This is a genomic window from Xanthobacter sp. ZOL 2024 (genome assembly GCF_052932325.1).
The window spans coordinates 4,589,378-4,816,963 of the sequence record NZ_CM128808.1; the positions used below are offsets into that span (position 1 = coordinate 4,589,378).

Consider the following 227,586-nt stretch of genomic DNA (forward strand, 5'->3'; position numbering starts at 1 on the left):
CCGCCGCCGGCACCGACCACCAGGCATCGGCGCCCATGATCCTCGCCATCAGCTCGGCCGGTACATAGCCATGAATCAAGGCCCCGGCGGCGATGCCGACGATCATCCAGATCCATACCCGGCCGACGATGTCGCGCACCGCCTCCAGGCCCAGCTTCAGACGATCGACAAAGGACAGCCGCCCCTGCGGAACGGCGAGGCCGGCCCCGGCCTGGATCTCCTTCACCCAATCCTGAAGCCAGCCTTCCAGCTTCAGCCGACCGATGACCCAGCCAGCGACGATGGCGAGGGCGAGCCCGAACGCCAGATAAGTCAGCGCCACCGGCCAGCCCACCAGAGCGAACAGCAGCCCCAGGGCCACCTCGTTCACCATGGGCGCGGCGATGAGGAAGGAGAAAGTGACGCCCAGCGGCACCCCGGCGGACACGAAGCCGATGAACAGCGGCACCGCCGAGCAGGAGCAGAAGGGTGTGAGCACACCGAGCCCCGCCGCCAGCACATTGCCCAGCCCCTCGCGCTTGCCGGCCAGCAGCGCCCTCGTCTTCTCCGGCGAGAAATAGCTGCGCACCACCCCCATGGCGAACACCACCAGGGTCAGCAGCAGAATGACCTTCGGCGTATCATAGAAGAAGAAGGTGAGGGCCGAGCCCAGCCGGCTCTGCGGGTCCACCGGCAGCAGCGAGACCAGCCACGCCGAAAACGGCACCAGCTGGCTATAGGCCAGCACCCAGGCGACCAGCGCCAGCCCCACTCCGGCGCCCCACATCCAGGCCGGCGCGCCCGTGTCGCGCCCGCGCGGCGCGTTCAGGGTGTCGATGCTCATGCGCAGGTCCTTCCCGTGGCGGGGGTGGTCGTCGAAGGGGCGGACGAGAGCGGGGCCGCCGCGGCCACGACCGCGTCCAGGATCCGCGCCACGCCTTCCGGTAGGTTCGGATGGAGGCGATAGCGCACCCATTGGGCATCGCGCCGGTCGATCACCAGCCCCGCCGCCTTGAGCACGCTCATGTGGCGGGACACGCGCGATTGGGTCGCCTCCAGCCGCTCCATCAGCTCGCAGGCGCAATGCTCGCCGCCATCGCAGATGATCTGCATGGCGCCGAGCCGCGTGGGCTCCGCCAAAGCGGCGAGGATCTGGGGCACATCCATCTTGCTCACATCCGCATATGCGTTTTTACGCATATATGACGCTCTCGCGGCGTCTCTTCAAGCCTGCTCCGGCCCCGGATGGCGAAAATGCCGGCGATCCGCACAGAGCAAAGAAAAAGGGCGCGACCTTGCGGTCGCGCCCTCTTCAACGTGCCGGCAGGGCCTAGACCCTTCCGAAGGCGTGTGCCCTCAGAAGTCCATGCCGCCCATGCCGCCCATGCCGCCGCCCGGCATCGCCGGCATGCCGGCGTCCTTCTTCGGCAGCTCGGCGACCAGCGCCTCGGTGGTCACCAGCAGGCCAGCCACGGAGCCGGCGTCCTGCAGCGCGGTGCGCACCACCTTGGCCGGGTCCACGACGCCAGCGGCGACGAGGTCCACATATTCCTCGGTCTGGGCGTTGAAGCCGAAGTTCGGATCGGTCGCCTCGAGCACCTTGCCCACCACGATGGAGCCTTCCACGCCGGAGTTCTCGGCGATCTGGCGGATCGGGGCCTCAAGGGCGCGCAGCACGATCTTGATGCCGGCCTTGATGTCGGCGTTGTCGGAGGTGAGAGCCTCCACGGCGCCCTTGGCGCGCAGCAGGGCCACGCCGCCGCCGGGGACGATGCCTTCTTCCACCGCAGCGCGGGTGGCGTTCAGCGCGTCGTCCACGCGGTCCTTCTTCTCCTTGACTTCCACCTCGGTGGAGCCGCCCACGCGGATCACGGCCACGCCGCCGGCCAGCTTGGCGAGACGCTCCTGGAGCTTCTCACGGTCGTAGTCGGAGGTGGTGGTCTCGATCTGCGCCTTGATCTGGGCGACGCGGGCCTCGATGTCGGCCTTCTCGCCAACGCCGTCCACGATGGTGGTCTTTTCCTTCTCGAGGATGACCTTCTTGGCGCGGCCGAGCTGGGCAAGGGTCACGTTCTCGAGCTTGATGCCGAGATCTTCCGAGATCACCTGGCCGCCGGTGAGGATGGCGATATCCTCGAGCATGGCCTTGCGACGATCACCGAAGCCGGGCGCCTTGACCGCAGCCACCTTCAGGCCGCCGCGCAGCTTGTTGACCACCAGGGTGGCCAGGGCCTCGCCTTCCACGTCCTCGGCGACGATCACCAGCGGACGGCCGGACTGCACCACGGCCTCGAGGACCGGCAGGATCGGCTGCAGGGCGGTGAGCTTCTTCTCGAAGATGAGGATGTAGGGCTCTTCCAGGTCGGCGATCATCTTCTCCGCATTGGTGATGAAGTACGGAGAGAGATAGCCGCGGTCGAACTGCATGCCCTCGACCACGTCGAGCTCGGTCTCGGCGGTCTTGGCTTCCTCGACGGTGATGACACCCTCGTTGCCGACCTTCTGCATGGCGCCGGCGATCATCTCGCCGATGGAGGAGTCACCGTTGGCGGAAATGGTGCCGACCTGGGCCACCTCGGCGGAGGAGGAGACCTTCTTGGCGCGGGACTGGATGTCCTTGAGGGCCGCGACCACGGCGAGGTCGATGCCGCGCTTCAGGTCCATCGGGTTCATGCCAGCGGCAACCGCCTTGGCGCCTTCCTTGACGATGGCCTGGGCCAGCACGGTGGCGGTGGTGGTGCCGTCGCCGGCCAGATCATTGGTCTTGGAGGCGACTTCGCGCACCAGCTGGGCGCCGAGGTTCTCGAACTTGTCCTCGAGCTCGATCTCCTTGGCCACCGACACACCGTCCTTGGTGATGCGGGGGGCGCCGAAGGACTTCTCGATGACCACGTTGCGGCCCTTGGGGCCCAGGGTCACCTTGACGGCGTTGGCGAGGATATCCACGCCGCGCAGCAGCTTCTCGCGCGCGTCGGCAGAAAACTTGACTTCTTTGGCAGCCATCACGGCCTCCTTATGAAACGTGCGGAAAAAGGCTCAGGCACTCTCTCGCGATCAGCCGATCACGCCGAGAATGTCGCTCTCCTTCATGATGAGGAGGTCCTGGCCGTCGATCTTCACCTCGGTGCCCGACCACTTGCCGAACAGCACCCGGTCGCCCGCCTTCAGGTCGACGGGAACGAGCTTGCCGGCCTCGTCACGGGCGCCCGGGCCCACGGCGATGACCTCGCCCTCCTGGGGCTTTTCCTTGGCGGTATCGGGGATGATGATGCCGCCGGCAGTCTTCTGCTCGGCTTCGATGCGCTTGACGACGACGCGGTCGTGCAGGGGACGGAAGGCCATGGGTCTATTCCTCTCGGACCAGAATGAGCGGCGCGACACGCCGCTCCCAACGCTGCTGGCACTCTCAAGACAAGAGTGCCAAGCCCGCCGCGGAGATAAGCAACCCCTCCGGCCACGTCAAGGCGCCGACGACAAACTTCATCGCCACCTTCACCTGTGCTTTCAGCGCCATGGGCAAGGAACGGTGGCGGGATACGAAGCGGTAACCCTGCCGCCATATGGTGGTGCACACCGGACGGCACCAGGGGGCGGGCCTGAGGGGCGCCTGAAGCGGCACCTGAAGCGACACCTGCGCCAGCCGGTCTTCCGCGTGCGGCGGCATCGACGGGAGAGCAATCAGCCATTATGGTCGGTGCCCGTCCGTCGGTGTACGGCGGATCCTGGGAGCAGACCGGAGTCGAGACGGCGAAGGCCACGGAGTTATTCATGAAACTTACGCTTGCACGGCCGACCGTGCGCCCTGCGCACCATCGTCGTGCCGCAATGGCCGGAATCATGGCGGCGGCACTTGCCCTGACCCTCGCCGCCTGCAGCACCACTCCCACCGAACCGCCCCCGCCCGCAGCGCCACAATATACGAGCCCGATCGCGCCCGACCGCCTGGTGGGCCGCTGGGGCCTTGCCGCCTATCACCGGCCCGACGACGCCGGCCGCACCGAGGCCCAGGCCAAGGAGCAGTGCTCGAACCCCTATGTGATCACTGCCGGCCCCAACGGCGGCGTGATGATGTATCTGGCCGACGACAACAAGCTCACCGAAGTGGTGTCCAAGCAGGTGCCCGGCGGTCCCGTCTATATCGGCCCGCCCGGCGAGCCCGCCGGCAGCCAGGCCGACCGCCAGATCATGCGCTTCGACGGCAACGTGCTGGTGCTGCGCTGGGTCGACCCCGAAGTGGCCAAGCGCTACGGCACCATGGTTTACGTGCGCTGCCGCTGAGGCCTCGGTCTACGTGCGCGACCACTGAGTCCCGCGCGCACTGCTGAGATTGAGATCGGCGCCTGAATGCGCCCCTTCGGGGGTCCATTCAGGCGCCGCTTTCGTTTTCAGCTCATACACCGCGCATCAGCTTTGAATTATGATAATAATATTTTATAATAATAATATTTCGATCTATATTTTATTGAATAGCTTCAATGTGAGCTCAAAGCAATCCAACTGAATTGATGTCGATCAATCGATCGCGTATCTCACCAATACGCCTCGGATTCGACATATTCAGCGACATTGAGATGATTGCTATTCTTTTCTCTTCCGCCACGATCTCCCGGACCGCCCCCGCCCCGGCAGCCACCCTTCGTCGTCTCAGCCGGTTGATGGCGGCCACGGCGCTCGGCGGTGGTGCGCTGCTCGCCGCCACCGCGACCCATGCGCAGGACGCCTCTCCCCTGGAACTGCCGACCCTCAATGTGGAAGGCGCCGGCGACACCGCCTGGGGCCCGGTGGATGGCTATGTGGCCACCCGCAGCGGCGCCGGCACCAAGACCGATACGCCGCTGATCACGACGCCCCGCTCCGTCTCCGTGGTCACCCGCGAGCAGATGGACGACCGCGCGGTGCAGAATGTGATCGACGCCGTCTCCTACACGTCCGGCGTCGTCACCGGCGCCTATGGTTATGATCCACGCTTCGACGACATCTATATCCGCGGCTTCTCCGTCACCTCCCGCGGCGATTTCCGCGACGGGCTCGCCCAGGCGGCCGGCAATTTCGCCTATTGGCGCACCGAGACCGAGGGCCTGGAGCGCATCGACGTGATCAAGGGACCGGCGGGCGTGCTCTATGGCCAGACCGTGCCGGGCGGCCTCATCAACCGCATCTCCAAGATGCCGGTGGATACCCCCTTCGCCAATGTGGAGCTGCAGGGCGGCTATCCCCAGTGGTGGCAGGCCTCGTTCGACCTCGGCGGGCGCGCCAAGGAGGATGGCAGCGTGCTCTACCGCCTGGTGGGCGTGGGCCGCGACGCCCAGGGCAACACCGCCTTCAATTCCAACGACGCGCTCTATCTGGCGCCGTCCATGACCTTCCAGAACGACAGCACCCGCCTCACGGTGCTGGCCGACATTCTCGACATCAAGCTGCCCGCCAGCACCTATTTCTACCAGCCCAACGGCCACCTCACGAAGATCCCGGTGGGGACCAATTACAACGCCATCGAGCAGACCCAGGAGCAGGTGGGCTACCGGCTGGAGCACGATTTCAACGACAGCTGGACCGCGCGCCAGAACGTGCGCTACGGCCATATCGACAATCACAGCTACTGGATGTTCCCCACCGGCGCGGTCTCGTGGCCGCTGGTGGGCCTTTATGCCGCCAACTACAAGGAAACCCTGGATACCTTCCAGGCCGACAACCAGATCGAGGCCAAGTTCGCCACCGGCGCCATCCAGCACAAGGTGCTGGGCGGCCTCGACTATCTGTGGGGCAACAGCAATTATGGCGATGGCTACGGCTATTTCGCCTCGCCCCTCAACCTGCTCAACCCCACCGCCGACAATCAGGTCCTCGCCCCGGCCATCACCAGCCGCATCGGCGTGACCATCAATCAGCTGGGCCTTTATGCGCAGGACCAGATGACCCTGGGCGGCTGGCACCTCACCCTCGGCGGACGGCAGGATTTCGTCACCCAGGACATGTCGAGCCTCACTTATGGCACCGACATCGCCTCCCGCGATGACCAGGCCTTCACCTGGCAGGCGGGCCTGCTCTACGAGTTCGACATCGGCCTGTCGCCTTATGTGAGCTACGCCACCTCGTTCCTGCCCTCCAGCAATGTGGATGCCTCCGGCCAGCTGCTGCAGCCCTCCGAGGGCCAGCAGTATGAGGCGGGCGTGAAGTACCAGCCCAAGGGCGGGCGCAGCTTCTTCACCGTCTCCCTCTACCAGATCAAGCAGACCAACTACGCCGTTCCCGACCCCATCTCCTATGTCTACAGCCCGGTGGGCGACATCCGGGTGCGCGGGTTCGAGGCGGAGGCGCTGGTGGAGATGGCCCAGGGGCTCGATCTCACCGCCGCTTATACCTACACCGCCGGCAAGATCCTCAGCAGCGCCGACGCCGCGACCATCGGCAACACGCCCCTGAACATGCCCGCCCACGTGGCGTCCCTGTGGGTGAAATACATGGTGCCGGACGGCGCCCTGAAGGGCTTCGGCGGCGGCCTCGGCATCCGTTACCTGGGCGAGTTCTATTCGGACAATTACAATACCTACAAAAACCCCGCCCAGTACCCGGTGGATGCGGCGCTCTATTACGAAAAGGACGCCTGGAAGTTCGCCCTCAACGCCAAGAACCTGTTCAACCAGGAAAAGGCGCTGGACAATGAGGGCTATTGGTATTGGCAGCAGGGGCGCACCATTCTCGCCTCGGCCAAATACCGCTGGTGAGCGCCATGGGCGCTCCCGCGACCTTGGTTCCGGCGCGACGCGGCGGCGGGCTGCGCCCGGCGCTGGTGTGGGCCCACCGCATCCTTGGCCTCTCCACCGCTCTGTTCCTCATCTGCGCCGGCCTCACCGGCGCAGTGCTCGCATTCTATGCGGAAATCGATGCCGCGCTGAACCCGGCCGCCTATCGCGCCACCGCCGAGGGTCCGCCCCTGTCGCCGGAGGCCCTGGCGCAGCGCATCGATGCCGGCGCCCCCGACCGCGCTGTCTGGTACATGATGCTCGACCATGAGCCGGGCCACGCGGTACTGGCGGTGGCCGCCGGCAAGGTGGATCCCAAGACCGGCGAGCAGGCCGAGCTCACCACCGACTGGTTCAACGTGGACCCGGTGAGCGGCGCGATCCTGGCCGAGCGGAAATGGGGCGCATGCTGCTTCTCGCGCCTGAACTTCGTGCCGTTCCTCTACGAGTTCCACCACAACCTCAGTCTGCCCGGGGTCTATGGCATCCTCTTCATGGGGGTGGTCGCCATCTTGTGGTTCATCGACGGCTTCATCGGCCTTGCCCTCACCTTCCCGCGCGGGCGGCCGTTCCTCGCCAAATGGCGACCGGCCTTCGCCATCAAGGGGGGCAGCCGGTTCCGCCTGAATCTCGACCTGCACCGGGCCGCCGGCCTGTGGCTGTTCGTGCTGCTGATCGTGGTGGCCTTCACCTCCATCACCATGAACCTGCGCCCGCAGGTGGTGGAGCCCCTCGTCTCCCTGTTCTCGAAGGTGACCCCGACGCCCCTCTCCGGCGCGCCGCTGGAGCGGTTGCGCGATCGCACGCTGTCCTATGACGTGGTGGTGGAGGCCGGCATCACCGAGGCGCGCGCGCGGGGCTGGAACGAACCGCCCAGCGAGGTGTTCTATTCGCCCCATTTCGGCATCTTCGGCGTCGCCTTCGGCGATCACGACGATCCCATGGACACCCGCTGGCTCTATTTCGACGGCGAGACGGCCGCCCCCAAGGGCGACTTCATCCCTGGAGTGGGTACCGCCGGCGACATCTTCCTGCAGGTTCAATATCCCATCCACTCGGGCCGCATCTTCGGCCTCACCGGCCGCATCATCATCGCGGTCACCGGCCTAGTGGTGGCCCTGCTCGCCGGCACCGGCATCGCCGTGTGGTGGATGAAACGGGCGGGACGGAAGTCACGGGCGAAGAAGGTATCACAAAAAATAGAGGCAACAGAAACAACCGCTAGGTTCATTTAAGCCGTTAGAAAATCAGATTACATCGCCGTTAAGCGTCTTATATTTTGAAATCAAATTCAAAACATCTTCGGACTGGACGCCAGCACCAAACCAGTAGCGCTCAGAGCGGTCAGATTCACGCCACGAGGCTTGGAAATACCCATGCTGACGAACAAAATCTAAGGGGGAACAACCAACACTGCGGCGCAACATTTCCCGAACGGCTAGGTCGAGCGTCGCGAAATCAAGTTCGCAATGTTCCCCATAAGACTCTTCGTCACGGAGCTTGCCACGGCAAGAAAAAAGGCGAACGACCATTTCAGCCACCTCTATATATAAAATGGCTCACGGAATTTATGATCGCCTAAGGCGAAAATCAACCCAAGCAGGCACACCCCGACTGCGCAACGCACGATTGACTCAATAAAGCTGCGCAGAACCGGGAACCAGAGATTGGCTCCCTCACTCGTCCATCTTCAGCGCGGCGATGAAGGCTTCCTGGGGGATCTCCACCTTGCCGAACTGGCGCATCTTCTTCTTGCCCTCCTTCTGCTTGTCCAGCAGCTTGCGCTTTCGCGTGATGTCGCCGCCGTAGCATTTGGCGGTCACGTCCTTGCGCAGGGCCTTGATGGTCTCGCGGGCGATGATCTTGGCGCCGATGGCGGCCTGGATGGGGATGTTGAACAGATGCTGGGGAATGAGATCCTTCAGCTTCTCGCACATCACCCGGCCGCGCGCCTCCGCCCTCGTGCGATGCACCAGCATGGAGAGGGCGTCCACCGGCTCGCCATTCACCAGGATCGACATCTTCACGAGATCGCCGACACGGTATTCGGTGATCTGGTAGTCGAACGAGGCATAGCCCTTGGAGATGGATTTCAGCCGGTCGTAGAAGTCGAACACCACCTCGTTCAGCGGCAGGTCATAGGTGACCATGGCGCGCGCGCCCACATAGGTGAGCTCGATCTGGTTGCCGCGCCGGTCCTGGCACAGTTTCAACACCGCGCCGAGATACTCGTCCGGCGTCATGATGGTGGCACGGATCCACGGCTCGCGGATCTCGGAGATCTTCACCACATCCGGCATGTCGGCCGGATTGTGCAGGTCGATCACCGTATCGTCGGTCATCTGGATTTCGTAGATGACCGAGGGGGCGGTGGCGATGAGATCGAGGTTGAACTCGCGCTCCAGCCGCTCCTGGATGATCTCCAGGTGCAACAGGCCCAGAAACCCGCAGCGGAAGCCGAAGCCCAGCGCCGCCGAGGTCTCCATCTCGAAGGAGAAGCTGGCGTCGTTGAGGCGCAGCTTGCCCATGGCGGCGCGCAGGTCCTCGAAGTCGGCGGCGTCCACCGGGAACAGGCCGCAGAACACCACCGGCTGGGCCGGCTTGAAGCCCGGCAAAGCCTCGGCGCAGGGGCGCTTGTCCTCTGTGATGGTGTCGCCGACGCGGGTATCCGCCACTTCCTTGATGGAGCCGGTGAGGAAGCCGATCTCGCCGGGGCCGAGCTCGGCCATGGCCACCATCTTGGGGGTGAACACGCCCACCCGGTCCACATCATAGACCGCGCCCGAGCCCATCATCTTGATGCGCTGGCCCTTCTTCAACACGCCGTCGATGATGCGCACCAGCACCACCACGCCGAGATAGGTGTCGTACCAGCTATCCACCAGCAGCGCCTTCAGCGGCGCCGCGCGGTCGCCCATGGGCGGGGGCAGCTTGGTGACGATGGCTTCCAGCACCTGGTCCACATTGAGACCGGTCTTGGCGGAGATGCCGATGGCGCCGGAGGCGTCGAGGCCGATCACGTCCTCGATCTGCGCCTTCACCTTTTCCGGCTCGGCGGCGGGCAGGTCCACCTTGTTGAGCACCGGCACGATGTCGTGATTGTTGTCGATGGCCTGGTAGACGTTGGCCAGGGTCTGCGCTTCCACCCCCTGGGAGGCATCCACCACCAGGAGCGAACCTTCCACCGCCGCCAGCGAGCGGTTCACCTCATAGGCGAAGTCCACGTGCCCGGGGGTGTCGATGAGGTTCAGCGTATAGGTCTCGCCATCGTGCGCCTTGTAGGACAGCCGGACCGTCTGCGCCTTGATGGTGATGCCGCGCTCGCGCTCGATGTCCATGGAATCGAGCACCTGGTCCGTCATCTCGCGCTCGGAGAGCCCGCCGGTGATCTGGATCAGGCGGTCGGCGAGGGTCGACTTCCCATGGTCGATATGGGCGACGATGGAAAAGTTGCGGATGTTCTTCTGGGCGCTGGCGGTCATCCGCGCCGCATAGCACCGGCCAGGGGCGGCCACAAGGCGCCGTTCATCGCCGCGCGCTCGCGCGCCCCGCCCTCCACGCCTATCGGTGGGGCCGCGCCGCCCGCCTACGCAGTTTCCCGCGCTTGCTCGCTATTTCCATTGAGACATAGCTTGTTCCAGCTCAATGCGGTCCTGCGCCCGATGGGACGTGATGTTTGATCACGTTTGCCGGATTGACTGATTTTTTTGGAGGTTTGCGGTGTCCATTGCCCAGAGCGCGGCCACGCCCGCCGAATCCTCAGGCCCCGTGGCCTTTTTCAAAGCCCAGCACCAGGGCTTTGTCGCCACCCTCGCCGGCCACAAGGCGCAGGCCAACCTCATCGACCGCATCTGGATGCAGGCCTTCACCTCTTTCGAGCGCAATGTGGAGGATCAGACCCGCGGCTTGCCGATGCTCGCCTGCCGCAAGGGCTGCGGCACCTGCTGCCAGATCCTGGTGGCAGCCACCGCGCCGGAAGTGCTGATGGTGGCCCGCTACGTGCGCGCCATGGCCACCGGCTTCAAATCCGTGGGCATCGACCTTCTGGACCGGCTCACCACCGCCGCCGATTTCGTCGAGCCCTCGGGCAAGGTGCGGCCCATGGCGCTGGTGCGCGAATGCCCGTTCCTGGCGGAGGGCATCTGCGTCATCTATCCGGTGCGGCCCATGGCCTGCCGCGGCCACGCCTCGTTCAACGAAGACGCCTGCGTCTCCGCCCTCCAGGGTGGGGCGGACGAGGTGCCGGTCTCCGAGCCCCACCGCACCGTGCGGGCGCTGGTGCAGAACGCGCTGCAATCGGCCATGCGCGACACCGGCTATGCCTGGGGCCTTTATGATCTGGTGGCAGCCCTGAAGATCGCCCTCGCCCATCCGGAAGCCGAAGCCGAGTTCGCCGCCGGCGGCGACCCCTTCGCCCCCGTGGCCCTGGACGCCGTGAGCCGCGACGAAATGGAACACACCTTCGACCGGCTGAAGAACTAAGCCCTACCCTTCCGCCTTCTGCGGCCGGGCCATCAGGGCCTCGATGGCGGCGTCGATGGACAAGCGCTGCTGCAGCACGGCGTCGACAGCGGCGCTCACCGGCATGTCGACGCCTTTCAGAGCCGCCATTTCCACCAGCACGCTGGCGGTGAAGGCGCCTTCCGCCAGCTTGGCCGGCGTCGCCGTGCCCGCGCCCAGCGCCGCGCCGAAGGCGAAGTTGCGGGATTGCGGGCCGGAGGTGGTGAGGATGAGATCGCCGAGGCCCGAGAGGCCGGCCATGGTCTCTCCCCGCGCCCCATAGGCCCGGGCAAAGCGCGTCAGCTCGGCAAAGCCGCGGGCCACCAGCGCTGCCCCGGCACTCGCGCCCAGATGCCGCCCGGCGACGATGCCGGCGGCAATGGCCAGCACATTCTTGGTAGCGCCGCCAATCTCCACCCCGCGCACGTCGGTGGAGTGGTAGAGCCGGAAGGTGGAGGAGCCCAGGGCCGCGCACAACGCCTGCGCGAGCGTGGCATCGGCGCTGGCCAGGGTCACCGCCGTGGGCAGGCCCGCCGCCACGTCGCTGGCGAAGCTGGGGCCAGAGAGCACCGCCGGCATCGCCGCCGGCGCCTCGGCGGCAATGGCCTCGGTAACAAAGGCGCGGCTGCCGCGCTCAATGCCCTTGGCGCAGGACACCACCGGCGTGCCCGGGGCCATCACCGGCGCCAGCGCCCGGGCCACCACCCGGCATGCCTGCGCCGGCACCACCAGCAGCACCGCATCGCAGCCCGCCGCCTGCGCCAGATCGGCGCTGGGCGTCACCCGCGCATCGAGGGCGATGCCGGGCAGCGCCGCGCGGTTCTCGCGCGCCGCCACCATCTGCGCCACCTGCGCGCCATCGCGGGCATAGAGCACCACGTCGCGCCCGGCGCGGGCCGCCGCATTGGCGAGCGCGGTGCCCCAGGCCCCGGCACCCACCACACCGATGGTGGAAAAGCGGGTCACCGTCAGGCCCGGGCGTGGGCCGAGGCGGCGGCAGCGGGATCGAGCGGCCAGCGGGCGCGGGGGCTCACCGTCAGCGGATCATGCATGCCGCGGGAGAGCCGCTCGGCCCCCGCCCAGGCGATCATGGCGCCGTTGTCGGTGCACAGATCGGGGGCCGGCATGGCAAAGCGGGTGTTGAGCTCGGCCGCGACGCGGGCAAGGCTTTCGCGAATGGCGCCATTGGCGGCCACGCCCCCCGCCACCACCAGCGCCGTGGGGCCGCGCCCCAGCCGATCGCGGAAGGCGCGGGCGCCGGCCTTCACCCGGTCGACGATCACGTCCACCACCGCCGCCTGGAAGCCGGCGCACAGGTCCGCCACATCGTCATCGGTCAGGGGGGCGAGCTTCTCCGCCTCCAGCCGCACCGCGGTTTTCAGGCCGGAGAGGGAAAAATCCGGCTCGCGCCGGCCCATCATGGGGCGGGGAAAGGCGAAGCGGCCGGCATAGCCGCGCGCCGCCTGGGCCTCCACCTGCGGCCCGCCGGGATAGGGCAGGCTCAGCATCTTCGCCACCTTGTCAAAGGCCTCACCCACCGCGTCATCCAAAGTGGTGCCGAGCCGGGTGTAGCGGCCCACGTCCTCCACCGCCAGCAGCTGGGTGTGGCCGCCGGAGACCAGCAGCAGCAGATAGGGGAAGGCGACGCCGTCGGTGAGCCGCGCCGTGAGCGCGTGCGCTTCCAGATGGTTCACCGCCACCAGGGGCTTGCGGGCCGCCAGCGCCAGCGCCTTGGCGGTGGTGAGGCCGACGATGACGCCGCCGATGAGCCCGGGCCCGGCGGCGGCGGCGATGCCCGAGAGCTCGGGGAACGACAGGTTCGCCTGCCGCATGGCCTCGGCGATGACGTGATCGAGGATTTCCACATGGGCGCGGGCGGCGATTTCCGGCACCACGCCGCCATAAGGCGAGTGAATGGAGATCTGCGAGCGCACCACGTTGGAGCGGATGTCGCTGGCGCCGGACGGCGAGCGGGCCACCACGGCGGCGGAGGTCTCGTCGCAAGTGGTCTCGATGCCGAGAACGAGAAGATCCGCCACGCTGTTTTCACTCCTTCACCGCCGGCGGACGCTGCGCCGGAACGCCGCTCTACCCCATTTTGATTCCCAGGGGCATTGTACGCGCCCATGAGCGCAGACACGAACACTCTCACCTCGCCCGCCCCGTCGTCCCCCGCGAAAAGCGGCCCGGCCCGGCTGCGCATCGGCACCCGCGGTAGCCCGCTGGCGCTCTGGCAGGCCCATGCGGTGCAGGCCGCCCTCGCCGCCACCCTGAAGATGCCGGCGGAGGCCATCGCCATCGAGATCATCCGCACCACCGGCGACAGCATCCAGGACCGCGCGCTCTCCGAGGCCGGCGGCAAGGGCCTCTTCACCAAGGAGATCGAGGACGCGCTGCTCGACGGGCGCATCGACCTTGCCGTGCACTCCACCAAGGATGTGGCCACCGAGCTGCCGGCGGGCCTGCACCTCGCCGGCTACCTGCCCCGCGCCGACGTGCGCGACGCGCTGATCTTGAAGCGCGGCAGCTGCCTCGCCGATCTTGGCCCCGGCGCCAAGGTCGGCACCGCGTCCCTGCGGCGGGCGGCCCAGCTCAAGCGGCTGCGGCCGGACCTCAAGGTGGAGCTGCTGCGCGGCAACGTCCACACCCGCCTCTCCCGGGTGCGCGAAGGGGATTTCGACGGCACCCTGCTGGCGCTGGCCGGCCTCACCCGCCTCGGCCTGGCCCATGAGGCGAGCGCGGTGCTGGACACCTGCGATTTCCTGCCGGCGGTGGGCCAGGGGGCGGTGGCCATCGAGTGCCGCGAGGCGGATGCGGAGAGCAATGCGGCGGTCGCCGCCATTGCCTGCCGCGCCACCGGCATCGCCGTCACGGCCGAGCGGGCCTTCCTCGCGGCCCTCGACGGCTCATGCCGCACCCCCATCGCCGGGCTCGCCACCGTGGACGGCGAGCGGGTGCGGCTCGCCGGCCTGGTGCTCGCGCTCGACGGCTCCGATGCCGCCGAGACCGAGGAGGCGGCGCCGGTGGCCGAGGCCGCCGCCCTCGGCACCCGCTGCGGCCTGCGGCTGCGCGACAGCGCCCCGGCCCGCGCCCTCGGCCTCTAGGCCGAAGGGGGCCATTCGGAGACACGCGCCGGAGAAACGAGCCGGAGACACGAACCATGCACTTTCTCATCACCCGCCCGGAACCCGCCGCCTCCCAGACCGCCGCCCGCCTGCGGGCGCTCGGCCATGACGCGACCGTGGACCCCATGCTGCGCATCGCCCCCACCCGGGAGCCGCTGCCGGCCGGGCCGTTCGAGGCGGTGGCCTTCACCTCCATCAACGGAGTGAAGGCGTTCGCCGCCCATCCGGAGGGGCCGGGCCTGTTCCATCTGCCGGCCTTTGCGGTGGGATCGCGCACCGCGAGGGAGGCGCGCACCGCCGGCTTCACCCAGGTGACCGATTGCGAAGGCAATGCCAGCGCCCTCGCCATCCGCCTGGCGGAGGCCCTGCCCAAGGGCGCGCGGGTGCTGAACCCGGCGGGCGAGGACCGCGCCACCGACCTCGCCGAACTCTTGAAGGCGCCGGGTCTCCAGCTGGTGCTCACCATCATCTATGCGGCCCAGCCGGCCGATGCCCTCTCCGAGGACGCGCGGGCGGCGCTGGAAGCGGGGCAGATCAACGCGGCCCTGCATTTTTCCCAGCGCACGGTGAAGACCCTTCTGGACTGCGTGGCCAGGGCCGGGCTCACCCGGCAATTGGCCGGGGTGCGGGAGTTCTGCCTGTCCGAGCAGGTGGGCGGGCCGCTGGTGCGCGCGGGCTTCGCCATCGAGGCCGCCGGCGCCCCCAATGAGGACGCCCTGTTCGCGCTGTTCTGACCCCGCCCGGACCGCCAGAGGTTGCGATGGGACGCCCGGCGGTCTATCCGAGTCCACAGGCGGATGCGACCGGCGAGGAGGCCCATGGCGAGCGATGATCCGAATGCGGCGGGCGCACAGTCCCGCCGCCCCCGCACCCCGCCAACCCTCGATCTGAAGGCGCAGGAGCTGAAGAGCGAGCCTGTGGCGGGCACCGTGGCCGATTCGGCCACATCCACATCGGCGCCCGAAAGCGCCGGCCGCGCCGCGCCTGTCGATTCGCCCGCCCCCGCAACCACGGGTGGCGCCGCGACGAAATCCGAGGGCAAGCCGGCGGCCGAAACCAAGGCCACGGATACCAAAGCCACGAGCACCAAGGCTCCAGAGGCGAAGCCCGCGGACACCCGCGCCAGCGTGCCGCCGACCGGCACGGCGGCACCCAAGGATGCGCCGAAGGACACGGCCAAGGCGGCCGTCAAGGACGACAGCAAGGCGGAGGCGAAAACCGGCGCGGCGGCCGCGGCCCCGCCCGCCGCGCCCAAAGGGCGCTCGGGGGCGGGCACGGTGCTGGCGGCGCTGGTGCTCGGCCTGTTGGGCGGGGCCGGTGCGGGCGGTGGCCTTGCCTATTCCCTCATTCACCACCAGCCCCCCGCGCCGACGGTGGACCTCGGCCCGCTGACCGCCCGCATGGCGGCGCTGGAAGGCCGCCCGGGCGCCGATCCGCAGCGGCTGGCAGCGCTGGCCGGACGGCTCGACCAGATCGACGCGCGCCTCGCCACCGCGGACAGTGCCCTGGCGGCCTTGAAAGACGCGTCGGCGCCGCCCGCCGCGTCGGGACCGGACCTGACGCCGCAGATGGATGCGCTCAAGAGCGCCGTCGGCAAGGCGGAGACCGCCCTTGGCGCCCTCGATGCCCGCGTCACCGCCCTCAAGGGCGCCGAAGAGGCGCTGCAGGCGGGACAGGAGAGCCTGAAGACCGCCGTGGCCGCCGCCACCGTGGCGGCCCAGCAGGCTCAGGGCCTCGGACCGCGCATCGATCTCATGGGTGCGCGCATCGACGAAGCCCGCAAGGAAGCGCTGAACGCCGCCGATGCGGCCGCTGCCACCAACCGCGCGGCGGCGAGCCTGGTGGTGCTGGGCAGCCTGAAGGCGGCGCTGGAGACGGGCCGGCCGTTCGCTCCGGAACTGGCGGCGGCGCAGGCCTTGCTCGGCCCGCGGGCGGCGGCGCTGGAGCCGTTCGCCGGTCAGGCCGAAGGCGGCTTCCCCACCCTGGCGAAGCTGGCCGACACCCTGGCCGCCACCGGCAACGCCAGCCTCGACGCCCTCACCCCGGCACCCGAGGCCGCGCCCGCCGATGCCTCGCTGATGACCCGCTTCCTGTCGAGCGCGCAGACGCTGGTGAAGATCCGCCCCGCCGATGGGCCCGATGTGGACGCCGCGCGCACCACCCTCGGCCGTGCCGTGGTGGCGGTGCGCACCGGGGATCTGGCCGGCGCCCTGTCGCTGCTGCGGCAGATGCCGCCGGCGGTGTCGGCCAAGCTCGCCCCCATCGTCGCGCAGATGGACCTGCGGCTGCGCGCGCTGGACGCGGCCGCCGCGCTTTATCAGCAGTCCCTCGCCAGCATTTCGGGGAAAGCGCCGTGATCCGTCTCGTCTTCTTCCTCGCCCTGCTCGCGGCCCTGGCCTTCGGCGCGTCCTGGATTGCCGACCGACCGGGGGAGATTTCCCTGGTGTGGCAGGGCTGGCGCGTCGACACCACCATTCCGGTGGCGCTCGCCGTCATCGCCGTGGTCACCGGGGTGATGCTGGCCCTGTGGCGGCTGATCGCCTTCCTCATCAACTCGCCGCGGCTGGTGGCCGCCCTTTCCGGCCGGCGCCGGCGCGAACAGGGCTGGCGGGCGCTCACCCAGGGCCTCATCGCCATCGGCAGCGGCGATGCCACCGCCGCCCGCAAGGCGCGCAGCGATGCGGCCCGGCTCCTGCCCCACGAGCCGCTCACGCACCTTCTGGCGGCCCAGACCGCCCAGTTCGACAACAATCCCGAGGTGGCCGTGGCCGCCTTCGAAACCATGGCGAAATATCCGCCGACCCGCCTGCTGGGTCTGCGCGGCCTGCACATGGAAGCCCGCAAGGCCGGCGATCGCGCCGCCGCCGCCGTCATCGCAGCCGAGGCGGCGGCCGAGGCCCCAACCCTGGGTTGGGCGGCCGACGCGGTCATCGAGGCCCATTGCGCCGCCGGGGATTTCCGCGCCGCCCGCACCGTGCTGGAACGGCAGATGGCGCAGAAGGGCATCGACAAGGCGCAATATCGCCGCCGCCGGGCGGTGCTGCTGACCGCCGAGGCCCTGGCCCTGGAGCAGGCCGACCCGCTGGTGGCGCGCGAACTGGCGCAGGAAGCGGTGCGTCTCGCCCCCACGCTGGTGCCCGCCGCCGCCTGTGCCGGCCGCCTGATGGGTGCCGCCGGTGAATTGAAAAAGGCCGCCAAGGTGGTGGAAGCCGCCTATGCCGCCAACCCCCATCCGGAACTGGCTGAGGTGGAGGCCCACCTGCGCCCCGGAGACGCGGCCCTGGATCGGCTGAAGCGGGTCCGGCTGCTGGTGGCCAAGGCGCCCCACCATCCCGAGAGCGCCGTCGCCCTGGCCCGCGCCTGCCTCGATGCCCATGAATATGGCGAGGCCCGCAAGACCCTGCAGCCGCTGCTGGAGGCGCCTACCCAGCGGGTGTGCCTGCTGATGGCGGAGCTGGAGGCCGGCGAGAATGGCGATATCGGCAAGGCCCGTGAGTGGACCGCGCGGGCCGTCAATGCCGCCCGCGACCCGGCGTGGATCGCCGATGGGGTGATCGCCGACCAGTGGCAACCCATCTCCCCGGTCACCGGCAAGCTGGATGCCTTCACCTGGACGGTGCCACCGGGCGTCGCCTCGACCCCGGTGCTGGAGCATGGCGCCGAACGGGTGATGGCAGCCATCGCCGCCGTGCGCGCCAGCGAGCAGGCCCGGGTGCAGGCGGCCGAGGCCGAGGCGCAGGCGGAAGCCCAGGCGCGCGCCCTGGAAGCCGCCCTTGCGGCAGAACCGGAAATGCCGGCGTCCGTAGAGCCCACCGCTCAGCCGACCACCCCTGTCACTCCCGCCGTGGCGCCCTCTGTGGCCCCTTCTGCGGCTCCCGCCGTGGCCCCCGGCGCCGGGCCGGCGCCGCACACCATTGATATGGTGGGCGCGCCCCCGGCGCAGGTGGCGCTCAAGGCTCGGCCGGCGGAGCGCGCGAAGGAGAGCGACCCGGTCATCGCCATGCCGCCCCTGCCGGATGATCCCGGCCCGGAGACGGCGGATGCCGAGCCTGCCCCGGCGCCCCGCCGCCTGTTTGGTCTGTGACCGGACCGACCCCGGCGGCCGTCCTCCGGGGTCGGTCGGACCCGTGTTGGATCGGGCCGCGCAGCCGCGCCTCAACCGGCGTTAGAAAGCGGTGAGCGCCAGGGTGTTGTGCTCGACGCTGGGCGGCGCCGCCATGAACGGGCCGGCCAGCTGCCGCCATTCCTGGAAGTCCGGCGAATTGCGAAAATGCACCGTGTGGTCCTCCAGGGTCTCCCAGGTCACCACCAGAAAATAGCGGTTGGGCTGTTCCACCGAGCGGCGCAGCGCCAGGCCCTTGCAGCCCCGCGCGCGCTGGAAGCAGGGGGTAGCGGCCCGCACGGCCGCTTCAAAGTCGGCGCTCGCGCCGTCCTTCACCTCGATGGTGGCGATCTCAAGAATCATCCTGCGCTCCTCGTGTTGTGACCCTGCCCAAGCGGCGCCCCCTCTTACACCACCAGCCTGTTCCGCCAACCACGCCGTGACCCCCCGCTCATCCGCTTGCCGACGGGATTGCCAAAGCTACTGCCAAGCCCCCTTGCCAACTCCGGCGCGACGCGGCACACCCGCAAGGTTCATTTCACAAACCTTTCGAGCGCGCCCATGGCCCATTGGCTCTACAAATCCGAACCCTTCAAATGGTCCTGGGACATGCAGGTGAAGGCCGGCGCCAAGGGCACCCATTGGGATGGGGTGCGCAACCATCTCGCCAAGCAGCAGATGCTGGCCATGAAGCTGGGCGACACCGGCTTCTTCTACCATTCCAACGAGGGCAAGGAGATCGTCGGCATCGTCGAGGTCATCAAGGAGGCCTATCCTGACCCCTCCGACCCCACCGGCAAGTTCGTGATGGTGGACCTCAAGGCGGTGGAGCCGCTGAAGACCCCCATCAGCCTAGCCACCATCAAGGCCGATCCGCGCTTTCAGGAGATGGCCCTCATCAAATATTCCCGGCTTTCCGTGCAGCCGGTGACCGATGAGGAATGGGCCCTGCTGTGCGCCATAGGAGGCGTTTCGGGAGGTGTTTCTGGGGGTGTTTCTGGGGGTGGTTTGGCGGGCAAGGCGTGAGCGGGCGCATCAAGGACCCCGTCGCCTTCATCCGCGCCGAGACCCGGCTGCGGCCCGTTCCCCTGGTTCCGGAAATCTCGCTGCATGTGGCGGACGAGGCGGTGCCCATCTGGCATCGCACCGAGGAAGAGCTGGGCGAGCTCGGCCTGCCGCCGCCCTTCTGGGCGTTCGCCTGGGCCGGCGGCCAGGCGCTGGCGCGTCATGTGCTGGACCATCCGGAATTGGTGGCCGGCGGGCGCGTGCTGGATTTCGCCTCCGGCTCCGGGCTGGTGGGCATCGCCGCCATGAAGGCCGGCGCGCTTGAGGTGGATTGCGCGGATATCGACCCGTTCGCCCTCTCGGCCATCGCCTTGAACGGCGACGCCAACGGCGTGGCGCTCACCCCGGTGGGCGAGGACCTGATCGGCCGCGACGCGGGCTGGGACACGGTGCTGGCCGGCGACATCAGCTATGAGCGCGAGCTGGCGGAGCGGGTCCATGGCTGGCTCAGCGCCCTGGCGCGGCGCGGGGCGCGGGTGCTGATCGGCGATCCCGGCCGCACCTATCTGCCCAAGGAGACGCTGGAGCGCATCGCCGAATATCGGGTGCCGGTGACCCGCGAGCTGGAAGACATGGAGATCAAGCACACCAGCGTGTGGCGGCCCCGCGCCCGGGCATGACCCCGCTCAGGCGCGGCGGGCCACCAGCGCCGCCACCGCCGCCACCAGCCAGCCGGCGATCATGGTGGTGCCGCCGAACGGCGCGCTGCCGCCCAGCAGCTTCGCGTCCATCAGGCCGCGCATGGCCAGGTCCCCGCTGAACAGCACCACGCCGAGCACCAGCAGCGAGCCGGCGAGGCGCACCAGGGTGGCGCCCCGCGCCAGGCCGAGCGCCAGCGCCACCAGTGCGGTGACCGCGGCGGCGTGGAACAACAGGAAGTAGGCCGCCGTTTCCACAAACGTGCCGCCGCCCACATGGGCCGACACCGCCGCCGCCGCCACGCCGGCCGCGCCCATGAGCCCGGCCAGCAGCAAAAGAATCCGCGTCCAGATGTCCATTCCACAAAACCTCCACCCTCGGCGCGTTATAGGGGAAGAGTTTTTACGGGAATACCTGCCCCGACGACGCAGCCCCGCCGGATACCACACGCAAAAGATGCTTCTGCACCGCCATGCACTTCCCGCAATGCGGTTCATCGGCGTGCACCGCAACACCTGGGGCCGGGGGCCTGACCAATGGGATATGCACCCAAAGTCGGGCTGTTCCATGCCTTGTGGAGGGGCGGTCAGGTCAGCATAATCCGCCCCAATAAGGGCGAACGGCGTTCGCTGAGAACGATAAGTCGCGTGCCATCCGCTGATGATCGCGAGAACGCGCCGGCGGTGGAAATGTTCAAGGTGCGGGTCGTGAACCCGCGGGAGGGAGCCAAAGGCCATGTCCGAGAAGATCTATGATGTGCCGTCCGCCTGGGCCCAGAAGGCCTTCGTGGATGATGCCCGCTACAAGGCCATGTACGCCGCCTCGGTCGAGGATCCGCACACCTTCTGGGGCGAGCACGGCAAGCGCATCGACTGGTTCGAGCCCTTCACCAAGGTGAAGAACACCTCGTTCGACCCCGGCCACGTCTCCATCAAGTGGTTCGAGGACGGCATCACCAACGTCGCCTACAATTGCGTCGACCGCCACCTGGAGAGCCGCGGCGACCAGCCGGCCATCATCTGGGAAGGCGACGGGCCCGACGAATCCAAGATCATCACCTACCGCGAGCTGGCGAGCGCGGTGAACACCTTTGCCAACGTGCTGCGCAACCGCAATGTGCAGAAGGGCGACCGCGTCACCATCTACCTGCCGATGATCCCCGAGGCGGCCTATGCCATGCTGGCCTGCGCCCGGCTCGGCGCCATCCACTCGGTGGTGTTCGGCGGCTTCTCTCCGGACAGCCTCGCCGGCCGCGTCTCCGATTGCGGCTCCAAGGTCATCATCACCGCCGACGAAGGCCTGCGCGGTGGCCGCAAGGTGCCGCTGAAGGCCAATGTGGACGCCGCCATCGGCCATATGGGCGGCGAGGGTGTCGACCATGTGATCGTGGTGAAGCGCACCGGCGGCAAGGTGGACATGACCCCCGGCCGCGACGTCTACTACGACGAAGCCGCCGCCATGGTCACCGACGAATGCCCGGCCGAGCCGATGAATGCGGAAGATCCGCTGTTCATCCTCTACACCTCCGGCTCCACCGGCAAGCCGAAGGGCGCGCTCCACACCACCGGTGGCTATCTGGTCTATGCCTCCATGACCCACCAGTATGTCTTCGACTATCACGAAGGCGATGTTTACTGGTGCACGGCGGACGTGGGCTGGGTGACCGGCCACTCCTACATCATCTATGGCCCGCTCGCGAACGGCGCCACCACGCTGATGTTCGAGGGCGTGCCCAATTATCCCACCACGTCCCGCTTCTGGGAGGTGATCGACAAATACAAGGTCACCATCTTCTACACCGCCCCCACCGCCATCCGCTCGCTGATGCAGGGCGGCGAGGAGCCGGTGAAGAAGACGTCCCGCGCCTCCCTGCGCCTGCTCGGCTCGGTGGGCGAGCCCATCAATCCCGAAGCCTGGGAATGGTATTACCGGGTGGTGGGTGACGAGCGCTGCCCGATCGTCGACACCTGGTGGCAGACCGAGACCGGCGGCATCCTCATCACCCCCCTGCCCGGCGCCACCAAGCTGAAGCCCGGCTCGGCCACCCGCCCGTTCTTCGGCGTCATGCCCGAGGTGGTGGATGCGGAAGGCAAGGTGCTTGCCGGCGCCTGCGAGGGCAACCTCGTGATCGCCGATTCGTGGCCGGGCCAGATGCGCACCGTCTATGGCGACCACGAGCGCTTCGAGCAGACCTATTTCTCCACCTACCCCGGCAAGTATTTCACCGGTGACGGCTGCCGCCGCGACGCCGATGGCTACTACTGGATCACCGGCCGCGTGGACGACGTGATCAACGTCTCCGGCCACCGCATGGGCACCGCCGAGGTGGAAAGCGCCCTCGTCGCCCATCCCAAGGTGTCGGAAGCTGCCGTGGTGGGCTTCCCCCACGACATCAAGGGCCAGGGCATCTACGCCTATGTCACCCTGATGGACGGCATCGAGCCCACGGAAGAGCTGCGCAAGGAGCTGGTGGGCTGGGTGCGCCGGGAGATCGGCCCCATCGCCTCGCCGGACCTCATCCAGTTCGCGCCGGGCCTGCCCAAGACCCGCTCGGGCAAGATCATGCGCCGCATCCTGCGCAAGATCGCCGAGGACCAGTTCGAGAGCCTGGGCGACACCTCCACCCTCGCCGATCCGACGGTGGTGGAAGACCTCATCAGCAACCGCCAGAACAAGCGGGACGCCGCCGCCTGATCGGCGCCGCGCTCACCTTGCCTGCCGCGCCGGCGCCCCTCGGGGCGCCGGTTGCCGTTGGGGCCCGGACAAGAAAAAAGCGCTCCGGTGGAGGTCATCCACACGGAACGCTTGGAAGTCGGTTTGAAGCGGTACTCTCAAACAACGCGACGGCGCCCGGCGGCGTCGAAATTCAATGGGTGTGGTCCACCACCGTATACTCCCCGGCGCGCACCCGGTCGGCGAGCCCCAGCACGAAATCGGCGCTGGCCGTCTCGCCATAGGTGGCCACCAGGCTGCGCAGGGCCGTGAACAGGGCCGCCTGCACCAGGCATTCCTCCTCCAGCCCGTCGCGCACGGCTTCGACCCAGGCGTCGCTGAGATAGGTCAGCGCCACATGGCGATCGTCGGCGGCCATGTCCGCGATATCGGGAAGGGCAATGGCTGGGCTGGGCAATGTCGACACGTAGAAACCTCCAGCCGCGCAACAAGCGGCGACGGGAGATGACTACCACGAGATGGCCGCGAGGGGAGCCCAGTTCTAACCAAAAGGTTAACGTCCCCGGCGCCCGTTCATCAATTTCCGCCGTAGCGCACCACAATGTCGTGGGCGAGCCGCGCCCCCTCCTCCAGCTGGCGCTCCACCGCCACTTTCGCGGCCGGCGTGCACACCTGGTAGACCTGGGAAAAGCTGGTGTAGCCGCGATTGAAGGCGGCGATCATCTTGCCCTTGCGGGCATCGGAGGGCTGCTCGGTCTCGATGAGCGCGCCCATCTCGTCGCGCCAGCGCTGCTCCTCTCCCACCGCGCCGCACAGGGGGCGCAGGTAATGCAGGGCGCCGAGAATCTCGGCGAGGCGCAGCAGATCATCGTCATAGGGCGGCGCCGCGCCCTCGACAGCGGCGGACGGCGCGGCGAGAAGGCGCCCGCCCAAAGGGCCACAGAGGGGGCCACAGAGGGCCGCCGCCACCACAAGCAAAGCGAAGAACAGGCTGCGGATGGGCATGGTTCGTCCCGGGTTGCCTTGTGGTGCGATCTTCACGCGGCGCGGTCAAGGCCCTGGCAGCGACCGAGGAGCGACGCCTCAGGGCTGCGCCATGATCGCGGCGGCAGCGCTCACCAGCTCCGCCAGCCCCTCCGTGGTGGCGAGGCCCGCCACCTCCTGGGGCCGGAACCAGCCGATCTCCGCCGCCTCCGGGCCGGTGCGGGGCTCGCCCGCCTGCCAGCGGGCGGCATAGGCGATGACCACGAAATGGGCCTCCAGCCGCCCGGCGGCATCCTGCAGAATCACGTCCCGCACCCCGGCGACCGCCACCATGTGGGCATCGACGCCCACTTCCTCCATCAGTTCGCGCGCAGCGGCGGTGGCGAGGGTCTCGCCGGCTTCCACCCGCCCGCCGGGCAGGCTCCACAGGCCGGCGCCCGGGCCGTTCACCCGGCGCGCCAGCAGCACCAGCGGGCCGCGGAACACCGCCGCGCTGGCCGCCAGCGTGGGGCGCAGCACGACAGCTGGCTCCAGAGTGGCGGCGGTCATCGCGGCAGCGGGGGTTGCACCGGTGGCGGTCATCGCGCTCCTGATCCCTTTGCGCCTGTGGAGAGCCATCGGGGCGACGGGCCCACCCTTGTGGCGAACGGCCGGCACCTTACCTTCGCGGCAGCATCGGAGCACGCGATTCGTGACCTCTCACCCCACCTCACCGGACCCGGACGCCCCCCACGCGGCCGCCAAGCCTTCCCGCGCCCGCAAGAGCGCGCCGCCGCGCGCGTGGCAGCGCATGCTGTCCGGCCGCCGGCTCGACCTGCTCGATCCCTCCCCGCTCGACGTGGAGGTCGAGGACATCGCCCATGGCCTCGCCCGGGTGGCGCGCTGGAATGGCCAGACCCATGGCGCCAACATCTTCTCGGTGGCGCAGCATTCCCTGCTCACCGAGCGCCTGGCGCGGCGCACCCATCCCGATCTCGATGCCCGCTGGCGGCTGTGCGTGCTGCTGCACGATGCCCCCGAATATGTGATCGGCGACATGATCTCCCCGTTCAAGGCGGTGCTGGGGGGCGATTACAAGAGCGTGGAGGCGCGCCTGCTCACCGCCATTTCGGTGCGCTTTTCCCTGCCCACCACCTGGCCCGACACCCTGGTGAAGATCGTGAAGGCGGCCGATCGCGCCTCCGCCTATCTGGAGGCGACCCGGCTCGCCGGCTTCTCGGCGGCGGAAGCGCGCGGCTTCTTCGGCCGCCCCGTGCGCCTCGACGACGCAGAGGAAAGTGATTATCTCACCCCTTGGGAGGCGGAGACCGCCAAGGCGCGGTTTCTGCGACGCTTCGAGGAGCTGCAGCCATGATTCACGTGTGCTCCCTCGCCAAACTGCATGAAACGGTGGCGGCCACCGGCGCGCGCCATGTCATCTCGCTGATCAACGGCGGAACCGTCTTTACCCGGCCCAGCAATGTGGACCCCACGGACCACCTGTTCCTGGGCATCAACGACATTGTCGATGAGATGGCGGGCATGGTGGTGCCCGGTGCCGAGCATATGCACGCGCTGTTCGAGTTCGTGCATGCCTGGCCGCGGGAAACGCCGCTGGTGATCCACTGCTATGCCGGCATCTCGCGCTCGACGGCGGCGGCCTACGCCTCGCTGTGCGCGCTGCTGCCCGATCGCGACGAGGTGGAGCTGGCGCAGCGGCTGCGCCACGCCTCGCCCACCGCCACCCCCAACCCGCGCATCGTCGCTTTGGCGGATGCGGCGCTGGGGCGCGACGGACGCATGGTGGCGGCCATCGCTGGCATCGGCCGCGGCCAAGATGCCTTCGAGGGCACGCCGTTCGCCTTGCCCGTGAACTGATCAGGGCCGCGCCGCGACACCCACCAGCCCCGGGACGGGAGCCCCCTCCTCGGTGCGGATGGAGGCGTCGTCGAGAAGGCGCAGCTCAAGCCCGGCGGCCGCAGCCACCGCCCGCACCATGGCGGCAGGGTGGGCAAAGCGCAGGGTGTCGCGCAGCAGCACCCCCTCGCCACCATGGGTCTCGCTGGTGAAGGCGAACAGCCCGCCGGGGGCGAGCACCCGCGCCACCTCCCGGAACAGGGGCGCGATCTCGTCCACATAGCACAGGGCATCGGCGGCGATGATGAGATCGAAACTGGCGGAGGGAGCCGCCGCCAGCACCGCACCCATCTCCCCCGCCTCCAGGTGGGCATAAAGCCCAAGCCGCGCGGCCCGCTCCAGCATGGCGGGGGCGAGATCCACCCCGTGGAGCGCCTCCACCAGCGGCGCGAACAGCGGCGCCGTCAGCCCCGTGCCGCAGCCAAGGTCCAGCGCCCGAAGGAAATGGCGCTCCGGCCCCGCCACCTGCGCCACGGCGGCGTGCAACAATTCCGGGCCGCGATAATTGAGATTATCGCGCAGGGCGCTCTCGAAGCGGTCCGCATATTGATCGAACAGGGTCTGCACATAGGCCGCCGACATGGCCCCTTCCGCCGGCGCATGGCCGAGGCGCGCCAGCCGCAGGCCGGCGCCGAAGGCGTCGTCCGGGTCGCAATCGCGCGCCCGGGTGAAGGCATCGGCGGCGCCGGCCGCATCGCCGCCCGCCTCGCGGGCCTCGCCGAGCAGGAACCACGCGGCGGCGAAGTCCGGGGCCTCGGCGAGGGTGTCGGTCAAAAGATCCGCGGCGGCGGACCAGTCATGGTGATCAAGACAGGCGCGGGCCCAGTCGAGCCGGCGATCGAGCACAGGGTCACCCGAGGAATGGGTGTGGACGGAGGCGGACACGGAGGCCTCGCAGATGAAGGGTCGGCTCCCATATAACGAGTTGCGGAAAGAGACCAGACGTGCGCCCTGAAGATCTGCTTCACCCGACCCCCAAGGGGCTTTATTGCCCGCCGGGCGATTTCTATGTGGACCCGGTGCGGGTGGTGCCCCGGGCGCTCATCAGCCACGCCCATTCGGACCATGCCCGGCCTGGCCATGGCGCCGTGCTCGCCACCCGCGAGACGCTGGATCTGATGGCGCTGCGCCTGGGCGAGCGCTTCACCGCCACCCGCCAGCCCCTCGCCTATGGCGAAGTGGTGGAGATCAACGGCGTCACCGTCAGCCTGCATCCGGCCGGCCATGTGCTGGGCTCGGCCCAGATCCGGCTGGAGAAGGACGGGTTGGTGATCGTCGTCTCCGGCGACTACAAGACCGACGCCGATCCCACCTGTGCCGCGTTCGAGCCGGTGCGCTGCCATGTGTTCGTGAGCGAGGCCACCTTCGGCCTGCCGGTGTTCCGCTTCGGTGATCCGGCTCAGGAGGTGGCAAAGCTGCTGCACTCGGTGGCGGTGTTTCCCGAGCGCACCCATCTGGTGGGCGCCTATTCCCTCGGCAAGGCGCAGCGGGTGATGGCCATGATCCGCGCCGCCGGCCACACCGCGCCGCTCTATGTTCACGGCGCCCTCGGGCCCATCACCGACTATTACGCCGCCCAGGGGCAGGATTTCGGCCCGCTGAAGCCGGTGGCGGGGGCGCACAAGTCCGCCTTCGTGGGGGCCATCGTGGTGGCGCCGCCCATGGCCATGACCGATTTGTGGGCGCGGCGCTTCGCCGATCCCCTCACCTGCTTCGCCTCCGGCTGGATGCGGGTGCGCGCCCGCGCCCGCCAGCGCAGCGTGGAACTGCCGCTGGTGATCTCCGACCATGCGGATTGGGACGGCCTGTGCGCCGCCATCCGCGCCACCCATTGCCAAGAGCTGTGGGTGACGCACGGCGCCGAGGATGCGCTGGTGCATTGGGCGCAGACCCGGCAGATCCGCGCCCGCCCCCTGCGCCTGGTGGGCTATGGCGAGGAGGACGAGACCGAGACCGCAGAGACGCCGCCGGCGGGACAGTGAGGATTTTCAGCCGAAAATCCACACATCCCCACAAATTGGCACATTCCTTGTTTCTCAGGCCCCGTTCACGCAGGATGATCCGGACGGGGAGCAGCACATCATGGCCTATGTCCACCGCATCGGCGCCCGCAGCTATGTGTTTGCGGATCTGAAGGAGCTGATGGCCAAGGCCACGCCGCCGCGCTCCGGCGACATGCTGGCCGGCATCGCCGCCTCATCCGCCGAGGAAAACGTGGCCGCCAAGATGGCCCTGGCGGAGGTGCCGCTGAAGGCCTTCCTCTCCGAAGCGCTGGTGCCCTATGAAACGGATGAGGTCACCCGCCTCATCCTCGACACCCATGATCCGGTCGCCTTTGCTCCCGTCTCTGCCCTGACGGTAGGCGACTTCCGGGATTTTCTGCTCTCCGATCAGGCAACGCCCGAGCAGCTCGCGGCCCTCGCGCCCGGGCTGACCCCGGAAATGGCCGCCGCCGTCTCCAAGCTCATGCGCAATCAGGACCTGATCCTGGTGGCCAGGAAATGCCGGGTGGTCACGTGCTTCCGCAACACCATCGGCCTGCCCGGCACCATGGCCGTGCGGCTGCAGCCCAACCACCCCACCGACGATGCCGCCGGCGTCTCCGCCACCATTCTCGACGGCCTGCTCTATGGCTGCGGCGATGCGGTGATCGGCATCAACCCTGCCTCCGACAGCCTGCCGGTGATCGACCGCCTGCTGCGGCTGATGGATGAGGTGATCACCCGCTTCGAGATCCCCACCCAGAGCTGCGTGCTCACCCACGTGACGAGCTCCATCGCGCTGATGAACCGCGGCGCGCCGGTGGATCTGGTGTTCCAGTCCATCGCCGGCACCGAGGGGGCGAACCGCGCGTTCGGCGTCGATCTCAAGGTGCTGCGGGAAGGCACCGATGCCGCCGCCGCGCTCCGGCGCGGCACGGTGGGGCAGAACGCCATGTATTTCGAGACCGGCCAGGGCTCGGCCCTCTCCGCCGGCGCCCATCACGGCGTCGACCAGCAGACCCTGGAAGCGCGTGCCTATGGGGTCGCCCGGCCGTTCAAGCCGCTCTTGGTGAACACGGTGGTGGGCTTCATCGGCCCCGAATATCTCTATGACGGCAAGCAGATCATCCGTGCCGGGCTGGAGGATCATTTCTGCGGCAAGCTGCTGGGCGTGCCGCTCGGTGTGGACGTCTGCTACACCAACCATGCCGAGGCCGACCAGGACGACATGGACACCCTGCTGACCCTGCTCGGCGCCGCCGGCGTCACTTACATCATGGGCATTCCCGGCGCCGACGACGTGATGCTGAACTATCAGTCCACTTCGTTCCACGACGCTCTTTATATCCGCGAGGTGCTGGGCCTGAAGCGGGCGCCGGAATTCGAGGCCTGGCTGGAACGCATGGGCATCGCCGATGCCGCCGGCCGGCTGCTGCCGGCGAGCGGCACCCATCCGCTGGTGGGCTTCGTGAAGGAGCAGGCGGCATGATCGCGCGCGATCCCTGGCTCGCCTTTTCCCGCCACACCCCGGCCCGCATCGCTTTGGGCCGCACCGGCGCCAGCCTGCCGACGCAGGAGGTGCTGCGCTTCGCCCTCGCCCACGCCCAGGCCCGCGACGCCGTCCACCTGCCGTTCGAGGCGACCAAGGTGGAAGCGGAGATCCGGGCGCTGGGCTTCGAGACCCTGGAGGTGGCGAGCGCCGCCCCGGCGCGGGATGTCTACCTGCGCCGCCCCGATCTCGGCCGGCGGCTGAATGCGGAAAGCCGCGCGCGCCTCGCCGCCCGCAAGGCGGCGCCGGTGGATCTGGCACTGGTGGTCGCCGACGGCCTGTCCGCCACCGCCATCCATGCCCAGACCGCGCCTTTCCTGGCCGCCTTCAAGCCCTGGATCGCGAAGGAGGGCTGGAGCGTCGCGCCGGTGGTGGTGGCAGCCCAGGCCCGGGTGGCGCTGGGCGACGAGGTGGGGGAGCTTCTGGGCGCCCGCGCCCTGGTGGTGCTGGTGGGCGAGCGGCCGGGCCTGTCCTCCCCGGACAGCCTCGGCCTCTACCTGACCTTCGCCCCCAAGGTCGGCCGCTCAGACGCGGAACGCAACTGCATCTCCAACGTACGGTCGGAAGGACTGAGCCACGAGCTGGCTGCCTTCAAGCTCGCCTGGCATCTCAAGGAGGCGCTGCGGCGCGCCGTCAGCGGCGTGGAGCTGAAGGACGAGAGCGACCTGCTCCTGCTGCACGGTGCCCCTCCGCCGGCCCTGACCGGCGGCTGAGCCGAGCTGAGCCCGGCGCTCCGCCGCGGGCGGAGGCCTCAGTCGGCTTCGACCGAAACCACGCGGAAGGTGTGCATCTCCTCGTCTTCCTTCACCGAGATGTATTCACCCACCTCGAACTTCTCATCGCCGAAGCGGTAGCCGGCCTCGTCGTCGTCATTTCCCGAAATGTCATAGCGGAAGGCCCAGCTTCCGCCGGGGCGTCGCACGAGGTGGCCCACCTCGTCCGCCTCGTCGGGACGGAACTTCACCACCCGGCAGATCTCGCGATGCTTCGCCCAAAGCTCCGCGTCGATGTGGCCATCCTCTTTCAGGGGCGCGACGAAACGGTAGCCGAAGAATTTCGACCCCTCCGGAAAATCCTTCTCACGGGCCAATTCCATGCGGACCTTATGAAAGCCCTGCGGCAGTTGCGCCATTGTTCTTCTCCCGGCCTTTGGTCTGGGCGTTGCAGTTCCTGTGTCGCCCTTATTTAGAGGATCCCCGGCGATTCGCGACAGAGCCCCTTGCGCCCCAGATGCTTCCCCCTGGGCAATGAAGACGCACCCATTACCTCCCGAAAGCCCTTGCTCTGCACGCGAATGCGGTCACAATAGCCGCAAGATGCAGGCGCCGCGCCCTTGGCGAACAGCACCTGCCGCACGCGGTCCCCTTGCGAGGCGCGGCCGCCTTGTCCATTCGCCCCCGGTTACTGGGCTTCGCTTTGCGCAATTTGACGTGGCGCAACGCAACATATTCGATTTCCGGCGATGCTTAATTTTGCGGCACCGCCTGGAAAGAGGCGGAAGACGCTGGGGGCAGGCGCAATCGGCAAGGGAGTGATGTCATGAATGATTCGGCCATTTTCCAGGGTTTGACCCGGGCCTGGAGCAGCGGAACCCCGCCGACCATGGCGCCCATGACGCAATGGAAGAACATGTTCTTCGATTGCCCGATGGCGGTGGCGTCTCACCTGCAGCGCTTCATGGGCAAGCAGGCCCAGGAGCAGATGCAGCTGATGGGCGAACTGGCGAAAGAACCCAATCCCGCCAACGCCATGACCAAGGAACTGGCGTTCATGCAGCAGTCTGCGCTGGCCTGGAATACCGAGGTGCTGGAGCTGGCGGAGCTGATCCAGACCAAGGTGCTGGCGGCCACGCAGCCTGAAACGAACGCAGAAAAGCCGCCCGTCGCCGAAGCGGCGTGACGTGATCTCCTCCGGCCCGACCGGGCCGGAGGACGCCTTTCATTCCGGCCACCCCGACTTGCGACGGGGCAGCGAAAGCCAGCGGCAGCGGCCTGATCAAGCCACCGCCATGAGGGTGGCGTTGCCGCCGGCGGCAGCGGTGTTGATGGAGATCGACACCTCGCGCATGAGCAGCGGCAGCGGCACCCCGCCCGCCTCCAGCACATGCACGGGCACCAGCGGCCCGGTGCCGTCCACGAGCCGGGTCGCCACACCGGTCACGTCCCCCTCCTCCACCAGCGCCACGTCGGTCCCCGCCCCCGGCGCGGATCCCCCGCTCGTGTCCTGATCCAGCGCAAACACAATCCGCCTGGCCAAAGCGGCCGGCAGGTCGGCCAGCGCGCCGCGCAGGCTCGGGGCTTCCACGCGCACCCGGTTGCCGGTGGCCAAGGCGGCGGCGATGCCCGTCAGCAGCGCCCCGCGGGTCTGCGCCCGCACCAGCACCGTGCCGCGGGGTGCCAGCCCGTAGCGGTTGCTCTCACCCACCGGGCCCGGCAGCTCGGTGAGCACGCCAAGCGGTACCGCCAGGGCCCAATCCCGCGCCTGCGCCGCCTCGCGGGCAGATCCCTTCGCCGCCAGCCAGTCGGCGAACGCGAGGGCCGCGGCGTCGGCCGTCCCCCCGCTCTGGGACCAGCGCGGCAGACCATGGGTGAGGCGCTGCAGATAGAGCGGCCCGCCGGCCTTGGGGCCAGTGCCGGAGAGGCCGCGCCCGCCGAATGGCTGCACCCCCACCACCGCGCCGATGATGTTGCGGTTCACATAGATATTGCCCGCCTCCACCTGCGCCGTGACCGCGGCGATGGTCTCGTCGAGCCGGGTGTGGAGACCGAAGGTGAGGCCGTAGCCGGTGGCGTTGATCTCGCGCACCACTTCGCCCACCGCCTCGCGGCGATAGCGCACCACGTGCAGCACCGGGCCGAACACCTCGCGCTCCAGCTCGCCCAGCCGGTCGATCTCGATCAGGGTCGGCGCCACGAAGGTGCCGTGGCGGGTGGGCATGCCGAGGGGCACGCGGAAGACCTTGTGACCGCGGCTCGCCATGGCCTCCACATGGGCCTCGATGCCGGCGCGGGCGTCGGCGCTGATCACCGGCCCCACATCCGTAGCCAAGTGATCGGTGGGGGCCACCACCAGTTCCGCCATGGCGCCCTTCAGCAGCTCCAGAATATGGTCCGCCACCTCTTCCTGCAGGCACAGCACCCGCAGGGCGGAGCAGCGCTGGCCGGCGCTGTCGAAGGCGGAGGCCACCACGTCGGCCACCACCTGCTCGGCCAAAGCCGAGCTGTCCACCACCATCGCGTTCTGGCCACCGGTCTCGGCGATAAGGGGAATGGGCCGGCCGGCCGGCGAAAGGCGCGGGGCGAGCTGACGCTGGATCAGCCGCGCCACCTCCGTGGAGCCGGTGAACATGACGCCCGCCACCTGCGGTGCCGCCACCAGGGCCGCGCCCACCGCACCGTCACCGGGCAGCAGCTGCAGCACATCGGCCGGCACCCCGGCCTCGTGCAACAGGCGCACCGCCTCGGCGGCGATCAGCGGGGTCTCCTCCGCGGGCTTCGCCAGCACCGTATTGCCGGCGGCCAGCGCCGCCGCCACCTGGCCGGTGAAGATCGAGAGTGGGAAGTTCCAGGGGCTGATGCAGACCACCGGGCCGAGCCCGGTCTGGCTGGCCTCCAGCTTCTCCGCCTCGCCGGCATAGAAGCGCAGGAAATCGATGGCTTCGCGCACCTCGCCCACCGCATTGGCCGCCGACTTGCCGGCCTCGCGCATCATAAGCCCCATCAATTGGCCCATGCGGGCCTCAAGGGCCTCGGCCGCCTTCAGCAACGGCGCACAGCGCTCCCGCGCGGGGTGCGCGGCCCAACCGGGGGCTGCGGCGGCCGCCTGCGCCATCGCGGCACCGGCGGCTGCGGGCGTCACCTCGAACACCTCACCCACCACATCGCGCCGGTCGGCCGGGTTCAGCACGGCACGGCGGGTGCCGGCATCCGCCGGGCCGGCGCTCCAGGGCCAGCCGGCGCTGGCGCTGAGGCTGGCGGTGAGGGCCTCGAGCACGTCGTCGTTCGACAGATCGATGCCTGCGGAATTGAGCCGGTCGGGGAACAGCGCCGACGGCGCCTTGATGAGATCATGGGGAGCGCCGGGATGGGGCATGGCCCGCACCACATCCACCGGATCGGCGATGAGGTCATCCACCGACACGGCGGGATCGGCGATGCGGTTGACGAAGGAGGAGTTGGCGCCGTTCTCCAGAAGCCGCCGCACCAGATAGGCGAGCAGGGTCTCGTGGCTGCCCACCGGCGCATAGATGCGGCACGGCCGGCCCATGTGGGTGGGGCCCACCACCTCGTCATACAGCGGCTCGCCCATGCCATGCAGGCACTGAAACTCGAACGAACCCTCGGTGAAATCGGCACCGGCCAGGTGATAGATGGAGGCCAGCGTCTGGGCGTTGTGGGTGGCGAACTGCGGGAAGATCACATCCCGCGCCGCCAGGAGCTTGCGGGCGCAGGCGATGTAGGACACGTCCGTGTGGGGCTTGCGGGTATAGACCGGGAAGTCGGACAGCCCATCGATCTGCGCGCGCTTGATCTCGGCATCCCAATAGGCGCCTTTCACCAGCCGCACCATCAGCCGGCGGCCGTTGCGCCGGGCAAGATCAATGAGCACGTCGAGAACGAACGGGCAGCGCCGGCCATAGGCCTGCACCACGAAGCCGAGCCCGTTCCAGCCGGCGAGATCCGGATCCGCGCACAGCACCTCCATCATGTCGAGGGAGAGCTCCAGCCGGTCGGCCTCCTCGGCATCGATATTGACGCCGATATCGTAGCCCTTGGCGAGCAGCATCAGGGCCTTCACCCGCGGCAGCAACTCGGCCATCACTCGGCCCGCCTGGGCGCGGGCATAGCGCGGATGCAACGCCGAGAGCTTGATGGAGATGCCCGGCCCGCTATAGACCCCCCGCCCGGCGGAGGCCTTGCCGATGGCGTGGATGGCACCTTCATAATCGGCGAAATAGCGATCCGCATCGGCGGCCGTCACCGCCGCCTCGCCCAGCATGTCGTAGGAATAGCGGAAGCCCTTGGCCTCCCGTTCGCGGGCGCGCTTCAGGGCTTCGTCCATGGTCTCGCCCATGACGAACTGCTCGCCCATCATGCCCACCGCCACATTCACCGCGCGGCGGATGACCGGCTCGCCGAGCCGGCCCACCAGCCGCGTCAGGGCGGCGGTGAGGCCCTGCTCATCCACCGTGCCCACCAGCTTGCCGGTGAGAACGAGGCCCCAGGTGGCGGCGTTCACGAACAGGGAATGGCCGCCGCGCAGATGGGCGAGCCAATCCCCATGGCCGATCTTGTCGCGGATGAGCGCATCGCGCGTCGCCGTATCGGGAATGCGCAGCAGCGCCTCGGCCAGGCACATCAGGGCGATGCCCTCCTTGGAGGAGAGGGCGAATTCCTGCACCAGCTCTTCCACCAGCGAACCCCGCGGCTTACCGCGCAGCGCCTCGATCAGCCGGCGGGCGGTGCCGGCGATGGGGGCGCGCATGTCCGCCGGCAGGGTGGCTTCCTCCAGCAGCGGTGCCAGGCATTCAGCTTCGGGACGGCGATAGGCCGCCGTCACCGCCCGGCGCAGCGCCGAGCGCGGACCCGCCGGCGGCGCGAAATCGGCGAACATCGGGGCCTCGGAGGCAGCGGGGGCAACAGCGGAAATCATCGGGCGAGTGAGTGGGCGAGTCATGGGGCGCGATCCTTGCGACTGCGCCGCCCGCAGGCTGGGCGAAGGCGGGGGCGTCAGTCCCCTAAAGGGTAGCAAGACCCGCTTTTGCATTCCGACTTTTCATATGGGAGAATGGCATCAGAATTTTATGAAATGATCGCCATATGCAGTCATATCACCCATGACAGAGCCAGAACTTAGTCAACTTGATGCTTTCGATCAGCGCATTCTGGAAGCGCTCAGCGCCGATGGGCGCATGTCCATCACCGATCTGTCGGCGCGGGTGGGCCTGTCGCGCACGCCATGCCAGGCGCGCCTCAAACGGCTGGTGGACGAAGGCTATATCCGCGGGTTCCGGGCGCAGCTCGATCCGGTGAAGCTGGGGCTCGACCACATCGCCTTCACCGAGGTGAAGCTCTCCGACACCACGGAAGCCTCCCTCTCCGCCTTCAACGCGGCGGTGCGGCGCCTCCGCGAGGTGGAGGAATGCCACATGATCGCGGGGCCGTTCGATTATCTGTTGAAAGTGCGCACGCGCGACATTCGCCGCTACCGGCAGGTGCTGGGCGAGAAGATCTCCGCTTTGCCCTGCGTGGCCAGCACGTCCACTTATGTGGTCATGGAATCGGTGAAGGACGACGCACCGTGAGCCATCAGGCGTCGGGCGCCTGGGCCAGCAGCGCCGCCGCGGCGTCGAATTCGAGGCGCCGGGCCGCACGGCGGGCGGCGGCGAGCTCATCCTCACCCCACTGGTCGCGGTTCCAATCCTCATCCACATGGGCGGCGGCCCACACCGCGTCGGCATCGAGCCGCCCCTCGGCCAGCGCCAGCGCCAGCAGGGCCGAACCGGTCAGGGTGGTGATGACATGCAGCGCCGCCAGCGCCAGCGGCCCCTGCGGCAGCCGCGCCGTCACCCGCGCCAAAGCGTCCTCAGGCTGGGCCACATGGCGGACGCCTTCGCTGAGGAAGAAGCGGGCGCCGTAGGTCTCGTTGAGCCAATCGAGGATGGGGTCCCACAGGGCCGCCTGGCGCGCCAGCAGCGCATCCGGCCCTTCGGCGCGGTAGAACAGAAGATCCGTGCCGGCATAATTCGCCACCTCCTCCCGCACCGCCGCAGCCTCGGGGGCAACCCGGTCGAGGGCGACGTTCACCAGGCGGGTCAGCGGCATGGCGAAGGGGTCGATCTCCTCGCCCTGCGCGGCCCATTCCGCCGCCAGCGCTTCGGCGAGGGCCTGGGTCGGCACCGCCAGCACCGCCCGCGCCGGCGTGCGCACCGGGCGGCCGTCCAGCAGCACGGCGAAGCCACCGTCCACTGGCCCCACGCCCGCCTGCTTATAGAAGCGCTTCGGGCGGGTCGGGCGCTGCGCCGCCTGGGCGCGCGCCATGGGGTTGTCTGCGCCGCTGTCCAGATCGCCGAGAATGTCGCGCATCACGCCCTCCGTTCCTGCGGCAGGGTGGCGGCGGCCAGCAGCTGCGAAAGCGCCGCCGGCACCGCGCCGAAGTGGTCCACCACCTGCTGCGCGCCGGCGTGCCACAGCGCCTCGGTCTCGTGATAGCCCCACTCGACGCCCAGGGCCGAGGCCCCGGCCGCCCGGGCCATGGCCATGTCGAACGAGGTATCGCCCACCACCACCGTGCGGGCGGGGCCGATGCCGGTTTCCATCATCGCCTGCTGCACCATGGCGGGATGGGGCTTGGAGGGCGCATCATCTGCGGTCTGGATGGTGGCGAACCAGCCCACCATGTCCTGCGCCTTGAGCACCCGGTCCACCCCGCGCCGCGCCTTGCCGGTGACCATGCCGAGCAGCACGTCGTCACGGGCGCGCAGGCCCTCCAGCACCTCCCGGGCGCCAGGGAACATGGGCTCCGGCGGCCGGATGTCGCGCAGCCGCATGAAGGCGCTGCGATAGGCCTCCGCCATCTCCATGACGGGATAATGCGCATCGCCCCGCGCCAGCACGGTGAAGGCCTCGGGCAGCGACAGGCCGACGATGGAGAGAAGCTCGGCCCGCTCCGGCACCGCCAGGCCCAGCGCCGCATGGGCGTCGTGCATGGCCTGCACGATCATGTGCTGGCTGTCGACCAGCGTCCCGTCGCAGTCGAACAGGATCAGGGTCAAGGCGCCATCGGACGTGGGAGCGGGGGAAGGCTGGGACGGCGTGCTCATTTCAAGGTCATCTTCTGGGTGGCGATGTCATAGACCCAGGTGGTGCCGGTGGGATCCTCGAACAAGATGTCCTTGAAGCCCCGCTGCTCGCACTGTTTCGGGAACGGGCCGGCGATGATCAGCTCGGCCGCCGTCTTGGCGGAGAAATTGAACGTGATGGTCAGTGTGGTGTCCTCTGGCCCGGAGGTGGTCACCTTCAGGTCGAGCCCGTTCTGAGCGAAGCTCTCCTGCTTGCTCTTGGCGAAGGCGCGGCGCGATTCCGCGTCCGCCGGCGTGTCCGTGGAGCGGGTCAGGGGTGCGGCCAGAGACGGCGGCACGGCCGCCACCGAAGGCATCGCCGGCGCTGCCGCAGGTTCAGGCCGCGCCAACGCCGGCCGTTCAGGCGCGGGCGGCGGCGCGAAAGCGGAAGTCTCGCTGCTGGGCGGTGGAGCCACGGGGGGCGCGGCGGGTGCCACCGGCGCCGGGGCCTCCGCCACCGCGGGCGACGCCGGCGTGGATGGTGCCGCAGGCGACGCAGAGATGGTGGGCGTCGGCGCGGGCGACGCAGAGTTGGCCGGCGCAGGCCCGGCGGAACGCACCGGGGCCGGCGAAGACAACACCCACCACACCAGCGCGCCGGACACCAGCGCCACCGCCGTCCCCGCCAAGCCGATCACCACCGGTATCAGCGCCCGATTGCGCAGGGAGCGTCCACAGAAGGGGCACTGCGTCTCTTCCGGATAGACCTGCGCACCGCACCCCGGACAGAATTCGTGCTTGGTGTTCATGCGTCTCCGCCTTTGCCTCGCCCCCTCATATGGCCCTTCACGGGGCCCGAGGACAGGGGAAGGGCGGCGCCCGTCGCGCGCCACCCCTTGCTCCCTCTACCGGAAGCCGGCCCCATAGCAGGTTAATGTGGCAGACCTACTTCGGATTGCCAAAATCCAGCATCGGCGGGGGCGGCGCATCGAAGCTCGGGGTGAGGCTATCGAATTGCTGCTGCACCTGATTCTGATCCAGCTGCACCGCGCCCGACTTGTAGTGGGTCACCATCTGCGGGAACAGGATGATGAGCGCCACCATCACCAGCTGGATGCACACGAACGGCACCGCGCCCCAATAGATCTGGCCTGTGGTGATCGGTTGCATGGTCTTGCCTGTCACCCGGTCCACATAGGGCAGCTTGGGCGCCACCGAGCGCAGGAAGAACAAGGCGAAGCCGAAGGGCGGGTGCATGAACGAGGTCTGCATGTTCACCGCCAGCATCACGCCGAACCAGATGAGGTCGATGCCGAGCTTGTCGGCGGCCGGCCCCAGGAGCGGGATGATGATGAAGGCGAGCTCGAAATAATCGAGGAAGAACGCCAGCACGAACACCAGAATGTTCACGGCGATGAGGAAGCCCGCCTCGCCGCCGGGCAGCGACACCAGCAGCTCTTCCACCCATTTGTGCCCGTCCACGCCATAGAAGGTGAGCGAGAACACGCGTGCGCCCAGCAGGATGAACAGCACGAAGGCGGACAGCTTGGCGGTGGAATAGGTGGCTTGCCGCAGCAGATCAACCTTGAGCCGTCCGCGGCCGATGGCCAGCGCAAGCGCCCCCACCGAGCCCATGGCGCCGCCTTCCGTCGGCGTGGCGACACCGATGAAGATGGTGCCCAGCACCAGGAAGATCAGCGCCAGCGGCGGCACCATCACGAACACCACCTGCTCCGCCAGCTTGGAGAGCAGGCCCAGGCGGAACACCCGGTTGATGACGGCGATGACGAACGCCAGGGCCACTGTGGCCGACATGGCGAGCACCACGTAATCCGACCCGAACTTCACCTCGGACCGGTTCATCAGCCAGATGGCGGCGGTGATGGCGATGGCGAGCGCGATATAGAGCGAGGGGGTGAGCAGCCGCGCGGTGCCGGACATGATGAAATAGAGCACCGCGAACGACACCACGCCCCACGCGGCGGTGTTGGCGAAGCCCGGTAGGAGATCGGCAGTGAGATGCGGCAGCGAGCCGGTGGCGAGCAGCACCGCGAATCCGGCGGCGGTCAGCGCCCCCAGCACCCGGGCGAAGCCGTGCTTCTCGTCCGGCGGCCGCAGGGTCTGCGCCTCCAGCGGCAGGCCGGGCGCCGCCTTCGGGAAGAAGGTGGAAACAAGGAAAATATAAAGCGCGTAGAAGCTGGAGAGCAGCAGGCCCGGGATGAAGGCGCCCTCATACATGTCGCCCACGGACCGGTTCAGCTGGTCCGCCATCACGATCAGCACCAGCGAGGGCGGAATGATCTGCGCCAGGGTGCCCGAGGCGGCGATGACACCGGAAGCCACCCGCCGGTCATAGCCGTAGCGCAGCATGATGGGCAAGGAGATGAGGCCCATGGAGATCACCGAGGCGGCCACCACGCCGGTGGTGGCCGCAAGCAGCGCGCCCACGAAGATCACCGCATAGGCCAGGCCACCACGAATGGAGCCGAACACCTGGCCGATGGTGTCCAGCAGATCCTCGGCCATGCCGGAGCGCTCAAGAATGAGGCCCATGAAGGTGAAGAAGGGGACCGCCAGCAGCACCTCATTGTTCATGGTGCCATAGACGCGCTCGGGCAGCGCCTGCAGGAAGTCCGGCCGGAACAGGCCGAGGTAGATGCCGATGACGCCGAAGATCAGGCCATTGGCGGCAAGGGAGAAGGCCACCGGGTAGCCGAGCAGCAGGAACACCACCAGCGCCGCGAACATGATGGGCGCCATATTGTGGATGAACCAGCCGCGAAAACCGGGCTCGGCCGCCATCGCCACATCGGGCAGGAAGGCCACCAAAGCGAGCGCGCCCAGCACCACCGCGGCCAGATGGGCGAGACGCGGGCGACGCAGCATCGAGATCACAAGATCGAGCATCCCCGCCCCCTCAGCGCTGCGCCTGGGAGGAGCCGGCGGCGTCCCCCTCGTGATCGTCCAGAAGCCGCTCAGCCTCGGCCGCGAGCGCCGCATGGGTGCCGCCCGGCCCCTCGTGGGGATCGTCCATGCGCCCCATCATCACGGCGACGCGCTTGATGAGTTCCGAGATGCCCTGCAACGTCAGAAAGAAGAAGCCCAGCGGCACCAGCATCTTGGCCGGCCACTGCGGGAGCCCGCCCGCATTCAGCGACTGCTCGTCGATGGCATAGGAACTGAGGAAGAAGGGAATGGACGTCCAAAGCAGCAGGATGGAGAAGGGCAGCAAAAAGAACAGATGCCCGAACACATCGATACCATCTCGCATCCGCTTGCTGAGATGGGCGTTCACAATGTCGATGCGGATGTGCTCATTGTCGAGCAGGGTCCAGGACGCGCACAGCAGGAATACCGCCGAGAACAGCACCCATTGCAGTTCCAGCCATGAATTGGAGCTGACATCGAACAACTTGCGCACGATGGCATTGATCGCGGAAACCAGGATGGCGACCACGATCAGCCAGGCGGCGGCCTTGCCGATCCGCGCATTGACGGCGTCAATGCCACGGGCGAGCGCGAGCAGGGGTGTCATGGGTATGCGTCCCTCGGGCGAACACGTTTTTGCCGGACCGCACATCTGACCCTGGTGACGGCCCTTTGAGCCGGCACCATAGGCAAACCACAACAGGCCGCAAGAGCAAGGGCCCCCGAATCCGCATGGCTCGGCGTGTTCCATGGACTGCGGCGCAAGCGGATTCGACTAAAGTCTGAAGCCCCAGCCATCGCGCATGACCGCGAAGATGCAGCAACCCATTGCTCGTAGACCATGGGTTGTAACAGCCCTCCAGCGCCAGCGGACGATTCTGCCGCGCTTTCGCTTGCGGGCACCTCAGCCTCTCAGCGGCCGGACGGGGCCAATGGCCAAGATGGCGGACCGGCCAGAGCGGCGCCGCGTTGAAAGACCCCCCGGGCGCGCTCCCACATGACCATGGCGCCGGTGCCGGCCCGTGGGCTTGAGCCCACGCACCAGGCAGCGACATCGGTGCCTGTGCGCGGCAGCAGCGCCACCAGCGCGCCCAGCCCGTCCCACCCGGCCGCCTCCTCGGTCACGTCTTCCGGCGGGGTGCCGCAAAGTGGGGTGTCGAGGCTCGGCCACACCTGGGCGGTCACCAAGTTCCAGCGGCCGGACAAACGGGAATAAAAGCGAAGGCGCCCGCCGAACGGCACGCCGCCCCTGCTGCCCCACTCGCTGAGGCCCACCAGCGGCGCGCCTTCGGGATCGATCCAGGCCACCACCTCGGTCACCAGGGTGCGCGCCCCGTCCCCTTCACCGCGATCGACGAGGCGCAGGAACGCATGGGGCTGGTCGAGCAGCACATCCACCCGCGTTCGCGGACCGTCAACGCTGTCGCCCGAGACCCGCGCCCCACCACGCCCGGCGGTGATCTCATAGTGCGGAAAGCCGTTCGGCTGCGCCACCTGCAGCTCGCCATACAGCGCCAGAACATCGAGCCCCTGCGCCAGGGCCGCCGCCGGTGCCAACCCCAGCAGCAGCGTCAGCAGGCACAGGGCTCGGCGCCACACGCCCCTAGCCTTCCGGCGCTTCGAGAATGGGATCGTACTGGCTGGCATCGAAGCCCAGCACCGCGAACGACTGAGCCATGTGCGGCGGCAGCGGCGCCGAAACATCGATCACCCCCTGCCCGCGCGGATGGGGGATGACGATGCGCCGAGCCAGAAGATGCAGCTTGTTCTGCAGCCCGCCCGGCAGTTCCCAATTCTCGATATTGAAATATTTGGGGTCGCCGACGATGGGATGGCCGATGTGGGCGAGGTGCGCGCGCAGCTGGTGGGTGCGTCCGGTGACCGGCTTCAGGGACAGCCAGCTCATCTTCTGCGCCGCCTGGTCCACCACCGCATAATAGGTCACCGCGTGGCTCGCCTCGTCCTCGCCATGGCGGGCCACGCGCATCTTCTCCTCTTCCTCGTCGCGGGCGAGATAGGTGGAGATGCGGCCCTGGCGGGGCTTGGGCACGCCGGGCACCAGCGCCCAATAGACCTTGCGCGCCTCGCGCGAGCGGAAGCTCTTGGCAAGAACCGAGGCGGCGAGCCGCGTCTTCGCCACCAGCAGGCAGCCACAGGTATCCTTGTCGATGCGGTGGACGAGGCGCGGCTTCTGGCCATCCTTGTCGCGCATGGCCTCCAGCAGGCCATCCACGTGACGATAGGTGCCCGAGCCGCCCTGCACCGCGAGGCCGAACGGCTTGTTCAGCACCATCACATCCTTGTCCTCATAAAGGATCAGGGATTTCAGAAAGCTGAGGTCATCGCCCGGTTTACCGCCCGTCTTGCCCGGGCCTTTGCCCACGCCCGCCTTGCCGGCGGCCGCATGAGCCGCGCCGTCATGTGAGGTTCCCCCGTGAGAGGCGCCACCAGCGGCGGACGCCGGTGCTTCCTCCTCTCCACCACCCAGCGGCGGCACGCGCACGCTCTGGCCGGCTTCGAGGCGGGTCGAGGTCTTGATGCGGCCGCCATCCACCCGCACCTGCCCGGTGCGCACCAGCTTCTGCAGATGACCGAAGGACAGGTCCGGGTAGTGCAGCTTGAACCACCGGTCGAGGCGCATGTCCGCCTCGTCCGCTGCCACTGTCTTCAGCTCCACTGCCATCTGGGCCCGTCCTCGCGCCGCGTTCATATCCATCGCTTGCCCATAGACCAGGATGGGCCCGACGTCACGCCTCGCGCCAGCGCCATCCTGTCAGCTGAGCACCCGCATCAGCGAGATGCCGGCGAACACGGCGATGCAGGCCAGCGCCACCGAGCCGGCGGCATAGAGCAGCGCGAGGCCCATTTCGCCGCGTTCCATGAGAAACAGGAAATCCAGCGAGAAAGTGGAAAAGGTGGTGTAGCCGCCCAGCAGCCCGGTGGTGAGGAACAGCCGCGCCCCCTGGCTCCACGCGGCGCCATCCTTGAACGCCAGATAGCCGGTGAGCAGCCCCATGGCGAAACTGCCGGTGACGTTGATGGCGAAGGTGGCGAACGGAAAGCCGGTGCCCAGCAGGCGCGGCAGGGTGATGTTCACCAGATGCCGGAGAACGCCGCCACAGCCGGCCCCCAGAAACACCAGCACGACAGGATGAAAGAGGACGGATGGCATGACGGCTCCAAAGCTCGGCAGTCCCGCCAGTGTTGGCGCGACCGAGCACACGGTGCAAGCCTTCCGCGCCCCTCAAATCCCACGGCCTGCCCGAACGGCACCACCCATGCAAATGCCCCGCCGGGCGCGGGCCGGGCGGGGCATTGCGACGACAGCGAGCGCAGGCTCAGACCTTGGCGAGGGCCTGATCGAGATCGCCGATGATGTCGGCCACGTCCTCGATGCCGATGGACAGGCGCACCACCTGCGGCCCGGCGCCGGCGATCACCTTCGCCTCGTCGGTGAGCTGGCGGTGGGTGGTGGAGGCGGGATGGATGATCAGCGAGCGGGTGTCGCCGATATTGGCGAGGTGGGAGAACAATTCCACGTTGGACACGAGGCTCACGCCGGCCTCATAGCCGCCCTTAAGGCCGAAGGTGAACACCGCACCGGCGCCCTTGGGCAGGTATTTCTGCGCCAGCGCGTGGTAGCGGTCGTTCTCCAGGCCCGGATAGCTCACCCATTCCACCTTGGGGTGGGCGGCGAGATAGCGGGCCACGGCCAGAGCGTTCTCGCTGTGGCGCTGCATGCGCAGCGGCAGGGTCTCGATGCCGGTCAGCAGCATGAAGGCGTTGAAGGGCGAGAGCGCCGGGCCGAGATCGCGCAGGCCGAGGGCCCGCACGGCGATGGCGAACGCGAAATTGCCGAAGGTCTCGTGCAGCACCATGCCCTGATATTCGGGCCGCGGCGCCGACAGGAAGGGGTAGCGATCCGTCGCCGACCAGTTGAAGGTGCCCGCATCGACGATGATGCCGCCCAGTGAATTGCCGTGCCCACCCAGGAACTTGGTGGCGGAATGCACGACGATGTCGGCGCCGTCCTTGATGGGCTGCCAGAGATAGGGCGTGGCCAGCGTGTTGTCGACGATCAGCGGAACGCCCGCCTTCTTGGCGATGGCGGAGATGGCCGCGATGTCCACCACCACGCCGCCCGGATTGGCGATGCTCTCCACGAAGATCGCCTTGGTCTTATCGGTAAGCGCAGCTTCGAAGGTGGAGATGTCGTCAGGGTCCGCCCACTTCACGTTCCAGCCGAAGCTCTTGAAGGCATGGGAGAACTGGTTGATGGAGCCGCCATAGAGCTTACGGGAGGCGATGAACTCGTCGCCGGGGGTCAGCAAAGTGTGGAACACCAGGTGCTGCGCCGCATGGCCCGAGGCCACCGCCAGCGCGGCGGTGCCGCCTTCCAGGGCCGCCACACGCTCTTCCAGCACCGCATTGGTGGGATTGCCAAGGCGCGAATAGATATTGCCGAAGGCCTGTAGGCCGAACAGCGAGGCCGCATGGTCCACATCGTCGAACACGAACGAGGTGGTCTGGTAGATGGGGGTCGCCCGGGCACCGGTGGTGGGGTCGGGCTGCGCGCCGGCATGAACCGCCAGGGTGGCGAAACCCGGCTCGTGCACGGCCGGCGCAGTGGTGTCTTCAGTCATCGGGCCTCTCCCATCACATCGGCCTGCGGGCCGCTTCCGCCTTATAGGCGCTTGTGGATTTTCTGAAAATACATCTAAACGATGATTTTTATTAACTCAAACCGCGCCGGGCGGTTTGCGCGAGGCGATGGAGAGCCGTTGCACCCCCTGTCCCAGCAGCTTCGGGCGGCGCGAGGACAGGGTGCGCGAATTGACCCCGGTCCAACCGATCTCGCCGGAGAGGCGGCCATATTCGATCTTGGGGCAGCGATCCATCACCACCTTGAGGCCGGCGGCCTCGGCCTGCGCGGCCACTTCGTCGTTACGCACGCCGAGCTGCATCCACAGCACCTTGGGCAGCGGTAAAATCGTCTCCACCTCGGCCCACACCGCCGGCAGATGCTCGGGGGCGCGGAACACGTCGACCATGTCGATGGGCTCGGGCACATCGGCGAGGCTCCCCAGGAAGGTGAGCCCCACCACCTCTTTGCCGGCCTGGCCGGGATTGATGGGGAACACCCGATAGCCCCGCTCCGCCAGATACTTCATCACCAGATAGGAGGGCCGCGTGGGGTTGGCGCTGGCGCCGACGATGGCGATGGTGCGCACCTCTTCCAGAATGCCGCGGATATAGCTGTCGTCGTAGCGATCGTGGTTCATGATGCGCTCCTCCCGAGCCGGTGGGCGTCAGATGCGGGCTTCAGATCCGCGCCTTGGAGAACAGGCGCGTGAAGTTCGCCGTGGTGGCCTCAGCCATCTGCTCCGGGCTCACGCCCCGGGCCGCCGCCAGCACCTTGGCGGTCTCGCGCACGTAAGAGGGCTCGTTGCGCTGGCCGCGATGGGGCACCGGGGCGAGATAGGGGGAATCCGTCTCCACCAGCAGCCGGTCTTCCGGCACGGTGACGGCAATGGCCCGCAGCGCCTCGCTCTTCTTGAAGGTGAGCACGCCGGAGAAGGAGATATAGCCCCCCAGCGCCAGCGCCCGCCGCGCCAGCTCGGGGCCGGCGGTGAAGCAGTGCAGCAGGAAGGGAAAGGCCCCCTTGGCGCTTTCCTCCTCCAGGATGGCGGCGGTGTCCTCATCGGCGTCGCGGGCGTGGATCACCAGCGGCAGCCCGGTCTCCCGCGCGGCGGCGATATGGGTGCGAAAGCCATGGGCCTGCGCCTCGCGGGGCGCGGTGTCGTAGAAATAGTCGAGCCCCACCTCGCCGATGGCGACGACCTTCGGATGGGCGGCCAGCGCCACCAGATCGGCGGTGGTCACCTCCGGCTCCTCGGCGGCGTAATGGGGATGGGTGCCCACCGAGCAGCTCACCTCATCGAACCGCTCGGCGATGGCACGGATGGCATCGAAGCGGGCCACCCGGGTGGAGATGGTGACCAGATGGCCCACCCCCGCCGCCTTGGCCCGCGCCACCACATCGGGCAGCTCCGGCGCGAATTCGGGGAAATCGAGGTGGCAATGGCTATCGACGAGCATCGTGGAACACAGCAACCGAAAGGGACGCCGCGGCCTGCGCGGCAATGGGCCGAAGGTATAAGCGCATCCCCGTGCGCCGTCGAGCCGAGGCGACAGCGCCCCACCCCCATGGCAGGATGCCGCCGACGAATCGAGCCCTGAGGAGCGGCCATGCCCCCCTTCCGCCCGGCGCTGCTGCGCCTTGCCGAACATGCCCACGCCTGGGCCGCCGCCATGGTGGTGGGCGGCATCGCGCTGATGGCCTGGAGCGCCCAGCTCGCCATTCCCATGCAGCCGGTGCCCATCACCCTGCAGAGCTATGTGCTCATCACCCTCGCCGCCCTGCTGGGCTGGCGGCTCGGCGGGCTGACGGTGGCGCTCTATGTGGCCTTCGGCCTCGCTGGCATGCCGGTGTTCGCCAAGCACGCCGCGGGCCTCCAGGTGCTCACCGGGGCCACCGGGGGCTTCCTCATCGGTTTCGTTCTGGTGGCGCTACTGGTCGGCGCCCTGCAGCAATACTGGGCGCGGGGCCGCTGGCTGCCGCTGCTCATGACCCTGGTGCTGGGCCACCTGGTGCTGATGGTGGTGGGTGCCGGCTGGCTCGGGGCACTGCGTGGGGCGCAGGTGGCCTGGGAGAAGGGCTTTCTGCCCTTCCTGCCCGGCGCCGGCATCAAGAGCGTGGCGGCGCTCATCACCGTACTGGTGGTGGAGCGGCTGGCTTCTCCCCGCCGCGCCTGAGTGAGGGGGCGCACCCCCTCGTTCAGATGGAGTCGGAGATTTCCTGCTTCAGCGCATCCGCATCGCCGGCCGGCATGGTGATGGCCCGCACCACCTCGCGCCCGCTACCCGGATTGGCGACGATGGACGCTTCGAGCGACACCGTCACGGCACCACCCGACGTGTTGAAGATGTAGTCGAGCCTGAAGGCGGCATTGGACGTGGCGCCATTGGTGCGCCGCAGCGCCTCGTCGGCCGGCAGCGCCTTTTCCGCCACCAGCTGGGCCGGCTGATCCACCGTGATGGTATAGCCGCGCGCCCGCCGCGCCGTGGCGAGGCGCCCGCGCACCAGGGTTGCGTCGGCTGCCGGGAGCCGCACCTCGATGCGCGGCACGGCCGGGCCCTCCGGCTGCATGGGCGGCGCGTCCGCCGGCATCATGGGCGGGATGGGATCGTAATTGGCCGCCGGAGGCGGGCTGCGATCGCTGGCGCAGGCGGCGAGCAAAAGCGCGACCGCAAGTCCACTGAACCCCTTCAGCCTCGTCATCTGCACAGCCCCCGACGCCTCCTCTGCCTGCCGTTTCCGCTTCGCGTGGTGGCGCACTTATCGTCCGGCGCCCAGCGATTGAGGCGGCAGGTTACGGTATTTTCGCCGCCACGGCACCCCCAGACGACCGTCATGCCGGCAGGGATGGGAAAATCCGCGCGACGGCAGAGCACATCCATCGCGGGCTTGCAATGAAAAAGGGGCTGTGCCGGGGCCGCCATCGCAACGCCGGCGCAAGCTCCCCCGCCTAGAGAGGGAGGGTGACATCCATAAAGGTGGCGCTTCCAGACGGCGCTGTCGGCGCACCTGACCATCGGGGAGACCGCCGGCGCCACCCCCCCTCCGGCGCAGGCAGACCCATGGCAGCTTCCGGCAATCAATCCTTGAGCCTGGCTCACGCTCTTCCCCCGCCGGATTGCGCCGGCCTCGACCTCACCATTCGCGCGGCGGAAGCGGCACGGCTGCTGGGGGATCTGGCCTGCCTGCTGGCCTGGAACGGTGGCAACACCCAGCGCCTGTCCGGCGAAAGCGTCGCCATTTCCGGCGCCGTGGAGGAACTGGCCCGCACCATCGAGAGCATCGCCACCGACGCCAGCGCCACCCATGAGCAATCCACGCAGGCGGCGCGAATCGTCTCCGAGACGCTGCAGCAGTCCTCGGCGGCGGCCGCCGCCATCGAGGACATCACCACCTCCTTCTCCGAGATCCAGGCGCAGACCGGACTGCTGGCGGGCTCCATTCGCTCCATCGCCGACATGGCGCGGGACATCGACGCCATCTCGAAGCAGACCAAGCTGCTGTCGCTCAACGCCACCATCGAGGCGGCGCGGGCCGGCGAAGCAGGCCTCGGATTCGGCGTGGTGGCAGCGGAGGTGAAGGCCCTGTCGGAACAGACCGCCCGCACCACCGAGCACATTTCCGCCAAGCTGGCCGAGCTGGATGTGGTGATCGCCGGGGTCTCCCGGGCCGTCCACCACGGTGGAGAGCGGGTGAACAGCGGCAGCCGGGCGTTCAAATCCGTATCGCGGAACATGGACATGGTGGCCGAGCGCGTCTCCCTCGCCGATCAGCGGATCGACAGCATCAGCCACGCTCTGCACGAGCAGAAGAGCGCCACCACGTCCATCTCCGCCTCCCTGGCGGAGGTCGCCCGCCTCGCAACCCAGAACAACACCGATGGCCAGACCGCCGGCGCCCTGCTGGCCCAGGCGCAGGCCACCTCCATGGTGCTTTTGAACGAGCTGGGAGAAAACAAGGCGCAGGCAGCGCAGATCCTGGCGGCGGAGCTCTCGGCCTGGCGCGGCGGCCTGGCCCAATGCCTGGTCGGTGCCCGCTCCGAACGCCTCTACGACACGCCGCCGCTGGAGCGGCTGCCGAGCATTTCAGATGCGGCGCGCGCCGCGATCACCCCTGGCCTGACGGCCATGCGCACGGCCGCCCGGGACATGGGCAAGGCGCTGCAGGCGCGCGATGTGGAAGCGGCCGTGCCGTTCTACATGGCCGCAGACGGGCACATCAGCCACATCATCGCTCAGCTCACGGGGCGGCCCGCCGCCTCATGAGCCCGTCGCATCAGGCCGTCGCTTCCGGCTCCACATAACGGGGGAATACCCCCACCGGGGTGGGCAGCGCCCGCCCCGCCGGCAGCCGAGCCCCGGCACCGAGCTGTTCGAAGCCGCGTTCGGCGGCAGGCGCGCCCACCAGATCCAGGAGCTTGGCGGCGCTCTCCGGCATCACCGGCTGCACCAGGATGCCCAGCTCGCGGATCAATTCGGCGGTGACCCAAAGCACAGTGGCCATGCGGGCGGGATCGGTCTTGCGCAGGGCCCAGGGCGCCTGGGCGGCGAAATAGCGGTTGGCATCCGCCACCACCGCCCACACGGCATTGAGATAGAGATGGATCGCCTGGGTGCCCATGGCCTCCCGCGCCTTCTCCAGAATGCCGTCAGCGGCCGCCAGAATGGCCTCGTCCTCCGCGGTGAGCGGGCCAGGCTTCGGCACCGCCCCATCCAAATTCTTGGCGATCATGGACAATGACCGCTGGGCGAGATTGCCCAGATCGTTGGCGAGATCGGCATTGATGCGCGCCACGATGGCTTCGTGGCTGTAGGAGCCATCCTGCCCGAACGAGACCTCCCGCAGGAAGAAATAGCGGATGGCATCGAGCCCATAGGTGGCGACGAGATCGAACGGGTCGATCACATTGCCCACCGATTTCGACATCTTCTCCCCGCGATTGAACAGGAAGCCGTGGCCGAACACCCGCTTGGGCGCCTCCAGGCCCGCCGACCACAGGAAAGCGGGCCAATAAACCGCATGGAAGCGGATGATGTCCTTGCCGATGACGTGCAGGTTGGCCGGCCAATAGCGTTGGAACAGCTCACCCTCCACATCGGGATAGCCGAGCGCGGTGATGTAGTTGGTCAACGCATCGACCCACACATACATGATGTGCTTGTCGTCGCCGGGCACGGGAATGCCCCAGTCGAAGGTAGTGCGGGAGATGGAGAGGTCCTGCAGCCCGCCGGACACGAAGCTCACCACCTCGTTGCGGCGTGCCTCCGGCATGATGAAGCCGGGGTTCTCCGCATAATAAGCGAGCAGGCGATCCTGATAGGCGGAAAGGCGGAAGAAATAGCTCTCCTCCTCCACCCATTCCACCGGCGTGCCCTGGGGGCCGAGACGCACCCCATCGGCATTCAGCACCGTCTCGCTCTCGGCGTAATACGCCTCGTCGCGGACCGAATACCAGCCGGAATAGGTGGATTTGTAGATGTCGCCATTGGCGGCCATCTTCTCCCAGATGGCCTGGCAGGAGGCATAGTGCCGCGCCTGGGTGGTGCGGATGAAATCGTCGTTGGACAAGCCGAGCGTCTCGGCCATGGCCTGGAACCGCGCCACATTGCGCTCCGCCAGCTCGCGCGGGGAGAGGCCGGCCTTCTGGGCCGTCTGCAGCATCTTGATGCCGTGCTCGTCGGTGCCGGTCAGAAAGCGCACGTCATAGCCGTCGAGCCGCATGAAACGGGCGATGCAATCGCTGGCGATGGCCTCATAGGCATGGCCCATGTGCGGCACGCCATTGGGGTAGGCAATGGCGGTGGTGATGTAGAAGGGCGGCTTCTGGGACATATGCAGCTCGAACGGGTTCGCCGGAAACGGGCCGGCCGGCGCTTGCAGTCTAGCGCACGGCGTCGGCGAGGTCGGCAAAGATACGGAACACCAGCGCCTTGCGATCGAGGTTGAATACGTCCGCCTCCACCGCGTTGCGCCGCACCTTCTCCCACACCTCGCCCAGGCGGACAAGGCGATGGGGGTCCTCCGCCCCGCCGGTGGCCCGATGGGCGATGTAGTCGCTCACCGCCTCGGTGAACAGGGCGAGCCCGTCGCCGCGATCTCCCTGCAGCCGCGCACCCAGAGCGTGCAGTTCCTCGGCCTTCGGCGCCGGCAGCTGATCGAGGGCGCGCAGGGTGGCGGCCCGCACCTCCATCCCCTCGCCCCGGGCCAGCACCACCGCACGCCGCACGCTGCCCTGGCTCGCTTCCGCCGCCGCCGGCAGCAGCGCGGGATCAAGCTCGGTGCCCAGCGCGCGCAAGTGATCCAGGGCGGCCAGCACGTCCTCGGTGTGGAGCGGACGCAGGCGCACCAGCCGGGTGCGCGAGCGGATGGTGGGCAGCACCCGGCCCGGCGCATGGGAAATGAGCAGGAACAGCGCCCGCGGGGGCGGCTCCTCCAGGGTCTTCAACAAGGCATTGGCGCCGAAAGCGTTGAGCTCGTCCACCGCATCGACGATGCACACCCGCCAGCCGCCGCCGGCTGCCGTGGCGCCGAAGAAGGCGCGCACCCGCCGCACCATCTCCGCCGGGATGATGGTGGGGATCTTCTCCTCCCCCGCCTCCGCCACCCGGCGCAGCACCAGCAAATCGGGATGGGTGAGCGAGGCCACTTGCCGGAACACCGGGTGGGTGCTGGGCAGCTCGAGATCATGATGAGGCGAGGCCGCGCCTGGCCCGGCCAGCACCGCCCGCGCCAGGCGATAGGCCAGGGTCGCCTTGCCGATGCCCTCGGGACCGCCCAGCAGCAGGGCGTGGGGCAGCCGGCCGGAACGCCAATCGGCCGCCAGATCTGCTTCAACGGTGGCATGTCCGAACAGGCGGTCCTGTTCACGCGGATGAGGCACCTCCGGCAGGGCATCCGCCGCCAGCGGCGCGCTCATGCCCCCCTCCCGGCGCCGTCCGCGCCTGGCGGAAACAACCGCGTCTCCAACGCCGCGATGATCCGCCCCGCCACCTCGTCCTCCGCGCCGGTGGCATCCACCAGCACGCACCGCTCGGGCTCCGCCTGCGCCAGCGCCAGGAACGCCTCGCGCACGGCCGCATGATAGGCGGGACCCTCCTTCTCGAAGCGGTCGCTCCCCTGCCCGCGCGCGGCGGCACGGGCAAGGCCCACTGCCGGCGGCACATCCAGAACCAGGGTCAGGTCCGGCCGCAGTCCGGACGTGCTCACCGCCTCCAGTCCCTCGAGCAGCGGGGCATCGACCCGCCCCAGCGCCCCTTGATAGACCCGGGTGGAATCGATGAAGCGATCGCAGATCACCATGCGCCCGGCGGCCAGCGCCGGGGCGATCAGCGTGTCTATGTGATCGGCCCGCGCCGCCGCGAACAGCAGCGCCTCGGCCGCCGGGCCGAAGGGCTGCGCGGCCCCGGACAACAGCACATGGCGCACCGCCTCCGCCCCCGGAGAGCCTCCCGGCTCGCGGGTTTCCACCACTTCGTGACCGCGGGCGCGCAGATGCGCCGCCAGCCGGCGGGCCTGGGTGGATTTGCCGGTGCCCTCGCCACCCTCCAGGGTGATGAACCGGCCGCGCATCTTGCTCATGGAACTCCGTTCACGCGCCGAGGACGCCGCCGCCTCAGCGCTGCAGCTTGGCCAGCGCCTGGCTGAAGAGGGCGCGGGTCTGATCTCCCACGAAGGTCATGCCACCATCCAGCGCCCGCTGCCACAGGGAGCCGACCGGAACATCGCCGGCGGTGTAAAGCGGCACCTCGAGCACCTTGACGTCGCCGCGGCTCACCTCCATCTCGCCCACCTGAATGCCCTTCGCCACCGGCGCCCGCAAGGGGCCGCGATAGGTCACCCGCGCGGTGATGCGCTCGCCGCCGCGGCGGCTGGTGAGCACCCGCACCGGCCCTCGCGCCGTCAGCCCCACCGAGCCGCTGGCGCCGCCGAACACCTGGGCCCAGCCGACCTCGGCCCCCTCGGCGAAGATCTGCCGCTGGTGGAACGATTGGAAGCCCCAGTCCAGCAGCCGGCGCGCCTCGTCGAGCCGCTCCTTCTCGCTCTTGGCGCCCAGCACCACCACCACCAGCCGCTGCCCGTTCTGCACCGCCGAGCCCAACAGGTGAAAGCCGCCGCCCTTCAGCCACGCCTGCTGCAGGCCATCCGCCCCCACCCCAGCCGACAGCAGGGTATTGCGGTTGCGCTGCTTGATCTTGTTCCAGTCGATGGCGGGCTCGGCGAACACCGGATACTGCGCCGGATAGGTGCGGATGACATATTGCGCGAGGGTCGCCAGATCGCGTGCGGTGGAAACCTGGGCAGGATCCGGGAATCCAGCGGGATTGCGGAAGCTGCTGTTGCTCATGCCGATCGCTTTGGCTGTCTCATTCATGAGCCCGGCGAACTGCGTCTCGGTGCCGGCCACCCCCTCCGCCAGGGCGATGGCCGCATCATTGCCGGACACGACGATGGCGCCCGCCAGCAGATCGGCCACCCGCACCGGCTTGTTCACCTCCGCGAACATGGCCGCGCCGCCGGACGGCCCGCCGCCACGGCGCCAGGCATTCACGCTGACCATGAATTCCGTGTCGGGCGTGATCTTGCCGGCCTTGATCTGGCCGAACACCACGGCCGCCGTCATCACCTTCACCAGGCTGGAGGGGTCGAACGCCTTGTCCGCATCTTTCTCGTAAAGAATGGTGCCGGTCTCGTAATCCACCAGCATGGCGGCGGGCACGCGGGCCTGGAAGGCCTCCTGCGCACGCGCCGCGCCCCCACCCAAGGTGAGCCCAACGAGGCACAGGGCCGCGAGGAAACGCATGAGATGAGGTCTGTTCACGGGAGCACGCCGGTCTTGATCGCCACCGGCCGACTTTGTCACGGATGACCCGCCTCTGTCACGACGCGCGCCGGGCGCAACCCCATCGTCAACCGCACGCGACAGGAGCCGCAAGACGCGGGCGATGTCAGGGAACAGCGGCAGGAGCGAGCCAGGTGGAGCCGCCGGTTGCGCCGGCCGATCAGCGCCAGAGCGCTCAGCGGAAGCCTTCGCTTCCCGATACGCCGGCGTAGCTCAACCCGGAGACGGGGGCCGGACCGGTGGACCAACCATTGGCGGCCATGCTCACCGAGCGGGCATTGGACGGCGCCACCGCAATGGTAGTCGCCGACGGCTTCGTCGCAGGCTTGGCCGCGCCGGTAGCGGGCGCAGGCTTGGCGGACGCCGGCTTCGTGCTCGGCGCAGCCGCAACGCGGGTGGCCGCGGCGGGCGCCGGCTTCGCCACAGACTTGCCGGAATTGGGCTTGCTGGAAGCGGCCGGCTTGCTGGCGACAACGGGCGGCTCGGGCGCAGCCATCGTCTCCGGCGCGGCGGCAGCCACCTGCATCTCGCCGCCCAGATCATACGGACGGCTGACCGGCATAGGGGCATCCCCAGAACCCACCGGCAGCGCCTCAGCCACGTGCGGCACGAACGGCTTGGCCGAGGCCACCATCACCGGCGAGCTGCCATTGAGCTGCGCGGGAACACCATCGGTGCTCAGGGTCATGGCCAGCTGCTGGTCGTCGGACCCGCCCAGCGGTGCGCGGCCCACATATTCCACCCGCACCCGCGCGACGCCGTGACGGGCAAAACCCAGCAGTTCGGCGGTGCGGTAGGAAACGTCCACCACCCGGCCCGCCACATAGGGGCCGCGGTTGTTCACGCGCACGATGATGGAGCGCTTGTTGGCGAGGTTCGTGACACGCACATAAGACGGCATCGGCAGCGTCTTGTGAGCGGCGGAGATCGACGTCATGTCGAACACTTCGCCATTGGCCGTCTTGCGACCATGAAAATCCTTGCCGTACCAGGAGGCCATGCCCTCGGCCGCATAGTCGGCATCTTCTTCCGGGACGTAGGTGCGACCAGCGACCTTGTAGGGCTTGCCCACCTTGTAATGGCCACCGCCCTTGGGCACGGGATCACCATCCGCCACCACACGCGGGCTGACCTCCACACCGTAGGTGGGATCAATCTTGCTGCTCACCGACTCGACGGAGCTGCAACCCGCCAGCGCCACACCGAAGACCACCGCACCGCCGAGAGCCACCCAGGTGCGCCATGACACCGGCGCGGGCACCGCAATCGCCCCGTCCGACGCCACATTTGCGACGTGGCGGCCAACGGCGGCCTGATTCTTCGACGTGCGCTCGATGCCCATGCCGCGGCTTTCCCCCAGTGGTGCATGAAGTCGTTGCTGGGCCATGAGCTTTCGCATCACACCCCCAGCAAAGACATACCCCGGTGCCGGCATCATCCCCGATCGACATGGATGAACGACGCGCACTCTGGCGTAGAAAGGGGAGTGAAGACGGCGAAAATGCGGCGAGCGCAGCGGAATGGTAAACCGTTCGTGATCACATAACCGCGCCACCGTGCGCGCTGGTGGCCGCGCACCGGCGATCGGCCGACGCCGCTCTCGACGTCTTCGACGACACTTGATAGGAACGCCGCGCGCATGGTCATGCGCCTGTCTGGAAGGGTGGCCGAGTGGTTTAAGGCAGCGGTCTTGAAAACCGCCGTGGGTGCAAGCCCACCGTGGGTTCGAATCCCACCCCTTCCGCCATGTCAGTCCCAAAGTGGGCACGCCGTTTCCCGCCGATTTCCCGCTAGAGACTGAAGTAAGGGCGCGCAGCAGTTCGCCCTTCGATCCCATGATGCGAACATGGCTTTCTCCGACCTCAACGCGCCGGGCAAAAGCGCGCAGATGATCCCGCCGGTAGCCGCCACCCTCCTGCCTGAGCCGACGCTGCGCGGTCGTGGCGAACTTTCGTAAAACGGCCGGCGTCACCGCCATGCTGCCGGAGCTTTCGAGCATGGCCTGTGCTCGCTCGGAATCGACTTGCGCTTGGTCGCGTAGCGCCCGGAGGGCGACGACGCGCTCCTTCAAGGCCGGATCGTTCAGATCGGCCACGCCCGCTTCGATGGCCTCGTAGAGGCGTTTCAGGCGAAGCTCGGTCTCGGCCGCGCGCCGATTCAACTCGGCGATATGCTCCCTGCGCCGATCCGCCCGCTCCTCGCGTCGATCGAGGATCGAGGCCAGGATCTCCTCCAGCCGCTCGGGCTGGAGCAGCCGGTTCTCAATATGGTCGCAGACGATGGCGTCGAGTTGGGGCATTGGGATCGAGCGGCCGGAGCAGCCGGTCTCGCCCTGCCGGGCCTTGATCGAGCACGTATAGCAGCGATAGCGCCCGCCCTTGCCGGTGCGGAGTGTCATGGCCCCCCCCCCCCCCCCGCACTTCTCACAGAAGCAGATGCCTGTCAGCAGGGTCGGCCCGCTGACGACACGCGGCGGCGTGACCTTGGAGTTGCGGACCCGCAAATGCACCTGCACGGCATCGAATGTCTCCTGATCGATCAGGCGCGGCACCGGCACGACGACGATTTCGCTGACCGGCTTCAGCACCTTGGACTTGGAGCGCTTGTTGAATTCATGCTCGCCGACATAGGTGCGCCGGGTCAGAATGCGGTGAAGCTGGCCGATGCCCCAACGCCCACCGTCGCGGGTGAAGATGCGGTTGCGATTGAGGTGATTCACGATAGCCTTGACGCCCATAGGACCTGAGCCGCCTTCGCCCTGGAGAGCGAGCCGATAGATCAACCGTACCGTGTCGGCGTGCAACGGGTCGATCTCCAGCTTCTTCTTGGTCTTGGAGCCGCGTTGCTCGGCCGCGACGATGCGATAGCCGATTGGCGGCAGCGCGCCGTTCCAGAAACCCTGTCGGGCATTCTGACCTGCAACGCTTCCCATCCGGACGGGAACCGTGCAGCTAAGGACCGGAGACCGCCCGCCGCGCATACACGAAGGGGCTCGACACACTGCTTTCCACAGCATCGAGCACGAACACCCCGGTCTCCTTCAGATCGAAGCCGCCGCTTTTCTGCGCCGAGGAGATGGCGGGATACATGGCTGCCAGGGCCACAAATCGATCGTGCCGGAAGATATCTGCTGTTCCGACGCTCGAGATGTCCACGATCTGGAGTTGAGCCTTTACACTTGCCTCGGCCACCCGCGGATCACGCACGTCGAGCCGCCCCATGCGGCGTCTGTCTGCTGACAGGTGTTCCGACAGCGACAGGGCCACGTCATCCGGCGACACCATGACGACCATGGGGGGCGAGAGCGGCCCGATGATCGCCAGCTGAGCGCGGAACACATCCACATCGATGTCCGGGGCGGCAAGCGCCACCTGCAGCGTGTTCACGACCGCGTTGCGACCTTGCAGCCGCAGCTGGCGCAGCGCCTCCACCGTCAGCCACCCACCCATGCTGTGGCCCACCACGGCGACCTTCCGGCTGTGCGGCGTGCGGACCAGCTGGGTCAGAAGCTCGGCGAGCTGATCGCGGGAGAAGGTGGCCGCGTCCTTGTCAGCGAGGTATCCGGCTTCTTTACCCTCGGAGGGCCAGGCAAACAGCACCGGGGCCCCCTCGAAGCCAGCATCCGCCACCATCTGGGCAAGGCGGAGCAGGGCTTCCTGGAAACTGGTGTTGTAACCGTGCACGAACACGCCAATTTCCGGAGGGCGACCGTTGCGGGAGGCACCCACCTCCCGCAGGAAGCCGGCATCATCGAGCATGACCTGCTCGACCGTGACGAAATCTGTCGCCGGATTGGGAGTACCGGTGGACCATTCGATCTCACCGGCCTTGTGCCGGGGCGGAATGGATATGGTGAAACGCGCATAGGTCATTCTCATGGCACGTTCGCTGGTGAAAGAAGCACCCCTCGCGCCGTCGCGCGCGCGGGTGGTTGCCACATAGATGTTGACCACCCGCCCATCGGCAGCCGGCGCTCCGGTCGCCCGCAACACCTCCGGCCCCGGCCGTGCGGCGCAGCCCACCAGCAACACAGCGAGGAGGCACGCCAAGACATTCAAAACAGCACTCAAACGCGCCCTCACAGCCATCGGCACCCCGCAAGGCCCTGCCATTCACGGCTCCCACATGGTTGCGTCACGCCCCGGCCCATGCAGCCTCAACACCGGCGTCGAACAGCTTATCGTTCGGCAGCCGCCGCGAAAACGGCCAGCATCTGCTTCAGGCTCGCACGCTCCGCGTCCGAGTGCCCACTGCCCAGCCCCTCGGCCAGCTCCAGCACCTTGGCCGCGGAACGAATGGCGACAGGTTCGGCACGGGCCAGCAACGCTGGCAGCGCCGCGATCGCGGCCTCTCTATCCAGCTGCATCAGGGCGCATTGACGCCGAACGATGTTGCGGAAGTGCTCCGGCGGAAGATCACGCAGGCCCTGCTCCAGCTCGATGGCGAGGTTGAACTGGCGCTCGTCGACGCGCGGAGCGTCACGGGTGACATAGGCCAGGGCGCGGATGCCGGCTTCCAGAAGCCCGCCCTCCTCCATTTCGTGCCGAAGCGCCGCGAGCTCCTGGGCGACATACTCGCGGTGCTCCGGCGAAACGCCGGGCACAGGACGCACGCTCTGGCCCGGGCGGGCGGACAGCCCGGCGAGGGCCGACACCAAAGGGGAGCCGTACATCCATTCGAACATGCGTTCGTAGCCGGTGTCGCGCACATTGCGCCACGTATCGAGGGCCCAGATGATGGCGTCAGACATCTGCTCCTGGGCCTTCAGGAAAGGACTGGAGGACTCCACCGGACGACGAGCGGCACGAACCTCCTGGGCGGCATGTTCCACCAGCGGAGCCAACGGACTGCGGCTTGACCAATGTTCGTAAGAGATCCGCAGCGGGTGCAACCGCCGCATGAGATCGGCGGACTGGGTGGTGACCATCATCTGCACCAGGGGCTGCGCGAAGTTGCGATAGAACCCGAGATTGATCTCCGAGATGTGCGCGACCACCGCGAACCGACGGTCGCTCTCCTCATTGGGTTCAACGATCCGGCGGACGTCATCAAGGGTCCGGTGCTCGATGGACATCACATATTCCGGCGCTTTCGCATCCCGCTCATCGGCATCAGACTCGTCTGGTGCCGTATCGGCGATCACTGCCTGGTAGATCCCCGCCGGAATGACGTTGATCAGCTCGATATTGGTGGCGAATGCCTTGTGCTCCTTCCGCCCGACGGCGCCGGATACGAAGATGCCGAGGTGGCCGATGCTGTCGTGCAGCGCATAGACGATGGTCTGATTATGGCTCAGAAGCTCGTCGTCGCTTCCATACAGGTCCGTGATCCAGCCGAGCGCCTGCGGTGGCGGCGTGATGTTGTCGCCCTTGGAGCAGAACACTACGATGGGCGAGCGGATGTTCCTCAGGTCGAGACGGATGCCGTCCCCCGTCACGATTTCCGCCGATGACAGGTGGTTTCCGACGAAGAGATGATCCACCATGTACTGGATCTCTCCGCCATTGAGGAAGACATGGCCACCCCAATATTTCTCGAATCCGAGGTAGCGCGGGGCCTCGGTGTCGATATTGGCGTAGAGGTTGTAGCTTTTCTTCCAGAGCGTATTCGCTGGGTCTAGGTTCTCGAAATTCTGGACCAGCGTGGCGCCGTCGAAGCGACCGGCGCCGAGATCGCTCGAAAGTGCCGTCATCCAGGTTCCGCCCAACAGACCTCCGGCGTAACGCATGGGGTTCTTGCCCTTCCATCCCGCCCAGTAGGACAAAGGCGCGCCCGCGACGATGATGGGCCCGAACAGCTCCGGCCGCATGGCGGCGGTCATGAGCACCTGCCAGCCGGCCTGGCAGTTGCCGATCACCGCCGGCTTGCCGCTGTGCGGGTGGCGGGTGATGACCTTTTCCAGAAAGGCCGCCTCGGCGCGCATGACATCCTCGACCGTCTGGCCGGGCTCGGGATCAGGTGTGAAGCCGATAAAATAGCACGGGTGGCCCGCCTCGATGGCGGCGCCGATCTCGCTGTCGGCCTTGAAGCCGCCGATGCCCGGGCCATGGCCGGCCCGCGGGTCGACCACCACGAAGGGGCGCTTGGTGGGATCTGTGGGGCGGTTCTGAGGCGGCACGATGCGCGCGAGACCGTAATTGACCGGGCGTGACAGCAGGCGTCCGTTGACGATCAGCTCGGCTTCGAAGTTCAGGACATTGGGCACCGTTTCGGCGAGGTGCGCACGATATTGGTCGCCCCGCTGGCGCCGGACGTCGGCGAACAGGACCGTCCGCTGCCACGCATCGAGCAGATAGGCCTGGGCCGCGCCAACAAGGGAACCGAAGGCGGCGATGTCGTTTTCCGGAGCGGAGGAAGACTCGTTGATCATGGTCGCGCAAGCTCCTGCTGCAGAAAGATCAGGCGATTTTCTGTTGATAGGGGTGCACCGTGCCCGCGGCGAAGCTGTGGAGCATCGGCGTCCAGACATGGGTCGGGGACCGATCGATAAGGACACCCTCGGCGCGGCCACTCCGTTGGAAAATGCCGCTAAGCCGGGTGGCGAGCAGCTGGCCGGCAATGCCGCCACCGACGATGACCACCCGGTGGCGCCCGGCACCCTGCGATCCCTTCTCGGTGGTCTCGGTCATGAAGGCCTCCGTTTGAAATCCCGCAGCTGCGGCTGCGCATGGTGAATGAGGAGACGGTGCTTCAGGGCTCCTTATTCCGCATCGAGAGCCCGAAGCCGGTCACGGCAACGCCGTAAATCATCAAATCCACCGCCAGAATTACGCCCGGTGCACCGGGCGCACCGACGAGCCGGCTGGCAATGAGCCAAGCCCCGCAAAAAACGCCGGTGAGAGCACTGGCGAGGAGCCCGGCCCCCCGATCCCGGTCGCTGGCCAGAGGCAAGGACAGGGTGATCCAGATTCGCAGGAATGCGCATGCGAGAAACAGCGTGGCGAAAAGCGCGAAGCGCGGGAGCGCGGCCAGGCGGACGTGGCCCGCCAGGACGCCACCAAATGCCATGTAGAACAGGCCGCACGCCATCCAGTCGAGATAACACTCGGGCCACCCCAGCCGGATGATGATCATGCACTCCAGCACGCCGCAGTAGAAGGCGAGAATGCCGGTGTCGAAGGCGCCGGGTGTACCCTCGAAAAGGACAGGGGCCAGGGCGGAGAGGCAGATCAGCATCAGGCCGAGCAACGCCAGCGGCAGCCAGGCTGTCGGCGCCGCGAAGCGGCCGGCCGTGCGGCGCTTGCGAGCGGCAAGGCCGGCCCGCAGGCGCCTGGAAAGGCCCGGAACGCGCGCCAGTCGAGGCGCGCGTTCCGGTGGATGTCCGGCCGGGGGCGGTTGGTCGGACATCGTCTCGTGCTCCGTCAGCCGTGATGGGCCGAGGAGGCATTCCCGGAAGCCGCCGAGCGGCTGAACAGGGCCTTGATGCGCTCGCGCATGCCTTGGAAGGTGACGTAGAGCATGGGGATGACGAGGATGCCGACGGAACTCGCCGCGAGCATGCCCATGAACACCGGCGTCGAAACGTTCTGGCGGGCCATCATGGAGGCGCCGTTGGCCCACACCAGCGGCACGAGCCCGAGGATGAAGGCGATGGAGGTCATCATCACCGCCCGGAACCGCAGCTTGGCCGCGTTGGCCGCCGCCTCCTTCAGCTCCACCCCGTGCTCGCGCTGTTCCTTGGCGAACTCGACGATCAGGATGCCGTTCTTGGCGGCGAGGGCGATGAGCACCACGAGGCCGATCTGCCCATAGAGGTCGAGGGTGATGCCGAATGCGACCATGCCGGCGAACGCACCGAGCACGGCGACGATCACGGACAGCAGCACCGGCACCGGGATCACCCAGCTTTCGTAGAGCGCCACCAGGAACAGGTAGGCGAACAGCAGCGCCAGCGCGAGGATGATGCCGGTCTGCCCACCAGCCTGCTGCTCCTGGTAGGAGGTGCCGGTCCATTCCAGCGCATAGCCGGACGGCAGCACCTTGGCTGCGACCTGCTGGAACGCCGCCATGGCGGTGCCCGAGGCCACCCCCGGCGCCGGCGACCCGTTGATGGTCACCGCGCGGTAGTTGTTGTAGCGGGTGATGACCGCCGGCCCGACGATGGTCTGCAGCTCGGCGATGGACTGAAGGGGCACCATGGCGCCGTCCTTGGCGCGCACATAGATGTCCCACAAGGCGGGAATATCGCGCCGATTATCCACATCACCCTGCACCTGGACCTGCCAGGTGCGGCCAAACAGGTTGAAATTGTTCACATAGGAGCCGCCCAGTGTCGCCTGCAGGGCGGTGAACACATCGTTGATGCCCACCCCCAGCGCCTGGGCCTTCTCCCGGTCGATGTCGAGATAGAGCGAGGGCGCGTTGGCCGCATAGGTGGTGAACACGCGGCTCAGCGCGGGATCCTGGTTGGCGGCGCCCACGATGGCGTTGGAGATGGAGCCCATGGTGGCCGGGTCGGCCCCCTCCAGGGATTCCACCATGGCCTCGAAGCCGCCGGAGGTGGACAGACCGATGACCGGCGGCAGGTTGAACGGCAGGATCATGGCCGAGCGGATCTGCTGCACCCCGCCGAACACCTGGCCGATGATGACTTGAACCTTGTCGAGAGCCGCCTTGCGTTCCTCGAACGGCTTCAACTGGACGATCATGAAGGCGTTGTTGCTGGCGGAGAAGCTGTCCAGCAGCGAATAGCCGATGACCGAGGTCACGTTCTCCACCTGGGGCAGCGCGCCCACCAGCTTTTCCACCTGGCGCACGGTGTCGCTGGTGCGCGCCACCGAGGCGCCATCCGGCAGCTGCACGTTGATGAAGAAGGCGCCCTGGTCCTCCTCGGGCAGGAAGCCGGAGGGCGTGATCTTCGCGAGGCTCATCACCCCGAAGGCGCACACGGCGACGATGGCCAGCGAGAGGATGGACAGCCGCAGGGTCTTGCGCACCAGGAAGGCATAGCCGTCGCGCAGATTGTCGATGCGGCGGGAGATGAAGCCCATGATCCCGCGCTTCTCCCCGCCGTGGCGCAGGAACACGGCGCACAGGGCCGGCGAAAGCGTCAGCGCGTTGAGCGCCGAGATCAGCATGGCCGCGGAGATGGTCACCGCGAACTGGCGGAACAATTCGCCGGAAATACCGGGGATGAAGCCGATGGGCACGAACACCGAGAGCAGCACCAAAGTGATGGCGATGATAGGCGCCGTCACCTGCGCCATGGCCTTCTTGCTCGCCGCGGCGGGGGAGAGCTCAGGCTCCTCCTCCATCACGCGCTCGACGTTCTCCACCACCACGATGGCATCATCCACCACGATGCCGATGGCGAGCACCAAGGCGAGCAGCGACACCGTGTTGGCTGAATAGCCGAGGGCCAGCAGGACCGCGAAGGTGCCGATGATGGAGACGGGCACGGCGATGATCGGGATGAGGGTGGCGCGCCAGTTGCCCAGGAACAGGAACACCACGGCCGCCACCAGCAGGAAGGCTTCGATCAGCGTGTGGATCACCGCGTCGATGGTGTCGTACACGAAGTCGGTGGAGTCATACATGATCTGGGCCTTGAGGCCCTCGGGCATGCGGGACTGAAGGGTCTTGAGCTTGGCGGTCACCGCCGAAGACGTGGTGAGCGCGTTGGCGCCGGGGGCCAGATAGATGCCCATGGCGACCGAGGGCTTGCCATTGAGGCGGTTGACCGAATCCTCATTCTGCGCGCCGAGCTCGACGCGCGCCACGTCCTTCACCTTCAGAACCGAGCCGTCGCGGTTCGCGCGCAGCACGATGTTGCCGAATTCCTCCGGCGTGGTGAGGCGCCCCTGGGTCTGCACGTTGAGCTGGAACTGCTGGTTGTCCGGCACCGGGCGCGCGCCGATGCGGCCCACGGGGGCCTGCACGTTCTGTGCGGAAATGGCGGCGATGACGTCGGACGGCACCATGCCGAGGCTGGCGAGCCGCTCCACATCGAACCAGATGCGCATGGAATAGTTCATCTGCCCGAACAGGGAGGCGGAGCCCACGCCCGGCGTGCGGGCGAGCTCGTCGAGCACGTTGATGACCGCATAATTGGTCATGAACAGTGGATCGTAACGCTGATCCGGACTGCTGAGGGTGATGAACTGGAGGATGGAAGAGGACTTCTTCTGCACCGTCACGCCCAGCGCCTGCACGTCGGCGGGCAATTGGGACAGGGCGGTCTGCACCCGGTTGTTGACGTTGACGGTGTTGATGTCCGGGTCGGTGCCGAGGGCGAAGGAGACGGTGAGGGTATAGCTGCCGTCGTTGCCCGAGGTGCTCTTCATGTAGAGCGCCTTGTCGACGCCGATCACCTTGGATTCGATGGGCTGGGCGACGGTGGCCTCCAGCACCTCCGCCGAGGCGCCCGGATAGGTGGCCGAGACCGAGACCTGCGGCGGCACGATATCCGGCAGCTGGGCCACCGGAATGCGCATCAGGGCCAGCGCCCCGGCGATGGAGATGACGATGGCGATGACGACGGCGAGGCGGGGGCGGTCGATGAAGATATCGGAGATCATCGCCGTCACTCCGCTGTGGCGGTCTGCGCCATGGCGGGCTGCGGATCGACGGGCGTGTTCGGCCGCACCCGCTGCACCCCTTCCACGACGATCGTTTCGCCGCCCGACAGGCCTTCGATGACGCGGGCCTTGCCCGCGGTGGACTGGCCGAGCTTCACGCGGCGCACCTGCGCGATCTTGTCGGCGCCCACCACATAGACGAAGTCGCCCTGCTGGTCGGTCATCACGGCCGCGCGCGGCACCGCCAGTACCTGTTGAGCCTTCACCGCCTCCAGAACCACGCGGACGAACTCGTCATTGTAGAGCTCGCGCTGCCCGTTGGCGTCGAGCGGGTTGGCGATCTTGCCGCGCACGGTGATGGAATCGGTGTTGGCGGCGACGTTCGGGTCGATGAAGTCGAGCTGGCCCACTTCGCCATAAAGTCGACCGTCCGGCAGCCGCAGGCGGACGCGCAATCCCCCTTCAGCGCCGCCTTCCGCGGCATGCTCCTGTTGCAGCTCGATGAGCTTGCGGGTGGGCACCGGAAAGGTGACGTACATGGGGTCCTGGCTCACCACGCTCACCAGCGCGCCCGATGAGGGCGACACCACGTTGCCCACCGTCACCGCCGTGCGGCCGATGCGCCCGTCGATAGGGGTGCGGATCTCGGTGTAGTCGAGATTGATCTGGGCCACCTGCAGGGCGGCCTTGGCGGATTGCAGCTGAGCCTGCGCCGTGCGCTGGCTGGCCACCGCATTGTCGAGGGTACTTTGGGAGCCGCTGCCCGACTTCTGCAGCTTGTCGGCACGCTCGAAGGTGAGGTTCGCGTTGTCGAGCTGGGCCTGGGCCTGCGCCACGGCGGCCTGCTTGGCGGCCACCTCCGCGGCGAACGGGGCCCGCTCCAGCCGGAACAGGAGATCCCCCTTCTTGACGTCCGTGCCTTCAGTGAACTGGCGCTCCTCCAGGAAGGCGGTGACACGGGCCACGGCGTTCAGCCGCTGGACGGCCTCGATGCGGCCGTTGAACTCGGTGGTGGGCCGCACGTCCTCCGGCGCCACTTCCGCGACCCCGACGGCCGGAGGACCGCCGCCCTGCATCTGCGCAAGAGCCGGGACGGGGAAGAGCAGGCAACTGCCGAGAAGGACGGCGAGGAACGAGGAGCGCATGGCTTGAACCTTTCTCCGTGCCGCATATACATACATTATGTTTGTTTGTAAACAGGCGCTGAGAGACCGGCCCGGCGCTACGGTGGCGCTTGACCGGCGGAGGCAGTATTGCTGCCGCACGCACGATCGGTTGCAGAGCCTGCGGCGCGACGGCAGTCACCGAGGCCGCCGGCGCGCCAACCGGGGGCGGCGCGCCGGGCAAGGAGACGGGACGCGGTCATGAGGCGAACCAAGGAGCAGGCGGCGGAAACCGGGCGCCAGATTCTCAAAGCCGCCGAAGCTCTCTTCCTTGATGCGGGCTACGACAACGTGCGTCTCGAGGAGATCGCGGTGGCGGCGGGGGTGACACGCGGCGCCGTGCATTGGCACTTCAAGAACAAGCAGGGCCTGCTGCTGGCGCTGCAGGAAGAAGCCCAGGCCCCGTTTCACGATCTGGCCGACCATGTGGCGGATGAAAATGGCCCGGCCCTGCTCTCTCGCTTTGACAAAGCCATATCGGAGATGTTTTCGGCGCTGGAGGACGACCCACGCCAGAAAGGGCTGATCCGGGTGCTGATGCGTCTCGATCTCGGCCTGTCGGACCAGGATGACAACGGCGGCACCACGTTCCGTGAAGAGATGAGATCGGCCCTGGAGCGGGTTTTTCAGGTGGTTGAACGCGACGTCGGGCTGCGCGCCCCCTGGACGCCGCAGACCGCAGCCAGCGCCTTGGGCGTCACCATCAGCGGCCTGGTGCTGGAATGGGCTCTGGGCAAAGAGAGCTTCCGCCTTGCCCCGGATGGTTTGCAGCTCATCCGCACGATGCTGGACATGTGGATGAAGACGCCCAGCGGCACAGCCGATATCGCGGAGCCTGCCCAGGGCTGACCCCGCTTCGGCGTCAAGGGGGCAATCGGCCGCGGAGCTGCAACGGCCTTCCCGCCACCGCATTCTTCAGGGTGCTCCCCCACCCGCCCGGGTGCGCGGCGTGGAACTCGGTCGCCAGCACAGGCTCGGAGATCACCGGGAATACTCCAGACGAAGCCATGACCTAGCGCAGGAATGCGCGGAACCGCCACAGCGCCAGTGCAAAGAAGGTGACGCCGATGGCCAGAAGCACCAGCAGCTGGGGCCACACCACCGAGAAGCCTGCGCCACGGAACAGGACCGACTGGGCCAGCATGATGAAGTGCGTGTTTGGCGCCACCAGCATGATGTCCTGCACGATCTGCGGCATGCTTTCGCGGGGCGTGGTGGCGCCCGACAGGGATTCGAGCGGCAGCAGGGTCAGCATCAGCAACAGACCGAACTGCGGCATGGTGCTCGCCACCGTGGCAAGGTAGAGCCCCATGGAGGTGGTAGCGACCAGATGGAGGCCGGCTCCCAGAAGGAACAGCGCAATGGAACCTTCGATGGGAACCGCAAGCCAGTCGCGCACCACGAGCGCCATGGAGAGCCCTGCCGCCACCAGCACAATCAGGCCCATGGAGGCCACCTTGCTCAGCATGATCTCGAGTGGCGTCACCGGCATGACGAGAAGATGGTCGATGGTGCCATGCTCTCGTTCGCGGATCAGAGCCGCCCCTGTCAGGATCACCGACAGCATCGTGATGGAGGAGATGACGCTGGTGATGGCGCCGAACCAGCTCCGGTCGAGATTGGGGTTGAAGCGGGCCCGCAGCACGAGATCCGCCGGCAATCCCGATGAGGCCGACCGGTAGCGGTTCAGGAACTCGGCGACCTCGGCATTCAGGATGTTCTGGATGTAGCCGTCCCCGGCGAAGGCCTGCGACATCCGGGTCGCATCGATGTTGAGTTGAAGCGTGGGCGAGCGGCCGGCGAGCAGATCACGCTGGAAATCCGGTGGGATGTCGAGAGCGAAGGTGTCGAGGCCACGGTCCATCCGCTGGTCCATCTCGCCGGTCGTGATCAGCTGAGGTGGGTTGAAATAAGGCTCGCGAAAAGCCCCGACCATCCGGTTCGAGATCTGCGAGTGGTCCTCGTCGACAATGGAGATGGCCGCCCTGTGCAGGGTATCGGGCACGGCGGTGGCCTGCGTATACACCGACAGGGTGAAAGAATAGATGATGAGGACGATCATCAATGGATCGCGGGCGATGCCGCGCAGCTCCTTGCCGCCAAGAAGCAGGATGTTGGCCGCGCGCATGTCTACCTCGCCTGCTTACGGAGAAAGACGGCGCTGAGCGTAGTCAGTACCGGAATCAGGAAGAGAATGGGCAAAAGCGAGGGGGCGAGCTCCGAGAAGCTCAACCCCTTCGAGAAGGCGCCGCGGGCGATCACGATGAAATAGGTGGTCGGGTAGATGTCGCCGATGAGCGCGGCGATGCCTTCCTGTGCGGAGACCGGATTGATGAGGCCCGAATATTGGGTCGCGGGAATCATCGTCAGGATCGAGGTGGCGAAGATGCCGGCCATCTGACTGCTGGTGAAGGTGGAGATCAAAAGGCCCATGCCAGTGGCCGCCGTGACATAGAGCAACGCCCCCAAAGCGAAGACCAGGAAGCTGCCGGTGAAAGGGACCTGGAAGATGAAGACGCCGAAGCCGGTGAGCAGCAGGAAGTTCATCATCGCGAGCGCCACATAAGGCAGCTGCTTACCCACCAGGAATTCGAGCCGCGTCACCGGCGTAACGTAGAAATTGATGATCGAACCAAGCTCCTTCTCGCGCACCACGCTCAGCACCGCCAGCATGGCGGGGATCATGAGCAGCAGCAGCGGGATGACCGCGGGCACCATGGCGACAAGGCTCTCGATGCCGGGATTGTAGCGATAGCGCGTCGCCACCTGGAAGCTGACGCCCGCGACCGGTGAGGACAGCTCACGCGCCTTCTGCTCCAGCCACTTCTGGTGCATGCCCTGCACATAGCCCTTGACCGTCTCGGCCCGCATGGGCATGGCGCCATCGATCCATGCGGCGACCTGGACGGTGCGACCATGGGAGAGGTCCCGTCCGAATCCCGGCGGGATCTCGATGGCGAGGCTCAGTTCGCCGTCGGTCATTCGGCGATCCATCTCGTCATAGTCGCGGATCGCCGGCTTCTGTGTGAAATAGCGCGAGCCGCCGAGCTGGAGGACGTAATCGCGGCTGATGGTGGTGTCGTCGTGGTCGAGCACCGCGAAGGAGAGATTCTCCACATCCATGTTGATGCCGTAGCCGAGCACGAACATGAGCAGCAGGCTCCCGAGCACGACAAGCGTCGCCCGGATGGGATCGCGGGCCAGTTCCAGCGCCTCGCGCCGGCTGTAGGCGAGCATGCGCCTGAGGCCCAGAACGAGGCCAGTGGACGGGGCCGCACCACGATGCGGCGAGGCAGCCCCGTCCACCTCCACGCGCGTCGCAGGCGCCCCGGCGGCCGCCTCAGCGCGTTCATTGATGGCATCCTCGAGGTAGCCGATGAACGCGTCCTCCAAGGTGGCCACATTTCGCGAGCGAACAATGGCCGCGGGCGTCTCGCTCACCAGAACCCGGCCCGCATGCATGAGCGATATGCGGTCGCAGCGGGCCGCCTCGTTCATGAAGTGGGTGGAAACGAAGATGGTCACGCGGTCGGTGCGCGAGAGCTCGCCGAGGATGCGCCAGAAATCGTCGCGGGCGATCGGATCGACACCGGAAGTGGGCTCATCGAGGATCAGGATATCGGGCCCGTGGATTAGCGCCACAGCCAGCGAGAGGCGCTGACGAATGCCCAGTGGCAGCGCGTCCGGCAGTTCGTCGAGCACTTCTGCGAGATCAAAACGCACGACCATTTCGGCGGCACGTGCGGCGATGCGCTCTTCCGGCAAGGCGAACAGGCGCGCGTGCAGATCGAGATTCTGGCGCACTGTCAGTTCATTATACAATGAGAAGGCTTGGCTCATGTAGCCGACGCGCTGGCGCACCGTCATGTCGTCGGGATTGACCTCCTCGCCGAACAGGCGTGCGGTGCCCGCGCTCGCCGGCAGAAGGCCAGTGAGCATCTTCATGGTGGTGGATTTGCCGCAGCCGTTGGACCCCAGAAAGCCGAAAATTTCGCCGCGTCCGATGCGGAAGCTCACATCGTCCACCGCGGTGAAATCCCCGAACCGCATCGTGAGGTGTTCCGCTTCAATGGCGGGGCCATCCCCCGATGGCACGTAGGGAGCGAAGACCACCTCGTGATGACCGGAGCGCTGCTCTTCCGGCAGCAACGCGATGAAGGCGGCATCAAGATCGGAGGCTCCCGTTCGGGCGAGGAGCTCAGCGGGAGATCCGGTCGCCAACACCCGGCCGGCGTCCATCGCCACCAAGGCATCGAAGCGCGCAGCCTCCTCCATGTAGGCGGTGGCGACCAACACGCTCATGCCGGCACGACCGGCGCGAATGCCGTCGATCAGCTCCCAGAACTGGCGACGCGACAGCGGATCGACACCGGTGGTCGGCTCGTCGAGAATCAGCAGGTCCGGATCATGGATCAGCGCACAGCACAGGCCGAGCTTCTGTTTCATGCCACCAGACAGCTTGCCGGCCGGGCGGTCGACGAACGGGGCAAGTCCGGTCTTCTCCAACAACTCGGCGATGCGCGCCTCGCGCTCCTCTCGCCCCTGCCCAAACAGGCGGCCAAAGAAATCCACGTTCTCGAACACCGACAGGGTCGGGTAGAGATTCTTGCCGAGGCCCTGCGGCATGTAGGCGATGCGCGGACAGACACGACGCCGATGGGCCGCGTCGGCCATGTCGCCTGCGAGCACCTCCACCCGGCCCTGCTGGATGACGTGGGCGCCGGAGATGAGCGACAGGAGGCTCGACTTTCCCACCCCATCGGGGCCAATCAGCCCGACCATGCAGCCCGACGGCAGATCGAGGGAGACTGCGTCGAGGGCGTGCGTCCGGCCGTAGGTGAGCGTCACGGCGGAGAGCCGCGCCACCGGCTCCGCCGAAGGGGCGGAGCCGGTCATTCGCTGAAGCTCCTATTCAAGGTCTCCGGCCAGGCTACCGAGGGATCGAGCTGCACATAGGCGACCCCCGGCAGGCCGGTCTTCACATGCTCGATATATTTGCGCAGAAGCTCCTGCGGGATCTGCGCCTTGATGCGGAACGTCAGCTTCTGGCGCTCCTCCTCGGTCTCCACCGTCTTGGGCGTGAACTGCGCCACATCGGCCACGTAGGTCACCTTGGCCGGAATCGGCCATTGCGGCACGGCATCGAGGACGATGCGCGCATCGGCGCCGATCTTCACCTGCCCGGCCTCAGCGGTGGGCAGGAAGAAGGTCATGTAGACATCGCCCAGGTCCACGATGTTGAGCACGCGGCCGCCGGCGGAGAGCACCTCACCAATCTGCGCCACGCGATACTGCACGCGACCATCCCGCGGCGAGACGAGCACGCTGTCGTCGATGTCCGCGACGATCCGTTCGATCGCCGCCTTGGCTGCATCCACCGCCGCCTCGGCATCCACCACCTGCGCCTTCGCCGAGCTGACGGCGGCTTCCGAGGCCGCGAGCTGAGCCTTGGCGGCGCTCACATTGGCCTTGGCCGCCTTTTCATTGGCGAAGTCGTCGTCATAGGTCTGCTGCGAGACCGCATTGGTGGTCACGAGCTGGGACGAGCGGGCGAACTTCCGCTTCGCTGCGTCATATTGCGCATCGCGCTGCTCGATCACCGCCGCCGCGGCCTCACGCTCCGCCTCACGCTGGGTGACGAGGCTTCGCGCGGTGTCGACGCTGATGGTGGCCCGGCGCAATTGCGCTTCCGCCTCACGGCGCTCCGCCTCGAGCTGCGCCGTATCCATCCGCGCGAGCACCTGCCCGGCCGTCACGAAATCCCCCTCATTGGCAAGGATTTCCCGAATCCGCCCTGCGGTCTTGGCGGCGATATCGATCTCCGTCGCTTCGATGCGGCCATTGCCCTTGGCGAGGCCTGTGGGCAAGCCCGGATGTGTGTAGCGCTGCCACGCGGAGTAGCCGCCGCCCGCCACCACGAGCACCAGGAGAAGCGGCAACCAGCGCTTCAGCTTTTCCATCATCGGCTTAATCCTTTCTCCGGCCGCGCGAAGGCCCGTCCGGCGGGCAGAAGACGCGCGCGCAGCTCTTCGGAAGCGCTGCCGCAATGCCTCCCGCCCAGCACAGGAAAGCGCAACCCGACGGGCCCGCTATGAACGACAGAGAAGGGACGTCAGCGACCTGCAGCTGCGGGAGCCTGGGGATAGCCGGCGCGGCTCAGCGCCTCGGCCCCATCACGCCAAAAAAGCTGCGCGGCCTTCTGGATGAAGTCCGAATGAAGCTTCATGGCCTCTGCCGGATCCGTGCACTGCGACAGCTGCCGGAGGTACGTGGCCTGATTTTCCAACGCTCCAGCGGCAAAGCCGAGGGCTTGCCGGCAGGACGCCATGGGATCGCCGGCCACCGGCGGAGTCCACGATTTCAGCAGGTTCGGCGCCGGCCAAGAGGCGAGAAGGGAACGGAACGCGTCCACCGGAGCGGCCGTATCTGTGGTCATCAAAGTCGTCCTTTCTAGGCACAAGCGATCTCCGCAGCCTATAGCTCGTTTTGGCGGCGGCCTTGATTTAAGACAACACGTGTTGACTAAAATCATAGTCACGTTCGCAGAACGAAAGCAAACGAGTTTTTGGGGGCATCCGAATGGCTCGATCCACCGCGCGGGAGGCTGCGGCCAAGCGCGAACAGATTTTAGAGGCCGCGATCAGACGGTTCGCACATTATTCCTATGAGGATGCATCGCTGCGGGCGATCGCGGCCGATGTTGGCGTTGACGTCGCCCACGTGCACCGCAGCTTCGGGTCGAAGGAGCAGTTGCTCGTGGAAGCGATCCGCGCCATGACCCCTCCCATCGAACGCCTGCTGTCCGGCCCGGTGCGAGCGCTGCCGGCCAAGCTGGCTGACGAGCTGTTCTCCCATCGGCCGACGGCCCGGGATGACGTCGGCGTCTTCGACATTTTCGTGCGCTCTCTGACCAGCCAAGAAGCATCGGCAGTTCTGCGCAAGAGCATCGACGAGGACTTCATCGGCCCGCTCTCGCAACGGACCTCTCCTCAGTCCCGCCAACGCGCCGCCCTGATCCTCGCCATGCTACTAGGCGTCGGGGTGCTGCGTGAGGTGATAGGGATCGAGGCGCTGGCCATCGATCGGGACTTCCGCGAGCCGCTCATCAACGCCTTCGAGAGGCTGATGGCGGAAAGCGATCCAGCCTGAGCCGCAGTGAGCTGAACCGGTTTGATCCGAGTGCAGCTGAAGCTGAAAGAGCGCCGACGGCGGCAAAGCCGCGCTCGGCCTTGTTGCAGCGGAGCGACGCCCTCGCCGCGCTTGAGCTTTTCGAAGCGCGCTTCAACGCGAGCCCGCCCCGGCTTCACCGGAGGCGATTTGGTTTAAGTCACGCCGCCATTTTCTGCTCACCGAGCACGACGTAGTAGCGTTCCTCGGCTTCGGCCGGCGGGATGTTACCGATAGGCGCCAGCAGCCGGCGATGGTTGAACCCGTCAACCCAGGTCAGCATGGCGAACTCGACGGCCTCGAGGGATCGTCAAGGCCCCCGACGATGTATGACCTCGGCCTTGTAGAGGCCGTTAATCGTCGTGGCGAGAGCGTTGTCAGAGCTGTCGCCGACGCTTCCGACGGAGGGCTCGATACCGGCCTCAGCGAGGCGCTCGGTGTAGCGAATGCTGACGAATTGCGAACCGCGGTCGCTATGGTGCACCAGGCCGCCGCGATGGGCGGGCCGTCGCTCGTGAAGGGCCTGCTCCAGCGCATCCAGGACGAAGCTGGCATGCGCGGTCCGGCTCACCCGCCAGCCGACAATGCGGCGAGCATAGGCGTCGATCACAAAGGCAACGTAGACGAAGCCGGCCCAGGTGCTGACATAGGTGAAGTCCGAGAGCCACAGCCGGTTCGGCGCCGGCGCATGGAACACCCGGTTCACACGGTCGAGCGGGCACGGTGCCGACTTGCCCGACATGGTCGTTGAGACCGACTTGCCGCGGATCACACTGGCCAAGCTCATGCTCTGCATCAGCCGTTCGACGGTGCAGCGCGCCACATCGACCCCCTCGCGCATCATCTGTCGCCAGACCTTGCGCGCTCCCTAGACCTCGAAGTTCTCGGCGAACACGCGCTCGATCTCGGGGCGCAGAACCTCGTCCCGTAGCGCTCGTGCCGAGCACTTCGACGGATCAAGCCGCCGGGCGACATGGGCATGATAAGTCGATGGGGCGATCGGCAGCACCTTGCAGATCGGCTCGACCCCATACACACCGCGGTGATCATCGATGGACGCGATCATGTCTTCGACCGCAGTCGTCTACGATCTTGCGAGCTCCGCCAGGGCGAAATACGCCGACGCCTTGCGCAGGATCTCGTTCGCCTGCCGCAGCTCGCGGTTCTCGCGCTCAAGGGCCTTCGGCATCGCCGACATATCCGTCGTCACGCCGGCCCGCTTGCCGGCATCGACCTTGGCCTTCTTCAGCCCCTCATTCAGTGAGCGCGCCGAGCAGCCGATCTTCGACGCAATCGACACGATCGCCTGCCAGCGGGACGGATACTCATGCTCGTGATCCAGCACCAGCCGCACCGCACGGGTACGCACCTCAGGCGAGAACTTGTTCGTCGTCTTGCGCGTCATAAGCCCTATCCTCTCAGGAGTTGGGGCCTCCGGCAAACCCGGGGCGGTTCACGCTGGACACCGGACGGCCACCGCCTCGCACCCCACTGAGCGCCCGCCCGGCGCTGCGCCTCAGACCACCCGGACCGACGTCATCATGCCACCGGCCATGTGGTAGAGGTGGTGGCAGTGGAGGAACCATTCGCCCTTCTGCCCGGCATCAAAGGCGATGGTTACCGGCATGTGGGGCGGCACGATCACGGTATCGCGCAGCGCCCCGGAAAAGCGCTGCGGCCCCAGCGCCACGACCTGGAAGTGATGGCCATGGATGTGCATGGGGTGGCTCATCATGGTGGGGTTCATGAAGGTCATCTCCACCCGCTCCCCCTGGCGCACCTCGAATGGCACGTCCTCGCCGTGGACACGGCCATTGATGGTCCAGCGATAACCGGGCTCTTCCCCCAGCATGACCGGAAAGACGCGATCCGGCCGCCGCGCCATAAGAGGCGCGCGCGCGGCAAGCGTGCTTTCAAAGGCGAGGTCCAGCAGTCCCTCCGCCTGCTCTGCCACCTCGGGGATCCGTGCGATCGCGGCGCCGGGCGTCGCCAGGACGATGCCGGTGCGCACCCGCGCGCCCTCCACCTGCGCCAGCAGCGGGAAGGCGCCGCCCGCCTGGGGCAGATCCACCAGGAGGTCGATGCGCTGGCCCTGGGCGAGCGGAAACACCCCGGCCGCCACGGGAACACAGGCGACCCCGTCCACCGCGATGCAACGTGGCGCCAGCCCCGGCAGGGAAAGGAAGAAGGCAGTGGCCGTGCCGCCATTGATGACGCGCAGCCGCACCGGTGCGCCCCGCTCCACTTGCACCACCTCGGGATCGGCCAGGGTGCGCCGATTGGCGAGATAGGCGTCGTAGGCCACGTCATTGGCGTGCGCCATGCCGCCCATGCCGCCGCCCGCCACGCCCATCATGCCGCCCATCATGGCGCCCATGGACATCCCGTGGCCGGCGTGGCCGCCTCCCATAACTTGCGCTCCCATGCCGTGCGCCCCCATGCCCTGAGGGGCCAGTCCCTGGTTGCCCATCGCGTGGCCCATCCCCCCGTGTCCGCCGCCGTGGCCGTCGGTGCCGCCGAGCTCGGCGAGGATCTCCTGCGGAGTGCGGAAGGCGAAGTCGTGGAGCATCACCACCACGTCCTGAACATCCCCCGCGTCGGCCTCGCGGGTAACAAGCGGGGCCGCCAGCAATTGCTGCTCGGTCAAGGTGTGGGCGTGCATCCAATGGGTGCCCGGGGTGAGTCGGTAGTCTACTAGGTCGGTCTGCCCCGACGCCAGTGTGCCGCCATTGGGCCGGGCGCGATCCTGTTCGGGCGGGGCGAAGATCTGCCCGTGCCAGTGCAGTTGCAGCGGCGCATCCGATGCATTGAGGACCGCGCCGGAGAGGCGCTCACCTTCTCGCGCGAAAATCCCCTCCCCGGTCGGCCCCTTCACCACATATGCCTTGGCGGCCTTGCCCTTCACCTCGAGGGTGGTGCTCTCGACGGTCAGAAGCGGACGCTCTTGAACACTCTCTTGGGCGCGCCCCGCCGCGCGCCCGGCCAAGGTCAGCGCGCCGACGGCGGCCGCCCCGGAAAGAAGCTGGCGGCGGTTCATCCGCACGCAGGACAGGGGCGCGAAGGACATGATCAGACTCTCCCAGACAGGATCAGATAAGGCTTGAGGATGGCGGCAAGGCGTGGCGCAGCGCTTCCGCAAGGGCATGCAGAACATCAAGAGTGTCGCGATGGCGCTTGAGAGCCCTCTCGGCGTGGCTGCGCGCGGAGGGACGGAACTCGTCGCCGCGTGCGGCCGTCAGCTCAAAGCCAGCAGTCGAGGCGCATGAGAGCATCCGCGTGCCTCGCACCAACCGCCCCGCCATCTCTCACCCCGTCCGTTCCGCAAGGATCAAGAGGGGCAGATAGCGCGCGGCCCGTCACGCCGCGTATCGCTTCTGTATCAATTTGTTTCCGCAGCGATCCGGGGCAAGGTGAGGGTCACCACAAGGCCGCCTTCCGGGTGGTTGGCCAGGATCAGGGCGCCCCCATGGCTGCGCGCCGCCGCCGCCGCGATGGTGAGGCCGAGGCCGACGCCCCCAGTGGCGCGGCTGCGGGAGGCATCCAGCCGCACGAAGGGTTCCAGCACGGTCTCCAGCTGCGCTTCGGGAATGCCCGGTCCATGATCGCGCACCGTCAAGCTCACCCGATCGCCGGCATCGGCAAGGGTGAGATGAGCGCTGCCGCCGTAGGAGAGCGCGTTTTCGACGAGGTTGGTCACCGCCCGCTTCAAGGCGATGGGGCGCCCGGCCACCACAAGGCTGGCGGGGGCGTCCAGTTGCACCTCGCGGCCCTGATCGCGCGCATCGTTGACGATGGTCTCCAGCAGCGGCACCAGGTCCATGGGGCGGCTCGGCTCCTGGGCATTGTCCCCGCGCAGATAGGAGAGCGTCGCCTCGACCATCTGCTCCATCTCGGAAATGTCCGCCACCAGCGCCTCGCGCAGCGACGGATCGGCCACATCCTCGGCGCGGAAGCGCAGGCGGGTCATGGGCGTGCGCAGATCGTGGGAGACCGCGACCAGCGCCTGCGTGCGCCGGCCGATGAGGTCGGCGATGCGCGCCTGCATGCCATTGAAGGCGTGCGCCAATTCACGCACCTCCCGCGGCCCATTTTCCGGTAGCGGCGCGAAAGGCCTGTCCGGCTGCACCTGCGCCACCGCCCGGGCCATGGCCCGCAGCGGCCGGGTGAGCCAGGCGGCGATGGCGAGTGAAAGCAGCAGCACCCCCAGCGCCATGAGGCTGGTGGACAGCACCGAGCCGTGTCCGCCGTCGAGCTGCGGCGGTGGGGCGAACAGGCGCACGTTGGCCCAGCTGCCATCGGGCAGCCGCAGGGCGGCGAAGGCCAGATACGGGTCGTCGGTCGCGCCAATCACCACGTCTTCGGGCGCCAGCACCGGCGCCAGGGCGCGGACCTGGCTTTCGAGCGCCTGATCCCGCAGCAGCGGCTTGCGATTCGGCGCGGTGACGGGCGCCCGGTTCCAATGGGCGTCGATGGCCCCGCCGGAGAGGCTGTGCGCCACGCTCTCGCGCTCGTCCGGCGCCACCAGGGCCAGCGCCCGCTGCACCGAGACCAGTTGTTCGGCGAGCCGTGCGGCATGGGCCATGCGACGCTCGCGCTCCATGGCGTGCTGGTAGGTCCACAGGCTGGCGAGATGAACGAGCACGATGCCCAGCACCGCCACCACTGCCGTGCGTGCCGCCAGGCTGTCGAGTCGGCGGATCACGCGCGCTCCACATCCGGCGAGAAGAAATAGCCGGCGCCCCGCACGGTTTTCACGATCTCCGGCCCCTCCCCCCGCTCGATCTTCTTGCGCAGGCGGCTCACCTGGATGTCGATGGCGCGATCGAAACCGGTGGCGGTGCGGTTCTTGGCGGCGTCCATCAATTGGTCGCGCGTCAACACCCGCTGGGGATGCTCCAGGAAGGTGAGAAGAAGGTCGTATTCCCCTGTCGAGAGGTCGACCACCACCCCGGCGGGATCGGTCAGCTCGCGCCGGCGGGTATCCAGCGTCCAGCCGGAGAAGCACAGCAGATGCCGGCCGCTCGCGGTCTGCGCGCCACTGCCGCGCAAGCGCCGGAGCACGGCATGGATGCGGGCGAGAAGCTCACGCGGATTGAAAGGCTTGGCGAGATAGTCGTCAGCCCCGAGCTCCAGCCCGACGATGCGGTCCACATCTCCCCCGCGCGCCGTGAGCATGATGATGGGCACATCCGAGCGCGCCCGCAGCTCGCGGCACAAATCAAGGCCGCTGGTGCCGGGCAGCATGATGTCGAGAATGACGAGATCGATGCTCTCCGCCGCCAGTGTTTCGCGCATCTGCCGTCCGTCCTGCGCGGAGGAGACCTTCAAGCCGTTCTCCCGCAGGAACTTGCTCGCCAGCCGCCGTAGCTCAACGTCGTCGTCGACGATCAGGACATGATAGTCAGGGGACACGGCGGCCTGCTCCAGAACGACACCCATCGACGGCTCCGCCGGCTCATCCGACAGGCTGTCGCGCGCGGCAGCGTACCATGCGGCGCCGCGCAGCTGCGAGGATCAGCGACGCTCCACGGCCGCGGCGCTCTCATCGGTGGCGATCACCACCCGGTTGCGGCCATCGGTCTTCGCCCGGTAGAGCGCCCGGTCTGCGGCCTCGATGAGGCGGGCATAATCAGGGTGGCCCTTGTACGCGGCGATGCCGATGGAGGCTGTGACCTGCACGAAGCTGCCATCGGCGAGCCGCAGCTTGCGTTCCTCCATCTGCGCGCGCAGCCGCTCGGCCACGATCGCCGCCTCTTCCGCCGGCGTTTCCACCAGAACGATCAGGAACTCCTCGCCGCCATAACGAAAGACGAAGTCGTTGAAGCGCACGGTGTCCATGATCACGCCGGCCACCTGCTGCAGCACCAGATCGCCGGTGGAGTGCCCCCAGCGATCGTTGACCTGCTTGAAATGGTCCACGTCCACCATCACCACGGTCAGCGGCAGGTCGCCCTGATCAGCCAGGCTGATCTCGCGTCCGAGAATGGTGGGCAGGAAGCGGCGGTTGAGCGCCTGGGTCAGCGGGTCGCGCCCGCCTTCGGCGCCGATGGCGGCCTGGAACAAATCGGAGAGGACGAACTTGATCTCCTCGACGGTGCCGCGCAGCCGCGCCAGCAGCTCGCGCAGCAGCCCGCCTCGATCACCGCGGGCACGCAGCAGCTGCGGCAGCAGATCGGCATCGATCCGGCGGACATTGTCACGGATCACGTTCAAGCCTTGCGAGCCCTGGAACATCAGGCCAGCGCGATGGTGCAGCCACAGGCCGAAGGGTGATTTGCCCAGCGGCTTCAGCACCGGCTCGACCTCATGCTCGAACAGGGTGAAAAGCGTGGACTGCAACCATTCCATGAGCGCGGCATGCTGGGTCTCGCGCTCCAGCGTGATGTCGTGGCCGATGGCGAACAGCCGGAATGCCTCATCCACCTGCGCCCGCCGCACCGAGCCCTGCATATAGGCTTCGCTCATGAGGCTGAGGGCCCAGTCCATGCGCTCATTGAGGTGCACGAGCGCGGCCACCCGCGTCGCGCATTCCATCTCGGCCGCCGCCAGCAGGCCGGACAGCTCCCGCTTCAGCAGCGCGCTACCGGCCATCACCAGGTGGAAGGGCACCTTGATGCGGGCATGAATCTCACCAATTCGACGCTGGGTGGCGACCGCACCGTCCGCTTCGCCCGACACCGAGAACAGCTCCCCCAGCCATCGCTCCAGCGACGGCACCAGGCGGGTTTCCACCACCTCGCGATCCAGGAACGACTTCGCTTCCGGCTGGGCCAGAAACGCCGCATAGAAGGACCGGACCAGCCGGCCCGCGTGGGTGGCGACCAACGCGCTCAGCACCACGACGGCCCGGGCATGCGCCGCATGCGTGTCCACGCCGGGTGTCGCCGGCTCCTGATCGTCCGCAAGTTTCATCGCAACAGTCTCGAAAAGATGAGGCCGGCCAAGGGTGAGCATCCCTGTCATCGCCGTCCCGCCACAGCGCCCGCTCAACCGGGTCTTTCGACCAGATCCCCGCAAGCGCCAGCCGCTGGCGGGGATCGATCGCGCGCCGCTCCGTTTGCCATAGGCTCGCAGAGCGGGCAACCATCTCCACGCGCAATCACCGCCGGCCCACGCCGCAGGATCAAACGGCCGCGCAATGCAGCCGCGCCCCTTCATTGCCGTAACGGTACCGTCTGGCGCCCGCCCGGGCACCGCCGGCATAATCCCGCCAGCCGAGGTCAACATCGGCAGAGGAGACGCGGTTGCAGGAGACGGCACACATGGGATGGCGGTATCTGATCCGACGGTTGGGCGCGGGGCTCACAATGGCCCTCAGCCTCGGCGGTCCTGGCCCGGCATCGGCCAATGACGACGTGCTGCGCCGCAGCGCCGATCCGCGTCAGCAGGTGCTTCAGACCCTCGATTACGCCAACACCCGCTTCTCCCGCCTCACGCAGATCAACGCCTCCAATGTGGGCCAGCTGCAGGTGGTCTGGACCTTCTCCACCGGCGTCCTGCGCGGCCATGAGGGGGCGCCGCTCATCGTCGACGACGTGATGTATGTGCACACGCCCTTCCCCAACATCGTCTACGCCCTCGATCTCAACCATGACGGCCGCATCCTGTGGAAATACGAGCCGCGCCAGACCGCGGCGGTCACCGCCATCATGTGCTGCGACCTCGTCTATCGCGGCCTTGCCTATGCGGACGGCCTCGTCTTCCTGCACCAGGCCGACACCACCATCGTCGCCCTCGATGCCAGGACCGGGGCCAAGAAGTGGTCGGTGGTGAATGGCGATCCGGCAAAGGGAGAATCCAACACGGCCACCGTGATGCCGGTGAAGGACAAGCTCATTGTCGGCATCGCCGGCTCCGAGTTCGGCGCCCGCGGCCACCTCACCGCCTACAACATCAAGGACGGTTCCCTCGCCTGGCGCGCTTATTCTACTGGCCCCGACGCGGAGATGCGCATCGACCCCGAGCACACCACAGAGCTGGGCCGGCCGGTGGGCAAGGATTCCTCCCTCAAAAGCTGGAAGGGCGATCAATGGAAGACCGGCGGCGGCGCCACCTGGGGCTGGTTCGCTTATGACCCCAAGTTGAACCTCATCTATTACGGCACCGCCAACCCGTCCACCTGGAACCCCACCCAGCGGCCCGGCGACAACAAATGGTCCATGACCATTTTCGCCCGCGACGCGGAGACCGGCAGCGCCCGCTGGGTCTATCAGATGACCCCCCACGACCAGTGGGACTATGACGGCGTCAACGAAATGATCCTGACCGATCAAAGCGTTGATGGCCACGAGCTGCCGCTGCTGACCCATTTCGACCGCAACGGCTTCGCCTATACATTGAACCGCGCCACCGGCGCCCTGCTGGTGGCGGAGAAGTTCGACCCCTCGGTGAACTGGGCGAAGAAGGTGGATCTCGATCCGCAAAGCCCCTCTTACGGCCGCCCCCTGGTGGACCCGACCCGCTCCACGGAAGAAAAGGGCGAGGATGAAGTCTATGGGGGCATCTGCCCCGCCGCCCTCGGCACCAAGAACCAGCAACCGGCGGCCTATTCTCCACAGACCGGTCTGTTCTACGTGCCCACCAGCCATATGTGCATGGATTACGAGCCGTTTCACGTGGACTATAGGGAAGGCCAGCCCTATGTGGGCGCCACCTTGGCCATGTATCCCGGCCCCGATGGCAAGGGGGCCACCGGCCGCTTCATCGCCTGGGACAATCTCAAGGGGAAGATCGCCTGGTCGAAGGACGAGCGGTTTTCGGTCTGGTCCGGGGCGCTGGCCACCGCCGGCGGCGTGGTGTTCTACGGCACGCTGGAAGGATATCTGAAGGCGGTGGATGCGCGCACCGGCGCCGAGCTCTATCGCTTCAAGACGCCCTCCGGCATCGTCGGCAATGTCTCCACCTTTGAACACAAGGGCCGGCAATATATCGCCGTGCTGTCCGGCGTCGGTGGCTGGGCCGGCATCGGCCTTGCCGCCGGCCTCACCGATCCCAACGACGGCTCCGGCGCCAACCAGGCCTATGCGGCCCTGAACCGTTATACGGCGCTCGGCGGGCAGCTCACCGTGTTCGCCTTGCCGCGGCCTTGAGGAGAAGCGCCATGCGCGCCCGGACTATCCCGTCCCTTCTGCTGACGCTCTTCGCGCTCTCCGGCACGCCCCTCCAAGCGGCGGAGGTGGCACCGGAAACCCATTACGCGCCGACGGAAAACCTTGAATCCATTGATGTCGCACTCATCGGCGCCGCAACGTCGCGCATCGACATGGCGGCCTATATCCTCACCGACCATGCGGTGGTGGATGCCCTGGTGGCGGCGGCCCGGCGCGGGGTCAAGGTGCGCATCGTCATCGACCCCACTCAAAAGCAGGCCTACGGCCGGCTGGCCCCGCTCCGCGCCAGCATGCGGCAGAAGCGGGAGCGGCCAATCATGCATCTGAAAGCCTATGCCATTGATGGCGCGTTGCTGCGCACCGGCTCGGCCAATTTCAACGACAGCGCCCTGAAACACCAGGACAACGACTTGATTTTGCTGCACGATCCCGCTTCGGTGGCGCGCTACATGGCCGCCTTCGAGCGCATCTGGGATGCCGCCGCGCCGGTGCCGGCGGCGGCGGCAAACCCTTAGAGTTCAAGCCTTAGCAGAACATCTGCGGCAGCGGCACCACGTCAATGCCGGCCGCTTCCAGCGCGGTGCGCAGCGCCCGCATCACCGGCACGGCGGTGGGCTCGTCGCCGTGGACGCAGAAGGTGTGCACCTCCGCCGGGATGCGCTTGCCGGAGCTGCACAGCAGGGCACCGTCCTCGATCACCCGCAGCACCTGGTTCACCGCCTGCTGGGGATCATGGATCACCGCGTCGGCGCGCTCGCGGGAGGCCATCTGGCCGTCGTCGTCATAGACCCGGTCCACATAGGATTCATTGGCCACCTTGAGCCCCAGGCGGGCGCCGGCGTGGCTCATCTGGGAGCCCACATTGGCCACATAGATCAGCTCCGGATCGGCCGCCTTGATGCCGCGGCCGATGGCCATGGCGTAGTCCTCGCTGGCATGGGCCATGTTGTTCAGGGCGCCGTGGGGTTTCACATGGGTGACCCGCGCCCCCTGGGCTTCCGCGAGCGCCTGGAGGGCGCCGATCTGGTACGTCACATAATATTCAAGGTCTTGAGGATTCATGCGAATCTGGCGCCGACCAAAACCCCAGATGTCGTTGAAGCCGGGGTGGGCGCCAATCGAAACGCCGTTGTCCAGGGCCAGGCGCACCGTGCGGGCCATGATGACCGGGTCGCCGGCGTGCATGCCGCAGGCCACGTTGGCGGAGCCGATCAGCCCCATCAGTTCCTGGTCGTTGCCGATCCTGTACTTGCCGAAGCTCTCGCCGATGTCGGCATTGATATTGATTTTCAAGCGCTTTCTCCCACGGCTTGCACCCGCCGCGGGGTGCGCACGAAGAACACGGCGGCCACCAGCGCCGCCACCAGCAGCGCCAAGGCGACCGGGTGGTGGATCAGCGAAGTGACGTCGCCATTGGTGATGATGAGGGACTGCCGCACCGACAGTTCGAACTGCGGGCCGATCACGAAACCGATGAGGAAGGTGACCCGAGAATAGTCGAAGCGGTGCATGAGGTAGCCGACGAGGCCGAAGAGGACCATGACGCCCACGGCGAACACCGAATGGCTCTCGAGATAGGAGCCGATCAGGCACAGCATGGTGACGAACGGTATGATGATAGTTGCCGGCACCTTGGTGAGCTGAGCGAAGGCGACGAGGCCGATCCGCCCCACCACCAGCATCAGCACCGCTGCCACCAGCATGGCGCCGAAGATGCCGTAGACCAGCCGCCCCTGCTCCTCGAACAGGCGAGGCCCGGGGGTTACCCCGTGGATGGTCAGAGCGGCGATCAGGATGGCGGCGGAGACAGAGCCGGGCAGGCCCAAGGCGAACAGGGGGATGAAGCTGGCCGGCACCACCGCATTGTCGGCGGTCTCGGCGGCGGCGACGCCCTTCAATTCGCCCTGGCCGAACTTCTCGCCGGGCTTGGCCATGCGCTTGGCGAGCGCATAGGAGGCGAACGAGGCCACCGTCGGCCCCAGACCCGGCAGCAGGCCGATGGCGGTGCCGATGGCGCTGGACTGCAGGAAGGTGGGCAGCACGTGGCGGAATTCCGGCCAGCCGAAGCGATCTCCCTTGGCGTCGGTGTCGGCGGTGACGCTCTCTTCCGGCTTCTTGCCGAACACTTCCTCGGCCTGGATGATCATCTCCGCCAGCGCCAGCATGCCGACGGTGACCGCCAGCAGCGGCACCCCGTCCATCAGTTCCACCTGATCGAAGATGAGGCGCGGCGAGCCGCTCTCCACATCGAGGCCGACGGTGGACATCAACACCCCCAGCATGCCGGCCGCGAGCCCGCGGAACAGGGATCGGCCGGCCAGAGCGGCGATGAAGGTGAGGGCCAGCAGCATCACCGCCGACATTTCCAGGGGACCGATGCCGAGCGCGAGGCTCGCCAGCGGGCGCGCCAGCAGGATCAGCGCCAGGGTGCCGATGACGTCGCCGATGACCGAGCCGTAGAGCGCCGTCTGCAGCGCCTGCTTGGCCCGGCCGGCGCGGGCCAGGGGATAGCCGTCGAGGCAGGTGACGGCGGCATTGGGCTCGCCGGGGGTGTTGATGAGGATAGCGGTGGTGGCGCCGCCGGCGCCGCTTGCCTTGGCGATGCCGATGAGGAAGCCAACGGCCGTGAGCGGCGTGAGATAGTAGCTGATGGGAATGGCGATGGCCAAGGCCGCCGGCCGGTTCAGTCCCGGCAGCACGCCGATGACATAGCCGAGCAGCACCCCCATGAAGATGAAGGCCACGGTGGTGGGGGTGAGGGCGTCAGTGAGCCCGAGCAGAGCATCATGCATCGCGCGCCCCTCAACCCACCAGAAGCCGGAAGATGCCGCCGCACACGAGGCCGGCGGCGAGCAGCGGCAGGGGCCGGCGCTCGCCCAGCATGGCCATGCCCGCCGGCACCGTCACCAGCGCACAGGCCCCGGGGCCGGCATAGGCCAGAATGACGACGCCCGCGACCGCCACCGCGCCGATGCGGAAGAAGGCGGTCCAGCCCTCCGGATAGCGCGCGGAAGGCTCGGCCCGCAGCGCCCGCAGCAGCGCATCGGCCACCGCGAAGAAACCCGCCGCCGCCGCGCAGACGGTGGGCAGGAAGGCCGGTGACAGGCCGATGCCGCCGGCACTGGTTTCGGCGGGAATGACGACGAACACCACCAGCAGCGTCAGCGCGCCGAGCAGAGCGGCTTCCAGCAGCAGCGATCCACGGGACCGCAGGGCGACACGCGCCGGGGGCGGGCCATCCGGAGTGGGGGAGGAAACGGACATGCGGCAGCCTTGCAGCAAGGAACATCGAAGAGGGAGCCCGACGCGGGCACCCTGAGGCGGGCGCCCGCGTCCAAGCCCCCGACGACCGCGGGAGCAGCGGGGGACGTCTCCCGTGATCAGCCAGGCGGCTGATCACCCAAATGATCACCCATGGGTGATCACTTGGCCTCTTCGATCAACCGCGCGAAATCGGCGCTCTGGCTGTGGATGGTCTTGGCGAGGGTCGCGCCGGTCTCCACCACATTGGCGAGGGCCCGCTTCTCCATGAGCGCCACCACGGACGGATCGGTACCGGCGGCGGCAAAGGCGGCATAGAGCTTCTCGGCCACATCCGCCGGCACGCCCTTGGGCGCCACGAACAGGATGAGATTGACGGACGAGATGCCGTAGCCCAGCTCCTTCAGGGTGGGCACGTTGGGGAAAGCGGCAAGGCGCTTCTCGCCCAGCACCGCCATCACCGCCACCTCGCCGGCCTTGGCCTGGGGGAAATAGGCGCCGGAGGAATAGCCGAGGTCCACGTGGCCGCCCATCACCTGGGTCACCACCTCGGCGCCGGAGCGGGTGGGCACCGGCACCAGCTGCGCGCCCACCTTCTTGCCGAGCACGGCGGTGACCATGCGGTCCAGCGAGGTGCTGGAGGCGTAGTTCATGCGGCCCGCGGCCTTGGCGGCGGCCAGGGCATCGCTCAGATTCTTCCAGCCCTTGCTGGGCAGCGCGATGAACGCCTCGGGAAACTGGCCCACCGCCGCCACATAGGTGAAGTCCTCAGGCGTGAAGGCGAGCTTCGTCATCTGCGGATCGAGGGTGATGGTGGTGGAGGTGGTGGCCACCAGATTGTAGCCATCCGCCGGCATCTTGGTGAGGGCGGTGGCGGCCACGGCGCCGCCGGCGCCGGGCTTGTTCTCCACCACCACCGGCTGGCCCAGCTTGCGGGACACCACATCGGCCACCGCGCGGGCGGCGATGTCGGTGGTGCCGCCGGCGCCGAATCCCACGGTGACGGTGATGGGCTTCTCCGGCCATTCGGCCCAGGCGGTGGAGGTCAGGGGCAGCGCCAGACCAGCGGAGAGAACACTCGCGAGAAGAACGCTGCGACGGGTGGGGCGAACGGACATGGAGGGCTCCTGGAAGGCTTATTGCGCCGAAGGCGATGTGCCATTGCGCCCTCATTGCCCAACTTGTGTCCAATGCAAACATGAGCCATTTTCTTATGCAGAGGATGCATAAGAATGCTGGACCTGCGACGCCTGCACTTTTTCGTCACGGTGGCTGAGATGTTGAACGTTTCCCGTGCAGCGGAGGCGCTCCACATCAGCCAGTCCGCCCTCTCCCGCGCCCTGCAGGGCTTCGAGGACGACCTGGGGCTGAAGCTGTTCGATCGGGTTGGCAAGCGCCTGGTGCTCACCACCGAGGGGGAGGAATTGCTGCCCCGGGCCGCCAGCCTGCTGGAGCAGGCCGATGCCCTCTCCTCCCGCGCCGATGCGGTGGCGCGGGGCCAGGTGGGCCATCTGCGCATCGGCGCCACGCCGCAGACCATCGCCGCTTTGTTCGCCCCGGCGCTGGCCGCCTTCAAGGCCAGCCACCCGGACGTGGAGGTGACCTTGATGGAGGGGCACAACGACACCCTCATCGAGATGGTGGAGCGCGGCGCCGTCCACCTCTGCGTGGCAAGCCCCGACGAGCCCCACACCCTGGCCGGCGAGCCCCTGTTCATGGCCGAGCTGCAGGTGGTGCTGCCGGCCGGCGACCCGCGCTGGCAGGACGCGGGCCTGCCCATCCAGAGCCTCGCGGATGCCCCGCTGCTGCTGCTGCGACGGGGCTTCATGACCCGGGATCTGTTCGAGCACGCCTGCCGCCAGGTGGGCATGCGGCCCAAGGTGGTGCTGGAAAGCGACAGCCCCCACACCCTGGTGGCGCTGGTGGAGGCGGGCCATGGCATCGCCGTGCTCTCCTCCTCCGCCGCCATTCCGGCCGGCTCAGGCCGACCGCTGCGCCTGACGCTGGACGGCGCGCCCATCCGCCGGCCGGTCTCGGTCATCTGGAACCCCGCCCGCCATCGCCCGGCGGCCCTGCCCTTCCTGGTTCAGCACATCCGCGCCCAAGCCGAATCCCGCGGCCGCCGCGGCCGCGCCTTCGAGGCCGATGCGCCGGTGGATTAGGTGCGATCCACATTCAAGGACACCGCTCGTCGCCGGGCTCATCCCCTCTCCCGCGTGCGGGGGAGGGCGAGGGAGGGGGCCAGGACCGGCTCGGTATAGCAGGCGCTGGAGTTTTCATTGCGTTTGAATCATCAAGGCGCCGCACGTCGCATTAGCTGCGAGCCCACCATCCCGGCGTCTTGCCCCCTCCCCGGCCCTCCCCCGCAAGCGGGAGAGGGAGAAGCGCCATCGGGAAAACGTTGTTCTGCGGCACACATCGATTATGTGTGCGGAAGGCCAGCCGATCCTACGTCGGGTCCTCCACCGGCACGCCGAGCCCTGCCTTCACCCGGTCCATGGCGACGAAGGTGCGGAAACGGCGCACGTTGGGATTGTCGAAGAACAGCCGGCGGGTGAGCGCCTCATAAGCGGCCATGCTGGGCACCACCACCACCAGCACGAAATCCGCCTCGCCGGTGACGTAATAGCATTGCTGCACTTCCGGGGCGGCGCGAAAGGCGCGCTTGGCGGCATCCACATCCGCCACCTTCTCGCTGTCGAGACTCACCTCCACGAAGATGGTGAGGGCCTGGCCCAACGCCGCGGGATCAAGCACCGCCACCTGGGCGGCGATCACCCCCGCCGCCTCCAGCCGCTTGATGCGCCGCTGCACCGCCGGCGCCGAGAGGTGCACCTCAGCGCCGATGACCCGCAGCGGGGTGGTGTTGTCCTCCTGGAGGATTCTCAAAATGGCCCGATCGAAACCATCGAGCAGCGGAAAAGCAGCCATGAATGCCCCATCTGACACAAGAATTTTGCGCCATCTCGAGCAAAATTCACAGCCTTTCTCACCTGGAGCGCAATAGCATTGCCCAGCCCATCAGAGGACGGACATGCTGCAGCTCAATCCCCAGACCGTGCATATTCAGGACCCGAGCCACCGGCTGACGGCGGATGAACGCGCCACCTTCGGCGCCGAGGCCGCCGCCCGTGTGCCGCTCTATCTGCGCCATGCGGAGGGGCCGAAGGCGCCGTTCGAGACGCCTCTGCGCGCCCTGCCCGGCCTTGCGGACGCCCTGGGGCTCGGCGCCGTGCATGTGAAGGACGAGAGCCCACGGCTGGGCCTCGGCAGCTTCAAGGCCCTGGGCGGCGCCTATGCGGTGGCGCGGCTGGTGCTGGAGACGGCGGAACACCGCCTCGGCCGGCCGCTGGCGCCCGCGGACCTGTGGACCGCGCCGGTCCGCGCCATCGCCGAAACCCTCACATTCACCTGCGCCACCGATGGCAACCACGGCCGCTCGGTGGCCTACGGCGCCGCCCAGGTGGGCGCCCGCGCCGTCATCTTCGTGCATCCCGGCGTGAGCGCGCCGCGCCGGGCGGCCATGGCCGCCTTCGGCGCCACCATCACCGAGGTGCCCGGCAGCTACGACGATTCGGTGGCCGCCGCCGCCCGCATGGCGGCCGCGCGTGGCTGGAGTCTGGTCTCCGACACCGCCTGGCCGGAGCCGGGCCGGGTGCCCACCCTGGTCATGCAAGGCTATGGCGCGCTGGCGCGGGAGGTGGTGGACGCCCTCGACGCCCCGCCCACCCATCTGTTCATCCAGGCCGGCGTCGGCGGCATCGCGGCGGCGCTCGCGGCCTATTTCGCCGGCGCCTATGGGCCCGCCAGCCCCCGCTGCATCGTGGTGGAGCCGGACCGCGCCGCCTGCCTCTCTGCCAGCGCGGCGGCCGGCCGGGCGGTGGAGGTGCCCCCCGGCGCGCCCACCGTCATGGCCATGCTGGAATGCTACGCCCCCTCCCTCACCGCCTTCCAGCTGCTGTCGCGCCTCGCCACCGGCTTCATGACGGTCAGCGACGAGGAGGACATCGCCGCCCTGCGGCGGCTGGCCGATCCGCTGCGCGGTGATCCGGCCATCGTGGCGGGGGAAAGCGGCGCCGCCGGCCTCGCCGGGCTGCTCCAGGCCGCCGCCGACCCCGAGGCGCGCGCGACCCTCGGCCTCGATGCCGGCTCCCGCGTGCTGCTGGTGGCCACCGAGGGTGCCACCGATCCCGAGCGCTATGCCGCCTTGCTGCACCCCGGCCCGTGATGATGGTGCCGCCCGAAAGCTGAAGCGTCACACGGCATTCCCAACCGGGCCGGAGCTGGGCTAGGCTCCGCGCCCCGTCGGGTCCCAAGATCGGCGCCCGGGCTGGCAAAGGGGCATGGGCGTGCGACGTCGGATTCTGGGGGCCGTCATCCTGCTGGCGGCGGCGCTCGTCGTGGGGCGCGTCGCGGTGGTGGCGAGCGATCTGCCGGCCCACGTCACGGCCGGGCAGTTCGAGGCCCTGCGCCACAATCTGCCGCGCATGCGGGCCTTCCTGAACCGCATGCCCAAGGGCGGCGATCTGCACACCCATCTGTCGGGCGCCGTCTATGCCGAGCGCCTCATCGCCTTCGGCCTGCGCGACGGCCTGTGCCTGCGCCCCGCCGACATGACGCTGCTGCCCCCACCGGCCGACGCCCCCGCGGCGCAGCCGTGCGGTGCCGATCCGGCGGTGGTGCCGCTGGCGGCGGCGGTGAGCGGGCCCAAGGGCCAGGCCACCTATGACCGGCTCATCAATGCCCTCTCCCTGCGCTGGTTCCTGCCCACGCCGGAGACCCCCTCCGGCCACGACCAGTTCTTCGGCACCTTCGGCCGCTTCAATGCCGCCACTTCCGGCCCCGACTGGCCCAGCACCTTCGATCGCGTCGCCGAGATGGTGGTAGACCAGCTCAAGCAATATGACGCCACCCAGGTGCAATATGCCGAATTCATGGTGACCTTCTTCGGCGGCGAGGACCGGCGCGCGCTGGGGCCGGTGGCCGCCGGCGAAAGCGATCCCGCCGCCATGCTGGCCGCGTTGAAGGCGGCGGGCCTCGACCGGGTGGTGGCGACGCGCGCCGAGCAGGTGCGCGGCCTGATGCGCCGCATCGACACCCTGCTCGATTGCGACGATGCCCGCACCCGGCCGGGCTGCGGCGTCACCTTCCGCTTCATCGCCCAGGTCAACCGCAACAGCCCGCCCGCCGGCGTGTTCGCCCAGACCGCCTTGTCCGCGGCCCTGGTGCGGGCGCTGCCGGAGGTGGTGGCCGGCTTCAATTATGTGGGGCCGGAAGATTATCGCATCTCGCTCGCCGACTATCGCACCCACATGGCCTGGATCGGCTTCCTGGCGGGCCAGGATGTGCCGGTGGCGCTGCATGCGGGGGAATTGTGGCTGGGCCTCGTGCCGCCGCCCGATCTCGACTTCCACATCCGCGCCGCGGTGGAGGTGGCCGGCGCCCGCCGCATCGGCCATGGCACCGCCATTCCGTTCGAGCGGGACATGGAAGGCCTGCTGAAGGAGATGCGCCGGCGCGGCGTGACGGTGGAGATCGCCCTCACCTCCTCCGACGTGATCCTCGGCGTGCGCGGGCGAGAGCATCCCCTCCTCACCTATCTTTCCGCCGGCGTGCCCATCACCCTCGCTACCGACGATGCCGGGGTGTCGCGCATCGATCTGTCGGGGGAATATTTCCGCGCCGCCCGCGACCAGGGCATCGGCTACCCGACCTTGAAGGCCTTCGCCCACAATGGGCTGAAGCATGCCTTCCTGAGCGAAGCGCAGAAACAGGTGGAGCTCGCCAAGCTCGACGCCGCCTTCACCGCCTTCGAGGCTTCGGTGATGGCCGAGGTCTCCACCGGCGAGAAGCTGCGCGCGCTGCTGCGTGCCCTGCTGCCGGTCTCGCCCTGACGTCGGGCGGGCGCGGCTTTCGCCTTCCCTGCCGCCCGCCGCGGCGATAGAACCCCGGCAGGCGCGACGCCGCATCGGGAGACGGCCATGGGCGAACTGAGCGCGGGCATCCTGCTGTTTCGCACCCCCGCCAGCGGCACCGAGGTGCTGCTGGGCCACCCCGGCGGCCCGTTCTGGCGCCACCGGGACCTCGGCGCGTGGACCATCCCCAAAGGCGGGGTGATGCCCGGCGAAACCCTGGAGCAGGCGGCCCGCCGGGAATTCGCCGAAGAGACCGGCCAGCCGGCCCTCGGACCGCTGATCCCCCTCGGCCGCATCCAGCAGGGCCGCCACAAGGAGGTGGAGGCCTTCGCCCTGGCCGGAACGCTCGACCCTCTGGACCAGCGCAGCAACAGCTTCGAGCTGGAATGGCCCCCGCGCAGCGGCCGGCGCGCGGTGTTTCCGGAAGTGGACCGGGTGGCCTGGTTCTCCCTCGCCGCAGCCCGCACGCGGATCCTGCCGGCCCAACAGCCCCTGCTCGATCGCCTGGAAAGCCTGCTGCCCGACGCCGCCGTGACGCCGCAGTGGTGAACCCGCACGCAGGGAGGTGGCAAGCGACGGCGCGACAACTTCCGATCGCTGCGTGGCACCCTATATATCGCTCAGCACGCGCGGCCCTCCGCGCCAGGATTTCATCATGAGCGATACCATCATCATCCCCTGCCCCCACTGCCACCAGCTGAACCGGCTGAGCGCCGACAAGCGCGGGGCGCACGGGCGCTGCGGCAAGTGCGGCGAAGCCGCTGTTCACGGGCCATCCCATCGCCCTCGACGGGGCCCATTTCGATCGTCACATCGGCGCCGCCGACCTGCCGGTCCTGGTGGATTTCTGGGCCTCCTGGTGCGGCCCGTGCCGGGCCATGGCGCCGGTGTTCGAGGCCGCCGCGGCGGAGCTGGAACCCCGGGTGCGGCTCGCCAAGGTGGATACGGAAGCCGAGCGTGATCTCGCTGCCCGGCTGCATATCCAGGCCATTCCCACCCTCATTCTGTTCAAGGGGGGCCGGGAGGTGGCGCGGCGCAGTGGCGCGCTGCCCGCGAGCGAACTGAAGCGCTGGGTGGCCCAGACTGTGGGCGCATGAAACCGCATCCATAAAGCCGCGCGCAGGAAGCAGCGCCACATGAGACCGCAATGGCGTGCGGCGAGGGGTGCGCCGCCTCAGTCCGGTGGGCCGCCGTCCGGTCGCAGATCCGGCCGATGGCGGTCCTCCCCATGGTGCCCACCGCCCCTGTGGTGGCCGCCGGGCCGGCGCTCCAGGCTGACCGGATCGAAGACGGCGCGCAGGGTCTCCCCCTGGGCGTTGACCGCGCGCACCTTGTAGCAGCCGTCGTCGATGCGCACCGACTGGACCGTCCAGCCCTCCGCTTCCAGCTGCTGCACCAGCGCCGCGCGCGGCTGCCATTCGGCCAGGGGCGCCGCGCAATCGCGGCCGGCCTGCGCCCGGGTCACCTGCCACGGCATGGCCGATGGCAGAAGCCAGGAGGCGCCGGCGAGCATGGCGGCCAGCAGCACGCCAAAGGCCGCACGACGGGCAGCACGACGCATCGCACCACGAACCCGCGGCGGGACCGCCCACGGCCGGCCGGTAGCGGCGATGCGCGCATGCTTCATGGTGTCCTCTCCCGCCTCCACTACATGCCCGGGCGCGTGCACTCTCCAGCGAAGCGGACACCCCATCGCGTCCCGAAAATGCCAGACCTCAGCGCGCAAAGGCCCCTCATGGGTCCATTCAGCCACGCCGGACCCGCACCGGGCCAGGCGCGCCGACCTCCACGCAAGCATACGGAACTGACGCCCACCTGAACGCCCCGCCGATTTTTCGCGCCCCGAGGACAGGGCGCAAACCGCGTCACGTCAACAGGTTGGTGCGATTTTCAGCCTGTCGGCACGAAAAAGGCCGCGGCTTCCATGTGCATCGGCCGCCCTCTAGGATCCAGAGCCATAAAGAGGTTGGCGTGGGGCTTGGGTTGTGATTCACGGCTTCCGAGAGGAAGTGACGATGAAACGGGACCTGTTCTGGCTGACGGATGCGCAGTTTGCGCGGATCGAGCCCCATCTGCCGAAGGACACGCGCGGCAAGCCGCGTATGGATGACCGCCGGGTGCCAGCCTCCTCAACGGAGACTATGAATCAAAACTCAGGCAGATTAACAGGTCCTGAGCCTAGGCCCTGGACAGCCCGAATGATGCCACAATATAATGGTCCGGATTTATCGCATCAGGACCCAGCACGCTCAATCAACGACAAGAGGATACATGACAGTCAGTAAATTATAACTGTCGAGCTATGAAAAATAATTCAAAATAAAACGACGATAGTCACATGCAATAGGATTAATAAGGCAGGCAATATGAGCAATGATGGCGAAACACTCAATGATATAGGAGTAAAATTTGGTACAGATAAGTCTTCAATTGGACATGATTATTTACGAAAATATGAATTTTTTTTAAAACAATACAAGAATAGTCAGTTAACTTTAATTGAGATCGGCAGGTCAAGCGAGGCGAGTTTACGCATGTGGGAGCAATGGCTTCCGCACGGAAATATAGTATATGTGGATCTGAACTCGGACGCGCAAAAAATTTCTTCAAGTCGCATCCATGTTGAGATTGGCGATTCTGGGAACGCCTCTTTTCTCGCATCTATCGTAACGAAATACGGTAAACCGACGGTCGTCGTCGATGATGGATCCCATCGATGGGATCATCAACGTATTGCATTTAAAACACTTTTTGCGAATCTTGAGTCTGGCGGAACCTATATCATTTCAGCTCTACACACCTCGTTCGAGCCTGGTTTTTCCGGCAACGACGATCTGCCTATTATTGAAATATTATTCGCACTTTGTCGTTATCTTCAATTTCGGGGCGAGCGCGCAGATGCATTTGAGAAGACGTTCAGTAAAGAAATCGTTTCCATCGCAAAATCTATTGAAAGCATTACATTTATTGGTCGCTCGTGTATAATAAAGAAAAATCATATTGCTCATGATTTGCCTGTTAAATTCGTCGGCTATAATGACGTTCAAGGTGAATTGATATCGTGCTCGCATCCAGAGGCCACGGCTGAAATTGCGATTCCGCCCGTGGAGGGTGCGATCAATTTCACGACTCAGGCGAAGTCTGTCGAAATAAATATTCCACCTGACTATATATATCGACTTAATGATGTTATTGTCAGGCCGAGGCAGGTTATATTGAAGAATAATGGAATACTGCCAGACAGTTTGCGCAGGTACGACCGGCAACTCAAGCATGAATTTCTACCATATTATAGAGCGTCCAGCATATCTTCAGAATACTTTAGATTTGATAGAGTTATAGATGAACCGTCATTTTTTTTGATGGCGAACACAGTGCTCATTATGGACATTTTTTGCTTGAGACACTGCCTCGTCTATGGTGTTTTGATATTATCGATATAACAAATCGCATGTTGTTGATGCATAATGTTAATAAGCCATTTATTCAAAAATTGATTGCTCCATTCGGGTTGGGGGATAAGAATCTGATTCAGTTAGATAAGCCGTCTATTGTTCGGGATCTGATCGTATCGCGACAGCCATATGTCTTAGAGCGGACGGTTAGCGCTAATGCCAGGAAGGTTTTCAACCATATCTCTCTCTATTATGATAAGGGCTCCACGCCAGAGAAGATTTATGTTTCTCGTAGTCGCTTCCAGGGGCAGAGGCAGCTTTTGAATGAAAAAGAGGTTGAGGAGTTTTTCGCGAATAAGGGTTATTCCATCATCTATCCAGAAGCCCTGACGGTCGATGAACAGGTCAACGTATTCGGAAATGCGAGATTTATCGTAGGGGCATCTGGATCTGCGATGTATAACTTAGTATTCGGCAGGCGTAAGGAAAAGGTTTTGATCCTTGTTTCCGATCGTTTCATCACATTGAACGACGCCCTCATCAATCATGGTAGCGGCTGCGAAGTGCGCTACGTGAGCGGAGTGGCCATTAATAAAGATGAATCTGGCATGAAGGCGCAATGGGTTCTTGATATGAATCATCTGCGATCGGCGGTTCATGGATTTGATTTATAGGTGATCCGGGGTTTGGTGTACCTCTAAAATATTTGGCTTTGCCTATTTTTTAGGGTCCAGAGCCATAAAGAGGTTGGCGTGGGGCTTGGGTTGTGATTCACGGCTTCCGAGAGGAGGTGACGCTGAAACGGGACCTGTTCTGGCTGACGGATGCGCAGTTTGCGCGGATCGAGCCCCATCTGCCGAAGGACACGCGCGGCAAGCCGCGTGTGGATGACCGCCGGGTGATCAGTGGGATCATCCATGTCCTGAAATCCGGAGGACGCTGGATCGATGCACCGGCCGACTATGGCCCACGCAAGACCCTCTACAATCGCTATGTCCGCTGGGCCGCCAAGGGGGTGTGGAGCGGGCTCTTCCAGGCGCTCGCCGGAGCCGGCGGGCCTCCCCCGCAGGTGCTGATCGACAGTTCCGCCGTCAAAGCCCACCGCTCGGCCTCGGGGGGAAAGGGGGAGCGGGGCCAGGCCGTCGGCCGCTCCCGCGGTGGGCGCACGACCAAGATCCACGCGCTGACCGATCGCAACTGCCGACCCATCGCCTTCCTGCTCACCGGCGGCCAGGTGGCCGACTGCACGGCCGCGGCGACCTTGCTCCAGCAGATGCCGAAAGCCCGCATCCTGCACGGGGACAAAGGCTATGACAGCAACGCTGTCCGCCGGCAGGTGGAAGAGGCCGGCGCCATGCCCAACATCCCGCCCAAGGCCAACCGGCGCTGGAAACCCTACTTCTCTCCTGTGCTCTATCGGGATCGCAACGCCAGCGAACGCATGTTCTGCCGCCTGAAGGACTTCCGGCGTGTCGCCACTCGCTACAACCGCCTGGACATCAACTTCCTCGCTGCTATCTGCATCGCCGCGACTGTCAGCTACTGGTTATGAGTCCGGACCCTAAGTTGCGCACGGCGGTGGCGTTCAGGGGCATAAGGCGTGGGCCGCGCGGCGGCCGGCATGAGAGGCAACATGCGCATTCTTCTGGTGGAGGACGATCCGGTCCTGGGCATGGCGGTGCGCGACCAGATCGCAGCCGACGGCCACGGCGCCGACTGGGTGCAGCGGCTCGATGCCGCCGACGCCGCCGTTCCCGCCGCCGCCTTCGACCTCATTTTGTTGGACCTCATGCTGCCGGACGGGCGCGGCCTCGATTTCCTGAAGCGCCTGCGCCTGCGTGGCGATGCCACCCCGGTGATCGTGCTGACCGCGCGCGACCAGATCTCTGACCGCATCGCCGCCCTCGATGCCGGCGCGGACGATTATCTGGTGAAGCCGTTCGACCTGTTCGAGCTGTCGGCCCGCATCCGCGCCGTGGGCCGGCGCTATGCCGGCAATCCCAACCCGCTCATCACCATCGGCCCGCTGGAGATCGACTTGGCGGCCCGGGCGGTGCGCCGGGCGGGCAAGCCGGTGGCGCTCACGGCGCGCGAATGGTCGTTGTTCGAGGCCTTCGTCCAGCGCCCCAACCAGCTCATGTCCAAGCCGCAGCTGGAAGAGTGGCTCTATTCCTTCGATTCCGAAGTGGAGAGCAACACCATCGAGGTCTATATCGCCCGGCTGCGCAAGAAGCTGGGGGCCGACGTGATCGAGACCGTGCGCGGCATGGGCTACCGCCTCGGCGCGCCGGAAGCCGGCGCGTGAGCCCCTCCGGCGCCGACAGGCCCCGGGGCGGCTGGAGCCTGCGCCGGCGGCTGTCGCTGTCCCTGGCGGTCACGGTCAGCGCCCTGTGGCTGGCGGCGGCCATCGTGGCCGGTGATGTGCTGCGGCGGGAGATCGACGAGGTGTTCGACAGCGCCCTGCAGGAGGTGGCGCAGCGGGTGCTGCCGCTGGCTTATGCGGAGCTGCTGGCACGGGAAGACGGCACCACCACCCAGCATCTGGCGCCCGTCAGCTCCCGTCAGGAGCATATCTCCTACGTGGTGCGCGACGCCGAGGGGCGCGAGCTGCTGGCCTCCTCCGACGCCGACCCCATGAACATCCCGCGTGACCTGCCCCCCGGCTTCGCCTTCACCCGTCACCTGCGCACCTATACGGAAGCGGCGGTGCAAGGCACCATCGTGGTCACCACCGCCGAACGCATGGCCGACCGCAAGCACGCGGTGCGCAATGCGGTGATGGCCCTGATCTGGCCCCTGGTGGCGCTGGTGCCCATCGCCCTGGTGGCGGTCTGGCTGCTCATCCGGCGCGCGGTGAAGCCGGTGGTGGCGTTCCGCGAGGCCATCGAAGCCCGCGATAGGGGCAATCTCACCCCGGTGGCGGGCGGCGGCCTGCCCGATGAGATCGCGCCGGTGGCGGCGGCGGTGAACGCGCTCCTGGAGCGCCTGCGCGGCGCGCTGGACGCGGAGCGGGCCTTCACCGCCAACAGCGCCCATGAGCTGCGCACCCCCATCGCCGCCGCTTTGGCGCAGACCCAGCGCCTCATGGCCGAGGTGCCGGAGGGGCCGGCCCAGGACGCGGTGCGACACCGGGCCCGCACCATCGCCGGCGCCCTGCGGCGCCTCTCGCGCCTGTCGGAGAAACTGCTGCAATTGGCCAAGGCCGAGGGGGGCAGCCTGCTGGCGCCGCATCCGGCCCCGCTCGCACCCGTGCTGCGGCTGGTGATCGCCGATCTCGATCCCATGGGTGAGCGCGGCGTGCCCTCCAGCGCGGAGGATCTCAGCCTCGACATCGCCGCCGATGTGGTCTCCGACCTTGATCCCGATGCCTTCGCCATTCTCGCCCGCAACCTGATCGAGAACGCGCTGAAGCACGGGCCGGCGGACGACACCGTGCGCGTGCGGCTCGCCGCTGACCGGCTGGAGGTGACCAATGGCGGCCCGCCGGTGCCGGCGGACCGACTGGCGCAGCTGCTGCGCCCGTTCGAGCGCGGCGCCACCAGCGCCGAGGGCTCGGGGCTGGGGCTGGCCATCGCCGCCGCCATCTGCCGCGGCGCCGGCCTCCGGCTGGAGCTCGCCTCCCCGGCGCCGGGCCACGCCAACGGGTTCCAGGCCACCGTGCACTTCCCCCCGCCGGCGACAAGCTGACAGCCAGATGAACGGCGGAATGCCGGCGGTTCAGCTCCCTGTCAGGTGCGGGCCCCATGGTCGGGCCGTCCACAACGAACAGGAGCCGCCCATGCGCCCCCTCACCCTCAAGGTCCTCGCGCTTCTCGCCTCCGCCACCGTCGTGTCGGTGGCCGGCGCCGCCTCCGCCGCCCCCGGCGATGCCCCGCCCCGCGCGGAGCGTCACCAGATGGAGCATCGGGCGCCGCACGCCGGTGACCATCACCGCGCGCCCGGGCATGCGACCGCGCCCCGGCACAAGGGCGGCCCGCACGCCGCCGGGCACCATGGCCCTCGCGCGCACCAGGGCCCCAAGGCGGCCCACCGCGATCACCGCCACGGTGACCACGACTACGGCCGCCATCAGGCCCACCGCGACGGCCATCGCAACGGGGGACATCCCGGCATGGCGCGCGGCGACGCCGGCCCAGGGCCGCTGCGGCTGTGACCGGCCGGCACCGGCGTGGGCGGCGCCGGTGCCGCGCCCCTTCCCTGAAGTGCCCCCCCGTTGAGCGGACGCAAGGACATGGCTGCCGGCGCCCGCCATCATGCCCATCCACAGCAGCCACGGCGCGCCGCGCCCCAGCCGGAACCGACCGACACGCCACCATGCGCAATATCAAGATCGCCCTGTGGGGCCTGCTTCTTCTCCTGTCGCTGCTCTGGGTGCTGGCCGAGCCGGGCCTAAGCGCGGTCTCCGGCCTGTTCCCCGTCCGCACCCTGGCGGTGCAGTACACCGGCCTTCTCGCCATGGGCGCCATGAGCCTCGCCATGATGCTGGCGCTGCGCCCGCGCTGGCCCGAACGCTGGTTCGGCGGGCTCGACAAAATGTATCGCCTGCACAAATGGCTGGGCATCACGGCGCTGGTGGTCGCGGTGGTCCACTGGCTATGGTCGCAGGGTCCGAAATGGGCGGTGGGCGCCGGGCTGCTGGTGCGGCCGGAGCGCGGCCCCCGGCCGGTCATCACCGATCCCATCCAGGCGTTGCTCAACAGCCTGCGCGGCACCGCCGAGGGCATCGGCGAATGGGCTTTCTATGCCGCCGTCGCGCTCATCCTCCTGGCGCTCATTCACGCCTTTCCCTATCGCCTGTTCTACAAGACCCACCGGCTGCTCGCCCTCGCCTATCTGGTGCTGGTGTTCCACGCGGTGGTGCTGGTCTCCTTCCCCTATTGGGCGAGCCCCATCGGCTGGGTGATGGCGGCGCTGATGGCCGGCGGCACCATCTCCGCCGTGGTGGTGCTGCTGCGCCGCGTGGGGGCGGGGCGGCAAGTGCTCGGCCGCATCACCGCGCTCACCCGCTACCCCGGCGTCGACACCCTGGAAACGGTGATCTGCGTGCCGCAGGGCTGGCCCGGACACCGGCCCGGCCAGTTCGCCTTCGCCATGTCCGACCGGTCCGAGGGGCCGCATCCCTACACCATCGCCTCCAGCTGGAACCCGAAGGAACCGGCCATCACCTTCATCACCAAGGCGCTCGGCGATCACACCCGCCGGCTGCCGCGGGCGCTGGCCGTGGGCCAGGAGGTGCGCATCGAGGGGCCCTATGGCTGCTTCACCTTCGATGATAAGCGCCCCTGCCAGATCTGGATCGGCGGCGGCATCGGCATCACCCCCTTCATCGCGCGCATGAAGCACATGGCGCTGAATGCCGGGCAGCCCGATTGGCCAGCAGGCCAGAACATCCACCTGTTCCATGCCACCAGCGATGTGGATGAGGGGGCGCTGGAAAAGCTGGCCGAGGATGCCCGCTGCGCCGATGTGCGCCTGCACGTGCTGGTGAGCGGGCGCGACGGCCGGCTCACCGGTGAGCGGATCCGCGCCGAAGTCCCCGAGTGGCGCGAGGCCAGCATCTGGTTTTGCGGTCCGGCCGGCTTTGGCACTGCCCTGAAGGCCGACTTCGCCGCCCATGGCTTCCCCGCCGAACAGCACTTCCACCAGGAGCTGTTCGCCATGCGGTGAACCGCTGCGCTGAACGCCAGCGCCCGCCCATTGGCTTCGCGCGCGCGATGGCCTATAGGGGCGGGGTGGGTGGCTTCGCGCCATCGCCGTAAGCGTTCACGTGATCCAACGCACTCCCAGCCGCGCCCGCGCCCGGCTGGCGGTGCGTCGTGACCCGGTCCCTCCGGACGCTTCTCCCCGCCATCGCGCGCGCCGCCCGGCGCCTGATCTGAGGGTGAAAGCGTATGAGCGACCACGCTTCCTGTCTCCGGCCTTCCACCGGTGCTAGGCCGGGCGCAGACCTGCCGGCGGAGCCACGGCCATGAGTGGCCTTGCCGATCGTCGCACCGCCACCGCTTTGCTGGTGGCCGGCACCTTCTTCATGGAGAATCTCGACGCCACGGTGATCACCCCGGCCCTGCCCACCATGGCGCAGAGCTTCGCAGTGGCGCCGGTGGATCTCAATTCCGGCGTCTCCGCCTACATGCTCACCCTGGGCGTGTTCATCCCGGTGTCCGGCTGGGTGGCGGAGCGGTTCGGGGCGCGGCGGGTGTTCATCTTCGCCATCGCCTTGTTCACCCTTGCCTCGCTGCTGTGCGCCTTGTCGACGAGCCTGCCCCAGTTCGTGGCGACGCGGGTGCTGCAGGGCATCGGCGGGGCGCTGATGGTGCCGGTGGGCCGGCTGGTGGTGCTGAATGTCACCCCCAAGGAACGGCTCATCGCCGCCATCGCCACCCTCACCTGGCCGGCCCTCATCGCCCCGGTGCTGGGCCCGCCGCTGGGCGGCTTCATCGTCGATCATGCGGACTGGCGCTGGATCTTCTACCTCAACCTGCCGCTCGGCCTCATCGCCCTTTTCGCCGCCCTGCGCGTGCTGCCGCCGAGCGAGACGTCCAGCGCCCGCAGCTTCGACTGGCCCGGCTTCCTGCTCATGGGGGGCGGCCTGTTCGGCCTGATGGCCTGCACCGAGATCCTGGCCCGGCCGGACGTGAGCTGGCGCGATGCGGTGGCGGCCCTTGCCATCGGCGTGGTGCTGCTCGGCTTCGGCGTGCGCCACCTCAATCGCGCCGCCCACCCCATGCTCAGCCTTCAGGCGCTGAAGGCGCCCACCTTCGCGGTGGCCATCTGGGGCGGCTCATTGTTCCGCATGGGGGTCAGCGCGGTGCCGTTCCTGCTGCCCTTGATGTTCCAGCTCGGCTTCGGCGCCAGCGCCTTCGAGGCGGGCATGATGCTGATGGCGGTGTTCGCCGGCAATCTGGTGATGAAGGCGGGCACCACGGGGGTGCTGCGCCGGTTCGGCTTCCGCCCGGTGCTGGTGGTCAACGGGACGCTCAACGCCGCCTGCATCGCCGCCTGCGCCGCCTTCACCGCCGGCCTGCCCCTGTGGATCACCTGCACGGTGCTGTTCGTGGGCGGCATGTCGCGCTCCATGCAGTTCACCGCCCTCAACACCCTCGCCTTCGCCGATGTGCCGAGGAACGGCATGGCGAGCGCCAACACCCTGTTCTCCACCGCGTTCCAGCTGGCCATGGGGCTCGGCATCGCGCTGGGCGCCATCGCCTGGCGGCTGGGGGATGCGCTCGCCCCCGGCGCCGATCCGGCCACCCCGTTCCGCATCGCCTTCCTGATCGTGGCGGCGGTGGCGCTGCTGGGCGTATGGGACAGCGTGCGGCTCGCCGGCAATGCCGGCGCCCACGTCTCCCGCAAGGCGTGAACCCTCGCGAAACGACGATGCCCGGCACAGGGCCGGGCATCGCGCACATCAGAAGGCCCGGTCTCACTGAGCCTTGATCTTGTCCAGCCAGGGCTTGGCCTGCGGAAAGTCCTTCAGCAGCGCCTCATAGACCTCCGGCGCGGTGGCGCGGAAAGAGGCGAGATCGGGCTCGATCACCTCCACCTTGCCGCCGGCCTTCATGGTGGCGAGGGCCTCGGCATAGTCCTTCTTGTAATGGGCGATGGCATAGTCCACCGCTTCGGCCGCCGCCTCGCGGAAGATCTTCTGCTGCTCCGGCGTGAAGCTGTCGAACTTCGACTTGGAGATGATAATCAGCGCCGGCATATACATGATCTTGGTGAGCGAGAAGGTCTTCGACACCTCGATGAAGCGATCCTGCAGGAACAGATCCGGCGAGTTCTCCGCCGCATCCACCGCGCCGTTCTGCAGCGCCATGTAGAGCTCGGTATAGGCCATGGGCGTGGGCTGGGCGCCCAGCGCCTTATAGGCGGTGACATAGCCGGGGCCGGGGATGACGCGGATCTTCAGCCCCTTCATGTCGGCGGCTGTCTTGATGACGCGGCCGTTGGTGAAGGTGTCGCGCTCCAGCGCCGAGATGAAGCCGAGGCCGACCATGCCGTACTTCGGCAGCAGCTCCAGCATCTCCTTGCCCACCGGGCCCTGCAGGGTCTTGTTGGCTTCGTCGACGGAGGAGAACAGATAGGGGAAGGAGAAGACCGTATAGTCCTTCACCGTGTTCTCGAGGGGCGCCTCGCCGGTGACGACGATATCCTGGGTGCCGGTACGCACCGCCTGGATCATCTTCACCTCGCCGCCCAGCTGGGCCGCCGGGAAGACGTTGATCTTGATGGTGCCGTTGGACTTCTTTTCCACCAGTTCGGCGAGCTTGGCCGCCGCCACGTGATAGTGGCTGGCGGTGGTGAGCACATGGCCGGCATTGAGCTCGATGGTTTCGGCCAGCGCCGGCGCGCCGGCAAGGCCGGCCGCCAGCAGCACGGCGGCGGAGGCGAGGTGTCGTGTGGTGCGCAGCATGAGGGGTCCTTCTCTGGTCGGGGCTTGTTGTCGTTGCGTGGAAAGGGATCGGCGGCTCACAGCAGCGCCAAGGAGAGGGCGGGCACGTAGCTGATCACCAGCACGTCGAAGATGAGCACCGCCAGGAACACCAGCACCGGCCGCGTCAGCTGCGACATGGGCACGCCGGAAATCTCGGATGCGATGTTGAGATTTACGGCCACCGGCGGCGTCACCATGCCGATGGCGATGTTGACGATCATCACCAGGCCGAAATGCACCGGATCGATGCCGTATTTGACGGCGATGGGGGCGAGGATGGGCCCCAGGATGAGGATGGTGGCCAGCGCTTCCATGAAGGTGCCCACCACGAACAGCAGCACGTTCACCAGCAGCAGGAACATGATCGGCCCATCCGCCACCTGCGCCACCAGCTGGGCGAAGGCATGGGGGATGCGGTTGATGGTCATGGCGTAGCCGAACAGCGCGGCGAAGGCGACGATCATCATCACCATGCCGGTCATGACCGCGCTGTCGTTGAGGATGGTGACGATGTCGGACAGCCGCAGCTCGCGATAGACGAAATAGCCGACGATGAAGCCGTACACCACCGCCACCACCGAGGCCTCGGTGGCCGTGAACGCGCCGGAATAGATGCCGCCCAGGATGATCACCGGCATCAGCAGCGCCAGAAGGGATTCCTTGCCGGTGCGCCACACATTGCCGGCCCAGGCGGAGAACGACACCGGCTTGGTGCGATCAAAGTCGTTGAGCTTCGCCACGATGGCGATGGTGACGATAAGCGAGAGGCCCACGAACAGGCCCGGCAGGATGCCGGCGATGAACAGGCCGCCGATGGAGACATTGGCGACAAGGCCATAGATGACCATGGGCAGCGAGGGCGGAATGATGGCGCCCAATTCGCCGCCCACCGCGATGGTGGCGGCGGCGAAACGGCGGGGATAGCCCGCCTTTACCATGGCCGGCACCATGGTGGAGCCCACCGCCGCCGTGGTGGCGGAAGACGAGCCGGAGATGGTGGAAAAGAACATGCAGGTGAGGATGGCCGCCGCCCCCACCCCGCCGCGCACCCAGCCCAGCAGCGCGCTGGCAAGGCCGATGAGCCGGGCGGAGATGCCGCCCACCTTCATGATGTTGCCGGCGAGCACATAGAAAGGGATCGCCAGCAGCGCGAAGGAATCCAGGGATTCAAAGATGTTCTGCGGCACGGCGATGAGGTTGATGCCGCGCTCGGTCAAGGCCACCACCGCCGACAGCCCCATGACTGCGAAGATCGGCACCGACAAAGCGAGGGTCAGGATCATGCAGCCAAAGAGCAGGGCCATGGGAGGTTCCGGTCAGACGATGGAGGCGGAGGCTTCCACGTCGAGCCCCTCATGCCGCCGCCGGCGGGCATGGCGGCGCTCGATGAGGAGCACGACGAGGTTGAGGATGGAGAGGGCCGCGCCCACAGGCAGCGCCGCGTAGACCCAGGCCATGGGCAAGGCCATGACGGTGGAGCTTTCGGCCAGGCCGAACTCCATCCATTTCAGGCCCAGCCAGAACAGCACGCCGTAGAAGGCGATGGTGATGAGCAGCGCCAGGGTGCGCACCAGATGAGCGGCGGCCTCGGGCAGCGCGTCGGGCAGGCTGTCCATGGCGATGAGGGCACCGGCGCGGGTGGCCACCGCCGAGCCGAGGAAGATGCTCCACACCATGAGATAGCGGGCCAGCTCCTCGGTCCAGGCGGCGGAGACCACAAGGCCGAGCTTCGGCAGCACGAAGCGCACCACGATCTGTAGCGCCACCACCAGCACCATGATGCCGAGCATGGCGCCCACCGCGTGGCGCAGCACGAGGTTCAGGCCATCAACGATGCGAAACAGGGCTTTCACCTTCGCTCTCCCGGGCAGGCTGGGGTTGGGCTCGCGGTGTCAGGCGACGTCGTCCTGGTCTTCCTGATCCTTGCGGCCATCGCCGAGGGACCGGACCAGGTTCTCCGCCACCGTCTCGATATGCTTGCGCAGCAGCTTCACGCCGCCTTCCACATCGCCGAGGCGGGCGAAGGCCACGAGATTGCGGTGGTCCACCAGCTCGTGCTCCACATCCGCCACCACGGCGAGTTGCAGGTTCACGTAGCGATTGGCGTTGTCGTGCACGCCCTTCAGCATCTTCAGGGCGATGGTGCGGCCCGAAGGAGCGTAGAGCGCGGAATGGAAGCGCCAGTTGAAATCGCCCCAGCTGTTCACGTCGCTGGCCGCGCTTTCGGCGATCACCGCGTCGGCGAGAGCGAAATCGGCCTCGCCCATCCGGGGAATGGCGAGGGCGAACAGCCAGGTTTCCAGCTGCACGCGGATCTCGAACATCTCGGTCAGCTCGGCCAGGGACAGGGATGACACCACCGTGCCCTTGTGCAGCTCGGTGACCACCAGCCCTTCCGCCTCCAGCTGGCGGATGGCCTCGCGCAGCGGCACGCGGGACACCCCCAGCTCGGCGGCGAGCTTCTCCTGGCGCAGCGGCGTGCCCTCCGGCAACTGGCCGGTGATGATGCGCTGGCGCACCTCGCTCACGATCTGATCGGTCAGGGACTGCCTACCCAGCTTGGCCACTGGCTGCTCCAAAATTGAATACGATATTCAAGACATCGCTTTTTGCGGCTGACAAGCCCAGAATTTCACCCAAACACGCTCGAATTTTGCGCATTTTCGCGACTTGCTCGCATCTGGTCGCACTGCTAGATGGAATATTGTATTCAATTTTAGCTGAGGCAGAGATCCCCCATGACGAGCCCCGCGACACCCGGTTCCACCCCTTGGCGTGGCGTGTTTCCCGCGGTGACCACCAAGCTGAAGGCGGACGGCGCGCTCGATCTGCCGGCCCTTCAGGCGAGCCTTGATCGGCTCATCACCAATGGGGTGTCTGGCGTCATCCTGCTGCCCATGCTGGGCGAGAACGCCTCCCTCACCATGGCTGAGCGGGCCCAGGTGCTCACCGCCGCCAAGGAAGCGGTGGCCGGCCGCGTCCCCATGCTGAGCGGCTTGGCCGAAGTGTCGGCGACGGCCGCCGCCGAGGCGGCGCGGGCCTATGAGAAGCTGGGCGCCGAAGGGCTCATGGCCTTCCCCTCCATCGCCTACAAGAGCGACAAGCGGGAAACCGTGCGCTGGTACAAGGATCTGGCGGCCGCGTCCGGGCTGCCGATCATGATCTACAACAACCCCATCGCCTATGGCGTGGACTGCACGCCGGACATTCTGGAGCAGTTGGCGGACACCCCGCAGATCGTCTGCATCAAGGAAGAGAGCGGCGACATCCGCCGTGTCACCGACATCTACAATGCCTGCGGCGAGCGCTTCGCGGTGTTCTGCGGCGTCGATGACCTGATCGTGGAAAGCGCCGCCCTCGGCGTCACCGGCTGGGTCTCCGGCATGACCAATGCCTGGCCGGCGGAATGCGTGCGCCTGTTCGAACTGTGCCGCGCCGGCCGCTTCGAGGAGGCCCGCCCGCTCTACCGGCTGATGACCCCGGCCTTCCACCTCGATACCCATGTGAAGCTGGTGCAATACATCAAGTTTGCCGAGCACCTGGTCTATGGCGCGCCCGAGTGGGTGCGGGCCCCGCGCCTGCCGCTGGAAGGCGCCGAGCGCGCCCAGGTGGAAGCCATCCTGCGCGACACCATCGCCAAGCTCGGCCAATCCCCCGCCGTCTGACGCGAAAAGTCCGCGAGCAAACCAGTTGGGACCGGTCGAAGACCGGGACCGATGGGATGACCGCCTCTTCCTGTCTGCCTCGACACGCGCCCCCGTCCGGCCTGCCCGGATGGGGGCGTCGTCGTCTGGGGTCAGGGCATCTGGGCAGCGTCGGGATGGTGCAGCAGATAGGCCAGCACCATCTCGCGGGCATGGGCCCGCCGCTCTGCCCGCCAGCGGGCGCTGGTGAGATTGGCGCTGAACAGATGGGACAAAGTGGGGGCGTTGGAGATGTGGAAATAGCTCAGCGCCACCATGGTCACATAGAGCTGCAGCGGATCGATGCTGGCGCGGAACACCCCTTCGGCGACGCCGCGCGCCAGCACCTCGCGCATGGCGACCATGAGCGGCGAGGAGAGGATGGAGACCCGCTTCGACTTCTTCAGATGCTTGCCGCCCAGAAGATTTTCGCTGGCGAGGATGCGGATGAACAGCGGGTTGGCGGCAAAATGGGCAAAGGTGAAGTCGAACAGCTTCATCATCGCCGGCAGCGGAGCAAGATCACTCAGATTGAGCCGCTGCTCCTGGGTACGGATATCACCGAACACCGTTTCCAGCACCGCCAGATAGAGCGCGTTCTTGCTGCCGAAATAATGATACAGCATGCGCATGTTGGCATCGGCCCGGCGGGCGATGGCATCCATGCGCGCGCCATTGAAGCCGTTGTCGGCAAACTCGGCGATGGCCGCCTGGAGAATCCGATCGGCGGTGGCCGCCGCATCGCGCGGCCGCCGGCGACGGGCACCGGCGGCCGAAGCCGGCGCCGTGTCGTCTTCCGGCAAAACCTCGGGCAGCGGATCGACCGCCTTGCGACCGCGACGCACCGGCTTCACCGGTGCTTCGAGCGCCACCTGCAGCGGCAGTTCCGCGGTCTCCGCGACCGGCTGCGCCGATGCCACCTTGGCGGGCGCGAGCTTGCGGCGCGTGCGGGGCGCCTTGGCGAGGGCGGGCGCGCTCATGCGGCCACCGGCCCGCTGCCGGCTTCATCCAGCGCCTTCGCGTCGAGCGCCGCCAGCACCTTGTCCGGGGTGAAGGGCAATGCGGTGAGGCGCACGCCCACCGCATCCTCGATGGCATTGGCGATGGCGCTGGAGACGCCGAGAATGCCAGCCTCGCCCACCCCCTTGGCACCGAACGGGCCACGGCCCATGCCCTGCTCGAAAATCACGCTCTCGAAGCGCTCCGGCAGATCGGTGGACAGCGGCATGCGATAGCGCTGGGGCGTGTCGGTGAGCAATTCGGTGCCGTCGAACACCAATTGTTCGAACAGCGTCTGCCCCACCGCCTGCATGGATGCCCCCTCGATCTGGCCGCGCACCGCCTCCGGCACCAGCGCCCGCCCCGCATCGGCGGCGCTCACCAGATGGAGCAGGGCGACCTTGCCCGTCTCCATGTCCACCTCCACCTCGACCCCGACCCAATTGGGCATCCAATACACGATCTGGGCGAACAATGCCGCTTCCTTGCAGGTTTCGATCTTGATCTCCCCCTGCCCGGTGAACTCGGCGCCGAGGCCGCCATAATAGCCGCGCACCAGATCCTTCAGCGGCACGCTCTCATTGCCGTGGCGCACCGCGCCATCCCGGTAGTCGAGGGCGTCGGCCGGCACATCGAGCTGCCCGGCGGCAAAGGCGAGGATGCGCCCGCGCACCGCTTCCGCCGCCCGCCGCACCGCCTCGCCGGTGACCGCCGTGGCCGACGACGCGTGCGTGCCCTGGTCGAAGGCGGTCTGGTCGGTATCCACCTCGGCACGGGAGACGTTGGCGGGGCTCATCTTGAGCACCTCGGCGACGATCCGCCGGAAGGCCTCGCTCGCCCCCTGCCCCATGTCCACGGTGGCGCAGCTGATGATGGCCCGGCCATCGCCCACCACCTTCACCTGCGCCTGCGCGAAGCGACCCTGGCCGCCGGCATCCTTGAAGCCGATGGCGATGCCCTTGCCGCGGGCGAGATGCGGCGCGCGCGGCGGCTCCCGCCGGCCCCAGCCGATGCGCGCCGCCACCGCCTCCAGCCCCGCATGCAGGTCGCTGTCGATGGCGCTGTCTCCCGGGCGGTAGGGCACCCCCGGCGGCAGCAGGTTGCGCAGGCGCAGGGCCACCGGATCAAGCCCCAGGCGGCGGGCGATCATGTCCAATTGGCTTTCGGAGGCGAACGCCGCCTGGGTGCCGCCGAAACCGCGATAGGAGCCGGCCGGCACCGTGTTGGTGCGGACCGCCAGCGCCCGATTGTCGAGGGCCTCCCAGAGATAGGGCCCGCCCACGCGGTAGCCCACCTTGTCCGCCACCAGAGCGCTGCCGTCCGCATAGGCGCCCGCATCGAGATGGATGAGGGAACGGCGGGCCAGCAGCCGCCCGTCGGCGGCCACCGCCGTCTGCAATTGCAGCCACGCGGCGTGCTGGGAGAGGGTGAGGAAGCCCTCGTCCATGGTGAGGGCCAGCCGCACCGGCCGCCCGGCCTTGCGCGCCAGCAGCACGGTGAGCGGCTCCAGCTTGCAATAGCTCTTCAGCCCGAAGGCGGAGCCCAGATGCAGCGTGTGGATGCGGATGAGATGCTCGGGCAGGCCGAAAATGTCGCTGAGGTCCTGGCGCAGGAAGAAGGGATCCTGATTGGACGACCACAGCTCAAATCCCTCACCCATGGGCCGGGCGATGGTGACGATGGATTCAAGGCAGGCGTGGCTCATGCGCGAGAAATCGAAACTGTCGCAGAACACATGGTCGGCGGTGGCGAACACCGCATCCACATCGCCCATGCGATGGCGGAACTCATAGAGCACGTTGGGTTCCGGCTCCTTGAGGCTGGTGACGCCCGCCCCATGGGGGCCGAGGCGGCCGGCGCTCGGCGCCTCGAACAGCAGCGGCGCGCCGGGGGCCAGGGCCTCCTCCACGGTGGCGACCGCCGGCAGCGGCTCATACTCCACCTCGATCAGCGCCAAGGCGGCAAGGGCCGTTGCCGCATCGCGCGCCGCCACCGCCGCCACCGGGTCGCCCACATGGCGCACCTTGTCCTGGGCGATGACCGGCTGGTCCTTCACCCACAGGCCGTAGCACGGTTCGGCGAGATCGGCGAGATCCGCCCCCGTCACCACCGCCACCACCCCCGGCAGGCGCGCGGCCGCCGCCGTGTGGATGGCGCGGATGCGGGCGTGAGCGTGGGGGCTGCGCAGGATCTTGGCTTCCAAAAGCCCCGGCACGGTGACATCGGTGGTGAAGAAGGCGGTGCCCGTCACCTTCGCCGCCTCTTCCGGCCGCCAGGACCGGGGCGGGGCCTCCTCCTCGCCGCGCCGCAAAGCGGCGGCGCGCAGCACCGCATCCTCGATGGCGCGATAGCCGGTGCAGCGGCAGACATTGGCCCCCATCCAGGCCCGCACCTCGGCCCGCTCGGGCGCGGGGTTGCGATCGAGCAGCGCCTCCGCCAGCAGCACCATGCCCGGCGTGCACATGCCGCATTGGAACGCCGCGCCCTCCACGAACGCCCGCTGCACGGCACTGGGCGGCCCCTGGGGCGGGCGCAGGCCGGCGACGGTGGTGACGGCACGCCCCGCGACGGTGGCGGTGAGGGTGCTGCAGGAGGTGGCGGGCACCCCATCCACCAGCACCATGCAGGCCCCGCAGGCGCCATGATCACAGGCGACGCGCACGCCGCTGCACCCGCACGGGCCGGACAAAGCATCGGCGAGGATGGGGGCGGCGGCGGCATCCACGGCGATGGCCGCGCCATCGAGGGTGAAGGCGGTGTCAATCATCGGGCGGCCTCCTTCAGGAGCCGGGACAAAAGCTGCGGGGCGACGCGGCGGCGATACGCCGCCCGGCCCGCCCAGGGTGTGGTGAAATCCGGCAGATCGGCAAAGGCCTGGGCGGCGAGATCGGGCGCCTGCGCCGCCATCTCCCCGAGGCTCCGGCCCGCCGGCACCGCCCGCACCACCGGCCGCGCATGGCCGGCGCCAAGCACGGCGCGCGCCGCCAGCACCTGCCCGTCCGCCACATCGAGGCTGAGGGCCACCGCCAGTGCCGGCCGCAGGCTGCGGTCGTAGACCAGCCGGCGCACCCCGCCGGGCGCGGCCAGCGGCACCCGCAGGGCGGTGACCAGCACCGGCGCCGGCGCCTCCTCCTGTCGGTCCGCCAGCGCGAGGGTCTCGGAGCGGCCATCCGCCAGCAGGGTCAGCCGCGCGCCGAGGACGGCGAGCAGCGCCGGGCCCTCATAGGCCGGCACATCGGCCATCACATTGCCCACCACCGTGCCCTGGGCGCGGATGCGGCTGGAGGCGATGCGGCCCCACACGGCGGCGAGATCCGGCAGCAGGGCCTGCACCAGGGGGCTGGTCGCCAGCTGGTCATGGCGGCAGGCGGCACCGATCACCAGATCGTCGCCCTCGTGGGTGATGGCGTCCGCCCCGGGAATGGCACCGAGCCACACCACCGCCGGCGGCGTCACGCCCTCCTTCATGCGGTTCACCACATCGAGCCCGCCGGCCATGGGCACGGCGCCGGGGTTCGCCCGCAGCAGGATGTCGGCGGCCTCGAAACTCTCCGCGCGCAGGAAGCGGAACGGCGCGATGCGGTGGCGGGTGCGATGGGCCACGAGGCGCGGCGCACCTTCTGGCGACACGGGCGGCGGCGCGGAAAACAGAGACGCTTGGGGCATGACATCCGGCTTGAGAGGGGGGCTGCCGGAAACCGGCATCCAACTTGCTAAGTCCAGCGTGCTGCGAAGCACGCACCGCTTCCCTGCAAGGGCTTTGCCAGCCCCCCAACGTCACCCTCGAACCGGACTTTCAGGAGCTCCCATGACCGACCGCCTCGGCTACCGGCTGAAGATGGGCATCATCATTCCCTCCACCAACACATCCGTGCAGCCCGAAACCGACGCCATGCGCCCCTTAGGTGTCACCAACCATGTGGGGCGCATCCATATTCCTGATCTTCCGCTCAGCAACGACACCGAGTTCGAGGCCATGGTGGAAGCCATTGGGCCCGACCTGTTCGGCGCGGTGGACCGGGTGATGACGGCCAAGCCGGGACACCTGCTCATGGGTATGTCCATTCCCACCTTCTGGGGCGGCAAGGCGGGGGGCGATGCCCTGCACGCGCGCCTGGAACAGCGCGCCGGCGTTGGCGTCACCATGGGTTCGGAGGCCTGCGTCGCCGGGCTCCAGCGCTTCCCAAAGGTGCGCCGCATCGGCATTCTCACGCCCTATCAGCCGGTGGGCGACGCCCATGTGGCGCGCTATTTCGCCGATCACGGCTATGAGGTGGCGCTGGTGCACAGCCTGAAGCGGCCGAGCGAAGTGCAGATCGCCCATGCCACCGCCGACGACATCCGCGACGGCCTGAAAACCCTGGCCGCATCGGGGGTGGACGCCATCGTCCAGGCCGGCACCGACCTCGCCGTCACCGACATCGCCGACGAGGCGGAACGCTGGCTCGGCCTGCCCGTCATCGCCATCAACGCGGCCACCTATTGGCTGGCTCTTCGACGGTGCGGAATTACCGATAAAATTCTCGGGCGCGGCACCCTGCTGGCGGAACACTGACCCCGTCGAAGGGATGCGCACAGCACTGCGCGTGCCCATCCCATAGACAAAATCCGCCAACCCCGCCCGCAGATAGTGCAGAACGGTGTCAAAACACCACCATTGAGGTGGCGATGGGAAACGGATCCCAAACAGTGGCACCTTAAGTCTCACGTTATTTCAACAAGATAGCACGGCAAAAAATATGCAAAGCCAGATCCAAACCCGCCCATTAAGTAAGCAATATATGCGTACAACGCGCACCCAGAGCGGCCCCTGGCGACGGTGTTCGGGAGCGGGATCATGAGCGGCAGCGTCGCCTCCCGCCTGGCCGCGCTCGGCCTGGAACTGCCGCCGGTCCCGCCCCCGCGCGGGGCGTTCAAGCCTTATTCGCGGGCCGGCAGCCTCGTCTATCTCGCCGGCCAGATCTGCGAATGGAACGGCGAGGTCCGCTATGCCGGCCCGGTGGGCGCGGTGCACGACCTCGCGACTGGCCAGAAGGCCGCACAATTGTGTGCGCTCAACCTGTTGGCCTCGCTTTCCCTGGCTCTCGAGGGCGATCTCGACCGGGTGGTGGCGTGCCATCGCATGGGCGGCTTCGTGTTCGCGACGCCGGGCTATCCCGACGTGCCGCGGGTGGTGAACGGCGCCTCCGACCTCATGTACGCTTTATTTGGCGAGGCCGGGCGCCATGCCCGCACCGCCGTCGGCGTCTCCACGTTGCCGGCCGGCGCCAGCGTGGAGGTGGACGCCATCTTCGAGGTGGCCTGAGCCCCTCATTCCCCCGCGAACGCGCCCCTCTCCGGCTGGCACGAATCTGGCTAGGAGAGCGGCGCATAAAGTAAGTGTTTTCTGCATAAACCCATAAATCGCTTCCAGAAATAGGGCCCACACAGCTATGCCGAACGACACGACACCGCCCCGCAATCCCTCCCGTCGCACCCTGCTGAAGGCCGGTTCCGCCCTCGCCCTGAGTGCCGCGGCGGGCTTTCGCTTTCCCACCCCGGCGCTGGCCCAGACCCGCGCGCTCAAGCTCACCCTGCCCTGGCTCGCCAACGGCTCCACGCTCTTCACCTATGTGGCCAAGCATCAGGGCTTCTTCCGCCAGCGCGGGCTTGATGTCTCCATCTCCCGCGGCTTCGGCTCGGTGGCGGCTGCCCAGGCGGTGGGCGCCGGCGAGTTCGATTTCGGCTTCGTGTTCGCCGGCGGCGTGATCCTGGGGGCCGCCCGCGGCCTGCCGCTGGTGGCCATGGGCACGCTCGGCTACGACGCCACCATGGGCATCGCCCTCAAGGCCGACAGCCCCATCAAGACCCCCAAGGACCTGGCGGGCAAGAAGATCGGCATCGTGCCCACCTCCGCCGAGGCGCCCTATTGGCCCGCCTTCGCCCGCAAGGCCGGCATCGACACCTCGTCCATCACCATGGTGCAGATGGACAACCGGGTGCTGGAACAGAGCCTCATCAACAATCAGGTGGACGCCATCACCGCCATCGCCACCTCCTCGGTGCCGGTGATGATGGCGCTGAAGCAGCCCTGCCGCTTCATGCTCTGGAGCAAGGACGACGTTTCGCTCTATGCCGGCCAGGTGGTGACCCGCGCCGAGACCCTGGCCACGGACAAGGGCCTGTGCAAGGCGGTCACCGATGCCCTGGTGGAGGGCCTGGTGTTTGCCCTGAAGGACCCGGAAGCCGGCGTCGACATCTTCCTGAAGGAAGTGCCCGAGGTGGGTATCGCCAAGGGCGGCAAAGAGAACGCCACCATCTCCCAGGGCCTCATGCACTACACGGTGATCTCCCCCGAGGCCGAGCAGCACGCCATCGGCTACACCGACCTCACCAAGGCCGCCGGCATGGTGGACATGGTGATGGAGTTCGGCGCCCCGAAGGATGCCAAGCGGCCCGATCCCGCCACCCTGTTCACCAATGAGTTCGTGAGCGACGTGGGCAAGCTCACCCCCGCCCAATGGGCGACGGTGAAGAAGAACGTGGCCGAATACGCGGCGATCCTCGGATGATCACCGAAGAAGCGCCGTTCCAGGCCATCACCGCGCGCGGCGTGCGCAAGGTCTACTCCACCCCCTCCGGGGTGGTGGAGGCGGTGGCCGAGGCCAGTTTCGAGATCGCCCGCGGCGATTTCGTCTCCATCCTCGGCCCCTCGGGCTGCGGCAAGAGCACACTCATGCTGATGGTGGCGGGCCTCGAGCCCGCCACCTCCGGCGCCCTCACCCTCGACGGCCTGCCGGTGGCCGGGCCGCAGATCTCCGCCGGCATGATGTTCCAGGATCCCACTTTGATGCCCTGGCGCAGCGTGCTCGACAACGTGCTGGTGCCGGTGAGCATGCGCCGCCCGGTGGAGGCGGACGACCTCGCCCGGGCCGAGCACCTGCTGCGCATGGTGGATCTCTGGCAGTTCCGCGACAAGCGGCCGCGCGAGCTCTCCGGTGGCATGCGCCAGCGGGTAGCACTCGCTCGTGCGCTGGTGACCGACCCGCGCATCCTGTTGATGGACGAGCCCTTTTCCGCCCTCGACGCCATCACCCGCGACGAGATGGGCCTGGCGCTCGCCCGCATCTGGGACACCACGCGCAAGACCGCCATCTTCATCACCCACTCCATCCGCGAGGCCATCTTCCTCTCGGACCGGATCTTGGTGATGGGCCGGCGCCCCTCCACCATCATCGAGGACATCCGGGTGCCCTTTCCGCGGCCGCGCACGCCGGCGGTGGAAGCCGAACCGGAGTTCAACGAACTCTATCTCCACCTCAAGGCCTCGATCCATCGCACCACACCGGCGATGCATTGAGCCGCCCGGAACGCTGACGCTCATGACGGCCACCCACATGACCACAGATAGCCACGACCCGCCCCGGGCCGGCAGCCCCCCCGCCGGCAAGCCGCCGGAAGCCCTCTCGCGGGTGCTGGCGGGCGTTCGCGCCCATGCCCGCCCCATCGTTCTGCCCCTCGTCACCGCCGCCCTGGTGATCGCCGCCTGGGAAGCCCTGGTGCGGGTGCGCAACATTCCAGACGTGCTGCTGCCCGCCCCCTCGGCGGTGGCGGTGCGGCTGTGGGAAACCCTGCCCTTCCTGCTGCAGCAGGCGGTGCCCACCACCCTGGAGACCATCGCCGGCTTTGCCATCTCCACCGTGCTCGGCATCGCGCTCGCGGTGCTGGTGAGCGCCTCGCGGCTGGCGCGGGAGGCGCTCTACCCCAACATCGTCTTCTTCCAGCTCATCCCCAAGATCGCTTTGGCGCCCTTGTTCATCGTCTGGCTCGGCATCGGCAGCTCGTCGCGCATCACCTTCTCGGTGTTCATCTCCTTCTTCCCGGTGGTGGTGGCGACCCTGACCGGCCTCACCAGCGTCGACCGCGACCTGCTCCGGCTCTGCAAGGCGGTGGGGGCACGGCCGTGGAAGGTCTATACTGAGGTGCGTTTCCCCGCCGCAGTGCCGCACATCTTCTCGGGGCTGAAAATCGCCATCACCTTTGCGATGATCGGCGTCATCGTGGGCGAGTTCATCACCGCCCAGGCCGGCCTCGGCTACATGATCCTGTTTGCCGCCTCCCAGGCGGAGATGGCCCTCATCTTCGCCGCCATCGTCCTTCTGTGCGTCATCGGCCTCGCCCTCTATGCCCTGGTGGTGCTGGCCGAGGCCCTCGCCCTGAAGCGTTACGGAGATTGATTGGATGACCCCCATTCCCACCGCCGCCGGCGCCGATCTCGTCATTCCCGCCCGGCCGGAGCCCATCGCCATTTGCCCCGCCACCACCGCGTTGGTGGTGGTGGACATGCAGAACGCCTACCTCTCCAAGGGCGGCTATCTCGACCGGGTGGGCTTCGATGTCTCCACCAGCGCCCCGGTGATCGCCGCCGCCGCCCGGGTACTGGAGGCCGCGCGCGCCGCCGGCCTGTTCATCGCCCATCTGCAGAACGGCTTCTCGCCGGAGCAGACCGAGGCCGGCGGGCCGACCGCGCCGGTGTGGTACAAATCCAACGCCCTCAAATACATGCGCGCCCATCCGCAGGAGCGGGGCAAGCTCATCACCCATGGCACCTGGGATCATGAGATCGTCGCCGAGCTCACCCCCAGGCCGGGGGAAGCGGTGGTGCCGAAGGCGCGCTACAGCGGCTTTGCCGGCACCCATCTGGAGCAATTGCTGCGGGCCCGTGGCATCACCACTTTGTTGCTGGTGGGGGTGAACACCAACGTGTGCGTGGAATCCACGTTGCGCGATGCCTACCACCGCGAATTCTTCGCCCTGATGGTGCCCGACGCCACCCTGCAGGCCGGCCCCGCCCACATCTATGAGGCAAGCGTGTTCAACGTGGAGAACTTCCTCGGCTGGACGGCACCGGCCGATGCGGTGGCCACCGCCCTTTCGGGCGCGGCCCGGCAGGCGGCGTGAGGGCGGAATGGACACCCTCCCACGCCCCGACGGCACCCTCGTCTATGAGGTGGCAGGCGCCGGCCCGCCGCTGCTGCTGGTCACCGGCCTTGGCGGCTCGCGCCATTATTGGGTCAGCGTCCGCGATCGGCTCACGCCCCACTTCACCGTCGTCACCCACGACCATATGGGCACCGGCGACACGGTGAGCCGCCGCAGCTCCCACACGGTGGAGGCGCTGGCGGCGGACGTGGTGGCGCTGATGGATCATCTCGCCATTCCCAAGGCCCATCTGGTGGGCCATTCCACCGGCGCCGCGGTGGGGCAGATCCTGGGTGCGGAGGCGCCGGAGCGGCTCGACGGGCTGGTGCTCTACGCCGGCTGGGCGGGCCCCGACCCCTATTTCGACCAGTGCTTCAAGGTGCGCAAGGAGCTGCTGCTGGGCGCAGGCACCGCCGCCTATCACCGGGCGACGCCGCTGTTCCTCTACCCGCCCGACTGGATCGCCGCCGACGCCGCCCGGCTGGAGGCGCTGGTGGGGGGCATGATCGCATCGAGCCCACCTTCCGAAACCATGGCGGGGCGGGTGGACATGCTGCTGAACTTCGATCGCCGCGCCTGGTTGCCCAAGGTGCGCGCGCGCACCCTGGTGCTGTGCGCCAGCGACGACACGCTGACCCCGCCCCACCTCTCCCGGGAAATGGCCCAAGCCATCCCCGGCGCCGAGCTGGCGCTGGTGCCCTGGGGCGGCCACGCCCTCTCGCAGACAGCGCCCGACGTCTTCCTGAGCCATGTGATGGCCGCGCTCACCTGAGCATCCGCCGGCCGGTCCCGCCCCATGATGGGCCAGGCCCGGCCGGCGGAGGGCCCTTCGCGCCCGCTTCACCGCGCACCCCGGCAGCGCGCTCACCGCCCCCACCGGTTCATGGCGATGACGGGACGGAGAGCCGAGGCCCGCGCCCTGCGTCTCCCAGCCGGCGCCGCCGCAGAAGACCCGCCATCTGAATGATCGTGCGCCGCGCCGGAAGCCTCCGGCCGCGCGCCCCGACGCGCGCGTCCTGAGAACCTACGCCAACAGGCGCCGCCGCCCGCTCCACCGCCTTCCCTCACCAGGGGCAGAACCAGGCCCGCCCCCTGCAGAGGCCAACCGGACCCAGGGGCTGCGCGTTCTGCGCCGCACCTCCGGAGCACGCCAGAAGCATGGAACGGCAGGACAATCGTCCATATTTTCCGACATTTTCGGCCCATATCTCCCCATTCTCTCTCTCCATATCCCCTATCATCATCGAAACCTGGCCCTATCAATGCCGTCGGCAACGTCCGACGTATCAGCCTCATGCAACCAAAGGAGCGGCGACACACAGAGACTCAACCAGAAAAATATAAGTCGAATATTTCCGACACTTCATAACCGGCCATTCATGGACCCGTTATGCCGTAAAATTATGCGTATAAATTTATTATTTTTCAAATAGTTAGCTACTTTCAATGCAAGCCGACGCGCCTCTGCACAAAATATCGCTCACGGCATATGTTGACGGAATATCGTGACACGCCGTAGCGTTCGGCGATCCAGTGGGATCATGAGCGGAAAGGCGGAAAGATGACTGTGGCAACCCTCGGCCGGCGCGGCGCTGTGGCGGCGCTTCTGGGAGCGGGCCTTCTCGCGGCCGGCGCGCCGCTGGCGGCGCGGGCGGCGGATGATGTGGTGATCGGCGTCATCCAGCCCCTGAGCGGGCCGAACGCCCAGTTCGGCATCGGCTCCCTGCGCGGCATCGAGCTCGCCGCCGACACCATCAATGCCGCCGGCGGCATCAAGGCGCTGGGCGGCGCCAAGATCAAGCTGGTGACAGCCGACGTGCCGACCCCCAACACCGCCGCCGCCGCCACCCAGCGGCTGATTTCGCAGAACGGCGTGAGTGCGGTGATCGGCGCCTTCGTCTCCTCCACCACCCTCGCGGCCTCGGAAGTGACCGAGCGCGCCGGCATTCCGCTGGTGACCTTCGCCTTCGCCGACCAGATCACCGGGCGCGGCTACAAATACGTGTTCCAGGTCTCCCCCAAGGGCACGGTGTTCGGCGCGGCGCAGTTCAACTACGCCACCGAGATCGCTAAGGCCGCCGGCGAGAAGATCGACAAGATCGCCATCCTTTATGAAGACACCGCCTATGGCACCGCCCAGGCCAAGGGCCTGCGCGACGCGGCCAAGGCGGCCGGCGTCGAGGTGGTGATGGACGAGGCCTATCCCCTCGGCATCACCGACGTGTCACCGCTGGTGAACAAGCTGAAGGCCTCCGGCGCGCAGATGGCGTTCCCGGTCTCCTACCTCAATGACGGCCTGCAGATCATCCGCGCCCTGCGCCAGCAGAATATCGACATTCCCGTGGTGGGCGGCGCCGCCGGCTACATCATCCCCGATTTCAAGAAGGGCCTCGGCGACTATGCCGAAGGCGTGCTCTCGGTGGCCGCCGCCTCCGGCGACCTGATCCCCGACGTCGCCGCCGAATACAAGAAGAAGTACGGCACCTTCATCACCCACGAGGCGCTGATCCACGCCGCCGCCCTCGATGCGGTGGTGCAGGCCATGGAGAAGGCGAAGTCCGCCGACCCCGATAAGGTGCGCGCCGAGCTCGCCTCCCTCGACTATTGCAAGGGCTTCGCCCAGGGCGTGCCGGGCGGCTGCATCAAGTTCGACGCCAACGGGCTCAATGCATCGTCGTTCCCGGTGTTCGTGCAGTGGCGCGGCGACGAGCCGGTCACCGTCTACCCGCCCAAGGCCGCCAAGCAGAAGCCCATCTGGCGCGGCAAGACCGTCGAGTGAGCGGGCGGATCTGATCCCCCCATCGAAACGCCCGACCCTTCCCGCCGTGCGGGAAGGGTTCCTTCTCCAAGACCGGATCACGGAACGGATCAAGGCATGATTCAGGCTCTCGTCGACGGCATCCTGCTCGGCGGCGTCTATGGTGTGATCTCCACCGGACTGTCGCTGGTGTTCGGCGTGCTCGGAGTGGTCAACTTCGCCCACGCGGAATTCCTCATGCTGGGCATGTATGTGGCGTGGTTCGCCTGGCGCATGCTGGGGCTCGATCCGCTGCTGGGCTCGGTGCTCTCCTTCATCATCGTGTTCGCCGTGGGCTACGGCGTGCAGCGCCTGCTCATCCAGCGGGTCCTGAAGGCGCCGCCGGCGGCCCAGGTGTTTCTCACCGTGGGGCTCATGATCGTCATCGAGAATGCCGCCCTCATCGCCTTCGGCTCCGACTTCCGCTCGGTGAGCGTGCCCTATCAGGTGGAAGGCTATCGCCTCGGCGACATCTTCATCAGCGCGCCCTATCTCTATGCCTTCATCGCCGCCGTGGTGCTCTCCCTTGCCTTGTGGCTGTTCCTGGAGCGCAGCTGGAGCGGGCGGGCCATCCGCGCCGTGGCGCAGGACCCCATGGCCTCGACCCTGGTGGGGGTGGACACCAAGCGCACCTATGGCTTCGCCTTCGGCCTCGGCGTCGGCCTCACCGCCTTCGGCGGCGCCGTCATCCTGCCCTACATCACGGTGAGCCCCACGGTGGGCGGCCAGTTCGTGGTGCTGATGTTCACGGTGGTGGTGCTGGGCGGGCTCGGCAGCGTCACCGGCGCTCTGGTGGGCGGCCTGGTGGTGGGCATCGTCCAGTCCCTGTCGGCGCTGTTCTTCCCCATCCAGCTGCAGAACTTGTTCCTGTTCGTCATCTTCATCGCCGTGCTCGCCCTGCGCCCGCAGGGCCTCATCAAGGGGGCCTGAACGTTGCGCTTCGCACTCAAGCCGGGGCACGTGGTGCTGCTCCTCTTCTTCATCGCCGCGGCGCTCCTGCCGCTGTTCGTGGATCCGCGCGGGCATCTGCTGCGGGTGGCGGCCATGGCCCTGCTGTTCGCCGCCATGGCCCAGTCGTGGAACATCGTCGGCGGCCTCGCCAACCAGATCTCGCTGGGCCACGCCGCCTTCTTCGGCCTCGGCGCCTACACCTCCACCTTGCTGTTCCTGCGGCTCGGCATCTCGCCGTGGATCGGCATGCTGGCCGGGGCGGTGGTGGCGGGCTTGGCTGCCGCGCTGCTGTCGGTGCCCACCTTCCGCCTGAAAGGCCATTATTTCGCACTGGCCACGCTCGCCTTCGCCGAGGTGCTGCGGGTGATCGCCAACAGCTGGGCGGATCTGTCCGGCGGCCCGGTGGGGCTCACCGTGCCCTTCCTCGGCACCCAGCCGCTCAGCTTCGCCTTCCGCGCGGTGTCGTCCTATTACTGGATCATCCTCGCCTTGCTGGTGATCGTGTGCGTGGTGTTCTACGTGCTCGCCCACGGCGCCATGGGCTATCGCCTGCGGGCGGTGCGGGAGAATGAGGCGGCGGCGGAAGTGGCCGGCGTCAATACCTTCCGGGTAAAGCTGATGGCGAGCGTGATCTCGGCGGCGCTCACCGCCATGTGCGGCACGGTGTTCGCCCAATTCACCTTTTTCTTCGATCCGGACTCCATCTTCTCGCTCTCGGGCATCTCGGTGCGCATGGCCATGATCGCCATCGTCGGCGGCCTCGGCACCCTGGGCGGGCCCATCATCGGCGCCCTGTTCCTGATCCCGCTGGAGGAGGTGGCCAACGCCTATCTGTCGTCGCGGGCGGCGGGCCTGTCGCAGCTGGTGTTCGGCCTCATCCTCATCGCCGCCATCCTGATCCAGCCGCGCGGCATCATGGCTTTCTTCCCCAAGACCAAAGGAAAAACGCAGCCCAAGGCGCAACCGGCCACCGAGGGAGCGCGCGGATGACCCCCACCAACTCCAAAGTGGTACTGGAAGCCGCCGACATCTGCGTCACCTTCGGCGGCTTGAAGGCGGTGGATGGCGTGTCCTTCAGCCTGCATCAGGGCGAGATCGCCGGCCTCATCGGCCCCAACGGCGCCGGCAAGACCACCCTGTTCAACGCGCTGGTGGGCTTGCAAAAACTCTCCGGTGGCGCGGTGCGCCTGGATGGCGAGAAGGTGTCCGGCCTCAAGCCCCACCGTATCGCCACGAAGGGCATGACCAAGACCTTCCAGAACGCGGCGTTGTTCCCCGACATGAGCGTGCTGGAAAACGTCACCACCGCCGCCCTGCTGCGGCATGATTTGAAGGGTGCCCGGGCCAAGGCGGCGGCGGTGCTGGCGCGGCTCGACCTCAGCCCCATCGCCGATGCGGACGTGGCCGACCTCACCTTCCCCCAGAAGGCCATGGTGGAAATGGCCCGGGCGCTCGCCACCGAGCCCCGCGTGGTGCTGCTGGACGAGGTGATGGCGGCGCTGACCCCCAGCGAGATGGACGAGGTGATGGACGTGATCCGCGCGCTGAAAGGCGAGGGGCTGACCTTCCTGGTGGTGGAGCATCACATGCGGGCCATCATGGCCCTGTGCGACCGGCTCATCGCCGTGAATTTCGGCCGCCTCATCGCCGCCGGCACCCCGGCGGAGGTCGCCTCCCACCCCACCGTCATCGAGGCCTATCTGGGCCACGGCGCCGCCGGTCAGGAGGGCAGCCATGCTTGAGGTGCGTGATCTCAGCGTCTCCTATGGCGGCCCCAACGTGCTGGAGCATGTGGAGCTGGAGGTGAAGGCGGGCGAAACGGTGGCGGTGCTGGGCGCCAACACCGCCGGCAAAACGACGCTTCTGCGCACCATCTCCGGCCTCGTCGCCAAGGCGCGCGGCACCATCCTGTTCGAGGGCGCCCCCCTGCTCGGCCGGCCGGCCCACACCATCCCGGCCCTGGGCATCGGCCATGTGCCGGAAGGCCGGCACGTGTTCCCCCGCATGTCCACCATGGACAACCTGATGATGGGCGCCTATGGCGACCGCCGCGCCAGCGACCTTCAGGCCCGCATCGACCGGGTGCTGACCCTGTTCCCGCGCCTTGGCGAGCGGCGCACCCAGATGGCCGGCTCCATGTCCGGCGGCGAGCAGCAGATGGTCTCCATCGGCCGCGCATTGATGGGCAATCCCAAGCTCTTGCTGCTCGACGAGCCGAGCCACGGCCTCGCCCCCATCGTGGTGGACGAGCTGCATGCGGCCATCGGCGAGATCAACCGCCAGGGGGTGGCGGTGCTGCTGGTGGAGCAGAATGCGGTGCTGGCCCTCGATGTCGCCCATCGCGGCTACGTGCTGGAGGCCGGCCACGTGGTGCTGTCCGGCAGCGCGCAGAGCCTCAAGGCCGATCCGGCGGTGCGCCGCGCCTATCTCGGCGTGTAGCGCGAAAGCCGCCCGCACAGTTTCCAAGGAGAAAATCGATGAAGATCACAGCCGGCGTCGCCCAGGTGGGTGCGGTGCCCTATGACGTGGAAGCGAGCCTTGCCAAGGCCGAAGCCTGGATCGCCAAGGCGGGTGCTGCGGGCTGCCAGATCGTGGTGTTTCCGGAGGCGTTCCTCTCCGGCTATCCCAAGGGCTCGGATTTCGACATCTCCATCGGCGTGCGCACTGCCCGCGGGCGCGACGAGTTCCGCCGCTATCTCGACGCCGCCATCTCCGTGCCCGGCCCGGAAACCGAGCGCCTGGGCGCCGCGGCGGCGGCGGCCGGCACCTATGTGGTGATCGGGGTGATGGAGCGCGAGCTCGGCACCCAATATTGCACCGCGCTCTATTTCGGCCCGGACGGCGCCCTGCTGGGCAAGCACAGAAAGCTGATGCCCACCGCCGGCGAGCGGCTCGCCTGGGGCTTCGGCGACGGCTCCACTTTGCCGGTCATCGACACGCCCATCGGCAAGATCGGCGCGGTGATCTGCTGGGAGAACTACATGCCCATGCTGCGCATGACCATGTATGCCAAGGGCGTCTCCCTCTATTGCGCCCCCACCGCCGATGATCGCGAGACCTGGCTGCCCACCATGCGCCATATCGCCATGGAAGGCCGCTGCTTCGTGCTCACCTCCTGCCAGGTGGTGCGCCGGGCCGACTTCCCGGAGGATTATCGCTGCACGGTGTCGGATGATCCGGACACCCTGCTGATGCACGGCGGCTCGGCCATCATCGATCCGCTGGGCCAGGTGCTGGCCGGGCCCCTGTTCGATGAGGAAGGGCTCATCACCGCCACCCTCGACCTCGACGACCTCGCCCGCGGCAAGTTCGATTTCGACGTGGCCGGCCATTATGCCCGCCCCGACGTGTTCACCCTGACGGTGAACGAAGCGCCGCAGGACGCCGTCCGCCTCAAGCCCTGACCGGGGCGGACCGGCTGCTGCCCCGCGCGGACCTCCTTTGCGCGGGGCAGCGGTACTTGTGTCGCCGGTACTTGTGTCGCCGGTACTTGCGTCGCCGGTACTTGCGTCAGCGCACCTCGCGGCCGATACATCGGCCAGTTCCTTCCCTTCAACCGGCACATCATGAGCATGGAAGAAAAGCTCGCGAAGATCGGCATCACCGGCAAGCTCCTGAAGCTCTACCTCGCAGCGGTGGAGCTGGGCGAAGCGCCGGTGCAGGAGGTGGCGGCCCGCGCCGGCCTGGCCCGCACCACCGCCTATGACGTGCTGGAGCGCCTGGAGCAGGAAGAACTGATCCGCGTCGAGGAACGCCAGGGCCGGCGCTATGTGATCGCCGAGGACCCTGTGGGCATGCTGCAACGGCTCGACCATCGCCGCCAGGTGATCGGCGATCTGATGCCGCAGCTGCGCTCCCTCTACAATCGCGCCAAGGGTAAGCCGCAGATCCGCTTCTATGAGGGCGAGGAGGGCGTCCACACGGTGCTGTGGGACACCCTGACCTGCCAGAGCAAGGTGCTGCGCGGCATCCTCTCCATGGGCGAACTGATCGAGACCCCCGGCCTCGCGGAGATGGACACCTACATCGCCGAGCGTGTGAAGCGGGGCATCACGCTGCGGGTGGTGCGCTCGCGCAGCAAGGACACCGAGCGCATCTGGCCCTGCACCCCGCAGGACCTGCGCGACCTGCGCTACGCCCCCGACACCATGGTGCTGGGCGTGACCCAATATGTGTATGACGACAAGGTCGCCATCATCTCCTCCAAGCGGGAGAACTACGGCCTCGTCATCGAGAGCGAGGATTTCGCCCGGCTGCAGACCGTGCTGTTCGAAACGCTCTGGTCCATGAGCGCCTCCACCCAGGCCCCGGCCGGCCCCGCAATGGCCGCCACCACGGAACAGCCCGCGCCGGCCGCAGCGGCGAAGGCCGGGCGGCGCGGCACCAAGACCGGGCGGGCAAAGACCGGGCGCGCAAAGGCCGCGCGAACCGCGCCGTGAACGGCGGGCACCCGACAAAACACCATTGCGCGCATTTTACGACACCACCTCCATTGCGGGTGCTTATTTTCGTTTTCGCGGAAGCTGTGGTTAGGTGCGCGCCACCGTGCCAGCCGACAAACCCGACCCGATCCCAATGCCCGCAGTCCCCCCCGCCGGCGGTGCCCGCCGCCTGAGCGCCCGGCTGCGCGGCCGCAGCTTCGGCCTCACCAGCGTGGTCGGGCGCTCTGTGGTGGTCACCGTTTCCATTCTCGCCATCGCCCTGGTCAGCGTCGGCGCGCTCTATGATCGTTTCACCAAGGAGCTGGAAACCACCCTGGTGGGCGAGCGCCAGTCGGCCCAGGAAGCGGCCACCGCCAACCGCATGGTGGCCTTTCTGGAGACCATGCAATACCAGCTCGCCAAGATCTCCAATTATCCCGGCCTCAGCGCCTTCCTGGCCGATCCGGAAGCGCCCGGCACCGCCGACATCGCCGCCCTGCTGCGGCTCGAGGCCGATGTTCCCGACCTGTATGGCCTGCTGTTCTTCGATGCGGCCGGACATCTCAAATATGCCATCGCCGGCCAGGCGGCATCGGGCCCGCCCTATTGGACCACGGCCGGATGGAGCACCGAAGGGCTGCCGGTGGTGCAGAAGGACGGGGTGGACATCATCGGCCCCGCCTTGCCCCAGCCGGGGCGCGCCGGCTGGATGCTGCTGCGCCGCCCCATGCGCGACAGCGGCCCCGGCCCGGCCGGCAGCGTCGCCCTGCACGTGCGCCTTGCCTCCATGACCGAGCAGCTGGAGAAATCCAATGCCGGCGGCATTCCCCGCATGCTGCTCGCCACCCCCGCCGGGGTCATCCTCGACCCCACCGGCCGGCCCATCGCCGATGCCACCGCGCTGGCGCCGGGGCCGGACGTGCTGCCGGGATGGCGCCTGATGCGCGACACCCGCTCACCGGAGGTGGTGTCCTCGCTGCGCTCGGCGCGCGGCTGGCTCTATGCCGGCGGCGCGCTGATCATGATGGTGGTGGTCGCGCTGTTCGTGCACCTGGGCCTGCGCATGCGCCGGCGGGTGGACATGCTGGTGGAAGGCGCTCACGCGGTGGCCAGCGGCAACCTCACTTACCGCCTGCCGCTGACCCGCCAGGCCGATGAGATCAACGCCCTGTCCTCCGCCTTCAACACCATGGCGGAGCGCCTCAAAGACATTATCGACCGCACCGTGCGCACTGAGAAAATGGCGGTTCTGGGCGAGTTCGCCACCGGCGTCGCCCATGAGGTCCGCAATCCGCTCGCCACCATGAAGACCACGGTGCAGACCCTCAGCCGCGACGAGCCCGATGATGACCGGCGCGAGCTGCTGCTGGATCTTGAAACCGAGGTGGACCGGCTGAACCGGGTGGTGAACGACCTGCTCACCTACGGCCGGCCGCACCCCGCGGCGCGGCGGAACCTGGCGGTGCGCGAGCTGCTGCGCCGCACCGCCGCGCTGCTGAAGCCGGTGGCCTCGGAACGCAACGTGCACCTCGCCTCCACCGGGGATTCCAGCGCCAGCCTGCTGGCCGACGAGGACCATATGCAGCAGATCCTGGTCAATCTGGGCCTCAATGCCCTGCAGGCGTGCGGCCCGGGCGGCACCGTCACCTTCCGCTCGCGGCGCGAGGGGGCCCGCACGGTGATCGAGATCAGCGACGATGGACACGGCATCGCGCCCGAGGACCTCGCCCATGTGCGCGATCCCTTCTTCACCACCAAGGCCACCGGCTCGGGCCTCGGCCTCACCATCAGCCAGCAGATGGTGGAAGCCAACGACGGCAGCATGCACATCGACAGCACCCGCGGGGTGGGGACTCTGATCAGCCTGAGCTTTCCGGCCTCGGACCCCAGCCACGACGGACCCTCGGCAGGAGCGCCACACCCATGACCCCGGCATCGATCCTGGTGGTGGACGACGAAGCGCCGTTCGTGCGCTCGCTCGTCTATGCACTGAAGAAGGAGGGCTTCAAGCCCACCGGCGTCAATGGCTGCGCCGCCGCCCTTGAGGCCCTGAAGGCCCAGGACATCGACCTTGCCCTGGTGGATCTGCGCATGCCCGAGGTGGATGGCATGGAAACCCTGGCGCGGCTGCAGGCGATGATGCCCGAGCTGCCCATCATCATGATCTCGGCCCATGGCGACACCCGCGCCGCGGTGCAGGCGGTGAAGGCCGGGGCGGTGGACTATCTGACCAAGCCGTTCGAGCTCGATGAGCTGCTGCACTGCATCCGCCAGGCCCTCGACCGGCAGCGCATGCATGACGAGATCGAGTATCACCGCAGCCGGGAGCTCTCCACCTCCAGCCTCATCGGCGCCAGCCGCGCCATGGCGGCGCTGCGCGAGGCGGTGGAGCGGGTCGCCGGCAGCGGCACCTCCCGCATTCTGGTGCATGGCGAATCCGGAACCGGCAAGGCGCTGGTGGCGCGCGCCATCCATGCCGGCTCCCGCCGGGCCGAGCAGCCGTTCGTGGAAGTGAATTGCGCGGCGCTGCCCGAGCAGTTGATCGAGGCGGAGCTGTTCGGCGCCGAGAAGGGAGCCTACACCGGCGCCCATCAGAAGCGGGTGGGCCTCGTCGCCCTGGCCGAAGGCGGCACCCTGTTCCTCGACGAGATCGGCGAGGTGCCGCTGCAATTGCAAGCCAAGCTGCTGCATTTCCTGGAAGACGGCACCTATCGCCCGGTCGGCGCCGCCGGCATCCACGTGGGTGATGTGCGGGTGGTGGCGGCCACCAACCGCGACCTGGCCGCGCTGGTGGCCGAAGGCCGCTTCCGCGAGGATCTCTATTACCGCCTCAACGTCATCAATGTGGCCGTGCCGGCGCTGCGCGAGCGCGCCGGCGACGTGCTGATCCTCGCCGATCATTTCGCCGGCCACTATGCCAAGCAGGAGGGGTGCGCCCGCATCCGTCTCACCCCTGATGCGGCGGCCCTGCTGGAAGCCCACCCCTGGCCCGGCAACGTGCGGGAACTGAAAAACCTCATCGAACGCCTCACCATCCTCTATCCCGGCGAGGCGGTGGCCCCCGACCGGCTGCCCCAGGAACTGCGGGGCGGCACCCCGGCCCCGGCCACCAGCGCGGCGGCGGTGAAGGCCAGCATTGGCGACCATCTCGACGAGACCGAACGCACCCTGCTGCTGGAGGCCCTGAGCCGGGCCAGCGGCCACAAGGGGCGCGCGGCGGAAACCCTCGGCATCTCCCGCCACGCCCTCAAGCGCCGGCTGCAGCGCCTCGGCCTGTGAGCGGCCAGGTTGAGCGCCTTGCGCTCACCCGGACCGCTCATCTGAGCGGATACCGCTCACCCGGTATACATCGCCATTCACCGAAACGCTTGATTCATCAATGACCTGCTAGATCGGTTCCTGCTGGCACGGCTCTTGCGGTTTCCCTCCCAAAATAAAATGCGAGCGAGCGCTCGTCTGGGAGGATTGGCCGTGAACACCTGCAAAGGGCTTGGCATATGGAAGCGTGCGGCCGTCGCCGCCGCGCTCCTGCTCGCCACCACGTTCGCGGCGAAGGCTGAACGCATCGTGCTCGGCGCCACCGCCGACGAAGCGGATGCCGTGGTCGGCTGCCTCTATCCCATGGCCGGGCGCGCCGCCATCTATGGCGCCGACAGCGTCCAGGGCATCCGCCTCGCGCTGCAGGACATCGCCGAAGGGCGCATCACCGGCCATCCCGGGCCGCGGCTGCGGGTGGTGCTCGACGACGATCTCTCCAAGGCGTCCTACGGGCTGCGGCTGGCCGAGGACTTCATCGACAAGGACCACGCCAACTTCCTGTGCGGCATGGTCTCCTCGGGCGTCGCCCATGTGGTGAGCGACCTCGCCAAGCGCCGCTCGGTGATCCTGGTGGGCACGGATCACGCCTCCTCGCGCCTGAGCATCGAGGCCGGCCATCCCCATTATTTCCGGGTCAGCAACGACAGCTGGACCTCCAACGCCGCCGGCGCACGCTACCTGCGCGACATCCGCGCCAAGCAGCCCTGGCGGCGTATCGCCATCCTCAATCCCGACTACGATTACGGCCACGTCTCCCGCGACGACCTGCTGGCCGCCATGGATGGCCTCGGGCTCGATTATGAGGTGGTGGCCGAGCTGTGGCCCAAGCTCTATGAGCCGGACTATTCCGCTTATATCCAGGCCCTGAAGGACGCCAAGCCCGACATCGTGGTGACCGCGCTGTGGGGCGGTGATTTCCTGGCCTTCCTCAAGCAGGCCCAGGCGGTGGATCTGTTCTCGCAGATGCGGATCGCCAATTTCGACACCGGGGCCAATTACGACGTTCTGGTGCAATTGGGCGCCAACCCGCCGCCCGGCCTCATCCTTTCCGCCCGCCACCACAACAATTGGCCTGAGACCCCGGCCAACCGGCGCTTCGTGGAGGCCTTCCACGCCATGACCGGCCGCTACCCCACCTATGCGGCGGAAGGCGCCTATAGCGGCATCGTCGCCATCGCCAAGGCGGTCGACAAGGTGGGCAACGCCACCGACGACAAAGCCCTCATCACGGCGCTGGAGAACATGTCCCTCGCCCTGCCGGAGGACCCGGAGGGCTTCGCCTCCACCATCGATCCGGTCACCCACCAGATCCTGCAGGCCCAGGCGGTGGGCACCCCCGTGCCCAACGACCAGTTCCCACCCGCCAAGGTGATGCTCGGCAACATCCACGCCTACAGCGCCGAGGACCTGCGCCCGCCGCCCGAGCTGGTGCGCAAGCGCCGCGCCACCGCCCGCCATCCGGCCGATGCCGTGCCGGTTCAGTGACAACCAAGTTGACAAGGGAGAACCTCAAGTGAAAACCAACACCATCAAGCGCCAACTCGCCGCTGGCGTCGCCGCTCTCGCATTGGGCGCCATGGCGACCGCCGCGAACGCCGCCGACAACGGCAAGTATCGCGTCGGCATCGTCACCTTCCTGTCGGGCCCGGCCGCCGGTCCGTTCGGTATTCCCTCCGCCAACGCCGCCAAGGTGATCGTGGACGGCCTCAACAAGGGCGCCCTGCCCGCCCCCTACAACACCAAGGGCATCAACGGCGCCGAGATCGAGGCGGTGGTGATCGACGAGGCCGGCGGCGCCACCAAGCAGGTGGAAGAGTTCCGCAACCTGGTGCAGCGCCAGAAGGTGGATGCCGTGGTCGGCTACATCTCCTCCGGCGACTGCCTCGCCATCGCCCCGGTGGCGGAGGAGCTGAAGGCGCTCACCGTGTTCTATGATTGCGGCACCTCGCGCCTGTTCACCGACAACACCAAGCCCACCTACACCTTCCGCACCGGCCTCGACGCCGCTGTCGACAACATCGGCGCGGTCCGCTACCTCGCCGCCACCAAGCCCGACGTCACCAAGATCGCCGGCATCCAGCAGAATTATGCCTGGGGCCAGGATTCCTGGACCGACTTCACCGAAAGCCTCGCCAAGCTGATGCCCAAGGCGAAGGTGGTGGAAAGCCAGATGCCGAAGGTGTTCCAGGGCCAGTATGGCGCCGAGATCTCGGCCCTTTCCGTGAAGCGCCCGCAGGTGGTGCACTCGTCCTTCTGGGGCGGCGACATGGAAGCTTTCGTGCTGCAGGCCAACGCCCGCGGCCTCCTGGATGACGCGGTGGCCCTGCTCACCTGCGGTGAATCCGCCCTCGACCGCTTCAAGGACCAGGCCCCCAACGGCACCATCATCGGCGCCCGCGGCCCGTTCGGCGCCTTCGCGCCCCAGAACGACCTGAACACGTGGTTCGTGAAGGCCTATACCGACGCCTACGGCATGGCTCCCACCTATCCAGCCACCAAGATGGCCCACGCCATCCTCGGCCTGAAGGCCGCGGCGGAGAAGGCCGGCGGCAACAACGGCTCCGTGCCCACCGCCGAGGCCACCGCCGCCGCCTTCAAGGGCGCCACCTTCGAGTCCGTCTCCGGCACCGCCAAGATGGCGCGCGCCGATGGCCACCAGGCGGTGCAGCCCATCTCCTACGGCACCTACAAGTATGATCCGAAGACCGGCAAGGCCTCCATCGAGAACATCATCACCTTCTCGGGCGAGTGCGTGACCCCGCCGGACGGCACCACCTCCGACGCCTGGATCAAGGCCGGCTTCCCCGGCGCCGTCTGCAACTGATCCTCAACCGACCGGCCTTCCGGAGGGACCTGCATCAAGCTGCCGGCCCCTCCGGCCCCCCGTTCGCCCCAATGACGGAACCGCTCCCATGCTGAGCTTCATCGCCGTGCTGATCGACGGCACCATCTATGCCTCCTGGCTGTTCCTGGTCGCCGCGGGCCTGACCGTGATCTACGGCGTCATGCGGATCCTCAACATGGCGCATGGCAGCTTCTACGCCATCGGCGCCTATGCGGCCGCTTCCGCCATCGGCTGGTATTTCTCGGACGGCACCGGCTCAGCCGGCATGAGCTTCCTGCTGCTCATCGGCTGCGCCATCGCCGCCGGCCTGGTGGTGGGCACGCTGGTGGAGCGCGGCCTGCTCCGCTTCATGTACGGGCGCGACGAAATCCTGATGGTGATCATCACCTACGCGCTGCTGCTCATCCTCGAAGACGCCATGAAGCTGATCTGGGGCGTCAATCCCTATTTCGCCTACCAGCCCTATACGGCGCTGGGCCGCTCCACCATCGCCGGGCTCAAGGTCTCCAATTACGACCTCGCCCTGATCGGCGTGGCGGTGGTGGTGGGCCTCGCCCTGTGGGGCTGGCTGGAGCGCACCAACCTCGGCAAGATCCTGCGCGCGGTGATCCATGACCGCGAGGTGGCGAGCGCCATGGGCGTGAACGTGCGCCGCATGTTCTTCCTCACCTTCATCATCGGCACCACCCTCGGCACCCTGGCCGGCGCGCTCACCGCGCCCTCCATCTCGGTGGTGCCGGGCATCGGCGTGGAAGTCATCGTGCTCGCCTTCGCCGTGGTGGTGGTGGGCGGCCTCGGCTCCATCGAGGGGGCCGCCGTCGGCGCCCTGCTCTTGGGCCTGTCGCGCGCCATGGCGGTGCATTTCGCGCCGCAGTTCGAGCTGTTCGTCATTTACGGCGTCATGTCCCTGGTGCTGGCCATCCGGCCCCAGGGCCTGTTCGGCCGCACTCTGGCACGGAAGATCTGAGATGCGCCTCGACAAGACTGAACTCGCGCTGGTCGGCCTCGCGGTCCTCCTGCTCCTGGGCGGCATGGTCGCCCCCGGCTGGCTCATCTTCCTGGTCACCATCGCCCTCGCCAAGGCGCTGGTGGTGCAGGGCGTGGTGATGCAGATGAAGGCCGGCCTCGTCTCCTTCGGGCAGGGCCTGTTCTATTGCGTCGGCGGCTATGCGGTCGGCATGGGCGGCCCGTTCCTCGGCATTTCCGCTGGGCTGGTGCTGCTGGCCATCGGCGTGGTGGCGGCGGTCGGGCTCGCCATGGTGCTGGGCCTGCTGCTGACGCGCTATCGCGAAATCTTCTTCGCCATGCTGTCCCTGGCCTTCTCCATGATCCTCTACGGGGTGCTGGTGAAGAGCCAGGAGCTGGGCTCCACCGACGGCTTCAACGTCAACAACTGGACCCTGCTGGGCCAGACCATCGCCGGCGGCGAGACCGCCACCCACGTGGTGTTCCTGCTCACCGTCGTGGCGGCGGCGGTGGTGGCCTTCCTGCTCCACCGCTACTACCGCTCCTCGGTGGGCATGACCTGCGAGGCCATCCGCGAGAACGAGGTCCGGGTGGAATATCTCGGCCTGTCGCCGCGCTGGATCCAGTATGCGAACTACGTGGCCGCAGCGGGCGTCTCCGCCCTCGGCGGCGGCCTCACGGCGCTTGCCGCCGGCCATGTGGACCCCGACATGGCCTATTGGACCACCTCGGGCGAGTTCATCTTCATCGCCCTGCTGGGCGGCACCGGCAGCGTGCTGGCGCCGTTCCTCGCCGCCATCGTGTTCTCGCTGGTGCGCACCTACGCCATCGAGTTTGTGCCCCACGCCTGGCAGATGATCCTGGGCTTCACCCTGCTCGGCATCGTGGTGTTCCTGCCCAAGGGCCTGTGGAGCCTGTTCACCCGCCATCGGCCGGAGGCGCCCGTCGTCCCCGCCGCCCCCCAGAAGACCAGCACCGGAGGCGCCGGCGCATGACACCGATCCTCGAAACCCGCGGGCTGAACAAGACGTTCGGCGCCGTCACCGCCGCCAAGGACCTCAACGTCAGGATCAACAAAGGCGAGATCGTCGGCGTCATCGGCGCCAACGGGGCCGGCAAGACCACCTTCATCAACATGGTGACGGGCTATCTGCCGCCCACCTCGGGCGAGATCCTGATGGATGGCAAGGCCATCCTGGGCCTCGCGCCGCGCGCCATCACCCGCGCCGGCCTCGCCCGCTCGTTCCAGGTGGCGCAGCTGTTCCCGGAACTCACCGTTCTGGACAATCTCGTCATTGCCCTGGCGGCGGCGGAAAGCCCCCATCCCTCGTTCCTGAAGCCGCTGCGCACCAAGGCGCGGGTGGCCAAGGCCGAGGAGATCCTCAGCGAGTTCAAGGTGGCCGCCTATCGCGACGCCCGGGTCACCGCCGTGCCCCAGGGCTCGCGCAAGCTGATCGACATCGCCATGGCGATGATCGGCAACCCGAAGATGCTGCTGCTCGACGAGCCCACCTCCGGCGTCAGCGTCGACGAGAAGGGCGACCTCATGGACACGGTGATGGCAGCGGTGCGCCACCACGGCCTCACCGTGCTGTTCGTGGAACACGACATGGATGTGGTGCGCCGCTACGTGTCGCGTATTCTGGCGTTCTACAGCGGCGAGATCATCGCCGACGGCCCGCCGGATGCGGTGCTCGCCGATGAGCGGGTGCGTGAGCTGGTCACGGGCCATTCAGATCACAAGCCCGCGGCCAACGCGGGCGCGCGGGAGGGGAGTTCGGTCGCATGACCTTGTCCATCGCCAATCTCGACGTCTCCATCGCCGGCATTCCCATCCTGCGCGGGGTTTCCATGGAGGTGCCCTCCGGCAGCATGGTGGGCCTGATCGGCCGCAATGGCGCCGGCAAGACCACCCTCATCCGCTCCATCATGGGGCTCACCTCCATCTCCGGCTCCATCGCCTTCGACGGCACCTCCATCGGCGACAAGGAGGCCCATTGCCGGGCCGCCCTCGGCATCAGCTATCTGCCCGAGGATCGCCGGCTCATCCCGACCCTGACGGTGGAGGAGAACATCCTCATGCCGGCCTGGGCCAACAAATTGAAGGATGCGCCCGAACGGCTGGAGTGGATCTATTCCCTGATGCCGGAGATTGCCCAGTATCGCGATCGCAAGGCCCTGCAGCTCTCCGGCGGCCAGCAGAAGCTGGTGGCGCTCGGCCGCGCCCTCATGCCCGGCCGACGGCTGCTCCTGCTCGATGAGCCGTTCGAGGGCGTCGCCCCGGTGTTGTCGCGCCGCCTCACCGAGGTGATCGCCCAGCTGCGCAGCCAGGGCCTGTGCGTGCTGCTGTCGGAATCCGACGCCACCCATTCCTCCGACCTGGTGGACCAGGTGTTCCATATCGAGCGCGGCGTGGTCACGGCCCACTGAGGGCCGTCCCCCACCGCCCCTTCACGCGCTTGCCTACGGTGCTTGCCCACGGTGCTGACCATGACCCAGAACTTCACGTTTGAAACCACGCCCTATGTCATCCAGCAGATCGGCGGCGCCACCCGCCTGCCGGCGCTGTGTGCCGAGCTGGGCGCCGCCCGGCCCATGATCGTCACCGACGCGGGCCTGATGACATTCGGCGTCCTCACCCCGGTGCTGGAGGCCTTCGCCGCCGCCGGCCAGAAGGTGGAGGTGTTCACCGACGTCCAGGCCGACCCGCCGGAAACCGTGGTGCTCGCCACCGTGGAAGCCGCCCGCGCGGCCGGCGCCGATGCCATCATCGGCATCGGCGGCGGCAGCTCCATGGATACGGCCAAGCTGGTGGCCCTGCTGCTCGGCGCGCCGCAGAACCTGCCGGAGATCTACGGCATCGGCCTCGCCCATGGGCCGCGCCTGCCGCTGATCCAGGTGCCCACCACCGCCGGCACCGGATCGGAAGTGACGCCCATTTCCATCGTCACCACGCCGACCCATGAGAAGAAGGGGGTGGTGAGCCCCCTGCTCTATCCCGACATCGCGGTGCTGGATGCGAGCCTCACGATGGGCCTGCCGCCGGCGGTGACCGCCGCCACCGGCATCGACGCCGTGGTGCACGCCATCGAGGCTTACACCAGCAAGCACAAGAAGAACGCCGTTTCCGACGCCCTCGCCCTCAAGGCCCTGCGGCTGCTCACCGCCAACATGGATCGGGTGATCGCCGACGGGAAGGATGTGGAGGCCCGCGCGGCCATGCTGCAGGGCTCCATGATGGCCGGCATGGCCTTCGCCAATGCCCCCGTCGCCGCCGTGCACGCCCTCGCCTATCCGCTCGGCGGCCATTTCCATGTGCCGCACGGCCTCAGCAACGCCTTGGTGCTGACCCCGGTGCTGCACTTCAACAAGCCCGAAGCGGCCGCGCTTTATGCGGAGCTGGCCGAGGTGGTGCTGCCGGGCCGTCGCTTCGCCAGCGTGGAGGCCGGGGCCGATGCCTTCATCGGCTTCATGCAGGAGATGGTGGCCCGCATGCCGTTCGCCCAGCGCCTCACGCAGGTGGGGGTGACGGAAGCCGACCTTCAGCGCCTCGCCGTGGACGCCATGAAGGTGGAGCGGCTGCTCATGAACAACCCGCGGGTCGTCACCCTCGACGACGCCTTCGCCATCTATCAGTCGGTGCTGTGAGCGGCGCCGCTCAGCTCCGTTTCGAGGCTTGACCCAAAAGGTTTGACCCAAAAGGCTTGACCCCATGTCGCTTCCCACTTTGACCGATGCCGCTTTGCTGCGGGACAAGGCCTATATCAACGGCGCCTGGACCGCCGCCGACAGCGGCGCCAGCTTCACCGTGACCGATCCGGCCGATGGCACGGCGCTGGCCAGCGTGCCCGACATGGGCGCGGAAGAGACCCGTCGCGCCATTGCCGCCGCCGACCGGGCCCTGCCCGCCTGGCGCGCCAAGACCGCCAAGGAGCGCGCCAACATCCTGCGCAAGTGGTACGAGCTGATCATGGCCGCCCAGGAGGACCTGGCGCGCATCATGACGGCCGAGCAGGGCAAGCCGCTGGCGGAAGCTCGCGGCGAGGTGGCCTATGGGGCCTCCTTCATCGAGTGGTTTGCCGAAGAGGGCAAGCGCATCTATGGCGATGTGATCCCGAGCCACGGCGCCGACAAGCGCATCGTCGTCATCAAGCAGCCCATCGGCGTGGTGGCGGCCATCACCCCCTGGAACTTCCCCAATGCCATGATCACCCGCAAGGTGGCCCCGGCGCTGGCCGCCGGCTGCACCGCCGTGGTGAAGCCGGGCGAGGACACCCCCCTGTCGGCGCTGGCGCTGGCGGAGCTGGCGGAGCGGGCCGGCATTCCCGCCGGCGTGTTCAATGTGGTCACCACCCTGCAGGCGGCGGCGGTGGGCGGCGAGATGACCGCCAACCCCACCGTGCGCAAGCTCTCCTTCACCGGCTCCACCCCCATCGGCAAGCTGCTGATGGCCCAGTGCGCCGGCACCGTGAAGAAAGTGAGCCTGGAGCTGGGCGGCAACGCCCCCTTCATCGTGTTCGACGATGCCGACCTCGACGCGGCGGTGGCCGGCGCCATGATGTCCAAGTATCGCAACGCCGGGCAGACCTGCGTGTGCGCCAACCGGCTGATGGTGCAGGCCGGCGTCTATGACGCCTTCGCCGCGAAGCTGGCGGAGGCGGTGCGGGCCATGACGGTGGGGTCCGGCTTCGAGGCCGGCGTCACCACCGGCCCGCTCATCAACACCAAGGGCTTCTCCAAGGTGGACCGGCTGGTGAAGGACGCGGTGGCCAAGGGCGCCAAGGTGCTGGTGGGCGGCGGGCCCCACGCGCTGGGCGGCAATTTCTACGAGCCCACCGTGCTCACCGACGTGGGCGAGGAGATGGAGCTGTTCTCCGAGGAGATCTTCGGCCCGGTGGCGCCCCTGTTCAAGTTCGAGACCGAGGACGAGGCCATCCGCATGGCCAACGCCACCCAATACGGCCTCGCCGGCTATTTCTACGCGCGCGACATCGGCCGCATCTGGCGGGTGGCGGAGGCGCTGGAATACGGCATCCTCGGCATCAACGAGGGCATCATCTCCACTGAGGTGGCCCCGTTCGGCGGCATCAAGGAATCCGGCGTCGGCCGCGAAGGCTCGAAGTACGGCATCGATGACTTCATCGAGATCAAATACATGTGCATGGGCGGCATTCGCTGATTTTGCGCCCCGCACACGCACGACATAACGACAAACATTGGAAGAGTGCCATGGACTATACGTTCAGAAGCGTGCGCACCATTGTGTGTGAAGCCGGCGGCCTCACCCGCCTCGGCGGCCTGATGAAGCCCCTCGGCTCCACCCGGGTGCTCATCGTGTGCGATCCCGGTATCGTCACCCTGGGCTTTGCCGACATCGCCAAGGCCTCCCTCGCCGAAGCCGGCATCGCCGTGGACGTGTTCTCCGACGTCGCCGCCGATCCGCCGGTGGCCGTGGTGCTGGATGCGGTGGCCCGCGCCAAGGCGTTCTCAGCGGACGGCGTGATCGGCATCGGCGGCGGCTCGTCCCTCGACACCGCCAAGCTGGTGGCGCTGATGATCCATTCCGATCAGCCCATCGCCGAGATGTACGGCACCAACCTCGCCACCGGCACCCGCGCCCCGCTGATCCAGGTGCCCACCACCGCCGGCACCGGCTCGGAAGTCACCTGGGTGTCGGTGGTGACCGATGCGGAAGGGCGCAAGAAGGCCATCTACGCGCCGCAGCTGCTGCCAGACGTGGCGCTGCTGGACCCCAACCTCACCCTGGGCCTGCCGCCTCGCATCACCGCCGCCACCGGCCTCGACGCCATGGTGCACGCCATCGAGGCCTTCACCAGCCGCACCTCCAAGAACCTTCTGGCCGATGCGCTGGCGGTGAAGGCGCTTCAGCTCCTGTCCGCCAACATCCGCACTGCCGTCACCGACGGCAAGAATGTGGAGGCGCGCGCCGCCATGCTGCAGGGCTCACTGCTGGCCGGCATGGCGTTCGTCAACGCCTCGGTGGCGGCCATCCATGCCATGGCCTATCCGCTGGGCGCCCGCTATCACGTGCCCCACGGCCACTCCAACGCCATCGTGATGGCGCAGATCATGCGCTTCAACCTGCCGGTGGCCGCCCCCCTCTATGCCGAGCTCGCTCGCCAGACCCTGCCGGGCCGCAGCTTCGGCTCGGATCTGGAGGCGGCCGAGGCGCTGGTGGCCGACATCGAGGCGCTGGTGCCCTCCATGGGCCTGGAGATCCGCATGCGCGACCTCGGCGTGCCCCACGATGCCATCCCCTCCATGGCCGAGGAAGTGGACGTGGGCATTCGCCGGCTGATCGCCTGCAACCCGCGGGACATGACCCGCGCCGACATCGAGGGCATCTACGAAAGCGTCTACTGACGCCTCCTCGCGCCCGCTCGACGCGGCCCCCGCAGGCACCGCCCGCGGGGGCTTTTTTGTGCCTCCGCATCGCTTGGACAAACGAACAAGCGCTTGATACAGATATTATCTGGAGCTTCGCAGCAGCCGACCGTCCCGGTGAAGGGCGGCGATGCCGGGGAGCGGGGGAACGCCACGCGAGGAGCCTTCATGTCCAAGGTCATCATCACCTGCGCCGTCACCGGCGGCATCCACACTCCCACCATGTCGGACCACCTGCCGGTAACTCCCGACGAGATCGCCGCCGAAGCCATCGCCGCCGCCGAGGCGGGCGCTGCCATCCTCCACCTGCATGCCCGCGACCCCAAGGACGGCCGACCGACGCCCGACCCCGCGGTGTTCATGCAGTTTTTGCCGCGCATCAAGCAGGCCACCGACGCGGTCTTGAACATCACCACCGGCGGCGGGCTCAACATGAGCGTGGAGGAGCGCCTGGCGGCGCCCCTCAAGATCGCGCCCGAGATGTGCTCGCTGAACATGGGCTCCATGAACTTCGCCCTTTATCCTTTGGCGAAGCGCTACGACCAGTGGAAGCACGCGTGGGAAAAGCCCTATCTGGAGGGCACCAAGGACTTCATCTTCCGCAATACCTTCTCCGATATCGAGCGGATCTACCGGCTTCTGGGCGAGGGCCACGGCACCAAGTTCGAGCATGAATGCTACGATGTGAGCCACCTCTACAATCTTGCCCATTGCCTCGATCAGGGCTGGTTCAAGCCGCCGGTGTTCCTGCAGTTCATCTTCGGCATTCTGGGTGGCATCGGCGCGGATCCGGAAAACCTCATGTTCATGAAGCGCACCGCCGACAAGCTGTTCGGCTCCGATTATCAGTGGTCCGTGCTGGCCGCCGGGCGCCACCAGATGCCGTTCGCCACCCAGGGCGCCATGCTCGGCGGCAATGTGCGGGTGGGGCTGGAGGACAGCCTGTTCATCGGCCGCGGCAAGCTCGCCGAGAGCAACGCCCAGCAGGTGCGCAAGATCCGCACCCTGGTGGAGGAGCTGGGCTACGAGATCGCCACCCCTGACGAAGCCCGCGCCCTGCTGCACCTGAAGGGCGGCGACACGGTCGGCTTCTGATCCGCAGCGGCGCTGCCGGTTCAGCGGCCGTTCATCGGCGCCGCAGCAGAAAAACAGACGCCGCGCCCCACAGCACCAGCGCGGCGTCCCATCACCTGCCCGAGGTCGCATCGTGACGCCCTACCCGCTCTCAGCCCTTCTCGACAACCCGCTGTTCGCCCTGTTCGCCCGGCTGGTGCTGACCTTCCTGTTCTGGAGCGCAGGCCTCGGCATGCTGGCGGAGTATGGCGAGACCCTCGCCACCCTCTCGCGTTTCGGGCTCGAACCGGCAGCCGCCTGGGCGCCCGCCGTCATCGCCACGCTGCTCATCGGCTCCGCCCTCATCATCTTCAACCGCTGGGCGTGGCTGGGGTTCGGCATGCTGGCGGTGTTCACCGCCTTGTGCATCCCGATCGCCCACGCCTTCTGGACCATGGCCGGCGAGGAGCGGCTCGCCCATTTCCACGTGGCCATGGAGCACATCACCGTCATCGGCGGCCTGATGACCGGAGCCATCCTCAGCCGCCGGATGGAACGGCACTGAGCCCCACCCGCTTTTTCTTTGGAACTAAAACAACTCCATCCTTCGCGTCGCCATGCTTTTTCGCTTCTGCGAAAGGTGCGAAGCTGGCATGACAGAGCGCATCGGGCGGACTTTCCGCCAGGTTCGACACCCCTTTTTCCGGTGATCGCGACGGAAAGGCGGCGAGCCCGCGCGGCCTTGAACGGCCCGGCGGCGCCGGCCGTGGACGCACCCCGTGCCCCACCCGCCGCGGCGCCACTGCCAATTGCGAGGCCCGCCGATGACCGCCGTGCTTGAACGCCCCAGCCGTGCCCAGGCCCTGAAGGCCCTCACCCACGCCGCCCATGAGCGTCTCGACAAGGCCATCATGGCCGGCCGGCCGTTCGAGAGCCGTGAGCGCTATGGGCTGTTCCTGAGCGTGCAATGGGGCTTCCACCGCGAGATCGACGCCCTCTACAGCAACCCGGAGCTGGACCGGCTGCTGCCGGACCTGCCCGGCCGGCGGCGCTTCGACCTCATTTCCCAGGACCTCGCCGATCTCAGCCTGCCGCTGCCGGCGGCCACCTCCGCTCCCCGTTTCGGCGTGGGCGAAGCGGTGGACATCCCCACCGCCCTCGGCTGGCTCTATGTGGCGGAAGGCTCGAACCTCGGCGCGGCGTTCCTGCTGAAGGCGGCGGCCGGGCTCGGCCTGTCCGAGACCCTCGGTGCCCGTCATCTCGCCGCCGCGCCCGAGGGCCGGGGCCTGCATTGGAAGACCTTCACCGCCGCCCTCGACGCAACGGTGCTGGATGACGCGGCCGAAGCCCGCGCGGCGGCAGGTGCGGAAGCGGCGTTCAACCGGGTGGCGGATCTGGTGGCCGTCACCTTCCGCTGAGCCGGCCCACTCACCGCGCCGGGCGCGCCTTTTCGTATTTGCGAACGAGGCGCTCCCGCTTCAGCCGCGACAGCCGCTGAATCCAGAACACGCCGTCGAGCTGGTCGATCTCGTGTTGATGGCAGACGGCGCGAAAGCCCTCCGACGCCTCCTCGTGCGCGTGCCCCTCGAGATCCTGGAACCGCAGCCGCACCTGCGCGGCCCGTTCGATCTCCTCGCGGGCGCCGGGCATGGACACGCTGCCCTCGGTGCCGCGCAGCGTGTCCGCCGATGCCCAGGTGATCTGCGGGTTGACGTAGGTCTGCGGCCCGTCTTCGGCGGACAGATCGAGAACCACGAGGCGCAGCGGCACTCCCACATGGGGCGCGGTGATGCCGACTCCGGGTGCCGCGCGCAGTGTCTCCAGAAGATCATCCGCCAGTTGCCGCAGCGCCGCATCGAACACGCGGACCGGCTCCGCCACCATCCGCAGCCGCGGATCCGGAAACATGATGATCGGCCGCACGGCCATGACGACGCCCCCTTAGCGCCCCCCACCCGGGGACACATCCATGGCCGGCGTTATGGCCAGCACCGCCAGGCCGATCAAGCCCACCCGACAGCGCCGCCGGGCGGGCCTCAGATTCCGAGATAGGCCTCCCGCACCCGGGGATCGGCGATGAGGTCCGCCGCGGCGCCGACCATGGTGACGCGGCCGGTTTCCATCACATAGCCGCGGTCCGCCACCGACAGGGCCCCGAAAGCGTTCTGCTCCACCAGCAGAACCGTCACCTCCAGCGCCTTCAGACTCTTCACCACATCGAAGATCTGCGCCACCAGGATCGGCGCCAGCCCCATGGAAGGTTCATCCAGCAGCAGGCAGGCCGGCCGGCCCATGAGGGCGCGAGCGATGGCCAGCATCTGCTGCTGACCGCCGGAGAGCCCGCCAGCGATCTGGTTGCGCTTCTCCTTCAGCACCGGGAACATGGCGAAGGCATCGGCCATGTCCCGCTCCACCCGGTCGTCGCGGAACACGAAGGCACCGAGCCGCAGGTTCTCCTCGACGCTGAGATTGGTGAAGATCTGCCGTCCTTCCGGTGATTGGGCGAGACCTAGCTGGACCCGGCGATAGGCGGGAACGCTGGCCAGCGCCTCGCCGCGGAAGGTGATGGCGCCGCCGCTCACCGGCTGCACCCCGGACAGGCACCGCAGCAGCGTCGTCTTGCCGGCGCCATTAGCCCCGACCACCGTGACGATCTCCCCCGATCCCACGAAGAGATCGACCCCGTGCAGTACTTCGATACGGCCATAGCGCGACCGCAACCCCTCAACCGTGAGCATCGATCACCTCCGCGCTGGCGCCCAGATAGGCCTCGATCACCTGCGGATCCCGGCTGACCGTGGCGGGATCGCCCTCGGCGATCTTCTCGCCGTGGTCGAGCACCACAATGGTGTGGGACAGGCGCATGACCAGCTTCATGTCGTGTTCCACCAACAGGATGGCGACGCCGCTGTCCGCGACCTCGGCGATGAGCCGGTCGATTTCCTCCGTCTCCACCGCGTTGCATCCGGCCGCCGGCTCATCCAGCAGCAGCACACGTGGACGCACCGCCAAGGCCCGGGCAATCTCCAGCCGCTTCAACGCGCCATAGGAGAGCGCGCCCGCTTCGCGCTCCGCGGCCCGGGCCAGGCCGACCCGCTCCAGCAGCTCACGCGCCCCCTGCGTCGAGGCCCGCGAACGCCGCCGCGCGCCGGGCAGGCCGAGCAGGTCGGACAGCACCGGCCCACGCTCGTGCAGATGGAAACCCACCACCACATTGTCGAGCACGCTCATCTGCTGGAAGATCTGCAGGTTCTGGAACGTGCGCGACAATCCGCGACGGGCCAGGAGGTCCGGGCGCAGGCCCGTCACCGTCTCGCCATCCAGCCTCACCTGCCCGGCCTTGGGCAGGTAGACGCCGGAGATCATGTTGAAGAGGGTGGTCTTGCCGGCGCCATTGGGGCCGATGACCGACACGATCTCTCCCGCGTTCACCGCAAACGAGACATCGCGCACCGCGCTCAGCCCGCCGAAGGAGATGCCGAGCCCCTGGACAGACAACAGGCTCATTCGCCCCTCCCCCGCATGAAGCGCTGCGCGCTCGGCAGCAGCCCGGCCGGCAGGAAGATCATCACCGCCATCATCACCAGCCCGAGCACCACGTGTTCGTAATCCTGCAACACCGTCAGCACCTGCGGCAGCAGCGTCAGCAGCGCGGCGCCGAGAATGGCGCCCAGCACCGAGCCCGCCCCGCCCAGCACGGCCATGGTCACCAGCTCGATGGAATGCATGTAGCCGGCCACATCGGGCGTGATCAGCCGGTTCTGCAGGGCGAGCAGCGAACCGGCGACCGAGGCGTAGACCGCCGAGATGACGAAGGCCATCAGCTTGGCCCGCGCCACGTCCACCCCTACCGTGCGGGCTGCCACCTCGGAGCCGTGCAGTGCCCGCAGCGCCCGCCCGGTAGCACTGTCGTTGAGGTTCAGGGCCAGCCAGGCGCCCGCTAGCAGGAACAGCCCGGTGAAGACGTACCAGAATTGCGCGTTGGAGAGTTCCAGCCCCAGCCCCGTGAGCCAGGCGCGCACACCGATATCGGGCACCTTGATGCCATCCGGCCCGCCGGTGACCTGCCCTTCGTTGGCCAGCACCATGGCCACCAGCACGCCGAAGCCGAGGCTCGCCACCGCCAGATAATAGCCCTTCAGCCGCAGGATCGGCCGGCCCACCAGCCAGGCGATGACGCCGGACAGGGTGGCCCCCAGCACCACCGCCAGCAGCGGCGGCACGCCGAAATGGAGGGGCATGAGCGCGCAGGCATAGCCGCCGATGCCCACGAAGCCGGCGTGACCGAGGCTGATCTGCCCCGCATAACCGGTGAGGATGGCGATGCCCACCACCGCGATGGCGTTCACGAACACCATCGCGCCGACCCGATAATAGTAATTGGAGGGGAAGAAAGCCGGGCTGACGAGGATGAGGACCGCCAGCACCAGCAGCGTGGCTTGCTTGGAGGAGAGGCGCATGGGTCAGACCCGCTCCGTGGGATTGCTGCCGTAGAGCCCGCGCGGAAAAGCGAACAGCACGACGAGAATGACGAAGAAGGCCACCGCATCCTTGTAATGGGAGCTGAGATAGCCGGCGGTGAGCGCCTCCAGGAGGCCGAGCAGCAGACCGCCCGCCAGCGCCCCCTTGGGATTGCCCATGCCCCCCAGCATAGCGGCGGCGAAGCCCTTCAGGGCCAGGGTGATCCCCACCTCGAAGCTGGTTGGAGTGATCGGCGTGATGAGCACACCCGCCAGGGCGCCGATGCCCGCCGACAAAGCGAACGACAAGGTCATCACAAAGCCGGTGTTGATGCCCACCAGTTGCGCCGCCAACCGGTTGTTGGAGGTGGCGAGCACGGCGCGGCCGGTGAGGGTGCGGGTAAAGAACAGCCACAGGCCGACGAAGATCGCCACCGCGCCGGCCACCACCCACAGGCTTTGCGGCAGGATGGCCGCGCCAAACAGGTGCAGCGGCGCATCTCCCGAGAAAGGTGGCAGGCGATGGGTGCCCTTGCCGAAGACGATCTGCGTGACGCCACGGATGAAGATGGAGGCGCCAATGGTGATGATGATGAGCGACACCACCGGCGCGCCCCGGGCCGGCTCGATGGCCAGGGTATTGAGCGCCACGCCGATGGCGGCCGTGATGACGATGGCGATGAGGGCGGCGAGCGGCAGGGGCAGCCCGGCGCTCACCGCGGCCACCGAGATCATGCCGCCGAGCATGACGAACTCGCCCTGAGCGAAGTTCACCACGTCAGAAGCGTTGTAGATGATGGTGAAGCCAAGGGCGACGAGGGCGTAGACCGCGCCCACCGTGACCCCGGACACCAGGAACTGCAGTAGATCAGAAAACGGCACAAGATCAGACATGGGCGTTCCGTCCTGACGGGCGGTTCGAGACGGCCTGCGCGGGGCGGCTGGCAGCCACGGGCGCGGCTCTCCTGAGCTGTGTGAGGGGTGCCGCGCGAACCAACGCCGGCGCGGAAAGCGGGTGACGGTGGGGCCGGACCCGCAATCACGCGGATCCGGCCGGCCCGGTGCGGTGGCTAGTTCACCAGCGTCCAGCCGCCGTCACGGATCTCAAGGATGCGGAAGGCGGAGAGGTCGAGGCCGAGATGGTCCGCCGGCGAATAGCTGTAGGTGCCGGTGGTGCCCACCAGACCGCTGGTCGCCTCGATGGCGTCGCGGAGGGCGGCGGGCTTGCTGGAGCTGGCGCGGCCCATGGCATCGATCAGGATGCGCATGGCATCGTGAGCGTAGCCGCCGAAGGTGGACACCGGCGCGCCGGCCGCCGCCTCGAAGCTCGCCTTATAGGCCAGCACCACCGGCTTCTGCGGATCATCAGGGCTGAGCAGCTCGCCCACCAGCAATGCGGTGCCGGGCAGCCGCACGCCCTCGGCGGTCTTGGCGCCAGCCAGCTCGATGAAGGCGTTGGAGGCCACCCCGTGGGACTGATAGAGCGGCAGCGTCAGGCCGATCTGCTGATGGTTGCGGGTGATGGTGGCCGGCCCCTGGCCGAAGCCGGAATTCAGGATGGCCTGAATGCCCGGCGTGTTGCGCATGTTGATGAGCTGCGGGGTCATGTCCGCATCCTTGGGGCCATAGGTCTCGTCGGCGACGATCTCGATACCCGACGCCTTGGCCACCGCGAGGCACTGCACCCGCATGGAGGCGCCGAACCCGTCGGTGCCGGAGATCAGCCCGACCTTGGTGAGGCCGCGCGCCTTCATATCCGCGAAGATCTTGAGGCAGGCCATCCGGTCGGTGTGGGGCGTCTTGAACACATAGGGCTTCACCGGATCGATGATCTCGATGGCACCGGCGAGCGAGATGAAGGGCACCTTGGCTTCCTCCGCCACGGCCAGGATGGCCATGGACGACCCGCTGGTGGTGCCGCCGACCATGGCCACCACCTCGTCATCCTCCACCAGGCGGGTGGCGAAGGTCTTGGCCTTGCTGGGGTCCGCCCCGTCGTCATAGAGGACGAGCCGAACCTTCTCGCCCTTGATGCCGCCCTTGGCGTTCAGCGCGTCCACCATCATGCGGATGGTCTTCGCCTCCGGATCGCCGAGCGCCGAGGCGGGGCCGGTCTCGGCGACGATGGCGCCGATCTTGATGTCGGCGCTAGCGGTGGTAGCCATCAGGCCCAGGGCAAGCACGCCCGCTGCAATTCTCTTCATCGGTCCTCCCCAGATATCCGGTGACGCTTCCCCAAGGGCGGCGACGTTGATCCCCTGCGGGAACACGCCGATGGCCGATGCAGGGCGGCACACGTTGCCGATCTATTTTCGTAAGATCGTTCGATCTTTTTAATTCAGATCAAATGGCATTTCCACCGAAATCTGCGGCGCCATCCAGCAACCTTCAACAACCCATTCGGCAGGGTTTTTCAGGCCATTGCGCGATATCTACGGGCAGAATGACGGAAATACACCGGGCGTGATTTCGGCGAGACGCCCTACAACCACCGCTTGACAGGCCCCATTGAGGAATGATTATTTCGACCGATCGTTCGGCTAATTATGCAAACATCGAAGATCGCCGCAGGGGGAACCGCCATGCCGCAAGCCGCCGTGTCCGAAACCGCAGCCAGCCCCGATTACCGAGCCCTGATCGAGCCGGCGCGGGTCAACAGCCGCCTTTATTATGATCCGGAGATCTTTCAGGAAGAGCTGGAGAAAATCTGGTACCGCACATGGGTCTATGTGGGGCACACCAGCGAAATTCCAAAAAAGAACGACTATGTCACCAAGTCGATCGGCCCCACGCCGGTGCTGATGGTGCGCGACAAGGACGGCGAGGTTCGCCTGCTGCTCAACAAATGCCCGCATCGGGGCAACCAGCTCTGCGCTTATCAGAAGGGCAACCGCACCAGCTTCACCTGCCCCTACCACTCCTGGACCTTCTCCACCACCGGCGACCTCATGGGCTATGCGCTGCCGGAAGGTTATGAAGGCCAGAGCAAGGCCGGGCTCAATCTCGGCAAGGTGCCGCGCATCGCCATCTATCGGGGCTTCGTGTTCGGTTCCATGGCGGCGGAGGGCCCCTCCCTTGAGGAGCACCTGGGCGGCGCCAAGGCAGCGCTCGACCAGTTGCTCGACAATTCGCCCACCGGCGAACTGGACCTCAGCGCCGGCTTTCTGCAGCACCGCACCAAGGCCAACTGGAAATTCATGCTGGAGAACGAGACCGACGGCTATCACCCCGGCTTCGTGCACGGCTCGGTGTTCCAGGTCACCAGTTCGGGCATCGGCAGCCTCTACGGCGCCGATTCCACCGCGCTCACCCGCGACTATGGCAACGGGCACACGGAATTCGACCTGCGCCCGGAATGGCGCCGGCACGACAAGCCGCTGCAATGGTTCGGCACCACCGCCGAGCGCCTGCCGGACTATGTGAGCGCCATGAACGCCGCTTATGGCGAGGAGCGCGCGCGACAGATCATGATCGACGGCTCGCCGCACATCATGATCTTCCCCAACCTGTTCATCGCTGAAATCCAGATCTTCGTGCTGCAGCCGGTGGCCGTGGACGAGACCATTCAGCACGTCACCGCGGTGCAGTTCAAAGATGCCCCGGACATCAACCGCCGGCTGCGCCAGCAAACCATGGGCTCGGTGGGCCCGGCCGGGCTGCTGCTCGCCGACGATACCGAGATGTATGAGCGCAACCACCGGGGCGCGAAGATCCGTGATCCGGAATGGCTGGTGCTGTCCCGTGGGCTGCACCGCGAGCGCGTGGACGAGAACGGCTTCCTCGTCGCCCATTCCACCGACGAGACGCCGCAACGCGGCATCTGGCGCCACTATCTCAACCTGATGACCGAGGCCCGCTGATGACCGCCCTCGCCAAGGATCTCGCGGCCGTGTCCGCGCCCGATCTCACCACCCTCGCCCCGGCCGTCCTGCAGCATCAGGTGGCCCAATTCCTCTACATGGAGGCGCGCCTGGCCGACAGCCACGATTATGACGGCTGGGAAGCGCTGTGGACCGACGACGCCATCTATTGGGTTCCCGCCAACGGCGCGGACATCGATCCCGAAACGCAGATGTCGGTGCTCTATGACAACCGCTCCCGCATCGGCGTGCGCATCCGCCAGCTGAAGACCGGCCGGCGCCATACCCAGACGCCCCGCTCCGCCCTCGCCCGTGTCGTGTCCAACATCGAGGTGGCGGAAGTGCGCGACAACGAAGTGGACGTGCGCGCCAACGTGCTCATCTACGAAGACAATTTGCGTGGTGAAACCCTGTGGGCCGCCCGCAACGACTATCGCCTGCGCATGATCGACGACGCCTTCCGCCTGGTGCGCAAGAAGATCACGCTGGTGAACAACCACAAACCCATCTTCACCCTCTCGTTCCTGGTCTGAGGTCCCAATGTCCCACAGCACCCCCTCCCCCCAGGTGCCCGCCCACCAGGTGCCCGCCCACCAGGTATCCGCCCACCAGGCGTCCTCGCCCCCGGCTCCCGAGGTCTGGATCGGCGAAGGACCGGTCCTGCTCGACTATGCGGACGGCATCGCCACCCTCACGCTCAATCGGCCCGATGCCGCCAACGGCATGAATATCGAACTGATGCAGGCGCTCTATCGGGCGCTCATGCGCTGCCACCGCGCTCCCGACGTACGGGTGGTGCATCTGCGGGGCGCCGGCACCAATTTCTGCGCCGGTGGAGATGTCCGCGAGTTCGCCTCCAAGGGCGAAGGGCTCGGCGACTTCCTGCGCGAGGTGACGGCCTATCTCCAGGTGGCCATCGGCGCGATGATCCGCCTCAAGGCCGTGGTGGTCACCGAGGTGCACGGCTATGCCGCCGGCGGCGGCGGCCTGGGCCTCGTGTGCGCCTCCGACATCGTGATCGCCGGCGCCGGCGCCCGCTTCCTGGCCGGGGCAACCCGGGTGGGCATGGCCCCCGATGGCGGGGCCTCCGCCATCCTGCCCCACCTCATCGGCTTTCGCCGCGCCAGCGAGATGATGCTGTCCAACCGCATCGTGGACGCCGCCGAGGCCGCCGAGATCGGTCTCGTCACCCGCTGCGTGGCGGATGGGGAGCTGGAGGCGGAGGCGCGCAAGGCGGCCCGCTTCTATGCCGCCGGCGCCCCGCTCGCCCTGGCCGCCACCAAGCGCCTCCTGTGGAACGCGCTCAACGTGGAACTGGCCCTGCCGGAAGAGGCGCGTACCGTGTCGGAGCTGTCGGCCACCGCGGATTCCCGCGAGGGCCTGGCGGCGGTGATCGAGAAGCGCAAGCCGGTGTTCATCGGCCGATGACCACGGCCGCAGCTGCGGGCGCGCGCCGTGCGCTCGTTACCGGGGGCGGCGCCGGCATCGGCGCCGCCATCGTCCGCCGACTCGCCGCCGACGGCTGCGCCGTGGTCTTCTGCGACCGCGACGCCCCTGCCGGTGCGCCGCTGGCGCAGGAGACCGGCACGCGCTTCGTACCCATGGACGGCCGCGACGCGACCGCCGCCGACGCCCTGTTCGCCGCCCACGGCCCCTTCGATGTGCTGGTGAACAATATCGGCGCCGATCAGCATGCCTTCTTCACCGATACCGGACCGGAGGACTGGCGCGCCCTGCTCGCCATCAACCTCGAGACCGCGTTCCTGTTCACCCACCGCGCGCTGCCCGCCATGCAGGCGGCCCGCTATGGGCGGATCGTCAACGTCGCCTCCGAGGCCGGCCGCCTCGGCTCCAGGGGCGGTGCGGTCTATGCCGCCGCCAAGGCGGGCCTGATCGGCTTCACCCGCTCCATCGCCCGGGAAAACGCCACGTGGGGCATCACTGCCAATGCGGTGGCGCCGGGCCCCATCCGCACTCCCATGGTGCAGCGGGCGGTGGCCGGGGTGGGCGACAAGCTCATGACCGCCATGGCGGACCTGACCCTGATGCGGCGCCTGGGCGAGCCGGAGGAAGTGGCCGCCGCCGTCGCCTTCCTGGCCTCCGAGGGCGCCTCCTTCGTCACCGGCGAAGTGCTGGGGGTCTCCGGCGGCATGGGCTGCGGCGCCTGACCCCCCCCGGCCCACACCATCCACAGCAACACAACACAGTTTCCGCGGGGAGCCCCGATGACCCGGATTGTCTTCGTCTCAGCCGATGGCCAGAGCACCACCCTCGATGCGCCGGATGGCCTCAGCGTGATGGAATGCGCGCGCCGCGCCAATCTCCCCGGCATCGTCGCCGAATGCGGCGGCGCCTGCGCGTGCGCCACCTGCCATGTCTATATCGACACCCCGTGGCGCGCCGTGGTGGGCGAAGCCACCGGCATGGAACGCGACATGCTGGAGTTCGCCGAGGATGTCCGCGAGAACTCGCGCCTCTCGTGCCAGGTGAAGGTGGTGCCGGAACTCGACGGGCTCACAGTCCACCTGCCCGAGGCGCAGGGCTGAGCGTCAGCTCGGCCGTCATTCTGCGCCCCCCTTTCCCCTTTCAGCCGGAGCGTGCCATGTCGGGCCCCCTCGCAGGACTTCGTATCATCGAGATGGTCGGCCTCGGGCCGGCCCCATTCGCCGCCATGATGCTGGCCGACGCCGGCGCCGAGGTCATCCGCATCCACCAAAAGGGGCAGCGGCCCGAGATCCCGCTCATGAACACGCGGTTCGATGTGCTGGCGCGCGGCCGCCGCTCCATCGCCCTGGACCTGAAGGCGGAGGCCGACACCGCGGTGATGCTGGAGCTGATCGCCCGCGCCGACGGCCTCATCGAGGGCTTCCGTCCGGGGGTGATGGAACGCCTCGGCCTGGGGCCCGACGTGTGCCTCGCCCGCAATCCGCGCCTCGCCTATGGCCGCATGACCGGATGGGGCCAGGAGGGCCCGCTGGCCGACACCGCCGGACATGACCTGAATTATCTCGGCATCACCGGCGCCCTCGCCGCCCTCGGCCCCGCCGATGCCCCACCGCCGGTGCCGCTCAATCTGGTGGCCGATTTCGGCGGTGGCGGCATGCTGATGGCGTTCGGCCTGCTGGCCGCCATCCACCACGCCCGCGCCTCCGGTCGCGGCCAGGTGGTGGATGCGGCCATGACCGACGGCGCCAGCCTGCTGGCCGCCATGTTCTGGGGGTTCCGCGCCGGCGGCCTGTGGGGCACCGAGCGGGCGGCGAACCTGCTGGATGGGGGCGCCTATTTCTATGCGACCTATGCATGCGCCGATGGCAAGTTCCTGGCGGTGGCGCCAGTGGAAAAGAAATTCCACCAGATCCTGATCGACTCCCTCGGCCTTGAGGCCGACGCCTTCACCCATGTGGCCGATCCCGGCGCCTGGGGGGCGCTGCGAACACGCCTTGCCGACATCTTTCGCAGCCAGCCGCGCGACCATTGGGCCGCCCTGTTCGCCGGCACCGACGCCTGCGTCACCCCCATCCTCGACTGGGATGAGGCCACAGCCCAGCCACAGGCGCAGGCGCGCAGTGCCTTCGTGGACGTGGATGGAGTAACGCAGCCGGCCCCGGCGCCCCGCTTTTCGGCCACGCCCTCCACCATCACCCAAAGCGCGGCTGCGCCCGGAGCCCACGGGGCCCAGATCCTGGCCGAATGGGGCATTCCCTCTCCCCAGCCCGATGGCTGCTGCCCCTGAAAAAGGCCGGCTTCCCCCGGAGCGGGGAAGCCGGCAATACCAGCGCCGAAGGAGGGAAGACGCCGGGCAGTCGACCGAGGCCCGCCTCACAGGTTCCGCAGATAAGCCCCGATCCGATCCAGCGATTGCCGGGCCTCCGGCAGCTCGGGGAACACCTGGAAATGGTGGCACATTCCGGCAAACACCTCGAGCTGCACCGTGTGCGGGAGGGTGTGCGCCAACAGATGGCTGTCGTCGAGGGTGATGTCGTCGCCGCCCGCATGGATCAGGATCGGCGGCAGGCCGGCGAGGTCCGCCAGCACCGGCGAAGCGGCAGGATCGGTGGCGGCGGTCTCTCGCCCCAGATAGGTGCGCGCCATGGCCCGCAATTGCGCGGGCTTGGAGAAGATATCCCGTTCAGCCAGGGTGACATAGCTCTGCCCGCCCATGCTCAGGTCGAGCCAGGGGGAGAGCAGCACCAGCGCTTGCGGCAGCGGCATGCCGGCATCACGGGCGCGCAACGCCGTGCCCAGCGCCAGGGCGCCACCCGCCGAATCCCCCACCAGGGCGCGCGGCGTGGAACCGGCCTCCACCAGCGCCGCATAGGCGGCGAAGGCATCATCGGCAGCGGCCGGAAAGCGATGCTCGGGCGCGAGGCGATAGTCGAAGCCCAGCACCCGCGCGCCACTGGCCGCGGCGAGCCGCGCCATGAGGCCGGCGTGGGAGCGCACGGAGCCGATCTGGAAGCCGCCCCCGTGGCAATAGAGCAGCGGGCCGTCAGGCGTGGCGCCCGGCGGGTCGAAGGCGCACGCGGACAGGCCGGCAAGGGACAGCACCGTGCGCCGCACCTGCGGCGCTGCCGCCGCATCGGCAAGGAAACGCTCGAAGCTCTCCCGGATCTCCGGAAGGCTCATGCCCCCGGCCCAGGCGGCGGTGAGCGCGGCAATCCGTTGGCGCACCTGCGCGTAAGGAGTGGTTTCGGTCACAACAGGTCACCCCTTGCAGCCCCAGTGGCGGCCCCTCACCGGATGACGCCCGCGCGCGTCGGGCAGGACGACACCGGGCGCGCGTCGGCGGGCATCCGCCCGCTTCTATGGGCCGGGTTCAGTGCGCCGCTTCGGGGCGGTGCAGCACGCGGGTCGCCTTCGCCTCGTAGCGTGGCAACACTCCTTGCGGATGGCACTCCACATTCACATTGATGCCGAGGCGCGCTTTGATCTCGCGGCGTACATCGCTGGCAGCCTCGGCGCCGGAGCGGGTGTCACCTTCGGCGGTCTCCACCGCCACCGTCATCTTGCCGATGGTGGTGGCCTCCTTATCGAGATAGATCTGCCAAGCCTCCTTGGCGAGACCGGGAATGCCGGCGATAACATCCTCGATCTGCGAGGGAAACACGATGACGCCCTTGAATTTGATCATGTCATCGGTACGGCCGATGATGCGGCCGATCTTGCGCATGCCGCGCCGCCCCGAGGGACAGTCATAGGGGCGGGGCGAGAGCCGCACCAGGTCGCGGGTGCGCCAGCGCACCACCGGTGAGGCTTCCTTGCGCAAGGTGGTGACCACCACTTCGCCCACCTCGCCATCGGCCACCGGCTGCATGGTGTTGGGATCGAGGATCTCGACGATCACCGTATCCTCATTGAGCAATTGCAGCTCGTCATCGGCATGGGTGTAGGGCGTGGAAATCGCCAGGATCGGCCCGCCGGCCTCGGTGGTACCGTAGATGTTGTGGCTCATGAAGCCCTCCGGCAGTTCCGCCTCGAGCTGCGCGCGGAACTCGGCCGAAACCGACTGCCCCCCGAGGATCGCCACCTTGAGGGTCCATTCCGTGCGCGGATCGATCCCCTGCTGCTTGGCCGCCTGCACCAGGGTCATCAGCCACAGGGGCGACATGGAGGCCACATCATAGGCGTGGTCACGCAGCCAGCGGGCGGCGAGCTCGCCACGGCCCGGGCCGATGGGGAAATTGGTGCAGCCACAGGCGGCAAAGCCGGCATCAAGGGCCGGGCCGCCGATCCACAGGCCGTAGCCGTAGCCCTGATAGGCGCGAAAGCCCGGCTGCACGCCGGCCGCGGCCAGAAGGCGCGACATCTGATAGGGCAGCAGGTCGCGCAGATCGCGGGGGGTCATGCCGAAGGTGACCGGCAGGCCAGTGGTGCCGGAGGTGGCGACAAAGCGCTCGACCTGATCCATGGGCACGGTGAGGAAGGGAAAGGGATAGCGGTCCCGCAGCTGCGACTTGTCCATGAAGGGCGCGTTGGCGAGCCCGTCTGCCGAGGCGAGATCCTCCGGCGCCATGCCGGCCTCGGCGAAATGCGCCCGCCAGGTGTCGCACTGGGCCAGGCGCGCGCCGAGGGCGGCAAGGCCGTCACGCTGGATTTTCAGAATTCCGTCGCGGTCAAGCGACTCCACCTCTGGGTGCTGCATGGGCATCCTCCGCGTTTCCTTTGGTCCCGGCCTGGGCTCTGACGGCCCTTGGCGCTTTTCAAAATTAATAGACCGAACGAATGGTCTATGTAAACGGCAAATTTGATTCACCTCAACATACGCATGCGGCCACGCCGGCCCGTCTCGGCGCTTCACCTCGGATCCTTGGACCCTGTGCCACCCGGTGATGGAGTGCCAAACTGGGTGAGCGGCGGCGAAAGGCTTGGCAACGGCAGATGTGGCGCCTATAGACCGAATGATCGGAACACTATGGTGGGTAGGCGCCGTGGCGAGAACACGCTCAGCCGAATATGACAATATTCACGATACCATACTTGAACGTGCGGCATCGGTCTTCGCGCGGCGCGGCTACGCAGCCACCTCGATCGGAGACATCGCCGAGGCCTGCGAATGCTCGAAGTCGCGCCTTTATCACTATTTCACCTCCAAGGAAGCGATCCTTTCCGACCTGCTGACGTCCCATGTGGAATCGCTGCTCCAGAAGTGCCGGCACACCCTTTACGGCTTTCAGGATCCCGAGGAGCGCTTCCGCCAGCTCACGCGGCTGTTTCTGGACGTGTATGCGATCTCTCGCGACCAGCACGTGGCGCTGCTGACCTGCGCCGAGTTCCTCGCGCCCGAAACACGCAAGGTGCTGGTGGCCAAGCAGCGCGAGCTGATCGCCTATGTGCGCGACATCCTGCTGCAACTGCGGCCGGATCTGGCCAAGGACGCGATGATGGCCCACGTGGACACCATGCTGTTCTTCGGCATGATCAACTGGACCTATACGTGGTACCACGCCGACGGCACCGTGACCCCCGGCGAGCTGGCCGACCGGGCGGTGGACCTGTTCGTCAAAGGCTACGCCCAGGTGGGCGCGCCCAGCGCGCGCCCGATCCCCAACACCGATGGATCATGACGCCGGCCGCCGCAGCCACGCGACAGGATCGAAGCCGTCGGCGGCCACATCGGCGCGGCCTACGCCTTTGCCGCCCTCCAGCATCTTCTTCGCAGCCATATAGGTGCGGGCGTCGTTGATGGCGTCCACCGCGATCATGCGATCGCCGCGAAAATACCAATGGGACTGACCCTGCGCGGAGCGGTGCGGCACCACCGCATCGTAGCCACGATTGAGGCCGACGATCTGCAGCTTCACGTCGTACTGGTCGGACCAGAACCAGGGAACCGGCGCATAGGCCCGCCCGCGGCCCAGCATGTCATCGGCGACGCATTCCGCCTGATCCACCGCGTTCTGCACACTCTCCAAGCGGGTCGGCTGGCCATCCAGGGGAAAAGTGGCGCAATCGCCCGCGGCCCACACATCCGGCGCCGAGGTGCGGCCGAAGCCGTCCACCACGATGCCGGCATCGCAGGCAAGGCCCGCCGCGCGCGCCAGCTCGTCGCGCGCCTGCACGCCGATGCCGACCACCGCCACATCCACCTCGAGGCGCTCGCCCCCTTCCAGTTCCACCGCCGCGATCGCTCCATCACGCGCGCGCACGCCCGCCACCCCGCGCCCTTCCACGATGCGCACGCCATGGCTCTCATGCAGATCGCGGATCACGGCCGAGGTTTCGGCGCAGGCCACACGCTCCAGAATGCGCGCGGCCCGCTCCACCACCACCACCTCCAGCCCCGCCTTGACCGCCACCGCCGCGGTCTCCAAGCCCACATAGCCGCCGCCCAGCACTAGCAGACGCCGCCCCGGGCGAATCTCCCCCTGCAGGCGGTCGGCATCGGCCAGGTCCCGCAGCTCATGAACCCCGCGCAGGCCGGCAAAGCCCACGGGTAGCGGGCGCGGGCGGGTGCCGGTCACCAGCGCGAGACGACTCCAGCCGTGAGTGCGGCCACCCGCCACCAGCGTGCGCGACGCCGGATCAATGGCGCTCACCACCGCCTCGCGCACCACGCGCACATCCTGCGTCCGCCAGAACTCCTCCGGACGCAGATAAAGCCGATCAACCGACCAATCTCTTTTTAGATAGGCCTTGGACAGAGGCGGACGTTGATAGGGCGGATATGGCTCCTCGCCAAACATGGTGATCGGCCCGGAATATCCGCCATGGCGCAGCCGTAATGCTAAGGATGCCGCTGCCTGCCCGGCGCCGACAATCGCCACATGTTCCGTTGCCATGACGTTCCGCCCCTCATTAGTTGACCGATCATTCTGACTATTATATTCCGATGCTCGGGCTTGCAAACGGGTTTTCGCGCGCCCCATCGCCGCCGAGCCGGGCGCGCGGGGCGAGCCCCACGAACCGACCAGACAGGTGAGGACACGAGGTGACGGGCATTTCAGCACTGGGACTCCATCTGCCGCGGCTGCGCCTCGCCCGCAGCAGTATGGCCGCAGCCATGGATTGGCTGTCACCGCGCGCGCCGGCGCGGGGCGCGCGCACCCTCGCCTTCTGGGACGAAGACCCCATTTCCATGGGTGTCGCCGCTGCCCGCGCCAGCCTTATACAAGCGCCGCAGGCGCGGGCCGCCATCGGCGCCCTCACCTTCGCGACCACCACGCCGGTGTTCGCCGAGCCGCAGAATGCGAGCCTCGTCCATGCCGCGCTGCGCCTGCCGGAACGGGCCGCCACGCAGGACACCTCGGGCACCCTGCGCTGTGGGCTGGCGGCGCTCCACACGGCCCTGGAGAACTCCAGCCCCGCCCTCGTGGTAGCCGCCGACTGCCCGACGAGCCCGGCCGGGAGCCTCGCCGAATGGCGCTATGGCGATGGCGCCGCGGCGGCCCTGGTGAACCAGGGGCCGGCGCTTCTGGCCTATCGCGGCGGCGCCAGCCTCACCGCGCCGTTCATCGAGCGCTACCGCGCCGCCGATCGGCCTTTCGCCACCGACTGGGAGGAACGCTGGGTGCGCGAGGACGGCTTTCTCGACTTCGTGCCCCGCGCCATCGCCGCGGCCTTGGCGGAGGCTGGCCTGACGGCCGCCGACATCCATCATTTGGTGCTGCCCTGCGTCATCCCCGGCTGCGCCAAGGCTGTGGCCCAGGCGGCGGGCCTCGGCCACGCCCGGCTCGCCGATGACCTCGGCACCGAGTGCGGCGACACCGGTGCCGCCCATGGGCTGATGATGCTCACCCACGCCCTGGAAGACATGCAGCCGGGCGAGCGCGTGGTCGTGGCGCAATTCGGCCAGGGCGCGACGGCTCTGGTGCTGGAGGCCACCGACGCCATCCGTGGTTACTCCACCGGAGCGCGGGCCGCCCTGGCTGCCGGCATTCCCGAGACCAATTATCTCAAGCTGCCCCTCTTTCGCGGCCAGCTCGCGTGGGAGCGCGGACTGCGCGGCCGCCTACCCGTCAACGAGGCCCTGACCACCGCCTATCGCCAGGCCGGAGCGCTCCTGGGCTTCGTCGGCGGCCGCTGCGTCGAAACCGGGCGCGTGCAGTTCCCCGCCTCGCGCCTCCCCGTCACCGAGGCCGGCCTGCACCGCGCACCCCAGGGGCCATGGCCTCAGGAGCCGCCTGTTCAAGAACCTTGGCCGCTGGCGGACCTCGGCGGCACGGTGGCCACCGCCACCGCCGATCGCCTCGCCTTCTCGCGGCACCCACCCAATTGCTATGGCCTCGTCGACCTTCCCGGTGGCGGCCGGCTGATGATGGACTTCACGGACCCCGACGCGGCCGATCTCGCGCCCGGCGATCCAGTGCGCTTCGTCTTCCGCGTCAAGGATCTGGACGAGCGCACCGGTTACCGCCGCTACTTCTGGAAGGCCGTGGCGGACCGCCCGCAGCCGGCCCCCGCCGCTTGAGAGAAAGGCACCACGATGGCCACAGGGATCAAGGACAAGGTCGCCATTCTCGCCATGGGCTGCTCGCGTTTCGGCGAACGCTGGGACGTGGGCCAGGAAGAGCTGATGGTGGAAGCCTATCTGGAAGCACTCGGCCACGCCGGCATCGACCCCGGCATGATCGAGGCGGCATGGTATTCGTCCCATTATGACGACATCGGCGCCGGCAAGGCGGGCACTCCCATGGCCCAGGCGCTGCGGCTGCCGGCCATCGGCGTCACCCGGGTGGAGAATTTCTGCGCCGGCGGCACCGAGGCCTTTCGCGGCGCCGTCTATGCGGTGGCCTCCGGCGCGGTGGACATGGCGCTGGCGGTCGGCGTGGAAAAGCTGAAGGACACGGGATTTGCCGGCCTGCCGCCGGCCTCGCGCGGCACCTTCGCGCCCATGTATCTGCCCACCCACACCAATCCCGGCAACTTCGCGCAGCTGGCCCGGGCCTACGGCGGCCGCCATGGCATCGCGCCCCATGACCTGAAGCGGGCCATGGCTCACACTTCCATGAAGAGCCATGCCAATGCGGTGACCAACAAGAACGCCCACCTGCGCAAGGCCATCACCATGGAACAGGCGCTGAATGCCCCCATGGTGGCCGATCCCCTGGGGCTGTTCGATTGCTGCCCCGTTTCCGATGGCGCGGCCTGCGCCATCGTCACCACGCCAGACATCGCCCGCAGCCTCGCCGCCAACGCGCCAGTGCTGGTGAAAGCCATCCAGCTCGTCACCTCCAACGGCTGGGAGGTGCAGCAGAGCGATTGGAACGGGGCCTATGTGCACACCGCCCGCATCGCCGCCCACCGCGCCTATGCGGAAGCCGGTATTGGCGATCCGCGCGCCGCGCTCAGTCTCGCCGAGCTGCACGACTGCTTTTCCATCACCGAGCTGGTGACCCTGGAGGACATCGGCCTCGCCGACGAGGGCACCGCCTGGAAGCGGATGCTGGACGGCGCCTTCGACGCGGATGGCGCCCTACCCTGCCAGGTGGACGGCGGGCTGAAGTGCTTCGGCCATCCGGTAGGGGCCTCCGGCCTGCGCATGCTCTACGAGTGCTGGCTCCAGCTGACCGGCCAGGCGGGGGCGCGCCAGCTCGGCGCCCCCAGCCTCGCCCTCACCCACAATCTGGGCGGCGCGCCGGCCCAGAACGTGTGTTCCATCACCATCCTCGGCGCCGACTGACCGGCGCCGCAGCTCACTCCGCCAGCGCCGCACCGACCGCGGCGGCGATGGCCCCGGTGGAATGGCTGCGCGGGCGCACGCCGATGCCGCGGGCGGTGACCGCCTCGATCGCCCGCAGCACCGCGGCGGCCGCCGCGCCCTCGCCGAGATGTTCCAGCATCATCGCTCCCGACCAGATGGCGGCAATGGGATTGGCCACGCCCTGGCCGGCGATGTCGGGGGCGGAACCGTGCACCGGCTCGAACATGGAGGGCGCCGACCGGTCGGGACAGACATTGGCCGCTGCCGCATAGCCGAGCCCGCCCTGGATGGCGGCACCCAGATCGGTCAGGATGTCGCCGAACAGGTTGGAGGCGACAACCACATCCAGGCTCTCGGGCGCCATCACCATCCTGGCGGCCATGGCATCGATGTGCATGTGGCTGACGGTGATGTCCGGATAATCGGCGGCCACGGCGCGGGTCATCTCGTCCCAGAACACCATGGAGTATTTCTGCGCATTGGACTTGGTGACCGAGGTCACATGCTTGCGCCGGAGCCGGGCCTGTTCGAAGGCAAAGCGCAGGATCCGCTCCACCCCGGCCCGGGTGAAGATGGCGGTTTCCACCGCTACCTCGTTCGCAGCGCCATGATGCACCCGGCCACCGGCCCCGGCATATTCGCCCTCGGTGTTCTCGCGAATGCACAGGATGTCGAAGCCGGACGCTTTCAGCGGCCCCTCCACCCCGGCCAGCAGGCGATGCGGACGGATATTGGCATATTGGTTGAACGCCTTGCGGATCGGCAGCAGCAGGCCGTGCAGGGAGACGGCATCGGGCACCGTCTGCGGCCAGCCCACTGCGCCGAGGAAGATGGCATCGAAACCGCGCAGGCGGTCGATGCCATCGGCAGGCATCATGGCGCCGTGTTCCAGGTAATAGCGGCAGGACCAGGGAAAGCTCTGCGTGTCGAGGGCGAAGCCGAAACGCTGCCCTGCCGCATCGAGAACCGGCAGCGCGGCATCGATCACGTCGACACCGATGCCGTCGCCGGGGATGAGGGCAATGGAATAACGCTTCATCGGCTTTGCTCCGCTGTGGACGGCACCGGCTCGCGCCGCGGCGACGATCGGGCCAGCCACTGCTCGTAGGCCTTCAGATGGGTAAAGGCGAGCTCCAGTTCGGGGCTGGTGATGCCATGCCGGCGCGCCTTGTCGCGCACGTAGCCGACAATGTGATCGCCCTCGATGCGCCGGCCCTGCCGGATATCCCGCAGCATGGAAGTTTCATAGGCCGAGGCCGGATCGGAGAACACCTCGCGATAGCTGCGCACGAAGTCGGCGCCCGGGGCGAATCCCTCGTGCCCGGCGATAGCGCACACCGCATCGAAGAGCTCAGCGAACTGCCGCGCGCCATCGGGCGTGCGCACGATGTCGCCCACGCTCGCCCGCATCAGGCAGGTCATGGCGGCCGCCGTCGCCAGGTGAACGAGCTTCTCCCACATGCGCTGGCGGATGTCGGAGACCGCTTCGGCCTCCACCCCCACCGCGCCGGCAAAGGCCGCCTGCAGCGCCAGAACGCGCGGGCTCAGGGTGCCATTCTGCTCGCCGAACACCACGAAGCGCCAGTCGTTCAACTGGCGAATGGTGCCGTCCTCACTCACCGCCGCCTGAATCTTGGCGAGGCCGCCGAGCACCCGCGACGCGCCGAACACATCGTTCAGCCGATCGAGATGGGCGAGGCCGTTCAGGAGCGGCAGCACCGCCGTCTGCGGCCCCACCGCCGGCGTCACATCGGCAATGGACGCCTCAAGGTCATAGGCCTTGCAGGCGATGAGCACCACGTCGAACGGCCCCTCCAGCGTCTCGGCCCGAACGGTGCGCACCGGGATGTGCGCGGCGCCGAACGGGCTCTCGATGCGCAGCCCGTCGCGGGCGAGGCGCTCCTGCCGGGCGGCGCGCACGAGAAAGGTCACGTCCGCGCCCGCCTCGGCAAGCCGCCCGCCGAAATAGCCGCCAATGCCGCCCGCGCCCAACACCAGAATCCGCTGTCTCATCACAGTCATATCCTCCCTGCCCGCAGCCGGTGCACCGGTGCGGGTCGTTGTGTCCACCATTGAGGAAAGGCGTGCTCCTCAAGCATCTTCAAGCGAAGTGGATCCCGGCTTGCGTGAAGAAAATGCGAGAGTTCAATGAGCTAGAGCCCCAGATAGGCCTCCCGCACGGCGGCGCTGTCGCGCAGTTCCGCCGCGCTTCCGGCCACCGCGACGCAGCCGTTTTCCAGCACATAGCCGCGATCGATACAGTCGAGCGCCAGCGCCACGTTCTGTTCCACGAGCAGGATGGCGATGCCTTCCTCGCGGATCGCGGCGATGGTGCGGTACACCTCCTGCACCACGATAGGCGCCAACCCGAGCGAGGGCTCGTCGAGGATCAGAAGCTGCGGCCGCAGCATCAGCGCGCGGCCGATGGCCACCATCTGCTGCTCCCCACCGGAGAGGGTGCCCGCCATCTGCGCTTTGCGCTCGCCAAGGCGGGGGAACAGCGCATAGATCCGCTCCAGCGACTGCGCCCGATGGGGCCGGCTGTCGGCGGTGAGCGCCCCCACCAGCAGGTTTTCCTCGACGCTCATGCGCTTGAAGATCTGGCGCCCTTCCGGCACATGGGCGACGCCCAGGCCCGGCACCTCGTCGGGGCGCATCCTGGCGGTGCTGCGGCCCTGCCATCGGATGTCTCCGGACTGGAACGGCACCAGGCGGGAGATGGCCCGCGCCAAAGTGGTCTTTCCGGCCCGGTTCGCGCCGAGAACGCCGACACATTGGTGGCGGTCCATCTGCAGCGAGACGCCGCGCAGCGCGTTGACGCGGCCGTAGGACACGCGCAGGTCGGACACTTCAAGCAACATCGCGATGCTCCCCGCCGAGATAGGATTCAATCACCTTCGGGTGCCGAGCCACCTCCTGCGGGCGCCCCTCGGCGATCTTCACCCCGTGATCCATGGCCACGATGCGATCGGCCACCGCCATCACCGCGCGCATGTTGTGCTCCACCACGATGATCGCCATGCCCGATGCCCGCAGCCGGCGGATCATCTCAAGGGCCAGATCGGTCTCCTGTGGCGTCAGGCCGGCCATGGCCTCGTCCAGCAGCAAAACCTTGGGGCGGGTGGTGACGGCGCGGGCGATCTCCAGCCGCAGCCGGTCCACCGTATTGAGCTCGCCGGCCGTGGGGGCGAGATCGGGATCGAGCCCCACCAGCTCCAGCGCCTCCAGCCCCAGCGCGCGGGCCTGCGCCAGCGTCGGGCAGCGCAGCAGCCCGGCCACCACCACATTGTCGAGGATCGACATGTCCTCGAACAGGGCCGTGTTCTGGAAGGTCTTCACCACCCCGAGCCGCGCCACCGCATGGGCCGGCAGGCCGGTCAGGCGCGTGCCCTCCAAGATGACACTGCCGCGGGTGGGCTGATCAAGCCCGGCGAGCAGGGTGAAGGTGGTGCTCTTGCCGGCCCCATTGGGACCGATGAGGCCGAGTATCTCCGCCCCCTTCAGGGTGAAGCTGACCTCGTTCACGGCGATAAGGCCCCCGAACTGGCGGGTCAGCCCCTCCACCACCAGCAGCGGATCACCGGGAGCCGCGTCCGCCGTGGTGAGCACCGCGGTGGCAGGCGCGACCTGCGGGCGCGCGGTGGGCAGCAGCCCCTTCACGATGCTCAGCAGCCCATTGGGCCGGATGAGGATGAGGGCGATGAGCAAGGCGCCATAGATGAACCGGCTGAGGGCCGCCGAATTGCCGGTGAAGGTGGCGTTGGCCCATTCATCCAGCGGCACCAGGATGAGCGCCCCCACGAACGGCCCCCAGATGAGGCCGATGCCCCCCAGAATGGTCATCATGGCGAGCTTGATGGAGATGGTCCAGAAGCCGAACACCGTGTCGGGATCGATGAAGAACTGGAACTGCGCGTAAAGGGTGCCGAACGCCGCCATGAGCCCGCCGCTCCAGGCATTGGCGATCAATTTGGCGCGGGTGGTGTCCACCCCGCTCGCCTCGGCCGCCTCCGGACTGTTCTTCAGCGCCCGCAGACGATAGCCCAGAGGCCCACGATCAAAGCCGTAGCTGACGGCGAGAACCACCGCGAGCATGCCCAGGGCGATGAAGTAATAGGGCCGGCTGCCCTCGAACTGGAAGGCCCAGAAACTCGCATTCGGCAGGTAGGGCACGGAGAGGCCCACGGGGCCGCCGGTGAGCCCGGTGAAGTAGAGCGCCAGGATGCGCAGCAACTCCACTGCGGCGAGGGTCGCCAGGGTGTAGTAATGGCCCCGCAGATGCATGGTCGGGATGCCGATGACGAGGCTCGCCAGCACCCCGATGAAGCCGGCCACCAGCATGCCGCCCCATGGGCTGAGCCCGTAATGGATGAACAGCAGGGTGGAGGCATAGGCGCCGAGGCCGAAGAAGGCCGCGTGGCCCATGGAGATGAGGTTGGCGAAGCCGCCCACCAGGTTCCAGGCGGTGGCTGCCCCGGCAAACAGAACCGCCAGGGTCAGGATGCGCAAATTATAGCCGTCGCCTTCCATCAGAAGGCCGAGGGCGACCATCGCCAGCACGGTTGCGAGGATACACAGGGCTTCGGCGCGCGAGACGGCGAGGCCGCGAAGAAAGCCGCTCATGCCTTGGCTCCCAGGAGGCCGGAGGGACGGAACAGGAGGGTGGCGAGGAAGATGGCGAACACCACCACGTTCTGCAGCTGCGTGGGCAGGAACACCGCGCTGACCGCATGAATGACCCCCACTACGAGGCCACCCACCACAGCGCCGGAGACGCTGCCGAGACCGCCCAGGGTCACCACGGTGAACATCACCAGCGAGTAATTGTGGCCGACAGTGGGGAACACATAGGCGTAGGGCAGGATCACCGCGCCGGCGACGCCGGCAAGGCCGGTCCCAAGGCCGAAGGCGATCATGTAGATGCGCGTGGGATTGATGCCCATGAGCTGCGCCGCCGTGCGGTTCTGGGAGGTGGCGCGCATGGCGCGCCCCATGTCGGTGCGCTCCAGGAAGGCCCAGAGCAGCGCCGCCATCACCGCCGAGGCGAGGAAGGCGAGCAGGTAGGGCACCGAGACCTGCAGCCCGCCGAAGGTGAGGGCGGCGGTCTGATAGGGCGTGACGACACTGAGGAAGGTGGCGCCGAACAGAAGCTGGGCACCGGCCACCAGCACGAACGAGAGGCCGACGGTGAGAAAGATCTGTGACACCATCGGCGCGCGCAGCACCGGCTGGATCAGCAGACGCTGCACCGCCGCGCCGAACGCGAACACCGCCAGGAAGACGATGGGAACCGCAGCGATGGGGTCGAGCCCCACCGCCGCGAACACCGCATAAGCGACGTACATGCCCAGCATCACGAATTCCGACTGGGCAAAGTTGACGATCTCCATGACGCCGAACACCAGCGCCAGGCCAACCGCGAGGACCGCGTAAACACCCCCGATCAGGATGCCGTTCACGATCGCTTGGAGGATCTGTTCCGTCATGAGGGCACCCTGATCCTTAAGGCGTGGCTCAGGGCCAGATGACCGAACGGGTGGCATCCTGCTTGGGCCACACGGTGAAGAGCTCGCCGTCCTGCCATTGCACCAGGATGGGGTGGGCGCGGGAATTGAGGCCGGTCTCGTCGAACTTCGCGCCACCGCCCGGCATGCCGTTCACCGGCGCGGATGTGACGTCGAGGGTGCGCAGCACCGGGCCGAGCTCGGCGGGCTTGGTGGTCTTGCCCTTGCTCATGGCTTCCGCCACCACATAGACCAGCGCGCTGTGCTCGAACGCATCGTGGGTCATGAAGGTACCGTATTTCTTGCGATAGGCCTCGCCGAACGCGCCATAATGGTCGTAATTGGCGTAGACGGTGCTCATCACCCCATTGGCCAGCGGCCCCAGGGCCTCCTTGAACTCGGGGATCACATAGCCGGCCGCCGCGCCGACGATGGGCATGGTGAGCCCGGCCTGGCGCATGCCGCGCACCAGCAGCACCGCATCCGAGAAATAGGACACGCCCAGCACCACGTCGGGGTTGCCCGCGCGGATCTTCTGGATCAACGGCATCACGTCGTTGATGCCCTGCGGATAGGCTTCCGCCAGGGCGACATCCATGCCGATCTCCTTGGCGCGCTTCAGCAGGCCCGCGGCGGTGGACTGGCCATAGGCGGTGTCCTCATAGACCACCGCGATCTTCTTGATCTGCTTGCCGTTGGCCTTGGCCAGGGCGATGGTGTCGTCGAGCTGCGCGGCGCCGTAGACCGAGGCGCGGGTGGTGATCTGGAAATAATTCTTGAAGCCGCGGGTGGTCAGCGTGTCCGAGGTGGCCATGCCCAGCAGCGGGGTGCGATTGCGCTCCGCCACCTCGCTGGCGGCGATGGTCAGGGAGCTTGCGAAGCAGCAGATGATCGCCGAAACGCGATCACGCGAAATGATGCGCTGGGCCACCGAGGCGGCCGTGGTGGGATCGCTCGCCGCATCGGCCACCACCAGCTCGATCTTGGCGCCGCCAAGCCCCTCGATGCCCCCGGCGGCATTGATGCGCTCCACCGCCAGCTCGATGGCACGCAGCGAATTCTGCCCGAACGGCGCCTGCCCGCCGGTGAGCGGCATGATGACGCCGAGCTTCACCGGCTCGACCGCGGCCGCCGCGCCGGAGGCCAGCACGCCCACCGTGGTGAGCGCCGCGGCGGCAAGCCGCGTGAAAAGGGAGGCGCGCGCCGGAGCTCGCAAATGCGTGATGGTGCTCGCGTGTGTCATGGATAACCCCTCTGTTCTGGCTCTGATTTTTCTCTGGATGTTCTTTCGTCCGATTGTCTCGGGTCTTGGCTTGACTGTTCAGGCGAGCGCGATGGCCTCGATCTCGATATCGGCGGCAAACGGCCATGAACCCACGGCCACGAAGGTGCGGGCGGGCGGCGCGGCGGCGAACATCTCGCGATAGACGGCGTTGACCTGCTCGAAATAGCCCGTGTTGGTGCAGTAGACGGTCACCTTCAGCACCTTCTCGACGCTGCTGCCGGCGGCGGCCAGGGCCGCCGCCACGTTCTCCAGCACCTGCCGGGTCTGGACGCGGATATCCCCCTCCACCATGGCGCCGGTGGCCGGATCGATGGGCGGCAGGCCGGAGACGAACACGAGGCCGCCGCCGCGCGTCACCACCGACAGCGGGATGTCGCGCGCCTGGATGGCCTCGGACAGGCCGGGCACCGTGGGAACCTGCTTTTCCAGCGCGTTCGCGACATGGGGAGCGGGGGGCAAGGCCATGTTCTCTCCTGTGACTTCGGGACGTCCGCCATCGCTGCCGCCCGGGACCGGCCGAGGCGGAGGGTTACGATGGGTGTGGGAAGGGACGAGGTGCGGCGCCGTGCGGCCCCGCGGATCAGACCACCTCGGCGGTGGGGTCCTCCACCGCCGGCAGCGGTGCGGGGGGCGTGAAGGTCACCGGTGCCCGCGCGTCCTGATGCACGGTCAGCGCCAGCACATCGGGCCGCGCATAATGCCCGACGGGATCGAAATCGAACTTGGCGCGCACCACCTCGCGCAGGTCGATCTGCGCGGTCAGCAATGCCTCGCCCTCGAAATCCGGCCCCGCCAGCACCTGCCCCATGGGATCGACGATGCAGGACCCACCCCGGGAGAAGACCGCGTTCGGTTCCTCGCCCAGGTGCGAGGGATAGCTGGCGGGATAGTCGGTCCGGCGGCAGAACTGGTTGGCCGACAAGACGAAGCACCGGCCTTCCATGGCGATGTGCCGCATGGTGGGCAGCCAGGTCTCGCGGCCATCGGCGGTGGGGGCGCAATAGAGTTCCACGCCTTTGCCATACATGGCCGCGCGCAGCAGCGGCATGTAGTTTTCCCAGCAGATCACCGCGCCCATGCGACCGAGCGGCGTCTCATAAACCGGCAGCGTGGAGCCATCGCCGAAGCCCCAGATGAGGCGCTCGGAACCGGTGGGCATCAGCTTGCGATGCTTGCCGAGATAGGTGCCATCGGCGGCAAACGACAGCACCGTGCAGTAAAGCGTGCCGCCATCCCGCTCGATGACACCGATGACCAGTTGCAGGGCGGAGGCGCGGGCAATGGCGCTGAGGCGCTCCACCACCGGGCCGGGCACCTCCACCGAGCTTTCCCAATAGAGCCGGAACTGCTCCCGTCCCTCCGCCGTGCGCAGCCCCACGAACGCGCCAAAGTCGAGCCCGCGCGGATAAGCCGAGATGAAGGCCTCAGGGAACACCGCCAAAGCCGCGCCGGCCCGGGCCGCGTCGGCCGCGAGATCGGCCACCTTGTCCAATGTCCGCTCAATGTCGAAGGACACCGGAGCCGCCTGGACCACCGCCGCGGTGAACGGGGCGGGAACCTTGGGGACGAAGGGAGAAGCGGACGGCGACGGCATGGGGAAAAACTCCTTCGGCGCGACAACAGCAGCATCGGCACGAAGGATCATCCGGCAGGGAAAGCGTTCTCAGAAGACGAAAGAATAGAACTTTTCGTTGCCATTTCGGCAACGCTATGCACTCTGCCGCCCAATTCATCGCGGCGCGGCAAAGGTCTCGAAGGCATCGAGCAGCCGCTGCAGCACCGTCTCCGCCGCCAGCGACATCAACCGCTCCTTGTGAACGCACACGGCGATGGTCGAGGTCTCGAAGGCTGCGCAATCCACCTTGATGGCGCACAGCGTGCCCGCATGCACATCGCGCCGCACCGCGAACAGCGGCACCAGCGACACCCCTAGGCCATCCCGCGCGAAGGTCTTGGAAAACTCGACGGAATTGATGACCACCGCCGGCTCGATCACCATGTGGGCCGCCTTGACCGCCTGATCGAACACCACGCGCACCGTGTAATCCGACGACTGCAGACAGAGCGGCCCGGCTTCCAGCTCGTGCAGCGCGACGATCTCGCGTTGGCTGAACGGGTGGTTGGGCGCGGCGATGAGGCGGATGGGATGCACGATCTCACGCAGCACCGCCACGTCAGGATGGGCCTCCGGCTGGAAGATGACGCCGATGTCGCATTTGTCCTGAGCCAGGGCATCGAGGCTGGAGCGCGAGCCGGCCACCTGCACCTCATAGGTGATGCCGGGAAACTCCCGCCGCAACTCGCCGATGAGCTCGAACACCAGGTCTGCCACCGCCCCTTCGGCGGTATTGATCTTCACATGGCCGCGCTTGAGCGACTGGAGATCGTCGATTTCCGAGCGCATGCGCTCAAAGCCGCGCATGGTGGTGCGGGCATAGCGGATCACCACCTCCCCGAAGGCCGTGGGCTTCATGCCGCCCGCGTGGCGATCGAACAGCGGCACGCCCAGTTCATGCTCCAGATTGGCAATCTGGCGGCTCAGCGCCGAGGGAGCGATGTGCAGCACCTCCGCCGCGCGCCGCACCGAGCCGGCATTGGCGATTTCCACCAGGTATTTCAGATCTGCTTGCATCGGCCCCGCCTTCCCCGGGCGGCCATAATCCACCGCACCGCCCGCCGCCAGCAACCCGTGCGCCCATAGCAGGTGCAGCCGCCGGCAACGCAAGTGCAACATGGTGAAGACGGCGCTGCAAAACAGGCTTTTCCGCAGCTGTGTCCGGGTGACACGTGCGACATAGTGCCATTTGGCACCATTGCGGGCACCATCCCTCCCGCAGTTAGAATTCTCCCAATAAAGAACGACCGGAAACGACCAGGGGCGAGCCACCGAAAACATGATGTTTTCGGGCGCGGATAGTTGCGCGCCAGACTTCTCCTTGCGCCTTTTCGGGAAAAATATTCGGCTGCCAAGTTCAGGCAGGCCGGATCTGCATGGGGAGTGAAATGACCCACGACGACCTGACCATCAGCAAGTACGATATTCTGTTCGAGCCTATCAAGATCGGCCCGAAGGTGCTGAAGAACCGGTTCTATCAGGTGCCGCACTGCATTGGCGCGGGCTCCGACAAGCCCGGTTTCCAGGCGGCCCATCGCTCCATCAAGGCCGAAGGCGGCTGGGGCGCGGTCAACACCGAATATTGCTCCATCCATCCGGAAGCGGATGACACCCACCGTGTCTCAGCGCGCATCTGGGACGAAGGCGACGTGCGGAATCTCTCGGCGATGACCTCCGAGATCCACAAATACGGCGCCCTGGCAGGCGTCGAGCTCTGGTACGGCGGTGCGCACGCCCCCTGCATGGAAACCCGCCAGACCGCCCGCGGCCCCAGCCAGTATGCCTCCGAGTTCGAATCCCTCACCTATTGCCACGAGATGGATTACGACGACATCCGTCGCGTGCAGGGCTTCTACGTGGAAGCCGCCCGCCGCGCCCGCGATGCCGGCTTCGACATCATCTATTGCTATGGCGCGCACTCCTATCTGCCGCTGCAGTTTCTCTCCAAATATTACAACAAGCGCACCGACAAATACGGCGGCAGCTTCGAGAACCGCGCCCGCTTCTGGATCGAAACCCTGGAGCAGATGAAGGCCGCGGTGGGCTCCGAATGCGCCATCGCCACCCGCTTCGCCGTCGATACCCTGATCGGCGAGGAAGGCGTGGAGGTGGAGCGCGACGGCCTGAAGTTCGTTGAACTGGCCGACAATGTGGTGGACCTGTGGGACGTGAATGTCGGCGACATCGCCGAGTGGGGTGAGGATGCTGGCCCCTCGCGCTTCTACCGCCAGGGCCATCAGCTCTCCTGGCAGAAGTTCGTGAAGCAGGCGTCCAAGAAATGCGTGCTCGGCGTCGGCCGCTTTACTGATCCCGAAAAGATGGTGGAAGTCATCCGCAACGGTGAGCTGGACGTGATCGGCGCGGCGCGCCCCTCCATCGCCGATCCGTTCCTGCCACAGAAGATCCGCGATGGCCGGCTGGATGATATCCGCACCTGCATCGGCTGCAACGTGTGCATCTCCCGCTGGGAGATCGGCGGCCCGCCCATGATCTGCACCCAGAACGCCACCGCCGGCGAGGAATTCCGGCGCGGCTGGCATCCGGAGCGCTTCCCCAAGAAGGGATCGGACGACTCCATCTTGGTGGTGGGGGCGGGCCCCGCCGGTTCGGAATGCGCCCGCGTGCTGCTGGAGCGCGGCTATGTGGTGCATCTGGTGGACAGCGCCGAGAAGGTGGGCGGCTATGTGAACGATGTCGCCACCCTGCCGGGCCTCGGCGAATGGAGCTACCACCGCGACTATCGCGAGGTGCAGCTCACCAAGCTGATGAAGCGCAGCCGCGACAGCCAGATGGCCCTGGGCAGCAAGCGCCTCACCGTGGATGATGTGCTGGACTATGGCGCCGACAAGGTGGTGGTCGCCACCGGCGCCCACTGGGTGGCCGACGGCACCAACTGCCTCACCCACGCCCCCATTCCCGGCCTCGACGGCGCGCGGCGCGACAATGTGCTGACGCCAGAGGACGTGATCCGCGGCACCAAGCCCATCGGCAAGCGCGTCGTCATCCTCAATGCCGATCCCTATTACATGGCGCCCAGCCTGGCGCAGAAGCTGGCGGAAGCGGGACACCAGGTGACGGTGGCCAGCGGCGTCGAGCTCGGCCGCTACATGCACTTCACCCTGGAAGCGCCCAACATGCACCGGATGCTGCACGAGCTGCACATCAACGTGATGGGCGATACCTGGGCGAGCCGGGTCGAGGAGGGGCGGATCGAGCTCTACAACATCTGGGGTGACGGCCATAAGCGCAGCTACACCGGCCCCGGCAAGATGCCCCGCGCGGCCAACACCACCCATGCCTGGCACGAGTTCGACACGCTGGTGCTGGTGACCGCCCGCCGCTCCGACGACACCCTGTTCCGGGGGCTGAAGGACCGTGCCGGCGAGTGGGCCGCGCACGGGGTGAAGGGGGTCTACATCATCGGCGATGCCTGGGCGCCCAAGCTCATCGCCGACGCCACCTTCGACGGCCAGCGGCTCGCCCGCGAAATCGAGGAGGCGAACCCGCAGGAGCCCAAGCCGTATCGCCGCGAGGCGGCCGTCTACGGCGCCCCCTACCAGCCGGGGGGCTCCTACGAGATCCGCTACCAGGGCTAGTTCCCCTCGCCCCGGTCATGCGGGCGGGACGCCAGAGCCGCGTCCCGCAAGCGCCGCCCGCTCCGCCGGGCGGCGCCCTTCTTCTTCACTGGACGAGACGCAGGCGGCGGCCCGGCGGGACGCCGTGCGCCTGAAAGCGCCGAGGACGAGCACGAGATGATTCCGAGCGGCATCGCCCCCACCGAGGTCACGCGCATCCTGTTCCAGGACTTCTCCCTGTGGATGCTGCTGGCGTTCTATGCCTATGCCATCACCGCCATGGCCGTCTTCGGCTTCGGCGTCTATGTGCAGGTGCGCAAGTATCGCAGCGGGCAGCGCGGCGCGGCCTTCTCCTGGCGCCAGCTCGCCACCCGTCTTGCGGATACCGCGAAGGTCATCGCCAGCCACCGCGCCCTGCGCCGGCGCGATGCCCGCACCGGGCGCCTCCACGCCTTTATCTTCTATGGCTTCACGCTGCTGTTCATCGGCACCGCCACCATCACCTTGCAGGAAGACATTCTGGGCCCGCTGCTCGGCGTGAATTTCTGGCACGGGCAGTTCTATCTCCTCTTCAAGCTGGTGCTGAACCTGGCCGGCGCCGGCTTCATCGCCGGGCTCACCTATATGATGTACCGGCGCGGCTGGCTGCGGCCGCCCAAGCTCGACTATGCCCGCCCGGACCGCACCCCCGAGGATGCGGATTTCAGACGCGAGCGCTACCGCATCGAGGATTGGGCCTTCCTGTGGACCCTGCTGCTCATCGGCATCACCGGCTTCCTGCTCTCCGGCGCGCGCATGGTGTGGCTGCAGGCCGAGCCGGCGGTGTGGGAAACCCGCTGGTGGGCGCCGTTCGGCGCGCTGGTGGCGGCCGGGCTGAAAGCCATCGGCATGAGCAGCGAGGGCGCCGGCGCCCTGCGCATGGGCCTGTGGTGGTTCCACGGCGTGCTGGCGCTCACCTTCGTCGCCCTCATCCCCTATACCAAGGCCAAGCACATCGTCACGGCCGCCACCTCCTGGCTGCTGAAGGACCCCAACGCGCTGAACCACTTGCCGCTGGGCCATCTCGATGCCGACCACATCGGCTATCGCACCCTCGGCGACGTCTCCAGCCGCTATCTGGTCCAGGCCGATGCCTGCACCAAGTGCGGCCGCTGCCACGAGGCCTGCCCGGCCCGCGCCGCCGGCTATCCGCTCTCCCCGCGCGACGTCATTCTGACGCTGCGCGAGCAAGCCAACGCGCTTCTGGGGGAAGTGCTGCCGAAGCCGCGCGCCGCCGCCTGCGCCACGCCGCTCGTCGGCCTCGCCACTGGCGAATTCCGGCCGGACACCCTGTGGTCATGCCGCCAGTGCGGCGCCTGCACCGAGATCTGCCCGGTGGGGGTGGAGCATCTGCCACTCATCAACCTGCTGCGCCGCGACATGGTGGACCAGGGCGACATGGACAGCGCCCTGCAGCGCACCCTCGGCGCCATCGGCAAGACCGGCAACTGCTTCAACGAAAGCCGTCGCAAGCGGCCGCAATGGACCCGCGACCTGCCGTTCAAGATCAAGGACGCCCGCAAGGAGCCGGTGGAGGTGCTGTGGTTCGTGGGCGACTATGCAAGCTTCGATCCGCGCAGCCAGAAGGTCAGTCGCGCCTTCGCCCGCATCCTGCATGCCGCCGGCATCGATTTCGGCATCCTCTATGAGGGGGAAACCACCGCCGGCAACGACGTGCGGCGCGTGGGCGAGGAAGGCCTGTTCCAGCAACTGGCGGAAGGCAATGTGGAGACGCTTTCCGGCTGCACCTTCTCGCGCATCGTCACCACCGATCCGCACTCCTTCAACACCCTCAAGAACGAGTATCCGGACCTCGGCGGCAGCTATCAGGTGAGCCATGCCAGCGCCTATCTGAAGGAGCTGCTGGACGCCGGCCGCATCGCGCCGGCGCGGCAGCTCGACTTCACCGTCACCTATCACGACCCCTGCCATCTCGGCCGGCTCAACAAGGGCTATGACGCCCCGCGCGAGGTGGTGGCCGCCACCGGCGCCAAGCTGGTGGAGCTGCCGCGCAGCCGCGACAATTCCTTCTGCTGCGGCGCCGGCGGCGGGCGGGTGTGGGTGCCGGACCCGCCCGGCACCTCCAAGGTCAGCGAGATCCGGGCCCGCGAGGCGGCCGAGATCGAAGGGCTCGACGTGCTCGTGGTCAATTGTCCCAAGTGCATGACGATGCTCGAAGATGCGGTGAAGACCACCGGCAATGAGCGCAACTTCCGGGTGATGGAGCTCACCGAGCTGCTGGCGGAGGCGCTGGAGGCCGACGCGGTCGCCCCGGCGGCGGCTCCGGCCGAGGTGGGCTAGCCATGCGGGCGCCGGCGGCCGCTCCCCCCACCGACATGGCGGCCCTGCTGCTGGCCCTTGAACGGCGGGCCGACCCCTATCTGTGCCTGCCCGCCTATGGCGCGGCCGGCGCCACGCGGGCGCAGGCGGGCCTGGCGCGCATCCTGCTCGCACGGGAGCGCCTGAAGCTCGCCTTCGCCGCCCTGCCCTTCACACCCGTCCGCTTCCTGGAACGGCTGGCGCAGGAGCAGCGCCCCGCCGTGCTGCGGCGCCTCGCCCGCAATCCCGCCAGCAGCGCGGCGGTGCTTCTGAACGTGGCCCAGCATCTGCCGGACCAAGAGACACGCATCGCCGTCGCCGGCCATGCCAACGCACCGGCGCTGCTGCTGGCCGGGCTGGCCGGCGATGCCGATACGGTGGTGCGCGGCGCCCTGCTGCGCAACCCCGCCACGCCCACACTGGTGCTGCACCGCCTGCATGTGGGGGCCAGCCCCGCCGAAGCCGCCCTGCTGGCCCGTCATCCGCAAGCCGATGCCGCCCTCCTTCTCGCGATCGCCGCACGTGGCGTGCCGGCGGCAACCTTGGAGCTGGTCGCCCACCCGGCCTGCCCGCCGGCGCTGCTCAATGCCGCCTGGCGCGATCCAGATCCCGCCTTCCGCCGGCGCTGCGCCGGCAATCCGGCGCTGGCGCGCGCGGCCGCGCGGAGCCTGCTGGGTGATCCCGACCCCGCCGTGCGGGCCGAAGCGGTGCGCGCGACGGCCGGCGGCCGGGCGGGCGCCGGCGAGGACCCGGCGGCCCGTGTGCGCCGGGCCCAGGCGCGCCATCTGCGGCTGCCGCGTGCCCTCGCCATGGCGCTGAGCCACGACCCCGACGTGTGGGTGCGCACCTGGCTGGCACGCAACCCCAGACTGCCGAACACCGTCCTCCTCGCCCTCTGCCGCGACGATGCAGCTCAAGTCCGCCATGCGGCGGGGCGCAATCCGCAGTGCCCGGACGACGCCCTTGCCGCCCTCGCCACGGATGGGGATGCGTGGGTTCGTGCCGGCGTCGCCGATCGGCCGGACCTGCCCACGGCCGCCCTGCGCGCGCTGGAGGGCGATGCGCATGTCGACGTCTCCTCCGCCGTCGCCCGCAATCCCAAGGCTCGCGGCCCCGCCCTGGTGGCCCGCGCCCGGCATGCCGATGCCGATGTGCGCCGGGCGGTGGCCTTGAACCCGTGCGCGCCCGCCCTCGCGCTGCAGCCGCTGCTCGCCGACCCCTATCCGCTCAACCGCGCCATGGCCGTGCGCCATCCCAATCTGGCCGATGCCGATGCCTGGTCCCTGGCCGACGATCTCGAGCCGCAGGTGCGGTTCGCGGTCGGCGCGCGGATGGTCGCGCGGCTCGCCGCGCACGCGCCCATGCAGCGGGCGCACGCCGCCGAATTCTCTCCAGCCCTGTGAGGACGCCCATGAAAATACTCGTGCCGGTGAAACGTGTCGCTTCCCTCGATGACGAGTTCGAGCTCCGCGATGATGGCCGCGATGTCGACCCCGACTTCTGCGAGTTCGATCTCAACGAGTTCGACGAATACGCGCTCGAAACCGCCGTCCTCATCAAGGAAGCCGCACCGGAGGGGACCGTGGAGGTGGTGGTTCTCACCATCGGCCCCGACGATGCCGACGACACCCTGCGCAAGGCTCTTGCCAAGGGCGCCGACCGGGCCATTCGGGTGGATGATGCGGACCTCGGCGACGCCGACCGGGTCGCCATCGCCCGCATCATCGCCAAGGTGGCGGAACAGGAGGAGCCGGGCCTGGTGCTGTGCGGCGCCCAGTCCTCGGACTTCGGCCATGCGCAGACGGGCATGTCGGTGGCAGCCCTCCTCGGCTGGCCGCGGGTGGCCGTGGTTTCCCGCCTCGACTATGCGCCCGGCGCCGCCAGCGCCACGGTCGAGCGCGAGCTGGAAGGCGGGCTGGTGGAGCGCATCGAGGTGGAAACACCGGCGGTGCTGACCATCCAGCTCGGCATCAACACGCCGCGTTACGCCTCCCTGCGCGCCATCAAGCAGGCCAACGCCAAGGCCATCGAAAGCCGCACGCCCACCGACCTCGGCCTGAGCACCGGGGAGATCGGCGGCGCTGGCGCGCTGAGCCGGGTGCGGCGTGTCTACGTGCCCGAGCGGGGCAAGAGCGAAATGATCGAGGGCACGCCGTCCCAGCAGGCGGCCCGTCTGTTGGAAATCATCGAGGAGGTGCAGGGCTGATGTCTGGAATTCTCATTCTGGCAGAACATCGGCGCGGCGAGCTGCGGGCCGCCACGCTGGAAGCCATCGGCGCCGCCGGCCAGTTGAAGGCGGCGGTGGGCGGCGAGGTGAGCGTGGCGGTGATCGCCACCGACCCCTCCGCCTTCGTGCCCGCGGTCAGCGTCGGCGCGGTGGACGAGGTGGTCACCATCACCACACCCGAGGCCGCGACCTTCGAGCCGCACCTGTATGAGCGGGCCCTCAGCGACCTGATCGCCGCGCGCAAGCCGGCCCTGGTGCTGATGCCCCACAGCGTCGACAGCTGGGCGCTGGCCCCGGCGGTGGCCATCGCCAACGACCTCGGCTTCGCCACCGACGTATTCGGCCTCCAGGTGGAGGAGGGCGCCGTCGTCGCGACGCGCGCCGGCTACCAGGAAAAGGTGTTCGTGGAGATCGACTTCCCCGGTCGCGCAGGGGTGCTCGTCACCCTGCGTAGCGGGGCGTTCGAGCCCGCCGCCGGCCCGGCCCAGCCCCGGATCACCCCGTTCGAGGCCGGCGATGCCCAGCGACGCAGCCGGCACCTGGACTGGCGTGATCCCCCGGCCACCGGCGGCATCGATATTCCCGGCTCGCCCTTCATCCTCTCCATCGGCCGCGGTGTCGGCGACGAGGCCAACGTGGCCCAGTTCCTGGAGCTCGCCGAGGGCCTGGGCGCGACCCTGGGCTGCTCGCGGCCCATCGCCGACAACGGCTGGCTGCCCAAGGCGCGCCAGGTGGGCCAGTCCGGCCAATTGGCGGCGAAGTGCAACCTCTACGTCGCCATGGGCATCTCCGGCTCGGTGCAGCACCAGTGGGGCATGAAGCACGTGGAGAACATCATCGCGGTCAACAAGGACCCCGAAGCCTCCATCTTCTCCATCGCCCGCTACGGCATCGTCGGCGACATGCTGGAGATCGCCGAGGAAGTGCGCAAGCAGAAGGGCCTTTAGGCCTCGCCGCAGCACCCGGCCGCCCGGCTGCACGCGCCGGGCGGCGCACACGCCAAGTGCTGAACATGCCAAGTGCTGAACACGCAAACCATAGAACACGTCCACAAGAACGCCCGGGCCGGCACGCCTGCCTGACCTGAAGCCGAGCACACGGGCGAGGGAGGAAATCGTGACCACCATCACCACTGTCCAAGAGGGGACCACGACTGAGGGGCGACTGCATCGCTCCATCAGCTGGACCGGCGCTTTCTGGGTCGCGAGCGGCGTGCCCGCCCTCGTGCTGTTCTCCATCGGCGGCATCGCCGGCATGACCGGGACCCTGTCATTCCTGATCTGGGGCATCTCCATCGGCATGGGCTTCATCCAGTCCTTCATCTATGCCGAGATCGCCGGCCTGTTTCCCAACAAGTCCGGCGGCGCCTCCATCTACGGCGCGGCCGCCTGGGTGCGATATGTGAAGCTAGTGGCGCCGCTCTCGGTGTGGTGCAACTGGTTCGCCTGGAGCCCGGTGCTCTCGCTTGGCTGCTCCATCGCCGCCGCCTACATACTCAACGCCCTCGCCCCGGTGCCCGCGCTCAACAGCCCGGAAGTGGCGCAGTGGCTCACCCTGCACGGCGCCAGCCTCACCGGCACCGAGGCCGAGAAGGCCGCCGCCGCGGTGGCCGCGCTGACGCCCCACATCCGGGACTGGACGCTGATGACCCACGCCATCGGTCCGGTGTCCTTCTCCCTCAATGCCGCGTTCTTCGTGGGCGCCGCGCTCATGCTGCTGGTGTTCGCCATCCAGCATCGCGGCATTCTCGGCACCGCCAATGTGCAGAAATGGATCGGCCTGTCGGTGATCGTGCCCATGCTGGTGGTGGGCATCGTTCCGCTGCTGACGGGACAGGTGAACTGGAGCAATTTCTCGCCGCTGGTGCCGCTGGCCGCTGCCGGGGCGCCGGAAGCCGGCAGCTGGAACATTCCCGGCTGGACGCTGGTGCTTGGCGGCCTGTTCATCGCCGCCTGGTCCACCTACGGCTTCGAGACCGCGGTGTGCTACACGGGCGAATTCCGCAACCCCGAGCGCGACACCTTCAAGGCCATCTTCTATTCGGGCCTCCTGTGCCTCGCTTTGTTCATCCTGGTGCCGTTCACCTTCCAGGGTGTTCTGGGCCTCAGCGGCATGCTCGATCCGGCCATCGTCGACGGCTCCGGCGTCGCCCAGGCCATGGCCCACATGGTGGGCGGCGGCAAGATCGTCGAGAGCGTGCTCGTCATGCTGATGATCCTGGCGCTGATGCTGTCCATCATGACCGCCATGGCCGGCTCCTCGCGCACCCTCTACCAGGGCGCGGTGGACGGCTGGCTGCCCCGCTTCCTCGACCATGTGAACGAGCACGGCGCGCCCACCCGCGCCATGTGGACCGACCTGTGGTTCAACATCGTGCTCCTGGCCATCGCGTGCGCCGACAGCACCAGCTTCTTCTTCGTGCTGGCGGTGGCGAATGTGGGCTACATCATCTTCAACTTCCTCAACCTGAACTCCGGCTGGATCCACCGCATCGACAGCGCCCATGTGGACCGGCCCTATCGGGCGCCCACCTTCATCCTCGCCCTCGGCACCGTGTTCGCCTTCGTCAATGCGGTGTTCATGGGCGCCGGCGCGAAGGTGTGGAACCCGGTGGCGCTGTGGGCCGGGCTCATCACCGCCGCCCTCATCATCCCGGTCTTCATCTACCGCCATTACATCCAGGACGGCGGCAAGTTCCCGCATGAGACCTTTGAGGATCTGACCATCGGCGACGGCAAGCACACGCAGAAGCGTGCCGGCATGCTGCCCTATCTCGCGCTCATCGCCGGACTTGTGGTGGTGCTCGCCTCCAACTGGCTGTTCCAGCTCTGACCCCCGGCGGCCCGGCGCCTGCCGGGCCGTCCTCTCCCCGCATCAAGAAAGGACCCGCAGCATGACCGCTGGCCTGCCCGCCTATTCCCGTCTTTCCGCCCTGTCCGATCGCCACCGGGCCCTCGGCACCACCTTCGAGGCGGCGTGGAACGACATGCCCGTGCCGCAGAACTACGCCACCGACCCCGATGACGAGGTGGTCGCCGTGCGTACCGCCGCCGGCCTGTTCGACGTCTCCGCCCTTCGCATCATCGACGTCTCGGGCCGCGATGCCCTGGCCGTGCTGGAGGAGCTGTTCACCTCCGATATTGCCAGCATCGCCCCCGGCTCGGCCTCCCTCACCGGGCTGCTGGACGACAACGGCAGCATCATCGATGACGTCCTCGTCTATTGCGATGGGCCGAACGCCTATCGGGTATCCCACGGCAGCGGCGCCCTGGAGGACCTGCTGCCGGCGGCCGCAGCGGGACGCGACGCGACCTTCCGCAAGGACAATGACGTGCACATGCTGTCGCTGCAGGGCCCCAAGGCCCTCGACATCCTGGCGCCGCACACCGGCTTCGAGCTGAAGACCCTGCCCTATTTCGGGCATCGGCGGACCAGCCTGTTCGGCCGCCCGGTCTCCATCGCCCGCGGCGGCTATTCCGGCGAGCGCGGCTATGAGGTGTCCTGCGCCTCCGGCGACGCCGTGGTCCTGTGGGATGCCATTCTCGAGGCCGGCCGGCCGCACGGGGCCATGGCTGTGTCGTGGTCCTGCCTCGACATCGTCCGCGTGGAAGGCGGCCTGCTCTTCTATCCCTATGACATGCCGGAAGGAGATACGACGCCATGGGAAGCCGGGCTCGGCTGGACGGTGAATCCGGACAAGCCCGCCTTCCGCGGCCGCGACGCCGTGCTGCGCCGGCGCGGACAGGAGCGGGTGGCGCAGGCGGGCATTGAGATCGACCATCACGCGGCCATCGAGCCGGGGGCGAAACTGTTCCGCGATGGCCGGGAGGTGGGCATCGTGAATTCCGCCACCTACAGCCGCTACGTCATGCGATCACTGGCCCTGGTGCATGTGGCGCCCCACCTCGCCGGCTGCGGCACCGAGCTGGAGGTTCACAGCGGCGAGGAGCGCTTCCCGGCGCGGGTGGTGAAGACCCCCTTCTATGATCCGCTGCGCCTGCGGACCCACCCGCTCGACGAACGGACGGCCTGACCTTCCGCAGCTGCCGCGACAGGCCGAGCCGTAACCCGGGGGCTTCCTCCTGGGAACCTTGCCGGAGCGCGGGCGGTGCGAGGCCGCCCGCCTCCGGTCCTTTCCCGTGAGGCCCCTTTGCGTGCAGCTTCCACCCGAACTCCGCCCGACGTTCCTCGCAGCCGCGAGATGCCGGGCGGCAACGCTCGCCGAAAAGGCAGAATTGCCGGCGGCTTCACCCCCCATATGCACTGCAACATCGAAAGAGATAGGGAGCATGATGACGCAACGTCCGCATTGCCAGGGGGCAACCGCTCGGCTTTACTCAGATCGGAACTATTCAAGTGTACACACATGCCGACGGGAGCGTGAGGCATGGCAGAATCACTTCCCGTTCCACTGGCTTCCGCATTCGGGCGATACAGCGCCGTGCCGCTGAACAGTCCGGAGTGGTTCGCCCATGTGGGACAGGTGGCGCGGGTGATCGGCAGCGACCGCTTTCATCGCGAGCTGGTGGAATTGTTCGGCGCCGCCATCGACCATGATGCGTGCTGGATTATTCGCTATTCGCGCGTGGCCCCGCCCGACGTGCTCTTCACCAAGAACGTGGCGAGCGATGTGGTTGCATATTACACTAATATCTACGCCTCGGTCGACCCGTTTTCCGAGTATTGGCGCAATAATGGCAATCCAGGCGTGCTTCAGCTGAATGACGTGCGCGCTCCGGGCCGCGCCTGGGACCTCTACCACAAGGTGTTCCAGACCGTCGCCAGCATCTCCGACGAGCTCGGCATTTTCTTCTCCACGGTGGGCCACTGCTGCTTCGGGCTGTTCCTGGAGCGGGAGAGCGGTGGCTTCTCACCGGCGGATATCGCACGCGCCAAGCTCATCTTCCCCATGCTGGAGGGTTTCCACCGCTCCCATCTGGGCGCCCTGTTCAACAGCCTGCGCCACCTGCGCGGGCCGCAGGTGGAAGGCTTCATCACCCGCCCCACCCTCATCAAGGACCGCTTCGGGGTGGATGTCTTCTCCAACGAGGCCTGGCGGAAGGCGGCGGCGGGCGAGCCGGCGCTGACGACGCTGGTAGAGGACTTGCACACCACCGGCGATTGCCAGCCGCGGGCGCTGCCGCCGTTCACCGTGAAGGTGGAGGCATTCGATCGCGATTTCCCGCTGGCACCGGGCGGGCGCATGTATGTGCTCGACACCGATGCCCCGCCCCGGGTGGAGGATCCCGACCGCCTGCTGGAGGAAGCGCTGAAGATCTTCACGCCACGCGAGCGGGAGATCGTGCTCCTGCTCATGAATGGCGAAACCACCGGCGGCATTGCCCAGAAGCTCAACCTCAGCAAGGGCACCATCAAGAACTGCCGGCTGCGCATGTATCGCAAGACCGGCGTGGGCTCCGAACGCGCCCTTGTGAAGCACGTGATGCAGCACCTCGATCCCCGGCGCGACGCGACGCCGGGCTGACCCTGCCGGCCCGGCCACTCATGGCTTGCGGGCGGCGCTGGAACGATGTACGCATTCAATATCTCAATATTCATTGAGTTATTGAATTATGGACGAGACCCACGCCCTTTCCGTCTTCGCCGCCCTGGCCCAGGAGACGCGGCTGCGCATCGTGCGCCTGCTGGTCGAGGCTGGACCTGAGGGGCGTCCAGCGGGTGCCATCGGCGCGGCGCTGGGCGACGCCTCCTCCTCCCGCCTGTCCTTCCACCTGAGCCATCTGGAACACGCCGGGCTGGTTCAATCGCGGCGTGAAGGGCGCTCCATCATCTACAGCGCCGTCTATCCGGCCCTCTCCGACCTCATCGCCTTCCTCATGCGCGACTGCTGCAGCGGACATCCCGAGGTGTGCGCGCCCGCGGTCGCCGCCCTCTCCTGCGCCTGCGAACCGAACAAGGACGACACCCATGCCTGAGGTTGCTCACGGGCACGTCTATAACGTGCTGTTTCTGTGCACCGGCAATTCCGCCCGTTCCATCCTCGCCGAAAGCATCCTGGGCAAGGATGGCGCCGGCCGCTTCCGGGCCTTCTCTGCGGGCAGCGCGCCCAAGGGGGAGGTGAACCCCTTCGCCCTCAAGACGCTTGAAGCCTATAACTATCCTGCGCAAGGCTTCCGCTCCAAGAGCTGGCTCGAGTTCGCCGAGCCCGGCGCGCCGGTCATGGATTTCGTCTTCACGGTCTGTGACAACGCCGCGGGCGAAGCCTGCCCCCTCTGGCCGGGCCAGCCCATGACCGCCCATTGGGGCATCGAGGACCCCGCCGCGGTGGAAGGGTCGGACGTCGCCAAGGAGGCGGCGTTCAACGCGGCCTTCCGCTACCTGAAGAACCGCATCTCGGTCTTCACCGCCCTGCCCATCGCCCGGCTGGACCGGCTGGCGCTGGACGCCAAGCTGCGGGCCATCGGCCATCTGGCCGGCGCCACCTCCCCCCGGCCGGATGTGGCGTGAGGCCTGATCATGGACGTCATCATCTACCACAACCCGGACTGCGGCACCTCGCGCAACACCCTGGCCATGATCCGCAATGCGGGCATCGAGCCGCACGTGATCGAATATCTGAAGACGCCGCCCTCCCGCGCGCTGCTGCAGCAGCTCATCGCCCGCGCCGGCCTTTCGGTGCGTGACGTGTTGCGGGAAAAAGGTACGCCCTATGCCGAACTCGGCCTCGGCGACCCGGCCCTGTCCGACGATGCGCTGCTCAACGCCATGATGGCCCATCCCATTCTCATCAACCGCCCCATCGTCGCCTCGCCCAAGGGCGTGCGCTTGTGCCGCCCCTCCGAATTGGTGCTGGACCTGCTGCCCCCGCAGCAGGGCGCCTTCTCCAAGGAAGATGGCGAGCGCGTGGTGGACGCCGCCGGCCATCGTGTCGCCGGCTGAGCCATCGGAGATCCCCCATGTCCCTGTTCGAGCGGTATCTCACCGTGTGGGTCGGCCTGTGCATCGTCGCGGGCGTGCTCCTCGGCCATCTGGCGCCGGCGGTGTTCCACGCCATCGGCGGCATCGAGATCGCCCAGGTGAACCTGCCGGTGGCGGTGCTGATCTGGCTGATGATCGTGCCCATGCTGCTGAAGATCGATTTCGCCGCCCTGGGCGAAGTGGGAAAGCACTGGCGGGGCATCGGCGTGACGCTGCTGGTGAACTGGGCGGTGAAGCCCTTTTCCATGGCGCTGCTGGGCTGGCTGTTCATCGGCTGGCTGTTCCGCCCCCTGCTGCCCGCCGACCAGATCGACAGCTATATCGCCGGCCTCATCATCCTCGCCGCCGCGCCCTGCACCGCCATGGTGTTCGTGTGGTCGAACCTGACCCGAGGCGAGCCCCATTTCACCCTGTCCCAGGTGGCGCTCAACGACGCCATCATGGTGGTGGCCTTCGCCCCCATCGTCGCGCTGCTGCTGGGCCTCTCCGCCATCACCGTGCCGTGGGGCACGCTGGTGCTGTCGGTGGTGCTCTACATCGTCATTCCGGTGATCGCCGCGCAGATGCTGCGGCGCCGGCTGCTGGCGCACGGTGGACAGGCGGCGCTGGACCGTCTTCTGTCGCGGCTCGGCCCGCTCTCCCTGGTGGCGCTGCTCGCCACATTGGTGCTGCTGTTCGGCTTTCAAGGCGAGGCCATCATCGCCCAGCCCCTGGTCATCGCGCTGCTGGCGGTGCCGATCCTGATCCAGGTCTATTTCAACGCCGGCCTTGCCTATGTGCTGAACCGGATCGTCGGCGAGGCCCATTGCGTCGCCGGCCCCTCCGCCCTCATCGGCGCCTCCAACTTCTTCGAGCTGGCGGTGGCGGCGGCCATCTCCCTGTTTGGCTTCACCTCCGGCGCCGCGCTCGCCACCGTGGTGGGGGTGCTGATCGAGGTGCCGGTGATGCTGTCGGTCGTCTGGATCGTGAACCGCTCCAAGGGCTGGTATGAACGTGGAGCCGCCACCGGCGCGGCGGCAAGGAGCACGCCGTGACCGACACCAGCCTGCCAAACGTGGATGAGGGCCTGCTCGACATTCCCTCCCCCGAACGGTTGTTCCCCGTCACGCCGTCGCGCCATCCGCCGCGCATCCTGCTGCTTTACGGCTCGCTCCGGGAGCGCTCCTATTCCCGTCTGCTGACGCTGGAGGCCGAACGGCTGCTGCGCCATTTCGGTGCCGAAACCCGCGTCTTCCATGCCGACGGCCTGCCGCTGCCGGACGGGGCACCGGTGGAGCATCCCAAGGTGCAGGAACTGCGCGCGCTGACCTTGTGGTCGGAAGGTCAGGTGTGGTGCAGCCCGGAACGGCACGGCGCCATGAGCGCCGTGATGAAGGCGCAGATCGACTGGATTCCCCTCGCCATGGGCGCCATCCGCCCCACCCAGGGCCGAACCCTGGCCCTGATGCAGGTGTGCGGCGGCTCGCAATCCTTCAATGCGGTGAACCAGATGCGCATTCTCGGCCGCTGGATGCGCATGCTCACCGTCCCCAACCAGTCGTCCGTGGCCAAGGCCTATCAGGAGTTCGAGGAAGGTGGCCGCATGAAGCCGTCCGGCTATTACGACCGGGTGGTCGACGTGATGGAAGAGCTGGTGAAATTCACCCTGCTGACCCGTGACATCTCCCCCTATCTCACCGACCGCTACAGCGAGCGCAAGGAAGCGGCCGCGAAGCTGGAGGAGCGGCTGGCCCTCGGCCCAGCCCTGCGGTGAACGCCTCGGCTGCGGCCCCCTGCGGGTTGCCTGAGCGCCGCGCCCAGCGCCGCGTCGTCAATGCCCTCGGCATCGTCCAGATCCTGACCTGGGGCTCCTCCTTCTACCTTCTTGCGGTGCTGGCCGCGCCCATCGCCCGCGACACCGGCTGGCCCATGCCCTGGATCATGGGCAGCCTTTCGTTGGGGCTGCTGGTGGCCGGCGTCGCCTCTCCCCGCGTGGGCGTGTGGATCCATGCGCGAGGCGGCCGGCCGGTGCTGATGGCCGGCTGCGCGTGCATTGCCCTCGGCCTCACGGTGGTCGCCACGGCGCCGCACCTCGCCGTGTTTGCCGTCGGCTGGTGCCTCATCGGCCTCGGCATGGCGGCGAGCCTCTATGATGCGGCCTTCGCCACCCTGGGCCACCTTTATGGCGCCGCCGCCCGCCGGCCCATTACCCTGCTGACCCTCTGGGGCGGCTTTGCCAGCACCGTCTGCTGGCCGCTCTCGGCCGCACTGGAGGCCCATGTGGGCTGGCGGGGCGCCTGCCTCGCCTATGCCGCGGCCCAGCTGTGCGTGTGTCTCCCGCTGCTGGCGGCGTTTCTCCCCGCGACCATCCGGGCAGGCGCGCAGGACGACGTGACCGCGAAGTCCGAGCCCCTCGCGCTACACGGGCGCGAGCACACCGCCTTTCTCCTTCTCGCCGGCATCGTCACCCTGGTCGGGGCCATTGCCTCCACCATGTCGGTGCAGGTGCTGGCGCTGTTGCAGGCGCGCGGCTTCAGCCTCGCCGAAGCGGTGGCCGCTGGCGCCATCATCGGCCCCGCGCAGGTCCTGGCGCGCATCGTCGAGCAGTTGAGCGGCGGCCGGCATCATCCTCTATGGACCATGGCCGGCGCGGTGGGGCTGATGGGCCTTGGCCTGATGCTTCTCGCCGCTGGCTTCCCTATCGTTGCCATGGCACTAGCCGCCTATGGCGCCGGCAACGGCATCTTCTCCATCGCCAAGGGCACGGTGCCGCTGGCGCTGCTGGGTGCGGCGCGCTATCCGCGGCTCGCCGGACGCCTCGCCCGGCCCGCCCTGCTGGCCCAGGCCCTCGCGCCGCTCGGCGCCGCCTATCTCCTCACCGCAGGCGGCGCCCAAAGCGTGCTCGCGGCCATGCTGATGCTGTGGCTGGTGTCGGGCACGCTGCTGGTGCTGCTCTGGCGCCGGCAGGTGTGATCCGGACGCCATGAGGCTCGTGCCGGCGATGCCCCGGTGGCTCAATGGACCTCGCGCCCATCCAGCCAGCGATAATAAGGCAGGATCATCCGCGCGGTGGCGGTGACGAAACCGTGCAGGGGCAACGGCTTCGGTGGAGTGGGCGGCAGGGCCAGCTCGGCATCGGGCCGGCCGAGCACCGCATCGGCCAGCACCGTGCCCATCCCGCAGCACAGGGCCAGTCCCCGCCCATTGCACCCGACCCAGGCGGCGAGGCCTTCGTCGGTGCGATGGAGATGGGGCAGCCGATCGACCGTCATCGCAATGCGCCCGCCCCAGAAATCCGGCATCGGCACCGCCGCGAGCTCGGGAAAGAGCTGCGCCAGCCGCCGCCGCACCGCCGCCGGCAACCGGGATGCCGCCCCCATCTGGATCGCCAGCGCCGCCCCGGAGACGAGACGCCCCTCGCGATCCTTCCGCATGTAGCGCAGATCGCGGCGGGTGTCCGAGAAGGCCTCATCTCCCGGCAGGATGCGCGCGGCGAGCGATCCCAGCGGCGCGGTCGCCACCTGATAGGACGTGACCGGCACGAAGGTCCGCCGCAGACCCGGCCACAGATCGCCGGTATGGGCGCCGGTGGCGAGGGCGACCCGCGGCGCCCGCACGGTACCAGCCGGCGTCGTCACCTGCCACAGCCCCCCTACCCTCTTCAAGGCCGTGGCCGGGCTGCCCTCGAAGATGCGCACGCCGGTGCCGGCGACCCCACGGGCCAGGCCGACGGTGAAGGCATAGGGGTTGATGTGGCCACCGCCCCGGTGCAGCCAGCCGCCGGCGCAACGCGAGATCGCCTCGCGCGCCGGGTGCGGGACTTGAGGAAAGAGGGGCGGCGGGCACCGCGCCGGCCGCCGCGGGATCACGCCGCCACCGTCATCTTCTCGATGCCGTAGATCCGATCGGCAGCGAGCAGGCAGATCACCGCGAGCAGCAGCTGCAGGGTGCTGAGGGCGGCGATGGAGGGATCGAACTGGTTCTCGATGTAGCTCAGCATCACCACCGGCAAGGTGTTGGTCTGCGCGCTGCCGAAGAAAAAGGAGATCGGCAGATTGTCGAACGAGGCGAGGAAGGAGAACAGCGCCCCTGAGAGCGGCGGAGCGGATGTGTTCGTGCATATCTCGGCCGTGGAGCGGGCGGGGATGCAGTCCCTCTCTGAAGGACAGAAGCTCCAGTTCGAGATCGTCCGGAACGACCGGACTGGCAAAAGCTCGGCAGGCAATCTTCAGGCTGCGTGACGTTTTCGTGGCGTTGATCACGGATGTACTGGCAACGACAGAAGTGCACTTGAAGAGAACAGTGGAAGGCTCCGCCCCATTAAGGCAGAGCTTTTTGCTGTTGAATTGACATCCTTGGATAATATCAGAATATTCTGAGTATTTTAAGCGTCAAAAACGGCCTACGCTCTCGATCACGGCTCCCGGAAGGCCGCATTGGCGCGGTTCCTACAAAGAAGGAGGGCTAGGAGACCGAGCATGGCCGTGATGAAAGCCTTAGCGCATGAATTCGCTGATTTTACCCAGGTGACCTGCTTCGGCTCCATCGGTCAGCGGGCGGAACGTATCCTCCTGATAGGGCGCCCCTGTCACAGACATGGGGCACTCGCGATAAGGACAGTGCTGGGCTCGATTCATATAAATGAAACAATTATAAACTCAATTATCCATAATATAATATAATTATATCGTTTATTTCCATGTATTAACGCCATCTACGTGTCGATCAGCCCGTACCGATCGCCCATATTCAGTCTCCTCAAAGAGCCTGAATAGGATCGATCGCCACAAACCGATGGATCCTGAGCCGAGCACTTCAGGCCGGCAGGAGCACAACGCCCATCGCGCCATGACCGAAGGCGCCAGCACGGTCCACCAAATCGCCGAAGCCGAGGCCCGCGCCGCTCGCCAGCCATCGCGTCACGGGCCTCACGCCGATCCATTCACCTTCTGGCGCGCGCGTGAAGTGCACGGAGAGATCCACGTTGGGATAGCCCGCAACCGGTGGCGGACCCGGCAGACCGGGACGCGCCATGCCATGGATGGTGTCAGCGGGAGAAAGAGCGGCAAGAAAGGCTGAGGCCCTGGGGAAAAGCGGCATCTTCCAGCGAAACCACACGGCGCCATCCGGCGCCGCGCGTGGATCCAGGACATCCAGCAGCCACGGCAGGCCATGAGATGCGCTAGAAACACGCGGCGGCAGTGCTTCAGGGTCGATTGCGGGCGGCGGCGCATCCGAAGCATAATCAGCCTCAAGGGTCGAAATGGGCGTCTCCCCGACGAATGTCATCGAGCAGCGCGCCGTTATCTCACCTTCAGCGCTTAGGGTCGCATCGAACAAGGCCACGCGACGGCCAACGCGAACCGGTTGCACGCTGACCTGCAACGGGCAACCCAAAGGAGTCGGCCGGAGAAAGTCCGTGCGAACGGAGAGAGGCCGCAGGCCATCGGGCGCCGCCCGCTCCATTTCCGCGGCCATCATGCTCGTGACCACTCCGCCATGGACGCCATTGAATGGGCCGCGGGCAAAAGGTCCCGGCTGCCACCGACCACCGCCAAGCGCCTCGATCACACACGCGCTCTCCGCCGACGTCTGAAGCAATATTCCCTCCTCTGTTGCGACCGGAATAGAGGCCAGCCTGCGAAATGCAATCCGGTCCTCAAACAAAGGCCACACTGACCGACCCGCAGGCCCCAAAGTCCGCCACATCGGTTTCGCCAGCCCGGGCGCACACCAGATCAGTCAGCGCGCCGGTACTGATCAACTGGCCCGTCCTCAACCCGATGTCCGTAGCGGCCAGCGCGTTCGCGAGCCATAACACCGACGCAACCGGATGATCCAGCGCAGTGCGAGGCACTCCCACGCGACGCCGCGCGCCCTTGCACAGCAGCGCAGCGTCACCTCGCCTGCGAGCAGATCTCGATCCCTCCAGTACTCGATCGCGTCACCGTATGGACAGATACGCGAGACGGTCATCGCAGAGACCCGAAGGGCGGGTTCTGCTATTTTGAACCTGCCCTTGCCTGCACCCTGCCGGCTATTCCTGGAAGGCCTCGTCCCGTGTCTGCCGGATGGCGGGAAGGAGGACGGCGACCAGCGCGAAAGCGGCCAGCGCCAGCAACGCGGCAGAGATCGGCTGGGTGACGAACACCGTGGGATCGCCGCGGGAGATCAGCATCGCCCGCCGCAGATATTCCTCCAGCATCGGCCCGATCACGAAGCCGAGCAGCAGCGGGGCCGGCTCGCATTCCAGCTTCACCAGCACATAGCCCAGCACGCTGAAGGCGGCCATGGTGTACACGTCCGTCGGGTTGTTGTTCACGCTGTAGACGCCGATGCAGCAGAACGCCACGATGGCCGGGAACAAGAGGTGGTACGGCACGCTCAGGAGCCGCACCCACAGCCCGATCAAGGGCAGGTTGAGCAGCACCAGCATGGCATTTCCGATCCACATGGAGGCGATCAGCCCCCAGAACAGCTCCGGCTTCTCGCTCATCACGTTCGGCCCGGGCGTGATGCCCTGGATGATCATCGCCCCGATCATCAACGCCATCACCGGATTGGAGGGGATGCCGAGCGTGAGCATGGGGATGAAAGAGGTCTGGGCCCCCGCATTGTTGGCGCTCTCCGGCCCCGCCACGCCGGCGATGGCCCCCTTGCCGAACTCCTGCGGATGCCTGGAGACCTTCTTCTCCAGCGAGTAGGAGGCAAACGAGGACAGCATCGCCCCGCCTCCCGGCAGGATGCCGAGGATGGAGCCCAGCGCCGTGCCGCGGATCACCGGGGCGATGATGGCCTTGAACTCCTCCTTGGTGAGCAAAAGCCCCTTCACCTTGGCGGAGACGAAGGAACGTCTGGTCTCGTCCTCAAGATTCCGGATCACCTCGCCGATGCCGAACATGCCCATGGCCACCGCCACGAAGTCGAAGCCGTCCGCGAGTTCGGGCAGACCGAAGGTGAGGCGGCTCGTGCCCGTATAGATGTCCTGTCCGGAGAGACCGAGCAGGAGGCCGAGCACGATCATGCCCAGGGCCTTGATCATGGAGCCGGAGGCCAGCGTCACCGAGGCGACGAGGCCGAGGACCATCAGCGAGAAATATTCCGGCGGTCCGAAGGCCAGCGCCACCTGCGCCAATGGCGGGGAAAGGACCGCCAGCAGCACGGTGGCCACCGAGCCGGCGAAGAACGAGCCCAGTGCCGCGGTGGCCAAAGCCGCCCCGGCCCGGCCCTTGCGGGCCATCTGGTGACCATCCAGCGCGGTAACCACCGAGGAGCTCTCCCCCGGCAGGTTAATGAGGATCGCCGTGGTGGAGCCGCCATACTGCGCACCGTAATAGATGCCGGCGAGCATGATGAGCGCCGCCACGGGCGACAGCCCGAAGGTGATCGGCAGGAGCATGGCAATGGTGGCCACCGGCCCGAGGCCCGGCAGCACACCGATCAGAGTGCCCAGCAGCACCCCGATGAAGCAGTAGAGGATGTTCTGGAAGCTCAGCGCGACGGTGAAGCCGAGGCCGAGATGATCAATGAGTTCCATGGCCCTGCCCCTCAGTATCCGCCGAGCCAAGGCCCGATGAGCTGGATCGGCAGCCCCAACCCCTTGATGAAGACGAGCCAGCTGAAGAAGGTGAAACCGGCGGCGAGAGGAAGGGCGGCGGCAAGCGAGAAGCTCCGGCTGCCCAGGAAGGCGAGGAGCACGCTGGCGGCCACCGCCGGCAGGAAGCCGAGGGGCTGCATGGCGGCGGCGAAGGTAATGACGGCGCAAAGCAGCATGATGAAGCCGCGCCAGGCGAAGACGCGATGAACCTGGGCACCCGGCACCCGCAGGCCGAGCACCACCAGCAGCACCCCGAACAAGGCGAGGACCACCGACAGCACCATGGGGAAGTATCCCGGCCCCATGCGCCCCGCGCTCCCGAACATGAGGCCGCTTGCCTGAAACGCAAACACCCCACCCAGGACGATGAACACGGCCCCGCACAACACATTCGTTGGGTTCTTGACCAAAGGCACGCACCCCTCCCTCAATAGTACTGTTCTCAGTACATTCTTCTTGAATACGAAAGCGGCGCCAGTCTCATCTGGAAGTCCGGGCAAGGTGTGGCCGCTTTAGATCCGCCTAGCCGAAGCCAGCCACCGCGGCGGGTCGGGCCCCATGACCGGCTGCGATGGGAGGCCCCCGCCCCCGCGCCGTTCGCTAGCGCCCCTCGAAGATGGGCGGGCGCCGCTCCCGATAAGCTGCAACGGCTTCCTTGTGGTCGCGCGACGAGAAGAGCAGCCCCATGTGGGAGGAAACCTGATCGAGGTGCGTCCTCAGATCCATGGTCACGCCCTGATAAGCGGCACGCTTCATGAAACGGATAGCCAGCGGCGGCCCCGCTGCGATCCGCGCCGCCAGATCCATCGTGTGGTTCATCAGGCAGGCGTCATCCACCACCGAATTCACCAGTCCGATGCGCTCCGCCTCATCGGCTTCCACGAAGCGGCCGGTCCACAGCAGCTCGAGCGCCTTCGGCATGCCGATCAGGCGCGGCAGGTACCAAGCCCCTCCGTCGCCAGCCATGATCCCGATGCGCACATAAGTTTCGGCGAAACGCGCACTGCACCCCGCGATGCGGATATCGCCCATCAGCGCCATGTCCATGCCGGCACCCGTGGCGACTCCGTTCACCGCCACCAGCACCGGCTTGTCGATATCCAGGAGGGCGAGCGGCACCCGATAGACCCGGCTGCGCAGCCCCTCCTTGCGGGCCAACGGCCCATCGTCCTTGCGCTCGTCCATGGAACCCACGTCGCCCCCGGCGCAGAAGGCGCGCCCTGCCCCGGTGACGACGATGACTCGCACGTCGTCACGGCGCTGAGAGTCCAACAGCGCATCGGCCCAGGCATGCAGCATCTCGGTGGTGAAAGCGTTGAGCTTCTCGGGGCGGTTCAGCGTGATCACCGCGACCTGCTCCTTCACCTCATAAAGCACTTCGCTCATGGCTCGCTCCAAATACCCAGCGCATCGACGATGGTGAGGCCCTCGCCCGACGCGTGGACGAACACCGGGTTGAGATCCAGCTCCTTGAGCGTGTCCGTCGTGTCGACCGCGATCCGGCCCAGCACAACTAGCAGCTCGGACACGGCCGTCACGTCGCACACCGGCCGCCCTCGTGCACCGTTGAGAATGGGAAATCCCTTCAAGCGTTCGATGGTCCGCCGCGCGGTGTCCGGTGAGAGCGGAGCAGGCGCGATCTGCACGTCATCGAGTATCTCGGCGAAGATCCCGCCCATACCGATCATGACCGCCGGACCGAACGTGCTGTCCTGCAGGATGCCCGCGATCATCTCCACGCCGGGCCGGGCCATTGGCTGGACCAGAACCCCGCGCAGATCGGCCTGCGGCGCATGACGACCGGCTGCCGAGATGAGGCTATCATAGGCCTCAGCAATGACAGGAGCGCTCGCCAGACCGAGACGGATGCCATCCGCCTCGGTCTTGTGGGGGATGTCCGGCGACTGGATCTTGAGCGCAACGGGAAAGCCCACGTCCTGCGCCATCTCCATCGCCTGGGCGGCGCTCTGTGCCAAGTGCTCGCGCGCGATCGGTAGACCATAAGCTGCAAGCAGGGCTTTGGCCTCATACTCGCACAGGCTGGCGCCCGGAGATCGCAGCACATCGGCCGCATCGGCCGGGGGCGAGACGGCCTTCGAGACACTGAACCTTTGGTCGATTTCTCGCTGCACCTCGGCGTAACGCAGCAGGCTTTGAAGCCCGCGCACGCAGCCGGTGATGGTCGTGTAGCACTGCAGGCCGAGTTCGTTCAGAATCTTCAGCGCCGCCTCCGAGGGCAGCGAATAGGTGTAGAATAGTACGGGCTTGCCCAGAGATTTCGCGACCCGCGCGATGTCCTTGCCCTCGCTCAATAGACGCGCCTCATGGGCAAAGGAGGCCGCGACGATGATGGCGTCGATCCCATCGCAATCGCCCAGCACCTCCAGGCTCTGGGCATAGCCATTCACCCCCTGGGCCGTGATGTCGACCGGGTTCTGCGTGGAGCCATAGGACGGGATGAAGCTCGCCAGCCGCGCCTGCCGCTCCGGATCGATGGGCGGGACCACAAAGCCGTGTCCTTCGCAGGTGTCGGCGAGCCACACGCCGGTTCCGCCGGAGGTGGAAACGATGGCGACCCGGTTGCCCCGCGGCAGGGGCTGGTGGGCGAGCGCCGTGGCGAGATCGAGCATGTCGTCCTGATCGTCGGCAGACTGGACGCCATAATGATCGAGCACCGCGTCGGACACCCGCACCGAGCCGGCGATGGCTCCGGTGTGGGACTGTGCCGCGCGCTGCCCGGCTGAGGAACGGCCCACCTTCGCCATGATGATGGGCTTGCCCAGGCGGGCGGCACGCTCCGCCGAGCGCAGGAAGGCCTCGGGATCGCGCACGCTCTCCACATACATCAGCACGCATTTCACCGCCGGCTGATCGAGCAGATAGTCGAGGAAGTCGTTGCTCTCCAGATCGACCTGGTTGCCCACGCTCACGATGTGGCTGAAGGCGAGATTGCGACGGCAGCCGCGATTGTAGAGCGAGAAGCCCAGCCCGCCGCTCTGGGACACGATCCCCAACCGAGGGGTCGTGTCGGCGAGGGCCGGAGCATCGATATTGACGCCAGGGCTAAAGGTGGCGGCGATATTGGCGCCCACCGTGTAGAAGCCCTCCGCATTGGGCCCGCAGACCCTTAGGCTGGTGCTGGCGCAGATCTCAGCGATCTCACGCTGGAGACGGTGTCCCTCCTCACCCTCTTCCGAGAAGCCCGAACTGAACACGACAGCCCCGCCGATGCCCCGCTGCGCGCACCGCGCCAGCGTTTCGGGCACCTGGGCCGCCGGTACCGCGACGAGCGCGAGGTCGATGGGATCGGGGAGGTCCTCCACGCGGGCGAAAGCCGCCAGCCCTCCGACGGTGGGACGGGCCGGATTGACCGGATAGAGCGCGCCAGCATAGCCGTGACGCTGAAGCATGCGCAGGATCTTGCCGCCGATCTTGCTGGGACTGTCCGACGCGCCGATCACCGCGATGCCGGCCGGATTGAAGAAACGATCAAGCATGTCCAGCAACGGCCTCAGTTTGAAGTGAACGATACTGCTCCGGGGCTACGATCATGGCCCACAGATGGTCCCCGCCAAGGCAGGCCACTTGCTCGCCGATCCAGCGCGCCCATTCGACCTCGTTGCCGAATTCATCGCGCCAGGCCATCAGCCGACGGGTGTGGAAGTGCAGCGGATGCTCATAGGTGAAGCCCATAGCGCCATGCACTTGATGGGCGGCGGCGATGACGGTTCCGGCGGCCTCGCTGGCGCGAAGCTTAGCCGCACCAGCCTCGAACGCCGCGCCATCGCCGGCGAGCGCCGCCGCCAGCATAGCGGCCTGTGACGCAGCGGCCTGCGACGCCAACTCGACCACCTGGTGCTGAATGGCCTGGAACTGGGCAATGGGCCGCCCGAACTGCACGCGCTCACGGGCATATTGAACGGTCATCGTCAGCACAGCCTGCATGGCGCCAGCCATCTGCGCCGCGCGGATCAGCGCGCCCTCACGATAGAGCACACCGGCAGACGCGGCGGTGCCCGGTTGGCCAACCCCTGCATCCGATATCGGCCAAGCCGAGAGATCGAACGTATCGCGCGGCTCGTGTGCGCAGTTGATATCGAGATGGGTCGGCTGCGCTCCCATGACCACCACAGTACGAGGCCCGTCGGCACTTGCGGCCGTGGCGACGACGGCGGTCGCGTTACGCCCCCAGGGCACGCGTGCCAGCCGGCCCGAAAGGCGCCAGCTACCCGGCTCGCCCGTCAAGTTCAGGTCCGACGGCAGGCCAACGAGCGTAAGGGGTCCCTCCAGCGCCTCGTCGTCCAGCCCCGCCGCAGCCAGAGCGCGTCGCGCGAGGAGGTTTTCCATCAGCGGAAGGGGAACCGCGTGAGCACCCGCGACGCCGGCGATGGTGACGAGCGCCACGAGATCCAGAGGGTCTTCCTCCGGACCGCCCGGACGGATCATGGTCAGCCCGAGGTCGGCCGCCATGTCCCACAAGGAACTCTGCCACTCTCCTTGTTCGGCAAGGACGCGGAGCGCCTCCGTGCAGGTGTCGGCGAACAGCTTTGTCGCCGAGTCGCTTATCATTTTCGTAAGTTCGTTCATCGCATGCCCAGGCTCTTGGCGAGGATTCCGCGCAGGATCTCGCGCGTACCGCCTCGAATGGTGAATGAAGGCGCGTGCAGGGAAATATGGTCGAGCGCATGGGCGAGGGCCGGATTACCTGCGGCGCCGAAGCGCGCCTGTTCCGGCACCACCTTGCGCACCACCTCAGGAATCTCCCGCTCGAAGGTCGTACCGAGATCCTTGACGAGCGCCGCCTCGGTGTTGGGCAGAGAGCCCTCCTCTACCATTCCGGCAATGGAGCCCGACATCTGGTGGAGGGTCCAGAGATGGGCCGCGAGGCGGCCCACAGCCTGACGCGTCGCACCGGCGTCCGGCCCTTTCCTTTTCGCTTGGTCCGCCAGTTGGCGGAGCAGGAAGTAGGAGCTGAGCCACCGGTCAGGCCCGCTACGCTCGTAGACAAGCTCGCTTGTGACCTGCTTCCAGCCTTGCCCCTCTTCACCCACCAGCATCGCGTCCGGCACAAACACGCCGTCGAACACCACCTCGTTAAAGTCCTGTTCGCCGGCAAGATTGCGGATCGGACGCACCGCGATCCCCGGGGACGACAGATCCACGAGAAACTGGCTGACGCCTTCGCGCCGGGTCGGCCCGGCTTCGCCCGTGCGAGCGAACAGAATCATCATGTGGACCCGGTGGGCGTTGCTGGTCCAGAGCTTGGCGCCATTGACCTGCCAGCCCCCCTCCACCTTCACCGCCTTGGTGCGAATAGAGGCGAGGTCCGAGCCTGAATCGGCCTCGCTCATGCCGATGCAGAAGAAACACTCCCCGGCCGCAATGCGCGGCAGGTAGGTCTGACGCTGGTCCTCGGTTCCGAATTTCAACAGCAACGGGCCGCTCTGTCGATCCGCGACCCAGTGCGCCCTGACCGGCGCGCTCGCGGCAAGCAGCTCTTCCGTCACCACCAAGCGCTCCATGGCGGTGCGCTCGTGCCCGCCATAGCGCTTAGGCCAGGTCATGCCGATCCAGCCTTTGCGGGCAAGCGCCCGGGTGAAGGCTGGGTCGTAGCCAGCCCAGCCTTCCGCGCCTGGCGCGTAAGCGCCGGAAGACTGGCGCTCCGCCAGGAATCGCCTGACCTCGTCTCTTAGGGCTGCAAGCTCGGGCCGAGGGGGAAGGGGCTCGAACTGAATGGACTGACTGACCAAAGGCGCTGCTCCACTCGCTTCGTGCCGGATCGCGGGCCTCGCAAATCGCGGCGGACGGACAATAGATGCTTTTCTCACTTGTGAAACATTTTTTTTCATATATGAATTTTTAAAGCGGCGCGCGCCACCGGAAAGGCGCAAGCGGCTGCGCGGGTAGGCGTCCGGCACAAACGTTCGCCCGCCAATTCAACGTGGGCAAAGCCCCGAGGGAGGAACCGAATGTTCAAAAACACAATTCGCGCGCTTGTGGTGGGGGCCCTCTTGGCTCCAACTGCCAGCCACGCGGCAGAGCCCTATCCGCAACGTGCGGTGCGCATGATCGTGGGCTTCGCCGCTGGCGGCCCGACGGATCAGGCGGCGCGGATCGTGGCTGAAGCCATGGCGACGCCCCTCGGCCAGCCTGTCGTGGTGGAGAACAGGCCCGGAGCGAACAGCACCATCGCCGCGCGCGCTCTGATGAGCAGCCAGCCCGATGGCTACTCTCTCCTGCTCGCTTCGAATGGCATCCTGACCGTCGCCGGAGCGCGCTATAAGTCACTGCCGTTCGACATTGAGCGCGATTTCGTTCCGATCGGTTCGGTCGCCGGCTATTCCCACATCCTGGTCATGCCGCCCGCCAAGGCAGTTCCGGACCTGAAAACGCTGATCGCCAACGCCAAGTCTGCCAAGCTTCCCATGACCATCGCTTCGGTCGGGAACGTCGACGACCTCTCCATCGCCCTGTTCCGCAAGCTCACCGGCGTGCAGTTCGACATCATCCCCTATCCGGGACAGTCCGCTGTGCTCAGCGATCTTATTGCGGGGCGGATCGACATGTCCTTCCTGGCCCCCACCGTGGCTGGGCCACTCATCGAATCGGGGAAGTTGAAAGCAATCGCGGTGTCTGGAAGGTCGCGCCTGGAAGTCCTTCCCAACGTGCCTACCATGGAGGAGGCGGGCGTTCCCGGTTTCGTCCTCGAGATCTGGAACGCGCTCATGGCTCCGACGGGAACCGATCCCGCCAAGATCGCCACGCTCTCCAAAGCGCTGCGCACGGCGCTTGCCGAAAAGAGCGTGAAGGAGAAGCTCGCCCATAGCGGTCTTGTGCCTCTTCCCGACACGCCCGAAGAACTGGCTCTCAAACTCAAGACCGAAGGCCAGGAGTGGAAGCAGCTTGCCACAGAGGAAAAGTTGCCCCTTCGAGACCTCTGAGCCACGCATCCACGATCATCGGGACGACCTCTTCATGCATTACGACTATCCCGACATTCGCTTTTATATTGATGGCCACTGGACGCTGGGGAGCCCGCCGGTGTCGGCATTCATGGATGTCGATGATCCGTCGTCCGGATCCGTCATCGGGCGCGTGCCCAAGGCGGACACGACGACCATCGAGGCAGCCCTGGCCTCCGCCCGGCGGGGCCAGGCTCTCTGGCGGACCTATGGCCCGGCCCGCCGCACCGAGATCCAGCTTGCAGCCTGCAGGCTGCTGCGCGAGCGTGTCGATGCCATCGCGGCCTGGTCCGCGCTGGAGCTCGGCACTCCGATGTCCGATGCCCGCAATTACGTCCTGCGCGCCGCCGACATCGTCGAATGGGACGCCAATGAAGGGCGCCGACTCTATGGCCGCGTTGTGCCCTCAGATCCGGGGCTGCGCCAGATGGTTGTCCCCGAGCCGGTGGGCATCGTCGCTGCCTTCACGCCCTGGAACGCTCCCGTTCTCACGCCATGCCGCAAGATCGGCAGCGCCCTCGCGGCCGGATGCGCCCTCATCATGAAGGCTGCGGAGGAAACCCCCGCCAGCGCCATGGCCGTGGTGCAGGCCTTCGCCGATGCGGGCGTACCCGCCGGCGTCATCAACATGGTGTTCGGCAATCCCGCGCTGGTTTCCGAACAGCTGATCGATGCGCCAGAGGTGCGCATGGTGACGTTCACCGGGTCAGTCCCGGTGGGCAAACAACTCGCCCAGAGGGCCGGCATGCATATGAAACCCATCCTTATGGAACTGGGCGGCCACGCCCCGGTCATCGTTTGCGAGGACGCAGATATCGACCTCGCCGCAAAGCGTTGCGTGGCAGCAAAATTCCGCAATGGAGGGCAGGCCTGTATCGCCCCGACGCGGTTCTTCATCCATGAGAAGGTCTATGGGGATTTCGAGAAAGCGTTCGCCGCGGCGACGCAGGCGTTGAAGGTCGGTGCCCCGCATGAGCCCGGCGTGGCCGTGGGGCCGCTGGCCAGCCCCCGGCGCCGGAGCGCGGTGCATGCGCTGGTGTCAGAAGCCGTCGATCAAGGTGCGCGCCTCGTGTGCGGCGGCGTGGAACAGCCCGGACCCGGTTATTTTTTCCCCCCCACCATTCTCGCCGACATTCCGCCACACGCCAGGATCTTGCACGAGGAACCCTTCGGACCGGTGGCTTGCCTAGCACGCTATACGGACCTCAATGAGGTCTTGGCACAGGCTAATGCGCTTCCCTATGGCCTTGCGGGCTACGTCTTCGGCCAGGATGCCGCCCGGCTTGAGCACATCGCCGGTTCACTGGAATGCGGCGCTGTCGCCATCAACCATCTGACCGTTTCCACCAATGGCATTCCATTCGGCGGCGTGAAAGACAGCGGCATCGGCCGGGAAGGCGGAAGCGAAGGGGTACGGAGCTATACGGTTTCAAAGACGGTTACCCAGGCGTTTGGCATTTAGGTCAATGGCGGCGGAATTCTGAACATGACTAACACAGGCAGGACTGGATCAACCAATGCCGAACCTGGCAAGGTCTGGTTCATAACCGGATGCGATTCCGGCATGGGCTACGCGGTCGCTCAGGTGGTGCTCGAATATGGCGACACGGTCATCCTCACCGCCCGGGACGAGGCGAACATCAAGCCGCTCATCGATGCGTTTCCGGGCACAGCGCACGGCTTCCAGCTCGACGTGACCAATACGCAACGGATCGGAGAGGTGGTCGAGGCCGCCCTGTCCCGCGCAGGCGCCATCGACGTCCTGCTCAACAACGCGGGGTTCGGCATTCTAGGTGCAGCCGAGGAAACCTCTGCCAGCGAATATCGGCCGATGTTCGAGGTTAATTTCTTCGGACTTGCGGAAGTGACCAAGGCAATCTTACCACACATGCGCGGGCGCGGCTGCGGCCACATCTTCAACACCTCCTCCCTGGGCGGCTATGCGGCGTCGCCGGGCTTCGCCTTCTATGCGGCGAGTAAGTTCGCGGTAGAGGGATTTTCCGATGCGCTCGCACAGGAGGTGGCGCCGTTCGGGATCAAGGTGACGATCCTGGAACCCGGCTCTTTTCGCACCCTTTTCGCCGGAGCCTCACTTCGCAAACCGGCGCACCAGATCCTAGCCTATGCCGGCACCGCCGTCAGCACCACGCAAGAACGCATGGCCCAGCGCGATGGCGCACAGCCCAATGATCCCAAGAAGCTCGGCAAAGTCCTTGTCCGCCTATCGCGGCTAGATGCGGTGCCCCTGCGGCTTCCTCTGGGGGAGGATGCATTGGCGCGGGTGCGCAGCAAGATCGCGGCGGGAACAGCCGAGTTTGACGCCTGGGAGGCGATTGCCCTATCTGTCGCGTTCGACGCGCCTGCTTTGCCGGATTGACGGCAAGGCAGCCTGCTGAACATGGCGGCCACAATATCGATTGTGGCCTCCCATTCTGCGACGGTTGATCGTTCATGCGAGATGCTCCCCTGAGCCCGGAAGACGGCCCCGATGCCCGCCGGTCGGCGGGCGTCAAATCCGCGCGGCGCGTGATCGAAATATTGGAATTGTTCGACCGGCATCAGGAGCCGATGTCGCTCACCGAGCTGTCCAACCATCTTGGCTATCCGCCGTCGAGCACGCTCGCTTTGCTCAAGAGTCTGCAGTCACTCGATTACATCAGCTACGATCCTGGAGAAAAAAAATACTGCCCCACCATTCGCGTGGCGATGCTCGGGGAATGGGTTCAGGGCCAGATCTTCAAAGAAGGGGCGGTCATCGCCCTAATGACACAGCTACAGGAAGAAACTGGCGAAACAGTCATGCTGGCGATCCAGAATGACATATTTGCCCAATACATTCACACGGTGCAGTCCCAAGAGCTTCTGAGATATTATTTGAAGCCTGGGCTTCTGCGTCCCATCTGCCGCAGCGCAGTAGGGTTGGCGCTTCTTTCTATGCAGCCCTTGGATCGGATCCGAAAACTGGTCAAGCGGATCGAGGCGCGCCGGACCGACCCGGCCGACGTGGTGCCGCTGGATGTTCTGACGGCTGAGTTGGAGGAGGTGCGAGCGCGTGGCTATGCCTATAGTGATCAGCTCACCGAAAGCGTAAGCGCCATAGCAATTCCGCTACCAGCCAGATCGCGGCAGCCGCCCATGGCGCTCGGCGTCGGTGGCCCCACCCATCGCCTCAAGCCACGCATTGAGCACGTCGCAATCACGATGAAGCGATTGGTCAGCGAATATTGCGGCGGTTGATATCGCCTGGGGTTGCTAGCTGACTATGCCGCGCGGCGCGATCATCCGCACTCCCTGGTCGCTGAGGCGGCGATCGCGTCCTTTCTGCCGCCTGACCCGGCAGAGCAGCGGGAAGCCGCAATCGCCAAACGCCTCGATCAGTTGGACCGGCGTATGGCCCGGCTGGAGCGGAACCTCGGGATCTCCATAGAGACGTTGGCACTGTTCGTGCGGTTCTGGCTGGTCACCACGCAGGCATTGCCCGAGCCCGCGGCCCAAGCCGCGCGAGCCAAGGCGGGGGAGCGGTATGAGGCATTCGTTGTGGTGCTGAGGCGGCGGCTCGCGCAGGGGCCGCAATTGGTGCAGGAGGTTTCTGAGGACAGCGGTGTTTCCAAAGCATGAGAAAGCGGTTCTGGTGCGATGACCTTTATTCGCGCCGCGGGCGGTCAAACAGTCCCGCCGTCGCGAAGGTGCAGCCTCAGAGCGCAGGCGTGTCGGCAAGGGCACTGCTTGCGAGCTTCGGGCGGAACATCTCCCGCATCTTTTGCAGGTAATGATGTTCCGAGGTGGTCCAGCGCAGATCGGCGAGAAGCCGCGTGTCGGGCCCGGCGGGATAGCGGATCTGTTCGCCGTCCTCGGTCGCGGCGCGGAACACGGCCTCAGCCACCTCCGCCTCGGTGCAATAGGCGGTCGGATAATCGGCCATCTTCTGGAAGCACCCGTAGGCGAAGGCCTCGTAGTCCGGCGGGATCAGGCCTTGCATGCGCGGGCCCCCATTCGTGGTGAAGTTCGTCGTCGGGGCGTAGCCGGGTTCCACGAGGCGGGTGCGGATACCGAATGGCTCCAGCTCATAGGAGAGAGATTCCGTATAGCCTTCGACGGCGCATTTGCTGGCCGCGTAGATGGCCACCAGCGGCATAACGCCGATGGCCGTGCTCGACGTCACGTTGACGATGGTGCCATGCCCCTGCCGGCGCATGTGCGGGATGATGGCGCGGCACGTTGCGAACACGCCGAAGCTGTTCGTCTCGAAGATCTCGCGGATGATGTTGTCCGGTGTGGCTTCCACCACGGAGGCCATGCCGATCCCGGCATTGTTCACCAGAACGTCGATGGCACCGAACGCCGCAACCGCGCCAGCGATGGCGTGGGTGATGCTGTCATTATCGGTGACGTCGAGCTTGAGCACACGCAGTCGATCCGAAACGGGAAAGATTCCGGGGTCTGGCCGGCGCATGGTGGCGACGACGTTCCAGCCCTGAGCCAGAAAGTGCTCGGCGGTCGCCTTGCCGTAGCCCGAGGAGGTGCCGGTGATGAGAATGGTGGGGGTCATGCCTGTCTCCGTGTTCCCCTGCAGGATAGACAGGCTGGAGATACGATATATAATAATATAGCCTTAATTCATTATAGATCGTCCAAAATGGATCCCCTCAGCGAGGTCATCTCCCTGCTGCGCCCGAGCGCCGCTTTGTCGAAGCCGATCACCGGGCGCGGCGATTGGGGCGCGCGCTACGCCGCCTATGGGCAGCCGGGGTTTGCCATCGTGCTCGCCGGGCGATGCTGGCTTGCGATCGAGAAGGAAGAGCCGGTTCTGCTCGACCGCGGCGACTTCGTGCTGCTGCCCGATACGCCGTCCTTCACCCTGTCCAGCCGGCCCGGCGTCCCCTGTGTGCCGTGCGCCCCGTCGCGCGAGGCCGTCCATCATGGGGATCTGGACGGCGAGCCGGATTTCCGAATGCTCGGCGGCAGCTTCAGGATCGATCCCGTCAATGCGCCGGTTCTGCTGGAGCTGCTGCCGGCCATGATCCACATCCACTCGTCTGACGCCGGCACCGGCCGCCTCGGGCGTCTCATTGATCTGATGAGGGAGGAATGTGGAGCCGATCGGCCCGGCCGGGACATGATCATTGAGCGGCTGCTGGAGGTGCTGCTGATGGAGTGCCTGCGCTGGCGCGGCCGCGACCACGGCGTCGTGCCCGCTGGTCTGCTGGCGGGACTGCGAGACCCGGCGCTCGCCGGGGTGCTGCGGGGCATGCATGCCGATGTGCGAACCGGATGGACGGTGGCCGAGCTGGCGGCGGTCGCCGGCATGTCGCGCTCGGCCTTCTCTGCCCGATTTTCTGACGTCGTCGGCTGTGCCCCCATCGAATATCTGTCGCGTTGGCGGATGGCCCTGGCGCAGAACGCCCTGAGCCGTGGTGGACAATCCCTGGAACGCCTCGCGGAAGAGCTCGGCTATGAGTCCGCGAGCGCCTTCAGCACGGCGTTCCGCCGACGGGTCGGCACATCACCGGGCGCTTTCGCGCGTGCCCGGCGGAGCGCATGACGACCGGCGGGAGCAATGGGTCCGCGTTCCCCTTCCAGACCTTGAAGTCCTTCGTGAACCGGGCCAGACGTCGCACCGTCGCTCTTCACTCAGAACCACAAATCGCTTCAACCCAGCCTCTGATCTGATCCGCTCTGCACCGGCCCTGACGTTGCCCCTCGTGGCTCATCCAGTTTGAAGTTCGTTCTGGCCCATTGCGAAGACCAGGACATGAAGCGCAGTCGTTTTTCGGAAGAGCAGATTATTGGGATCCTGAAGGAACATGAGGCCGGGATCCCGGTTGCGGAGCTATGCCGCAAGCATGGGGTCAGCGACGCCAGCATCTATAAGTGGAAGAGCCGCTTCGGCGGCATGGAGGTGTCTGAGGCCAAGCGGCTGCGGGCGTTGGAGGACGAGAATGCCAAGCTCAAGCGCATGCTCGCCGACGCGATGCTCGACAATGTCGCCCTGAAGGACCTCTTGGGAAAGAAGTGGTGACGCCCGCGGCCAAGCGGAAAGCCATCGGCCATCTCATGGGGCACCACGGGATGAGCGAACGGCGGGCGTGTAAAGCCACCGGCTTCTGCCGCATGACCATGAGATACGAGGCGAAGCGGATCGACGACGGCGCCCTGCGCGAGCGCATGAAAGCCCTCGCCCATGAGCGACGGCGCTTCGGCTATCGGCGCCTGCATGTGCTGCTCAAGCGGGAGGGCTTCACGGTCAACCGCAAGCGCCTGTTCCGGCTCTATCGAGAGGAGCGCCTGAAGGTGCGGCGCCGTGGTGGCCGCAAGCGGGCCATCGGGACGCGGGCGCCCATGACGATCCCGATGCGGCCGAACGCGCGCTGGTCGCTCGACTTCGTGTCGGACCAGCTCACCTGCGGCCGCCGCTTCCGCATTCTCACCGTCGTGGATGACTGCACCCGGGAATGCCTCACCCTGGTTGCGGATACATCGCTGTCCGGTGGGCGTGTCGCACGGGAGCTGGATCGTCTTGTAGCCGAGCGCGGCAGGCCAGACATGATCGTCAGCGACAACGGCAGCGAGTTCACCTCCAATGCCATCCTGGCCTGGGCGGATGCGGCAAAGGTCGAGTGGCACTACATCGCCCCGGGCAAGCCCATGCAGAACGGCTTCATCGAGAGCTTCAACGGCCGCCTGCGCGACGAGCTTCTCAACGAGACGCTGTTCTCGGCACTCAGCCAAGCCCGCTCGACCCTGGGCAGGTGGCGCTCCGACTACAATGGATCACGCCCGCACTCCGCCCTCGGCTGGCAGACCCCGTCCGCTTTCGCCGCCACCTTCCACCCGCGACGGGATCTGCCGCTGCGCCAGGCGAAAAGCTCCGCGCCAGATCCCGCCACTCACCCGGCCGACAAGGCCAAACCCAACCGCCAGAACGAACTCACCGCTGGATGGAACTTGGGGGCAACGTCACTATCCATCAAAGTCGCCACCGTGATTTTGCATCATGCCCTCCGGCGGCATGGGATGCCGGGGGGCTGAGTATTCATCGCGGAACTCCGGGCGTCACCCGATCGCGTTTGTTTATCAAAGCCGCTTGGTTAGCCAGTCGAACAAATCTTCCGTGGCCCGGGCATACCCTCCAATCTGACAATGAGATTGCGCGGTCGAGGTCGCATCAAACAACATATAGTCCTTGGGGCATTTCAAGGCGTCAAAAAATGGCTTCGCGCCGTGAAACACCTCTCCTACTCCATCCAGAACCAGTGTCTCGCACGTGATTTCATCAATAATGTCGGAATTATCGTATTCTTTGATGGCATCCATGACGCTTTTCACTGCGTTGGGAACGCCGTGCTTCCAGGCATAGTCCTTCACCAGGTTGCGGACCTGTTCAGGCAGATCTAGGTTCTGCATGTCACGGAACGGCTTGAGCTGCTCGATGATGCCCGCACCCCAGCTGATGTTGCCCGGGTCTGCGACGCAAATCTTGATGCGCTTGTCGAATGCCGCGGCACGAGGCGACAAAAATCCGCCAAAGCTCAATCCCATGATTCCTATGCGGGATTCATCAATTGCAGGGAATTTCGCCAATGCGAGGTCGAGTATTGGACTGACCACATTCTCCCAATCCGATCGGAAGGTGAGGTCATTCAGCCGCAAAGCAAATCCCCGACCAGGACCATCATAGATCAGGCAATGGATGCCGCGCCGAATGGCGCCATCATAAACCCACCTTGTGTCTTCCGCCCAAGTGTCGCGGCCCGGAGTGACGACGAGCAGCGGCGCTTTTTCACCCGCGACAGGGGATCGATAAAAATAGCCCGGCAAAAAGCTCGCCCCATAGGGAAATTCGACATATTCTCCGGGGTATCCGGAAATGTCGAGGTAGCGTTGATAGCATTTTAAGCTAGCGCGCGCATACGTCTTTACGCGTGCGTCCTCATAGTCACTATAATAAAATAAGGCGCAACGCCAGTAGGTCGACGCTCTCAGATATCCCGTCGAGGCCGTGACCCGATTGCCCTTCGCGTCAGCATCTTCAGCCCGAGACTGCAATCGCTGCGCCAATCCGCTCCATTCATTCAGCCAGACCGCCTCGTCGCTTCCTTTGAGATGGCCGACCACGTCGAGGACCTCGCCGAGATCGGTCATCCCATACGACATCAGGCTCAGGATGTGCTTGATCAACGCATCGATCAGCACATTCGAACTGAAGAAATCAGGATCGGCCCAATGCTTCCCGCCGAAAGCAACCCCCGAATCCTGTTGACGCATATGGAGACTGCTCTGGTTGTCAGTTGCCATGATCTACTCCTCGGGTGTGCGTGCCGTTGTGGACACAGGTCATTGCCGTCAGTTAGGCGCAGACATCAGTTCGCGGGCGTGGGCCAAGAGCGGATGCGGTAACCGGCTGGCTATTCGCCCAGATCAAACATGTGACAGTTCCACCCTGAGATCCGCGAGTGCCGCGCGGACGAGTTCGACGAGCGGCGTGCGACCTTCCTCTTCGGCAAACCGATCGATGGCGAGCCGCAGGGCACCGATCGATGCCGTCGCGACCGCGCGCAGGCCCTCGCGCCGTTCGGCCGTCGGCCAGCGTTCGCACATGGCCTCGAACGCGGCCTCTTCAAGTCGCAGAGGCTTGCACGCCCCCCGAAGATGGCGGAGTTCGGTCGTCGGCCGCACGAATTCACTCTGATGTCGGGATTGGTCGGCTTCTTCCTAGCGCTACGCCGCCATCCACCGCAGCACCATGTCGAAGCCGGCCAGAACCGCCTTCTTAAGCCGGGCTGGCTGGTTGGCAAAAGGTGCACTTCGCGCGAGCGCGAATACGTCAATCGGCCGACCGCTCCGTGAAAACGCTCTCCGTTGCCATCGAGACGCGCAGGTTGAACGAGCAGGGATACAACAAATGAAAACGTACCGGGCCTCACGTTACTCTAGGGCCACCGGGGCGCAGCCTTGACCGCATGCGTCGATCGTCGTGCCGGCCTCGGCGCATGGAGGCAGATTTACCGCTCACTTTTGTATCGGAATATTGGCACGAACCCCAAACGGCCCAAGTTGTGGCATTCGGGAATATCGCGCGTCTCCGACAAAAACATCGGCTCTTCCCTCCATTTTGTTGATTGCAGCAAATGGAAAGCGCGACCAACAGAGGAAATCGGCAATCCGCTTGTCCTGCCTGGCGGCGGCAACCACGAGCGGGTGGCCCATATTGGTGGGCACCATATCCGGCCAGAGCGTCAGACGGGGCCAAGGCGACCAGAGGAGTTCGCCGAACGCATAGCCCCCCTCCTTTTCGATGAGGATGTCCCAGACGAATGGATTTGCGGCGGTAGGGCTTGCAAGGATGCGCCGCGCAGTGCCTTCGCCTGCGGCGGCAAGAACTCGAGCAACGTGAGCTTCTGCCCCGCGGCCTGCCACGGCCATCGCCCCGCAATAGGCGGCAACCGCGACGAGCACGACGACGGCCGGCAGGCCCGGCCTGTCTGAGCCACGCTTCTCGCGCCGCACGGTCAGCAAAATTCCGGCGGAGAGCAGGATCCAGAGCCACGGGTCGACGATGAACAATATGTCACCGTAGAACCAGCGCTCCGAAAACGGCATCAGCAGCCGGACGCCGTAGACGTTCAACCAGTCCAGCAGCGGATGGGAGAGCGCGCCGAGATAGGCCAGAAACAGCACTCCGCCCCATCTGACCGGGAGCCGGTTTTTCGGGCGCGTTCCTCGTCGGGCCTGCCATCTGTCGAACGCCACCACCCCAAGGGCGAGCAGTAAGGGCAGGAAAAGCAGGCCGAGCGGACCGTGCGTCAAACCGCGCCGCCATGCAAGGTTCTCGCCGACGAGCAACCCGAACGCATCGAGGTCGGGGAGATTGGCGCCGATAACGAGGGTCGCGGTCCCCAACCCGGTCAGCCGCTTGAGGTCGGTCTGTGCAAGCGTTGCACCGATCAGGGAGTGGGCGAGATTATCCATTCGACGGCTCCCGCATGGGTTTTCAGTTCCTCCCGCGCAGATGGCCGGAACCCCGGTCGATACCGACGAGCGTTGGTCCGCCGGTATCGTGTTGATCAAGCTCACGCGATGGCGTCCAACTCGGCAAGCGTGTCGGCGGAGAGTTCCAGCTCGGCCGCGGCAAGGTTCTCGTGGAGATGCTTGACGCTGGACGTACCGGGGATCAGGAGCACATTCGGCGCGCGCGCCAACAGCCAGGTGAGGGCGATCTGGCGCGAGGTCGCGCCGACCCGTGCCGCGATCGCCGCCAGGGCATCCGACTGGATCGGAGAGAACCCGCCGAGCGGGAAGAACGGCACGTAGGCGATCCCCTGTTCGGCCAGCAGGTCAATCAGGGTGTCATCGGCGCGGTTGACGATGTTGTATTCGTTCTGCACGCAGACCACGGGGGCGATCTTCTGCGCCTCGCCCACCTGCACCGCCGTGGCATTGCTCAGGCCGAGGTGGCGGATCAGGCCCTGCTCGCGCAATTCGGCGAGAGCCGTGAAACGCTCTTCGATCGAGCCCTCCGAGGGGGCCATCACTTCCCCCATGACCCGGAAATTCACCACATCCAGAACGTCCAGGCCAAGGTTCCGCAGATTGTCATGGACAGCCCCCCTCAGCTCGTCGGGGGCCTGCGCCGGCATCCATGATCCGTCATCGCCGCGTTTTGCGCCAACCTTGGTTACGATGGTGAGCTTGTCCGAATAAGGATGCAGCGCCTCGCGGATCAGCTGATTGGTGATGTGCGGGCCGTAGAAGTCGCTGGTGTCGATGTGATCGACACCAGCTTCAACAGCCGCGCGCAAGACTGCAATGGCCGCATCATGCTCTTTCGGCGGACCGAAGACATGAGGACCGGCAAGTTGCATGGCCCCATAGCCCATCCGCTTCACGGCGCGGTCGCCCATCTTATAGACGCCCGCTTTCGCTATATCTGTCATGTTACTATTCCTTTCGGGCTGTTGTTCAGACCTGGGTGATGACGATCTTGCCGCGCGCGTGGCGGGATTTCTGACGTTCGATTGCCTCGCCGAAGGCCGCGAAGGGGACAGACGTGTCGAACACCACCTTGAGGCCGTCCTGAACAACGGCGTGAACAACGTCGCCGAGCTGCGATGCATAGGGTTTGACGTACATCATGGTCGCTGACACGCCATGCGCCTTGGCCGTGGCCTCATCCGGAGGGCTGACCGGCGTCACGAGGCGCCCGCCTTGCTTGATGACCGAATAGCTGCGCGCTTGCGTCTCGCCGCCGACAAGATCGAAGACAAGATCAACACCGCTGAAGACCTGCGCGAAATCCTGCTGCTTGTAGTCCACGACCTCATCGGCACCCAGCGACCGCGCCAGATCGACGCCATCGCCAGACGCCGTGGCCAGGACTCGCGCGCCCGCCTTTTTGGCGAACTGCACCGCGAACATGCCGACCCCTCCGGCGGCCCCGTGGATCAGCACCGTCTCGCCAGCCTTCAAATGACCGACCGAGAACAGACCGTGCCAGGCCGTGCTGCCAGCGGTGGGTATGGCGGCCCCTTCGACTGGTGTCAGCGCCGAGGGCAGCGGCACGCAATGGGAGGCCGGCACGGCGGCATATTCAGACAAGCCGCCACCCGTCAGCGGGTCGGCCCATACGATCACCGCGTCCCCTGGCTTGAAGCCCTCGACGGATGCGCCGACCCGCTCGATGACACCGGCGAAGTCGCTACCGAGCACATAAGGAAAGGTGATCGGGAAGAACTGCGCCGCCCAGCCTGTCAGCAGGCCGATGTCAAGCGGATTGAGCGCGGAAGCCTGGATGCGAACCAACATCTGGTCCGCGGCGAATGCCGGGACGGGAACTTCCTCAATGGCCGCTGGCCCATTGAAGGCATGGATGCGGATGGATTTCATGGCGACCTTTCGGACGGGGCTGGGGCGGGTGCTCACGTTTGCGGCGCGTCAGCCCGCATGATATACTCTCATGTATCTACTCTCACGGGAGCATTTAAGCAATATGTCTTCGATCCGGCTCTTCATCCTGTCCTCCTTCGCCGAACTGGGAGCTATGCACGGCCACAGGCTGCGACTTGAAGCGGAGAAGAAGCGGGTGCCGTTCTGGACCGACATTCCGGTCGGCGCGGTCTATGGCGCGATGAAACGGCTGGCGGCCGAAGGGTTGCTGCGCGAAGCCGGACAGGAGAAGGATGGCAACCGCCCCACACGGCAGCTCTACGAGATTACGGAAACGGGTCGCCAGGCTTTGGCGGAACTGCGTGATGGCGGCCTGACGGAGATCTGGTTCAGATACGACCCATTCGACCTTGCTTTGACCAAAGCCAAGCCGGCCGACGCGGCCGCCTTTACCGGCCTCCTGACCGATCGGCTCGCGCGCACGCAGAGGCTTCTGGACGAGCGTCGCGCCATGATCGAGGGCGCGCTCCCCTACGTCGGCGTGGCCGAGGAATGGGCGCTGCGCCATACCGAACGCAGGCTTGCCGCTGAGGTCGGGTATCTGACGGAGCTTGTGGCAGCAGCCCCCGCAATCGTTGAGGACGAACGCAATCCCCGGCCGCGCAAAGAAAAGATACTGCGCAAAGGGCGGACCCCAGCAGGCACGGCCAAGCCGGATTGATCGGCGCCGATCGATGCCGTGTTGCTGACGAATGCGGGCTGCTTCCGGCCCTCAGCATCCGGCGCGAGCCGCCAGCGCCGACGCGTATATCAGCGTCGGCTCCTTAATTTGTCGATCACTGTCTGCAACCCCCAAACGCGACCCGCGTCAACGGAAGCAAGATAAAGCATGATAAGTGCGTAGACGATGTGCTCATTCGTAATCGCCGGTGGTGGACTCCATGAAAATTGCACCACAGGAAGGAAATAGAGCATCATAAGGGTCGCCCCGACCGTCCCCGCCAAGCTCACGAAGATCCCTAGAATGAACGACAGGGCAAGCACGAGATGCACCAGCGGCACGATGGTATCGATGATATTCAGGAGGGGCGGCTGCATCATGAAATCGAAAACGAATTTCAGATTTTGGGCTCCCCCTAGAAGATTTGCAGCCGTCCATTCACCACTGAAAAGTTGACGCAGCCCCGCTCGGAGAAAGAGCCATCCGACAAGAAGCCGCATGGCGAGAAGAAGTGATTTCTGCAACACTGTCTGATGCATTTGAGCGGTCATCCCTTGATCGGCACATGAGAGATAGTTCGCGTTCTTAAGCACTCAGACGGCACGCTCTTAGCCCTTAACCTCTCGCGCCACCTCGGCCACGTTTGCGCCGAAGGCTTCAGCCGTCTTCAGATCTCCCGGGATCATTTCATCGACCGCCGCGTCCGACGGCGAAACCACCAGCAGGCCGCGATAGCCGCCGAGATTATTCAGGTCATCACGGGTCGACGCCTTGCTGTTTGATGGGTGCATGCCGCTGCCCGTCCAAAGCATCTTGTGCTGGGCTGCCAGCGTCGACAGGTACATCAGCGTTGATTCTTTGTCGCCGTTCAACGTTGCCGAATTGGTAAAGCCGGCGGCGATCTTGTTTTTCCACTCCATCCCATACCAAGGCTTACTGGACGCATCAGCGAATTTCTTGAATTGCCAAGACGGCCCGCCCATATAGGTCGGCGCCCCGAAGATGATGGCGTCAGCGGCCTTGAGCCCCTCCCAGGTCCCCTCTGGCACATTGCCCTCGGCATCGATCGCGATCAGCTCGACCTCAGCTCCCGTGCTCGCCGCGCCCTGCCGGACGTGCTCGGCAACGCGCCGAGTGTGACCGTAGCCAGAGTGGAAAACGATGGCGATTTTGATCATCGATGATGCTCCGTGTTTAAAAGTGGTTGTTTTCGATGGTTCAGCGTATGACGCAACGCCCTCCATCATGGGGCTGTCATAGGCAAGGGATCATCAGAGGTTGATGGCGTTCGAGTCGCCTTGCGCACAACCGGAGCAACCTGCGTCGCAAGACGCTCGATCACGGCGGCAACTTCGGTGTAGGGCAGCGCGCCGACGTCGATCTGCGCCAGGAAGCGATCGATGCCTAACAATTCATGCGCCAGCAGCAGCCGGTCAATGAGCTCCTGCGGCGACCCGACCATGAGCGCCAAGCCTGGCGCGGCCGCCTGATCAAACTGCGCGCGCGACATAAGAGGCATGCGCCCGCCCGATGCATGGTGCCAATAATGCGAGTAGTGGGCGTGGAAGGTGTCCCGTGCCGCCTGCGAAGTGGCCCCGATATGGGTGTGGCTGGCGAGCGCAACTCTTAGACCAACGGCATCTTCTGGCGCTGACCGACGGTAGAGATCGACAATGCCCTGCCGCGCGGCGATCGGGCCGCCGAGCGCGGCGAGGACCATCGGCGCGCCGAGAGCGGCGGTGCGTACGGCGCTCTGGGGACTTCCGCCGACGGCGATCCAGACAGGAATGTCCTTCTGTTGGGGGCGCGGCGCGACAGCGGCATCACGCAGTTCTAACCGGAATCTGCCGCGCCACGAGACGCGCTCCGAAGCTCCGAGCTTTCGCAAGAGCGCATAGTTTTCGACGAAGACTTCCTCATAATGATCGAGATCGTAGCCGAATAAGGGGAATGGCTCCACGAAGGCGCCGCGTCCCGCCATAATCTCGGCGCGGCCTTCCGACACGAGGTCGAGCGTCGCGAAATCTTCGAATACCCGCACGGGATCGGCGGCAGCAAGAACGGTCACGGCACTCGTCAAGCGAATGGATTTCGTCTGTGCGGCGATGGCTGACAGCACCACAGCCGGTGTCGACACCGCATAATCGAGCCGATGATGTTCTCCAATGCCGAACACATCCAGGCCCGCTTCGTCGGCAAGCCGCGCTGCTGCGATGATTTCGGCAACCCTTTGCGCACCGGACGGAGGCTGCTTCGTTACCGGGTGCGGCGTGAGGTCCCCAAAAGTGTAAAGTCCGATTTCCATTGCCGATCCTTGTTCGAGCCACAATGGCCCGTCCCGCCCCCTTTCTCAAAGATGGGAGATGGCGAACCTTGTGTTCGGCTATTTCGAACGATAGATCTGGCATATGATCTCGCCTCAACGCGCCACGAGCGTCGATCTGGTCACTCTCCGCGCCTTCCTCGCCGTGGTCGAGGCGGGCGGAATCTCGGCGGCCGCGCGCAGGAGCGGCGTCGCCAAGTCCGTTTTCAGCGAACGGGTAACCGCGCTGGAGAAGGCGCTCGGAGTGACGCTTTTCAATCGCGGCCAACGGCTTTCGTTGACGGAGCGTGGACGTGTATTGGCAGAGGGTGCACGGCCGCTGCTCGGGTCCCTTGATGATCTCTTCCAAGTCGTAACCATCAACCCCGAGGAGCTCGGCGGACGCATCAAGATCACCACTTCGGCGGGACTGGGCGTGCGCTATCTTGGTGCGATCATTACCGACTATTTGGCCGAGCATCCAAATGTCGAAGCTGAGATCACCTATGATGACCGCTTCGTCGATATCGCCGCAGAGAACTATGATGTGGCGCTGCGTATTGGTCAGATGCGTGATAGCGATCTTGTCGGGCGACGACTATGTGCGATCCGCCGCCTTATATGTGCCAGCCCCAGCTATATTGAGAACCACGGCCGGCCTCGAACAGTCGGAGAACTTGGACATCATCGAGGCATCGCATACAGTCTGTTGCAGAGCACGCAGGATTGGCGATTTCAGTCTGACAGTGGCAAGTTGGTCAATGCGAAACCTCCTCGCACCGTCCTGCTCGCAAACAACGGCGAGGCCGTGCGCGATGCCGTTTTGGCAGGAATAGGCATCGGCAACCTGCCGAGCTTCTTCGTCGCCGACGATATCGCGGCGGGTCGGATAATCGCGCTGAAGCTCGATTTTTCTATTGCACCCGTCGATCTTTGGGCACTGCACTCACGTCGACGCGAGCCGCGACCGATTGCCGAGACTCTTATCTCTTGGATTGCCTCTCGACTGCGCGACCCACCATTCTGGGAAGCAAATCTCGATACCAGCGGACCGGCGGTGTGAAGCTGACGCAAGTTTTCCCGGCGTTTCAGTTAGCGGTCAACGACAGTTTCGTGCGGTTGCGATGATCAGACCATCGCGCGCTCGGACAACCGGTCCGCCAGACGTTCGAGGGGGCCGCCATTCTGCTCGGCGAGAGCCAGCAGCCACGCGCCTTCAAGCTGGATGATGAGGGATTCAGCCGCGCTCTGGGGAGAGGGGTGTCCGAGGCGACCGGCGTGCTTGGCGACACAGACGGTCCAGCTCGATATGACCTGCCGAGCCGCGAGACGTAGTCGCTCGTCCTGTGTCCCGGCCTGTAGGATGCTGGCGACGGGGCAGGCCAGGACTTGCCCCTTCTGCTTCACCGTATCGGCAATTGCGCGCGGGATCGCCGCCGCGCCACTCGGGAAATCGGTGGCAGCCGCAAAGATCCGCTCCACCAAAGTCTCGACAGCCTGCCCAGCCCAGGCGGTCGCCGCCTCCGCCAATTCACGCTTGCCTCCGGGGAAATGGTAGTACAGCGACCCCTTCGGCAGCCCAGAGGCGGCAAGGATTTCGTTCAGTCCGACACCGTCATAGCCCTTCCGCCGGAAGAGGCCGGACGCGGTGCGCAAAAGGAGATCCCGATTGGAGTTTTCCGACATATCGAACCTCTATATTGTCTAGACCATATGGTCTATAACTCCATTGGACCATACGGTCTAATGGAGTAGGGCATGGAGCAGGCTCAGGGCGCGGAACAACGGCGCATGACCATCGAGGCGGAGGGTGCAGGGCTTGCGGCCTGTTACTTCCCCCCAACGGGACCGTTGCGGGCGAACATGGTGCTCCATGGTGCCACCGGCGTACCGCAACGCTATTACGCGGCCTTCGCGAGCTGGGCCGCGGAGCACGGGGTCGGCGTCCTCACCTATGACTACCGCGACTTCGGGGCCTCCCAGCAGCGGCCGATGCGGGAGAGCGATGCCACATTCGCGGATTGGGCGATCCGCGACCAGGGGGCGGCCGAGCGCGCGTTGGTGGATATCGCCCCGCAAGGGCCCTTGTGGGTGCTGGGTCATTCCCTTGGCGGACTGGCCTTCCCATTCCGCAGGCATGATATCCGGGTCGAGCGGATCACCACGGTCGGTGCGGGGTTCGGCCACGTCAGCGACCACCCCTGGAGCTACCGCCCTCTCGCCCTCGCCTTCTGGTACGCCCTGGGACCCATCGGGACGTCGCTCGCGGGCTATCTGCCAGGCAAGCGGCTACTCCTCGGGGAAGACCTTCCCGCCGGGGTCTATTGGCAATGGCGCAGGTGGTGCACGCGGCGGGACTTCTTTCACGGCGATATCGGCCTAAGCCTGCCTGAGCCGGACTTCCATATGAATGGTCCGGCCTTGCGGATGCTGACGATGGAGGACGACGTGGTCGTCCCGCCGGCTGCCGTCCGGCGCTATGCTGATGCATTCCCGCAAGGTCGCGTCGCCTATCGCGCGCTGACGCCTGCGGAATTCGGCCTGGCCTGTCTGCGGCACATCGAGATCTTCTCCAAGCGCTCGGCCGCCGCCTGGCCGGCAATTTTGGAACTCCCCTGGGCACCGGAGGACGAGACGCTAAGCGGCTGATCTATTCGGCCAACGATACTGGCGGAGTGACGGTGCACCTCCAACTCTACCGGGGCGACGCAGAACGCACCGCCTCGGCAGAAGCGGGACACGGCTGAAGCAGTCGCATCTGCGGATCGAACGCATCCAGCGAGGGCACGACCAACCGGGGCCGTTGGTCCAAGTTGCGGAGGCAGCCCCAATAGTCGCGGAGAATGCTGCGTCGATCCTCGTCTCCGATGTAGGGGACGTGCCATGCGTTGTCGGGAGCCAACATGACCATCCCCGCATACGGGGCTGGGCCGAACGGGAACAGCACGGTCACGTAGGATGAGCCTATTGCCACCGCAAGAAGGTAAGCCGCCTTTTTGCCGAAGGCTGAAGCAGCCGCTCGGTCCGGCACGGTTCCCGTGCCCGATCGCAAAGTGCTGCCTCATGACGCCCTGCCCGCCCGTGTTCACGATGCTTTCTTGAACAGTTCTCGGCCGATCAACATCCGCCTGATCTGGCTCGTTCCAGCACCGATCTCGTAGAGCTTGGCGTCGCGCAGCAGGCGGCCAGTGGGATAGTCGTTGATGTAGCCATTGCCCCCCAGGAGCTGAATGGCGTCGAGCGCGAGCTGCGTCGCCTTCTCGGCCGCGATCAAGATCGCACCGGCGGCATCCTCGCGAGTGGTCTCTCCGCGGTCGCAGGCCTTGGCGACAGCGTAGACATAGGCCTTGCAGGAATTCATCGTGACATACATGTCGGCGATCTTGCCTTGGACGAGTTGGAACTCGCCGATCGGCTGACCGAACTGCTTGCGCTCGTGAATATAAGGCAGCACGATGTCCATCGCAGCTTGCATGATGCCGAGCGGACCGGCCGAGAGCACGACACGCTCATAGTCGAGCCCGCTCATCAGCACCTTGACGCCACGCCCGACCGAACCAAGCACATTCTCCTCCGGCACCTCGCACTCCTCAAAGACGAGTTCGCAGGTGTCGGAGCCGCGCATGCCCAGCTTATCGAGCTTCTGGTGGGTCGAGAAGCCCTTCATGCCCTTCTCGATCAGGAAGGCGGTGATGCCGTGCTGGCCTGCGTGGGGATCGGTCTTGGCGTAAACCACCAGCGTCTCAGCGACAGGGCCATTGGTGATCCACATCTTGTTACCGGTGAGGACATAACGGTCGCCCTTTTTCAGCGCCGCTGTCCTCATCGAGACGACATCAGAGCCGGAGCCTGGCTCCGACATGGCGAGCGCGCCGACATGCTCGCCCGAGATCAGCCTCGGCAAGTATCTCCGCTTCTGCTCTTCCGTGCCGTTGCGGCGGATCTGATTGATGCAGAGGTTAGAATGGGCTCCGTAGGAGAGCCCGACAGAGGCCGAAGCGCGCGAAACCTCCTCGACTGCAACGCAATGCTCGAGATAGCCGAGGCCGGCGCCGCCATACTCCTCTTCTACGGTAATTCCGTGCAGGCCGAGTGCGCCCATTTCCGGCCACAGGTCCCGAGGAAACTGGTTCGTCCTGTCGATCTCCTCGGCGCGGGGGGCAATCTTCTCCTGCGCGAAGGCATGGACGGTGTCGCGGATCGCATCGGCGGTCTCACCGAGGTCGAAATTGAACTCTTTCAGCGAGTTCTGAAGCATCGCATCCTCCACTGCGGCCGGCGGCCCAATATTGATTTTAAAAGCGATCACACGCTCGTTAGATCCTGTACCCTTGGCTTTCTTCACCACAACGAGCTAAGGCCGGCCTCGGTTGAAAACACGCGCGCTTGTGCGAAAGTGAAGCTCGTGCGTCGGTTTCTCCGACAGGCCCGTGGGCTCCCCCAACACCGCAGATATCGCGCCTAATGGAACTTTGGTTTGCGCTTTCCCAAGAACGCCTGAATGCCTTCTTGCCCGCCAGCAGAATCTGCGGAAATCGCAATCATGTTCGATTCAAGTTCCATTTGTGCCTCGGGTGAGTTCCCATAGCTCGAGAGAAGCAATTTGCGCGTCCCACTCAAAGCGAAGGTATTGAAGTGAGCGAGTTCCTGCGCCACTTCCGTCGCCGCCGTAGAAAGCGCTCCGTCTTCGACGGTTCGGGATACAAGCCCGATATCAACCGCTTCGTTGGCCGTGATGCGCTTGTTGGATATCAGCATGTCCTGTGCCCTGCGAAGTCCGACCAGCCTCGGAAGGATCCACGTAGATCCTCCATCGGGGGTAACTCCAATCGTCCTATATGCAGTCGTGAAGTGGGACGATTGCGCGGCGATCACGACGTCACCGAGGAGCGCTAAGCCGAGCCCCCCGCCTGCTACAGGTCCATTGATCGCTGTGACCAAGGGCTTTTCCATCTTAAGCAGCATCGAGAGCGCGGCGTGCAGATAGGTGGTTAACTCCCTCAAATAGATCCGCAGATCCGGGCCCGACCCGGGAAATTCGCCAAGATCGCCACCCACGCAAAAGTATTTGCCCTGGCCCGTGACCAGCACACAGCGAACGGCAGGATCCGCCTCCGCCGCCGTCACCGCTTGCATCAGTTCGTGAGCCATGGAGCGGGTGATGGCGTTGCCGGCTGACGGGCGATTGAGAGTGACGCGCATGACCGGACCTTCGCGTTCAACGAGAATGGCTGGCCCGTCTTTCGAAGCGTTCATGTCAGCGTCCTAGTCAGATAAAGGAGGAATGGATCGACACTAGCCAAGCCGCCTTTCCATGAGAAATTGAAAGATCAACGCCCTTATGATAGACAGCGCCTATGATTGATCAGTATCAGCTGCGCTACTTCCTCGCGGTCGCGGAACTGGGGAATTTCACCCGTGCCGCCAACCGCGTTGGGGTAACCCAACCCACTTTGTCGGCCGGGATCGCAAAGCTGGAGGAGAAGCTTGGCAATCGGCTTTTCGAGCGCAATAAGCGATCCGTGACGCTGACACCCTCCGGCAGCCGCTTCTTGATCAGGGCACGGCGCATCGCGGCCGAATTCGATTTGGCCGTGCAAGAGTTGAAGGGCACTTCCGAACCACGGGTGCTACGATTGGGCATTCTCTCAACAGTCCCAACCGCAATTGTCGAAAGACTCGTCCTGCTTCACGCACGGCGGCAAAGCACTGAAACATTAGAGATATTCGACGGCAGCGAGCGTGATCTTATTGACCGACTGGATCGTGGGCGTCTCGATGTCGCTTTGACGGTGCTACGTCCGCATCATGCACGCTTTCGCTGCGCGCCCTTGGTCACTGAGCGTTACTTGTTGGTGTTGCCACTCGATCATCGCTTGGCAGAAGCCGATTGCATTCATGCCGAGCAACTCGCCGGTGATCGCATGGTGGTCCGGCGGCATTGTGAGGCGATGGCGGAAATCAGCCGCTTCTTCACTCAGAAGGGGGTGCGCCCGCATTTCGCCCTGAAGACGGACAGCGACGAACGCATGCTGTCGCTGGTTCGCTCAGGAATGGGGGTCGGCATGATGCCTGAGAGCTTTCAAAGCGAAGCCGTGCGATTTGTCCGCCTATTCGATTTCGACCTACAGCGCGAGATCGGCCTGCTGTACGGCTTACAGACTGAAGAAAACGGCCTTGGAGAAAGCCTACGCCAAATCTACCATGGTGACGCCTTTGGCCTTCAATCCCGGCACCTAGAATCTAAGCGCTGAATGCAAACAAGATTTTATTCACACATAGTTTTATTTGTTGCATTTAAATTGCCATATTTAAATATGGAAACAATAAATTATAAACTGACATATGATTGCAGAACAGTTTTTTGTGCAGTTTAATATACATCCTTGACCTTCCGATCAGCTTCAATTCTGCTTCAATAGATCGCAGCGAGCAGCTACCCCCATGTGCGGCCTGAGATGGCCGATTGCAACTTCGGCCTGCGATCCTATCTCCCAGGCCTGGAGATAGACACGTTCGTATTTCAGTGAGCGCCACAGGCGCTCGATAAAGACGTTGTCGATGCACCATCCCTTGCTGTCCATTGAGGCCCGGGTGCCGATCGGACTGGCCAACGAAGATTGCGGTGCCAAATAGAAGGCCGAGATCGGCCTCTCACGGGCGTCCTCAAGCTCCACGGTAGACAGGGCGCTTCCCGGGCCAACCAGCCTCTTCACCCTCCCCGGCTCAACCGCCACCCCATGATGGGCGAGTATGGCCGCGCTCCCCGGCTCGAGCCCAGCACCATTAGGATCGTGTCCACGGAACCGGCAGCAGCTCATGTCGGCCAATTATGGCTATCTGGACACGCACAATGATGACTTCGTCGATGGTCGCACGGCCGGCGTCACCCTGAAGGCTCAGTGGTGAGCGCCATGGATATCGGTGCGATCGAAACCGGCGTTTCGCCCCTCGCTTTGCCACAGGTCGATGAGGTGCGGATGGCGAGCCTCCGCAGGCGCTCCCGGACCCGGGCTCGGGCTCATCGGAGCGCTTTATCTCACCCAGGGCATTCCCATTGGCTTCCTGTTCGAGGCGCTGCCGGTGCTGCTGCGGCAACGGGACGTGCCGCTGGAGGCCATCGCCTTCCTGCCATTGGCCGCCCTGCCCTGGATCTTCAAGTTCCTTTGGGCACCGCTGGTGGACAACCGCTTCTCCCATCGCCTCGGCCGCCGGCGCAGCTGGATCCTGCCCATGCAAACGGTGCTGGTTGCCGCGCTCGCCGTGTGCGCCTTCCTGCCGCCCACCGCGCAGAATGTGGGCCTGCTGCTCGCCTCATTCCTGGTCGGCTCGGTGGCGGCGGCGACCCAGGACACCGCCAGCGACGGCCTTGCCGCCGAAAGCCTTACCGGAGCCCGGCTCGCCACCGCCAATGCACTGCAGGCCGGTGGCATGATGGCAGGCTTCATGCTCGGTGGCGCCGGCGCGCTCAGCCGCACCTGCCAGATGATGACATGGAGCGTCTCGCTCCCCCGGCCCAAAAGGTGGTCGCCGATCTCGGCCATCGACAGGCCGGCGGGGCCAGTGAGAAGGTCAAGAAGCAGGCCCGCAAGAAGCAGCGCGGCAAGCCCGCCGAGGGCGGCGATGCGCCGATAGCGGATCGCATCGTGCGCCGCGAGAATGCGGGCCCGCGCCTGCGGCGCAACGCCTTTGGTATCCAAAAGGCTCATGGGCGCGGTGCCTCGATCGCAAACGTGCCGTCGAGGGGAAAGGCCAGGAAGCGGGTGTTCAGCTCGGCCAGGGTTTGTGCCGGGTCGATATCCGCCATCTGCTCCGGATGAAGCATCTTCGCGATTTCTTCGATCCCTAAGAAGAACAATGGATTATCGAAGAAGAACAGCCAGACGCCACCCGCCTTGCCATCGCGCACGGCCTTGTCCGCTTGCGCGCCTGCGGCACCCCACACCGGGATCGGGCGGATTGCTGGGTCAGCCCGCGTTACGGCGGGCCTTGGCGAAGCCGCGATCGGTGGCGATGAAGCGTTCGAGCATCGGCACGATCAGCTTGGCCGGCTCGATGGCCGCGCCGCCCTCGGCGAGCAGGCGGCCATACTCGGTAAGATCGCGATGGAGCGGGTCGCACACCGAGCGTGTTCTTCCATCTCAATCCCGACGGCAAGGACTGCGGTGTCACCTCCGGCCCTGGCAACATGAGCGACTTCATCGCTGCGGCGGGCGGCCACAATATCGGCGCCGACAAGGTGCCGGGCGCGATCGGCAAGCTGAGCTTGGAATACGTGCTGGCGCGCAACCCAGATTTCTATCTGGCCGGGGGCGGCTCCTCGGTTACGCTCACCGGCCTTCGCATCGGCCCCGAGGTTTCGCGGGAGGTGGCACAGGAGACTTTCGCGCACATACTGAACGCGCCGGGGGTGGTGTCGCTCATCTGTCGCGCCGGGCGGCGGGATCGGCACCCGCACTTTCGAAGGTCAGACATAGTTGCTAAAGCAAGAAGTGCGCCGCGTGGCGCGATTTTCTCGCATCTACGACGCTGCTTCGCACGGGTGAAGCATGCCCCGCATCGTCGGTTCTCGACGCTATGCCTTTATGAGGCGGGCATAGTCAGCGCCAGGGCCGCGCATCGCGGAAGGCTAGCCCGCAGCAAAGCGGCAAGGCGTGCCCCCCAGACAACCTGATCCTGCGGTCGGGTGATCAGGTCCTGGCGGACTTCAACGCCGACATGGAGAATACCGCGGCGCTCGCCATGGACGGGAATCGTCCAATCCGTCGCGTCCCCGACATCGTAGGGTTCGTTGTCGCCGATCGTCAGGTCGGGTTCTTGCCGGAGCACGTCGAGCAACGCATTCGCGAACCGGTTGTCGCGATGATAGAGGACACCGACATCCCACGGGCGCACAAAGCCGGCGAAGACCGGCGTGAAACTGTGCATGGCGATGAGGATCACAGGCCTGCCCTCCGCCCGCCGGCGATCGAGCTCCACCGCAATATGTGCGTGATAGGGCTGGAATATCTCTGCCTCCCGCACTTGCCGCGTCGCTGTGTCGAGGCCCTGGTTGCCGAGCACACGGGTGCCGTCGCTGACATCGGGGATGGATTGGGGCGTGCCGGGCGGCCGGTTGCAGTCGATGGCGAGGCGGGAATAATTCTGTTGTATAAGCGTGGCATCGAGTAGGTCTGACAGGGACCGGCAGACTCCGGCGATGCCGATATCCCACGCGATGTGGCGCTCCCGGTCCGTAGCATCAAGGCCAAGGCCACCCAACACGCGGGGAAAGGCATTGCCCGCATGATCCGCAACGATGAGGAACGCGGATCGACCATCGGCATTGAAGATTGAGACCGGCGGCATCTCGTCCGCCGCCAGCAAAGAGAACTTTCCGTCCACCTTTTGAGACCCTCGCGGCTCCGGCCACGCCCATTGCGCGGCTCGAAGCAGCGCACCCACCATAGCTGAAGGCGCGGGCGATGCCCGCTCATTCCTTCGAGGTTTCACATGCTCATCCACGCCGGCTACGAAATCTCCTACACCTACCCTCAATCCACGCCCATGATCCTCACCCTGAGCGTGCATCCATCACGGATCAACGACCTCGTCAGTCTCGATCGCGCCTTGTTCGATCCGCCGATCGCGGCGAACACCTATCACGACAGCTTCGGCAATTTCTGCCATGTCGTTGAGGCACCGGCCGGCCGTCTCACCATGCATGCAGACTTCATCATCCGCGACAGCGGCCGGCCCGACGACGTGGCCCCGAATGCGCCTCAACACGCGCTCGGCGACCTGCCGGTGGATGTGCTGCTGTTTCTCCTGGGCAGCCGCTATTGCGAGACGGACCGGCTCTCCGGCATCGCTTGGTCCATGTTCGGCCACATGCCCAAGGGTTGGCCCCTGGTGCAGGCGATCTGCGACTTTGTCCATGGCCATATCGCCTTCGACTACGCGCATGCGAGCCCGCTGAAGACGGCGTTCGATGCCTATACGCTCAGGCAGGGCGTGTGCCGCGACTTCGCCCATCTCTCCATCACCCTGTGCCGCTGCATGAACATCCCGGCGCGTTACTGCACCGGCTATCTCGGCGACATCGGCGTGCCACAAGATCCAGCACCCATGGACTTCAGCGCCTGGTTCGAGGTCTATCTCGGCGGGCGCTGGTATACGTTCGATGCCCGGCACAATCGGCCACGCATCGGCCGCATCCTCATGGCGCGGGGACGCGACGCCACCGACGTCGCCATCGTGACGACTTTTGGGCCCTCGACGCTTGAGAGCTTCAAGGTGGTGACGACTGAAACGGCGTGAAGGGGGCCGGCGGGCGTCGCGTTGTGGGCTCATCCCCTCTATGATGCCTCCAGCCGGCCCGCGGTCGGCTATCCTAGCGAGCGGCCATACAATGGCCGGGGACTCGGGACGACTTTCAGATCGGATATCTTTTGCAGGTTCTCGTCAGGGACAACAATATCGAGCAGGCGATCAAAGTCCTCAAGAAGCGCATGCAGCGCGAGGGCGTCTTCCGCGAGATGAAGCAGCGCAAAGCCTATGAGAAGCCGTCGGAGCGGCGTGTGCGAGAGCACGCGGAGGCTGTCCGCCGCCACCGCAAGGCGGCCCGCAAGAGGGCGCAGTGGGAAGGGACGATTGCAGCCCCCAAACGCCGGGAGAGAAAGCCGGCGACTTCGACAGGCCGCTGAAGCAAGATAGTGGGCTGGCGCAGGCGATGCGCCGGCTCGACGGCCGTCAGCGCCTCAATAAAACGGGCGGGTCAGCGTCGCGCGCGCCAGGGGCTTGCCGTCTGCGTCCATGGCCTCGACGGTCCACGTATACATCCCGCCCACGCACGGGGATTGAAATACGACGGCGCCGCGCGGAACGGTTCCGCGGGCGGGAAGGTGCACGTCGGAGCCCCCCAGTTCGCGGCCGCTCGGGCTGGTCAGCGCGAAGCGCAACTGCGCGGTTCCAACCGGCGCGTTCTCCACCTGGAACTCGGGGCTGCTTGGCCTTGGCGTGCACAGCACTGACCCGATCCATGTGAAGTCCAGCGTCATGTCCGGGGAATACGCAAGGGCAGAGGAAGCTCCCCCGCAGAGAAGGCAAGCCAGCACGCTTATGATTTTCATCATGGTTCCTCGAGCTTCCGGACAGAAGCCGCGAACAGACTAACACAACCAAAGCTGTTTGCTCGTCACCAGAGGCTGCCAGGAAAAATATGGATCCTCCCCCTGAATTGAGCCCATGTGGATAGTGAAACGTGCTAGAAAAAACGATGAGCGCAAAATTCAAGAGTGGTGGCTGGGTCGAGTTCGTCACGGGGTTCCGTTCGCCGTCCGGGCGATTTCGGATCGTCAGCGAGCTGCCGTCCGACCGGGGTGAACCCAGCTATCGGATCAAGGGGGAGAGCGAGGCTTTCGAGCGGGTGGCCCGGGAATCCGAGCTGCGCCGTCTCGCAGCAAAGATCGGTTCTCTCGACTAAAAAAATTCCGGCCTTTCCATGAACACAATTACGCTTTATATCGATTTTGTCTGATCTTGACGGCTGATTTTCTTGTGCGCTCAGCGCACATGACGATAATTTCCTTCAATATCTAGCTCTATTTCCTGCCTGATCTGTCAGGCGGATACCCTTTGCACGATTGAAAGGAAATCGTCATGAATATCGGTACCGTGAAATGGTTCAACGCCACCAAGGGCTTCGGCTTCATTCAGCCTGACGATGGCGGATCGGATGTGTTCGTGCACATCTCCGCCGTCGAGCGCGCCGGAATGCAGTCTCTCGCCGAAGGGCAGAAGCTCCAGTTCGAGATCGTTCGGGATAATAAGTCCGGAAAGAGTTCGGCCGGCAATCTCCAGGCCGCGTGACTCTCCTCTGCCGTCGGCCACGGATGTACTGGCGACGGCGTGGAGTTCTCCCTGAAGGGGAGTGCTTGAGAAGGCTCCGCCTCGACACGGCGGAGCTTTTTATTTTTAATATGATTATTTTATATTTATGCACGATGTGCCCAGTCACTCTATATTTATGCTATCGTGTTGTATGACACCAATCACAACACATCAAAATCATCTCTCCAGCGCCGACAGTCGTCGCCAGTTGGAGGAATCCATTGGGCGCGCCATGGAACGCTACAGAAGCGACTTCGAGGCTGTCCGAGAGAAGAGCGCAAAGCTTCGGGCAAGGCGGGAAGCCTTCGAGGCGGAGAACGCCTCGAAGTGTGTTGCAGTCCGAAAACCAGCCCGCAAAACCTAACGCCGGCTGATCTGAAGATCGGCGATCGCTGTCATTTTTCGTCCCCTATCCCAGAACGCGACCGGCTCCGTTGAGAGTGCCTTGGCCCAGCTCGCATGCCGGACACGAATGGCCTCGGCCGAAACGCTGTCATTGAGGTCCGGCGCCCGGGCATTGAACGAAAGGCTCTTGAGATTGAGCTCACGGCAGCTGTCGGCGCCATAGATGTAGAAGGACTTCAGCGTCAGAGCCTGGACCGCCGCGAAGAAGGCGATATCAGACTGTTCGTCGAGCCGCATGGCGCAGACCGAGGGTGCGATGGGTGGTCAGCTCCGTGAGCAGCCGGTCGGAGATCGGCGCGAGGCCGCCCTCCTCCTCGGGCTCAGCGAGAGCATCAGAGATCACCCCCTCCTGGCGAGGTGCGGAGGCCGTATGGGTTTCACCATCGGTCTCGATGCAGGGTTATGTGTTCGCGTGGCGAATAATAAATCACGCTGTCTCCAGTCGACAGCTTCCGGACCCGCGCTTCCCGGTCGTGACAGAACTGGCAAAACCCGCCCGTCTCGGCAGCTTTGACATGCTCGCGGCTCGCGACATCGGTCCAGTAGCGCGCCGTCATGCGGTATGAACCGTGATTGTGTAGCCAAACGGATCGCGGAACGCAAAATATCGCCCGAACGGGCCGTCTTTCGGTGGGAAGGCGATGGCTATTCCTGCCGCCTTCAACTCCTCATGCAGCGCATCGGCGTCGTCGCAGCCGAACCACAGGGCCACGCCCCAGCCCAATCTTCCTTGTGCCGCGTCCAGATCCACGAGCGGCTTTCTGACCGCGAAGGGAGCGGGCTTGCTGTCGAAGACGATCGCTTCTGGGTTCTCCTGCAGCACCGGCAGGCCCAGCCTGTCGCCATAGAAGGCTCTGGCTGCTTGAAGGTCTTCGGTCTGGATGCCGATGAAGTCGGGGCCGGTCAGTCGGGGCATGGTTGTCTCCTTGACATGGACTGATAAAATCAGGCGCCTGATATAATGTAAGGTTCCTGATATTGCAATGACCAAGGATATGACCCCGCTGCTGGGATACCGGCTGAAGCTGGCGCAGCATGCCCTGCACCGCCGCATGGAGGAGGCGCTGAAACCGCTCGGTCTCAATCCTGCCCAATATGCGGTGCTGGCCGAGCTGAATGCGAGGCCAGACCAGACCAATGCCGACCTTGCCGAACGGGCATTCATCACCCCGCAATCGATGCAGGGCGTTCTGGCGAAACTGGAAGACTCAAGGCTGGTGGAGCGGCGGCAGGATGTTCGTCACGGTCGTCGGCAGCTCGCACGCTTGACGCCTGAAGGGCATATGAAGGCCGAGGCCGCGAATGCCGAAGTGATGCGGGTCGAGGAGGTGCTGGAGGCCGCGGTCCATCCGGATGCCATTCAAGACGCCGTTGATCTGATGGAGCGGCTTCACAGCGCCATGTGCAGATAGCACCGGGAGCTGAACCAGATGATGCCTTCCCGCATCGAATATTGTCCGTCATCCGATCAATGGTATGACGCGACAGAGGGAACGTCCGTGACGTTGCCCCGAACTTTGACGTGGTCCATGGCGATCTTTCGAGGTCGCCGAGTTCGCGATGCCCACCGGGGTCGGCTGGTTCAACCATCGCCGGCAATGTTGGAGCCCGTCGGCACCATCGCGCCGGCGGAAGCCGAGGAACCGGGAATCGCCTGCCAGCGGATCAGTGCCTCGCGCCCCGCGGGCGTCAGGCTGTAGATGCCGCGATCCACACGGGTGAACCAGCCGTAGACATTGTCCAGCAGGATTTTTCCGGCGTCGGGCGCGAACGCACGAAGATCGCATGGGCGGCTGGGGGCCTCCACCATGGCCAGAGCACAGGCGAGCGCCTGCTGCCGATATGCGGTCATGATGGGGGTCCGAGACCCGCCCCCCATCGCCGGATCGCCCAGCCGGCGCCGGTGCTCATCCACGAGCCGCGACCTGCGGCGCGGATCCTTGCGCGGCATGGGAGCGGTGGGGCTGACGATGATCGTGACGTCGCCCGCTTGCGAGACCCCGAGCATCCCGAAGCCCAGGCGCCGACACAGGTTGCGGAAACGCGCGTCGCTTTCCCGTCCGTTTCCGCGTGCGGATGTGCGCGCTGCGAGCCAAACCTCGTCGCAGGCGGTGGCGCGGTCGACGGCCTGGAGGACGAGTTCCAGATTGAAGCTGAGCTTCAATTCCCCGATGACCACGATCGGTGTTCCGTCTCCTGCGAGCGCAACCAGGTCGCAGCCGCCGACCTCACCTTTGACGGCAAAGCCGAGGCCTTCCAGAAACGCTTTCACGGGCGGGTAAAGGGATGTCTCCAGGATATGCTCTCCGTCGTCAGGCCGGCCTGTGCCGGGCGGGGCTGGAAGAGCGAGCCTCCAGATTGGTGGCGATCCAGATGATGTGGCGCGCGCCCCCGCGCCCTCCATTGGCCCGGACGCGCGCCTCCTCGACGCCAAACCCCGCCTTGCGCAGCCGCTGGGTGAAATCCCGGTCTGGTCTCGATGACCAGACGGCCAGCACGCCGCCGGGCCTCAGCGCCGCCTTGGCCGCGCCGAGGCCGGCAACATCGTAAAGTCGGTCGTTGCCCTCGCGTGTCAGCCCTTCGGGGCCGTTGTCGACATCAAGCAGGATCGCGTCGAACGTCGACCGGCCAGAGCGGATCGGGCCGCCCACGTCCTCCTCGCGGATGCTGACGCGCGGGTCGGTCAGGCAACCTGCGAAGATCTCCGCCATGGGGCCGCGTGCCCACGCGACCACCGCCGGCACCAGTTCCGCCACGACGACACGGGCATCGGGCCCGAGTTCGGCGAGCGCCGCGCGAAGGGTAAAACCCATGCCCAGCCCCCCGATGAGCACATGTGGCTTGGGGCGGCCCCGAAGCCTGACGCAGACCATGGTGGCGAGCGCTTCTTCGGACCCGCTCAGGCGACTGTTCATCAGCTCGATGGAGCCTGCCATGATCGAGAATTCCGCACCGCGCTGCATCAGGCGGAGCTGGCCGCCATCGGGCACTTTCGCGGTGTCGAGCTGCGACCAGGGGATCACGGGTCACTCTTCGGTTGAGGTTTGCCTTTTACGAGCGCCGTATATAGGCCAAACGTCCGTCCCCCCGCCACCGTCCAGTAGACGACCACGTGCCGCCGCTTGATGAGCAGGCAGGTGTCCCAGGTTGAGGGTCAAGGCGCGTCGGCGGCGCGCGTGTGCGATGAAGATCGCACACGCAACGGGCGGAAGCTCCGCATGCTGAACGTGATCGACGAGTTCACCAGGGAGTGCCTGGCCATCCGCATCGACCGCAAGCTCAACTCGACCACTGTCATCGATGTCCTGACGGACCTCTTCGTGCTGAAGGGCGTGCCCGGCCATATCCGTTCCAACAATGGCCCGGAGCTCATCGCCAAGGCAGTGCGGGACTGGATCGCGGCAGTCGGAGCTCAAACCGCCTTCATCGAGCCGGGCTCGCCGTAGGAGAACGGCTCTTGCGAGAACTTCAACTCCAAGCTCCGCGACGAACTGCTCGACATCGACCACTTTCTGACAATATATAAAATTCTCAGCGATCAATACATTTCGGATTTGAGCCGATTTGACTTTGTATCGGGGGTCACCCCTTCCTCACAGCGTCCGCTCATTCAGCCGTTCATGAAAACGCTATCCTCGGCACATCACTACAACTGATGATGATGAACCGCATGCCGACCGTTAAATGGCCGCGGCCGCCGACGATCTGAAGGGCCGATCGCATCATCTGGGAATTGCGGTTCTCAGTGAAGCGCGGCCTTCGACGCGGCAAGTGCCCGCCAGGAGCTGTACCGTGACCACGAGCTTCGCGCCCATCTCGCCTGCAGCGGATCCTCTCGTATCGGCCGTCAGGAGCCGCCATGCTTTGGTCGCGGCCTATCTGGGCTGGACCCTGAATGCATTCGATTTCTTCCTGATGGTGTTCGTGCTGCGGGAGGTCGCGGAAGCCTTCTCAGTGTCCGTGGACAACGTCGCCTTCGCCATCACGCTGACTTTGTTCTTCCGCCCGCTAGGAGCCGTTCTTTTCGGGCGGCTTGCAGACCGCTTCGGGCGCAGGCCCGTGAACATCGCGAGATCGCGCACGCGAGTGCCGATCTGCAGCCGGGTGCGCAGCGCCCAA

General features: G+C 66.8%; 215 protein-coding genes, 1 tRNA gene, 9 pseudogenes and 1 other annotated feature (2 of these 226 only partly in view). Of the genes and pseudogenes, 113 read left to right on the top strand and 112 right to left on the bottom strand.

Annotated features, from left to right (window positions below):
- The 4 genes from ACU4E7_RS20990 to groES all read right to left on the bottom strand — a co-directional run.
- On the bottom strand, positions 1-766 hold the 5' portion of the coding sequence (locus tag ACU4E7_RS20990; protein ID WP_447021683.1) for a permease. The gene continues 245 nt to the left of window position 1, outside the view; only the first 766 of its 1,011 coding nucleotides appear in the window; it begins with the start codon at positions 764-766; the stop codon falls past the left edge of the window.
- A 53-nt stretch (positions 767-819) separates the two neighbouring features.
- Complete coding sequence (locus ACU4E7_RS20995) at positions 820-1,179, bottom strand: ArsR/SmtB family transcription factor (RefSeq protein WP_447020006.1); 360 nt, start codon at positions 1,177-1,179, stop codon at positions 820-822.
- A 156-nt stretch (positions 1,180-1,335) separates the two neighbouring features.
- Positions 1,336-2,982, bottom strand: coding sequence for a chaperonin GroEL (gene groL, locus ACU4E7_RS21000; RefSeq protein ID WP_238121138.1), 1,647 nt, complete (start codon positions 2,980-2,982; stop codon positions 1,336-1,338).
- Between the two features lie 51 nt (positions 2,983-3,033).
- Complete coding sequence (groES, locus tag ACU4E7_RS21005; protein ID WP_238121137.1) at positions 3,034-3,321, bottom strand: co-chaperone GroES; 288 nt, start codon at positions 3,319-3,321, stop codon at positions 3,034-3,036.
- A gap of 426 nt (positions 3,322-3,747) precedes the next feature.
- On the opposite strand from groES, the gene ACU4E7_RS21010 reads away from it, so the two are divergent.
- The 3 genes from ACU4E7_RS21010 to ACU4E7_RS21020 all read left to right on the top strand — a co-directional run bounded on the left by ACU4E7_RS21010 (position 3,748) and on the right by ACU4E7_RS21020 (position 7,957).
- Positions 3,748-4,257 carry a hypothetical protein gene (locus ACU4E7_RS21010; protein ID WP_238121136.1) on the top strand — a complete coding sequence of 170 codons (510 nt, stop codon included), beginning with the start codon at positions 3,748-3,750 and terminating at the stop codon, positions 4,255-4,257.
- A gap of 377 nt (positions 4,258-4,634) precedes the next feature.
- Entirely contained in the window at positions 4,635-6,704 is a 2,070-nt protein-coding gene (locus tag ACU4E7_RS21015) for a TonB-dependent siderophore receptor (RefSeq protein WP_447020007.1), read from the top strand.
- 5 nt (positions 6,705-6,709) lie between these two features.
- Positions 6,710-7,957, top strand: a complete 1,248-nt coding sequence (locus ACU4E7_RS21020) for a PepSY-associated TM helix domain-containing protein (protein ID WP_447020008.1) — start codon at positions 6,710-6,712, stop codon at positions 7,955-7,957.
- A 12-nt stretch (positions 7,958-7,969) separates the two neighbouring features.
- Here the strand turns inward: ACU4E7_RS21020 and ACU4E7_RS21025 are convergent, their stop codons facing one another.
- Complete coding sequence (locus ACU4E7_RS21025) at positions 7,970-8,254, bottom strand: hypothetical protein (RefSeq protein ID WP_447020009.1); 285 nt, start codon at positions 8,252-8,254, stop codon at positions 7,970-7,972.
- A gap of 144 nt (positions 8,255-8,398) precedes the next feature.
- Entirely contained in the window at positions 8,399-10,204 is a 1,806-nt protein-coding gene (gene lepA / locus ACU4E7_RS21030; protein ID WP_447020010.1) for a translation elongation factor 4, read from the bottom strand.
- Between the two features lie 238 nt (positions 10,205-10,442).
- Here lepA and ACU4E7_RS21035 point away from each other — a divergent pair, with 238 nt between their 5' ends.
- Complete coding sequence (locus ACU4E7_RS21035; protein WP_447020011.1) at positions 10,443-11,204, top strand: YkgJ family cysteine cluster protein; 762 nt, start codon at positions 10,443-10,445, stop codon at positions 11,202-11,204.
- A 3-nt stretch (positions 11,205-11,207) separates the two neighbouring features.
- On the opposite strand, the gene ACU4E7_RS21040 is transcribed toward ACU4E7_RS21035, so the two are convergent.
- Complete coding sequence (locus ACU4E7_RS21040; RefSeq protein WP_447020012.1) at positions 11,208-12,188, bottom strand: NAD(P)H-dependent glycerol-3-phosphate dehydrogenase; 981 nt, start codon at positions 12,186-12,188, stop codon at positions 11,208-11,210.
- A gap of 2 nt (positions 12,189-12,190) precedes the next feature.
- Positions 12,191-13,261 (bottom strand): tRNA (adenosine(37)-N6)-threonylcarbamoyltransferase complex transferase subunit TsaD, encoded by a 1,071-nt coding sequence (gene tsaD / locus ACU4E7_RS21045; protein WP_238121130.1) that lies wholly within the window; start codon positions 13,259-13,261, stop codon positions 12,191-12,193.
- A gap of 87 nt (positions 13,262-13,348) precedes the next feature.
- On the opposite strand from tsaD, the gene hemC reads away from it, so the two are divergent.
- From hemC to ACU4E7_RS21065, 4 genes are all read left to right on the top strand, one after another.
- Entirely contained in the window at positions 13,349-14,326 is a 978-nt protein-coding gene (gene hemC / locus ACU4E7_RS21050) for a hydroxymethylbilane synthase (protein ID WP_447020013.1), read from the top strand.
- A 56-nt stretch (positions 14,327-14,382) separates the two neighbouring features.
- Positions 14,383-15,081, top strand: a complete 699-nt coding sequence (locus ACU4E7_RS21055) for a uroporphyrinogen-III synthase (RefSeq protein ID WP_447020014.1) — start codon at positions 14,383-14,385, stop codon at positions 15,079-15,081.
- Between the two features lie 84 nt (positions 15,082-15,165).
- On the top strand, positions 15,166-16,704 hold the full coding sequence (locus ACU4E7_RS21060; protein WP_447020015.1) for a hypothetical protein: 1,539 nt from the start codon (positions 15,166-15,168) through the stop codon (positions 16,702-16,704).
- The gene (locus ACU4E7_RS21065; protein ID WP_447020016.1) at positions 16,701-18,431 is read left to right on the top strand and encodes a heme biosynthesis HemY N-terminal domain-containing protein; all 1,731 of its coding nucleotides are present in this window, start codon (positions 16,701-16,703) and stop codon (positions 18,429-18,431) included. The genes ACU4E7_RS21060 and ACU4E7_RS21065 overlap by 4 nt, the downstream gene beginning before the upstream one ends.
- Positions 18,432-18,512: 81 nt before the next feature.
- Here ACU4E7_RS21065 and ACU4E7_RS21070 read toward each other — a convergent pair whose 3' ends face one another.
- Complete coding sequence (locus ACU4E7_RS21070; protein ID WP_238121125.1) at positions 18,513-18,812, bottom strand: antibiotic biosynthesis monooxygenase family protein; 300 nt, start codon at positions 18,810-18,812, stop codon at positions 18,513-18,515.
- Positions 18,813-19,010: 198 nt separating this feature from the next.
- Between ACU4E7_RS21070 and ACU4E7_RS21075 the strand changes: the two genes are divergently transcribed.
- Both ACU4E7_RS21075 and ACU4E7_RS21080 read left to right on the top strand, forming a co-directional pair.
- Positions 19,011-19,475, top strand: a complete 465-nt coding sequence (locus tag ACU4E7_RS21075) for an EVE domain-containing protein (RefSeq protein ID WP_447020017.1) — start codon at positions 19,011-19,013, stop codon at positions 19,473-19,475.
- Positions 19,472-20,134 carry a class I SAM-dependent methyltransferase gene (locus ACU4E7_RS21080; RefSeq protein WP_447020018.1) on the top strand — a complete coding sequence of 221 codons (663 nt, stop codon included), beginning with the start codon at positions 19,472-19,474 and terminating at the stop codon, positions 20,132-20,134. Before ACU4E7_RS21075 ends, ACU4E7_RS21080 begins: the two co-directional genes overlap by 4 nt.
- A gap of 6 nt (positions 20,135-20,140) precedes the next feature.
- Here ACU4E7_RS21080 and ACU4E7_RS21085 read toward each other — a convergent pair whose 3' ends face one another.
- The gene (locus tag ACU4E7_RS21085; RefSeq protein WP_447020019.1) at positions 20,141-20,512 is read right to left on the bottom strand and encodes a DUF423 domain-containing protein; all 372 of its coding nucleotides are present in this window, start codon (positions 20,510-20,512) and stop codon (positions 20,141-20,143) included.
- Between the two features lie 376 nt (positions 20,513-20,888).
- On the opposite strand from ACU4E7_RS21085, the gene acs reads away from it, so the two are divergent.
- Positions 20,889-22,847 (top strand): acetate--CoA ligase, encoded by a 1,959-nt coding sequence (acs, locus tag ACU4E7_RS21090; RefSeq protein ID WP_238121121.1) that lies wholly within the window; start codon positions 20,889-20,891, stop codon positions 22,845-22,847.
- Between the two features lie 172 nt (positions 22,848-23,019).
- Here acs and ACU4E7_RS21095 read toward each other — a convergent pair whose 3' ends face one another.
- From ACU4E7_RS21095 to ACU4E7_RS21105, 3 genes are all read right to left on the bottom strand, one after another.
- The gene (locus ACU4E7_RS21095; protein ID WP_238121120.1) at positions 23,020-23,292 is read right to left on the bottom strand and encodes a hypothetical protein; all 273 of its coding nucleotides are present in this window, start codon (positions 23,290-23,292) and stop codon (positions 23,020-23,022) included.
- Positions 23,293-23,402: 110 nt separating this feature from the next.
- Positions 23,403-23,831: a TIGR02301 family protein gene (locus tag ACU4E7_RS21100; RefSeq protein WP_447020020.1), complete on the bottom strand. Its 429-nt coding sequence runs from the start codon at positions 23,829-23,831 to the stop codon at positions 23,403-23,405.
- A gap of 78 nt (positions 23,832-23,909) precedes the next feature.
- Positions 23,910-24,392 (bottom strand): NUDIX hydrolase, encoded by a 483-nt coding sequence (locus ACU4E7_RS21105; protein ID WP_447020021.1) that lies wholly within the window; start codon positions 24,390-24,392, stop codon positions 23,910-23,912.
- Between the two features lie 208 nt (positions 24,393-24,600).
- On the opposite strand from ACU4E7_RS21105, the gene ACU4E7_RS21110 reads away from it, so the two are divergent.
- The gene (locus ACU4E7_RS21110) at positions 24,601-25,164 is read left to right on the top strand and encodes an HD domain-containing protein (RefSeq protein WP_447021684.1); all 564 of its coding nucleotides are present in this window, start codon (positions 24,601-24,603) and stop codon (positions 25,162-25,164) included.
- Positions 25,161-25,667 carry a tyrosine phosphatase family protein gene (locus ACU4E7_RS21115; RefSeq protein WP_447020022.1) on the top strand — a complete coding sequence of 169 codons (507 nt, stop codon included), beginning with the start codon at positions 25,161-25,163 and terminating at the stop codon, positions 25,665-25,667. Before ACU4E7_RS21110 ends, ACU4E7_RS21115 begins: the two co-directional genes overlap by 4 nt.
- Here ACU4E7_RS21115 and ACU4E7_RS21120 read toward each other — a convergent pair whose 3' ends face one another.
- On the bottom strand, positions 25,668-26,591 hold the full coding sequence (locus tag ACU4E7_RS21120; protein WP_447020023.1) for a class I SAM-dependent DNA methyltransferase: 924 nt from the start codon (positions 26,589-26,591) through the stop codon (positions 25,668-25,670).
- Positions 26,592-26,650: 59 nt separating this feature from the next.
- Here ACU4E7_RS21120 and ACU4E7_RS21125 point away from each other — a divergent pair, with 59 nt between their 5' ends.
- The 3 genes from ACU4E7_RS21125 to eutC all read left to right on the top strand — a co-directional run bounded on the left by ACU4E7_RS21125 (position 26,651) and on the right by eutC (position 29,950).
- Positions 26,651-27,688: a ligase-associated DNA damage response exonuclease gene (locus tag ACU4E7_RS21125; protein ID WP_447020024.1), complete on the top strand. Its 1,038-nt coding sequence runs from the start codon at positions 26,651-26,653 to the stop codon at positions 27,686-27,688.
- Positions 27,689-27,788: 100 nt separating this feature from the next.
- Entirely contained in the window at positions 27,789-29,177 is a 1,389-nt protein-coding gene (locus ACU4E7_RS21130) for an ethanolamine ammonia-lyase subunit EutB (protein WP_238121114.1), read from the top strand.
- A complete protein-coding gene (gene eutC / locus ACU4E7_RS21135; RefSeq protein ID WP_447020025.1) occupies positions 29,174-29,950 on the top strand; it encodes an ethanolamine ammonia-lyase subunit EutC in 777 nt (258 codons plus the stop codon). The genes ACU4E7_RS21130 and eutC overlap by 4 nt, the downstream gene beginning before the upstream one ends.
- A gap of 38 nt (positions 29,951-29,988) precedes the next feature.
- Here the strand turns inward: eutC and ACU4E7_RS21140 are convergent, their stop codons facing one another.
- A complete protein-coding gene (locus ACU4E7_RS21140) occupies positions 29,989-30,369 on the bottom strand; it encodes a hypothetical protein (RefSeq protein WP_238121112.1) in 381 nt (126 codons plus the stop codon).
- Positions 30,370-30,839: 470 nt separating this feature from the next.
- Here ACU4E7_RS21140 and ACU4E7_RS21145 point away from each other — a divergent pair, with 470 nt between their 5' ends.
- Entirely contained in the window at positions 30,840-31,136 is a 297-nt protein-coding gene (locus ACU4E7_RS21145) for a hypothetical protein (RefSeq protein ID WP_447020026.1), read from the top strand.
- A gap of 96 nt (positions 31,137-31,232) precedes the next feature.
- Here the strand turns inward: ACU4E7_RS21145 and putA are convergent, their stop codons facing one another.
- Complete coding sequence (gene putA / locus ACU4E7_RS21150) at positions 31,233-34,889, bottom strand: trifunctional transcriptional regulator/proline dehydrogenase/L-glutamate gamma-semialdehyde dehydrogenase (RefSeq protein ID WP_447021685.1); 3,657 nt, start codon at positions 34,887-34,889, stop codon at positions 31,233-31,235.
- Between the two features lie 184 nt (positions 34,890-35,073).
- Here putA and ACU4E7_RS21155 point away from each other — a divergent pair, with 184 nt between their 5' ends.
- Positions 35,074-35,541 (top strand): Lrp/AsnC family transcriptional regulator, encoded by a 468-nt coding sequence (locus ACU4E7_RS21155; protein ID WP_238121110.1) that lies wholly within the window; start codon positions 35,074-35,076, stop codon positions 35,539-35,541.
- Positions 35,542-35,545: 4 nt separating this feature from the next.
- Here ACU4E7_RS21155 and ACU4E7_RS21160 read toward each other — a convergent pair whose 3' ends face one another.
- The 12 genes from ACU4E7_RS21160 to ACU4E7_RS21215 form a co-directional block, all read right to left on the bottom strand.
- A complete protein-coding gene (locus tag ACU4E7_RS21160; protein WP_447020027.1) occupies positions 35,546-36,322 on the bottom strand; it encodes an ATP12 family chaperone protein in 777 nt (258 codons plus the stop codon).
- Positions 36,322-37,059, bottom strand: coding sequence for an HAD-IA family hydrolase (locus ACU4E7_RS21165; RefSeq protein ID WP_447020028.1), 738 nt, complete (start codon positions 37,057-37,059; stop codon positions 36,322-36,324). Before ACU4E7_RS21165 ends, ACU4E7_RS21160 begins: the two co-directional genes overlap by 1 nt.
- Positions 37,056-37,376 (bottom strand): hypothetical protein, encoded by a 321-nt coding sequence (locus tag ACU4E7_RS21170; protein ID WP_238121107.1) that lies wholly within the window; start codon positions 37,374-37,376, stop codon positions 37,056-37,058. The genes ACU4E7_RS21165 and ACU4E7_RS21170 overlap by 4 nt, the downstream gene beginning before the upstream one ends.
- Before the next feature lie 61 nt (positions 37,377-37,437).
- Positions 37,438-37,665 (bottom strand): hypothetical protein, encoded by a 228-nt coding sequence (locus ACU4E7_RS21175; protein WP_447020029.1) that lies wholly within the window; start codon positions 37,663-37,665, stop codon positions 37,438-37,440.
- A 297-nt stretch (positions 37,666-37,962) separates the two neighbouring features.
- Positions 37,963-39,819 carry a TRAP transporter large permease gene (locus ACU4E7_RS21180; protein WP_238121411.1) on the bottom strand — a complete coding sequence of 619 codons (1,857 nt, stop codon included), beginning with the start codon at positions 39,817-39,819 and terminating at the stop codon, positions 37,963-37,965.
- Positions 39,820-39,934: 115 nt separating this feature from the next.
- On the bottom strand, positions 39,935-40,552 hold the full coding sequence (locus ACU4E7_RS21185) for a TRAP transporter small permease subunit (protein ID WP_238121105.1): 618 nt from the start codon (positions 40,550-40,552) through the stop codon (positions 39,935-39,937).
- A 305-nt stretch (positions 40,553-40,857) separates the two neighbouring features.
- Complete coding sequence (locus tag ACU4E7_RS21190) at positions 40,858-41,544, bottom strand: hypothetical protein (protein ID WP_447020030.1); 687 nt, start codon at positions 41,542-41,544, stop codon at positions 40,858-40,860.
- 4 nt (positions 41,545-41,548) lie between these two features.
- Complete coding sequence (locus ACU4E7_RS21195; protein ID WP_443266518.1) at positions 41,549-42,655, bottom strand: RluA family pseudouridine synthase; 1,107 nt, start codon at positions 42,653-42,655, stop codon at positions 41,549-41,551.
- Between the two features lie 63 nt (positions 42,656-42,718).
- Entirely contained in the window at positions 42,719-43,117 is a 399-nt protein-coding gene (gene crcB / locus ACU4E7_RS21200) for a fluoride efflux transporter CrcB (RefSeq protein ID WP_447020031.1), read from the bottom strand.
- Positions 43,118-43,283: 166 nt separating this feature from the next.
- Entirely contained in the window at positions 43,284-44,588 is a 1,305-nt protein-coding gene (locus ACU4E7_RS21205) for an O-acetylhomoserine aminocarboxypropyltransferase (protein ID WP_238121101.1), read from the bottom strand.
- A gap of 96 nt (positions 44,589-44,684) precedes the next feature.
- The gene (locus ACU4E7_RS21210) at positions 44,685-45,227 is read right to left on the bottom strand and encodes a CoA-binding protein (RefSeq protein ID WP_447020032.1); all 543 of its coding nucleotides are present in this window, start codon (positions 45,225-45,227) and stop codon (positions 44,685-44,687) included.
- 40 nt (positions 45,228-45,267) lie between these two features.
- Positions 45,268-46,044 (bottom strand): TatD family hydrolase, encoded by a 777-nt coding sequence (locus tag ACU4E7_RS21215; RefSeq protein WP_447020033.1) that lies wholly within the window; start codon positions 46,042-46,044, stop codon positions 45,268-45,270.
- A gap of 150 nt (positions 46,045-46,194) precedes the next feature.
- Here ACU4E7_RS21215 and ACU4E7_RS21220 point away from each other — a divergent pair, with 150 nt between their 5' ends.
- Positions 46,195-46,761 (top strand): biotin transporter BioY, encoded by a 567-nt coding sequence (locus ACU4E7_RS21220; protein ID WP_238121098.1) that lies wholly within the window; start codon positions 46,195-46,197, stop codon positions 46,759-46,761.
- A 22-nt stretch (positions 46,762-46,783) separates the two neighbouring features.
- Here ACU4E7_RS21220 and ACU4E7_RS21225 read toward each other — a convergent pair whose 3' ends face one another.
- On the bottom strand, positions 46,784-47,287 hold the full coding sequence (locus ACU4E7_RS21225; protein WP_447020034.1) for a hypothetical protein: 504 nt from the start codon (positions 47,285-47,287) through the stop codon (positions 46,784-46,786).
- A gap of 383 nt (positions 47,288-47,670) precedes the next feature.
- On the opposite strand from ACU4E7_RS21225, the gene ACU4E7_RS21230 reads away from it, so the two are divergent.
- Positions 47,671-48,849, top strand: coding sequence for a methyl-accepting chemotaxis protein (locus ACU4E7_RS21230; RefSeq protein WP_447020035.1), 1,179 nt, complete (start codon positions 47,671-47,673; stop codon positions 48,847-48,849).
- A 10-nt stretch (positions 48,850-48,859) separates the two neighbouring features.
- On the opposite strand, the gene metG is transcribed toward ACU4E7_RS21230, so the two are convergent.
- The 5 genes from metG to ACU4E7_RS21255 form a co-directional block, all read right to left on the bottom strand.
- Positions 48,860-50,416 carry a methionine--tRNA ligase gene (gene metG / locus ACU4E7_RS21235; RefSeq protein ID WP_447020036.1) on the bottom strand — a complete coding sequence of 519 codons (1,557 nt, stop codon included), beginning with the start codon at positions 50,414-50,416 and terminating at the stop codon, positions 48,860-48,862.
- Between the two features lie 49 nt (positions 50,417-50,465).
- The gene (locus ACU4E7_RS21240; protein ID WP_447020037.1) at positions 50,466-51,500 is read right to left on the bottom strand and encodes a DNA polymerase III subunit delta'; all 1,035 of its coding nucleotides are present in this window, start codon (positions 51,498-51,500) and stop codon (positions 50,466-50,468) included.
- Positions 51,497-52,162: a dTMP kinase gene (tmk, locus tag ACU4E7_RS21245; protein WP_447020038.1), complete on the bottom strand. Its 666-nt coding sequence runs from the start codon at positions 52,160-52,162 to the stop codon at positions 51,497-51,499. Before tmk ends, ACU4E7_RS21240 begins: the two co-directional genes overlap by 4 nt.
- Positions 52,163-52,196: 34 nt before the next feature.
- Positions 52,197-53,384 carry a D-alanyl-D-alanine carboxypeptidase family protein gene (locus ACU4E7_RS21250; RefSeq protein ID WP_238121092.1) on the bottom strand — a complete coding sequence of 396 codons (1,188 nt, stop codon included), beginning with the start codon at positions 53,382-53,384 and terminating at the stop codon, positions 52,197-52,199.
- A 214-nt stretch (positions 53,385-53,598) separates the two neighbouring features.
- Entirely contained in the window at positions 53,599-54,765 is a 1,167-nt protein-coding gene (locus ACU4E7_RS21255; RefSeq protein ID WP_447020039.1) for a septal ring lytic transglycosylase RlpA family protein, read from the bottom strand.
- A gap of 315 nt (positions 54,766-55,080) precedes the next feature.
- Between ACU4E7_RS21255 and ACU4E7_RS21260 the strand changes: the two genes are divergently transcribed.
- Positions 55,081-55,170: transfer RNA gene (locus ACU4E7_RS21260), tRNA-Ser, on the top strand.
- Positions 55,171-55,698: 528 nt separating this feature from the next.
- Here the strand turns inward: ACU4E7_RS21260 and ACU4E7_RS21265 are convergent.
- The 7 genes and pseudogenes from ACU4E7_RS21265 to ACU4E7_RS21295 all read right to left on the bottom strand — a co-directional run.
- A pseudogene (locus ACU4E7_RS21265) lies at positions 55,699-56,439 on the bottom strand (recombinase family protein); the annotation flags it as partial.
- Positions 56,375-57,376: an alpha/beta hydrolase gene (locus tag ACU4E7_RS21270; RefSeq protein ID WP_447020040.1), complete on the bottom strand. Its 1,002-nt coding sequence runs from the start codon at positions 57,374-57,376 to the stop codon at positions 56,375-56,377. The pseudogene ACU4E7_RS21265 and the gene ACU4E7_RS21270, both read right to left, overlap by 65 nt.
- 224 nt (positions 57,377-57,600) lie before the next feature.
- Positions 57,601-59,919, bottom strand: coding sequence for a DUF3141 domain-containing protein (locus ACU4E7_RS21275; protein WP_447020041.1), 2,319 nt, complete (start codon positions 59,917-59,919; stop codon positions 57,601-57,603).
- A complete protein-coding gene (locus ACU4E7_RS21280) occupies positions 59,822-60,052 on the bottom strand; it encodes a hypothetical protein (RefSeq protein ID WP_447020042.1) in 231 nt (76 codons plus the stop codon). Before ACU4E7_RS21280 ends, ACU4E7_RS21275 begins: the two co-directional genes overlap by 98 nt.
- Before the next feature lie 61 nt (positions 60,053-60,113).
- Entirely contained in the window at positions 60,114-60,770 is a 657-nt protein-coding gene (locus tag ACU4E7_RS21285) for a hypothetical protein (protein WP_447020043.1), read from the bottom strand.
- Between the two features lie 14 nt (positions 60,771-60,784).
- Positions 60,785-63,940 carry an efflux RND transporter permease subunit gene (locus ACU4E7_RS21290; RefSeq protein WP_447020044.1) on the bottom strand — a complete coding sequence of 1,052 codons (3,156 nt, stop codon included), beginning with the start codon at positions 63,938-63,940 and terminating at the stop codon, positions 60,785-60,787.
- Between the two features lie 5 nt (positions 63,941-63,945).
- Positions 63,946-65,085 (bottom strand): efflux RND transporter periplasmic adaptor subunit, encoded by a 1,140-nt coding sequence (locus ACU4E7_RS21295; RefSeq protein WP_447020045.1) that lies wholly within the window; start codon positions 65,083-65,085, stop codon positions 63,946-63,948.
- 219 nt (positions 65,086-65,304) lie between these two features.
- On the opposite strand from ACU4E7_RS21295, the gene ACU4E7_RS21300 reads away from it, so the two are divergent.
- The gene (locus ACU4E7_RS21300) at positions 65,305-65,952 is read left to right on the top strand and encodes a TetR family transcriptional regulator (RefSeq protein WP_447020046.1); all 648 of its coding nucleotides are present in this window, start codon (positions 65,305-65,307) and stop codon (positions 65,950-65,952) included.
- 163 nt (positions 65,953-66,115) lie between these two features.
- On the opposite strand, the gene ACU4E7_RS21305 is transcribed toward ACU4E7_RS21300, so the two are convergent.
- From ACU4E7_RS21305 to ACU4E7_RS21320, 4 genes are all read right to left on the bottom strand, one after another.
- On the bottom strand, positions 66,116-67,231 hold the full coding sequence (locus tag ACU4E7_RS21305) for an ABC transporter permease (protein ID WP_447020047.1): 1,116 nt from the start codon (positions 67,229-67,231) through the stop codon (positions 66,116-66,118).
- Between the two features lie 2 nt (positions 67,232-67,233).
- Positions 67,234-69,999, bottom strand: coding sequence for a ribosome-associated ATPase/putative transporter RbbA (gene rbbA, locus ACU4E7_RS21310; RefSeq protein ID WP_447020048.1), 2,766 nt, complete (start codon positions 69,997-69,999; stop codon positions 67,234-67,236).
- The gene (locus tag ACU4E7_RS21315; RefSeq protein ID WP_447020049.1) at positions 69,996-71,066 is read right to left on the bottom strand and encodes an HlyD family secretion protein; all 1,071 of its coding nucleotides are present in this window, start codon (positions 71,064-71,066) and stop codon (positions 69,996-69,998) included. Before ACU4E7_RS21315 ends, rbbA begins: the two co-directional genes overlap by 4 nt.
- A gap of 149 nt (positions 71,067-71,215) precedes the next feature.
- Positions 71,216-71,539, bottom strand: a complete 324-nt coding sequence (locus ACU4E7_RS21320) for a phasin family protein (protein WP_447020050.1) — start codon at positions 71,537-71,539, stop codon at positions 71,216-71,218.
- 143 nt (positions 71,540-71,682) lie between these two features.
- Between ACU4E7_RS21320 and ACU4E7_RS21325 the strand changes: the two genes are divergently transcribed.
- The gene (locus ACU4E7_RS21325) at positions 71,683-72,252 is read left to right on the top strand and encodes a TetR/AcrR family transcriptional regulator (protein WP_447020051.1); all 570 of its coding nucleotides are present in this window, start codon (positions 71,683-71,685) and stop codon (positions 72,250-72,252) included.
- A 178-nt stretch (positions 72,253-72,430) separates the two neighbouring features.
- Here the strand turns inward: ACU4E7_RS21325 and ACU4E7_RS21330 are convergent.
- Positions 72,431-73,675, bottom strand: a pseudogene (locus tag ACU4E7_RS21330) (IS3 family transposase).
- Positions 73,262-73,391: a sequence feature (AL1L pseudoknot), on the bottom strand. Its footprint overlaps the pseudogene before it by 130 nt.
- 111 nt (positions 73,676-73,786) lie before the next feature.
- Complete coding sequence (locus tag ACU4E7_RS21335; RefSeq protein WP_447020052.1) at positions 73,787-75,337, bottom strand: multicopper oxidase family protein; 1,551 nt, start codon at positions 75,335-75,337, stop codon at positions 73,787-73,789.
- 52 nt (positions 75,338-75,389) lie between these two features.
- Between ACU4E7_RS21335 and ACU4E7_RS21340 the strand changes: the two genes are divergently transcribed.
- Positions 75,390-75,536 (top strand): hypothetical protein, encoded by a 147-nt coding sequence (locus ACU4E7_RS21340; RefSeq protein ID WP_447020053.1) that lies wholly within the window; start codon positions 75,390-75,392, stop codon positions 75,534-75,536.
- Positions 75,537-75,649: 113 nt separating this feature from the next.
- Here the strand turns inward: ACU4E7_RS21340 and ACU4E7_RS21345 are convergent, their stop codons facing one another.
- The 3 genes from ACU4E7_RS21345 to ACU4E7_RS21355 form a co-directional block, all read right to left on the bottom strand.
- Positions 75,650-76,972: an ATP-binding protein gene (locus tag ACU4E7_RS21345; RefSeq protein ID WP_447020054.1), complete on the bottom strand. Its 1,323-nt coding sequence runs from the start codon at positions 76,970-76,972 to the stop codon at positions 75,650-75,652.
- Complete coding sequence (locus tag ACU4E7_RS21350) at positions 76,969-77,709, bottom strand: response regulator (RefSeq protein WP_238121080.1); 741 nt, start codon at positions 77,707-77,709, stop codon at positions 76,969-76,971. The genes ACU4E7_RS21345 and ACU4E7_RS21350 overlap by 4 nt, the downstream gene beginning before the upstream one ends.
- 75 nt (positions 77,710-77,784) lie before the next feature.
- Entirely contained in the window at positions 77,785-79,182 is a 1,398-nt protein-coding gene (locus tag ACU4E7_RS21355) for a diguanylate cyclase (RefSeq protein ID WP_447020055.1), read from the bottom strand.
- A 395-nt stretch (positions 79,183-79,577) separates the two neighbouring features.
- On the opposite strand from ACU4E7_RS21355, the gene ACU4E7_RS21360 reads away from it, so the two are divergent.
- Both ACU4E7_RS21360 and ACU4E7_RS21365 read left to right on the top strand, forming a co-directional pair.
- Complete coding sequence (locus ACU4E7_RS21360; protein ID WP_443266500.1) at positions 79,578-81,359, top strand: methanol/ethanol family PQQ-dependent dehydrogenase; 1,782 nt, start codon at positions 79,578-79,580, stop codon at positions 81,357-81,359.
- Positions 81,360-81,370: 11 nt separating this feature from the next.
- Positions 81,371-81,895, top strand: coding sequence for a phospholipase D-like domain-containing protein (locus ACU4E7_RS21365; RefSeq protein WP_447020056.1), 525 nt, complete (start codon positions 81,371-81,373; stop codon positions 81,893-81,895).
- A 10-nt stretch (positions 81,896-81,905) separates the two neighbouring features.
- Here ACU4E7_RS21365 and ACU4E7_RS21370 read toward each other — a convergent pair whose 3' ends face one another.
- The 4 genes from ACU4E7_RS21370 to ACU4E7_RS21385 all read right to left on the bottom strand — a co-directional run bounded on the left by ACU4E7_RS21370 (position 81,906) and on the right by ACU4E7_RS21385 (position 85,759).
- On the bottom strand, positions 81,906-82,673 hold the full coding sequence (locus tag ACU4E7_RS21370; RefSeq protein ID WP_447020057.1) for a LamB/YcsF family protein: 768 nt from the start codon (positions 82,671-82,673) through the stop codon (positions 81,906-81,908).
- The gene (locus ACU4E7_RS21375; RefSeq protein WP_447020058.1) at positions 82,670-84,172 is read right to left on the bottom strand and encodes a tripartite tricarboxylate transporter permease; all 1,503 of its coding nucleotides are present in this window, start codon (positions 84,170-84,172) and stop codon (positions 82,670-82,672) included. Before ACU4E7_RS21375 ends, ACU4E7_RS21370 begins: the two co-directional genes overlap by 4 nt.
- A 10-nt stretch (positions 84,173-84,182) precedes the next feature.
- A complete protein-coding gene (locus ACU4E7_RS21380; protein WP_447020059.1) occupies positions 84,183-84,644 on the bottom strand; it encodes a hypothetical protein in 462 nt (153 codons plus the stop codon).
- A gap of 158 nt (positions 84,645-84,802) precedes the next feature.
- Positions 84,803-85,759 carry a Bug family tripartite tricarboxylate transporter substrate binding protein gene (locus ACU4E7_RS21385; protein ID WP_238121073.1) on the bottom strand — a complete coding sequence of 319 codons (957 nt, stop codon included), beginning with the start codon at positions 85,757-85,759 and terminating at the stop codon, positions 84,803-84,805.
- 114 nt (positions 85,760-85,873) lie between these two features.
- Between ACU4E7_RS21385 and ACU4E7_RS21390 the strand changes: the two genes are divergently transcribed.
- Positions 85,874-86,803: a LysR family transcriptional regulator gene (locus ACU4E7_RS21390; protein WP_447020060.1), complete on the top strand. Its 930-nt coding sequence runs from the start codon at positions 85,874-85,876 to the stop codon at positions 86,801-86,803.
- A 286-nt stretch (positions 86,804-87,089) separates the two neighbouring features.
- Here ACU4E7_RS21390 and ACU4E7_RS21395 read toward each other — a convergent pair whose 3' ends face one another.
- Positions 87,090-87,572 carry an Lrp/AsnC family transcriptional regulator gene (locus tag ACU4E7_RS21395; protein ID WP_447020061.1) on the bottom strand — a complete coding sequence of 161 codons (483 nt, stop codon included), beginning with the start codon at positions 87,570-87,572 and terminating at the stop codon, positions 87,090-87,092.
- Positions 87,573-87,675: 103 nt separating this feature from the next.
- Here ACU4E7_RS21395 and ACU4E7_RS21400 point away from each other — a divergent pair, with 103 nt between their 5' ends.
- From ACU4E7_RS21400 to trxA, 5 genes and pseudogenes are all read left to right on the top strand, one after another.
- A complete protein-coding gene (locus ACU4E7_RS21400; RefSeq protein ID WP_447020062.1) occupies positions 87,676-88,869 on the top strand; it encodes a diaminopropionate ammonia-lyase in 1,194 nt (397 codons plus the stop codon).
- A gap of 121 nt (positions 88,870-88,990) precedes the next feature.
- Complete coding sequence (locus ACU4E7_RS21405; protein WP_447020063.1) at positions 88,991-90,535, top strand: adenosine deaminase; 1,545 nt, start codon at positions 88,991-88,993, stop codon at positions 90,533-90,535.
- A gap of 87 nt (positions 90,536-90,622) precedes the next feature.
- On the top strand, positions 90,623-91,105 hold the full coding sequence (locus ACU4E7_RS21410; RefSeq protein WP_447020064.1) for an NUDIX domain-containing protein: 483 nt from the start codon (positions 90,623-90,625) through the stop codon (positions 91,103-91,105).
- 106 nt (positions 91,106-91,211) lie between these two features.
- Positions 91,212-91,277 (top strand): annotated as a pseudogene (locus tag ACU4E7_RS21415) (hypothetical protein); the annotation flags it as partial.
- Positions 91,278-91,395: 118 nt separating this feature from the next.
- Positions 91,396-91,653, top strand: a complete 258-nt coding sequence (gene trxA / locus ACU4E7_RS21420) for a thioredoxin (RefSeq protein ID WP_447020065.1) — start codon at positions 91,396-91,398, stop codon at positions 91,651-91,653.
- 77 nt (positions 91,654-91,730) lie between these two features.
- Here the strand turns inward: trxA and ACU4E7_RS21425 are convergent, their stop codons facing one another.
- Complete coding sequence (locus tag ACU4E7_RS21425) at positions 91,731-92,183, bottom strand: PepSY domain-containing protein (protein ID WP_447020066.1); 453 nt, start codon at positions 92,181-92,183, stop codon at positions 91,731-91,733.
- Between the two features lie 388 nt (positions 92,184-92,571).
- On the opposite strand from ACU4E7_RS21425, the pseudogene ACU4E7_RS21430 reads away from it, so the two are divergent.
- The 9 genes and pseudogenes from ACU4E7_RS21430 to ACU4E7_RS21470 form a co-directional block, all read left to right on the top strand.
- Positions 92,572-92,676, top strand: a pseudogene (locus ACU4E7_RS21430) (transposase); the annotation flags it as partial.
- A 246-nt stretch (positions 92,677-92,922) separates the two neighbouring features.
- A complete protein-coding gene (locus tag ACU4E7_RS21435; protein WP_447020067.1) occupies positions 92,923-93,999 on the top strand; it encodes a hypothetical protein in 1,077 nt (358 codons plus the stop codon).
- Positions 93,951-94,625 (top strand): glycosyltransferase family 61 protein, encoded by a 675-nt coding sequence (locus ACU4E7_RS21440; RefSeq protein ID WP_447020068.1) that lies wholly within the window; start codon positions 93,951-93,953, stop codon positions 94,623-94,625. The genes ACU4E7_RS21435 and ACU4E7_RS21440 overlap by 49 nt, the downstream gene beginning before the upstream one ends.
- Before the next feature lie 122 nt (positions 94,626-94,747).
- Positions 94,748-95,503, top strand: a complete 756-nt coding sequence (locus tag ACU4E7_RS21445; protein WP_447021686.1) for an IS5 family transposase — start codon at positions 94,748-94,750, stop codon at positions 95,501-95,503.
- A gap of 81 nt (positions 95,504-95,584) precedes the next feature.
- Positions 95,585-96,256 carry a response regulator transcription factor gene (locus ACU4E7_RS21450; protein ID WP_447020069.1) on the top strand — a complete coding sequence of 224 codons (672 nt, stop codon included), beginning with the start codon at positions 95,585-95,587 and terminating at the stop codon, positions 96,254-96,256.
- Positions 96,253-97,638 (top strand): ATP-binding protein, encoded by a 1,386-nt coding sequence (locus ACU4E7_RS21455; RefSeq protein WP_447020070.1) that lies wholly within the window; start codon positions 96,253-96,255, stop codon positions 97,636-97,638. Before ACU4E7_RS21450 ends, ACU4E7_RS21455 begins: the two co-directional genes overlap by 4 nt.
- 91 nt (positions 97,639-97,729) lie before the next feature.
- Entirely contained in the window at positions 97,730-98,104 is a 375-nt protein-coding gene (locus ACU4E7_RS21460) for a hypothetical protein (RefSeq protein WP_447020071.1), read from the top strand.
- Positions 98,105-98,265: 161 nt separating this feature from the next.
- Entirely contained in the window at positions 98,266-99,618 is a 1,353-nt protein-coding gene (locus ACU4E7_RS21465) for a ferredoxin reductase family protein (protein WP_447020072.1), read from the top strand.
- Positions 99,619-99,919: 301 nt separating this feature from the next.
- Positions 99,920-101,311 carry an MFS transporter gene (locus ACU4E7_RS21470; protein ID WP_447020073.1) on the top strand — a complete coding sequence of 464 codons (1,392 nt, stop codon included), beginning with the start codon at positions 99,920-99,922 and terminating at the stop codon, positions 101,309-101,311.
- A 63-nt stretch (positions 101,312-101,374) separates the two neighbouring features.
- On the opposite strand, the gene ACU4E7_RS21475 is transcribed toward ACU4E7_RS21470, so the two are convergent.
- From ACU4E7_RS21475 to ACU4E7_RS21490, 4 genes are read right to left on the bottom strand one after another with little or no spacing between them, the layout of a single operon-like run.
- Positions 101,375-102,364, bottom strand: a complete 990-nt coding sequence (locus tag ACU4E7_RS21475) for a TRAP transporter substrate-binding protein (protein WP_447020074.1) — start codon at positions 102,362-102,364, stop codon at positions 101,375-101,377.
- A 56-nt stretch (positions 102,365-102,420) separates the two neighbouring features.
- Positions 102,421-103,689: a TRAP transporter large permease gene (locus tag ACU4E7_RS21480; RefSeq protein WP_447020075.1), complete on the bottom strand. Its 1,269-nt coding sequence runs from the start codon at positions 103,687-103,689 to the stop codon at positions 102,421-102,423.
- A 12-nt stretch (positions 103,690-103,701) separates the two neighbouring features.
- Positions 103,702-104,238, bottom strand: coding sequence for a TRAP transporter small permease (locus ACU4E7_RS21485; RefSeq protein ID WP_238121058.1), 537 nt, complete (start codon positions 104,236-104,238; stop codon positions 103,702-103,704).
- A 39-nt stretch (positions 104,239-104,277) separates the two neighbouring features.
- On the bottom strand, positions 104,278-104,952 hold the full coding sequence (locus ACU4E7_RS21490) for a GntR family transcriptional regulator (protein ID WP_447020076.1): 675 nt from the start codon (positions 104,950-104,952) through the stop codon (positions 104,278-104,280).
- Between the two features lie 171 nt (positions 104,953-105,123).
- Here ACU4E7_RS21490 and ACU4E7_RS21495 point away from each other — a divergent pair, with 171 nt between their 5' ends.
- The gene (locus ACU4E7_RS21495) at positions 105,124-106,050 is read left to right on the top strand and encodes a dihydrodipicolinate synthase family protein (RefSeq protein ID WP_447020077.1); all 927 of its coding nucleotides are present in this window, start codon (positions 105,124-105,126) and stop codon (positions 106,048-106,050) included.
- A 131-nt stretch (positions 106,051-106,181) separates the two neighbouring features.
- Here ACU4E7_RS21495 and ACU4E7_RS21500 read toward each other — a convergent pair whose 3' ends face one another.
- Genes ACU4E7_RS21500 through ACU4E7_RS21510 form a run of 3 tightly spaced genes read right to left on the bottom strand, consistent with a single transcriptional unit; the run spans position 106,182 to position 110,733 of the window.
- Positions 106,182-107,048 carry a TetR/AcrR family transcriptional regulator gene (locus ACU4E7_RS21500; protein ID WP_447020078.1) on the bottom strand — a complete coding sequence of 289 codons (867 nt, stop codon included), beginning with the start codon at positions 107,046-107,048 and terminating at the stop codon, positions 106,182-106,184.
- Entirely contained in the window at positions 107,045-109,834 is a 2,790-nt protein-coding gene (locus ACU4E7_RS21505; RefSeq protein WP_447020079.1) for a molybdopterin-dependent oxidoreductase, read from the bottom strand. The genes ACU4E7_RS21500 and ACU4E7_RS21505 overlap by 4 nt, the downstream gene beginning before the upstream one ends.
- A complete protein-coding gene (locus tag ACU4E7_RS21510; RefSeq protein ID WP_447020080.1) occupies positions 109,831-110,733 on the bottom strand; it encodes an FAD binding domain-containing protein in 903 nt (300 codons plus the stop codon). Before ACU4E7_RS21510 ends, ACU4E7_RS21505 begins: the two co-directional genes overlap by 4 nt.
- A gap of 142 nt (positions 110,734-110,875) precedes the next feature.
- Between ACU4E7_RS21510 and ACU4E7_RS21515 the strand changes: the two genes are divergently transcribed.
- From ACU4E7_RS21515 to ACU4E7_RS21650, 28 genes are all read left to right on the top strand, one after another.
- A complete protein-coding gene (locus tag ACU4E7_RS21515) occupies positions 110,876-111,622 on the top strand; it encodes a maleate cis-trans isomerase family protein (protein ID WP_238121052.1) in 747 nt (248 codons plus the stop codon).
- Between the two features lie 282 nt (positions 111,623-111,904).
- A complete protein-coding gene (locus ACU4E7_RS21520) occupies positions 111,905-112,372 on the top strand; it encodes a RidA family protein (RefSeq protein WP_447020081.1) in 468 nt (155 codons plus the stop codon).
- A gap of 127 nt (positions 112,373-112,499) precedes the next feature.
- A complete protein-coding gene (locus ACU4E7_RS21525; RefSeq protein WP_447020082.1) occupies positions 112,500-113,618 on the top strand; it encodes an ABC transporter substrate-binding protein in 1,119 nt (372 codons plus the stop codon).
- Positions 113,615-114,406 (top strand): ABC transporter ATP-binding protein, encoded by a 792-nt coding sequence (locus tag ACU4E7_RS21530; protein WP_447020083.1) that lies wholly within the window; start codon positions 113,615-113,617, stop codon positions 114,404-114,406. Before ACU4E7_RS21525 ends, ACU4E7_RS21530 begins: the two co-directional genes overlap by 4 nt.
- A gap of 37 nt (positions 114,407-114,443) precedes the next feature.
- A complete protein-coding gene (locus ACU4E7_RS21535; RefSeq protein ID WP_447020084.1) occupies positions 114,444-115,283 on the top strand; it encodes an ABC transporter permease in 840 nt (279 codons plus the stop codon).
- A 4-nt stretch (positions 115,284-115,287) separates the two neighbouring features.
- On the top strand, positions 115,288-116,007 hold the full coding sequence (locus tag ACU4E7_RS21540) for a cysteine hydrolase (RefSeq protein ID WP_447020085.1): 720 nt from the start codon (positions 115,288-115,290) through the stop codon (positions 116,005-116,007).
- Between the two features lie 7 nt (positions 116,008-116,014).
- Positions 116,015-116,800 (top strand): alpha/beta fold hydrolase, encoded by a 786-nt coding sequence (locus tag ACU4E7_RS21545; protein ID WP_447020086.1) that lies wholly within the window; start codon positions 116,015-116,017, stop codon positions 116,798-116,800.
- 789 nt (positions 116,801-117,589) lie between these two features.
- The gene (locus ACU4E7_RS21550) at positions 117,590-118,807 is read left to right on the top strand and encodes an ABC transporter substrate-binding protein (RefSeq protein ID WP_447020087.1); all 1,218 of its coding nucleotides are present in this window, start codon (positions 117,590-117,592) and stop codon (positions 118,805-118,807) included.
- A 96-nt stretch (positions 118,808-118,903) separates the two neighbouring features.
- Complete coding sequence (locus ACU4E7_RS21555; protein WP_238121044.1) at positions 118,904-119,755, top strand: branched-chain amino acid ABC transporter permease; 852 nt, start codon at positions 118,904-118,906, stop codon at positions 119,753-119,755.
- A gap of 3 nt (positions 119,756-119,758) precedes the next feature.
- On the top strand, positions 119,759-120,766 hold the full coding sequence (locus tag ACU4E7_RS21560) for a branched-chain amino acid ABC transporter permease (protein WP_447020088.1): 1,008 nt from the start codon (positions 119,759-119,761) through the stop codon (positions 120,764-120,766).
- Positions 120,763-121,518 carry an ABC transporter ATP-binding protein gene (locus tag ACU4E7_RS21565; RefSeq protein ID WP_447020089.1) on the top strand — a complete coding sequence of 252 codons (756 nt, stop codon included), beginning with the start codon at positions 120,763-120,765 and terminating at the stop codon, positions 121,516-121,518. The genes ACU4E7_RS21560 and ACU4E7_RS21565 overlap by 4 nt, the downstream gene beginning before the upstream one ends.
- Complete coding sequence (locus ACU4E7_RS21570) at positions 121,511-122,215, top strand: ABC transporter ATP-binding protein (protein WP_238121041.1); 705 nt, start codon at positions 121,511-121,513, stop codon at positions 122,213-122,215. Before ACU4E7_RS21565 ends, ACU4E7_RS21570 begins: the two co-directional genes overlap by 8 nt.
- A gap of 38 nt (positions 122,216-122,253) precedes the next feature.
- Complete coding sequence (locus tag ACU4E7_RS21575) at positions 122,254-123,180, top strand: carbon-nitrogen hydrolase family protein (RefSeq protein WP_238121040.1); 927 nt, start codon at positions 122,254-122,256, stop codon at positions 123,178-123,180.
- Positions 123,181-123,342: 162 nt separating this feature from the next.
- A complete protein-coding gene (locus ACU4E7_RS21580) occupies positions 123,343-124,215 on the top strand; it encodes a TrmB family transcriptional regulator (protein ID WP_447020090.1) in 873 nt (290 codons plus the stop codon).
- Between the two features lie 136 nt (positions 124,216-124,351).
- Positions 124,352-126,124 carry a sensor histidine kinase gene (locus ACU4E7_RS21585; protein WP_447020091.1) on the top strand — a complete coding sequence of 591 codons (1,773 nt, stop codon included), beginning with the start codon at positions 124,352-124,354 and terminating at the stop codon, positions 126,122-126,124.
- Positions 126,121-127,476, top strand: coding sequence for a sigma-54-dependent transcriptional regulator (locus ACU4E7_RS21590; RefSeq protein ID WP_238121037.1), 1,356 nt, complete (start codon positions 126,121-126,123; stop codon positions 127,474-127,476). Before ACU4E7_RS21585 ends, ACU4E7_RS21590 begins: the two co-directional genes overlap by 4 nt.
- A 192-nt stretch (positions 127,477-127,668) precedes the next feature.
- Positions 127,669-129,000, top strand: coding sequence for an ABC transporter substrate-binding protein (locus ACU4E7_RS21595; RefSeq protein WP_447020092.1), 1,332 nt, complete (start codon positions 127,669-127,671; stop codon positions 128,998-129,000).
- Between the two features lie 28 nt (positions 129,001-129,028).
- Entirely contained in the window at positions 129,029-130,339 is a 1,311-nt protein-coding gene (locus ACU4E7_RS21600) for an ABC transporter substrate-binding protein (RefSeq protein ID WP_447020093.1), read from the top strand.
- Between the two features lie 88 nt (positions 130,340-130,427).
- Positions 130,428-131,327 carry a branched-chain amino acid ABC transporter permease gene (locus tag ACU4E7_RS21605; RefSeq protein ID WP_238121034.1) on the top strand — a complete coding sequence of 300 codons (900 nt, stop codon included), beginning with the start codon at positions 130,428-130,430 and terminating at the stop codon, positions 131,325-131,327.
- 1 nt (position 131,328) lies between these two features.
- Complete coding sequence (locus ACU4E7_RS21610; RefSeq protein WP_238121033.1) at positions 131,329-132,321, top strand: branched-chain amino acid ABC transporter permease; 993 nt, start codon at positions 131,329-131,331, stop codon at positions 132,319-132,321.
- On the top strand, positions 132,318-133,115 hold the full coding sequence (locus ACU4E7_RS21615) for an ABC transporter ATP-binding protein (RefSeq protein ID WP_447020094.1): 798 nt from the start codon (positions 132,318-132,320) through the stop codon (positions 133,113-133,115). Before ACU4E7_RS21610 ends, ACU4E7_RS21615 begins: the two co-directional genes overlap by 4 nt.
- Positions 133,112-133,756, top strand: coding sequence for an ABC transporter ATP-binding protein (locus ACU4E7_RS21620; RefSeq protein ID WP_447020095.1), 645 nt, complete (start codon positions 133,112-133,114; stop codon positions 133,754-133,756). Before ACU4E7_RS21615 ends, ACU4E7_RS21620 begins: the two co-directional genes overlap by 4 nt.
- A gap of 60 nt (positions 133,757-133,816) precedes the next feature.
- Positions 133,817-134,974, top strand: coding sequence for an iron-containing alcohol dehydrogenase (locus ACU4E7_RS21625; protein ID WP_447020096.1), 1,158 nt, complete (start codon positions 133,817-133,819; stop codon positions 134,972-134,974).
- A gap of 64 nt (positions 134,975-135,038) precedes the next feature.
- Positions 135,039-136,505: a succinate-semialdehyde dehydrogenase gene (locus tag ACU4E7_RS21630; RefSeq protein WP_447020097.1), complete on the top strand. Its 1,467-nt coding sequence runs from the start codon at positions 135,039-135,041 to the stop codon at positions 136,503-136,505.
- A gap of 50 nt (positions 136,506-136,555) precedes the next feature.
- Positions 136,556-137,710 (top strand): iron-containing alcohol dehydrogenase, encoded by a 1,155-nt coding sequence (locus ACU4E7_RS21635; protein WP_447020098.1) that lies wholly within the window; start codon positions 136,556-136,558, stop codon positions 137,708-137,710.
- Positions 137,711-137,899: 189 nt separating this feature from the next.
- On the top strand, positions 137,900-138,826 hold the full coding sequence (locus ACU4E7_RS21640) for a BKACE family enzyme (protein WP_238121027.1): 927 nt from the start codon (positions 137,900-137,902) through the stop codon (positions 138,824-138,826).
- A 112-nt stretch (positions 138,827-138,938) separates the two neighbouring features.
- Entirely contained in the window at positions 138,939-139,349 is a 411-nt protein-coding gene (locus ACU4E7_RS21645; RefSeq protein WP_447020099.1) for a DoxX family protein, read from the top strand.
- A gap of 259 nt (positions 139,350-139,608) precedes the next feature.
- Positions 139,609-140,202, top strand: a complete 594-nt coding sequence (locus ACU4E7_RS21650; protein ID WP_447020100.1) for a biliverdin-producing heme oxygenase — start codon at positions 139,609-139,611, stop codon at positions 140,200-140,202.
- Positions 140,203-140,212: 10 nt separating this feature from the next.
- On the opposite strand, the gene ACU4E7_RS21655 is transcribed toward ACU4E7_RS21650, so the two are convergent.
- The 6 genes from ACU4E7_RS21655 to ACU4E7_RS21680 all read right to left on the bottom strand — a co-directional run bounded on the left by ACU4E7_RS21655 (position 140,213) and on the right by ACU4E7_RS21680 (position 145,448).
- A complete protein-coding gene (locus ACU4E7_RS21655; protein WP_447020101.1) occupies positions 140,213-140,713 on the bottom strand; it encodes a peptide deformylase in 501 nt (166 codons plus the stop codon).
- A gap of 107 nt (positions 140,714-140,820) precedes the next feature.
- Positions 140,821-141,522 carry an ABC transporter ATP-binding protein gene (locus tag ACU4E7_RS21660; protein WP_447020102.1) on the bottom strand — a complete coding sequence of 234 codons (702 nt, stop codon included), beginning with the start codon at positions 141,520-141,522 and terminating at the stop codon, positions 140,821-140,823.
- Positions 141,509-142,291 carry an ABC transporter ATP-binding protein gene (locus tag ACU4E7_RS21665; protein ID WP_238121022.1) on the bottom strand — a complete coding sequence of 261 codons (783 nt, stop codon included), beginning with the start codon at positions 142,289-142,291 and terminating at the stop codon, positions 141,509-141,511. Before ACU4E7_RS21665 ends, ACU4E7_RS21660 begins: the two co-directional genes overlap by 14 nt.
- Positions 142,288-143,244: a branched-chain amino acid ABC transporter permease gene (locus ACU4E7_RS21670; protein ID WP_447020103.1), complete on the bottom strand. Its 957-nt coding sequence runs from the start codon at positions 143,242-143,244 to the stop codon at positions 142,288-142,290. The genes ACU4E7_RS21665 and ACU4E7_RS21670 overlap by 4 nt, the downstream gene beginning before the upstream one ends.
- Positions 143,245-143,247: 3 nt before the next feature.
- Complete coding sequence (locus tag ACU4E7_RS21675) at positions 143,248-144,138, bottom strand: branched-chain amino acid ABC transporter permease (protein ID WP_238121020.1); 891 nt, start codon at positions 144,136-144,138, stop codon at positions 143,248-143,250.
- 176 nt (positions 144,139-144,314) lie between these two features.
- Complete coding sequence (locus ACU4E7_RS21680) at positions 144,315-145,448, bottom strand: ABC transporter substrate-binding protein (protein WP_447020104.1); 1,134 nt, start codon at positions 145,446-145,448, stop codon at positions 144,315-144,317.
- Between the two features lie 378 nt (positions 145,449-145,826).
- On the opposite strand from ACU4E7_RS21680, the gene ACU4E7_RS21685 reads away from it, so the two are divergent.
- From ACU4E7_RS21685 to ACU4E7_RS21710, 6 genes are read left to right on the top strand one after another with little or no spacing between them, the layout of a single operon-like run.
- The gene (locus tag ACU4E7_RS21685) at positions 145,827-147,104 is read left to right on the top strand and encodes an aromatic ring-hydroxylating oxygenase subunit alpha (protein WP_238121018.1); all 1,278 of its coding nucleotides are present in this window, start codon (positions 145,827-145,829) and stop codon (positions 147,102-147,104) included.
- Entirely contained in the window at positions 147,104-147,637 is a 534-nt protein-coding gene (locus tag ACU4E7_RS21690; protein WP_447020105.1) for an aromatic-ring-hydroxylating dioxygenase subunit beta, read from the top strand. Before ACU4E7_RS21685 ends, ACU4E7_RS21690 begins: the two co-directional genes overlap by 1 nt.
- A gap of 7 nt (positions 147,638-147,644) precedes the next feature.
- Entirely contained in the window at positions 147,645-148,532 is an 888-nt protein-coding gene (locus tag ACU4E7_RS21695; protein WP_238121016.1) for an enoyl-CoA hydratase/isomerase family protein, read from the top strand.
- Positions 148,529-149,272: an SDR family NAD(P)-dependent oxidoreductase gene (locus ACU4E7_RS21700; protein ID WP_238121015.1), complete on the top strand. Its 744-nt coding sequence runs from the start codon at positions 148,529-148,531 to the stop codon at positions 149,270-149,272. Before ACU4E7_RS21695 ends, ACU4E7_RS21700 begins: the two co-directional genes overlap by 4 nt.
- Positions 149,273-149,329: 57 nt before the next feature.
- Positions 149,330-149,650 (top strand): 2Fe-2S iron-sulfur cluster-binding protein, encoded by a 321-nt coding sequence (locus ACU4E7_RS21705; RefSeq protein ID WP_238121014.1) that lies wholly within the window; start codon positions 149,330-149,332, stop codon positions 149,648-149,650.
- Between the two features lie 56 nt (positions 149,651-149,706).
- Positions 149,707-150,837 carry a CaiB/BaiF CoA transferase family protein gene (locus ACU4E7_RS21710; protein WP_447020106.1) on the top strand — a complete coding sequence of 377 codons (1,131 nt, stop codon included), beginning with the start codon at positions 149,707-149,709 and terminating at the stop codon, positions 150,835-150,837.
- 86 nt (positions 150,838-150,923) lie between these two features.
- Here ACU4E7_RS21710 and ACU4E7_RS21715 read toward each other — a convergent pair whose 3' ends face one another.
- Positions 150,924-151,802, bottom strand: a complete 879-nt coding sequence (locus ACU4E7_RS21715; protein WP_447020107.1) for an alpha/beta hydrolase — start codon at positions 151,800-151,802, stop codon at positions 150,924-150,926.
- 118 nt (positions 151,803-151,920) lie between these two features.
- Positions 151,921-153,246, bottom strand: coding sequence for a phenylacetate--CoA ligase family protein (locus ACU4E7_RS21720; protein ID WP_447020108.1), 1,326 nt, complete (start codon positions 153,244-153,246; stop codon positions 151,921-151,923).
- Positions 153,247-153,532: 286 nt separating this feature from the next.
- Between ACU4E7_RS21720 and ACU4E7_RS21725 the strand changes: the two genes are divergently transcribed.
- On the top strand, positions 153,533-154,168 hold the full coding sequence (locus tag ACU4E7_RS21725; RefSeq protein WP_447020109.1) for a TetR/AcrR family transcriptional regulator: 636 nt from the start codon (positions 153,533-153,535) through the stop codon (positions 154,166-154,168).
- Here ACU4E7_RS21725 and ACU4E7_RS21730 read toward each other — a convergent pair.
- Positions 154,163-155,383 (bottom strand): NAD(P)/FAD-dependent oxidoreductase, encoded by a 1,221-nt coding sequence (locus ACU4E7_RS21730; protein WP_447020110.1) that lies wholly within the window; start codon positions 155,381-155,383, stop codon positions 154,163-154,165. The genes ACU4E7_RS21725 and ACU4E7_RS21730 overlap by 6 nt on opposite strands.
- Positions 155,384-155,604: 221 nt before the next feature.
- Between ACU4E7_RS21730 and ACU4E7_RS21735 the strand changes: the two genes are divergently transcribed.
- Positions 155,605-157,011 (top strand): OB-fold domain-containing protein, encoded by a 1,407-nt coding sequence (locus ACU4E7_RS21735; RefSeq protein WP_447020111.1) that lies wholly within the window; start codon positions 155,605-155,607, stop codon positions 157,009-157,011.
- A 15-nt stretch (positions 157,012-157,026) separates the two neighbouring features.
- Positions 157,027-158,223 carry an acetyl-CoA acetyltransferase gene (locus ACU4E7_RS21740; RefSeq protein ID WP_447020112.1) on the top strand — a complete coding sequence of 399 codons (1,197 nt, stop codon included), beginning with the start codon at positions 157,027-157,029 and terminating at the stop codon, positions 158,221-158,223.
- 13 nt (positions 158,224-158,236) lie between these two features.
- Here ACU4E7_RS21740 and ACU4E7_RS21745 read toward each other — a convergent pair whose 3' ends face one another.
- From ACU4E7_RS21745 to ACU4E7_RS21785, 9 genes are all read right to left on the bottom strand, one after another.
- Entirely contained in the window at positions 158,237-159,283 is a 1,047-nt protein-coding gene (locus ACU4E7_RS21745) for a tartrate dehydrogenase (RefSeq protein WP_447020113.1), read from the bottom strand.
- On the bottom strand, positions 159,280-160,257 hold the full coding sequence (locus ACU4E7_RS21750) for a ketopantoate reductase family protein (RefSeq protein ID WP_447020114.1): 978 nt from the start codon (positions 160,255-160,257) through the stop codon (positions 159,280-159,282). Before ACU4E7_RS21750 ends, ACU4E7_RS21745 begins: the two co-directional genes overlap by 4 nt.
- A gap of 140 nt (positions 160,258-160,397) precedes the next feature.
- Positions 160,398-161,102, bottom strand: coding sequence for an ABC transporter ATP-binding protein (locus tag ACU4E7_RS21755; protein ID WP_447021687.1), 705 nt, complete (start codon positions 161,100-161,102; stop codon positions 160,398-160,400).
- Entirely contained in the window at positions 161,095-162,867 is a 1,773-nt protein-coding gene (locus tag ACU4E7_RS21760; protein WP_447020115.1) for a branched-chain amino acid ABC transporter ATP-binding protein/permease, read from the bottom strand. The genes ACU4E7_RS21755 and ACU4E7_RS21760 overlap by 8 nt, the downstream gene beginning before the upstream one ends.
- Positions 162,864-163,730: a branched-chain amino acid ABC transporter permease gene (locus ACU4E7_RS21765; protein WP_447020116.1), complete on the bottom strand. Its 867-nt coding sequence runs from the start codon at positions 163,728-163,730 to the stop codon at positions 162,864-162,866. Before ACU4E7_RS21765 ends, ACU4E7_RS21760 begins: the two co-directional genes overlap by 4 nt.
- A gap of 28 nt (positions 163,731-163,758) precedes the next feature.
- Entirely contained in the window at positions 163,759-164,991 is a 1,233-nt protein-coding gene (locus ACU4E7_RS21770) for an ABC transporter substrate-binding protein (RefSeq protein WP_238121002.1), read from the bottom strand.
- A 78-nt stretch (positions 164,992-165,069) separates the two neighbouring features.
- On the bottom strand, positions 165,070-165,498 hold the full coding sequence (locus ACU4E7_RS21775; RefSeq protein WP_447020117.1) for a Rid family hydrolase: 429 nt from the start codon (positions 165,496-165,498) through the stop codon (positions 165,070-165,072).
- Positions 165,499-165,613: 115 nt separating this feature from the next.
- The gene (locus tag ACU4E7_RS21780; RefSeq protein WP_447020118.1) at positions 165,614-166,627 is read right to left on the bottom strand and encodes a nitrilase-related carbon-nitrogen hydrolase; all 1,014 of its coding nucleotides are present in this window, start codon (positions 166,625-166,627) and stop codon (positions 165,614-165,616) included.
- Positions 166,628-166,762: 135 nt separating this feature from the next.
- A complete protein-coding gene (locus ACU4E7_RS21785) occupies positions 166,763-167,665 on the bottom strand; it encodes a LysR family transcriptional regulator (RefSeq protein WP_447020119.1) in 903 nt (300 codons plus the stop codon).
- A 371-nt stretch (positions 167,666-168,036) separates the two neighbouring features.
- Here ACU4E7_RS21785 and ACU4E7_RS21790 point away from each other — a divergent pair, with 371 nt between their 5' ends.
- From ACU4E7_RS21790 to ACU4E7_RS21855, 14 genes are all read left to right on the top strand, one after another.
- Positions 168,037-170,244, top strand: a complete 2,208-nt coding sequence (locus tag ACU4E7_RS21790) for an oxidoreductase (RefSeq protein ID WP_447020120.1) — start codon at positions 168,037-168,039, stop codon at positions 170,242-170,244.
- A gap of 156 nt (positions 170,245-170,400) precedes the next feature.
- Positions 170,401-172,563, top strand: coding sequence for a heterodisulfide reductase-related iron-sulfur binding cluster (locus tag ACU4E7_RS21795; RefSeq protein ID WP_447020121.1), 2,163 nt, complete (start codon positions 170,401-170,403; stop codon positions 172,561-172,563).
- Between the two features lie 2 nt (positions 172,564-172,565).
- Complete coding sequence (locus tag ACU4E7_RS21800; protein WP_447020122.1) at positions 172,566-173,984, top strand: hypothetical protein; 1,419 nt, start codon at positions 172,566-172,568, stop codon at positions 173,982-173,984.
- Positions 173,985-173,992: 8 nt separating this feature from the next.
- Entirely contained in the window at positions 173,993-174,787 is a 795-nt protein-coding gene (locus ACU4E7_RS21805; RefSeq protein WP_238120995.1) for an electron transfer flavoprotein subunit beta/FixA family protein, read from the top strand.
- On the top strand, positions 174,787-175,755 hold the full coding sequence (locus ACU4E7_RS21810) for an electron transfer flavoprotein subunit alpha/FixB family protein (protein ID WP_238120994.1): 969 nt from the start codon (positions 174,787-174,789) through the stop codon (positions 175,753-175,755). Before ACU4E7_RS21805 ends, ACU4E7_RS21810 begins: the two co-directional genes overlap by 1 nt.
- A 169-nt stretch (positions 175,756-175,924) precedes the next feature.
- Positions 175,925-177,640 carry an APC family permease gene (locus tag ACU4E7_RS21815; RefSeq protein WP_447020123.1) on the top strand — a complete coding sequence of 572 codons (1,716 nt, stop codon included), beginning with the start codon at positions 175,925-175,927 and terminating at the stop codon, positions 177,638-177,640.
- Positions 177,641-177,701: 61 nt separating this feature from the next.
- On the top strand, positions 177,702-178,841 hold the full coding sequence (locus ACU4E7_RS21820) for an aminomethyltransferase family protein (RefSeq protein WP_447020124.1): 1,140 nt from the start codon (positions 177,702-177,704) through the stop codon (positions 178,839-178,841).
- 354 nt (positions 178,842-179,195) lie between these two features.
- On the top strand, positions 179,196-180,293 hold the full coding sequence (locus tag ACU4E7_RS21825) for a response regulator transcription factor (RefSeq protein WP_447020125.1): 1,098 nt from the start codon (positions 179,196-179,198) through the stop codon (positions 180,291-180,293).
- 88 nt (positions 180,294-180,381) lie between these two features.
- Entirely contained in the window at positions 180,382-180,744 is a 363-nt protein-coding gene (locus ACU4E7_RS21830; RefSeq protein WP_447020126.1) for an ArsR/SmtB family transcription factor, read from the top strand.
- Positions 180,737-181,276, top strand: coding sequence for an arsenate reductase ArsC (locus ACU4E7_RS21835; RefSeq protein ID WP_447020127.1), 540 nt, complete (start codon positions 180,737-180,739; stop codon positions 181,274-181,276). Before ACU4E7_RS21830 ends, ACU4E7_RS21835 begins: the two co-directional genes overlap by 8 nt.
- A gap of 9 nt (positions 181,277-181,285) precedes the next feature.
- A complete protein-coding gene (gene arsC / locus ACU4E7_RS21840) occupies positions 181,286-181,708 on the top strand; it encodes an arsenate reductase (glutaredoxin) (protein ID WP_447020128.1) in 423 nt (140 codons plus the stop codon).
- A 17-nt stretch (positions 181,709-181,725) separates the two neighbouring features.
- Complete coding sequence (gene arsB, locus ACU4E7_RS21845) at positions 181,726-182,781, top strand: ACR3 family arsenite efflux transporter (protein ID WP_447020129.1); 1,056 nt, start codon at positions 181,726-181,728, stop codon at positions 182,779-182,781.
- Positions 182,778-183,500 (top strand): arsenical resistance protein ArsH, encoded by a 723-nt coding sequence (gene arsH, locus ACU4E7_RS21850; protein WP_447020130.1) that lies wholly within the window; start codon positions 182,778-182,780, stop codon positions 183,498-183,500. Before arsB ends, arsH begins: the two co-directional genes overlap by 4 nt.
- Positions 183,501-183,526: 26 nt before the next feature.
- On the top strand, positions 183,527-184,699 hold the full coding sequence (locus tag ACU4E7_RS21855) for an MFS transporter (RefSeq protein WP_447020131.1): 1,173 nt from the start codon (positions 183,527-183,529) through the stop codon (positions 184,697-184,699).
- Positions 184,700-184,740: 41 nt separating this feature from the next.
- Here ACU4E7_RS21855 and ACU4E7_RS21860 read toward each other — a convergent pair whose 3' ends face one another.
- Entirely contained in the window at positions 184,741-185,595 is an 855-nt protein-coding gene (locus ACU4E7_RS21860; RefSeq protein WP_447020132.1) for an NAD(P)/FAD-dependent oxidoreductase, read from the bottom strand.
- Positions 185,592-185,726 (bottom strand): hypothetical protein, encoded by a 135-nt coding sequence (locus ACU4E7_RS21865; RefSeq protein ID WP_447020133.1) that lies wholly within the window; start codon positions 185,724-185,726, stop codon positions 185,592-185,594. Before ACU4E7_RS21865 ends, ACU4E7_RS21860 begins: the two co-directional genes overlap by 4 nt.
- Before the next feature lie 88 nt (positions 185,727-185,814).
- Here ACU4E7_RS21865 and ACU4E7_RS21870 point away from each other — a divergent pair.
- Positions 185,815-185,967, top strand: a pseudogene (locus ACU4E7_RS21870) (cold-shock protein); the annotation flags it as partial.
- Between the two features lie 574 nt (positions 185,968-186,541).
- On the opposite strand, the gene ACU4E7_RS21875 reads toward ACU4E7_RS21870, so the two are convergent.
- From ACU4E7_RS21875 to ACU4E7_RS21905, 7 genes are all read right to left on the bottom strand, one after another.
- On the bottom strand, positions 186,542-187,297 hold the full coding sequence (locus tag ACU4E7_RS21875) for a thioesterase family protein (RefSeq protein WP_238120941.1): 756 nt from the start codon (positions 187,295-187,297) through the stop codon (positions 186,542-186,544).
- Positions 187,298-187,763: 466 nt separating this feature from the next.
- Positions 187,764-189,263, bottom strand: coding sequence for a tripartite tricarboxylate transporter permease (locus ACU4E7_RS21880; RefSeq protein WP_447020134.1), 1,500 nt, complete (start codon positions 189,261-189,263; stop codon positions 187,764-187,766).
- An 11-nt stretch (positions 189,264-189,274) separates the two neighbouring features.
- Positions 189,275-189,739 (bottom strand): tripartite tricarboxylate transporter TctB family protein, encoded by a 465-nt coding sequence (locus tag ACU4E7_RS21885; RefSeq protein WP_447020135.1) that lies wholly within the window; start codon positions 189,737-189,739, stop codon positions 189,275-189,277.
- A gap of 184 nt (positions 189,740-189,923) precedes the next feature.
- Positions 189,924-190,709 carry an enoyl-CoA hydratase/isomerase family protein gene (locus tag ACU4E7_RS21890; RefSeq protein ID WP_447020136.1) on the bottom strand — a complete coding sequence of 262 codons (786 nt, stop codon included), beginning with the start codon at positions 190,707-190,709 and terminating at the stop codon, positions 189,924-189,926.
- Positions 190,706-192,820 (bottom strand): acetate--CoA ligase family protein, encoded by a 2,115-nt coding sequence (locus ACU4E7_RS21895; RefSeq protein ID WP_447020137.1) that lies wholly within the window; start codon positions 192,818-192,820, stop codon positions 190,706-190,708. The genes ACU4E7_RS21890 and ACU4E7_RS21895 overlap by 4 nt, the downstream gene beginning before the upstream one ends.
- Positions 192,813-193,910, bottom strand: coding sequence for an acyl-CoA dehydrogenase family protein (locus ACU4E7_RS21900; protein ID WP_447020138.1), 1,098 nt, complete (start codon positions 193,908-193,910; stop codon positions 192,813-192,815). The genes ACU4E7_RS21895 and ACU4E7_RS21900 overlap by 8 nt, the downstream gene beginning before the upstream one ends.
- Entirely contained in the window at positions 193,907-195,073 is a 1,167-nt protein-coding gene (locus ACU4E7_RS21905) for an acyl-CoA dehydrogenase family protein (protein ID WP_238120935.1), read from the bottom strand. The genes ACU4E7_RS21900 and ACU4E7_RS21905 overlap by 4 nt, the downstream gene beginning before the upstream one ends.
- 219 nt (positions 195,074-195,292) lie before the next feature.
- Between ACU4E7_RS21905 and ACU4E7_RS21910 the strand changes: the two genes are divergently transcribed.
- The 5 genes from ACU4E7_RS21910 (at position 195,293) to ACU4E7_RS21930 (ending at position 199,903) form a co-directional block, all read left to right on the top strand.
- Positions 195,293-196,264: a Bug family tripartite tricarboxylate transporter substrate binding protein gene (locus tag ACU4E7_RS21910; protein WP_238120934.1), complete on the top strand. Its 972-nt coding sequence runs from the start codon at positions 195,293-195,295 to the stop codon at positions 196,262-196,264.
- A 34-nt stretch (positions 196,265-196,298) separates the two neighbouring features.
- The gene (locus ACU4E7_RS21915; protein WP_238120933.1) at positions 196,299-197,747 is read left to right on the top strand and encodes an NAD-dependent succinate-semialdehyde dehydrogenase; all 1,449 of its coding nucleotides are present in this window, start codon (positions 196,299-196,301) and stop codon (positions 197,745-197,747) included.
- A 24-nt stretch (positions 197,748-197,771) separates the two neighbouring features.
- Complete coding sequence (locus tag ACU4E7_RS21920) at positions 197,772-198,662, top strand: oxidoreductase (protein WP_238120932.1); 891 nt, start codon at positions 197,772-197,774, stop codon at positions 198,660-198,662.
- A 74-nt stretch (positions 198,663-198,736) separates the two neighbouring features.
- Positions 198,737-199,522, top strand: a complete 786-nt coding sequence (locus ACU4E7_RS21925; RefSeq protein ID WP_238120931.1) for an IclR family transcriptional regulator — start codon at positions 198,737-198,739, stop codon at positions 199,520-199,522.
- A 6-nt stretch (positions 199,523-199,528) separates the two neighbouring features.
- Positions 199,529-199,903: a CopG family transcriptional regulator gene (locus tag ACU4E7_RS21930; protein WP_447021688.1), complete on the top strand. Its 375-nt coding sequence runs from the start codon at positions 199,529-199,531 to the stop codon at positions 199,901-199,903.
- 76 nt (positions 199,904-199,979) lie between these two features.
- Here ACU4E7_RS21930 and ACU4E7_RS21935 read toward each other — a convergent pair whose 3' ends face one another.
- The gene (locus tag ACU4E7_RS21935; protein ID WP_447020139.1) at positions 199,980-200,834 is read right to left on the bottom strand and encodes an SDR family oxidoreductase; all 855 of its coding nucleotides are present in this window, start codon (positions 200,832-200,834) and stop codon (positions 199,980-199,982) included.
- Positions 200,835-200,921: 87 nt separating this feature from the next.
- On the opposite strand from ACU4E7_RS21935, the gene ACU4E7_RS21940 reads away from it, so the two are divergent.
- Together ACU4E7_RS21940 and ACU4E7_RS21945 are read left to right on the top strand one after the other, a co-directional pair.
- A complete protein-coding gene (locus ACU4E7_RS21940) occupies positions 200,922-201,827 on the top strand; it encodes an AraC family transcriptional regulator (protein ID WP_447020140.1) in 906 nt (301 codons plus the stop codon).
- Between the two features lie 210 nt (positions 201,828-202,037).
- Positions 202,038-203,224: pseudogene (locus ACU4E7_RS21945) on the top strand (IS3 family transposase); the annotation flags it as partial.
- 135 nt (positions 203,225-203,359) lie between these two features.
- Here the strand turns inward: ACU4E7_RS21945 and ACU4E7_RS21950 are convergent.
- From ACU4E7_RS21950 to ACU4E7_RS21970, 5 genes are all read right to left on the bottom strand, one after another.
- Positions 203,360-204,580 (bottom strand): alpha/beta hydrolase family protein, encoded by a 1,221-nt coding sequence (locus ACU4E7_RS21950; protein ID WP_447020141.1) that lies wholly within the window; start codon positions 204,578-204,580, stop codon positions 203,360-203,362.
- 123 nt (positions 204,581-204,703) lie between these two features.
- Positions 204,704-204,961 carry a hypothetical protein gene (locus ACU4E7_RS21955; protein WP_447020142.1) on the bottom strand — a complete coding sequence of 86 codons (258 nt, stop codon included), beginning with the start codon at positions 204,959-204,961 and terminating at the stop codon, positions 204,704-204,706.
- Positions 204,962-205,294: 333 nt separating this feature from the next.
- Positions 205,295-206,254: a metal-dependent hydrolase gene (locus ACU4E7_RS21960; RefSeq protein WP_447020143.1), complete on the bottom strand. Its 960-nt coding sequence runs from the start codon at positions 206,252-206,254 to the stop codon at positions 205,295-205,297.
- Positions 206,255-206,355: 101 nt separating this feature from the next.
- Positions 206,356-207,219 (bottom strand): aldo/keto reductase family oxidoreductase, encoded by an 864-nt coding sequence (locus ACU4E7_RS21965; protein ID WP_447020144.1) that lies wholly within the window; start codon positions 207,217-207,219, stop codon positions 206,356-206,358.
- A gap of 25 nt (positions 207,220-207,244) precedes the next feature.
- On the bottom strand, positions 207,245-208,168 hold the full coding sequence (locus ACU4E7_RS21970; RefSeq protein WP_447020145.1) for an NADP-dependent oxidoreductase: 924 nt from the start codon (positions 208,166-208,168) through the stop codon (positions 207,245-207,247).
- A 103-nt stretch (positions 208,169-208,271) separates the two neighbouring features.
- Between ACU4E7_RS21970 and ACU4E7_RS21975 the strand changes: the two genes are divergently transcribed.
- Complete coding sequence (locus ACU4E7_RS21975; protein ID WP_447020146.1) at positions 208,272-208,889, top strand: PadR family transcriptional regulator; 618 nt, start codon at positions 208,272-208,274, stop codon at positions 208,887-208,889.
- A gap of 89 nt (positions 208,890-208,978) precedes the next feature.
- Here the strand turns inward: ACU4E7_RS21975 and ACU4E7_RS21980 are convergent, their stop codons facing one another.
- The 3 genes from ACU4E7_RS21980 to ACU4E7_RS21990 all read right to left on the bottom strand — a co-directional run bounded on the left by ACU4E7_RS21980 (position 208,979) and on the right by ACU4E7_RS21990 (position 211,194).
- Positions 208,979-209,440, bottom strand: a complete 462-nt coding sequence (locus tag ACU4E7_RS21980) for a hypothetical protein (RefSeq protein WP_447020147.1) — start codon at positions 209,438-209,440, stop codon at positions 208,979-208,981.
- Positions 209,441-209,497: 57 nt separating this feature from the next.
- On the bottom strand, positions 209,498-210,067 hold the full coding sequence (locus ACU4E7_RS21985) for a flavodoxin family protein (protein WP_447020148.1): 570 nt from the start codon (positions 210,065-210,067) through the stop codon (positions 209,498-209,500).
- Positions 210,068-210,132: 65 nt separating this feature from the next.
- Positions 210,133-211,194 (bottom strand): LLM class flavin-dependent oxidoreductase, encoded by a 1,062-nt coding sequence (locus ACU4E7_RS21990; protein ID WP_447020149.1) that lies wholly within the window; start codon positions 211,192-211,194, stop codon positions 210,133-210,135.
- A gap of 103 nt (positions 211,195-211,297) precedes the next feature.
- Here ACU4E7_RS21990 and ACU4E7_RS21995 point away from each other — a divergent pair, with 103 nt between their 5' ends.
- The gene (locus ACU4E7_RS21995; protein WP_447020150.1) at positions 211,298-212,254 is read left to right on the top strand and encodes a LysR family transcriptional regulator; all 957 of its coding nucleotides are present in this window, start codon (positions 211,298-211,300) and stop codon (positions 212,252-212,254) included.
- A 65-nt stretch (positions 212,255-212,319) separates the two neighbouring features.
- Here ACU4E7_RS21995 and ACU4E7_RS22000 read toward each other — a convergent pair whose 3' ends face one another.
- Entirely contained in the window at positions 212,320-212,877 is a 558-nt protein-coding gene (locus ACU4E7_RS22000; protein WP_447020151.1) for a TetR/AcrR family transcriptional regulator, read from the bottom strand.
- Between the two features lie 72 nt (positions 212,878-212,949).
- Here ACU4E7_RS22000 and ACU4E7_RS22005 point away from each other — a divergent pair, with 72 nt between their 5' ends.
- Positions 212,950-213,840, top strand: a complete 891-nt coding sequence (locus tag ACU4E7_RS22005) for an alpha/beta hydrolase family protein (RefSeq protein ID WP_447020152.1) — start codon at positions 212,950-212,952, stop codon at positions 213,838-213,840.
- Between the two features lie 436 nt (positions 213,841-214,276).
- Here ACU4E7_RS22005 and ACU4E7_RS22010 read toward each other — a convergent pair whose 3' ends face one another.
- Positions 214,277-215,449, bottom strand: coding sequence for an isovaleryl-CoA dehydrogenase (locus tag ACU4E7_RS22010; protein WP_238121403.1), 1,173 nt, complete (start codon positions 215,447-215,449; stop codon positions 214,277-214,279).
- A gap of 203 nt (positions 215,450-215,652) precedes the next feature.
- On the bottom strand, positions 215,653-216,447 hold the full coding sequence (locus ACU4E7_RS22015; protein ID WP_238120920.1) for an enoyl-CoA hydratase/isomerase family protein: 795 nt from the start codon (positions 216,445-216,447) through the stop codon (positions 215,653-215,655).
- Positions 216,448-216,548: 101 nt separating this feature from the next.
- On the opposite strand from ACU4E7_RS22015, the gene ACU4E7_RS22020 reads away from it, so the two are divergent.
- A complete protein-coding gene (locus tag ACU4E7_RS22020; RefSeq protein WP_447020153.1) occupies positions 216,549-217,445 on the top strand; it encodes a LysR family transcriptional regulator in 897 nt (298 codons plus the stop codon).
- 150 nt (positions 217,446-217,595) lie between these two features.
- Here the strand turns inward: ACU4E7_RS22020 and ACU4E7_RS22025 are convergent.
- Positions 217,596-217,784 (bottom strand): annotated as a pseudogene (locus ACU4E7_RS22025) (hypothetical protein); the annotation flags it as partial.
- A 376-nt stretch (positions 217,785-218,160) separates the two neighbouring features.
- On the opposite strand from ACU4E7_RS22025, the gene ACU4E7_RS22030 reads away from it, so the two are divergent.
- On the top strand, positions 218,161-218,826 hold the full coding sequence (locus tag ACU4E7_RS22030) for a hypothetical protein (RefSeq protein WP_447020154.1): 666 nt from the start codon (positions 218,161-218,163) through the stop codon (positions 218,824-218,826).
- 70 nt (positions 218,827-218,896) lie between these two features.
- On the opposite strand, the gene ACU4E7_RS22035 is transcribed toward ACU4E7_RS22030, so the two are convergent.
- The 3 genes and pseudogenes from ACU4E7_RS22035 to ACU4E7_RS22045 all read right to left on the bottom strand — a co-directional run bounded on the left by ACU4E7_RS22035 (position 218,897) and on the right by ACU4E7_RS22045 (position 220,575).
- Positions 218,897-219,100: a hypothetical protein gene (locus tag ACU4E7_RS22035; RefSeq protein ID WP_447020155.1), complete on the bottom strand. Its 204-nt coding sequence runs from the start codon at positions 219,098-219,100 to the stop codon at positions 218,897-218,899.
- 58 nt (positions 219,101-219,158) lie between these two features.
- Positions 219,159-219,302 (bottom strand): annotated as a pseudogene (locus tag ACU4E7_RS22040) (DUF2274 domain-containing protein); the annotation flags it as partial.
- Positions 219,303-219,774: 472 nt separating this feature from the next.
- Positions 219,775-220,575, bottom strand: coding sequence for an N-formylglutamate amidohydrolase (locus ACU4E7_RS22045; RefSeq protein ID WP_447020156.1), 801 nt, complete (start codon positions 220,573-220,575; stop codon positions 219,775-219,777).
- A 108-nt stretch (positions 220,576-220,683) separates the two neighbouring features.
- On the opposite strand from ACU4E7_RS22045, the gene ACU4E7_RS22050 reads away from it, so the two are divergent.
- Both ACU4E7_RS22050 and rpsU read left to right on the top strand, forming a co-directional pair.
- Positions 220,684-221,490 carry a transglutaminase-like domain-containing protein gene (locus tag ACU4E7_RS22050; protein WP_447020157.1) on the top strand — a complete coding sequence of 269 codons (807 nt, stop codon included), beginning with the start codon at positions 220,684-220,686 and terminating at the stop codon, positions 221,488-221,490.
- Positions 221,491-221,621: 131 nt separating this feature from the next.
- On the top strand, positions 221,622-221,876 hold the full coding sequence (gene rpsU / locus ACU4E7_RS22055; RefSeq protein ID WP_447020158.1) for a 30S ribosomal protein S21: 255 nt from the start codon (positions 221,622-221,624) through the stop codon (positions 221,874-221,876).
- A gap of 54 nt (positions 221,877-221,930) precedes the next feature.
- Here rpsU and ACU4E7_RS22060 read toward each other — a convergent pair whose 3' ends face one another.
- Positions 221,931-222,230 carry a hypothetical protein gene (locus ACU4E7_RS22060; protein WP_447020159.1) on the bottom strand — a complete coding sequence of 100 codons (300 nt, stop codon included), beginning with the start codon at positions 222,228-222,230 and terminating at the stop codon, positions 221,931-221,933.
- 218 nt (positions 222,231-222,448) lie between these two features.
- On the opposite strand from ACU4E7_RS22060, the gene ACU4E7_RS22065 reads away from it, so the two are divergent.
- On the top strand, positions 222,449-222,655 hold the full coding sequence (locus ACU4E7_RS22065) for a hypothetical protein (RefSeq protein WP_447020160.1): 207 nt from the start codon (positions 222,449-222,451) through the stop codon (positions 222,653-222,655).
- Between the two features lie 176 nt (positions 222,656-222,831).
- Entirely contained in the window at positions 222,832-223,041 is a 210-nt protein-coding gene (locus tag ACU4E7_RS22070) for a cold-shock protein (protein ID WP_234054161.1), read from the top strand.
- A 381-nt stretch (positions 223,042-223,422) separates the two neighbouring features.
- On the opposite strand, the gene ACU4E7_RS22075 is transcribed toward ACU4E7_RS22070, so the two are convergent.
- The 3 genes from ACU4E7_RS22075 to ACU4E7_RS22085 form a co-directional block, all read right to left on the bottom strand.
- Positions 223,423-223,704, bottom strand: a complete 282-nt coding sequence (locus tag ACU4E7_RS22075) for a hypothetical protein (RefSeq protein WP_447020161.1) — start codon at positions 223,702-223,704, stop codon at positions 223,423-223,425.
- The gene (locus ACU4E7_RS22080; RefSeq protein ID WP_447020162.1) at positions 223,682-223,810 is read right to left on the bottom strand and encodes a hypothetical protein; all 129 of its coding nucleotides are present in this window, start codon (positions 223,808-223,810) and stop codon (positions 223,682-223,684) included. The genes ACU4E7_RS22075 and ACU4E7_RS22080 overlap by 23 nt, the downstream gene beginning before the upstream one ends.
- 210 nt (positions 223,811-224,020) lie before the next feature.
- Positions 224,021-224,383 (bottom strand): VOC family protein, encoded by a 363-nt coding sequence (locus ACU4E7_RS22085; RefSeq protein ID WP_447020163.1) that lies wholly within the window; start codon positions 224,381-224,383, stop codon positions 224,021-224,023.
- A gap of 67 nt (positions 224,384-224,450) precedes the next feature.
- On the opposite strand from ACU4E7_RS22085, the gene ACU4E7_RS22090 reads away from it, so the two are divergent.
- On the top strand, positions 224,451-224,879 hold the full coding sequence (locus tag ACU4E7_RS22090; protein WP_447020164.1) for a MarR family winged helix-turn-helix transcriptional regulator: 429 nt from the start codon (positions 224,451-224,453) through the stop codon (positions 224,877-224,879).
- Between the two features lie 170 nt (positions 224,880-225,049).
- Here ACU4E7_RS22090 and ACU4E7_RS22095 read toward each other — a convergent pair whose 3' ends face one another.
- Both ACU4E7_RS22095 and ACU4E7_RS22100 read right to left on the bottom strand, forming a co-directional pair.
- Positions 225,050-225,763 carry a DUF2161 domain-containing phosphodiesterase gene (locus ACU4E7_RS22095; RefSeq protein WP_447021689.1) on the bottom strand — a complete coding sequence of 238 codons (714 nt, stop codon included), beginning with the start codon at positions 225,761-225,763 and terminating at the stop codon, positions 225,050-225,052.
- A gap of 16 nt (positions 225,764-225,779) precedes the next feature.
- Positions 225,780-226,490, bottom strand: coding sequence for a spermidine synthase (locus tag ACU4E7_RS22100; RefSeq protein WP_447020165.1), 711 nt, complete (start codon positions 226,488-226,490; stop codon positions 225,780-225,782).
- Positions 226,491-226,652: 162 nt separating this feature from the next.
- On the opposite strand from ACU4E7_RS22100, the pseudogene ACU4E7_RS22105 reads away from it, so the two are divergent.
- Positions 226,653-226,988, top strand: a pseudogene (locus tag ACU4E7_RS22105) (DDE-type integrase/transposase/recombinase); the annotation flags it as partial.
- Between the two features lie 271 nt (positions 226,989-227,259).
- Positions 227,260-227,586, top strand: partial view of a hypothetical protein gene (locus ACU4E7_RS22110; RefSeq protein WP_447020166.1) — the 5' portion only. It continues 81 nt past the right edge of the window; 327 of the gene's 408 nt are visible here — the first part of the coding sequence; its start codon is at positions 227,260-227,262; the stop codon falls past the right edge of the window.

Coding starts and splice junctions, on each gene's coding strand:
- ACU4E7_RS21915 (WP_238120933.1), top strand. CDS start 196,299: ATGCATTACGACTATCCCGACATTCGCTTTTATATTGATGGCCACTGG.
- ACU4E7_RS21795 (WP_447020121.1), top strand. CDS start 170,401: ATGATTCCGAGCGGCATCGCCCCCACCGAGGTCACGCGCATCCTGTTC.
- ACU4E7_RS21665 (WP_238121022.1), bottom strand. CDS start 142,291: ATGAGCCTGTTGTCTGTCCAGGGGCTCGGCATCTCCTTCGGCGGGCTG.
- ACU4E7_RS21205 (WP_238121101.1), bottom strand. CDS start 44,588: ATGACTGAAGACACCACTGCGCCGGCCGTGCACGAGCCGGGTTTCGCC.
- putA (WP_447021685.1), bottom strand. CDS start 34,889: ATGATTTCCGCTGTTGCCCCCGCTGCCTCCGAGGCCCCGATGTTCGCC.
- ACU4E7_RS21965 (WP_447020144.1), bottom strand. CDS start 207,219: ATGACAGATATAGCGAAAGCGGGCGTCTATAAGATGGGCGACCGCGCC.
- ACU4E7_RS22000 (WP_447020151.1), bottom strand. CDS start 212,877: ATGTCGGAAAACTCCAATCGGGATCTCCTTTTGCGCACCGCGTCCGGC.
- ACU4E7_RS21550 (WP_447020087.1), top strand. CDS start 117,590: ATGACTGTGGCAACCCTCGGCCGGCGCGGCGCTGTGGCGGCGCTTCTG.
- metG (WP_447020036.1), bottom strand. CDS start 50,416: ATGTCCCAGAAGCCGCCCTTCTACATCACCACCGCCATTGCCTACCCC.
- ACU4E7_RS21655 (WP_447020101.1), bottom strand. CDS start 140,713: ATGGCCGTGCGGCCGATCATCATGTTTCCGGATCCGCGGCTGCGGATG.
- ACU4E7_RS21130 (WP_238121114.1), top strand. CDS start 27,789: ATGGCCTATGTCCACCGCATCGGCGCCCGCAGCTATGTGTTTGCGGAT.
- ACU4E7_RS21315 (WP_447020049.1), bottom strand. CDS start 71,066: ATGATGGAAAAGCTGAAGCGCTGGTTGCCGCTTCTCCTGGTGCTCGTG.
- ACU4E7_RS21290 (WP_447020044.1), bottom strand. CDS start 63,940: ATGATCTCCGATATCTTCATCGACCGCCCCCGCCTCGCCGTCGTCATC.
- lepA (WP_447020010.1), bottom strand. CDS start 10,204: ATGACCGCCAGCGCCCAGAAGAACATCCGCAACTTTTCCATCGTCGCC.
- ACU4E7_RS21830 (WP_447020126.1), top strand. CDS start 180,382: ATGGACGAGACCCACGCCCTTTCCGTCTTCGCCGCCCTGGCCCAGGAG.
- ACU4E7_RS21630 (WP_447020097.1), top strand. CDS start 135,039: ATGTCGCTTCCCACTTTGACCGATGCCGCTTTGCTGCGGGACAAGGCC.
- ACU4E7_RS21985 (WP_447020148.1), bottom strand. CDS start 210,067: ATGATCAAAATCGCCATCGTTTTCCACTCTGGCTACGGTCACACTCGG.
- ACU4E7_RS21745 (WP_447020113.1), bottom strand. CDS start 159,283: ATGAAGCGTTATTCCATTGCCCTCATCCCCGGCGACGGCATCGGTGTC.
- ACU4E7_RS21510 (WP_447020080.1), bottom strand. CDS start 110,733: ATGCCCCAAGCGTCTCTGTTTTCCGCGCCGCCGCCCGTGTCGCCAGAA.
- ACU4E7_RS21500 (WP_447020078.1), bottom strand. CDS start 107,048: ATGAGCGCGCCCGCCCTCGCCAAGGCGCCCCGCACGCGCCGCAAGCTC.
- ACU4E7_RS21570 (WP_238121041.1), top strand. CDS start 121,511: ATGCTTGAGGTGCGTGATCTCAGCGTCTCCTATGGCGGCCCCAACGTG.
- ACU4E7_RS21975 (WP_447020146.1), top strand. CDS start 208,272: ATGTCTTCGATCCGGCTCTTCATCCTGTCCTCCTTCGCCGAACTGGGA.
- ACU4E7_RS21670 (WP_447020103.1), bottom strand. CDS start 143,244: ATGCGCCTCTCCTCCAAGCAAGCCACGCTGCTGGTGCTGGCGGTCCTC.
- arsB (WP_447020129.1), top strand. CDS start 181,726: ATGTCCCTGTTCGAGCGGTATCTCACCGTGTGGGTCGGCCTGTGCATC.
- hemC (WP_447020013.1), top strand. CDS start 13,349: ATGAGCGCAGACACGAACACTCTCACCTCGCCCGCCCCGTCGTCCCCC.
- ACU4E7_RS21685 (WP_238121018.1), top strand. CDS start 145,827: ATGCCGCAAGCCGCCGTGTCCGAAACCGCAGCCAGCCCCGATTACCGA.
- ACU4E7_RS21355 (WP_447020055.1), bottom strand. CDS start 79,182: ATGAAACTTGCGGACGATCAGGAGCCGGCGACACCCGGCGTGGACACG.
- ACU4E7_RS21820 (WP_447020124.1), top strand. CDS start 177,702: ATGACCGCTGGCCTGCCCGCCTATTCCCGTCTTTCCGCCCTGTCCGAT.
- ACU4E7_RS21385 (WP_238121073.1), bottom strand. CDS start 85,759: ATGTCCGTTCGCCCCACCCGTCGCAGCGTTCTTCTCGCGAGTGTTCTC.
- ACU4E7_RS21395 (WP_447020061.1), bottom strand. CDS start 87,572: ATGGCTGCTTTTCCGCTGCTCGATGGTTTCGATCGGGCCATTTTGAGA.
- ACU4E7_RS21740 (WP_447020112.1), top strand. CDS start 157,027: ATGGCCACAGGGATCAAGGACAAGGTCGCCATTCTCGCCATGGGCTGC.
- ACU4E7_RS21180 (WP_238121411.1), bottom strand. CDS start 39,819: ATGGCGGCCGAGCCCGGTTTTCGCGGCTGGTTCATCCACAATATGGCG.
- ACU4E7_RS21585 (WP_447020091.1), top strand. CDS start 124,352: ATGCCCGCAGTCCCCCCCGCCGGCGGTGCCCGCCGCCTGAGCGCCCGG.
- ACU4E7_RS21970 (WP_447020145.1), bottom strand. CDS start 208,168: ATGAAATCCATCCGCATCCATGCCTTCAATGGGCCAGCGGCCATTGAG.
- ACU4E7_RS21530 (WP_447020083.1), top strand. CDS start 113,615: ATGATCACCGAAGAAGCGCCGTTCCAGGCCATCACCGCGCGCGGCGTG.
- ACU4E7_RS22070 (WP_234054161.1), top strand. CDS start 222,832: ATGAATATCGGTACCGTGAAATGGTTCAACGCCACCAAGGGCTTCGGC.
- ACU4E7_RS21020 (WP_447020008.1), top strand. CDS start 6,710: ATGGGCGCTCCCGCGACCTTGGTTCCGGCGCGACGCGGCGGCGGGCTG.
- ACU4E7_RS21805 (WP_238120995.1), top strand. CDS start 173,993: ATGAAAATACTCGTGCCGGTGAAACGTGTCGCTTCCCTCGATGACGAG.
- ACU4E7_RS21210 (WP_447020032.1), bottom strand. CDS start 45,227: ATGAACCACGATCGCTACGACGACAGCTATATCCGCGGCATTCTGGAA.
- ACU4E7_RS21735 (WP_447020111.1), top strand. CDS start 155,605: ATGGATTGGCTGTCACCGCGCGCGCCGGCGCGGGGCGCGCGCACCCTC.
- ACU4E7_RS21920 (WP_238120932.1), top strand. CDS start 197,772: ATGACTAACACAGGCAGGACTGGATCAACCAATGCCGAACCTGGCAAG.
- eutC (WP_447020025.1), top strand. CDS start 29,174: ATGATCGCGCGCGATCCCTGGCTCGCCTTTTCCCGCCACACCCCGGCC.
- ACU4E7_RS21700 (WP_238121015.1), top strand. CDS start 148,529: ATGACCACGGCCGCAGCTGCGGGCGCGCGCCGTGCGCTCGTTACCGGG.
- ACU4E7_RS21890 (WP_447020136.1), bottom strand. CDS start 190,709: ATGAGCGAAGTGCTTTATGAGGTGAAGGAGCAGGTCGCGGTGATCACG.
- ACU4E7_RS21185 (WP_238121105.1), bottom strand. CDS start 40,552: ATGACACCCCTGCTCGCGCTCGCCCGTGGCATTGACGCCGTCAATGCG.
- ACU4E7_RS21215 (WP_447020033.1), bottom strand. CDS start 46,044: ATGCTCGTCGATAGCCATTGCCACCTCGATTTCCCCGAATTCGCGCCG.
- ACU4E7_RS21565 (WP_447020089.1), top strand. CDS start 120,763: ATGACCCCCACCAACTCCAAAGTGGTACTGGAAGCCGCCGACATCTGC.
- ACU4E7_RS21240 (WP_447020037.1), bottom strand. CDS start 51,500: ATGAGCGCGCCGCTGGCGGCGGATGCCCTGCCGGAGGTGCCTCATCCG.
- ACU4E7_RS21010 (WP_238121136.1), top strand. CDS start 3,748: ATGAAACTTACGCTTGCACGGCCGACCGTGCGCCCTGCGCACCATCGT.
- ACU4E7_RS21675 (WP_238121020.1), bottom strand. CDS start 144,138: ATGTCTGATCTTGTGCCGTTTTCTGATCTACTGCAGTTCCTGGTGTCC.
- ACU4E7_RS21015 (WP_447020007.1), top strand. CDS start 4,635: ATGGCGGCCACGGCGCTCGGCGGTGGTGCGCTGCTCGCCGCCACCGCG.
- ACU4E7_RS21780 (WP_447020118.1), bottom strand. CDS start 166,627: ATGCCGTCGCCGTCCGCTTCTCCCTTCGTCCCCAAGGTTCCCGCCCCG.
- ACU4E7_RS21590 (WP_238121037.1), top strand. CDS start 126,121: ATGACCCCGGCATCGATCCTGGTGGTGGACGACGAAGCGCCGTTCGTG.
- ACU4E7_RS21555 (WP_238121044.1), top strand. CDS start 118,904: ATGATTCAGGCTCTCGTCGACGGCATCCTGCTCGGCGGCGTCTATGGT.
- ACU4E7_RS21580 (WP_447020090.1), top strand. CDS start 123,343: ATGAGCATGGAAGAAAAGCTCGCGAAGATCGGCATCACCGGCAAGCTC.
- ACU4E7_RS21465 (WP_447020072.1), top strand. CDS start 98,266: ATGCGCAATATCAAGATCGCCCTGTGGGGCCTGCTTCTTCTCCTGTCG.
- ACU4E7_RS21140 (WP_238121112.1), bottom strand. CDS start 30,369: ATGGCGCAACTGCCGCAGGGCTTTCATAAGGTCCGCATGGAATTGGCC.
- ACU4E7_RS21695 (WP_238121016.1), top strand. CDS start 147,645: ATGTCCCACAGCACCCCCTCCCCCCAGGTGCCCGCCCACCAGGTGCCC.
- ACU4E7_RS21710 (WP_447020106.1), top strand. CDS start 149,707: ATGTCGGGCCCCCTCGCAGGACTTCGTATCATCGAGATGGTCGGCCTC.
- ACU4E7_RS21025 (WP_447020009.1), bottom strand. CDS start 8,254: ATGGTCGTTCGCCTTTTTTCTTGCCGTGGCAAGCTCCGTGACGAAGAG.
- ACU4E7_RS21615 (WP_447020094.1), top strand. CDS start 132,318: ATGACACCGATCCTCGAAACCCGCGGGCTGAACAAGACGTTCGGCGCC.
- ACU4E7_RS21650 (WP_447020100.1), top strand. CDS start 139,609: ATGACCGCCGTGCTTGAACGCCCCAGCCGTGCCCAGGCCCTGAAGGCC.
- ACU4E7_RS21255 (WP_447020039.1), bottom strand. CDS start 54,765: ATGGGCATCGAGCGCACGTCGAAGAATCAGGCCGCCGTTGGCCGCCAC.
- ACU4E7_RS21165 (WP_447020028.1), bottom strand. CDS start 37,059: ATGAGCACGCCGTCCCAGCCTTCCCCCGCTCCCACGTCCGATGGCGCC.
- ACU4E7_RS21350 (WP_238121080.1), bottom strand. CDS start 77,709: ATGGGTGTCGTTCTGGAGCAGGCCGCCGTGTCCCCTGACTATCATGTC.
- ACU4E7_RS22060 (WP_447020159.1), bottom strand. CDS start 222,230: ATGACGCTGGACTTCACATGGATCGGGTCAGTGCTGTGCACGCCAAGG.
- ACU4E7_RS21365 (WP_447020056.1), top strand. CDS start 81,371: ATGCGCGCCCGGACTATCCCGTCCCTTCTGCTGACGCTCTTCGCGCTC.
- ACU4E7_RS21060 (WP_447020015.1), top strand. CDS start 15,166: ATGGCGAGCGATGATCCGAATGCGGCGGGCGCACAGTCCCGCCGCCCC.
- ACU4E7_RS21865 (WP_447020133.1), bottom strand. CDS start 185,726: ATGCTGAGCTACATCGAGAACCAGTTCGATCCCTCCATCGCCGCCCTC.
- acs (WP_238121121.1), top strand. CDS start 20,889: ATGTCCGAGAAGATCTATGATGTGCCGTCCGCCTGGGCCCAGAAGGCC.
- ACU4E7_RS21285 (WP_447020043.1), bottom strand. CDS start 60,770: ATGTCCGACCAACCGCCCCCGGCCGGACATCCACCGGAACGCGCGCCT.
- ACU4E7_RS22030 (WP_447020154.1), top strand. CDS start 218,161: ATGAGGTGCGGATGGCGAGCCTCCGCAGGCGCTCCCGGACCCGGGCTC.
- ACU4E7_RS20995 (WP_447020006.1), bottom strand. CDS start 1,179: ATGCGTAAAAACGCATATGCGGATGTGAGCAAGATGGATGTGCCCCAG.
- ACU4E7_RS21750 (WP_447020114.1), bottom strand. CDS start 160,257: ATGAGACAGCGGATTCTGGTGTTGGGCGCGGGCGGCATTGGCGGCTAT.
- ACU4E7_RS21825 (WP_447020125.1), top strand. CDS start 179,196: ATGGCAGAATCACTTCCCGTTCCACTGGCTTCCGCATTCGGGCGATAC.
- ACU4E7_RS21495 (WP_447020077.1), top strand. CDS start 105,124: ATGACGAGCCCCGCGACACCCGGTTCCACCCCTTGGCGTGGCGTGTTT.
- ACU4E7_RS21925 (WP_238120931.1), top strand. CDS start 198,737: ATGCGAGATGCTCCCCTGAGCCCGGAAGACGGCCCCGATGCCCGCCGG.
- ACU4E7_RS21460 (WP_447020071.1), top strand. CDS start 97,730: ATGCGCCCCCTCACCCTCAAGGTCCTCGCGCTTCTCGCCTCCGCCACC.
- ACU4E7_RS21335 (WP_447020052.1), bottom strand. CDS start 75,337: ATGTCCTTCGCGCCCCTGTCCTGCGTGCGGATGAACCGCCGCCAGCTT.
- ACU4E7_RS21950 (WP_447020141.1), bottom strand. CDS start 204,580: ATGGCAACTGACAACCAGAGCAGTCTCCATATGCGTCAACAGGATTCG.
- ACU4E7_RS21880 (WP_447020134.1), bottom strand. CDS start 189,263: ATGGAACTCATTGATCATCTCGGCCTCGGCTTCACCGTCGCGCTGAGC.
- ACU4E7_RS21425 (WP_447020066.1), bottom strand. CDS start 92,183: ATGAAGCATGCGCGCATCGCCGCTACCGGCCGGCCGTGGGCGGTCCCG.
- ACU4E7_RS22050 (WP_447020157.1), top strand. CDS start 220,684: ATGCTCATCCACGCCGGCTACGAAATCTCCTACACCTACCCTCAATCC.
- ACU4E7_RS21540 (WP_447020085.1), top strand. CDS start 115,288: ATGACCCCCATTCCCACCGCCGCCGGCGCCGATCTCGTCATTCCCGCC.
- ACU4E7_RS21895 (WP_447020137.1), bottom strand. CDS start 192,820: ATGCTTGATCGTTTCTTCAATCCGGCCGGCATCGCGGTGATCGGCGCG.
- ACU4E7_RS21705 (WP_238121014.1), top strand. CDS start 149,330: ATGACCCGGATTGTCTTCGTCTCAGCCGATGGCCAGAGCACCACCCTC.
- ACU4E7_RS22020 (WP_447020153.1), top strand. CDS start 216,549: ATGATTGATCAGTATCAGCTGCGCTACTTCCTCGCGGTCGCGGAACTG.
- ACU4E7_RS21995 (WP_447020150.1), top strand. CDS start 211,298: ATGATCTCGCCTCAACGCGCCACGAGCGTCGATCTGGTCACTCTCCGC.
- ACU4E7_RS21790 (WP_447020120.1), top strand. CDS start 168,037: ATGACCCACGACGACCTGACCATCAGCAAGTACGATATTCTGTTCGAG.
- ACU4E7_RS21575 (WP_238121040.1), top strand. CDS start 122,254: ATGAAGATCACAGCCGGCGTCGCCCAGGTGGGTGCGGTGCCCTATGAC.
- ACU4E7_RS21390 (WP_447020060.1), top strand. CDS start 85,874: ATGCTGGACCTGCGACGCCTGCACTTTTTCGTCACGGTGGCTGAGATG.
- ACU4E7_RS22010 (WP_238121403.1), bottom strand. CDS start 215,449: ATGCTTCAGAACTCGCTGAAAGAGTTCAATTTCGACCTCGGTGAGACC.
- ACU4E7_RS21250 (WP_238121092.1), bottom strand. CDS start 53,384: ATGCGTTTCCTCGCGGCCCTGTGCCTCGTTGGGCTCACCTTGGGTGGG.
- ACU4E7_RS21520 (WP_447020081.1), top strand. CDS start 111,905: ATGAGCGGCAGCGTCGCCTCCCGCCTGGCCGCGCTCGGCCTGGAACTG.
- ACU4E7_RS21935 (WP_447020139.1), bottom strand. CDS start 200,834: ATGACCCCCACCATTCTCATCACCGGCACCTCCTCGGGCTACGGCAAG.
- ACU4E7_RS21605 (WP_238121034.1), top strand. CDS start 130,428: ATGCTGAGCTTCATCGCCGTGCTGATCGACGGCACCATCTATGCCTCC.
- ACU4E7_RS21055 (WP_447020014.1), top strand. CDS start 14,383: ATGCACTTTCTCATCACCCGCCCGGAACCCGCCGCCTCCCAGACCGCC.
- ACU4E7_RS21720 (WP_447020108.1), bottom strand. CDS start 153,246: ATGCAGCACCCAGAGGTGGAGTCGCTTGACCGCGACGGAATTCTGAAA.
- ACU4E7_RS22005 (WP_447020152.1), top strand. CDS start 212,950: ATGGAGCAGGCTCAGGGCGCGGAACAACGGCGCATGACCATCGAGGCG.
- ACU4E7_RS21360 (WP_443266500.1), top strand. CDS start 79,578: ATGGCCCTCAGCCTCGGCGGTCCTGGCCCGGCATCGGCCAATGACGAC.
- ACU4E7_RS22065 (WP_447020160.1), top strand. CDS start 222,449: ATGAGCGCAAAATTCAAGAGTGGTGGCTGGGTCGAGTTCGTCACGGGG.
- ACU4E7_RS21220 (WP_238121098.1), top strand. CDS start 46,195: ATGCCCCCCTTCCGCCCGGCGCTGCTGCGCCTTGCCGAACATGCCCAC.
- ACU4E7_RS21225 (WP_447020034.1), bottom strand. CDS start 47,287: ATGACGAGGCTGAAGGGGTTCAGTGGACTTGCGGTCGCGCTTTTGCTC.
- ACU4E7_RS22090 (WP_447020164.1), top strand. CDS start 224,451: ATGACCAAGGATATGACCCCGCTGCTGGGATACCGGCTGAAGCTGGCG.
- ACU4E7_RS21610 (WP_238121033.1), top strand. CDS start 131,329: ATGCGCCTCGACAAGACTGAACTCGCGCTGGTCGGCCTCGCGGTCCTC.
- ACU4E7_RS21380 (WP_447020059.1), bottom strand. CDS start 84,644: ATGTCCGTTTCCTCCCCCACTCCGGATGGCCCGCCCCCGGCGCGTGTC.
- ACU4E7_RS21280 (WP_447020042.1), bottom strand. CDS start 60,052: ATGACCGAGACCACCGAGAAGGGATCGCAGGGTGCCGGGCGCCACCGG.
- ACU4E7_RS21155 (WP_238121110.1), top strand. CDS start 35,074: ATGACAGAGCCAGAACTTAGTCAACTTGATGCTTTCGATCAGCGCATT.
- arsC (WP_447020128.1), top strand. CDS start 181,286: ATGGACGTCATCATCTACCACAACCCGGACTGCGGCACCTCGCGCAAC.
- ACU4E7_RS21765 (WP_447020116.1), bottom strand. CDS start 163,730: ATGACGGAACAGATCCTCCAAGCGATCGTGAACGGCATCCTGATCGGG.
- ACU4E7_RS21760 (WP_447020115.1), bottom strand. CDS start 162,867: ATGAGCGGCTTTCTTCGCGGCCTCGCCGTCTCGCGCGCCGAAGCCCTG.
- ACU4E7_RS21900 (WP_447020138.1), bottom strand. CDS start 193,910: ATGAACGAACTTACGAAAATGATAAGCGACTCGGCGACAAAGCTGTTC.
- ACU4E7_RS21835 (WP_447020127.1), top strand. CDS start 180,737: ATGCCTGAGGTTGCTCACGGGCACGTCTATAACGTGCTGTTTCTGTGC.
- ACU4E7_RS21620 (WP_447020095.1), top strand. CDS start 133,112: ATGACCTTGTCCATCGCCAATCTCGACGTCTCCATCGCCGGCATTCCC.
- ACU4E7_RS21625 (WP_447020096.1), top strand. CDS start 133,817: ATGACCCAGAACTTCACGTTTGAAACCACGCCCTATGTCATCCAGCAG.
- ACU4E7_RS21770 (WP_238121002.1), bottom strand. CDS start 164,991: ATGACACACGCGAGCACCATCACGCATTTGCGAGCTCCGGCGCGCGCC.
- ACU4E7_RS21680 (WP_447020104.1), bottom strand. CDS start 145,448: ATGAAGAGAATTGCAGCGGGCGTGCTTGCCCTGGGCCTGATGGCTACC.
- ACU4E7_RS21450 (WP_447020069.1), top strand. CDS start 95,585: ATGCGCATTCTTCTGGTGGAGGACGATCCGGTCCTGGGCATGGCGGTG.
- ACU4E7_RS21940 (WP_447020140.1), top strand. CDS start 200,922: ATGGATCCCCTCAGCGAGGTCATCTCCCTGCTGCGCCCGAGCGCCGCT.
- ACU4E7_RS21105 (WP_447020021.1), bottom strand. CDS start 24,392: ATGACCGCCACCGGTGCAACCCCCGCTGCCGCGATGACCGCCGCCACT.
- rbbA (WP_447020048.1), bottom strand. CDS start 69,999: ATGACCGGCTCCGCCCCTTCGGCGGAGCCGGTGGCGCGGCTCTCCGCC.
- ACU4E7_RS21145 (WP_447020026.1), top strand. CDS start 30,840: ATGGCGCCCATGACGCAATGGAAGAACATGTTCTTCGATTGCCCGATG.
- groL (WP_238121138.1), bottom strand. CDS start 2,982: ATGGCTGCCAAAGAAGTCAAGTTTTCTGCCGACGCGCGCGAGAAGCTG.
- ACU4E7_RS22085 (WP_447020163.1), bottom strand. CDS start 224,383: ATGCCCCGACTGACCGGCCCCGACTTCATCGGCATCCAGACCGAAGAC.
- ACU4E7_RS21480 (WP_447020075.1), bottom strand. CDS start 103,689: ATGGCCCTGCTCTTTGGCTGCATGATCCTGACCCTCGCTTTGTCGGTG.
- ACU4E7_RS21730 (WP_447020110.1), bottom strand. CDS start 155,383: ATGGCAACGGAACATGTGGCGATTGTCGGCGCCGGGCAGGCAGCGGCA.
- ACU4E7_RS21635 (WP_447020098.1), top strand. CDS start 136,556: ATGGACTATACGTTCAGAAGCGTGCGCACCATTGTGTGTGAAGCCGGC.
- ACU4E7_RS21100 (WP_447020020.1), bottom strand. CDS start 23,831: ATGCCCATCCGCAGCCTGTTCTTCGCTTTGCTTGTGGTGGCGGCGGCC.
- ACU4E7_RS21910 (WP_238120934.1), top strand. CDS start 195,293: ATGTTCAAAAACACAATTCGCGCGCTTGTGGTGGGGGCCCTCTTGGCT.
- ACU4E7_RS21515 (WP_238121052.1), top strand. CDS start 110,876: ATGACCGACCGCCTCGGCTACCGGCTGAAGATGGGCATCATCATTCCC.
- ACU4E7_RS21085 (WP_447020019.1), bottom strand. CDS start 20,512: ATGGACATCTGGACGCGGATTCTTTTGCTGCTGGCCGGGCTCATGGGC.
- ACU4E7_RS21435 (WP_447020067.1), top strand. CDS start 92,923: ATGAGCAATGATGGCGAAACACTCAATGATATAGGAGTAAAATTTGGT.
- ACU4E7_RS21300 (WP_447020046.1), top strand. CDS start 65,305: ATGAGGCGAACCAAGGAGCAGGCGGCGGAAACCGGGCGCCAGATTCTC.
- ACU4E7_RS21990 (WP_447020149.1), bottom strand. CDS start 211,194: ATGGAAATCGGACTTTACACTTTTGGGGACCTCACGCCGCACCCGGTA.
- ACU4E7_RS21305 (WP_447020047.1), bottom strand. CDS start 67,231: ATGCGCGCGGCCAACATCCTGCTTCTTGGCGGCAAGGAGCTGCGCGGC.
- ACU4E7_RS21110 (WP_447021684.1), top strand. CDS start 24,601: ATGCTGTCCGGCCGCCGGCTCGACCTGCTCGATCCCTCCCCGCTCGAC.
- ACU4E7_RS21505 (WP_447020079.1), bottom strand. CDS start 109,834: ATGATTGACACCGCCTTCACCCTCGATGGCGCGGCCATCGCCGTGGAT.
- ACU4E7_RS21325 (WP_447020051.1), top strand. CDS start 71,683: ATGGCTCGATCCACCGCGCGGGAGGCTGCGGCCAAGCGCGAACAGATT.
- ACU4E7_RS21375 (WP_447020058.1), bottom strand. CDS start 84,172: ATGCATGATGCTCTGCTCGGGCTCACTGACGCCCTCACCCCCACCACC.
- ACU4E7_RS21525 (WP_447020082.1), top strand. CDS start 112,500: ATGCCGAACGACACGACACCGCCCCGCAATCCCTCCCGTCGCACCCTG.
- ACU4E7_RS21410 (WP_447020064.1), top strand. CDS start 90,623: ATGGGCGAACTGAGCGCGGGCATCCTGCTGTTTCGCACCCCCGCCAGC.
- ACU4E7_RS21475 (WP_447020074.1), bottom strand. CDS start 102,364: ATGCTGCGCACCACACGACACCTCGCCTCCGCCGCCGTGCTGCTGGCG.
- ACU4E7_RS21810 (WP_238120994.1), top strand. CDS start 174,787: ATGTCTGGAATTCTCATTCTGGCAGAACATCGGCGCGGCGAGCTGCGG.
- ACU4E7_RS21070 (WP_238121125.1), bottom strand. CDS start 18,812: ATGATTCTTGAGATCGCCACCATCGAGGTGAAGGACGGCGCGAGCGCC.
- ACU4E7_RS21785 (WP_447020119.1), bottom strand. CDS start 167,665: ATGCAAGCAGATCTGAAATACCTGGTGGAAATCGCCAATGCCGGCTCG.
- ACU4E7_RS21470 (WP_447020073.1), top strand. CDS start 99,920: ATGAGTGGCCTTGCCGATCGTCGCACCGCCACCGCTTTGCTGGTGGCC.
- ACU4E7_RS21075 (WP_447020017.1), top strand. CDS start 19,011: ATGGCCCATTGGCTCTACAAATCCGAACCCTTCAAATGGTCCTGGGAC.
- tmk (WP_447020038.1), bottom strand. CDS start 52,162: ATGAGCAAGATGCGCGGCCGGTTCATCACCCTGGAGGGTGGCGAGGGC.
- ACU4E7_RS21195 (WP_443266518.1), bottom strand. CDS start 42,655: ATGAACGCGGCGCGAGGACGGGCCCAGATGGCAGTGGAGCTGAAGACA.
- ACU4E7_RS21980 (WP_447020147.1), bottom strand. CDS start 209,440: ATGACCGCTCAAATGCATCAGACAGTGTTGCAGAAATCACTTCTTCTC.
- ACU4E7_RS21320 (WP_447020050.1), bottom strand. CDS start 71,539: ATGACCACAGATACGGCCGCTCCGGTGGACGCGTTCCGTTCCCTTCTC.
- ACU4E7_RS21160 (WP_447020027.1), bottom strand. CDS start 36,322: ATGCGCGACATTCTCGGCGATCTGGACAGCGGCGCAGACAACCCCATG.
- ACU4E7_RS22075 (WP_447020161.1), bottom strand. CDS start 223,704: ATGCGGCTCGACGAACAGTCTGATATCGCCTTCTTCGCGGCGGTCCAG.
- ACU4E7_RS21775 (WP_447020117.1), bottom strand. CDS start 165,498: ATGGCCTTGCCCCCCGCTCCCCATGTCGCGAACGCGCTGGAAAAGCAG.
- ACU4E7_RS21800 (WP_447020122.1), top strand. CDS start 172,566: ATGCGGGCGCCGGCGGCCGCTCCCCCCACCGACATGGCGGCCCTGCTG.
- ACU4E7_RS21535 (WP_447020084.1), top strand. CDS start 114,444: ATGACCACAGATAGCCACGACCCGCCCCGGGCCGGCAGCCCCCCCGCC.
- ACU4E7_RS21115 (WP_447020022.1), top strand. CDS start 25,161: ATGATTCACGTGTGCTCCCTCGCCAAACTGCATGAAACGGTGGCGGCC.
- ACU4E7_RS21640 (WP_238121027.1), top strand. CDS start 137,900: ATGTCCAAGGTCATCATCACCTGCGCCGTCACCGGCGGCATCCACACT.
- ACU4E7_RS21960 (WP_447020143.1), bottom strand. CDS start 206,254: ATGGATAATCTCGCCCACTCCCTGATCGGTGCAACGCTTGCACAGACC.
- ACU4E7_RS21660 (WP_447020102.1), bottom strand. CDS start 141,522: ATGCTCACGGTTGAGGGGTTGCGGTCGCGCTATGGCCGTATCGAAGTA.
- ACU4E7_RS21690 (WP_447020105.1), top strand. CDS start 147,104: ATGACCGCCCTCGCCAAGGATCTCGCGGCCGTGTCCGCGCCCGATCTC.
- ACU4E7_RS21295 (WP_447020045.1), bottom strand. CDS start 65,085: ATGCGCTCCTCGTTCCTCGCCGTCCTTCTCGGCAGTTGCCTGCTCTTC.
- ACU4E7_RS21400 (WP_447020062.1), top strand. CDS start 87,676: ATGCTGCAGCTCAATCCCCAGACCGTGCATATTCAGGACCCGAGCCAC.
- ACU4E7_RS21545 (WP_447020086.1), top strand. CDS start 116,015: ATGGACACCCTCCCACGCCCCGACGGCACCCTCGTCTATGAGGTGGCA.
- groES (WP_238121137.1), bottom strand. CDS start 3,321: ATGGCCTTCCGTCCCCTGCACGACCGCGTCGTCGTCAAGCGCATCGAA.
- crcB (WP_447020031.1), bottom strand. CDS start 43,117: ATGCCATCCGTCCTCTTTCATCCTGTCGTGCTGGTGTTTCTGGGGGCC.
- ACU4E7_RS22015 (WP_238120920.1), bottom strand. CDS start 216,447: ATGAACGCTTCGAAAGACGGGCCAGCCATTCTCGTTGAACGCGAAGGT.